Origin of the sequence: Allobosea thiooxidans (assembly GCF_900168195.1) — a bacterium.
Taxonomy (GTDB): Bacteria; Pseudomonadota; Alphaproteobacteria; order Rhizobiales; family Beijerinckiaceae; genus Allobosea; species Allobosea thiooxidans.
This window is the reverse complement of sequence record NZ_FUYX01000007.1, coordinates 55,971-252,570: the sequence shown is the minus strand read 5'-3', so window position 1 is coordinate 252,570 and position 196,600 is coordinate 55,971. Positions and strand designations below refer to the sequence as shown.

Here is a 196,600-nt window from a genome sequence, read left to right as displayed (position 1 = left end):
CGCACCATCATCGACAGCCTGCATGAGCGCATGGGCGAATTGCGTCCGCTCGAGACCGCTCCCGTCACCGAGGAGCGCACGATCTGGTGCAAGAATCCGGAGAAGAACTTCCGCTGCACCACCGTCGTGCGCCTGCCCGACAGCGTGGTGGCGGCCAATCGCTCCTATGCCTCGGCCGGCTGGGCCCGGATCATCGGCACGCACGGTAACCAGGATGGCGGGCCGGGCGGGATCTTCCGCAACGGCCCGAATTTCGACTACGACATCTATGCGCTGCAGGCCGGCCTCGACCTCTATCGCGGGATGAATGCCGACGGCAGCCGCGACCATGCCGGCATCTACGGCGCGATCGGCCGCATCCAGGGCGATGTCCGCCATTTCAACGGCATCAAGGCCGGCACCAACACTATCGACGGCTATTCGATCGGCGCCTACTGGACCCATTTTGGCGCCTCGGGCTGGTATCTCGACGGCGTCGTGCAGGGCACCTGGTTCGACGCCGAGGCCGACTCCAAGCGCCAGTTCAAACTCAACCGCGACGGCTTTGGCTTCGCCGCCTCGCTGGAAGGCGGTTATCCGATTGCGCTCGGCAATGGCTGGACCATCGAGCCGCAGGCGCAGCTGATCTACCAGACGCTGGTCAACGGCTCCGGCCATGACGGGGCGGCGCTGGTGCGCTTTTCCGATGTCGAGTCGCTCGCCGGCCGGATCGGCGCGCGCCTCGCCAAGGGCTGGGCGCTGGACGAGGGACCGCGCCCGCGCATGCTGACGGCATGGCTGAAGGCGAGCCTGTGGAACGAGTTCCTCGGCGATCCCAAGACCTCGTTCTCCTCCGCCTCCGGCATGGTCCCGTTCCGCTCGGATCTCGGTGGGGCCTGGGGCGAGGCCAGGGTCGGCGTCGACGCGCAGCTCTGGCGCAACACCGCGCTCTATGCCTCTGCGGGTTACTCGATCGGCTTCGACGGCCGTTCCCACGCCTATGACGGGCGGTTGGGCGTCAAGGTGACATGGTGAGGGAGGCACCCTTGCGCTCCTCTTGAAGCGGGGCGGGCACTTCGCCATATCTTGGCCAAGCGAAAGGGTTCGCCTTTCGCCCGCGGGATGCTGCCAGTGGCGGGTCCCGATGTTTGTGAGGCGCCTTTCGAGGGCCTGAAGAGATGACGCGTACGCCTAGCCTGTCCCACCCGTTCCTGCTCGGCTTCGACGATATCGAGCGTGCGCTCGACCGTGTCGCCAAGGGCGCGAGCGAGGGTTATCCGCCCTACAATATCGAGCGGCTGCCCCGGACCGAGGACGAGCCGGATCGTCTGCGCATCACGCTGGCCGTCGCGGGCTTTGCTCGGGAGCAACTCGAGATCACGCTGGAGGAAAACCAGCTCACGATTCGGGGCCGCCAGAGCGACGACAAGAATCGCCAGTTCCTGCATCGTGGCATTGCCGCCCGTCAGTTCCAGCGCAGCTTCCTGCTGGCCGACGGGATGCAAGTCCTCGGCGCCGACCTGTCGAACGGCCTGCTCGCGATCGATCTGGTCAGGCCGGAACCGGAACGGCTCATCCGGCGTATCGATATCATGAGCCGCGAGTAGAGGGCGGGTGACCGTCCAGCTTCTGAAGGATGCGGCGGCGGTTTTCACATCTGTTCATAATTGAAGGCGCAGTATCAGAACCGCATTCGCACTGCTCGAAAGGAGGGCGCGATGAAACAGGACAGGAATTTGATCCAGGCCAACCCGCTGACCCCTGCGGAATTCGCCGCGCTCGGCACCGGCGAGGTCGCCTATGTCAAGTCGATGACTTCCGACGAGCTGATGCGGATCTTCCCGCAGGCTCCGAAGATCGAATCCGGCTTGCAGCTCTTCACCCTGCTCTCGGCCGACGGTGCGCCGATCCTGGTCACGGATTCGCGCGAGGCCGCGACGGCCAATGCCTGGGAGCACGACCTGAAGATGGTCAGCGTCCACTGACGCCGACCGGGCTTCCCACCGCTCAGGGCGCGGTCGCCATCCCGGCGACCGCCGATTGCAACCTCACGATATCCTCCGGTGTCGACAGGCGGTGATCGCCGTCCTTGATCAGCGTCAGCACGACCGGATCGCCGCTGAGATGCTCGACGAGCTTGAGCGCTTGGCGCCAGGGCACGTCGGGGTCGCGCATGCCCTGGAGGATATGGACCGGGCATCCCGCCTTGATTTCTCCGCCGAACATCAGGTGCCGGCGCCCGTCCTCGATCAGGGCACGGGTGATCGGCGTCGGTTCGGGCGCGTATTCGGAGGGGCGCAGCCAGACGCCTTCGTCGAGGATCGTCCGGCGGATCGCATCGGGCATCTGAGCCCACATCAGCTCCTCGGAGAAGTCGACCGCAGGCGCGATCAGTACAAGGCCGGCGGGCTGCAGCGGTGTGCCGAACAGGCGGCGCGCCGCGAGCAGGGCGATCCAGCCGCCCATCGATGAGCCGACCAGGATCGGCGGCCGGCGACACTGGCTCGCGATCGCCGCCAGCGCGTCCTCAAGCCAGTCGGAGAGGGTGAAGGAGCCGAAGTCGCCTTCGCTCTCGCCATGGCCGCCATAGTCGAAGCGCAGATAGGCCCGGCCCGCGCCGCGGGCCCAGTCGGCCAGCGCCTCGGCCTTGGTCGCGCGCATGTCGGAGCGGAAGCCGCCGAGCCAGACCACCGGCGCGCCTTCGCCTTCCTGCATGAGGAAGGCCAGGCGGCGGCCGGAGGGGCCGTCTCCGACATCGAGCCATTGCGGCGGCTGGCGCTCCAAGGCAAATCTCCTGTGGCGAATCGCTTGGCCGCGGCGATTGGAGGCTGCGGCCACTATCTGATAGGGGCATATTCGCCTCGACAAACGAAAGTCCAGACTCAGAGCGCATGTCCTTCAAGCCGGGTGCCCATCTTTCACTGCCTTCGACCGAAACGCATCCGCTGGCCGGGCGGACGATCCTGCAGATCATTCCTGAACTCGAGGCGGGCGGTGCCGAGCGCACCGCCGTCGACATCGCCAAGGGTCTGACCGACGCCGGCGCCCGCGCGCTGGTGGCCACCGAAGGCGGGCGCCTCGTCGCCGAGCTGCAGGCCAAGGGCGGCGTCTGGCTGCCTTTCCCGGCGGCCTCGAAGAACCCGATCGGGATGGCGCTGAACATCCGCAAGCTGGTCCTGCTCTGCCGGCAGGAGGGCGTGGAGCTGATCCATGCCCGTTCGCGCGCCCCGGCCTGGGTCGCGCTCGGCGCGGCGAAGCTGCTGAAACTGCCCTTCGTCACCACCTATCACGGCTCCTACAACAGCCGTTCGGCCGTGAAGACGCTCTATAATTCGGTGATGGCGCGCGGTGACGTCGTCATCGCCAACTCCGCCTATACGGCCGAGCTGATCCTCTCGAAGCACCCGATGGCGCGCGACCGGATCAGGGTGGTCAATCGCGGCACCAATTTCTCGGCCTTCGCGCCGGCGGCGGTCGGCGCCGACCGGGTCCAGGCGCTGCGCAAGGCCTGGGGCGTCGAGCCGCATCAGCGCATCGTGCTGCTGCCCGGCCGGCTGACCGGCTGGAAGGGGCAGCGCGTGCTGATCGAGGCCGCGCGCCTGATGCGCGACGGCGGCGACGGCGAGACCGCCTTCATCCTGGCCGGCGATGCTCAGGGGCGGGACGGCTACGTCAAGGAGCTCGACCAGCTCATTGCCAAGGCGGGGCTGGAGGGCCGCGTCCGCCGGGTCGGCCATTGCACCGACATGCCGGCGGCGATGCTCTCGGCGGCGGTCGTGGCCGTGCCCTCGACCGAACCGGAGGCGTTCGGCCGCGTCGCGGTGGAGGCGCAGGCGATGGGCGCGCCCGTCGTGGTCTCCGATCTCGGCGCCGTGCCGGAGACGGTGCTGGCCCCGCCGCAGGTCGCGCCGGGCGAGCGCACCGGCTGGCGCATCCCGCCCGACGACGCGGCCGCGCTGGCGGCTGGCCTCGCCGAGGCGCTGGCGCTGCGGCCTTCCGCGCGCGATGCGCTGGCGAGGCGCGCGCGGGAGCATGTCGAGCGGCACTTTTCGCTGGAGGCGATGGTCACCGAAACCCTCGACGTCTATTGCGCGTTGCTGGAGCGTTGAGGCGACAAGGCGGCGGCGAATGCCTGCCGACGCGGCGTCATGCATTGACAACGCGTGTCTTTGTGCAATGTGTCTGCAACAGCGGCGCGAACTGCGCCAAATACAGGAGAATACCCCATTCGTCGTCCGTACCGAGCCGCACCGGCCCCGACCAAGGAAGGCCCCCGTTCGAACCGTGACATCCGCGGAGTTCGCGAGGTTCAGCTCATCGACGATACCGGCGCCAACCGTGGCGTGGTGTCGTTCTTCGAGGCCCTGAAGATCGCCGAGGATGCCGGCCTCGACCTCGTCGAGATCGCCCCGAACTCCGTGCCGCCCGTCTGCAAGATCCTCGATTATGGCCGCTTCCGCTTTCTCGAGCAGAAGAAGGCTTCGGAGGCGCGCAAGAAGCAGCGCACCATCGAAATCAAGGAGATCAAGCTCCGCCCCGGCATCGACAAGCACGATTACGAGGTGAAGATGAAGGCCATGCACGGCTTCTTCGAGGAAGGCGACAAGGTAAAGGTCACCCTGCGCTTCCGCGGCCGCGAGATGGCGCATCAGGATCTCGGCGTGAAGGTGCTCGAGCGCGTCAAGGTCGATACGGCCGAGGTCGCCAAGGTCGAGAGCGACTGGCAGCTCGAAGGCCGCCAGATGGTGATGGTGCTCGCGCCGCGCTGAGGCGCGGGCAATCTCGCAAGACTTGTTCGGGATAACCGAAAGAGGGCGCCTCGGGCGCCCTTTTTCATGCTGGCTTGCGCAGCAACCCCTTGAGCATCGCGTCGAAGGCGTCGGTCGCAGCCCGCAGGGCGGCCTCCGGGTCGGGCGCATGGGCTATCCATTGCGCCGCATGCTGGGTGGCGCCGAAGATCAGGCGTGCCACGGCCTCCGGATCGAGCGGGGCCAGCACGCCCTCTCTGACAAGCTCGTTCAGTCCCTGGGCCATCATCCGGATGCAGTCGTTCTGGAGCGGCCAGCCCCAGGGATCGCCGAGCACGGCCGGGCCGTCGCGCAGCATGATGCGCTGGATCTCGGGCTCGCGCGCCATGGCGAGATAGGCGGCGCATGAGTCGCGGAAGCCGGTCCAGGGATCCGCGGCACGGGCCGAGACGGCACGCAGCCGTATCGTCATCTCCGCATCGATCTGGTCGATCACGGCGGCGAACAGCCCCTTCTTGTCGCCGAAATGGTGATAGAGTGCGCCGCGGGTGAGGCCGGCCGCCGCGGTCAGATCATCCATCGAGGCGGCCGCATAGCCGATCGTGCCGAACGCCTCGCGTGCGGCGGCGATCAGGCTGGCGCGGGTTGCCGCGATCATGTCGGCGCGAAGCCTGCGAGCCATCATATCCCTTTCACATACGCTCCGTATGTTAATTGACATACGGAATGTATGCAATTATCGATTCACATACGCGGCGTATGTCCGCCCCTTCGGTCCAGGCCATGCCCAATCCTTATCGTGAGATCTTTCGCGCACCCGGCGCGCTCGCCTTTTCGTCCGCGGCTTTCGTCGCGCGCTTGCCGGCGTCGATGGTGGGCCTCGGCATCGTCACGATGCTGTCGGAGCGGCGCGGGGAATACGCCGTCGCCGGCGCCGTCGCCGCCGTCTTCGCGCTCGCTTCCGCGCTGATCACCCCGCAGGTCTCGCGGCTCGTCGACCGCTATGGCCAGCGACGCGTGCTGATGCCGGCCGCCGGGGCAGGAGCTCTGGCGCTGAGCGGCCTCATGCTCTCGACATGGGCGGGGGCGCCGAGCTGGCTGCTCTTCGTCTTCGCGCTGCTCGCCGGCGTGATGCCGAGCATCGGCGCAATGGTGCGGGCGCGCTGGACGGAGCTCTATCGCGACACGCCGCAGCTGCGCACCGCCTTCGCCTTCGAATCGGTGGTCGACGAGATCATCTTCATCATCGGCCCGATCGTCGCGATCGGGCTCAGCGTCAGCCTCTTTCCGGAGGCGGGTCCGCTTGCCGCCATGGTCTTCCTGCTCGTCGGCGTGCCGCTGCTCTGCGCGCAGCGGCGGACGGAGCCGCCGGTTCGCGCCCGCGCTGCCGGCATGGAAGCCTCGGTCATTCGGCTCGGCGGCGTGCAGGTCGTCGTGCTCGCGATGATCGCCATCGGGGCGATCTTCGGCACCGCCGAGATCACCGCGGTCGCCTTCGCCGAGGCGCAGGGGCAGAAGGCGATGGCGAGCGTGGTGCTGGCGACCTATGCGGCAGGCTCGCTGATCGTCGGCCTCGTCTTCGGAGCGCTCAGGCTCAGGGCGTCGCTCGCCACGCAGTTCGTCGCGGCGATCGCGCTGGCTGCGGCTACGACATTGCCGCTGCTGGCGGTGACCGGCCTGGCCTCGCTGGCGCTGGTCTTCTTCATGGCCGGTGCGGCCGTCTCGCCGACCATCATCATCGCCATGGGGCTGATCGAGCGGCTGGTGCCGGCCCGTCAGCTCACCGAGGGCATGACCTGGGGCATCACCGGGATCGGCATCGGGATGGCCTTCGGCGCCTCTGCCGCCGGCGCACTGATCGACGCCTTCGGAGCCCATAGCGGCTTCTGGGTTTCGGTCGCTGCCGGCGTCATCGGATTGCTGACCACGCTCGTCGGCTATGCCCGGCTTCTCGGCGACCGCAACCAGGCGGCCGTCTGCGAACCGGCCTGAACATGGAAGCGACGGGCCGCCCTGGGAGGGTGGCCCGGCAGCATCGGATGATCAGCGGATCGGCGGGGCGTAGTGCAGGCCACCTTCGGTCCAGAGCTTGTTGACGCCGCGCGGCAGCGGGTTGCGCGTCTTCGGGCCGAAATGGCGCTCGAAGCTCTCGCCGTAATTGCCGACCGCCTTGACGATCCGCACGACCCAGTCGTTGCCGAGGCCGAGCGACTCCCCGAACTTGCCCTCGGCGCCGAGCATGCGCCGGACTTCCGGGTTCTGCGACGTCTTCGCCATCTCCTCGACATTGGCCTGGGTCACGCCGAGTTCCTCGGCATTGATCAGGGCGAAGACCGTCCAGCGCACCAGGTCGAACCAGGCCGGGTCGTTCTTGCGGACCCAGGGGCCGAGCGGCTCCTTCGAGATCACCTGCTGGAGCAGGATATGCTCCTCGGGGTTCTTGAGCCGGCCGCGCGTGCCGGCCAGCGCCGAGAGGTCGGTGGTGTAGGCGTCGCAGCGGCCGGCCTCATAGGCCTGGACGGTGTCCTCCAGCGTCGCGAAGGCGACGGTCTCGAATTTCAGGCCATGGGTGCGGCCGTAATCGGCGAGGTTGAGCTCGGTGGTCGTGCCCTGCGAGACGCAGACCGAGGCGCCGTCGAGTTCCTTGACGCTGTTCACATTGAGCTTCTTGCGGACGATGAAGCCCTGGCCGTCATAATAGTTGACCGTCGTGAAGGTCAGGCCCTGGCCGATGTCGCGGCCGAGCGTCCAGGTGGTGGTGCGGGAGAGCACGTCGATCTCGCCGCTCTGCAGCGCGACGAGCCGGTTCTTGCTCGAGAGCGACAGGTAAGTCGCCTTGTCCGGGTCGTTGAAGATCGCAGCCGCCAGCGCGCGGCAGACATCGGTGTCGAAGCCCTTCCAGACGCCGTTGCCGTCTTGCAGCGAGAAGCCCGGCACGCCTTCGCTGGTGCCGCAGATGATGTGGCCGCGCGCCTTGATCTTGTCGAGCGTCGACTGGGCAAGCGCCGGGGCCGAGGCGGCGGCCGCCAGCGCGAGGCCGGCGGCGAGGCTGAGCAGAAGCTTCTTCACGGGGAGGGTCTCCAGATGCGGATGCCGGTTGACCTTACGTCGGGAACTGCGCTTGAAGGAAGCGGGCGGGCAACGGCCCGGTTTCCGATGCGCCCCATCCGGGATTGCCGGCTTCGCACTTGCCAGAGGCGGCATTTTCTGCGATAGGGCCGGCCTTCGATCGCCCGGCTGATAAGGGCTGCCGTGGCGGTCGTGCTTTGCTTCCTGAAAGCAAGACATTGGCAACGCGTTCAAAAGACGCGCGGCTACGACCATTGAGGAGCTGAAATGCCCAAGATCAAGACCAAATCGGCCGCCAAAAAGCGGTTCAAGATCACCGGTACCGGCAAGGTGCTCTACGCCCAGGCCGGCAAGCGTCACGGGATGATCAAGCGGACCAACAAGCAGATCCGCAACCACCGCGGCACCACCACCCTCTTCGAGGGCGATGCTGCCAACGTGAAGAAGTTCTTCCTCCCCAACGGCTGACGCCACCTGACATTCCGGAGATCATGATATGGCTCGCGTGAAACGGGGCGTTACCGCCCACGCCAAGCACAAGAAGACGCTCAAGGCCGCCAAGGGCTTCTATGGCCGCCGCAAGAACACGATCCGCGCCGCCAAGGCGGCCGTCGATCGGTCGATGCAGTACGCCTATCGCGACCGCAAGAACAAGAAGCGCTCGTTCCGCGCGCTCTGGATCCAGCGCCTCAACGCTGCGGTGCGCGAGCACGGCCTGACCTATTCGGTCTTCATCGGCGGCCTGACCAAGTCGGGCATCGAACTCGACCGCAAGACCCTGTCGGCCATGGCCATCGACGATGCAGCTTCGTTCGCTGCCGTGGTCGAGACGGTCAAGGGCGTGCTGGGCGCCGAAGCCAAGGCCGCCTGAGCAGCCTTGCGTCGCTGAATTTGGAAAAGGCCGGCGGTGACGCCGGCCTTTTTCTTTGTTCTTCAGGGTTCTTCAGGCTCTGCCGTCATGCGCGCCCTTGTGGCGAGCATCCACGTCTTGAACGCCGCGGGCGGCGGCCGGAGGCGTGGATGGTCGGGACGAGCCCGACCATGACGACGCCGTACGCTCTCACGCCTGAACGCTGCCGTTCGTCGGCGGGTGCCAGTCCGCGCCGGCGCCTTCGACGATCCGGTCATAGGCCTGCTCCGGCGTGTCGGCATAGTGGAACAGCTTGAGATCGTCCGGGCGGATGAAGCCGGCCTCGGCCATCCGGTCGAGATTGAGCAGGCCCTGCCAGAAGCCGGAATCGTAGAGCACGATCGGCACCGGGCTCATCTTGCCCGTCTGCACCAGCGTCATGATCTCGAACAGCTCGTCGAGCGTGCCGAAGCCGCCCGGGAAAACCACCAGCGCTGCGGCGCGCATCGCCAGATGCATCTTGCGCATCGCGAAATAGTGGAAGCGGAAGGTCAGGTCCGGCGTCGACCAGGCGTTCGGCTCCTGCTCGTGCGGCAGCGTGATGTTGAAGCCGATCGAGAGAGCGCCGGCTTCGATCGCGCCGCGATTGGCGGCCTCCATGATGCCCGGCCCGCCGCCGGTGGCGATGACGTGGTGGCGGCCGGCATCGCCGTCGCGCAGCGCGCCGCCGCGCTCGGAGGCGATGCGGCCGAAGGCGCGGGCGGCCTCGTACCAGGGGTTGCCCTCGCGCACCCGCGCCGAGCCGAAGACGACGATGGTCGAGACGACGCCGCGCGCCCTGAGATGATCCTCGGCCTTCTGATACTCCAGCATGAAGCGGACGCCACGGGTCGAATCGCCGAGGATGAAGTCGGGATCGAGCGCGGCGAGCCGATAGGACGGCGATTCCTTCTGGGCGGTGTTGTCGGGCAAGGCATCCTCCTGCATCGGCTCTGCGCCGGGTCGAAAGGCGAAGCCCCTTCTTCGGAAGGATTCGGGGCGCGCACAAAGGGACAGATCGTCACCCCGCTGCGGGGCGCGCATTCGGCGCCCTGCGCGAAGCCGGTTCCGCTTCCCGTCGCTTCGCTCTGGCATAAGCCGGCCGTTCCCGCTAGAACGCGCCCGTTCCCACGCCTTCAAACGCTTGCGACCCATTCATGACCGATATCGCCACCCTGGAACGCGACGTCCTTGTCGCGATCGACACTGCCGCCGATGAAGCCGCCGTCGAGGATGTGCGCATCGCCGCGCTCGGCAAGTCCGGCTCGATCTCGGCGCTGCTCAAGACGCTGGGCGGCATGACGCCGGACGAGCGCAAGGAGAAGGGCCCGCAGATCAACGGCCTGCGCGACCGTGTGCAGGGCGCCATCGCGGCCCGCAAGGAAGCGCTGGGCGAAGCGGCGCTGGAGGCGCGGCTGGCCTCCGAGCGCGTCGACGTCTCCCTGCCGGTGCAGGAAGGGCCCGAGGCGCGCGGCCGCATTCACCCGATCAGCCAGGTCATCGACGAGATCACCGCGATCTTCGGCGATATGGGCTTCGCCATCGCCGAGGGGCCGGACGTCGAGACCGACGACCTGAATTTCACCAAGCTCAACTTCCCGGTCGGCCATCCCGCCCGCGAGATGCACGACACCTTCTTCTTTGCGCCGGACGCCAATGGCGAGCGCAAGCTGTTGCGCACCCACACCTCGCCGGTGCAGGTCCGCACCATGCTGGCCGAGGCACCGCCGATCCGCGTCATCTGCCCGGGCCGGACCTATCGCAACGATTCCGACCAGACCCATACCCCGATGTTCCATCAGGTCGAGGGGCTGGTCATCGACAAGTCGGCTCATCTCGGCCACCTCAAGTGGATCCTGGAGGAGTTCTGCAAGTCGTTCTTCGAGATCGACGACGTGAAGATGCGCTTCCGCCCGTCCTTCTTCCCCTTCACCGAGCCTTCGATGGAGGTCGACATCCAGTGCTCGCGCAAGGGCGGCGAGATCCGCTTCGGCGAGGGCGACGACTGGCTCGAGATCCTCGGCTGCGGCATGGTCCATCCGAACGTGCTGCGCAATTGCGGGCTCGACCCCGAGGTCTATCAGGGCTTCGCCTGGGGCATGGGCATCGACCGCATCGCCATGCTGAAATACGGCATGCCGGACCTGCGCCCCTTCTTCGAGGCGGATGTGCGCTGGCTGTCGCATTACGGCTTCCGCCCGCTCGACCTGCCGACGCTGACCGCCGGCCTCTCCTCATGACGGCGCGAGCCGGGCAGGGGAGGGCGCGATGACGCCTGCGGGCTGGGCGGCGGCGATCGCCGTGCTGCTGGTCGTGATGAACCTGGCGAGCCAGGTCATCGCGCTCTGGCGGCTGCGCCGGCCCGTTCAGAATTCTGCCCTGCTCGCTGCCCTGCCGCCGGTCACCATCGTCAGGCCGGTGCGCGGTATCGAGGCCTTCAGCCGCGAGACGGCGATCTCGGGCCTCGAACTCAATTATCCCCACTACTGCACGATCTTCTGCGTCGCCGACGCCCATGATCCGATCATCCCGCTGATCGAGGAGCTGATCGGCATCTATGGCGCTGAAAAGGTCCGCCTGATCGTCGGCGATGTCCCGGTCAGCGCCAATCCCAAGCTCAACAACTGCGTGCGCGGCTGGGAGGCGGCGGCGACCGACTGGGTCATCCTCGCCGATTCCAACGTGCTGATGCCCAAGGATTACATTCAGCGCATGCTGGCCGCCTGGCAGCCCGCGACCGGCCTCGTTTGCTCGACGCCGGCCGGCTCCCGGCCTCTGTGCATTGGCGCCGAAGTCGAATGCGCCTTCCTCAATGCCTTCCAGGCGCGCTGGCAATATGTCGGCGAGGCGCTGGGCCTCGGCTTCGCGCAGGGCAAGTCGATGCTCTGGAACAAGCCCTTCCTCGACGCCAATGGTGGCATCGCCGCGCTCGGCGCCGAGATCGCCGAGGATGCGGCCTCGACCAAGCTGGTGCGCAATACCGGCCGGCAGGTCCATCTCGTCGGCCAGCCCTTCGAGCAGCCGCTTGGCCGGCGCCGACTGAGGGACGTCGTGCAGCGCCAGTTCCGCTGGGCGCGTCTGCGGCGCGTGACCTTCCTGCCGTTCTTCGCGCTGGAAATCCTCTCCACGCCTTTCCTTGCCGCCGTGCTCGCTGCCTTCGGTGCCTCCGCGCTGGGGCTGTCGGTCTGGCTTGCGCCGCTCCTCGTCCTGCTCGTCTGGTATGCCGGCGATATCCTCTTGTCCGCCAGCGTCGGCTGGTTCCTGAACTGGCGTACTCCGCTCGCCATGCTGGCACGCGACATCGCCTTCCCCGGCATCTGGGCCTATGCCTTCATCGGCGGCGAGGTGAGCTGGCGCGGCAACGCCATGAAGATCCGCGCCGACGGCGCCAACAAGCTCAACGATGCGCGGCCGGCGGCCTCGGCACAGGCGGGGCACGATGGACGCTGACCTGATCGCCTCCTTGCCCGAGCGCTATCGCGGCTGCCCGAGCTTTTCCTTCGGCGACAGCCCGGAGCTCGCGAACGAACTCGCGGCGCTGGTCATCAGCGGCCGCAAGACCGCGACGGTGGACACGCTCGACGCTCCGGATCGTCCCAAGCTCGGAGAGCAGTGGGTCGTCCTGGATGGCGATGGCCGTCCTGTCTGCGTCATCGAAACGCTGGAGCTCACGCCGCGGCGCTTCGACGAAGTTGACGAGGCGTTTGCCTTCGACGAAGGGGAGGGCGACCGCTCGCTGGCCTGGTGGCGGGACGCCCACGAGACCTATTTTCGGCGCCTCGGCGTCTTCAGCCCTGACATGCCCTTGCTTTGTGAGCGCTTCCGTTTGGTGGAAGTGCTCGCCCCGATGGACGTAGATCGATGAAGTTCACGATTTCCTGGCTCAAAGAGCACCTCGACACCGACGCCTCCGTTGCCGAGATCGCCGAGACCCTGACCCGCATCGGCCTCGAGGTCGAGGCGATCGAGGATCGCGCGGCGGCGCTGTCTGCCTTCACCATCGCCTATGTCATCGAGGCGAAGCAGCACCCGAACGCCGACCGCCTGCGCGTCTGCATGGTCGACACCGGCGCAGGCGAGCCCGTACAGGTCGTCTGCGGCGCGCCGAATGCCCGCACCGGCATGAAGGGCGTGTTCTCGCCGCCGGGCAGCTACATTCCCGGCAAGAAGATCACGCTCGGCAAGGGCGTGATCCGCGGCATCGAATCGAATGGCATGCTGGTCTCGGAAGCCGAGCTCGAGCTCTCCGACGACCATGACGGCATCATCGAGCTGCCGGACGACGCGCCGGTCGGCCAGCCCTATGCGACCTATGCCGGGCTCGACGACGCCGTGATCGAGATCGCGGTGACGCCGAACCGGGCCGACGCTCTCGGCGTCGCCGGCATTGCCCGCGACCTCGCCGCCGCCGGCCTCGGCAAGCTCAAGCCGCAGGCCATCCAGCCGGTGCGCGGCTCCTTCCCGTGCCCGGTCAAGGTCACGCTCGACTTCGCCGATGAGGACAGGAAGCTCTGCCCGGCCTTCGCTCTGCGTCTCGTGCGCGGCGTCAAGAACGGTCCGTCGCCGGACTGGCTGCAGTCGCGGCTGCGTGCCGTCGGCCTGCGCCCCATCAACGCGCTGGTCGATATCACCAATTTCATGACGCTCGACCGCAACCGGCCGCTGCACGTCTTCGACGCTGCCAAGGTGCGGGGCAACCTGACGGTCCGCCGCGCCAAGGCTGGCGAGACCATCCTCGCCCTCGACGGCAAGACCTACACGCTCACCGACGAGCAGGTCGTGATCGCCGACGAGCACGGGGTCGAGTCGCTCGCCGGCATCATGGGCGGCGAGGCTTCCGGCAGCAGCGAGACGACCACCGACGTGCTCATCGAGAGCGCGCTCTGGGACCCGCTGAACGTCGCCCGCTCCGGCCGCGCGCTCGGCATCAATTCGGATGCGCGCTATCGCTTCGAGCGCGGCGTCGATCCCGACTTCACCCGTCCGGGCCTCGACCTCGCCACGGCGCTGGTCATCGAGCTCTGCGGCGGTGAGGCTTCCGAGATCGAATTCGCCGGCGAGCTGCCCGAAAGCCCCGGCGCGATCGACTTCCCCTGGTCCGAGGTCAAGCGCCTGACCGGGCTCGAGCTGCCGCAGGCCGAGATGAAGCTGGCGCTGACCTCGCTCGGCTTCCACGTCTCGGGCGCGGGCGACCGCGTCAAGGTCGCGCCGCCCTCCTGGCGCGCCGATGTCGGCGGCAAGGCCGATCTGGTCGAGGAGATCGTCCGCATCGCCGGGCTCGATCGCGTCGCCTCGACGCCGCTGCCGCGCATCAAGGGCGAGGTCGTCAAGCCGGTCCTCACCGTGCTCCAGAAGCGCACGCGCCTCGCCAAGCGCACGCTGGCGGCGCGTGGTCTCGTCGAGGCGGTGACCTGGTCCTTCATTTCGCACGACCAGGCGAAGCTCTTCGGCGGCGGCTCGCCGAAGCTCGCCCTCGCCAACCCGATCGCGAGCGATCTCTCGGATATGCGCCCCTCGCTGCTGCCGGGCCTGATCCGCTCGGCGCAGGCCAATGCCGATCGCGGCTTCCCCGATGTCGCGCTGTTCGAGGTCGGCCAGGTCTTCAAGAGCGACGAGCCGGAAGGGCAGCTGATCGCAGCCGCCGGCTTGCGCCGCGGCACGGCCCGCCTCGACGGCACCGGCCGTCGCTGGGATGGTGGCGCCAAGCCCGTCGACGCCTTCGACGCCAAGTCCGATGTGCTCGGCCTGCTCTCCGGGCTCGGCATTCCGACCGGCGGCCTGCAGATCGTCGCCGGTGGCCCGGCCTGGGCGCATCCCGGCCGTTCGGCGACGCTCCAGTTCGGCCCGAAGGGCGTCGTCGGCGCCTTCGGCGAGGTCCATCCGCGCATCCTCAAGGCGCTCGACGTCAAGGGGCCGCTGGTCGCCTTCGAGATCCATCTCGACGCGCTGCCGCTGCCCAAGGCCAAGCCCACCAAGGTCAAGCCGAAGCTCGCCCTGTCCGACTTCCAGCCGGTGACGCGCGACTTCGCCTTCATCGTCGACAAGGCGGTGGCGGCCGGCGACATGGTCAAGACGGCACAGGGCGCCGACCGTGCACTCATCGCCAATGTCGGCGTCTTCGACCTTTATGAGGGGCCGGGCGTCGAGGCCGGCAAGAAGTCGGTCGCGCTGGCCGTGACATTGCAGCCGACCGAGAAGACGCTGACCGAGGCGGAGATCGAGGCGGTCGGCGCCAAGATCGTCGCCGAGATCGGCAAGCGCTACGGCGCCACGCTGCGCGGCTGAGCCGGCACTTCGTCATGGTCGGGCTTGTCCCGACCACCCGCGTCTGCCTTCCAGTAGAGTGGTGTTCGAGACCTGGATGCTCGCCACAAGGGCGAGCATGACGGCCCAGCCTGACTGTTTCGGCAGTCTGCTTGGCCGGTGGCGCCTTACCATTGATCAGGATTATGTAATAATCCGCGGGAGAAATCCCCGCGCTTTCGGAGTATCGGCTGGCACATCCCCTGCCTCGCCGCGATCTGATGAGCCTCGCCGAACGCCCCGTCACGGATAAGCTGTTTCCCGATTTCCGCCTGCTCGACGTCGAGACGTCGGGCGCGCGGATTCGCGTGCGCATGGGCGGGGAGGGGCCGCCACTCCTGCTGCTGCACGGTTATCCGCAGACTCATGTGCTCTGGCACAAGGTCGCCGAGCGGCTGAAAGGCGAGTTCACCATCGTCTGCGCCGATCTGCGCGGCTATGGCGACAGCGACAAGCCGCCGACGGACGCCGAGCACGCGCCCTATTCCAAGCGCGCCATGGCGCAGGACATGGTCGAGGTGATGCGCGCGCTCGGCCATGAGCGCTTCTTCATCGGCGCGCATGATCGCGGCGCCCGCGTCGCGCACCGCCTCGCGCTCGACCACGCCGAGCGGGTCATCCGCCTCGCCACGCTCGATATCGCGCCGACGCGGGAGATGTACGCCCATACGACCGATGCCTTCGCCCGCGCCTATTGGCACTGGTTCTTCCTGATCCAGCCTGCTCCCTTCCCGGAGCGAATGATCGGCGCCGATGCCGAGGCCTTTTGGCGCAAGAAATGCGGTTCCGGTTCGGCCGGCATGACACCCTTCGCTCCGGAGGCGTTGGCGCATTACCTGCGCTGCTTCGCCGATCCGGCCGCGATCCATGGCAGCTGCGAGGATTATCGCGCCGCCGCGACCATCGACATCCGGCACGATGACGAGGATGGCGGGCGCAAGCTGGAGCCGCCGCTGCTTGCGCTTTGGGGCGCGAACGGCATCATCGGCAAATGTTTCGATCCGCTGGCCTTGTGGCGCGAGCGTGCGCAGGATGTGCGCGGCCGCGCCCTGCCGGGCGGCCATTATCTCGCGGAGGAGGTCCCTGATCTCGTCGCCGCGGAGTTCAGGGCCTTCTTCGGAGAAGCTGCATGACCGGGACCAATCGCGTGTATCGCATCGCCGTCATCGCCGGTGACGGCATCGGCAAGGAGGTCATGCCCGAGGGCCTGCGCGTGCTGGAGGCGGCCTCGAAGAAGTTCGGCTTCGAGCTGCGCCTGGACGAGTTCGATTTCTCCTCCTGCGACTACTACGCCAGGCACGGCAAGATGCTGCCGGACGACTGGAAGGAGAAGATCGGCGGGCACGACGCGATCTATTTCGGCGCCGTCGGCATGCCCCAGCAGGTGCCGGACCACATCTCGCTCTGGGGCTCGCTGCTGCTCTTCCGGCGCGAGTTCGACCAATACGTCAATCTGCGCCCCGTCCGCCTGATGCCGGGCGTGCCCGGCCCGCTCGCCAACCGCAAGCCGGGCGACATCGACTTCTTCGTCGTGCGCGAGAACACCGAGGGCGAATATTCCTCGGTCGGCGGGCGCATGTATGCCGGCACCGAGCGCGAGATCGTCATCCAGGAGACGGTGATGAGCCGTGTCGGCGTCGACCGCGTGCTGAAATACGCCTTCGAGCTGGCGCAGCGCCGCCCGCGCAGGAAGCTGACCTCCGCCACCAAGTCGAACGGCATCTCGATCACCATGCCCTACTGGGACGAGCGGGTGAAGGAGATGGCGAAGCACTACCCGGATGTCGCCGTCGACCAGTATCATATCGACATCCTGACCGCGCATTTCGTGCTGAACCCGGACCGCTTCGACGTGGTCGTCGCCTCCAATCTGTTCGGCGACATTCTTTCCGATCTCGGCCCGGCCTGCACCGGCACGATCGGCATCGCGCCTTCCGGCAACATCAACCCGACCGGCGATCACCCCTCGCTTTTCGAGCCGGTCCACGGCTCGGCGCCGGACATCGCCGGGCAGGGCATCGCCAATCCCGTCGGCATGATCTGGTCGGGCGCGATGATGCTCGACCATCTCGGCGAGCGCGTAGCCGCGCAGGCGATCGAGGCCGCGATCGAGCGCTCGCTCGGCGATGCGCGTACCCGCACCCGCGATCTCGGCGGCTCGCTGGGCACGGAAGCCGCCGGCAAGGCAGTCGAGCAGGCGCTCTAGGGCGGCCCCGGCCGGCCGCCGCAACGGATTTGAAGGCAAGGATTTGAGGTGATGGATCTGTCGTCGGTTTCCTTCGTCGACCCCCTGGCCTGGGGCAAGCTGGCCGAGATCATCCTGCTCAACATCGTGCTCTCGGGCGACAACGCGGTCGTCATCGCGCTCGCCTGTCGCGCGCTGGCCCCGCAGCAGCGAACCAAGGGCATCGCGCTCGGTGCCGGCGTCGCCGTGGTGCTGCGCGTGCTGTTCACCGTGCTGATCGCCTCGCTGCTCAACACGCCATTCCTGCGCATCGTCGGCGCGGGCCTGCTGATCTGGATCGCCGTCAAGCTGATCGTCGAGGACGAGGGCCAGGACGAAGGCTCGATCGCCGCCAGCAGCAAGCTGTGGAAGGCGGTGCAGACCGTCGCCATCGCCGACATCGTGATGAGCCTCGACAACGTGCTGGCCATCGCCGCGGTCGCCAAGGATTCGATTCCGCTGCTGATCGCCGGCCTCATCATCTCGATCCCGCTGATCGTGCTCGGCGCCTCGCTGATCACCAGCCTGCTGACGCGCTTCCCGGTCCTGGTCTGGGCCGGCGCGGCCCTGCTCGGCTGGGTCGCCGGCGAGATGTTCGAGAGCGATCCCTGGCTGATCGCCCGCTTCGGCGAGGAGTTGCTGCACAAGCTTGAATATCCGGCCGCGATCCTGGGCGCGCTGCTCGTGCTCGGCCTCGGCTACCTCATCAAATCGCGCCGGCCCGATCCGGCGCTCTGACGAATCAGGGGCAGACCATTGATCGATTTTTCCTCCTCGACCTTCTGGATATCGCTGCTGCAGATCATTTGGATCGATCTGCTGCTTTCCGGCGATAATGCCGTCGTCATCGCGCTCGCCTGCCGCTCGCTGCCGGAGAACCGCAAGAGGGTCGGCATCTGGCTTGGCGCGGGCGCGGCCGTGGGCCTGCGCATCATCTTCGCGCTGGTCGTGAGCTACCTGCTCGCGGTGCCCTATCTGAAGGTCATCGGCGGCCTGCTGCTGTTCTGGATCGCGATCAAGCTCGCGGTCGGTGAGGAGGAATCCCACGGCAATATCGAGGCGAGCGAAAGCCTCTGGAAAGCGGTGCGCACCATCGCCATCGCGGATGCCGTGATGAGCCTCGACAACGTCATCGCCATCGCGGCCGCCTCGCGCGGCCATCCCGAGCTCTTCATCTTCGGCCTGCTGCTCTCGATCCCACTGATCATCATGGGTGCACAGCTGCTCACCTCGATCATCGAGCGTTTCCCGCTGCTGGTCTGGCTCGGCGCGGCGCTGCTCGGCTGGATCGCGGCCGAGATGCTCCTCGGCGACATCGCGGTGCTGCGCTGGCTGCAGGCGAACTGGCCGAGCTGGGTCATCCCGGTCTCGACCGAGGTCAATCCGCTCGGCATCGGCCCGGCGAACCTGCCGCATTACGCGGCGGCGGTCATCGGCGCGGCTCTGGTCTGCGTCGTCGGCTATGTGCTGAAGCGCAAGCCGGCCGACCAGCCGGGCTGAGCTTCAGACGCCATCGAGAACGATCGCTGCGGCGGCCAGGACTTCCTGGCCGCCGTTTTTCATGATGCGCATCTGCCCGGTGGCAGCGGCGCTTCGCAGCGGATCGGCGACGCGAAAGGTGGTCTCCGATTCCAGCGACACCGCAAAGCCTTCCGGCGCCCGGCCGAACCCCGTGCCGAGCGCCTTCACATAGGCTTCCTTCGCCGCCCACAGGCGCGCGAAGGCGAGCGGGCGCAGGGAGGGGACCGTCGCATCGAGGAGCCGGCGCTCGTTCGGATGCAGCACCTCGAGCGGCAGCGCGCCTTGCGTCTCGACCCGCTCGACATCGACGCCGACGGGGCCTCGCGCCAGGGCGACGGCGACGATGCCGGCGCGCGTCGCCAGCGATAGCGCGAACCCTGTTCCTTCCGGCCGGGCGAGCAGCGGCCGTCCGGCCGGATCATGCGCGATGGCGACGTCCGGTTCCGCGCAGCCGAGCTGGCGCGCCAGCAGGCGTCGTGCCGTGCTGCGTCTCAATTCGGAACGCTCGGTCAGGTTGCGTGGACTGGCGCCTGTCGCGATCAGCCAGACGGCCGGGAGGGCAGGCGCGGCGCTGTCGGCGGAATCGAGCCAGAGCATGGTTTGACTCTACCGGTCCTGCCGCGGCATGTCGCGTTCTGCGCGCAATTCATGCAGGCGCGCCGTCGATGCGCGTTGACGCGCGCCGGGGCTTTCCTGTTCTGGAAGACCATGTCGACCGAGCCTCCATTCTCGCCGAACGTCTCGGAAGCGCCGATCACCGGCGCCGGCCTGGTGCTGGGCCTGCGCAAGGTCTCGGTGCTGATCCCCGGCATCGTCGTGTTCGCGGTCGCCTTCGGCGCCGCCGCCTCCGCCAAGGGCCTCTCCTTCCTGGAGACGATGCTGATGAGCGCCTTCGTCTATGCCGGCGTGGCGCAGCTCGTCGCGATGGAGCTCTGGCGCCCCGAATGGACCTGGGGCGCCATTGCCGGCCTTGCGGTCGTCACCGCGACCGTCAATGCCCGCATGGTGCTGCAGGGCGCCTCCCTGCAGCCCTGGTTCGCGAAATATCCCAAGGCGCTCAACGCCTTCCACCTGTTCTTCTTCACCGATGCCAACTGGCTCATCGGCACGCGCTACCGGGCCGAGGGCGGGCGCGATCTCGGCGTCCTGGTCGGGGCGGGGCTCGTGCTCTGGGTGGTCTGGGCCATCGCCACCGGCGGCGGCTACATGCTGGGCGCGCTGGTCAGCGATCCGCGCCGCTACGGCATCGATCTCGTCATGCCGATCTTCTTCGCGGCCATGATCGTGCCGCTCTGGCGCGGCCGGCGCGGCATGGTGCCGTGGGTCGTCGCCGGCCTCGTCGCGCTGATCACCGCCCGGCTGGTCGACGGCTATGCCTTCATCATCGTCGGCTCCCTCGCCGGCGCGCTCACGGGGGCGTTCCGCGATGACGCTGCCTGATCCCGGCACCTGGGGCGCGATCCTCGCCATCGCCGCGATGGCGGTCGCGACCTATCTCTGCCGCATTGCGGGCGTTGGGCTGATGAGCGTCATCCCGCTGACGCCGCATGTCCGGCGCGGCCTCGCCGCGCTGCCCGGCTCGATCGTGGTCGCGACCGTGCTGCCGTTGATCGAGCGGCTGGGCTGGGCGGCGGCGGTGGCGCTGCTGGTCGCGATCGGTACGATGATCCTGCGGCGCAGCGAGCTGCTGGCGCTGCTCACCGGCATGGCGGCGATCTCGGCCCTGCGGGCCTTCGGCTTCTGAGCGGTTGTTCGGCCATTCGCTGCAGGAAGGCGAATGGCGGTGCCCCGGCAACCGCTGATCCATCACCCGGGCCGATTGCTTCCATCACATCACGTCATCCCCTCATGCGCCGCCATGTGTTGACGGCGGGCAGCGGCGGGAGGACGGTGCGGCACAGTCAAAACTGACCAAGACGGAGCGCCCGCATGGCATGGTATTCTCAGACCTGGACCTGGTTCGATGGAGCCTGGCATGAGGGCAACCCCGGCCTCGTCGGCCCGCGCAGCCATGCACTCTGGCAGGCCTCCTCGGTCTTCGACGGCGGCCGCTATTTCGACGGCGTCGCCCCCGACATCGACCTGCATGCCGCCCGCGTGAACCGCTCCGCCGTGGCGCTGGGTCTCCAGGCCACCGTCACGCCGGACTTCATCGTCGAGAAGATGCATGAGGGCGTCAAGAAATTCGCCCCCGGCACGGCGATCTACGTCAAGCCGATGTATTGGGGCGAGGCCGACGGCCCCTCGACCATCATGCCCGATCCGGAGTCGACGCAGTTCGCGCTCTGCCTGTTCGAGGCGGCCATGCCGCAGCCGAGCAACGGCTTCTCTGTGACCAAGGGCCTCTATCGCCGCCCGACCTACGAGACCGCCCCGACCGATTCCAAGGCGGGCTGCCTCTACCCGAACAACGCCCGCATCCTGAAGGCCGCCAAGGCCGCGGGCTTCGACAACGCGCTCGTGCTCGACATGCTCGGCCATGTCGCCGAGACGGGCACCTCCAACGTCTTCCTCGCCAAGGACGGCGTGGTGAAGACTCCGGTCCCGAACGGCACGTTCCTGAACGGCATCACCCGCCAGCGCGTCATCAAGCTGCTGCGCGAGAACGGCGTGCCGGTCGAGGAATGCAGCCTGCGCTACGAGGAGTTCGAGAAGGCCGACGAGATCTTCATCTCCGGCAACTACTCGAAGTGCATGCCGGTGACCCGCATCGACGACCGCACGCTGCAGCCCGGCCCGCTCTTCCGCCGTGCCCGCGAGCTCTACATGGACTTCGCGCACAGCAAGGCGAAGGCCGCCTGAGCCGAAAGGCCAAAGCCATGGTGCGCCTCGCCACACGGCTGACCGAGCGTCTCGGCATCGCCCACCCGATCCTGTCGGCGCCGATGGCGCTGGCAGCCGGCGGGGCGCTGGCAGCCGCGGTGAGCCGTGCCGGCGGCCTCGGCCTGATCGGCGGAGGCTATGGCGACGGCGCCTGGATCGAGCAGCAATTCGCCGCCGCCGGCAACACGCAGGTCGGCTGCGGCTTCATCACCTGGGCGATGGCGAAGAAGCCTGAGCTGCTGACGCAAGCCCTTGCGCACAGGCCCGCCGCGCTGATGCTCTCCTTCGGCGACCCGCGGCCCTTCGCGGCCGAGATCGCCGCGGCCGGCGTGCCGCTGATCTGCCAGTGCCAGTCGCTCTCCCATATCCGGCAGGCGCTGGAGGCCGGCGCGGCGATCGTCATCGCGCAGGGTACGGAGGCCGGGGGCCACGGTGCCAGCCGCGCCACGCTGCCCTTCGTGCCGGAGGCGGCCGATCTTATCGCCCGCGAAAGCCCCGATACGCTTCTGCTCGCGGCAGGCGGCATCGCCGACGGGCGCGGCCTGGCCGCTGCGCTGATGCTCGGCGCCGACGGCGTGCTCGCCGGCACGCGCTTCTGGGCGAGCCGCGAGGCGATGGTGCATGAGCGCCACCGCGCCGTCGCCGTCGCTGCTACCGGCGACCAGACCGTGCGCTCCTCGCTGCCCGACATCGCCCGCCAGCTCCACTGGCCGAAGCCCTTCGACATCCGCACTGCGGACAACGCCTTCATCGCGCGGTGGATCGGCCGCGAGGATGCGATGAAAGCCGCCATCGACACGGAAGCAGCCGCCTATCGCGAGGCCTTCATGGCCGGCGATCCCGACAAGGCCGCGGTGATCTTCGGTGAGGCGGCCGGGCTGATCTCCGATATTCCGGCTGCCGGCGAGATCGTCGCGCGCATGGTTGCCGAGGCCGCGGCGCTGCTCGGTGGCGCAAAGCGCTTTCTCGCCTGACTAGCGCAGCAACCTGAGCAGCCCCGTCGCCTTCAATGCGCCGCCGGCGAGGGCGGCGTAGAGAACAGCCGCAGCACCTGACACCAGCAGCACCGCCAGCAGCAGCGGCTCGAAGGGCAGGGAAGCGGTGAGCCGGAGTACGAGCGGGGCCATCCACCACGCCAGCGCCCCGCAGATGGCAGCGGCGATGCAGACGATCGCGGCGAAGCCGGGGAGGCGCCGGTCCGGCTGCGTCCAGCCGCGCCGGCGCGCCAGCACGAACAGGGCCAGCAGGTTGATCCAGGCGCCGGCGGCGGTCGCCAGCGCCAGGCCTGGAGCACCCCAGCTACGCCAGAGCAGCAGCTTCAGCGCGAGGTTGCAGGCGATGGCGGCGAGCGCGACCAGCATCGGCGTGGTGGTGTCGCCACGCGACTGGAAGGCGGAGACCTGCGTGCGGATCAGCACGATCGCCGGCAGGCCGAGCGCATAGGCGAAGAGCACGGCGCCGGCCGCGGCACTGGCCTGCGCATCGAAGGCGCCGCGCTGGAACAACCCCGCGACCATCAGCTCCGGCAGGGCGACGAAGGCCGCGACGAAGGGCGCGCTGGCGACGAGCGAAATCGCGATGGCGCGGTTCTGCGCGCGATTGGCGGCCGCCTCGTCGCCGCGCGCGATGGCCCGGCTCATGGCGGAGAGCGCGACGGTGCCGACCGCGATGGCGATCAGCCCGAGCGGCAGCTGGTAGAGCCGCTCGGCATAGTAGAGCGCGGCATAGCCGCCGCGCGGCAGCAGCGAGGCGATGATCGTGTCGGCGAAGATCGCGATCTGCTGCCCGGCCGAACCGATCACCGCCGGCCCGAAGGTCTTGAGGAAGCGCCGGACGCCGGCATCCATATGTGGCCGTACGATCGTGCTGGAGACCTTGGCCCGCTTGGCGGCGACGTAGAGCAGGACCCATTGCGCCACGCCCGAGACCGCGACGCCCCAGGCCGCGGCATAAGCCGCGCTCGGGAACAGGAAGGGCACGGCCAGCGCCGCCATGATGAAGAGGTTGAACAGGATCGGCGCGGCCGCGAAGGCGGCGAAGCGCTCGACCGCATTCAACGTCGCGCCCAGGAACGTGACCATGGTCACGAACAGCAGATAGGGGAAGGTGATCCGCGTCAGCGCGACGGCGAGGTCGAAGACGGCGGGGTCGTTGACGAAGCCTGGCGCCAGCAGGGCCACCAGCCAGGGCATCAGCGGCAGCGCCAGCGCCAGCAGCGCGATCTGGACGAGGAGGAGGACGGTGAAGAGCCGGTCGGCGAAGAGATTGGCTGCTTCCTGGCCCTGCCGCTCGGCGACATGGGCATAGGTCGGCACATAGGCCTGGTTGAAGGCGCCCTCGCCGAAGATGGAGCGGAAATGGTTGGGCAGGCGCAGCGCCACCGAGAAGGCGTCCATCATCGCGCCGGCGCCGAGCACCGCCGCCAGCATGACGTCGCGCGCGAAGCCGGTGAGCCGCGAAAGGAGCGTGTAGCCGCCGACCGACAGGATGTTTCTGAGCATGTAGGCCTAGCGGATCAGCGGCGGCAGCGCGTCGCCGCGCGGATGGTCGACGGTGCGGGCATCGAAGCCGACGCGCTCGCCGATCAGATAGAGCGGTCGGCGCTTCACCTCGGCGAAGATGCGCCCGACATATTCCCCGATCATGCCGAGCGAGAGAAGCTGGATGCCGGAGAAGAACATGATCGAGACGATCAGCGACGGGAAGCCGGGCAGGTCGGTGCCGAACAGCAGCGTGCGCAGCAGGAAGTAGACGGCCGTCAGCGCGGCGATGACGGCGATGACGGCGCCCGACCAGGTCGCCACCTTGAGCGGCACCGTGGAGAAGGAGGAGAGCCCGTCGAAGGCGAAGGAGAACAGCTTGCGATACCTGAACTTCGATTGCCCGTGCTCGCGCTCCGCGACCTGGAAGGGCACGCCGATCGAGCGGAAGCCGACCCAGGCATAAAGCCCCTTCGAGAAGCGCGCCCGCTCGGGCAGCGCCCGCAGCGCATCGACGGCCTTGCGGTCGAGCAGGCGGAAATCGCCCGCGCCTTCCGGCAGCTCGGTTTCGCCGAAATAGGCGAAGATGCGGTAGAAGGCCTTGGCGAAGTTGCGCTTCAGCCGGGCCTCGTCCTCGCGGCCGGTGCGCTGGCCATAGACGTTGAAATAGCCCTCGCGCCATTTCGCGAGGAAGACGGGAATGACCTCGGGCGGATGCTGCAGATCGGCGTCCATGATGACGACGGCGTCCCCCATGGCATGGTCGAGCCCGGCGGCGATGGCGATTTCCTTGCCGAAATTGCGGCTGAAGGAGACGGCGCTGATCCGAGGATCGTCGGCGTTCAGCTCCCGGATCACGGAGAGCGTGTCGTCGCGGCTGCCATCGTCGACGAAGACGATCTCCCAGGAGGAGACCTCGGCGGCCAGCACGGCCTTCAGGCGCTCGACGAGCAGGCGCAGATTGTCGGCCTCGTTGTGCACGGGCACGACGATCGAGAGCTCCGGCCAGCGTGCAGCCCGGGGCGCACGCTGAGTTGGCTGGGGCGCTGAATCCGACACGGACGACCTTTCCGAGGCACCCTTCGGCAGGGTGACGCGCGACGCACAGAACCTTAAAGCTTGCCGGCCGACAAGCCTGCCGCGCTATAGCGCGATCCGGCTGAACAGGGGACAACAAACGGCATGGCGAAAGGCTTCATTCTCTGCGCCGATGATTTCGCGATGACCGACGGCGTCAGCCGCGCCATCCTTGATCTGCTTGGGCGCGGCAAGCTGACGGCGACGGGCGCCATGACCAACCGCCCGCACTGGCGCCGGCTGGCGCCGGAGCTGGCCGCTTTCGCCGGCAGGGCCGATCTCGGCCTGCATCTCAACCTGACCTGCGCCGCGCCGCTCTCGCCGATGCCGCGGCTCGCGCCCGCCGGCGCGCTGCCGGGCCTGAAGGAGGTCGCGCGCGCTGCCGTCGCATCCGCCACGGCGCGGGCCGAGATCGCCGCCGAGATCGTGCGCCAGCTCGATGCCTTCGAGGAAGCGCTTGGCCGCCCGCCCGACTTCGTCGACGGCCATCAGCATGTGCATGTGCTGCCGGGCGTGCGGCGGGCGCTGCTCGACATATTGGCGCGGCGCTACCCCGCCGGCGCGCTCTATGTGCGCGATCCGGCCGACAGCGCGGCGGCGATCCGTGCCCGCGGCGTCGCGGTCGGCAAGGCGCTGGTGATCGCCGGCCTCGCCGCCGGCTTCCGCCGCGCGGCGCTGCGCCGCGAGCTCCACGTCAATCGCGGTTTCTCCGGTGTCGCCCCCTTCGATCCGCAGCGGGATTTCGGCGCCGATCTGCTGCGCTTCCTGGTCGCGGCCGGCCCGCTCCACCTCGTCATGTGCCATCCCGGCTTCGCCGACGAGGAGTTGCGCGAGCTTGATCCCGTCGTCGCGACGCGGCCGGTCGAGCATGCGGCGCTTGCCGCCTTTGCGCCGCCACCGGACATGCCGCTGCGGCGTTTCCGGGATCTGCTGGGCTGAAACGCGCGGCAGACGCCGCGAAAGCGATTTATTTACCGGAATCGGCCAATCTTCCGCCCTGGGAGAGGGCGGCGCCGTGCTGTGCAGCGCCGCGCGCTGTTTTCGGGGATGATCGGCTCGATGAAGTGGTTCAGGCGCGTGTCCGAAGAAGGCCGGCCGATGCAGACGGGCGTGCGGGGCTCGCGTTCCCTGAGCCGGCAGATCGCGGCGGCCGCCGTCGCGATCGTGGCGATCGCCATCGTTCTCGTCGTCATGGCAATCGCCCGCTACAACGATGCCCGCACGCGCGGCGACCTCGACCAGAAGGCGATCGCGCTCACCCAGATGGTGGTCAATGCGGCCCCGTCGCTGATCCTCTCGCGAGACACCACCACACTCGGCTACATCCTCGCCTCGTTGCAGCGCGACCCGGATTTCGACGCCGGCATCGTCGCCGACGACATCGTGGCGCTCGCTTCCGCCGGGCGCAACGAGGAGGCGCGGCTTTCGCTGACGCCGCGTGTGTTGACGCAGCTCCTCGGTGAGGAGCCCTGGACGGCCTTGGCACAGCGCGACTCGATCGCGCTCGAGGACGGTGTCTTCATCACGAAGATCCAGGCCGTCCGCGTCGGCAAGCTGATCGGCTATGTCGCCATTCGCTTCGACAAGACCCGGCTCGTCGCGCGCGCGGCCTGGGAGCAGTTCGTCACCATCGGTCTCGGCCTGCTGATCCTGATCGTGCTCGGGCCGCTGCTCTGGATCTCGCTGTCGCGCACCATGCGGCCGCTGCGCAGCATGACGAAGGCGATCGTCAGCATTTCCGACGGCAAGCTGGACACCCCGATCGACGCGCTGGAGCGGCGCGACGAGATCGGCGCGATCGCGCGTGCGCTCGGTGTCCTGAAGGTCCGCCTCGCCGAGCGGGCGACGCTGGAAGCCAGGCAGAGCGCCTCCGAAGTCGAGCGGCGCACGCGCCAGCAGGGCGTCGACACCGCGATCACCTCCTTCCGCAACGAGGTCGGCCTCGCTCTGGAGGCGTTCAAGAGCAATGCCGAGCGGATGCGCGAGGCCTCCGACGGCCTCGCCCGGGTCGCGGCCGAATCCTCGGAGCGTGCGGCCCGCGCCGCCGACAACGCGCACGGCGCCTCGGGCAATGTCGAGAACGCGGCGCAGGCGGCGGAGGAGATGGGGGCCGCGATCCGCGAGGTCGAGTTCCAGGTGCGTCGTGTCCGCACCGAGATCGTCGAGGCGGCCTCGGCCTCGCGCGACACCGCCGGTTCGGTGCGTGAACTCGACGAGACGGCCCGCGCCATCGGCGAGGTCGTCAACCTGATCCGGGACATCGCGGCGCAGACCAATCTGCTGGCGCTGAACGCCACCATTGAAGCCGCGCGCGCCGGCGAGGCAGGTCGCGGCTTCGCCGTGGTGGCTTCGGAGGTCAAGTCGCTGGCGGCACAGACCGCCGACGCGACTGACCGTATCGTCGCCCAGGTCGCCGCGATCCAGGGGGCGACGGGGCAGGTCGTCGGCGCGATCCAGAACATCGCCGAGCGCATGAACGCGATCGAGACCTTTGCGAATTCGGTCGCCACTTCGATCGAGCAGCAGGCGATCGCCACCGGCGAGATCGCGAGCGGCGTGGCGATGGCGAGCTCCTCCTCGCTTTCGGTGTCGAGCGATCTCAGCGTGCTCGCCGACAGCGTCGAGGAGACGGGTCGCTCGGCCGAGCAGGTGCGCGGCGCCGCCGGTGAGGTCGCTGCCCAGGCCCAGCGCCTCGATTCGACCGTCGACCAGTTCCTGCGCAACGTCGCCGCCTGAGCGGCGCAAAAAAACGGGGCCGCGAGGCCCCGTCCGTTCGTTGCGCGGTGGCCGGTTCAGGCCTTGGCAGCGGCGTCGTAACGCTCCGCGACATATTCCCAGTTCACTAGGCTCTCGAGGAACGCCTTGAGGTAGTCGGGGCGGCGGTTGCGGTAGTCGATGTAGTAGGAGTGCTCCCAGACGTCGACGCCGAGGATCGGCGTGCCGCCATGGACGAGCGGGCTCTCGCCGTTCGGGGTCTTGCTGACGGCGAGCTTGCCGCCCTTGACCTCGAGCCAGGCCCAGCCCGAGCCGAACTGGCCGACGCCGGCCGCGACGAAGTCTTCCTTGAACTTGTCGACCGAGCCGAACGCGTCGACGATCGCCTTCTCGAGCGCGCCCGGAATCTTGCCGCCGCCATTCGGCTTCATCCACTTCCAGAAGTGGAGATGGTTGTAGTGCTGGCCGGCATTGTTGAAGACGGCCGGATTCTTGCCATAGGAGCCCTTGACGATCTCCTCGAGCGACTTGCCCTCGAATTCCGTCCCCTTGATCGCGTTGTTGCCGTTGGTGACGTAGGCGAGGTGATGCTTGTCGTGATGGTACTCGAGCGTCTCCTTCGACATGAAGGGCTGGAGAGCATCATGGGCATAGGGCAGATCAGGAAGAGTAAAAGACATGAGGCCTCTCCTTGGGCTATGAAAATCGCTTGAATGAGAATGGCTTGCCGTCGATGGACGGGGGCAGGGAAGCCCTGCCATTCCAGGCGATAGTTAAGCGCCCCGGCGCCCGTCCACAACCGCTCCGGCTGCGAATTGCGCATGTCGTCTCGACAGGCGGCCACAATCGCGCCAGATTCCTGCTTCTAGAGCCCGCTCCGGTCGGCTTGCGCCGCAAGCTGAGAGGTCACGCGGTCTCGATTGAAGTGAGAGACGGATTCACTGATCGGGGCGATTCAGCCCGATCGGATCCGGCTTTCGGCCGACCGGATTGGAAACTCTCCCTTATTCAATACGTTAGATAGTCGCAGGCCTTCGCTTTACTCCGGCGCCGGCTCGGCTCATGTCAAGGATGCGAAATTGATCGCGATTTTCACCGCTCTCGGCCTCGTTCTTTTCGGCGGCGGCATCTACGCCATCTATGACGGCTGGCCTTATCTCGTTCTTGAGCGCGGCTTCACCGAGGTCATCATCGGGGCGATCGCCAGCACTGCGGGGCTGATCCTGCTGTCGCTTGCCTGGGTTCTTCGCGAACTCAGGGCGGTGCGGCAGGCCCTGGAAACCGCACAACTGCCCCGTGAGGACGCCCCGGCCGTCGATTGGCCGCGACGCGCCCCCGTGCCGGCCCCCGTCGCGCGAAGCGAGGACATGCAGCCGCGCAGCCCGTCGCTCGCCCCGTCTCTGGGGTCGGCGGCGATCGGTGCCGCAGCCGGTGCTGCCGCTGCCAGCGCGGTGAGCGATGCGCTCGCCGCGTCCGAGACCGAAGAGGCACCGGCCGCGCCGCAGCCGTCTGCGACCCCGGAGCGGGACCTGTTCGGCAAGCTGGTCGCCGAGCGCTTCCGCGACGAGGAGTCTCACGCGGAGGCCGAACACAAGCCGGAGGTGGTGGCCGAGCCGTTGCCCGACATGTTCGAGCTGCCGTCGTTCGAGGAGGATGAGCCGAAGGACGCGCCGATCGCCATCGAGACGGAAAGCCATGAGCCGGACGAGATCGTCGCGGCCAAGGTCGTGCACGCCGGCGAGGCAGTGTCCATGCAGCACGAGCCGTCACCGGAGGAGATCGCGCCGACCACCGCCGAGCCCGAGGCTCCGGCCATCGCGGAGGCTGCTACGGAAGAGCGGGAAGCTCGTATCGCCGACGTCGATCTCGACGAGTTCAGTGCGCTGCGCGAGAGCCTGGCCGGCCATCTGGGCGAGCCTGCCGGGAGCTCGCGCATCGAGCCTTCGCTGGCGACGGAGACCGACCCCTTCGCCGAGGTGGAATCCTGGATGGATCGCGCCTCGCCGCGTCGCGAGCCCTGGTTCGAGGCGCCGGATGTGAGCGAAGCCGCGGCGCCGGAGCCGGTTTCCCCACCCTGGCCGCCACGCACGGAAGCGCCGGCTTTCGGGGACGAGGAGGAGCCGGTAGCGGAACCGGCTGCGTCCGAGAGGCCGGCAGAGGAGGCCGCTCCCGATACGGAGGAGGAAACCGCCGACGCGGCACCGGAGGCGGCCGAGGAAATCGCGGCAGAAGCCCAGCACGGCGCGCCGGAGGACGAGGCGCCTGCCGAGCCGCCGCCCGCGGCGTCGGCGGCCGAGCGCCCGGCTTCGGATGAGGGCGTCGTCGGCGCCTATCAGGTCGGCGATGCGCATTTCACCATCTACGCCGACGGCTCGATCCGGGCGCGCACGCCCGACGGCGAGTACAGCTTCGCCTCGATGGACGAGCTCAAGGTCTATCTCGCCAGCGAAAAGAGCCGCCTCGGCGCGTAATCAGACCTCGGCGCGGGCCTCCGGCCAGCCGGCGCCGACAGCCTGGAGCGCGAAGGCATAGGCCAGCGCCGTGTCCTTGAGCGAGTCGAAGCGCCCGGCAGCGCCGCCATGCCCCGCCTCCATATTGGTGTGCAGCATGACCGGCCCGCCGCCGGTCATCGTGGCGCGCAGCCGCGCCACCCATTTCGCCGGTTCCCAATAGGTCACGCGCGGATCAGTCAGCCCGCCCATCGCTAGGATCGGCGGATAGTCCTGTGCCGTGACGTTGTCATAGGGCGAGTAGCCGCGGATCGTCTCGAAGGCTTTCACGTCGCGGATCGGATCGCCCCATTCCGGCCATTCGGGCGGGGTCAGCGGCAGGGTGTCGTCGAGGATCGTGTTGAGCACGTCGACGAAGGGCACCTCGGCGACGATGCCGGCGAAGAGCTCCGGCGCCATGTTCGCGACCGCGCCCATCAGCATGCCGCCGGCGCTGCCGCCTTCGGCGACGATGCGGCCGCGCCGGGTGAAGCCGGCTTCGGCCAGCGCCTCGGCAGCCGCGATGAAGTCGGTGAAGCTGTTGCGCTTGTTCTCGCGCTTGCCGTCGAGATACCAGCGCCAGCCCTTGTCGGTGCCGCCGCGGACATGGGCGATCGCATAGACGAAGCCGCGGTCGACCAGGCTGAGCGGCCGCGTCCGGAACGAGGCCGACATCGCCGAGCCATAGGAGCCGTAGCCGTAGAGCAGGCAGGGCGCGCTGCCGTCGAGCGGGGTGTCGGCACGGTGCAGGATCGAGATCGGCACCCTTTCGCCGTCCTTCGCCGTCGCGAAGATGCGCCGCACCTTGTAGGCGGCCGGGTCATGCCCGGAGGGAACCTCCTGGCGCTTCAGCAGCCGGCGTTCGCCGGTGGAGAGATCGTAGTCATAGGTCTCGGCCGGCCGCGCCATCGAGGCATAGATGAAGCGCAGCACGTCGGTGTCGAACTCGTAGCCGGGGTCCATCCCGAGCCCATAGGCCTCTTCCTCGAAGGCGATGCTGCTTTCGTCGCCGCTGGTGAGGTCGCGGATCACAATCCGCGGCAGCCCGTCCTCGCGCTCCAGCCGGATCAGGCGCCCCCTCAGGCAGAGATGGCTGATGATCAGCCGTCCGGCCCGGTGCGGGACGAGATCGCGCCAGCCGGCCGGATCGGGGTCGGCGAGCGGCGCCGAGACGATCTTGAAGTCCTCCGCGCCCTCGGCATTGGTCAGGATCAGGAAGGTCTCGCCATGGTGGTCGAGGCCATATTGCCGCCCGACCTGACGCGGGGCGACGAGCCGGGGCGCGCCCTGCGGATCGTCGAGGTCGACGACCCGCGTCTCCGAGGTTTCGTGATCGCTGATCGTGATCAGCAGGAAGCGGCCGGATTGCGTCCGGTCGATATCGACGAACATGCCGGCATCGGCTTCGTCATGCATGAGCTCGTCCTGCGCAGGCGGCTGGCCGAGGCGGTGGCGCAGCACGCGCGAGGGTCGATGGTCGGCATCGAGCCCGACATAGAAGAACGAGGCGGAATCGCTCGCCCAGACGATGTCGCCCGTCGTGTCGCCGATCAGGTCGGGAAGGTCCTGCCCGCTCTCCAGGTCGCGGACCCGGATGCCGTGCAGCTCGGAGCCGGCTTCATCCGCGCTCCAGGCGAGGAGCCGGTGATCAGGGCTGTGCGCGGTGTCCCCGAGATCGAAGAAGTCCTTGCCTTCGGCCAGCGCATCGGCGTCGAGCATGACCTGCTCGCGGCCCTTGCCCGCGCGGGGGCGCCGGCAGATCAGGGGATGTTCGGCTCCCTTGCGGTAGCGCGAATAGTAGAGGAAGGGCCCGTCCGGCTGCGGCACGCTCGAATCGTCTTCCTTGATGCGGCCGCGCATCTCCTTGACGATGTCGTGCTGCAGGTTCCGCGTCGGCGCCATCAATGCCTTGCAATAGGCATTCTCGGCCTCGAGATGGCGGCGGATCTCGTCGGGAAGAAGATCGGGGTTCCGCAGCACCTCCTTCCAGTTCGGTGCGCGCAGCCAGTCATAGTCGTCGCGCAGCGTCACGCCATGCACGACGGTTTCCTTGGTCAGGATCGCGGCCTTCGGCGGCGCTGGCCGGCGGCTGCGGCGCGGGGTCCGGGTGGGGGCGGGACGGTCCTGATCCGGATGCATGCTGTTCCCTCGGGCGGTGGCGCTGACAGGTAGAGACGAGGGAAGCGACTGGCAAGGGCTCGCGGAAGTTGCGGATTTGTTTTCGTGACCCAATGAAGTCTGCTGCGTTTGGGCCAGCATTATTCAGCTTGCAGATACTCTTTTGTTACGAATTGTTCTCTTGCGAGGTGAACCAGTATCGAATAAACGCATATTCGATCAGTCCGCGTTGTACGATTCTGGATGCGGTAGTGCTTGACCCGCTATCGGCAGATCTGACTGGAAATCGGGCATGAAGAAACGGGTGATCAGCGAAAGCCGCTGCCAAGAACGATAAGGAGAAACATCGCCATGGCCGAGAACGAAGGGTCGGACTTCATTGAACTCACGGCGGATATCGTCTCCGCCTATGTTTCCAACAATTCGGTTCCGGCGTCCGAGCTTCCTGCCCTGATCAGTGAGGTTCACTCGGCTCTGAATCGTGTCATCGGCGGCGCTGCGCCGGTCGTTCAGGTCGAGGCGCCGAAGCCTGCGATCCCGGTCAAGAAGTCGATTACGGCCGATTACCTGATCTGCCTCGAGGACGGAAAGAAGTTCAAGTCGCTGAAGCGGCATCTGCGGACGCAATACAACATGTCGCCCGAGCAGTATCGCGAGAAGTGGGGCCTGCCGCCCGACTACCCGATGGTCGCGCCGAACTATGCCGAGGCCCGCTCGCAGCTGGCCAAGAAGATGGGTCTGGGCCAGCAGCGCCGCAAGCGCCGCTGAAGGCCGGAAACACCGCGCTCACACGAGCCGCCTGATAAAAAGGCCGCCGAAGCTTTTCGGCGGCCTTTTTTGTGTCCGTCATTCGGCCTGCGACTCGGCGCGCATCTGCCCCCGGGGACAAGTCCCGGTCCACCCTTGCCAAGATCGAGATAGGAATATATTCTCTAATCCCAGAGGGGGCGGGAGCGCCACTTGGTGGAGCCGATCCAGATCGGAGAGAATATATCATGAACAATCAGGTCATCCAGCGTCAAATGACGCAGCGTGCGGCGGTCGGGGCTCGCCTGGTGGAGACGGCGGTCGCAGCCGTCGCGCGGGTCCCGGTTCCTTTGCTGCGTGCGCGGACGCGTGGCGGCAAAGCCGCCGCGCTGGCGAGGCAGACCGCCATGTATCTCGCCCATGTGGGCTTCGGTTTCAGCCTGACGCGCGTCGGCATCTGTTTCGGGCGCGATCGCACCACCGTGCGCCACGCCTGTGAGCGGATCGAGGATCGGCGCGACGACCCCGCTCTCGAATTCGGCCTCGACGCGCTGCAGGCGGCGCTTCAGGCCGCCATGCTCCGGCTCGATGCCGGGCCGGGGAGGGCAGGCCGATGACCGTGGAACCGGATCGCAGGGAACATAAGCGGCTGCTGGCCCATCTCGGCGGCGCCGGCTGCTATGCCGTCGCATCGCCGTTGGGCTGCGGACGGATCGCGCTGTATCGCGAGGTGAACGGCACGAGCCTCGGCGCCGGCTATGTCGCGGCCGAGACTGCGGCGGCGCTGGTCGCCGAAGGGTGTGTCGCCTGGTCGGGCAAGGGTAGGACCGCCCGGCTTGCCCTGCTTGCCGGAGCGGTTGGCCAGGCGAGCGCGTCGGCAGGGGAGGCTGCGCGTCAGCGGCCGGCCACGGATGATCGTGAAAGCCCGCTGCTCTGGCTCTATCGCCGCTCCGGCAAGGACGGGCAGGCCCAGATCAGCGACGAGGAATTCGCCGCCGGAGAACGCTTCAGGGCCGACATCACCCTGGCGCAGATGCTGCCGCGCACGACGATGAACTGGGATGCGGCCCTGACGCCGGATGACCGCGGAGCCGGGCCGCGTGACGGCGCCGGGGCTTCCGATACGGCGATCGCCGCGCGCCGGCGCGTCCGCCTCGCCTGCGAACGGCTCGGACCGGAGCTGTCCGGCATCGTCATCGACGTCTGCGGCTTCCTCAAGGGGCTGGATCTCGTGGAGCGCGAGCGCCGCTGGCCGGCGCGTTCGGCCAAGGTCGTGCTGCGCCTCGCGCTGTCGGCTCTGGCGGCCCATTACGGCATGGACCGGCGCGCTGCCCGCCCGGGCCCGCGAAGCTGGCAGGCGCCCGATGCGCGGCCGGCTTTCCCCGCCGCCGGCGCGGGTGGCTGAGCCGTCAGGCCGCGGAGACAGCGCGGGCGTCGTTCTTGATCCGGTCGATCATGGCGCGGACCCCGTTCGAGCGCTGCGGAGTCAGATGGGCTGCGAGGCCGAGCTGCTCGTAGATCGCGAAGGCATCCGTGGTGAGGATGTCGGCGGCCGGCTTGCCCGAGAAGATGGCCAGCGCCAGCGCGACCAGCCCGCGGACGATATGGGCGTCGCTGTCGCCGCGGAAGTGCAGCCGTGTCCCGGCGCCCGGCCCGCCCTCGCTGCGCGACGTGAGCCAGACCTGGCTGGCGCAGCCGCGCACCTTGTTGGCGTCGTTATGGGCGTCTTCCGGCAAGGGTTCGAGCGTCTTGCCGAGCTCGATCAGATAGCGATAGCGGTCGTCCCATTCCTCGAGCAGTTCGAAATTGGCGACGATGTCGTCGAGACCTGTTGTCATGTCCTGCCTGGCCGGCGCTTGCCCCGGCTGCATCGGGATGGCGGCGCGACCTCTTCCCGCAACGGGCGGGGCTGCGTCAAGCGTTCATCGCGCCGGCTTGCCGATGGTCGCCGTCGTCGCGGCGTTCAGGATGCGCTCGCGCATCACGGGGTCGAGCCCTGCCAGAATCTGGGCCGCTTCACGTGCCGCCGTCAAGCTGCCGGCTGCGCTGCGCGTTTCGGCCTGGACGGTTTCGACGGCCTGCCGGATGCTCTGCGGCAGCGCTGCATCGGCAGGCTTGCCGCTATGGACCGGCGAATGCACCGCGATGAGGCCGATGATCGCAGCCTTGCGCAGGAAGTGAGCCATCTCGATCTCCATTGCCGGCACCCTTTGGCGCCGGGTGAGAGCACTCTAAAAGCCGATCTCGAAAAATCGCGTCATTTCGAACGCTCAAATACGAGTCGAATGCCGGTGGCGATCTTCAGCTTCCGTTCACCCTGCTGCGAACATCGCAGCGTCCGAGAAAATCGGTTGGAGCGGAGTATCGTTTTGAAAAATATCGAAAATTTTTGATCGCCCGCTGTCGCCGGCCCGCTCCTCGTCATTCGCTTTAAGCCCCGCTTAAACCGCACATGGCGAGATGCGGAGTGCGGGCAGCCTGGCCCGCAAGAGTTTGGGCGTTGCGTTCCGTATGGCGATCACGGCACTGAGGACACAAGCGGCGGCACTGGTGCATGCATCGGTGCGGTCGGACCTGGGGGAGAGCCTCCGCCACGAGCGCTTCGTGCTGACGCGCCTGCTCGTCGGCGGCGGCGTGCTCGGCCTCGCCCCCGCCTATCTCGCCTGGCGCGGTACGCTCGGCGCTTTCGAGGCCGCCATGTTCGTGGCCGCTGCCCTGCCGCTGCTCGCCGTCTTCCTGCTCTCGCGCACGGGCCGTCTCGATGTCGCGCATGCGATCTCGGCCGCAGCCCTGTCGCTCTTCATCGTCGCACTGGCCGGCGCCACCGGCGGGCTTGCCTCGCCGCTGCTGCTGTGGCTCGCGGTCGTGCCGGTCGAGGCCGCGTTCTTCGGTTCCTTCGGCTTCGTCCTGCGCGCTGGCTGGATCGCGCTGGCGGCGCTGGCCGCTGCTTTCGGGCTGCAGCAGGCCGGCCTCTTCGCCGAGGCTTCGGCCTGGACGGGCCTCGCCATGCCGTTTCTGGCGGTCGCCGCCCTGGCCCAGGCGCTGGTGACGGCCGCGGTTCTGCTGCGCCGCCGTGACGGCGAGGAGCGCGCACACCGCGTCTCCGACGCCCGCGCGCGCCTCCTGCTCGACCATGTCGGGGATCTCGTCACCTGGCATGATGCCGGCGGCGCCGTCGTCTTCGCCAATGCTGCCGCGCAGGCCCTGACCGGAGCCGAACCGCGCGAGCTGCTCGGGCGCGGGCTGTTCGAGCGCGTGCATATCGCCGACAGGCCGCTCTTCCTGAAGGCTCTGAGCGACGCCGCGCATGGCGGCTGCGGCGCCACCGTCAGCTTCCGGACGCTCTTCGTCCCGAAGGGACAGGCCGGCGAGGCGCGCACCCCGGTTTCGCTGTGGCTGGAAATGCAGGCCTACCGGGTCGACGAGGGCGGCTCTCCGGATGGCGCGGCCGTCGTCTGCGTGATGCGCGACGTGACCGCGCGCCGCCATGCGGAGGAGGAGCGCGACCGCGGCCATGCCGAGGCGCTGCGGGCCAATGACGTCAAGGGCCAGTTCCTGGCCACGGTCAGCCATGAGCTGCGCACGCCGCTGAACGCGATCATCGGCTTCTCCGAGATGCTGAGTGCCGAGGAGAACGGCTGGATCGATGCCGAGAAGCGGCTCGAATATGCCCGCATCATCCACGCTTCGGGCCATCACCTCCTCGACGTGGTCAACACGTTGCTGGACATCTCGAAGATCGAGAGCGGCGCGATGACGATCGAGCGCGAGCCGCTCGACCTCGCTGCCATGGCCGGCGATTGCTGCGCCCTGATGGCGCTCCGCGCCGAAACCGCCGGCGTCGTGCTGGAGCGTGTGGCCGGTCCGGCCTTGCCGCTGATCGAGGGCGACCGGCGCGCCGTGAAGCAGGTCCTGCTCAATCTCCTGTCCAATGCCGTCAAGTTCACGCCCGCCGGCGGCCGTGTGGTGCTCGCCATCGTCCGCGACGGCGACACGGTCGATCTCTCGGTATCCGATACCGGCATCGGCATCGCTGCGGCCGATCTGCCGCGGCTGGGCGATCCCTTCTTCCAGGTCAAGGGCGCCTATGACCGCAGCCATGAGGGGACGGGCCTCGGCCTGTCGGTGGTGCGCGGCCTCGTCGGGCTCCATGGCGGCCGGCTCACGGTCGAGAGCGCGCCCGATGTCGGCACGCGCGTCTCCGTCCGCCTGCCCGTCGGCGGGGCAGGGGGCGCTGAGCAGCCGGCCAAGATTGTCACCTTCGCCCGGGCGCCGCGCCGGGGCCTCGAAACCAAAGAACCTCTCCGCCTGACCGCCTGAAGACGAGCTGACGCATGTCCATGACCATGGCCGCCCGCGCCCATTCCAGCGCCTCCCTGTCCGCACCGGTCCGGCGCGCGCAGCCGGCGCGTCGGAAGACCACCTGGCTCGGCCGCCTGGGCCGCGGCGTCGGCCGCCGTCCGGGCCGGGCGCTGCTGCTCCTCGCTTTCGGTGTCGTCGCGGCGGCGATCGTCGTCAACGCGCTGATGTTCCAGAAGGCGCGCCACCCGGCGCCGATGCTTTCGACCGCGCCGGTCGCGCCGCCGCGGGCGGCGGTCGAGCGTCGCGCCGAGCCTGCCCCCGCGCCGGCTGTCGAGGCGCCCGCTGCGCTCCAGCCCTCGCTGCCGCCGGCGCGGCCGAACGACCTGTCGCATGCGCAGCCGGCACGCGAAGCGGCGCCGCGCCCGCCTGCGCCGGTTTCCGCCCAGCCGCGCACCGCGCAGCCCGCTCCGGCCGCGGCACCGCGCGCAGCCGCGGCGCCGGTTCGTGACCCGATCGCCGATCTCATCAATGGCGACCTGCGTCCGCCGGCCGACGTCCGGGGTGCGCGCTCCGCCGCCGCTCCGCGGCGCTCCGCCGAGAACTGAGCGGGAGCGCGGCCGGGCGATGGCGCGGCTGACCAGCGAATTCTGGGTCTCGGCCTATATCCGGCAGGCCTCGCATGACGGGCTCGTCGCCATGCTGCGCCGCCGCGGCGCGCGCGAGGCCGGGGCGATCTTCGTCAAGCTCGACCGGCTCGACGGCACCGCGGCGCTCTACGGCCCGGCGCCGCAGGCGCTGGCCGCGGATGATGGCGAACGGCGCTTCCAGCTCCTGCTCGATTCCGATCCGCTCGCAGTCGAGGATCGCGTCGCGCGCGAGCTGCGTTTCGACGCCGATCTCTGGCTGGTCGAGATCGAGAACCGGGCGGGCGATCCGCGCATCGTTCTCGCGAAGGACGAGCCTTAGCCACCCTGCGCGCCGCCGGGGTGACCTTGGCAATCGTCATTGCGCGGAGCGTAGCGACGAAGCAATCCAGGAGGACCGGGTCGAACGCTTCTGCCCGATCCTCCTGGATTGCTTCGCTAGCGCTCGCAATGACGGTTTGCGCGCAAACAAAACCCCTAGCCGCGGTCTCGGCGCGCGCCGATCCGGCCCATGATCTCCGTCATGCTCGGCTGCGCTTCCGGGCGCGCCGCTGCGGGGCGTGCGGGCGTGCCGCTCGGATCCATCGCCGGCTGGTGCTGGCCCTTCCGCTGCTGCGGCGCGGCGGCTGTCCCGGCGACCTGCATCGCCAGCCGGTAGGCGGTGGCGGGCCGCGCCATCCGCATCAGCTCGACCAGCGCGAAGATCCGCTGCACCGAATGCGCGGTGTCGTCGCCGAGACGGATCAGAAAGCGCGTCGCATCCTCGACGCTGACGCCGCTGGCGATCAGCGCGAGCGCGGCAAGGTCGCGCGAGGGGTCGCCGGCGATGGCGGCCGCCAGGTCCGGGCCGCCGCCGAGATGGCTCGCGATCGCGCCGAAGGCACCGGCGCGATCGTCGCCGGCCATGGCGAGCCAGCCCGCGAAGACCGCCTCAGGGACGGCCGGGCGCCGTTCGCCCGGATGCAGCGCCTCCCGGGCGAGCAACGATTCGAGAATGGCGAGGCGGCGCTCCGGTCCGGCGCGCAGGAAGAGCGGGGCAAGTTCGAGGTTGGACAGGTCGGCGCGCCCCAGCAGGCCGGGCTGATAGGCGGGGTCGAGCCGTGCCCGCCCGATCAGGATCTCGACGGCGGCGCGCGGCAGCGGCGCCTCGGAATTGTCGATCAACGTCAGGTCGAGCGTGCGGCTCTCCTCCGCGACGAGGAGCAGGACGGCGGCATTGGTGAGATCGGTGCGGGTGGCGAGCGCTGCCCGGATCGCCGCATCGCCTGTTTCGGCGAAGCCTTCGAGCGCGGCCGGCGACAACGGCATGCCGTGCCGCAGCAGCTCGACCAGCACCGCCCCGCCCCGTGCGGCGAGTGCAGCCAGGACCTCCGGCGCGCTATGCGGCCAGCCGGCCAGCTTGCGGGCGAGGATCAGGGCGGTGGGATCGTCGATCGTCGGGATCAGCGCGAGCGCCATCTCGCGAAAGGCCATGAGGTCGTGCTGCGGCGGCTGCCCTGTCGACATCAGCAGGTCCGCCTTGACGCGCAGGGAGACCTGGCTGAGGTCGAGGCCGCCGTCCCGCGCGATGCGGGCGAGATCGGCGAGTTCCTTGGATATACGGGCAGGCATGGCTGGCTCGGGCTGGCGAATCCGATGAGTTTGCGCAGATTATCCCCGAGGCATTAAGGCTACGTTAACCATGTCCGCGCCTGATGCGTGTGAGGGCCTGCGACTCGGTGCGGACTCGCGCACCAAATCGGCCCTCGCGATCGCAATTCGGGCGCTGGATAGGAGGCGCTTCATGGCCGTCGTCATCCCCTTCGCGCCCAAGCGGCGCCAGCAGCTCCGGTCCTGCTCCGTTCCGCTGCGCATGGCGGAAATCCTGTTCTTCACCGGCGTGCGCTATGAGCGTGCCGCCGAGGCCCGGCCTCTCGAGGGCAGGGCGCCGGGACGGCGCCCGCGCAAGACGACGACGCGCAAGACAGCGCGCGGGCAGCCTGCGTGACACGAGGCCTGCCTGAGAAACCGCTACGCGACGGACGCCGGCCGCGCATCGCCCTGGCGCTGTCATCGGGGCTCGTCCTTGCCGCCTGCACCGCGACACAGGGCGATCTCGGCCGCCCGCGCCCCACTGTCTGGTCGCAGCTCATCGCGCCCGAATCCGGCTTCCTGTCCGCCGCGGCCCGCGGCGAGCAGGCATCCTATTTCCGCCTCACCGACGACGAGGAGCAGTTGCGGGACCGCGCCTGGCGCTTCGTCATGCCGGGCCATGAACGCAGCGTCTTCCAGGGCGAGGTCTCCAATCTCGCCCATACCCGGATCTTGCCGGTCTCGGCGCAGTCGACCGATGTCTCCGACTATTTCCGTGCGCTGACCTCGATGTCCTTCGCCTCGCAGGCTTCGCGCTACAACCGCCTCGCGGAGGATGTGAACGCCGATCGCCTGCTGATCGGGCCCTTCCGCGCCAATGCCATGCGCGTCGTCAGCATGGACCGCGTCCGCATGCGGACCGTGGAGGCTTCGCCCGATGTTGCGGCAGGCAAGCAGGAGCCGGCGCTGGCGCGCGTGATCGAGAATGAGGGGCTGGTCTTCTGGGTCTGCGAGCGGCTCGATTTCCGGATCAGGAGCTATCGCTACGCCCTGACCAATCTCGTCGTCGAGATGCCCTCGCGCGAGGCAGTCCGGGCCGAGCGCGCGATCATGGCGCTCGAGGCCGAGGCGTTGCCGCTCTGCCAGATGCCCCTGAACGACGCGTTCGGCGAGGGCAAGCGCCCGGTCGTCTACAAGGGCTGAGGCGCGGTCAGCCCGCCGTTTCGCAGGCGACACCGGTCGCGAGCGCTTCGGCATCGGCACGGTCGGACGGCAGGCGCATCAGCACGCGCGCCACGATCAGCCCCTGCTCTGTGTCGGAGACGACGCGCAGTTCGCGGCTCGTCTCGCCCTCCTCGTCGGCCGCGATGCGCTCGTCGCGCTGCGCCTCCGTCATCACCAGGAATTCCAGCACGTCCCGGATCGCCGCCCGGTCGGTGATGGCGTAGATCACCCCGCCGCCCTGCCGGTGCAGCGTCAGCCCCAGCGGCAACGCCCCCGTCCGGGCGACGACCCGCACCGGCCCGGCCGACAGGTCGTAGCTGCAGATGGCGGTGACGACGTCCGGATCGGCCTCGCGCAGGGGCGGCAGCCCCTGCGGATTGCCGGGGGGCGGGACGAGCGCGGCATGGCCCTCCGTCCCGAGCTCGCGATAGGCATGGGCCGCGTCGCGCTGCGACAGTGCGGGCACGGCAAGGATGGTGACGATATGCACGATCGCGGCGAGCATCAGCCCCGCCAGCGTGGTCATGATGGCGCGCGCGAGCCCGGCGCGCAGCCGCGCCCGCCAGTGCCCGGCGGGCGGATGGGCCGCCATGGTGCCGTGGTCGAGCGCGTTCATCGGCAATCGAGACGTGCGATGCGAGGCAGGTTGGCCGCCCGCGTCTCGCCGGTTTGCGTCGAGATCGGCGTGTCATAGAGGCGCAGCCGGATCTGGAAGCGGCCGCTCACCGGCAGCGGCAGCCAGTTGCCGGCCTCCGGTGTCGCCGCGGCGACGATCAGCATCCGGCCGTCCTCCGGCCGCACGATCTCCGAATCGGTGAAGCTCCTGCGTTCGAGCGGCAGGCGGAAGGGCAGGCCCTCGCCGTCCGTGATGCCGATCGTCCAGCTGCGTGCCGGCGGCGTCGCCCCGCTCAGCCGGTAGCGGCAGCGCCCGTCGAGCGCCTGCCCGTCATCGTCATGCTCGGCGATCAGCTCCAGCCCTTCGCCCGAGCCGAGCGGCAGATGCACGCCGCGGGCGAGATAGGCGCGCATATAGGGATCGACGTCGCGCCCGCCGCTGCGCGGCCAGGCCGCCCAGGCACCGACCTCGATCTTGCCGAGGGCCGGCCTTCCGGCGACGGCCCAATGGGCCGTTCCGAGCCCAAGCCCCGCGCCGAGCGCGAGGATATAGGCGAGATCGAGAATCCGCACGCGTGCCGTCCACCCAGACGAGAGGCTCCCCGCAGAAGGATTGGCCCGCCGCAGCGGCGCTCGTCAACCGCCGGTGGCTCAGCGCAGCCGGTTCTCGCCGCCGGAGATGTCGCGGATGCCGACCTGGATCGGCCGCCCCGCCACGCGCGAGCGCTCGATCGTCCGGAACAGCGAGCCGACCGAGGAGAGCACCTCGAAGGACTGGCGCGGCATGTGCCCGGCGCCGGGGCCGTCCTGGCCGGCGGCGCCGGGAGCGGGCGCGCCCGCCTTGGCCACGGCGGCACCCTTCGGATCGGTGGCAGGCACGCCCGGAATCGGCTTCAGCTCGAGCCCCTGATGGGCGAACTGCATGATTTCCTTCCAGGTCATTGCGGGCAGCGAGCCGCCGGTCATGTTGGCGGTCTCGGCGGAGTTGTCGTTGCCGAACCAGACGGCGCCGACGAGGTTGCCGGAATAGCCGACATACCAGGCGTCCTTGTAGCCGTTGGTGGTGCCGGTCTTCCCGGCGGTGACGACGCCGTCGAGCGCGGCGCGCCGGCCGGTGCCCTCGGTCGGCACCTTGGAGAGCATGAAGTTCATGTCCTGCGCGACCTGCGCGCTGAGCACCTGCTTCGGCGGGGGCTCGTCGCGGTCGTGGCGGTAGATCACCTCTCCCTGCGAATTGCTGACCTCGATCGCGGCATAGGGCTTTGCCCGCTTGCCGCCATTGGCGAGGGAGGAATAGCCGGCGGCCATGTCGATCACCGTCACCTCCGCCGCGCCGATCGGCAGCGAGACGGTGTCGGTGAGCGGCGTCGTCAGCCCCATGGCGCGGGCCGTGGCGACGATCTTCTTGCGGCCGATCAGGGCGGCGCGCGCCTCATGCGTCTCGCCGGTGGCGCGGCCGATGGCGATCGACATCTGCACCGGGATCGTGTTGATCGACTTCGCCAGCGCCACGGTCAGCGGCATCGAGCCGGCATAGGAGCGCCCATAGTTGTTGGGGCACCAGTTGCCGATGCAGACCGGGCGGTCCGTGACGATCGTGCTGGGCTTGTAGAGCCCCGAGGACAGGGCGGCGGCATAGACGAAGGGCTTGAACGAGGAGCCGGGCTGGCGCAGCCCCGCCGTCGCCCGGTTGAACTGGCTCGCCCCGTAGTCGCGCCCGCCAACGATGGCGCGGACCGCGCCGTCCGGGTCCATCACGACGGTCGCGGCCTGCTTAACGTGATAGGCCGGGCCATGCTGGCGCAGGATCGTCTCGATCGCTTCGTCCGCCCGTTCCTGGATGGCGGAATCATGCGGTGTCTTCACCACCAGCACCCGGTCGGTGCCGAGCTTGCCCTCGGCCGCGAGCTCCTTCACCGAGTCGAAGGCCCAGTCGAGATAGTAGTCGGGGCTGGAATCGCGCTTGCGATCGACCGGCGTCGCCGGGTTGCGCTTGGCGCTGTCGACCTGCCCGGCGGTCATGAAGCCGGCATCGACCATGGCGTTGAGCACGTCGTTGCCCCGCGCGCGAGCAGCCGGCAGGTTGACGTGCGGGGCGTATTTCGTCGGCGCCTTGAACAGGCCGGCGAGCATCGCCGCCTCGGCCAGCGAGACGTCCTTCACCGACTTGCCGAAATAGTACTCGGCCGCGGCCGCGACGCCGAAGGTACCGCCGCCCATATAGGCGCGGTCGAGATAGAGCTTCAGGATCTCGTTCTTGCTCAGCCGGGTCTCCAGCCAGAGCGCCAGGAAAGCTTCCTTGATCTTGCGGTCGAGCGAACGCTCATTGTTGAGGAACAGGTTCTTGGCCAGCTGCTGGGTGAGCGAGGAACCGCCCTGGACCACGCCCGAGGCCCGCGTATTGACCATCAGGGCCCGGAAGGTGCCGATCAGGTCGATGCCGAAATGGTCGTAGAAGCGGCGATCCTCCGTCGCGAGCACCGCCTTGAGCAGGTGATCCGGCATCTCCTCGAGCTTGAGAGAATCGTCATGCCGGGCGCCGCGATGGCCGATCTGCACGCCGTAGCGGTCGAGGAAGGTGACGGCGAAGACCTGGTTCTTGAGTGCTTCCTCATTGCCGATCCGGAAGGCGGGCAGGGCCAGCGTCAGCAGGACCAGCGCGCCGACGATGCCGATGTTCAGCCCCTCGCTGGCGAATTCGGCCGCGACGCGCTTGCCGCCCGTGACGGTGAGGCGATCGGCATAGCTGCGGATGCGTTCGTGGATCTCGCCGGCCCGGCGACCGGCACCCCAGAGCCCGGCATCGAGCCATGAGTCGGCGGCGAGCGCGAAGCGCTTCAACCGCGTCTTCCAGCCTGCCTTCCTGAACTCCATGGCCGTTCCAGGCTTTCCGAATGGCCCCCGACACAGTCCTGCCGCGCCATGACCGCCTTGGCAACAGCGCCGCGCCCGAGAAAGGACACATAGTTACGCCGCGCCGCCCTTGTCAGGGACGGATGCGAAGATTCCTTAACCGCCTAGCAGGAAGCGCGCCCGGACGGCTGTGCCGTCCTGGGACAGGGCACCCGTGCGCCCGCTCCCCTTCCATCCGGGCCCGGCCGGGCGCATAAGCCTGTCATGACGCAGAAGCCGCCGAAGGATCAGCCGTATTGGCGCACCACGCCGCTCGAGGAGATGTCCCCGGAGCAGTGGGAGGCGCTCTGCGACGGCTGCGGGCGCTGCTGCCTCGTCAAGCTCGAGGACGAGGATAGTGGGCGCATCTTCGCCACCGATGTCGGCTGCCGCCTGTTCGATGCCGGAACCTGCCGCTGCCGGGACTATCCGAACCGTTCGCGCGAGGTGCCGGATTGCGTGACCCTGACGCCGGAGCAGGTGCGCACGCTGCCCTGGCTGCCGCCGACCTGCGCCTATCGCCTCGTCGCCGAGGGCAGGGACCTGCCCTGGTGGCATCCGCTGGTCTCGGGCGATCCGGAGACCGTGGTCGCGGCCGGCGTGTCGGTGCGCGGGCGCGTCTTCGCCTCCGAGGACGATCTGCCGGTGGACGATCTGGCCGAGCGGGTCGTCAACTGGCCGCTGCGCTGGCCGCGCGCCGCCCGGGGCAAGGGCGAGCCCGGCAGCGGCCGGGGTCGGTGAGCCCCTCCGGCGCGTGCTGCGCTGCGCGAACGGATGCTGCATATGCTCATTGATTGTTCATGTCGTTTTGGGCATGACCGCGCCATCCCGTCGTCGGCGCCTCCCGGTCGCCGGCGGCATGCGCACGAAACTTTCACACCGCCGGGGCGTTATGCCGCCCGGCTGAACTGAAGAGGCTCAAGTGATGGCAGGCGGGAAATGGGTCTACACCTTCGGCGACGGCAAGGCCGAGGGTGAGGCAGGAATGAAGAACCTGCTCGGCGGCAAGGGCGCGAACCTTGCCGAGATGAGCAATCTGGGCCTGCCCGTCCCTCCCGGCTTCACCATCACCACCGAGGTCTGCACGGCCTATTACGACAACGGCAAGACCTTCCCCGCCGATCTCGACGGACAGGTCCGGTCCGCGCTCGCCGGCATGGCCAAGCTCACCGGCAAGACCTTCGGCGACCCGGCCAATCCGCTGCTCGTCTCGGTCCGCTCCGGCGCGCGTGCCTCGATGCCGGGCATGATGGACACCGTTCTCAATCTCGGCCTCAACGACGGGACGGTCGAGGCCGTGGCGAAGGCCTCGGGCGACGAGCGCTTCGCCTGGGACAGCTATCGCCGCTTCATCACCATGTACTCCAACGTCGTGCTCGACATCGACCACGGCCTCTTCGAGGAGGCGCTGGAGGACTACAAGGAGCGCAAGGGCCTCCATCTCGACACCGATCTCAAGGCCGATGACTGGAAGGTGCTGGTCGGCAGGTACAAGGAGATCGTGAAGAAGGCGCTCGGCTCCGACTTCCCGCAGGATCCGCAGCAGCAGCTCTGGGGTGCGGTCGGCGCCGTCTTCTCCTCCTGGATGAATGCCCGCGCCATCAAGTATCGCGAGCTCAACAGCATTCCGGCCTCCTGGGGCACGGCGGTCAACGTCCAGTCGATGGTGTTCGGCAATATGGGCGACACCTCCGCGACCGGCGTCGCCTTCACCCGCAACCCCTCGACCGGCGAGAACGCGCTCTATGGCGAGTTCCTGATCAACGCCCAGGGCGAGGACGTCGTCGCCGGCATCCGCACCCCGCAAGACATCACCGAGGCGGCGAAGAAGGAGGCGGGCTCCGACAAGCCGTCCATGGAGACGGCGATGCCGGAGGCCTATGCGGAGCTCGTCCGCATCTACGGCATCCTCGAGAAGCACTACCGCGACATGCAGGACATGGAGTTCACCATCCAGGAGGGCAAGCTCTGGATGCTGCAGACCCGGTCCGGCAAACGCACCGCCAAGGCGGCGCTGAAGATCGCGGTCGACCTCGCCACCGAGGGGCTGATCACGCAGGAGGAGGCCGTCGGCCGCGTCGAGCCTTCCGCCCTCGACCAGCTCCTGCATCCGACCATCGACCCCAAGGCCGAGCGCCGCGTGCTCACCACCGGCCTGCCGGCTTCGCCCGGCGCCGCCGCCGGCGAGATCGTCTTCAACTCGGACGATGCCGAGGCCGCCAAGAAGGCCGGCCGGAAGGTCATCCTCGTGCGCGTCGAGACCTCGCCCGAGGACATCCACGGCATGCACGCCGCCGAAGGCATCCTCACCACCCGCGGCGGCATGACCTCGCATGCGGCGGTCGTGGCGCGCGGCATGGGCAAGCCCTGCGTCTCCGGCGCCGGCCAGATTCGCGTCGACTACGCCAAGGGCACGCTCGCGATCGGCGGCACGACGCTGAAGGCGGGCGACGTCCTGACCATCGACGGCGGCAACGGCCAGGTGCTGCTCGGCGAGGTCCGGATGCAGCAGCCGGAGCTCTCCGGCGATTTCGGCACGCTGATGAGCTGGGCCGACAAGGTCCGCCGCCTCAAGGTCCGCGCCAATGCCGAGACGCCGGAGGATGCCAGGACCGCGCGCGAGTTCGGTGCCGAGGGCATCGGCCTGTGCCGCACCGAGCACATGTTCTTCGACGAGAGCCGCATCCAGTCCGTGCGGGAGATGATCCTCTCCCAGGACGACAAGGGCCGCCGCGCTGCGCTTGCCAAGCTGCTGCCGATGCAGCGCCAGGACTTCGTCCAGCTCTTCACCATCATGAGCGGGCTGCCGGTCACCATCCGTCTGCTCGATCCGCCGCTGCACGAGTTCCTGCCGCAGGGCGACAAGGAGATCGCCGAGGTCGCCGCGGCGCTGGGCGTCACGCCGGATGCGCTGAAGCACCGCGCCGCCGAGCTGCACGAGTTCAACCCGATGCTCGGCTTCCGCGGCTGCCGTCTGGCGGTGGCCTTCCCGGAGATCGCCGAGATGCAGGCCCGCGCCATCTTCGAGGCGGCCGTCATCGCCGCCAAGGAGACCGGCAAGCCGGTGATCCCGGAGGTGATGGTGCCGCTGGTCATGGGCAAGCCCGAGCTCGATCTCGTCAAGGCCCGCATCGACGCCATGGCCAAGGCCGTGATCGCCGAGAGCGGCACCAGGATCGACTATCAGGTCGGTACCATGATCGAGCTGCCGCGCGCTGCGCTGCGCGCCGCCGAGATCGCGGAGAGCGCCGAGTTCTTCTCCTTCGGCACCAACGACCTGACCCAGACGACGCTCGGCATCAGCCGCGACGACGCCTCCTCCTTCCTTGGCTCCTACACCGCCAAGGGCCTGCTCGACGCCGACCCCTTCGTCACCATCGACCAGGACGGCGTCGGCGAGCTGGTGAAGCTCGCTGCCGAGCGCGGCCGCAAGACCCGCTCCGGCATCAAGCTCGGCATCTGCGGCGAGCATGGCGGCGACCCGGCCTCGATCGGCTTCTGCGAGAGCGTCGGCCTCGACTATGTCTCCTGTTCGCCCTTCCGCGTGCCGATCGCCCGCCTCGCCGCCGCGCAGGCGGCGCTGGGCGCGATCAAGCCGAAGGATGGCTGAGCCATGATGGGCGGGCGGCTCATCGGCTTTGGCGGGCTAATCCTCGCCTTCGGCTGTGGCTTTGCCGTCCCGTCCCTGGCGCAGGCGCCCGATCTCTGCAGCGGGCAGCCTGCCGCGATGCAGAAGCCATGCCGCGAGGCGCTGGAGTTGCTCGTGCAAGGCGGCCCGCAAGAGCCGCAGCCGGCACGTCGCATCCTGGCGACCGGCACGCCGGAGGGCTGGCGTTACGATTATCTCCAGCCGGGTGGGGCGGCATCCGACGACGACTGTGTCGTGAGCGGAACGCTGGTGCTCCCGGCCGACACGGCCGTGCGCCTCTCGGTGACGGCGAGCGATGTCGTCCGGCCGTGGCGCCTGCCGCAGTTCGATCTGGACCTGATCGGGATTCCCGGTCGGATCGAGGAAAAGATCATCAAGCTGCCGCCGGGGGATATCGGTGATCCGGCTGCGGCACCTGCGGGCGATGAGAAGCCGGTGGCGCTCCGGGTGTTGCCGCCCGATGCCTATGCCGAATGGGAGGGGCTGACGCTCCCTCCTTCCTGCTTTGCTTCCGGCTGAGGAGGTGCGAGCCATGCTGCGCCTCACCACCATCGGCTTCGATGCCGACGACACCCTCTGGCAGAACGAGCAGTTCTTCCGGATGACCGAGGATCGTTTCGTCGCGCTGCTCGGCGAGCATGGCGAGGCGGCAGAGATCTCCGGCCGCTTGCTCGAGGCCGAGCGGCGCAATCTCGGTTTCTACGGCTTCGGCATCAAGGGCTTCGTGCTCTCGATGATCGAGACGGCGATAGAGGTCACCAAAGGGCAGGTGCCGGCCTCCGTCATCGGAGAGATCCTCGCCGCCGGGCGCGAGATGGCGGCCCACCCGGTCCAGACCTTGCCGCATGTCCGCGAGACTCTGGAAGCGCTCTCCGACGACTACCGGCTGGTGCTGATCACCAAGGGCGATCTCTTCGACCAGGAGCGCAAGCTTGCCCAGTCCGGCCTCGGCGATTTCTTCCACGCCGTTGAGATCGTCAGCGACAAGAAGGCGACGACCTATGATCGCATCTTCTCCCGCCATGGCGACGGGGCGGGGCGGGCGATGATGGTGGGTAACTCGCTGAAGTCGGACATCCTGCCGGCGCTGGAGGCGGGATGCTGGGCGGTGCATGTTCCCCACCATCTCACCTGGGTGCTGGAGCATGCTGACGAGCCCGTAGGGCACGGGCGCTATCATGCGATACCGGACCTGGGTCCCTTGCGCGGCCTTGTCCAGCGCCTCGTCCGGTAACCCGTCCGTCGCGGGCGAGGGAGCAGGCGGGTCACTCGACCCAGAGGCCGCGCTTGCGGTGCCATTCCTCGATCGATTCCTCCGGGTATTCCTCGAAGCTCTGATCCGTTTCGCCGATCGCGGGCTCGACCCAACTGGCCTTGAAGCGCAGCATGACATGGGTCTTCTCGGGAGCGCGGGGCAGATGGCTGTCGATGGCCGAGGCGAAGGGGTGCAGCAGCTCCGGCCAGCGCGGATCGAACAGCCACAGCGCCGTGCCGCAGCGCGCGCAGAAGTGGCGTTGCGCCTGCGAGCGCTCGCAATGGCCGGCATCGTCGCGGATCTCGGCGTTGAACCTGCCGATCGCTTCTTCACCCGCGACGCTCAGCGTCGCGGCGACCGCCGACAGGTTGATCGCGAAGCCGCCGCCCCCGGCCGTCTTGCGGCAGATCGAGCAGTAGCAGAGCTGATAGGGGACAGGAGCATGGCTCTCGACCGAGAACCGGACCGCTCCGCAGCGGCAAGAACCCTTGAGCGTGATCGGCATGATCTAGCCTCCATCTGCCAGTCAAACACCGCCCCGCGCAGCGTGTTCCGCAGCCCTCGCGGCCCCCTTGCTGGACCGATCTTGCATTTCGTGCTACCCACGCCGATGTAAGACGAGATGCGGCCGGGTTCTGGCCACTCCTCCGTTTGCCGGTTCGCCGGTCTGCGGTCACGAATCAGATCCACCACACATCGCTACAAGGCCATGGCGAGGCGTCCGCGCGTTTCGCCGTGTCATCACGAGAGACGCGGATCTGACACGTAAGGACCAACCCATGAACAAGGGCACCGTGAAGTGGTTCAACGCCACCAAGGGCTACGGCTTCATCACGCCTGAGAACGGCGGCCAGGACGTTTTCGTCCACATCAGCGCTGTCGAGCGCGCCGGCCTGCGCGAGCTGCGCGATGGCCAGGTCGTCTCCTACGAGCTGGTTGCCGATCGCAAGACCGGCAAGACCTCGGCCGGCAACCTCGCCGTCGCCTGATAAACCATCGGCCGGGCGGGCCGTTTGCCCGCTCGGACCACGACAAGCCTGCCGGCGCTGTGGCTAGCGGTTCGCCGGCTGGACCGATTCTCTGATACCTAGGCCGGATACGGGCCGGCGGCGCAGCCGAGACCACATGCGCCCCCCGTCATCTCGGCGCCCAGAAAGTTTCTTCTTGACCAAATTCACTGATCTCGGCCTCGCCGAGCCGCTGCTCAAGGCGCTCGCGGCCGAGGGTTATGAAACGCCCACGCCGATCCAGGCGCAGGCGATCCCCCACATTCTGAAGGGCCGGGACCTGCTCGGTGCCGCCCAGACCGGCACCGGCAAGACCGCTGCCTTCTCGCTCCCGATGCTGCACCGCCTGCTCGGCAAGCCGCGCCAGATGCCGCAGCGTGCGGTGCGCGTGCTGATCCTTTCGCCGACGCGCGAGCTCGCCGCCCAGATCGAGACCTCGATCCGCACCTATGCGCAGTTCACCACGTTGCGTTCGACCGTGATCTTCGGCGGCGTCCCGGTTGGCAAGCAGATCCGCGCGCTCGGCGAGAAGGTCGACATCCTCGTCGCCACGCCCGGCCGCCTGCTCGACCTCGTCGACCAGCGCGCCGTCTCGCTGCGCGAGATCGAGTTCCTCGTCCTCGACGAGGCCGACCAGATGCTCGACCTCGGCTTCATCCATGCGCTGCGCCGCATCGCTACGCTGATCCCGAAGGAGCGCCTGACGCTGCTCTTCTCGGCGACCATGCCGAAGCCGATCCGCGAGATCGCCTCCGCCTATCTCACCGACCCGGTCGAGGTCGCGGTCACGCCGGTTGCGACCACCGCCGAGAAGATCGACCAGCGCGTCATCTTCACCGAGCAGGGCGACAAGCCGGCCCTGCTGGCGAAGACGCTGAACGTTCCTGAGCTGGAGCGCGCCATCGTCTTCACCCGTACCAAGCACGGTGCCGACAAGGTCGTCCGCCAGCTCGGCCAGTCCGGCATCGAGGCGGCCGCGATCCATGGCAACAAGAGCCAGGGCCAGCGCGAGCGTGCGCTCGGCGGCTTCCGCGACGGTTCGCTGCGCATCCTCGTCGCGACCGACATCGCTGCGCGCGGCATCGATGTCGACGGCGTCAGCCATGTCGTGAACTACGACCTGCCGAACGTGCCCGAGACCTATGTCCACCGCATCGGCCGCACGGCGCGCGCCGGCGCCGCCGGTCTCGCCATCGCCTTCTGCACCCCGGAGGAGCGCGGCGATCTCGCGGCGATCGAGAAGCTGACCGGCGTCAAGCCGACGCCGATCGGCGAGGTGCCGTACTGGGATGGCCGCACGCCCAAGAAGCCGCAGCAGAATCGCGGCGGTCGCGGCCAGCAGCAGGCCCGCCCGCAGGGGCAGGGCCGTCCGCAGGGGCAGCAGGGCAAGCGTTCCGAACAGGGCCAGCGCCCGGAGCATGGCGGCCACAACCGCAACCATGCCGGCGGCGCGCCGCGGCCGGAGCGGCACGAACGGCCCCGCAATCCCGAGCGGGCCCCGCGCCCCGAGGCGGCGACGCAGCGAAAAGAGGGCGCTTCCGCAAAAGAAGGGCTTGGCGGCGTCGCGTTCTTGCAGCAAAGAACACAGCAACCACGCACCAACGGCGCCCGGCGGCGCGCGCGCTGACGCGCGATCGGCCAGAACAGGCGGGCCTTCTACCGGTTTAAGTGCCGGAGGGTGGCCCGCTCCCGCGCCAAAGGGCTCACGAAGGACGACAGATGGCGAAAGAAGAACTGCTTGAATTCGACGGTACCGTGGTTGAGGTCCTCCCGGACGGCAACTACCGGGTCAAGCTCGACAACGACCATGTGATCCTGGCCTATGCGGCCGGCAAGATGAAGAAGAACCGCATCCGCACCATCGCGGGCGACCGCGTCATCGTCGAGATGTCGCCCTACGACCTCGACCGCGGCCGCATCAACTTCCGCCAGAAGACGGCGGGCCCGGCGCCCTCGGGGCCGCCGCGCCAGAACTTCCGCCGCCGCTGAGGTCGCCGGATGCGCCTGTCGCGTAACGAACTCCTCTTCGTCGCGCTGGGCGCAGTCCTCGGTGCCGTCGTCGCCTATGGCGTCAAGACGGGCTTCGTCGTCAGGGACGGAGCCTTCCCGCCCTTCGTCGTCGTGCTGCTCGGGCTCGGCCTGACGGAGCTGCTGATCGGCTATGCGGCGGGCCGTTCGCCCGGCACGCTGGTCGGCATGCCGGCCCGCTTCCTCGCCTTCATCCTCGGCGTCTGCGTCCTGCTGCTCGGCGAACGCTACGTCTGAGCGGCCTCGGCGCGAAGCGCGCGTTCCGCCAGGCTCCGGCTCGCTCCGAGCCTGCAAGTCGGCGTTTTCCCTTCGAGACATTTCGGGCGTTGCTCGGCCGCATTCGCGGCGGGATGGCGCGTGCCCGGCGCGGACCCGCGCAAGAAAAAACCCCGGCGCAGGGCCGGGGTGGAAGTCGTCATTTCCGTGGTAGTCAAAGGGTCTGCGTGAAACTCCAGGCCCCGCTCAGTAGCGGGAGCGGGACCAATACTGCGAGCCGGGGCTGACCAGGACCTGGCGCTGCCGCGTCTCGTAGACGGCGGGAATTTCTTCCCGCACGACTTCGGTGGGACGCACCATCACCTTGCGCTGACGCTGCGTGTAGACCGCCGGAACCGTCTCGTACTCGACCGTTGCCGGCGAAACTTCGACCCGGCGGCTCTGGTAGCCATACTGGGCGGGCACATCGACCCAGCAGCCGACGGTGTTGCCCCAGGCGTCGCGGCTGACCTCCCAGCGACGGGTTGCCGGGGCGACCAGCACCTTCTCGGTCACCGTCTCGTAGACGGCCGCGCGGCGATGCGGGATGCGCCGCTCGGGAGCGATCATCACCGTGTCGGTCACGGTCTCGTATTCGGCCGGGACGACGCGGCGCTGCACCTGCGCCGGGCGGACCTGATAGGTCTCGTCGATGGTGCCGTAGACCGGCGGCGCGGTGACCAGATTGTAGCAGGCGGAGCCGCGGCAGCCGCCGGCTTCCGCAGCAGACATTCCGAGAAGAAGGGCCGTCGAGAAGGCCGTGGCGGCAATGATCCGGGATGACGAAAGCGAGCGAGCCATGTGGGACCTGACCTGTCGGTTCCGGCGTCTGAGCGCCGTTCGTTGCAGTCAGGAAGCCCGCTCGAAGTGATGAACGCAAGGTAAACGCTAAAACAAGGTAAAATTAACCAAGTCCCGCCTGCCGCCATCGTTCATGCGGGTTTCATGCAAGTGAATGGCGATGCAGGCTTTTTAGCGATCAGGTCTGGCCTGGCCGCAGCTTGTAGAAGACATGCTGGCCGATCGTGTCCATCTTCTTCAGCTTCTTCGCCCAGTACGGCCGCACATACTGCGCGTGGTAGTGGGTGGAGGCGCCGACCTCCGCCAGATAGGTCGTTCCCTCATAGACCTCTCGAGCGATCCGGACGGCATCGCGCCAAGGACCGGGCTCGGTGATGCGCAGCGACTTGCCCTCGCAGGTGAAGGTGAACTGGCAGGCGAGGTAGCGGTTGCTGTTCTGGTAGACGACGCCGCAGACGCTGCTCGGATAGAGCCCGCTCTTGACGCGGTTCAGCACCACCTGCGCCACCGCGGCCTGCCCGGCGAAGGATTCCGAACGCGCCTCGAAATAGACCGCCTCGGCGAGGCAGCGCTGCTCCTTGGCCATGTTCTCCGGCGCGATCAGCCCGGCATAGTTCTGCCGCGCGCCGGGCTCGGCCTCGCGCAGGTCGCGGTTCGCCGGCGCCGAAACCAGAGCGATGCGGCCGCGCTGCTGCGGGGCACCATGCGCGGGCAGGGCGGCCGGCGTCAGCGTGCCGAAGACGGAGCCGACGATCGGCGTCGACGAGGCCTGCCGGCTCGCCTCCTGCACCGAGGGTGACGAACCGTCGATGCTTTCGAGATGGAGCTCGGCTTGGCGTGCCGAGGTGATCCGCGGCTTCGGCGAAACTGGGGAGGAATCCGACAGGGCGGGGTCGGTCAGCCCCTCGTCGATGGGGTAGGGCTCGAAGCCGCTCGGCGGGCCTTCGACGGCCTCGGCCGCGCGCATGGCGTCGAGCGAGAAGCCGCCCGAGATCAGCTTGGGCTGGGTGTCGCCGAAGACGACGTGCTCCAGCTCGAGCGAGGGGCGGCCGGACAGGCCGGGCCGCAGGCTCGGCAGCATGTCGCCCTTGGCGCTGCGGTCGACTTCCGGGAAGGCCGCGGCGGTCCGTTTCAGATCCTCGCGCGGCGCGCGCGGGTCGACGACGATGCGCCGCTCCGGATCCTCGAAGGAGAGCTTCGCCTGCGTGATGGCCGAGGTGAGGGACAGGCCCGGCAGGCGGAAGGCGCTGGTCGCCACCAGCATCGACGGCCCTTCGGAAAGCTCGGAGGCGGGGCCGGGGGCGATCCGGGCGATGGCGCTCGAGGGCAGGCCGGTCGGCCCGAAATTCTGGCCGGCGGAGGCCGTGAAGGAGACCAGCATCCCGACCGACAGCGCCCAGGGCGCGACCGTGCTCGCGGCCCATCTGATGCCGAGCGGGCGCATACCCCGCCCATGCCTGTGCTGACGCCAATGACTCAAAGCGACACACCCGTCCCGATCGCACGGAACGAAAAACCCAGCCGAGAACGCTGCGCCTTCGTTGGAATCTGTTATCGCCTCGGTAAGGTTGAGCGCCGGTTAACACCGGCGAGCAGGGGGCGGTCCATGCCGCTCCGTGATGCGAAATTTCACGAATTCTCGCTGGTTGCCGTCGGGGCCGGACGGTAACGTGTAGGCACACATCGACCCTTCCGACGCTTCGGAGAACTCTATGACGACCACTCGAGTGCGCAGCTATGCCCCGGAGGTCATCGTCGCCGCCGGCTGCTTGATCGCGCTGATCACCTTCGGGCCGCGCGCCAGCGCCGGCCTGTTCCAGATCCCGATGACGGTCCAGTTCAACTGGGGCCGCGACATCTTCGGCCTGGCGCTGGCGATCCAGAACCTGCTCTGGGGGCTCGGCGCGCCCTTCGCCGGAGCGATCGCCGATCGCTACGGCACGGTGCGCGTACTCTGCGTCGGCGCCATCCTCTATGCCGCCGGCCTCGTGATGATGGCCTATGCCACCACGCCGTTGCAGCTTCATCTCGGCGCCGGCGTCTTGATCGGCTTCGGCCTCTCGGCCTGCTCGTTCAACCTCGTGCTCGCCGCCTTCGGCAAGCTGCTGCCCGAGCAGTGGCGGCCGATGGCCTTCGGCGCCGGCACGGCTGCCGGCTCCTTCGGACAGTTCCTGTTCCCGCCGATCGGCAACATCCTGATCGAGACGCTGGGCTGGCAGCAGGCGCTGATCGTCTTCGCCTTCACGCTGCTGCCGATCCTGCCGATCTCGATCGTCATGGCGACGCGCAAGACCGGTGCTGCTGTCGGCGCCACCGCGGCCAATCTGCCCAACCAGACAATCGCGCAGGCGCTCGGCGAGGCCTTCAAGCATCGCAGCTATGTCCTGCTCGTGCTCGGCTTCTTCACCTGCGGCTTCCAGCTCGCCTTCATCACCGTGCACATGCCGGCCTATCTCAAGGATGCCGGCCTGCCGGCCTGGGTCGGCGGCTGGACGCTGGCCGTGATCGGTCTCGCCAATGCCGTAGGCTCGCTCTCCTCGGGCTGGCTTTCGACGCGGATGCCGAAGCGCCATCTCCTCGCCTGGATCTATCTCGGCCGGGCGGTTGCCATCGCCGCCTTCATCCTGCTGCCGCCGAGCCCGACGACCGCGATCACCTTCGGCATCGTCATCGGCCTGTTCTGGCTCTCGACGGTGCCGCCGACCTCCTCGCTGGTGATGCTGATGTTCGGCACGAAGTACATGGCGATGCTCTACGGCTTCGCCTTCTTCTCGCATCAGGTCGGCGGCTTCCTCGGCGTCTGGCTGGGCGGCGTGCTCTACGAGTCGATGGGCAACTACCAGTTCGTCTGGTGGCTTTCGGTCGCGCTCGGCGTTGCCTCGGCGCTGATCAACCTGCCGATCGTCGAGCGGCCGGTGCAGCGGCCTGAGGCGCAGCCGGCCTGATCCGAAGCGGTTCCGTGCTCCGTCGATCTCCAGGCGACGGGGCACGTCGTCGTCGGGGTGGGCTAGAGCCCTCCCTCGAACAGTGCCCTCTGCCGCACCAGCTCGCCCCCGCAGAAATCCATGAAGGCACGCACGCGCGGCACATGCCGGATGTCGGGGTGGGTCAGCAGCCAGAGCCCGGTCGCGAAGTCTGGGTTTGGCGGCAGCAGGCGCGTGAGGCCGGGATGCTGGTCGGCGATGAAGCAGGGCAGCGGCCCGATGCCGAGGCCCTGCTCGACCGCCTCGACGATGCCGAGAACGGCCGAGCTCTTCAGCGCGATCCGCTCCGGCGCGACGTGCTCGCGCACGAACCGGGCCGCCTTGACATGTGAGAGCTGGTCGCCAAGCGCGACCCAGTCGCGCTGGTAGAGCAGCGCCGGATCCGCCGTCTCCTCGGGCGTCATGCTCTGTTCGGCGCGGCCATAGATCGCCCAGGCGATGGTGGCGATGCGCCGGCCGACCAGGGTCTCGCCCGGCGTGTCGCTGGCGCGGATCGCGATGTCGGCGTCGCGTTTCGACAGGTTGAGCGCCTGGTTGCCGATGACGACGTCGAGCCGGATCAGCGGGTGTGCCCGGCGGAAGGCCGCGAAGATCGGCAGCAGCACGTTCTGGTACAGTGTATCAGTCGTGGTGATGCGCAGCTCGCCCGAGGGGGCCACGTCCCGCCCGGCGAGCCGGCGCGCGAAGGCCGTGACATCCTCGTCCATGCGGCTCGCCAGCGCCGCCATCTCCGCTCCCGCCACCGTCGCGACATAGCCGGTCTTGCGCCGCTCGAAGAGCGGCATGCCGATGATCTCCTCGATCTGGCCGAGGCGCCGGAAAACGGTCGAGTGGTTGACGGCAAGCGCCGCGGCGGCGCCCGTCAACCCGTCATGATCCGCGATCGCCTTGATCAGTCGGAAATCGTCCCAGACGAGCTTGGCAGCCATCGGCGGTGCATCCTCCTGCCGACAGGCAAAGCCGATATCTTGCATTGTTGCAAGCTGGAGGAGTTCAAATCCAGGAGAGCCGTGAGTTCGTCGGTAGCTCGAAAAATGTGAGCCCTCGTCCCGAGGAGCCACGCAGCGGCGTCTCGAAGGATGAGGGTTGCTCAGCGCGGCGCGGCCGCGCGGCGCAGCCGGTCGTTGATCGCCTCGCCGAGGCCGTGCTCCGGGATGCGCGCGACCGCGATGATCGCCGGCCCCATCTCGTCGAGCCGGCGCATATGGCCGAAAAGATTGGCCGCGGCCTCGCGCAGGTCGCCGGCCGGGCTGAGATTAAGCGAAACCGGATGCTTCCGTTGCTCGGCGCCGAAGCCGAGCCAGGCCTCGCCGTCTTCAGGCGCATCGGCATCGAGCCGCATATGGGCGCTCGGCGCGTAATGCGAGGCGAGCATGCCGGGCGAGATCGGCGCGTGCCCGGCCTCGCCCGCGATCACCAGCGGGCGCCCGATCGCGTGCTCGATCGCCGAGCGCGGCACGCCGCCCGGCCGCAGCAGGCGCGGGGCGCCGTCGAGGCAGGCGACGATGGTCGATTCGAGCCCGACTTCGGTCGGGCCGGCGTCGAGAACGGCGTCGATGCGCCCGTCGAGATCGGCCAGGGCGTGCCGGGCGCTGGTGGCGCTGATCCGGCCGGAGCGATTGGCCGAGGGCGCCGCGATCGGCCGTCTCGCCGCTTCGAGAACCGCATGCGCGACGGGATGGGCCGGCACGCGTAGCGCGACCGAAGGCAGCCCCGCCCGCGCCAGCTCGCTGACGGTGCAGCCCGGCGCCGCCGGAACGACCAGGGTCAGCGGTCCCGGCCAGAAGGCTTGCGCCAGCGCCAGCGCGTTGGCGTCGAACAGCCCCTGCCGGCGCGCACTGGCGAGATCGGGCAGATGCGAGATCAGCGGGTTGAAGCTCGGCCGCTCCTTGGCCGCATAGATTCCGGCGACGGCGGCGCCGGAGGTCGCATCGGCGGCGAGGCCGTAGACCGTCTCGGTCGGCAGGGCCACGAGCCCACCGCCGCGCAGTAGGGCCGCAGCCTCGGCGATGCCGGCGGCATCGGCAGCGAGGCGTTTCGTCGGGCGGGAAGCGGGGAGGGGTTGGCTCACGCGAGATTGACCGGATATCGTTTACATATAAACTAACTGGCGGGCGCGGCACGGGACGAAGGTCGCGCTCGCCTGCACGTGGCATAGGCGATAGTTCCTCGCTACCATCGCGGCAACGGCAAAAGCGGGCTGCAGCTGCCTTTCGGGCGGCGCAGCCTCAGGGAGACGACCTATGAGCTATCGCGCCCCGGTTTCGGACATGCTGGCGACCATGCGCCATGTCGCCAGCCTCGACCGGCTGATTGCCGACGGGCTGGCGCCGGAGCTGGAAGGCGGCGTCACCGAAGCCGTGCTCGACGAAGCCGCGAAGTTCGCCGCCGACGTCATTGCGCCGCTGAACCGGGTGGGCGACGCCCAGGGCTCGAAGCTCAAGGACGGCGCCGTCACCACACCGCCGGGCTGGAAGGAGGCCTACAAGGCCTGGGCCGAGGCCGGCTGGAATGCTCTGCCGGCGCCGGAAGCCTATGGCGGACAGGGCCTGCCGACGCTGCTGCAATCCGCCTGCATCGAGATGTGGAACTCGGCCGCCTTCGCCTTCGCGCTCGGGCCGCTGCTGACGGTCGGCGCGATCGAGGCGCTTTATGCGCATGGTTCGGACCACCTGAAGGAGACCTATCTCGCCAAGCTCGTCTCCGGCGAATGGATGGGCACGATGAACCTGACCGAGCCGCAGGCAGGGTCGGACCTCAACGCGCTGCGCAGCAAGGCCGAGCGCGTCGGCGACGGCACCTATCGCATCACCGGCCAGAAGATCTTCATCACCTATGGCGAGCACGACCTGACGGAGAACATCGTCCATCTCGTGCTGGCGCGCCTGCCCGATGCCCCTCCCGGCACGCGCGGCATCTCGCTCTTCCTCGTGCCGAAATATCTGGTCAATGCCGATGGCTCCCTCGGCGCGCATAATGACCTGCGCTGCTCCGGCATCGAGCACAAGCTCGGGATCCACGCCTCGCCGACCTGCTCCATGGCCTTCGGTGACAAGGACGGCGCCATCGGCTGGCTGATCGGCGAGGAGAATCGCGGCCTCGCCTGCATGTTCACGATGATGAACAACGCCCGCCTCAACGTCGCGCTGCAGGGCGTCGCCATCGCCGAACGTGCCTATCAGCAGGCGCTCGCCTTCGCCCATGAGCGCAAGCAGGGTGCCGCGCTCGACGCGCCCAAGGGTGCGCCGATGAGCCCGATCATCGTCCACCCGGACGTGCGTCGCATGCTGATGGACATGCGCGCCAAGACGCAAGGCGCGCGCGCGGTCTCCTATCTCGTCGCCGAGGCGCTCGACCGCTCGCATCGCGAGCCGGACGAGGGCAAGCGCAAGGCCGCCGCCGAGCGCGCCGCCATCCTCACTCCCGTGGCCAAGGCCTACGCGACCGATATCGGCATCGATGTCGCGTCGACCGGTGTGCAGGTCCATGGCGGCATGGGCTTCATCGAGGAGTCCGGCGCCGCGCAGCATCTGCGCGATGCCCGCATCGCCGCGATCTATGAGGGCACCAACGGCATCCAGGCGATCGATCTCGTCACCCGCAAGCTGCCCCTGTCGGGTGGTGACGCCGTCAAGGCGCTGATCGCCGAGATGCGCGCCGTTGTCGGCGAGGTCGAGCGCGCCAATACGCCCGGCTTCGGCCATGCCGCCTCTCGTCTCGGCGCCGCCGTCGACGCGCTGGAGCGCGCGACCGGATGGATGCTGGCGACGCTCGGCACCAGCCAGGCCGACGCGCTGGCCGGCGCCACGCCCTATCTCAAGCTCTTCGCTCTGGCGCAGGGCGGCGCCGGGCTGGCGAAGAAGGCGCTCGCCACCCGCTCCGAGGCGGAAGGCACCGGCGACCTCGCCACCGCCCGCTTCTATGCCGAATGCATCGCGACCGAGGCTCCGGCGCTCGAACTCGCGGTGACGGAGGGGGCCGGCGCCATCGCCGACGCCGCCGCGGTCTTCGCGGCGTGAGGCGAACGGCGTCCCGTTCAGGCTGCCGCGCCCTTGCGGGCGCGGATATGCAGGAACAGTGGCGCCATCCGCGTATCGGCCAGATAGGGCTCGCGCTCGGCCGTTTCCGCATCGATGCGCGGTTCGGCCATGTGCTCGATCGTGAGCCCGGCCGCGACGACGAAGGCGACCCATTCGCTCAGCGTCTTGTGGAAGACCGGGACGCGGAAGGGCTCGCTCGCCGCCTTTTCCTGCTCGGGGGCGGCGCCGAAGCGCCAGACCTCGATCGCTCCGGCCGGATCGCTGAAATACTCGGTGATGAGCAGCCCGGTCACGGCGCCTTCGTCATTGCGCAGCACCTTGCGGTTGGGCGGCGCGAAGCACGGGTGCAGGATCGAGAACTGCAGGAAGCCGCCGGGCTTCAGCACGCGCGCGGCCTCGGCAATGCCGAGATCCTGCCGGTGCATGTCCATCAGCGACATGAAGGCGGTGGCGAAGTCGAAGCTGCCATCGGCGAAGGGCAGGGCGGTGCCGTCGCTTTCGAGATAGGTGATGCCCAGCCGCGTCTCGGCTTCGGCCTCGCGGGCATGGCGGATGAAGGTCGGCGCGATGTCGATCGCCGTCATCCGCGCCCCGCGCTCCGCCAGCTTGCGCGTGTTGCCGCCCTCGCCGCAGCCGATGTCGAGGCCGTTCAGGCCGGTGATGTCAGGCAGGTTCGCCAGGAAGACCGGCGTGTTCAGCGCGTCGCGATAGAGGTCGTATCCGGCGCGCGCATGGCGCGTCCAGGTTTCCGCATTGGCTTCCCAGCAGGCGGCGACATCCGTTTTGTCCATGGTGCTGCTCCGTTGCGAGGGGAGGGGCGGTATAGAGAAGCCGGTCGGCGGTGGCCAGCGGCGATTTGCCGGAAGCAGCCATGAACGCCGCTCAATCTTCGCTTGCCGGCCGCATCTGCCTCGTCGCGGGCGCCTCGCGCGGACTCGGGCGCGGCATCGCCAGGGCGTTGGGCGAAGCCGGCGCGACCGTCATCGTGACCGGCCGCTCCAGCGAGGCCGGGCCGCGCACCGACCAGCGCTCCGAGACCTTCGAGGACACCGCCCGCGAGGTCGAGGCCGCCGGCGGCAAGGGCTATCCCTATCGTTGCGACCACACCAATGAGCGCGAAGTCGATGGGCTCGTCGCCTGGGCGCTGCGCCGTTTCGGCCGGCTCGACTGCGTCGTCGACGCCGTCTGGGGCGGCAATGAGGGCTATGACGGCGAGCGCTATCCGGACGGCTCCGGCTTCGGCACCCCGTTCTGGCGCCGCCCGGCCGCAAGGCTGGGCGAGAGCTTCGAGAGCGGGGTCTATGCCCAGCTCCTGCTGGCGCGAGCCGTCGCGCCGGCGATGGTGCAGATGCGTTCCGGCCTCGTCGTTACCGTGAGCTTCGATACCGCCGGCGGCTATCTCGGCGACGTCTTCTACGATCTCGCCAAGGCGGCGATGAACCGGCTGACCTTCGCGATGGCGCAGGAGCTCGCCCCCTTCGGCGTCACCGCGCTGGCGATCTCACCCGGCCATGTCCTGACCGAGCGCGTCCGTGACGCGGGGCTCGCCGATGCCACGACCGAAAGCCCGCTTTATGCCGGGCGCGCCGTCGCGGCGCTCGTGGCCGATCCTGAGGTCGCGCGCCATGCCGGCCATGTCCTGCCCGTTGCCGATCTGGCGCGCGCCTATGGCTTCACCGATCGGGACGGCTCGCAGCCGGAACGCTTCATCATCACGAACCAGCGGGGAGGCGGCGATGTCGCTCAAGGGTAAGACGCTTTTCATCACCGGCGGTTCGCGCGGCATCGGCCTCGCCATCGCGATCAAGGCGGCGAAGGACGGCGCCAACGTCACCATCGCGGCCAAGACCGCCGAGCCGCATCCGAAGCTGCCCGGCACGATCTACACCGCGGCCGCCGAGATCGAGGCGGCCGGCGGAAAGTGCCTGCCGCTGATGGTCGATGTCCGCGACGAGCAGAGCGTCGCCGAGGCGATCGCCAAGACGGCCGAGACCTTCGGCGGCATCGACATCCTCGTGAACAATGCCAGCGCGATCCAGCTGACCAACACGCAGATGACCGACATGAAGCGCTTCGATCTGATGCATCAGATCAACACGCGCGGCACCTTCATGGTCTCGAAATATGCCATTCCCCATCTGGAGAAGGCCGAGAACCCGCATATCCTGATGCTCTCGCCGCCGCTCGACATGAAGACGCAGTGGTTCGCGCCGCATCTGGCCTATTCCATCGCCAAATACGGCATGAGCCTGTGCGTCCTGGGGCTTGCCGGCGAACTGGCGCGCCAGGGCATCGCGGTCAATGCGCTCTGGCCGCGCACGACCATCGCGACGGCCGCCGTTCAGAACCTGCTCGGGGGCGACAAGATGGTGCAGGCGAGCCGCACGCCCGAGATTCTCGCCGATGCCGCCCATATGATCTTCGCGAAGCCGTCGCGCGAATTCTCCGGCAACTTCCTGATCGACGACAGCTTCATGGCGGGCGAGGGCGTCACCGATTTCACGCCCTATCGCGTCGATCCTTCCGTGCCGCTGATGCCGGACTTCTTCGTGCCCGCCGATAGCAAGCCGCCGCAGGGCGTGAAGGGCGGGGTCTGAGAACCCGTTAAACTCCCTCAGCCCTCGTCCTGAGGAGCCACTCCGTGAGGAATGGCGTCTCGAAGGATGCTCCAAGGGGGCTCCGAAGAAATCTGGAGCATCCTTCGAGACGCGCCTGCGGCGCTCCTCAGGATGAGGGCTCAGATTTCCAAACAGGTCCCAGCCGTCGCTGGTTTGACATGCTGCCCGGATCGGAGTTCCTGCCGGGTTCCATCCTGACCGTGCAGCGAGATTCGCGCCCATGCTGACGATCCACGGCACATGCCCCGATTCGCGCGACAGACTCCGCATCGGCGCGCTCGGCACCGACGGAGATTTTCCGGACGACGTCGTCTGGATCGACCTGCTCAATCCGACGCCCGAGGAGGACAAGCGCGTCGAGCGGCATCTCGGCATCTCGATCCCCACGCGTGAGGAGATGCACGATCTCGAGCCGTCCGAGATCATCTACACGGAGAACGGCGCGCGCTACATGACCGCGCGGGTCATCTGCCAGTCCGAGACGATTGTCCCGCGCCTGGCGGACGTCACCTTCATCCTGACCGACAAGGCGCTGGTGACGGTGCGTTACGACGAGCCCGGCGCCTTCAACATCTTCCTCAACCGCGCCACCAAGCCGGGCGGCTGCGGCCAGCAGCCGGAGGCGGTGCTGGACGGCTTGATCGAGGCGATCGTCGACCGCGCCGCCGAAGTGCTGCGCGGCGTCGGCGACAGGATCGACATCGCTTCGCGCCGTGTCTTCGCCGGGCGCGGCCAGGATGTCGAGCGCGGCGGCGTCTATCAGATCGTGATCCAGAAGATCGGCCAGTACGAGCACATCATCTCGAATGTCCGGGAGAGCATGATGTCGGTCGAGCGCGTCCTGCTCTTCCTCTCGGCCAACTACACCCGGCCGAAGAAGGCGCAGACCGGCTTCTCGGCGGAATGGCGCTCGGCGGTGCGCGACGTGCAGGCCATCGAGGAGCACGCCGCCTTCCTGTCGAACAAGCTGCAATTCATGATGGACGCCACGCTCGGCCTCGTCTCGATCGAGCAGAACAAGATCATCAAGCTGTTCTCGGTCGTCTCGGTCGCGCTGATGCCGCCGACGCTGATCGCCTCGATCTACGGTATGAACTTCAAGACCATGCCGGAGTTGGACTGGCAGTGGGGCTATCCGCTCGCGGTCGGGCTGATGGTCCTGTTCGCAGTGCTGCCCTATCTGTTCTTCCGCTGGAAGAAGTGGCTGTGAGGCGGTGCCTGCACCGATGACGACGAAGGCCGGATGACCCAGCCCCAGATTCTCTCCGTCCTTCTCGTCGCAGGCATGATGGCGGCGTTCCTGTGGGGGCGGCTGCGCTACGACATCGTCGCGATGCTCGCGCTCTTGGCCGGCGTCGGCCTCGGCGTGGTGCCGGCTGCGGAAGCCTTCAAGGGCTTCTCGGACGATATCGTCATCATCGTCGGCAGCGCGCTGGTGCTGAGCGCGGCGGTGGCGCGCTCGCGCATCATCGAGCGGCTGTTCTCGAAGCTGGGGCCGCGCCTGTCCTCGACCCAGCTCGAGGTGCCGCTGCTCGTCTTCGCCGTCGCCATCATGTCGGCGATCATCAAGAACATCGGCGCGCTGGCGATGATGCTGCCCATCGCCTACCAGCTCGCGCGCAAGGACGGGAAATCGCCTTCCGTCTTCCTGATGCCGATGGCCTTCGCCTCGCTGCTCGGCGGCATCGTCACGCTGGTTGGCACCTCGCCGAACGTCATCGTCTCGCGCGTGCGCCAGGAGCTCGGCGGCGAGCCCTTCCGCATGTTCGATTTCGCCCCCGTCGGCATCGTCGTGGCGCTGGCGGGCTGCGCCTTCCTCAGCCTCGGCTATCGCCTGCTGCCGCGCAACCGCCGCGGAGCGGTCTCGCTCGAGCAGGCGATCGACATCAAGGACTACCTGACCGAGGCGAGGCTCGGCGAGAAGTCCCCGCTCGCCGGCAAGACCGTGGCGGACCTCAAGGCGATCGGCGGCGGCGCCGAGATCGTGACGATCCTGCGCAACGAGCGGCGCGTGCAGGCCCCGCTGCCGGATGCGGGCCTGAGGGCAGGGGATATCCTCCTGCTGCGCGGTGATGCCTCGGTGCTGGAGCGCGTCGTCGCCGAAGGTCGGCTCGATCTGATCGGCAAGGACCGGCCGACGGAGAAGCAGGACGCGCTCGACCCGGACCGGATCGCGGAGGCGATCATCGGCCCGGATTCGGCGCTGATCGGCCAGTCGGCCGGCGACCTGGCGCTGCATAGCCGCTTCGGCGTCAACATGATCGCGATCAGCCGTTCCGGCGAGCGCTTCACCCAGCGCCTGCGCGACATCCGGCTGCGGGCCGGCGACATCGTGGTGATCCAGGGCGACGAGAAGCTGCTCCCGGAGAAGCTCCCGGAGATGGGCTTGCTGCCGCTGGCCGACCGGCTGGTGCCGCTGGGCTCGACACGCCGCGTCGTCCTGACGATGACGATCACGCTGGCGGCGATCGTCGCGCTGGCGGCGGGTCTGGCCCCTGTGCCGCTCGTGTTCTTCGCGGCGGCGGTGCTGCTGATCGCGCTGCGTTGCCTGCCGCTGCGCGAGGCCTATCAGAGCATCGATGCGCCGATCCTGCTGATGCTGGCGGCGCTGATCCCGGTCAGCGACTCGCTGCGCACCACCGGCACCACCGATCTCTTCGCCTCCTGGCTCGCCATGATCGGCGGCGGCCTGCCGGGCTGGGCTGCGGTCGCGCTGATGCTGGTGGCCGCGATGGCGGTGACGCCGTTCCTCAACAATGCCGCGACCGTGCTGGTGATGGCGCCGATCGGCGCGGGCTTCGCCAGGAATCTCGGCTACGATCCCGACGCTTTCCTGATGGCCGTCGCCATCGGCGCGGCCTGCGACTTCCTCACGCCGATCGGGCATCAGTGCAACACGCTGGTGATGGGCCCGGGCGGCTACCGCTTCAGCGATTATGCGCGGCTCGGTGCGCCGCTTTCCCTCATCGTCATCCTGCTCGCCGTGCCGATGATCCTGCTGGTCTGGCCGCTGAAGTGAGCGGGTATTCCGTTCGCTGTGAGCTCGCCGTCATCGCGAGGAGCGAAGCGACGAAGCAATTCAGGGAGACTGGAGGAGGCGCAGAACCCAATCCCCCTGGATTGCTTCGCTTCGCTCGCAATGACGATCCGCCTGCTCGGAGCCTTAAAGCCAGCCATTGCGCTTGAAGCGCCAGTAGAGCACGGCGCAGGAGGCGCCGATGACTGCCAGCACGGCAAAATACCCGTAATGGGTCTTGAGCTCCGGCATGTTCTCGAAATTCATGCCGTAGATGCCGGCGACCGCGGTCGGGACGGCCAGGATGGCGGCCCAGGACGCCAGGCGCTTGGTGATCGCGTTCTCCTGGCTCTGGCCGACGAGCAGGCTCGCCTCGAAGGCGAAGGCCAGCACCTCGCGCAGGCTGTCGATCTTCTCCTGCACGGTGCGGACATGGTCTGTCACGTCGCGGAACATCGGCGCGAGCGTCGGGCGCACCTGCGGCACGTTGCCGTTGGTCAGCCGCTGGCAGACATCCACCAGCGGCGCGATGGCATTGCGCAGCCGCAGCAGGTCGCGCCTGAGCATGTAGAGCCGCTCGATATCGGCATGCGCCATCGGCCTGGCGAGGACCTTGTCCTCGATCTCCTCGACCTCGTCATGGATCGCCTCGAGCACCGGCATGTAGTTGTCGACGATGAAATCGAGGATCGCGTAGAGGATGAAGTCCTCGCCCTTCGCCAGCGAGGTCGGGCATGTCTCCCAATGCTGCCGGACCGATGTGTACGAGGTCGAGGCGCCGTGCCGCACGCTGACGATATAGCCGCGCCCGACGAAGATATGCGTCTCGCCGAAGGTGATGCGCCCCTCGCTCAGCTGCGCGGTGCGCGCCACCACGAACAGCGCGTCGCCATATTGCTCGAGCTTGGGGCGCTGATGGGCGTTGGTCGCGTCCTCGACCGCGAGCGGATGCAGGTTGAACTGCTGCTGCACGCATTTGAGCAGGGAGGAATCCGGCTCGAACAGCCCGATCCAGACGACATGATCGTCCTTGCGGGACCAGTCGCCGGCCTCTTCGACCGGGATGTCGGCGACGCGCACGCCATGGGCATAGACGCCCGCCGCGACGACGCCGGCGGCATGAAGATGGCCCTTTTCGCCCGGAGGATCGCTCGGGAGCGGTTCCGGTATTGCCTTGGCGGCGACCCTGACGCGCGAGACTGCCATGCGATCACCTCGTCGGCCGTGGGATCACGGTCGACAGGCTAGAACTGTTCCGTCTCGGAGGAAATCCTCTTTGCGACAAGGCGGCGTCTCGCGGGATGATCCGGAAAGCCTCGATCTTCGCCGTGATGGGATCGATCTTCTCCCATTCCGCCCATCGGCAGCATGTTCTTCTCGCAGGCGCCGCGCAAAACGGAAGTATCGGCTTTTGCGGAAGCGGACCCGGACCGTATATATAAGCTCATAAATTCAGCCGCTTGCGGCGATCGACGAGATCCTGTCATGACCACATCGATACCCCGGGCCGGCGCTGCTGGCGCCGGTGCTAAACCGTTCTATTCCAGCTTCGGCTTCCAGGTTCTGGCGGCGATGGTGATCGGCCTCGTGCTCGGCTGGGTCGCGCGGAACATGGGCCCGGTCGCGCCGGGTCAGCCCAACTGGCTGACGACCACGCTCGCGACGACCGGCTCGATCTTCGTGCAGCTGCTGCAGGCACTGGTGCCGCCGCTGATCTTCACCGCGATCGTCGCCTCGATCAGCAATCTCAGGCAGCTCTCGAATGCGGCGGCGCTGGTCTGGCAGACCCTGCTCTGGTTCGCCGTCACCGCCTTCGTCGCGGTGCTGATCGGCATCGCGCTCGGTCTGCTGATCCAGCCCGGGATCAATGCGGGCGTGGCCGCCGCCAGCGCCAAGGCGCCCGGCACGGTCGGCTCCTGGCTCGATTTCCTGAAGGGGCTCGTTCCCGCCAACGTGTTCGGCCTGCAGGCGACCACGCGGATCGATGGCGGGGCGGCGACCACCAGGCTCGGCTTCAATGTGCTGCAGCTGCTGGTCATCTCGATCGTCGTCGGCGTCGCGGCGCTGAAGGTCGGCGAGCGCGCCAGCACCTTCCTGGCCTTCAACGAGTCGTTGCTGGCGATCGTCCGCAAGATCCTGTGGTGGGTGATCCGGCTGACGCCGATCGGCACCATCGGCCTGCTCGGCAACGCCGTGGCGCAGTATGGCTGGCAGACCCTGGAGCAGCTCTCCTGGTACGCGATCGCCGTTTATCTCGGCCTCGCCATCGTGCTGCTCGCGGTCTATCCCGCGCTGCTCGTGCTGCACGGGCTGTCGCCGGCGCGCTTCTTCGCCGGCGCCTGGCCGGCGATCCAGCTCGCCTTCGTCTCGCGCTCCTCGATCGGAACCTTGCCAGTGACCGAGGCGGTGACCGAGAAGAGCCTCGGCGTGCCACGCGAATACGCTGCCTTCGCCGTGCCGCTCGGCGCCACCACGAAGATGGATGGCTGTGCCGCGATCTATCCGGCGATCTCGGCGATCTTCGTCGCGCAGTTCTACGGCGTCCCGCTCGGCATCCAGGAATATGTGCTGATCGTCTTCGTCTCGGTCATCGGCTCGGCCGCGACCGCGGGCCTGACCGGTGCGACGGTGATGCTGACGCTGACATTGTCGACGCTGGGGCTGCCGCTGGCCGGTGTCGGCCTGCTGCTCGCCATCGACCCGATCCTCGACATGGGCCGCACCGCGGTGAACGTCGCCGGCCAGGCGCTGGTGCCGACCCTCGTCGCCAAGCGGCAGGGCATCCTCGATCAGGCGCAGTACGACCGCGCCGGCGATATCGAGGCGATCGACGCGACGCCGCGCGCGGCGTGAAGGCAAGGGGCGACACGCCGTCATGCCCGGGCCCGCCGCGAAGCGGCGGGCCCGGTATCCATGAACATGACATTCGCCGTCATGGTCGGGCTTGTCCCGGCCATCCACGTCTTCGCTGATCGAAGGCTGTGTTCAAGACGTGGATGCTCGCCACAAGGGCGAGCATGACGAGCTGGAAACAGGGTTATGGGGCCTGTCTCAGGCCATCACTTGGCTGACGACCTGCTTCAGAGCCGAGCCGTCGCGCTCCAGCCAGCCGGGAACCGGCAGGTTCTTCGAGCGCAGGAAATCCGGGTTGAATAGCTTCGACTGGTAGCGCGTGCCGTAGTCGCACAGCACCGTCACGATGGTGTGGCCCGGGCCCATCTGCTTCGCCAGCCGGATCGCGCCGGCGACGTTGATGCCGGAGGAACCGCCGAGGCACAGCCCCTCCTGCTCAAGCAGGTCGAAGACGATCTGCACCGCTTCCGCATCCGGGATCTGGAAGGCGACGTCGATCGGCGCGTCCTCCAGATTGGCGGTGATCCGGCCCTGGCCGATGCCCTCGGTGATCGAGGATCCCTCGGCCTTGAGCACGCCGCTGGTGTAGTAGGAATAGAGCGCCGCGCCCATCGGGTCGGCCAGGCCGATCGTCACCTTGGGGTTGCGCGCCTTCAGCGCCATGCCGACGCCGGCGAGCGTTCCGCCGGAGCCGACCGCGCAGATGAAGCCGTCGACCTTGCCCGCCGTCTGCTCCCAGATCTCCGGGCCGGTAGTCTCGAGATGACCCTGCCGGTTGGCGATGTTGTCGAACTGGTTCGCCCAGATCGCACCGTTGGGCTCGCTCTTCGCCAGCTCTTCGGCCAGGCGGCCGGAGACCTTCACATAGTTGTTCGGATTGGCGTAGGGCGCTGCCGGCACCTCGACCAGCGTCGCGCCGGCGAGCCGCAGCATGTCCTTCTTTTCCTGGCTCTGCGTCTCCGGGATGACGATGACCGAGCGATAGCCCAGCGCGTTGCCGACGAGCGCGATGCCGATGCCGGTATTGCCCGCCGTGCCCTCGACGATGACGCCGCCCGGCCTGAGCTGCCCCTTCGCCTCGGCGTCGCGGATGATCGCCAGCGCGGCGCGGTCCTTCACCGACTGTCCGGGGTTCATGAACTCGGCCTTGCCGAGGATGGTGCAGCCGGTTTCGTCCGAGGCGCTTTGCAGCTTGATGAGCGGGGTGTTGCCGATGGCTTCGATGACGCCGTCCTTCATGTCGATCTTTGCGCGGATGGTCATGGCCGGATTTCCCAATTCGTCCCTGACCTGATAGGCGAAAGCCTTATCCAGGTCATCAGCGAGCGGGCGGCACGCCCCGAGTTCGGAACAATGCCAGTCGCCAAGTCGCCGTCGGGAGAAAATCCTTCTCCACGGCTCGCCATGAACGAAATTCTAACCGTCGATCGCCTTGGCCAGCGTGGCGACGGCATCGCGCAGGCGCCGTCCGGCAGCGTCTTCATCCCCTATGCGCTGCCAGGTGAAACGGTACGCGCCGTGGTCGACGGCGAGCGCGGCCAGCTCGTCGAGATCGTCGCGCCGTCGCAATCCCGCATCGCCGCGATCTGCCCGCTCTTCACCCGTTGCGGCGGCTGCGCCGCCCAGCACATGGCGCCCGGCCTGTACCGGGAATGGAAACGCCAGCAGATGGTCACGGCGCTGAGCCGCGCCGGCATCGAGGCTCCGGTCGCCGATCTCGTCGACGCGCATGGCGCGGGGCGCCGGCGCGTGACCTTCCATGCCCGCCGCCAGGGCGAGGCGATGGTCGTCGGCTTCATGGCGGCACGCAGCCATGAGCTGATCGCCGTCGAGGCCTGCCCGGTCCTGGCGCCGGGCCTCGATCGCGCTCCTTCCGTGGCGCTGCTGCTGGCGAACCGGCTCGGCGGCTCCGCCAAGCCGCTCGACATCCAGGTGACCGCCTCCGAGGCTGGGCTCGATGTCGATGTGCGCGGCCATGGCCCGCTCGGCGACAAGCTCAGGCTGGCCCTGACCACATTGGCCGAAAGGCTCGATCTGGCCCGGCTCTCGATTCATGGCGACGTCGTCGTCGAGCGCCGCCCGCCGCTGCAGCACATGGGCAAGGCGCTGGTCGCGCCGGCCCCGGGCGGCTTCCTGCAGGCGACGGCGGCCGGCGAGGAGGCCCTGGCCGGCCTCGTCATGGCGGCGCTGCCCAAGGGCAAGCGCGTCGCCGATCTTTTTGCCGGCTGCGGCCCGTTCAGCTTCCGGCTGGCCGAGCGCATGCAGGTGCTCGCCGTCGAGAGCGACAAGGCGGCGATGCTCGCTTTGGCCAAGGGGGCCGGCGCGACGCAGGGTCTGAAGCCGATCGCGACCGAGACGCGCGACCTGTTCCGCCGCCCGCTGCTGGAGCATGAGCTCAACGGTTTCGACGTCGTGGTGCTCGATCCGCCGCGCGCCGGCGCCGAGGCGCAGGTCAAGCGGCTGGCGGCCGCGAAGGTCCGGGACGTGATCTATGTCTCCTGCGATCCCGGCAGCTTCGCGCGCGACGCTGCGACGCTGGTTGCGGGCGGATATGCGCTGGAGGGTGTGACGCCTGTCGACCAGTTCCGCTATTCCGCTCATGTCGAACTCGTCGGCGTGTTCCGGCGAGGCAGGAAGGGCTGAGGACAGGGCTTCAGGATGAGCGCAATTCTCGATCGCATCGCCGGCATCGTCGGTGCGAAGAACGTTGTCACCGATGCCGACGCGATGGTGCCCTATCTCAAGGAGTGGCGGGATCTCTTCCGCGGCAAGGCGCAGGCCATCGTTCGTCCCGGCACGGTCGCCGAGGTGGTCGAACTGGTGAAGCTCGCGGCCGAGACCCGCACGGCGCTGGTGCCGCAGGGCGGCAATACCGGCCTGGTCGGCGGCCAGATCCCGATCGGCGAGGGCAGGGAGATCGTCCTCTCGCTGCAGCGCCTCGACAAGATCCGCGCCGTCGACACCGATGGCGACACGATGATCGTCGAGGCCGGCGTCACCCTGAAGCGGGCCCAGGATGCGGCCGAGGCGGCTGGCCGCCTCTTTCCGCTCTCGCTGGCCTCCGAAGGCTCCTGCACCATCGGCGGCAATCTTTCGACCAATGCCGGGGGCACGGCCGTGCTCGCCTATGGCAATGCCCGCGACCTCTGCATGGGGCTGGAGGTCGTGCTGCCCGACGGGCGCATCTGGAACGGCCTGCGCCAGTTGCGCAAGGACAACACCGGCTACGACCTGAAGAACCTCTTCATCGGGGCCGAAGGCACGCTCGGCATCATCACCGCGGCGGTGCTCAAGCTCTTCCCGATGCCGGCGGCGCGCGCCACCGCCTTCCTCGCCGTGCCGAGCCCGGAAGCGGCGCTCGAGCTGCTCAACGCCGCCAAGGCCGGGGCCGGCGGCACGCTGACCACCTTCGAGCTGATGCCGCGCGTCGGCCTGGATTTCGTCCTGCGCCATGCCGCGGGCGCGCGCGATCCGCTCTCCGGGCCATCGCCCTGGTATGTGCTGATGGAGGTTTCGGCCCAGGTGCCGGCCGGGCTCGACGAGGCGGTCGAGACCTTCCTCGGCGAGGCGCTGGAGAAGGGCATCGTCACCGATGCGGCGCTCGCCGGCTCGCTGACCCAGCGCGCCGATTTCTGGAAGCTGCGCGAGATGCTCTCCGAGGTGCAGATCCATGAGGGCGGATCGATCAAGCACGACGTCTCGGTGCCGGTCCACGCCACGCCCGAATTCCTCAACCGCGCCATCGCGGCCGTGGAGGCAATGGTGCCGGGCTGCCGGCCGGTGCCCTTCGGGCATCTCGGCGACGGCAACATCCATTTCAACGTCAGCCAGCCCGTAGGCGCCGACAAGGCCGGCTTCCTCGCCAATTGGAGCAAGATGAACGAGATGGTCCACGCCATCGTCGCCGAGCTCAAGGGCTCGATCTCGGCGGAACACGGCATCGGGCGCCTCAAGCGCGACCTGCTGCCGGGCGTGAAGGACCCGGTCGAGCTCGATCTGATGCGCAGCATCAAGAAGACGCTCGATCCGCAGGGGATTTTCAACCCCGGCTCGGTGCTGGCGAAGGACTGAGCCTGCGCGTAACCGACTCGGGTGCATGCTCGCTCAGCCCTCATCCTGAGGAGCCATTTCGTCAGAAATGGCGTCTCGAAGGATGCTCCAGGAGGCTCCTGAGTCCACTGAAACATCCTTCTAGACGCGCTTCTGCGAAGCGCTCCTCAGGATGAGGGCTGAGGATGGGAAGAAAGCGCGAGAACCACAGCCTCCAAAAACTGCCCGCCGCCTCGGCAGCCTGCATCGCAAAACGCCGCCGCCGGCGCCTCCTGCTCGAAAATCTGGCAGGAAGCGCGGCGCGCTCGATTGACCGTTTTTCGCCTCGTCTCTAGCCTCCTGCCTCATAACGAGAACATGAGGGGTTGGCTGCTATGATCGGCGTGACGCGGATGCTGTCGAATTGCGCGCGGATGACGGGCACCGGCCCGACGCGGCGCGGCCTTGTCGGGGCGGCTCTGGCCGGCGCCGTCGCACTGGCTGGGGCGGTGCCGGCGGCAGCCCAGACGCCGATCAAGTTCACGCTGGACTGGGTCTTCCAGGGGCCGACGTCGCCCTTCCTGGTGGCGCTCGACAAGGGCTACTACAAGGCCGAGGGGCTCGACGTCACGATGGACCCCGGCCAGGGCTCGGCCGGTGCGGTCCAGCGCGTCGCGACGGGCGCCTACGATATCGGCTTCGCCGATGTGAACTCGCTGATCGAGTACAATGCCAAGAACGCCGGCAAGGAAATCCTCTGCGTCTTCATGGCCTATGATTTCCCGCCCTTCGGTGTGCATGCGCTGAAGAAGAGCGGCATCGCCAAGCCCGCCGACCTCGCCGGCAAGAAGCTCGGCGCCCCGGTCTTCGACGCCTCGTTCCGCCTGTTCCCGGCCTTCGCCAAGAAGACCGGCGTTGATGCGAAGAGCGTCCAGCACGTCAACCTGACGCCGCAGCTGCGCGAGCAGTCGCTGGTGCAGGGCACGGTCGACTTCATCTCCGGCCATTATTTCTCGTCGATCCTCGACCTCAAGGCGCGCGGCGTGAAGGCGGAGGACGTCGTCTCGTTCAACTACTCCGACTACAAGATGGATGTTTACGGCAACGGCATCATCATCTCGCCGGCGCTTGCGGCGAAGCCGGAGGCGGTGACCGGCTTCCTGCGCGCCACAGCCAAGGCCTGGAAGGAGGTCGCGGCCAATCCGGCGCTGGGCATCGCCGCCGCCAAGAAGCGCGATCCGCTGATCGACGAGAAGCTGGAGACCGAGCGCCTCGACATGTCGCTCCGGCTCAACGTGCTGACGCCCTTCGTCAAGCAGAACGGCATGGGCGATGTCGACCCGGCCCGCTTCGCCCGCTCGGTCAAGGACGTCGCCGAGGCCTTCGACCTGCCCTCGGCGCCGGAGCCGGACAAGGTGTTCTCGGCCAAGTTCCTGCCGCCGAAGGCGGAGCGGATGGTCGCGCCTTGAGCCGCATTTCGCGGGCCGCAGGGCATTGGCGCGCTTTTCGTCATGGTCGGCCGCGTGCCGACCATCCACGTCTTCTTCCGGAGAGGGCAGCGTTCAAGACATGGATGCTCGCCACAAGGGCGAGCATGACGGCGTGGGCGATCGCATGACGGCCGTCACGACCGCACCGCCCCTCGTCGAATTGCGTCAGGTCAGCCTCGCCTATGGCAGCGGGCCTTCGCGCCTGCAGGCGCTGGAGGATGCGACGTTCTCCATTGCCAAGGGCGAGTTCATCGCCGTGGTCGGCCCGTCCGGCTGCGGCAAGTCGACCCTGATGAAGCTCGTCACCGGCCTGCTGCCGCCGAGCGGCGGCGAGGTCCGAGTCCATGGCCAGGTCGTCAAGGGGCCGATCCGCGGCGTCGGCATGGCCTTCCAGGCGCCGACGCTGATGCCCTGGCGCACGACGCTCGACAACATCCTGTTGCCGCTCGAGGTGGTGGAGCCGCATAAGCGCCGCTTCCGCTCCAACAAGGCCGAGTACATCGCGCGCGGCGAGGCGCTGCTGGCTTCGGTCGGCCTGGGCGGCTTCGGCCAGAAATATCCCTGGCAGCTCTCGGGCGGCATGCAGCAGCGCTCGAGCCTGTGCCGAGCGCTCGTCCACGAGCCGGATATCCTGATGCTCGACGAGCCCTTCGGCGCGCTCGATGCCTTCACGCGCGAGGAACTCTGGAGCGTGATGCAGAAGCTCTGGATGGAGCGCCGCTTCACCGCGGTGCTCGTCACCCACGACCTGCGCGAGGCGGTCTACCTCGCCGACACCGTCTATGTGATGAGCCGCCGCCCCGGAAAGATCGTCAAGATCCGCAAGGTCGAGCTGCCACGCCCGCGCACGCTGGAGACGACCTTCTCCGTCGAGTTCGTCGACATCGTCCACGAGCTGCGCGAGCGCATCCATATGGAGCATGCGTGATGCGGCCCCCGGCAGGACAAGAACCATGACGGAGACTCAGAAGCGCGTCCTGCTCGCCGCTATGCCCTGGCTCGCCATGGCGGGTCTGCTGCTGCTCTGGGAGCTGGCCTGCATCGTCTTCGACGTGCCGGAGATCCTGGCGCCGCGCCCGACGCGGATATTCGAGACGATGATCCAGCGCTGGGACATCCTGCTGCGCTTCTGCCTGGAGACGCTCTGGACCACGATCATCGGCTTCGCGCTGGCGATCGGCTTCGGCCTGCTGCTCGGCCTCGCCATCGGCGCCTCGCCCTTCGTCTATGCGGGCTTGTACCCGCTGCTGATCGCCTTCAACGCGATCCCGAAGGTGGCGATCGTGCCGATCCTGATGATCTGGGTCGGCGTCGGCGCGCTGCCGGCGGTGATCACCGCCTTCGTCATCTCCTTCTTCCCGATCGTCGTGAACGTCGCCACGGGGCTTGCCACCATCGAGCCGGAGATGCGCGACGTGATGCGCTCGCTCGGCGCCAACCAATGGGAGATCCTGACCAAGGTCGGCGTTCCCCGCGCGATGCCCTATCTCTTCGCCAGCCTGAAGGTGGCGGTGACGCTCGCCTTCATCGGCTCGGTGCTATCGGAGACGGTCGGCGGCAATCGCGGCATCGGCTTCCTGATGCTCTCGGCCGGGGCGCGCAACGACGCGCCGACAACCTTCGCCGGGCTGTTCTCCATCGCCATCATGGGCATTGCGCTCTACGCGCTCTGCGCCCTGGTCGAGCGGCGCATGACCCGCTGGGCCTTCCGCGGCGAGATCGTTACCTGATCCACCGTCATCCCGGGGTGGTCCGAAGGCCTGAACCGGAATGCATGAACACGACGCCTACGGTCATGATCGGGCTTGTCCCGACCATCCACGTCTTCGCTGCTCGAAGGTCGTGTTCAAGAAGCGGATGCTCGCCACAAGGGCGAGCATGACGCTTCTGGAGAGCCGTCGTGTTCGCGGGCACACGGCTTCGCCATGCCCCTGAACGGCGGTGGAGGTCTACGGCGTCGCGACGTAGCCGTCGCGGCGCGGATCGGCGGCACCGGTGAAGACGCCGGTTTCGGGATCGATCGCCACCGCCTGCATGCCGCCGCAGCGCATCGTCCAGCCGACATCGAAGGCGCGGGCCTCATGGCCGCGCCGGACGAGCTCGGCGATCGTCTCCGGTGCGACGCGGTTTTCGATCTCGACCAGCCGGCCGTCCCAGAGCCGGGCGCGCGGCGCCTCGATCGCCTGCTGCAGCGGCAGCCCGAAGGCGAGGTGCTGGACCATGGCCTGAGCCTGCGTCTGCATGATGCCGTAGCTGCCGGGCGTGCCGAGCGCGAGCACGGGCTTGCCGTTGCGTGTCGAGAGCGAGGGCGACATGCACATCGGCAGCGCGTCGCCGGGCTTCGAGCGGTTCGGGCTGCCCGGCTGCACGTCCGCCCAGTACAGGAAGTTGTTGAGGCAAAGCCCCGTGCCGGGCACCACGACGCCGCTGCCGAAGGGGCTGCCGAGGCTCTGCGTGATGCAGATCAGGTTGCCTTCCTTGTCGGCGATCGAGAGCGAGGTGGTGTGCGCCGGGTCCTCCTGTTCCTGCGGCACCCACTGCTCGGTCGGCCCGGTCACCGGCTGGCCGTCCGTGAGGCGCCGGCGCAGCCGCTCGACCGAGGCATCGGACATGATCTCGGCGAGCTTCTCCGGCGAGGGATTGTTATGGGCGATGCGCTCGCCCGCCGCCAGCCGGATGGCGCGATAGACGAGGTCGAGATGGTCCGCCCCGTCCCTCGGCTTGGACGCAAGATCGATCCCGTCCAGCAGGCGCAGCGTCAGCAGGAACTGGAAGCCCTCGCAGGGCGGCGGCGGCACATGCACGGAGAGCCCCTGGAAGCTCGCCGCCATCGGTTCGCGCCACACCATCTTCACCGCGGCCAGGTCCGCCATCGTCAGCGAGCCGCCGAGCGCCTGCAGATGTGCGACGACCTTCTCGCCGAGCGCTCCACGGTAGAAATGGTCAGGCCCCTTCTCGGCGATCTCGCTCAGCGTCCTGGCGAGATCGGACTGGACGAGCACCGAGCCGAGATGCATCGGCCGGCCATCGGGTCGGTAGTTCTTGGACCAGGCCGGATAGAGCGCCGGAATCTTCTCCAGCAGCGGATCATTCTCCTCGAACTCCGCCGCACCGAACTCCGCCAGTGCGAAACCGTCCCGTGCCAGCGCGATCGCCGGCGCGAACACCTCCGCCAGCGATTTGCGGCCGTGGGTCTTCACGATTTCGCACCAGCCGGCGAGATTGCCCGGCGAAGCGACGGCGAGCGCGCCGCGCTCCAGATCGCTGCGCTTGCTGAAGCGTTCGGCCGGGAAGCTCGCCGGGATCGGCGGCACGAAGTCGAGCACGCGCACGCGCTTCTCGGCCGCCACCCACATCGTGGCAAGGCCCATACCGGCGAGGCCCGACATGAAGGGCTCGACGACATTCAGCGCCGCTGCGGTCGCCGCAGCCGCATCGAAGGCATTGCCGCCCTGGGCCAGAAGCCGCGCGCCGGCCTGGGCGGCGAGCGGATGGGCCGCGGCAACCATGCCGTGGCGTGAGGTCATGGTCGGGCGGCGGCCGTGCATCTTGGGGTCTCCTCGTCGTTTCCGCGGAGATCAGAGCACGATTCCGGCCTCAGAACAGGCTGCCTTGCCCGTCATCGGCGGGACGCCGGGTCGCTTTGCGCGCATGGCGCTTGGGTTCGTCCGGCGCTTCCGGCTGTGGCAGCTCCGCCAGGGCGCGCTGCACCTCCGGGCCGTCATTGGCGACCTTGTTGACGGCGTCGCCGATGGCGACGGCCTCGAACAGGTCGTCCGGCGGCGGCCTCAGCAGCGGCGAGATCTGCTGCGCCGTCGCCTGCGGATCGAGCCAGGCATCATGGTCATCAGGATCGAGGATGATCGGGCAGCGATGGTGGATCGGTGCCATCGTGCCGTTCGCCGGCCCGGTCATCATCGCGACGGTGTCGATCTCGGCGCCGTCGGGTGAGCTCCACGTCTCCCACAATGCCGCGAAGGCGAAGAAACCGCGATCCGGCCGGCGGAACAGGAAGGCTTCGCTCCGCGCCGGCTTGCCCGTGCCGCTGCGGCGCCATTCATAGAAGGCGTCTGCCGGCAGCAGGCAGCGCCGCCGCGTCAGCGCGTTGCGGAAGGAGGGCTTTTCCGCCGCGCTCTCACTGCGGATGTTGATGACAAGCGGGAAATCCTTCGCGTCCCGCACCCAGCCCGGGATGAAGCCCCAGCGCATCAGCAGGAAATGCCGCGCCCCGGCCTGCGCCAGCACGACGGGGACCGGCTGCGTCGGGGCGACGTTGTAGCGTGGCGGGAAATTGGGCTGCTCGCCATAGCCGAAGGTCGCGCGCATTGCTTCCGGTGGCAAAGTAATCGCATAGCGTCCGCACATGCAGGCTGTTTACCTCGACACGAGGCATCTGGATCAACACTTTATTTCCGGTTGGGCCAACATAGTCGCGGCCGATTTGGGGCAGGGAATGACCGTCATCGCGACGCATGCGCGGGCTGGAGCGGCAGGCGAACCGGCTGGGGCCGGTCAAACGCCGCGCCTGTCGACCGATTTCCTGAATCGCTTCAGCGAAGCCTTGATGCTGATCGAGATGGCGACGATGGATGACAGCATCCTCGCCGATCTCCAGGCTTGGCGGTGCGTCGGCTATCGCGAGCATTTCCGGGCTTCGCCGCTGCGCTGCGCTGCGTCGGCGCTGGCAGCCTATGACAGGATCGACCCCGCCAGGGCGACTGCCTTCGAGGATGCCTGCCGATCGATGGCCCGGCTGGTGCGGACCGTGACGGCGCTCCTCGCCGAGACGCCGCAGCCGGTGGAGCTGCCGGTCATCATCGAGGTCGCGAGCGAAGCGCTGCGCCGGCAGATCGGCCGCGCCACCCAGTTCATCAATGCGAATGGCGCGATCGACATCGACGCCTTCGAGGATGCCGCGCTGCAGGCGCAGATCGACGCGCTGCTCGGGCGCTAGCGCCGCGCCCCGACCAGGAACTCGCGATTGCCGTCGCCGCCTTCGATCGGGGAGGGGATCGGCCCCTCGACCGCAAAGCCGAGCGTCTGCAGCGCCGCGACGATATCGCCGCAGACCTGACGCTGGATCGCCTCGTCGCGGACGATGCCCTTCTTGAGCGCGGCGCGGCCGGCCTCGAATTGCGGCTTGATCAGCGCGGCGATGCCGGCTTGCGGCGCGAGCAGCGCGGCCACGGCCGGCAGCACCATCCTGAGCGAGATGAAGCTGACATCGATCGCCGCGAGGCCCGGCCGTTCCGGCAGGCTTTCCGGCGCCAATGTCCGGATGTCCTGCCCCTCGAAGCTGGTCACGCGCGGATCGGCGCGCAGCGAGGCGTGCAGCTGGTCGCGCCCGACATCGACGGCGACGACATGGCGGGCGCCGCGCTTCAGCAGAAGATCGGTGAAGCCGCCGGTCGAGGAGCCGACATCGAGGCAGGTGAGCCCCCGCGGGTCGAAGTCGAAGGCGTCGAGCGCACCGGCGAGCTTCAGCCCGCCGCGCGAGACGTAAGGATGCGGCGCCTCGGCCGTCAGCGCGGCGTCCCGCGCCACCATCTCCGAGGCCTTGCGTACCGGCCGGCCATCGGCGCTGACGAGCCCGGCGGCGATCGCGGCCTGCGCCCGCGCGCGGCTCTCGAAGAAGCCGCGCTCGACGAGCAACTGGTCCGCCCGGCTCTTCATGGCGTTTCGCTGGTTCGGGCGCGGTGTTCCCTCCAGCCCTCATCCTTCGAGACGCGATCCTCCGGATCGCTCCTCAGGATGAGGGCTGAGAGTGTCGGCGCGGCTGCCATTTTGCGGGGGCGACTCAGGCGCGCTTGACGGCGCTCGGCGCTCCGAGCGCGCCTTCGACGGCGGCGACGATGCCGGCGGCGTCGAGGCCGGCGGCGGCGTACATCGCATCGGGCTTGTCGTGATCCTGGAAGCTGTCCGGCAGGGTCAGCGCGCGCACCTTGAGGCCGGCGTCGAGCGCGCCGCTCCGGGCCAGGAGATGCAGCACATGGCTGCCGAAGCCGCCGACCGAGCCTTCCTCCATGGTGATCAGGATCTCGTGCTCGCGCGCGAGCTTGAGGATCAGCGCCTCGTCGAGCGGCTTGGCGAAGCGCGCATCCGCGACCGTGGTCGAGAGCCCGCGCTGGCCCAGCAGGTCCGCCGCCTTCAGGGCTTCGCCCAGGCGGGTGCCGAGCGAGAGCAGGGCGACGCGCGTGCCTTCGCGAACGATGCGGCCCTTGCCGATCTCGAGCGGCACGCCGACATCCGGGATCTCGACGCCGACGCCTTCGCCGCGCGGATAGCGGAAGGCGATCGGCCCTTCGTCATAGGCCGTGGCGGTCGCGACCATATGGGTCAGTTCCGCCTCGTCGGCCGCCGCCATCACCACCATGTCGGGCAGGCAGGCGAGATAGGCGATGTCGAAGGAGCCGGCATGGGTGGCGCCGTCGGCGCCGACCAGCCCGGCGCGGTCGAGCGCGAAGCGAACCGGCAGCTTCTGGATCGCCACGTCATGGACGATCTGGTCATAGGCGCGCTGCATGAAGGTCGAATAGATCGCGACGAAGGGCTTGTAGCCCTCGGTCGCCAGGCCCGCCGCGAAGGTCACCGCATGCTGCTCGGCGATGCCGACATCGAAGGTGCGGGCCGGGAACTCCTTGCCGAAGGCGTCGAGCCCGGTGCCGGAGGGCATCGCCGCGGTGACGGCGACGACCTTCTCATCCTCTCGCGCCTGCTTGATCAGCGCGTTGGCGAAGACGGCGGTGTAGCTCGGCGCATTCGCCGGCGCCTTGGCCTGCAGGCCGGTGACGGGGTCGAACTTGACCACGCCGTGATACTTGTCGGCGCTGGCTTCGGCCGGGGCATAGCCCTTGCCCTTCTGGGTGACGACATGGACCAGGATCGGCCCGCTCTCGGCGTCGCGGACATTGCGCAGCACCGGCAGCAGGTGGTCGAGATTATGCCCGTCGATCGGCCCGACATAGTAGAAGCCGAGCTCCTCGAACATCGTCCCGCCGGTCCAGAAGCCGCGGGCATATTCCTCGGTGCGCCTTGCCTTGTCGTGGAAGAAGCGCGGCAGCTTCTCCGCGAGCTGCTTGGCGACCTCGCGGATCGAGCGATAGGTCCGGCCCGAGACGAGCCGTGCCAGATAGGCCGACATCGCGCCGACAGGCGGGGCGATCGACATGTCGTTGTCGTTGAGGATGACGATCAGGCGCGAGCCGAGCGCGCCGGCATTGTTCATCGCCTCATAGGCCATGCCGGCCGACATCGCGCCGTCGCCGATCACGGCGATGACGTCGTTGCCTCCGCCCGCGAGATCGCGCCCGACCGCCATGCCGAGCCCGGCCGAGATCGAGGTCGAGGAATGGGCGGCGCCGAAGGGGTCGTATTCGCTTTCCGAGCGCTTGGTGAAGCCGGAGAGGCCGCCCGGCTGGCGCAGCGTGCGGATGCGCTCGCGCCGTCCGGTCAGGATCTTGTGCGGGTAGGCCTGGTGCCCGACATCCCAGATCAGCCTGTCGCGCGGCGTGTCGAAGACGTGATGCAGCGCGACCGTCAGCTCGACCACGCCGAGGCCGGCGCCGAGATGGCCGCCCGTGACGGAGACGGCGTCGATCGTCTCGAGCCTGAGCTCATCGGCCAGCTGCCGCAGCTGGGCATCGTCGAGCGCGCGCAGGTCGGCAGGGTCGTTGATGAGGTCGAGCAGGGGAGTCTCTGGTCGGGGCACGCGACTGTCCGGTCTCTCTGGCGCAGGGCTCTCTGGAATAGTGTCTGCGCGGGGCGCTGGCAAACCCGTGCTTGTCGCAGGGCCGGCCCGGTGCCTGCTCAGCCCTCGGGCAGCGGGATGAATTCCTTGTCGTCTCCCGGCACGGTGTCGAAGCGGCCGGTCTTCCATTCCTGCTTGGCCTGATCGATGCGCTCCTTCGAGGAGGAGACGAAGTTCCACCAGATATGGCGCGGGCCATCCATCGGTTCGCCGCCGACGAGCATCAGCCGGCTCTGGTCGATGGCGAGGATCGAGATGCGGTCGCCCGGCTTGAAGACGAGGAGCTGGCCGGCGCCGAATTCCTCGCCGGCGATGTCGATCTTGCCCGAGACGATATAGACCGCGCGCTCGTCATAATCGGGGTCGAGCGGCAGGATCGAGCCCGGCGAGAGCACGGCCTCGGCATAGAGCGCTTCCCAGGGGAACCGCACCGGCGAGGTCTGGCCATAGGCTGAGCCCATGATCAGGCTGATGCGCTTGCCGCCTTCGACAATCCGCGGCAGCTCCGGCGCGCCGTGATGCACGAATTGCGGGTCTATCTCCTCATGCGTCTTCGGCAAGGCGAGCCAGGCCTGGATGCCGTAGAGCTTCGGGCCGGTGGCGCGCGCTTCCAGCCCGGTGCGCTCGGAATGGACGATGCCCCGGCCGGCCGTCATCAGATTGACCGCGCCCGGCTTGATCGCCAGCGCCGTGCCGAGCGAGTCGCGATGCATGATCTCGCCGTCGAAGAGATAGGTCACGGTCGAGAGCCCGATATGCGGGTGCGGGCGGACGTCGAGCCCCTCGCCGAGATGGAACTCGGCCGGCCCCATCTGGTCGAAGAAGATGAAGGGGCCGACCATGCGCTGGCCGATCGCCGGCAGAGCGCGGCGGACCTGGAAGCCGCCGAGGTCATGCGTGCGCGGCACGATCACCTTCTCGATCGCCTCGCAGGAGCGGGCGTCGCCCAGGATCGGATCTTCGGCTGGCAGTTGCGACATGGCGGCCTCCTCAAACTGGCGGGAGCCTGAACCCGTTCCCGCCCCGGGGCAAGGCCGTTCAGGCCGCGGCGCTCGCCGGCCGCGCCGCCAGCCGGCGCAGCCGGGAGGCATAGTAGTCGCCGGCCGCGGCCAGCGCCTCCTGGTCGGCGCGGCGCGCGTCATAGACCAGAAAGGGTTCGGCCCAGGCGAGGCCGCAGCGATGCGCAGTTGCCTGCAGCGGGCGCAGCAGTTCCGTCAGCGGAAACAGGTTGGTGCCGGTCGGGGCATAGGCCGCTTCGACATTGCCCGCCGTCGCCGCTACCAGCAGCGGCTTGCCGGCGAGCCTTGCCCCTTCCGCCTCATAAGCGAGGTAGAACATCCGGGTCAGGACGGCGTCCTGCCAGGCCTTGAGCAGCGGCGGCGTCGAGTACCACTGGATCGGAAACTGCAGGACGAGGCGATCCGCGCCCAGGAGGCGCGCCACCTCGGCATCCGTGTCGATGCGGCCGTCGGGATAGAGCGCGTGGAGATCGGCGATCGCGACGCCGGGCAGGCGGGATGCCGCGTCGAGCATGGCGCGGCTGGCGCGCGAGCTTTCGAAATGTGGGTGGAACAGCAGGATCAGGGTCTGGCTCATGGCAACCTCCTTCGGATGGAAGGAAGGTGCCGCCATCGATGAAATCACTCCAATGGATGATCGATATATCGTAATATCCATCTCATGAATTTACGCGCGGTCGACCTCAACCTCCTCGTCATCCTCGACGCGTTGCTCGACGAGGCCCATGTCTCGCGGGCGGCGGAGCGGATCGGCCTGTCGCAGCCGGCGATGTCGAGCGCGCTCGAACGCTGCCGCCAGCTCTTCGGCGACCGTCTGCTGGAACGCGGCGCCGGCGGCATGGTGCTGACGCCGAAGGCCCAGGCGCTGGCGGGCCCGGTCAAGGAGGTGCTGGCCGGGATGGCCTCGCTCCTCGGGCAGCGTGAGCCGGATCTGGCGGCGACCCGGCAGACCGTGCGGGTCGTGACGGCGGATTACCCGGCGATGGTGATCGCGCCCGAGCTGCAGCGCCGCCTGGCACGGACCGCGCCGGGAATCACGGTCGCCATCATGCCCTGGCACGGCGCGGCGGCTGCGCTCGATGGGGTGGGGCGCGGCACCGTCGATCTCGCGATCTCGGTCTTTCCCGCGGTCGACGCGGATTTCACCCGGCGCGAATTGCTGCGCGAAAGCTATCTCGTCGCGATGCGTCGCGGTCATCCCGCTGCTGCGGCGTTCGATCTCGATGGATGGCTCGCCCATCCGCATGTGCTGGTTTCGGGACGCGGCGATACGACGGGGCCGCTCGACGAGGCGCTGGCGCGGATCGGGCGCGCGCGGCATGTCGGCATGGTCGTGCCGGGTTTCGCGATGGTGCCGGCGCTGCTGCGCGGTTCCGACATGATCGGGCTGTTGCCGAGCCGCTGCCTGCCGGGGGATGCAGCCGAGGCGCTCGTCACCTTTCCGCCGCCGCTGGCGGTCGAGGGCTTCCCGCTGCACAGCGCCTGGCACAAGCGCCGCGCCGATGATCCGGCGGTCCAGCACGTCGCCCGGCTGATCGAGGCGCTGGTGGCCGAGTTGCCCGCCTGGTCCGGCTGAGGGCCTCAGCCCTCGACGTCGAGGCGCGTCGTGCCCGTCGGCTTGCCGTCGGCGCCGAGGGTGATGCGCTCGATGCGCGCCTCGGCCTGCTTCAGCAGCGCGTCGCAGCGTGCCTTCAGCGCCTCGCCGCGCGTGTAGATCGCGATCGATTCCTCGAGCGGCACGTCGCCGCGCTCCAGCCGCGCGACGATGCCTTCGAGCTCCTTCATCGCAGCCTCGAAGGGCAGGGCGGCGATATCGGCGTTGGTCTTCTCTTCGCTCACGGCCTGATTCCTCTTTGCGGGTCAGCTTATCGGCCGGAGCGCGTCTGGCCGCAACCCGCTTGAACACACTCGGCCCTCATCCCGAGGAGCCGCGCAGTGGCGTCTCGAAGGATGCTCGAAATAGCCCGGAGCCTCCTGGAACATCCTTCGAGACGCCATTCCAAGGGAATGGCTCCTCAGGATGAGGGCTCCCAGAGGCGCTCCCGTTTCACACCGGCAGCGCCGAGGTCTTCTTGATGGTGCGCAGCGTCAGCGTCGACTGGACGCGGGTGACGCCCGGCAGCTGCGTGATGATGTCGGTGTGGATGCGTTCGAAATCGGCGCTGTCGCGGTAGATCACCCGCATCAGATAGTCGTGCGCGCCGGCGAGCAGATGGCATTCGAGGATCTCCGGCAGGCTCTGCACCGCCTGCTCGAAGCTCTCCAGCGAGGCGCGGCCCTGCTGGTCGAGCGTGACGAAGACGAAGGCCGTGCCCGGAAATCCCGCGATCTTGTCGTCGAGCATCATCGCATAGCCGCGGATCAGGCCGCTCTCTTCGAGCTGCCGCACGCGGCGCAGGCAGGCCGAGGGCGACAGATGCACCTTCTCGGCGAGGTCCGAATTGGTGATGCGTCCGTCCTGCTGGAGAATCCGCAGGATGGAGCGGTCGCGCGAGTCGAGCTCGATCGTCATGGTCACGGTGAAACCTCCCGCGCGATGCATCGTCGCAAAATTCGCCCGATGCAAGCAATCTTCTGCGTCGATCCCGAGTGCGGGCGCTCATATCCGCAGCATCCGGGCCTGGGGGCGCAGGAACTTGCGCGGCTTTGCGGGGCGATTCAGGCCAGGGGCATGGCGAAGGGTGTGCCCTCGAACGCGTCGGCCCCGCGGCCGATTCGGTCGATCGCGCGGATCATCCGGCCGCGCCGGCCGAGCGCTGAATCGGCGAGGGCGACGAGCCGGGCATTGGGCGTCGCCGAGGGGGCGGCGGCTCGCAGCGCGTCGGCGGCCTCGTCCTCGTCGCGATCGGGGGCGAGCGCGCAGGCGGCGATATAGGCGGCGGCGGTCGAGCGGCTGATGCCGGCCCAGCAATGGATCACCATCGGCGCCTCGCGGTCCCAGCCGCGCATGAAGGCGAGGAGTTGCCCGATATGGTCCTGCCCGGCGAGGACATGGCCGTCGACCGGCTGGCTGATGTCGGACATGCCGAGGAAGAGGTGGCGCTCAGCCGCGATGCCGGCCGGGCGCGCGACCACTGTGCCGACATTGATCAGGGTCACGAGATGGCGGGCGCGCACCGCGGCGACGGTTTCGCTCAGCCTGGAGAGCGGGGCGACGTGAAGGCTTGGCAAGAGGCCGGCTCCGGATGTTTCGGCGCGACACCGATGAGGCAGACGATAGCATGATCGACAGCGCCGAGGCCTCCATGACATGGAAGCCACGCCCCATCGATCCGTCCTGGCGGAGCTCCCCATGAATCTCTGGTTCCGGCTGATCTGGCTCCTGCTGACGACGCGCTTCCGGCCGTCGCTCGCCTTGCCGGCGGAGGCCTCCGTCCTGCCCTTCCGGGTCTGGCCCCACGACCTCGACATCAGCCTGCACATGAACAACGGCCGCTACTGGTCGCTGATGGATCTCGGCCGGCTCGACCTGATGCTGCGCAGCGGCCTCTGGCGGGCGGTGCTGCGCCATCGTTGGCTGCCCGTCGTCAACGCCGGCACCATCCGCTTCCGGCGCGAAATGCGCCTGTTCCGCCCCTTCCGGGTGGAAACGACGATCCTGTGCTGGAGCGAGGCCTGGCTGGTGATGCAGCACCGCATGCTGATGCGCGGCCGCGATGGCGGCGAGATCGTCGCGGCCGTGGCTCTTGTCCGGGCCGCGCTCTACGACAAGAAGGCGCGCGCCTATGTCCCGGTCGCGCGCCTGCTCGGCGAGATCGGCATCGAGGCTCGGAGCCCGGAGCCGAGCCCCGAAGTTGCAGCTTTCCTCGCTTCCGAGGATGCCATGCGCAACGCCGCCGCGAGCGAGCGCCAGGACTTCTCCGAAGCTTGAGACCTCATTCTGAGAAGCCGCATAGCGGCGTCTCGAAGGATGGTTCACGAGGCTCCGGAACCATCCGGAACCATCCTTCGAGACGCAAGCCTCCGGCCTGCTCCTCGGGATGAGGGCTCGTTTGCTTCGAAGGTTCAGGGTTACTCCGCCGCGAGCCGGGTGGCCCGCCACTGCGCCAGCAAGGCCCGCAGCGCCGCCGGCTTCAGCGGCTTGTTGAGCAGGTGGACGTCGAGCGCGTTCGCCGCTTCGCGCACATGCGGCGTCCTGTCCGCCGTCAGCAGGATCGCCGGCATCGGCGTGCGCGCCCGCGCTCTGAGGGCGGTGATCGCCGTCAGCCCGTTGCCGTGATCGAGATGGTAGTCGGCGATCAGCACGTCGGCCTCGCCCTTGCCGCCGACATAAGGCAGCGCCTCGTCCAGCCCCGGTGCGGTGGTGACAAGGCAGCCCCAACCTTCGAGCAGGCGCCGCATGCCGTCGAGGATCGCCGGCTCGTTGTCGATGACGAGCAGGCGCATGCCGGCGAGCTGCCCGGCCGGCGCCTGGCGCGGCGCGGTGCCCGTCGCCATCGCCGGCAGCGGCGCGGCGCGCGGCACCAGCACGGAGAAGCGCGTCCCGCGTCCCGGCGCCGAATCGAGCGTCAGCCCATGATCGAGCGCCCGCGCGATGCGCTGGACGATCGAGAGGCCGAGGCCGAGCCCGCGCGCCACCTTCGCCCCCTGGTCGAGACGCTGGAACTCGCGGAAGACCGTCTTCTGCTTGCTCTGCGGAATGCCGAGGCCGGTGTCGATCACCTCGACGGCGATCTGGTTGCCGCGGCGGCGGCAGCCGATCAGGACCTTGCCGCTCGGTGTGTACTTGATCGCGTTCGAGATCAGGTTCTGCAGCAGGCGCCGCAGCAGGCGGCGGTCCGAGCGCAGGGTGAGGCCGGTCGGCATGAAGACGAGCTTGAGGCCCTTCTCCTGCGCGCTCGGCTCGAATTCGCGCTGGAGCTGGCGCATTAATTCGTCGAGGCGGAAGGCGGAGAGCTCGGGCTTGAGCGCGCCGCCGTCGAGGCGGGAGATCTCGAGCAGGGCGGTCAGGATCTCCTCGACGGCATCGAGCGAGGCGTCGATGTTCTCGGCGAGATCGGGCGCGCCTGCCGTGCGGTCGCGCTCGACCAGCGAGGTCGCATAGAGCCGCGCCGCGTTGAGCGGCTGCAGGATGTCATGGCTGGCGGCGGCCAGGAAGCGGGTCTTCGAGGCGTTGGCGGCCTCCGCCTCGGCCTTGGCGCGCTGCAGCTCGGCATTGACGTGCAGCAGTTCCTCGGTGCGCTCGGCGACGCGCTTCTCGAGGCTCTCATTGGCGCGCTCCAGCTCCTCCTCGCCGGCGACCGTGTCGGTGATGTCGGTATAGGTCGTGACGAAGCCGCCATCCGGCAGGGCGTTGGTGCGGACCTCGATCACCTTCTTGGACGGGTAGAGCTTGAGGCGCACCGGCTCGCGGTCGTTGATGAAGCTCTCCAGCCGCGCCGCCATCAGATCGTCCTGGGCGCCGTCGCCATAGGCTCCGCGCGCGGCGTTGTAGCGCACGATCTCGTCGAGCCCGGTGCCGAAGCGCACCAGCGAGGCCGGCAGGTCGTAGAGCTGGATGAAGGCCTGGTTCCAGGCGAGGAGCCTCAGGTCCCGGTCGAGCACGGTGATGCCCTGGCCGGCATGGTCGAGCCCGTGCTGCAGGATGTCGCGATTGTACTGGAGCGCGGCCGACGCATCGTCGAGCAGCTTGAAGGCGGCTTCGGTCGAGAGGTTGCGCCGCTTCAGCAGCAGCGACAGCACGAGGCGCGAGGAGGCGGCGCCGATCGCCGAGGAGAGCAGGTGCTCGCCGAAGCGCAGCAGGTGGATATCGGCCTGGCGGCTGGCTTCCGACGCCTCGCCGCGGCTGCTGTTGAAGCCCTCGAAGGCGCGCTGTGTGCGCTCCTGCCCGAGATAGCGCGCGATCGTCGATTGCAGCTCGCCCTCGGTGATGGTGGTGCGCCAGAGCGAGAAGGATTGCGCCATCGTCGCCGGCTGGGATTCGACGAAGGCGTTGGCCTGCAGCCGTTCCATCGCATTGGCCGGCCTGAGCAGCGAGAAGCCGATATAGGCGAGGATGTTGAGGCCGAGGCTCCAGAACACGCCATGCGGCAACGCCGGCCAGTCGAGCCCGAACAGGGATTCCGGCCGCAGGACGCCGGCGCCGAAAGGGCCGTTCGCGACGACGGCGCTCCACCAGCCGCCGGGGATCGCCAGGCTCGGCATCAGCAATGTATAGGCCCAGACGACGGTGCCGACCGTCAGCCCCGCCGCCGCGCCGAGCGCGGTGCCGCGCCGCCAGACCAGGCCGCCGAAGAAGGCCGGTGCGATCTGCGCCGTCGCGGCGAAGGAGAGCAGGCCGATCGAGACCAGCGCCGCCTCGCCCGAGGCGCGGTAATAGAGATAACCGAGCAGGATCACCAGGAAGATGCTGATCCGGCGGATGATGACGACCTGCGAGCCGAGGTCGCCACCCGTATTGCTGTTGCCGGTGTCGCGGCCCTTGAACAGGCCGGAGGAACGGCCTGGATCGCTCAGCCCCCGCCGCCCGCGCAGCAGCAGCGGCATCACCAGATGGTTCGAGATCATGATGGCGAGCGCCACCGAGGCGACGATCACCATGGCCGTCGCCGCCGAGAGGCCGCCGACGAAGACGAAGAGCGCGATCACTCCCGCCTCGCGCTGGAGCGGCAGCAGCAGCACGGTCATGTCGCGGTCGACGCCGCTGCCGGGGATCAGGATCTCGCCGGCTGCCGCCAGCGGCAGCACGAACAGGTTGATCAGCACGAGATAGAGCGGGAACATCCAGGCGGCGCGGCGCACGTCGCGCACGTCGCGGTTCTCGACGATCGTCATGTGGAACTGCCGCGCCAGCAGCAGGGCGGCGCAGCTCGACAGCAGCGTCAGCGTCAGGAAGTTCGGCCAGCTCGATGTCCGCTCCCAGATCGGCGGTTGCCCGGAGGCGGGCCGCGCCGCCTGCGAGAGCAGGTCCTCGGCGCCGCCGAACAGCCCGTAGACGATGAAGACGCCGAGCACGAGGAAGGCGACGAGCTTGATCAGCGATTCCACCGCGATCGCCAGGACCAGGCCGTCCTGGTGCTCGGTGGCGTCGATATGGCGCGTGCCGAAGGCGCAGGCGAAGCCGGCGAGCACGATCGCGACCAAGAAGGGCAGGTCGCTCAGCACCGGCACGTCCGGCGTCGGCGCGTGGCCCCCGGTGGCGGCGAGGAAGACCGAGAGCGAATTGGCGACCGCCTTGAGCTGCAGGGCGATGTAGGGCAGGGCGCCGATCACCGCGACGATGCAGACGAACGCGGCGACGCGCTCGCTCTTGCCGTAGCGCGCGCCGACGAAATCGGCGATTGAGGTGATGTTCTGGGATTTGGCGATGCCGACGATGCGCCCGACGAAGCGATGCCCGAGGCCGATGACGAGGATCGGCCCGACATAGATGCCGAGGAAGTCGAACCCGGCGCGGCTGGCGAAGCCGACGGAGCCGTAGAAGGTCCAGGAGGTGCAGTAGACGCCGAGCGCCAGCGCATAGATCGTGGTGCGCGCCCGTCCGGTCATGAGCTTGCGGCCGGAGGTGTCGGCGAGATGGGCGACGGCGAACAGCCCGCACAGATAGGCGAGTGCGACGAGGACGACGGACCAGCCGGGAATCATGCCGCAATCCGTGGCGCGCCGTTGCGCGGTTCAGGCCGGAGTTCTGGCGTCATGAGCTTCCGCTTCGCGTTTCTCGCAGTTTATCGGACGCTCCCGGGCGCCGCCATAGGACAAAGGCGCAAGTCATCCCCAGCTCTTTGCCGGAAAATGCCGCTCGCCGGCCATTCCGGCGGCCAAGCGGCTTTTCCTGCTCCACCGGGTTGGTCTAGCCTCCGGAACCGGCTGACGGGGAACTGTCGTCGACTAGCTCAGGGGTCCAGCATGCTGAAGGAATTCAAGGAATTCGCGCTGAAGGGCAACGTCATCGACCTTGCCATCGGCGTGGTCATCGGCGCGTCCTTCGGCAGGATCGTCGATTCTCTCGTCCAGGACATCATCATGCCGTTCATCGGCGCGCTCGGCGGCGTCGATTTCTCGAACTATTTCTTTGGTCTCAACCGCGCGGTGACGGCGCCGGTGCTGGACGAGGCCAAGAAGCAGGGTGCCGTGCTCGCCTATGGCAACTTCGTCACGGTGGCGATCAACTTCCTGATCATCGCCTTCGTGCTCTTCCTCGTGGTCAAGGGCATCAACCAGTTGAAGCGCAAGGCCGAAGCGGCTCCGCCGCCGCCGGCCGCACCGCCGGCCGACGTTGCTCTGCTGACCGAAATCCGCGACCTGCTCAAGCAGAAGAACGCCTGACGAGCCTGGCCCGGCGGCCGCGATTCATCACGGCCGCCGATTGACCTGATCTCGCGATTTCATGCCAGCCGGCGCCGCGATCGGCTAAAGGAGGGCATCGAATTTCGCGAGGTCGACGCCGATGAACACCGCCATCCTGCCCGGCAGCACCCTGGTCGCGGAGCTCCGCCCGGAAGCCGTCAACGCGCCGGAAAGCGGGATCGTCGAGGTGATGAACTATGGCAGGCTGCGGCCGGGCCTGATCCCGCTCTGGGTCGGCGAGGGCGATCTGCCCACCCCATCCTTCATCAGCGATGCGGCGGCGCGCTCGCTGGCGGCGGGCGAGACCTTCTACACCTGGCAGCGCGGCATCCCCGAGCTGCGCGAGGCGCTGGCGCGCTATCACGAGCGCCTCTACGGCCAGAGCTTCTCGCCGGAGCGCTTCTTCGTCACCGGCTCGGGCATGCAGTCCGTCCAGATCGCGGTCCGCATGATTGCCGGCCCGGGCGACGAGCTGATCATTCCGACGCCGGCCTGGCCGAATTTCGGCGCGGCGGTCAGCGTCAGCGGGGCCACCACGGTCTGCGTGCCGATGGATTATGCACAGGGCCGCTTCACCCTCGATCTCGACAAGCTCGCCGCCGCGATCACGCCGCGCACTCGCGGCATCCTGGTCAACTCGCCTTCGAACCCGACGGGCTGGACCGCCACGCGGCAGGAGCAGGAGGCCCTGCTCGCACTCTCGCGCAAGCACGGCATCTGGATCATCGCCGACGAGATCTATGGCCGCTTCGTCTATGACGGCTCGGCGCGCGCCTCCTCCTTCCACGACATCATGGAGAGCGAGGACCGCGTCATCTTCGTCCAGACCTTCTCGAAGAACTGGGCCATGACCGGCTGGCGCATCGGCTGGATCGAGGCGCCGGAGGGCTTCGGCCAGGTCATCGAGAACCTGATCCAGTACTCGACCTCGGGCTCCCCGGTCTTCGTGCAGCGCGGCGCCGTCGCCGCCCTCGATCACGGCGAAGGCTTCGTGGCCGAGCAGATCGCGCGCGCCGCGGAAGGCAGGCGCATCGTCTATGAGGGGCTGAAGGCGACCAACCGCGTCTCGCTCTCGGCGCCGGTCGGTGCCTTCTACCAGTTCTTTTCGGTCGACGGCCGCGAGGATTCCCGCAAGCTGGCGCTCGAGCTGGTCGATTCCGCCAATGTCGGCCTCGCCCCGGGCACGGCCTTCGGCCCGGGCGGCGAGACGGGCCTGCGCCTGTGCTTCGCCCGCAAGTCGGCCGATCTCGTCGAGGCGGTCGCCCGGCTGCACAAGGCGCTGATGGCCGGCTGAGGGCCGCCGCGCCGGCGGCGCAACGCCGCCCTGCGCCCGGGAGGGCGCGGGTGCGGTTGACCCGCTCCCCGCCTGCCGTCATCAACACCCGGCGCCGCCGCTCGCGCGGCCTGCCCGGAGCACGATGAAACCGTTCGGCTATCCCACGACCCGGCTGACGCTCTTGTCGCGGGAGGTCCTGGTCATCGCCCTGGCTGCGGCCGGTGGAGGAGCTTTTGCACTCCTCGGGATGCCGGCGGCCTGGCTTTCGGGCTCGATGCTGCTGAGTGCGGTCGTCGCGCTGCTGCGCCCGCTGCCGAGCCTGCGCCGGCCGTGGTTCGACGCGACCATGGTGCTCTCCGGCACCATCCTCGGCTCCGCCGCCACGCCCGAGGCTCTGACCGCCGCCGCCCGCTATCCCGCCTCGCTCCTCGTCCTTCTCGTCGGCGTCGCGGTGATCATGGCCGCGACCGGCGCCTATCTGCGCCATGTCGCACGCTGGCCCTGGATCGATGCCCTGCTCGCAGCCGCGCCGGGGGCGCTCTCGACCGTGCTGGCCGTGGCGCAGGCCAAGGGCGCGAATATCGGCCGGATCTCGGTCGTGCAGCTGTTCCGCCTCTTGGTGCTGGTGGCGCTGCTGCCGAGCGTGATGCAGCTTTCCGGCGCGTCGGCCGGCACACCCGCGCCGCCGGTCGAGACGGTCGATGCCGCCACCATGCTCGGCGTGACCATGGCGGGGCTGGCGCTCGGCCTCGTCTTCGAACGCCTCGGCCTGGCCGCCCCGCTGATGTTCGGCGCGACCTTCGCCAGCTCCTTCCTGCACGGCACCGGGCTGGTCGAGGGTTCGCTGCCGATGCCGATCCAGATCGCCGTGCAGGTCCTGCTCGGCTCCACCATGGGCGGGCGCATCGCCCATATCCCGCGCGAAGAGCTGAAGGGGCTGTTTCCGCTCGCGATCGGCGGCTTCGCGGTCTCGATCGGCGTCGCCTTCCTGTTCGCCTGGCCGGCGGCCTGGCTCGCGGACGTCTCCTATGCCAGCGGCATGGCGGCCTTCGCGCCGGGCGGGCTGGAGGCGATGGCGATGCTGGCCTTCGCGATGGGCCTCGACACGCTCTATGTCGGCGCCCACCACCTCGTCCGCTTCGTCGCCATCGGGCTGGCCATGCCGCTCATCCTGACGCGGGTGAAGGGCGAGCCGCCGCGCTGAGGCGGCTTCAGCCCGCCGGCCGGCCGGCCCCGTTGGTGTGGGTCATCACGGCGTAGAGCGAGGTCGTGCCGCAGATGAAAAGGCGGTTGAGCTTCGGCCCGCCCCAGCAGACATTGGCGACGATCTCCGGGATCGCGACCTTGCCGATCAGCGTGCCATCCGGGTGGTAGATGTGGACGCCGTCGGCGGCGCTCGTCCAGATCCGGCCCTCGATATCGAGGCGGAAGCCGTCGAACAGCCCGGCGGTGCAGGTGGCGAACAGCTTCGAGGCACCGAGCGAGCGGCCGTCGCGATCCATCTTGAAGCTGCGGATATGCCGCGGCCCGTGCTCGGGATCGTGGCTGGCGCCGGTGTCGGCGATGTAGAGGATGCTCTCGTCCGGCGAGAAGGCGAGGCCGTTGGGCTTGACGAAATCGTCGGCGACGATCGCGATCTCGCCGCTCTCGCCGTCGATGCGATAGACATGGCAGGCGCCGATCTCGCTGGCCGACTTGTCGCCCTCATAGTCGCTCAGGATGCCGTAGTCGGGATCGGTGAACCAGATCGAGCCGTCGGACTTCACCACCGCGTCATTGGGCGAGTTCAGCCGCTTGCCGCCATAGTGGCTCGCCAGCACGGTGATCGAGCCGTCATGCTCGGTGCGGGTCACCTGGCGCCCGCCATGCTCGCAGGTGACGAGCCGGCCCTGCGCGTCGACCGTGTTGCCGTTGGAGTTGCGCGCGGGCTGGCGGAAGACACTCGTCTGGCCGGAGAGCGCGTCGTAGCGCAGCATCCGGTCGTTGGGGATGTCCGACCAGACCAGGGTGTTGTGCGCCGCGAACCAGGCGGGTCCTTCCGACCAGCGCGCGCCCGTCCACAGCCGCTCGACCCGCGCCGGACCGGGAATGACGCGGTGGAACCGCGGATCGAGGACCGAAACTCCCGTGCCTTCGAGCTCGCCGAACATGCCATCCCTCCCTGACGATCTGGTTGAAGCATCCCTGCCGACGGCCGCGGCGGCAAGCGCCTAGAGCGCAAGCCCCGCATCCCAATAGGGCGTGGCGCCGTAGAGCTCGCCGAGATAGTCGACGAAGGCGCGCACCTTCTGCTCGAGATGCCGACGGCTCGGATAGACGGCGTAGACAGCGACGCGGGAGCCCACCGCATAGGCCGGCAACACCCGCTGCAACGCGCCGGATTTCAGCTCCGGCCCGACATCCCAGGTCGAACGCAGCGCGATGCCGACGCCGGCCAGCAAGGCCTCGCGCACGACCTCGCTGGAATTGGTCCGCAACGGGCCGTTGACGCGTACCGAGACTGGCCCTTCCGGTCCGTCGAGCCGCCAGTGATCGGCATTGTGGGCGATCAGCGTATGCCGGGCGAGCTCGGCGATCTCGGTGGGCGTGCCGTGGCTGGCGAGATAACCGGGCGTGGCGCAGAGCACGCGGTGGTTCGGCGCAAGCCTTTTGGCGACGAGGCTCGAATCCTGCAGGTCGGCGATGCGAATCGCGAGGTCGAAGCCTTCGCCCACGACATCGACGAAGGCGTCGCTCAGCACGAGATCGACCGTCACCAGCGGGTTGGCGTCGAGGAAGCGCTTGAGATGCGGCGCGACATGCATCCGCCCGAAGGAGGTCGGCGCCGAGACGCGCAACGTTCCGCGCACCTGCCCCGCGCCGCTCGCGACCCAGGCTTCCGCCTCCTCGATCGAGGATAGGATCGAGACGACGCGCTCGTAGAAGCCTTGCCCGGCCTCGGTCAGCGCCAGTTGCCGGGTCGTGCGCTGGAGCAACCGCACGCCGAGCCGCTCCTCGAGCCGGCGAATGCGCTTCGAGATGACCGCAGGCGACAGGTTGAGCTGCCGCCCGGCAGCCGACATGCTTTTCGTCGTGACGACATGCGCGAAGACATCGAGATCGCCGAACCGGTCCATCAATCGCCACCTTTTCCAATATGGAAATAATGGCTGGCTTTGCCCGCGCTGCAAGAGGCATTGAATTGGTCTAATCTGCCGCGCAAAGAGGGCGCTCGGCGCGCCCCTGCGCCGTTGAGATCGGAGGGCAAGATGAGCGCGATAGCTTTTCCGGTGCCGGATGCCGGCATCCTCGCTCGCCGCGAATCGATCGTCGCCGGCCTGGCCGGCCTCGTCGCACCGCAGGCGCTGATTACGAGCGACGACGAGCGACGCCCCTACGAGACGGATGCGCTCACCGCGTATCGCCGCATGCCGCTTGCCGTCGTCCTGCCTTCGACCACGCAGGAGGTCGCGGCCGTGCTGCGCTATTGCCGCGAGCAGGGCGTGCCGGTGGTCCCGCGCGGCTCCGGCACCTCGCTCTCCGGCGGTGCGATCCCGCAGGAGGATGCCGTGGTCATCGGCGTCTCGAAGATGAACCGCATCCTCGAGATCGACTATGCCAACCGCGTCGCCAGGGTGCAGGCCGGCGTCACCAATCTCGCCGTCACCGGCGCGGTCTCGGCCGAGGGCTTCTTCTACGCGCCCGATCCGTCCTCCCAGCTCGCCTGCTCGATCGGCGGCAATATCGGCATGAACTCGGGCGGGGCGCACTGCCTGAAATACGGCGTGACCACCAACAACGTCCTCGGCGTCACCCTGGTGATGCTCGACGGCAGCATCGTCGAGATCGGCGGCGCTCATCTCGATTCGCCGGGTTACGATCTGCTCGGCCTGATCAACGGTTCGGAAGGCCAGCTCGGCATCGTCACCGAGGCGACGGTGCGCATCCTGCGTTCGGCCGAGGGAGCGCGGCCTGTCCTGTTCGGTTTCCCGATCAGCGAGCAGGCGGGCGCGGCGGTGGCCGCGATCATCGGTGCCGGCATCATCCCGGTCGCGATGGAGTTCATGGACAAGCCGGCGATCGAGATCTGCGAGGCTTTCGCCAAGGCGGGCTATCCGATGGATTGCGGTGCCCTGCTGATCATCGAGGTCGAGGGCTCTGACGAGGAGATGGACGCGCAGCTTGCGCGCATTGTCGCCATCGCCGGCGAGCACGGCGTCACCACCGTCAAGGAATCGAAATCGGCGATGGAGGCGGCTGCGATCTGGAAGGGCCGCAAATCCGCTTTCGGCGCCACCGGCCGCATCGCCGACTATATCTGCATGGACGGCACCATCCCGACCGGCCAGCTGCCCTATGTGCTGCGCCGGATGGACGAGATCGTGAAGGGCTACGGCCTGCGCGTCGCCAATGTCTTCCATGCCGGGGACGGCAATCTCCACCCGCTCATCCTCTACAACTGCAACGACCCGGTCGAGGCGCAGAAGGCGGAGGATGCGGGCATGGACATCCTCAAGCTCTGCGTCGAGGTCGGCGGTTGCCTCACCGGCGAGCACGGCGTCGGCATCGAGAAGCGCGACCTGATGACCTTCCAGTTCAACGAGGCCGACCTCGCCCAGCAGATGCGGGTGAGGGCGGTGTTCGACGAGCGCTGGCTGCTCAACCCCGCGAAGGTGTTTCCGCTGGAAGGACGTGTCGCGGCGTGAGCTTTGTCATTCCGGGGCTCGCGTAGCGAGAACCCGGAACCCACGACCGGGTGAGGCAGATGCCGTATTTCGTTTATCTCCTCGCTCGAAAGAAAGACGGCACGCTCTATCTGGGCGTCACCAGCGATCTCGCGAGACGTGTCCATGAACACAAATCGAAGCAGACTATCGGCTTCACCTCCCGATACGATGTCGATCGGCTTGTCTGGTACGAGGAATTCGAGTGGGTCAACGAAGCTATCGATCGGGAAAAACGGGTGAAGAAATGGCGCCGTGCCTGGAAGATCAAGTTGATCGAGGACATGAATCCCGAATGGGCGGATCTCTATGAAGGGCTGGCTTGACCGCGCGCGCCCAGTCGTGGCTTCCGGGTTCTTCGCTACGCGAAGCCCCGGAATGACAAGGGGCGGTGCATGATCATCCATACCCCCACCACCGAGGCGCAGGCCTGCGCCGTCGTGAAATCGGTCATCGATTCCCGCGTGCCGCTCGCCCTGCGCGGGGGCGGCACGCGCCATGGTCTCGGGCGCCCGGCCCAGGTTGCGAGCACGCTCTCCAGCGCCGGTCTCACCGGCATCACCCTCTACGAGCCGGCCGAGATGGTGATCGCCGCCCGCGCCGGCACGCCGCTCGCTTTGGTGCAGGAGACGCTGGCCGAGCGCGGCCAGATGCTGCCCTTCGAGCCGATGGACCACCGCGCCCTCTACGGCACGGAAGGCGAGCCGACGATCGGCGCCGTCGCCGCCTGCAACATCTCCGGCCCGCGCCGGATCAATGCCGGCGCGGCGCGCGATTCGCTGATCGGTATCCGCATGGTCAATGGCCGCGGCGAGATGATCAAATCGGGCGGGCGGGTGATGAAGAACGTCACAGGCCTCGATCTGGTGAAGCTGGTCAGCGGCAGCCACGGGACGCTGGGCTTCCTCACCGAAGTGACCTTCCGCGTGCTGCCGAGGCCGGCGGCGCTCGCGACGCTGCAATGGCGCGGGCTCTCCGATGCGCAGGGCGTGGCGCTGCTGTCGAAGGCGCTGGGCTCGCCCTTCGAGCCGATGGCGGCCGCCCATCTTCCCGGCGGCCTCGCCGGGGAGGAGGCCGTGACCCTGCTGCGGCTGGAGAATTTTCCGGATTCGATCGAGTACCGCGCCGGCGAGCTCGCCTTGCTGCTCGGCGAATACGGCGTGCCGGACCGGTTGGAAGGCGAGGGCGTCGCCGCGCATTGGCGCGACATCCGCGACGCCGCCTTCTTCGCCGGGACGGGCGAGGCGGTCTGGCGACTGTCGCTCAAGCCGACCGACGGCGCGAAGGCCGCGGCCGCGATCGGGCGGATGCTGCCGGGCGCGCGCTGGTTCTACGACTGGGGCGGCGGGCTGGTCTGGCTGGCTGTGCCGGCCGATGGCGATGCCGGCGCCGCTGCCATCCGCACGGCCCTGAAGCCGCTTGGCGGCCACGCCACGCTGGTGCGGGCGCCCGATGCGGTGCGCGCCGCCGTCGATGTCTTCCAGCCGCTGGCCGAGCCGCTGATGCGCGTCACGACGGGCATCAAGAAAAGCTTCGACCCGGCCGGCATCTTCGAGACCGGCCGGATGTATGCGGGGATCTGATGGCGCTCGCTGACACGCTTTCCGTCGAAAGACCGGCATCCCGCGCGAACTGGGCGCCGGGCCGCCTGAGCCCGCTGGCCATCGCCGTTCTGGCCGCGCTGCTGACGGCCGGCGCGGCGGCGATCCTGCTCTGGATGGGCCGCGAGCCGATCTGCAAATGCGGGAACATCAAGTTCTGGCAGGGCACGGTGATGTCCTCCGAGAACTCCCAGCACATCGCCGACTGGTACACGTTCTCGCACATCATCCACGGCTTCCTGTTCTACGGGCTGTTCTGGCTGATCCGCCGGTTCACCGGCCTGCCGCTCTCCTTCGGCGTCGCGCTGCTGCTCGCCATCGTGATCGAGAGCGCCTGGGAGATCACCGAGAACACCAACGCGGTGATCAACCACTACCGCTCGGCCACGATCTCGCTGGACTATTACGGCGACAGCGTCCTGAACTCGGTCTGCGACATCCTGGCGATGGTGCTCGGCTTCCTCTTCGCCCGGCTCGCCCCGGTCTGGGTCACCGTGGCGAGCGCGCTGGCGATGGAACTCATCGTCGGCTGGCTGATCCGCGACAACCTCACCCTCAACGTCATCATGCTGCTCTGGCCGATGGATTGGATCAAAGCCTGGCAGGGCGGAGCCTGAGCGATGCAGACCAACTTCACTCCCGAGCGCCTCGCCTCCGACCCGCGCATGCCGGCCTCGGAGAAGATCCTGCGCACCTGCGTCCATTGCGGCTTCTGCACCGCGACCTGTCCGACCTATCTGCTGCTCGGCGACGAGCTCGATTCGCCGCGCGGGCGCATCTACCTGATCAAGGACATGCTGGAGAACGGCAAGCCCGCCACCGCCGAGGTGGTGAAGCACATCGACCGCTGCCTCTCCTGCCTCTCCTGCATGACGACCTGCCCATCGGGCGTGCACTACATGCACCTCGTCGACCATGCCCGCGCCCATATCGAGGAGACCTATACGCGCTCCTGGCATGACCGGCTGCTGCGCAAGGTGCTGGCGGCGATCCTGCCCTATCCCGGCCGTTTCCGCGCGGCGATGCTGGCTGCGCTGCCGGCCAAGCCGTTTGCTCCCATTCTCGGCGTGCTCCCCGTCATCGGCCCGCGCCTGAAGGCGATGCTGGCGCTGGCGCCGGCGCGGCTGCCGACGCGCTCGACCATGGAAGGCCCGCAGAGCTTCCCGCCGCCCGCAGCGCGGACGAAGCGCGTCGCGCTGCTCTCCGGCTGCGCCCAGCCGGTGCTCGATCCGGCGATCAACGAGGCGACGGTCCGCCTGCTCAACCGTCATGGCGTCGAGGTCGTGCTGCCGAAGGGCGAGGGCTGTTGCGGCGCGCTCGTCCACCATATGGGGCAGGAGCACGACGCCCTGTCCTTCGCGCGCAGGAACATCGACGCCTGGATGGCCGAGGTCGAAGGCGAGGGGCTCGACGCCATCCTGATCACGGCCTCGGGCTGCGGCACGACGATCAAGGATTACGGCTTCATGTTCCGCAACGAGCCTGCTTATGCCGAGAAGGCGGCGCAGGTCTCGGGCCTGGCGAAGGACGTGACCGAGTTCCTGGAAACGCTGGAGCTGTCGGCGGTGCGCGATGTCGCGATGCCGATCGCCTACCACTCGGCCTGCTCGATGCAGCACGGCCAGCAGCTCAAGGACGGGCCGAAGCGGTTGCTCTCCGGGGCGGGCTTCAAGGTCAAGGAGGTGCCGGAGGGCCATATCTGCTGCGGCTCGGCCGGCGTCTACAACATCCTCCAGCCGGAGATCGCCGGCCGCCTGCGCGATCGCAAGATCGGCAATATCGAGCGCACCAAGCCGATGCTGGTCGCGACCGGCAATATCGGCTGCATGACCCAGCTGGCGAAGGGTTTTTCGGACAAGGGAGCGACCACGCCGGTGGTCCACACCGCTGAACTGCTCGACTGGGCGACCGGCGGCCCGCTGCCGGAGAAGCTGGCGCGGGCAGGGATCGAAGATCGGCCGATCCGGGCGCAGGCATTGGCGGCCGAGTAGCTTCCTTCTCCCCTCGGGGGCGAAGGTGCCGGCAGGCGGACGAGGGTGGTTCGACGCCTGCATTCCCTCATCCGTCAGCGCTTCGCGCTGCCACCTTCTCCCCCGAGGGGAGAAGGGAACAAGCTTGCCCGTCGCGTCCGTACGGTCTAACCCGCCACTCAGCCATTTCCGGGGACGTTTACCCCCGCTTTCCGAGCACGCCCATGTCCGCCGACAAGTCCGCCCCTGCCAAGCTGAAGGCCCGCCAGCCGCGCGGTTTCGTCGATCGCGGCCCGGCCGATGTCGCGGCCACCGAGCGCATGCTCTCGGTCATCCGCGAGAGCTTCGCGGTCTATGGCTTCGATCCGGTGGAGACGCCTTTCGTCGAGTACACCGACGCGCTCGGCAAGTTCCTGCCGGATCAGGACCGGCCGAACGAGGGCGTCTTCTCCTTCCAGGACGATGACGAGCAGTGGCTCTCGCTGCGCTACGACCTGACGGCGCCGCTCGCCCGCTATGTCGCCGAGAATTTCGACGCGCTGCCGAAGCCCTATCGCAGCTATCGCGTCGGCTATGTCTTCCGCAACGAGAAGCCGGGGCCGGGCCGCTTCCGCCAGTTCATGCAGTTCGACGCCGATATCGTCGGCTCCGGCACCGTCGCGGGCGATGCCGAGATCTGCATGCTCGCCGCCGACACGATGGAAAAGCTCGGCATCAAGCGCGGCGACTATGTCGTGAAGGTCAACAACCGCAAGGTGCTGGACGGCGTGATGGATGCCGCCGGCATCGATCCCGCGGCGCGCCTCACGGTGCTGCGCGCGATCGACAAGGCCGACAAGTTCCCGCTCGAGGAGGTTCGCAAGCTCCTCGGGGAAGGCCGCAAGGATGAGAGCGGCGACTTCACGAAAGGCGCTGGCCTGTCCGACGCTCAGGCGGACCGGATCCTGCGCTATCTCGAGCTCGGCCAGAAGCTCGCCGAGCTCGGCAAGGCCAATGCCGACGACAGCGAGGGCTCGGCCCAGCTGTCTGCCGTGGCGCTCACCGACCTGCGCGGTCTCGTCGAGGGCGCCGAGAACGGCGAGGCCGGCATCGCGGAGCTGGAGCAGATCCGCGAGCTGATCACGGCTGCCGGCTATCTCGGGCGGATCATCATCGACCCCTCCGTCGTCCGCGGCCTCGAATACTATACCGGCCCGGTCTACGAGGTGGAGCTGACCTTCCCGGTCACCAATGATGACGGGCAGGTGGTGCGTTTCGGCTCGGTCGCCGGCGGTGGGCGCTATGACGGCCTCGTCGGGCGCTTCCGGCCTGAGCCGGTGCCGGCGACGGGCTTTTCGATCGGTGTCTCCCGGCTGTTCTCGGCGCTGAAGGCGGTGAAGTCGCCGATCGTGGACAGCCGGAACGAGCTGCCGCTCGTCGTCGTGACCGCGATGGACAACAAGTCGCCCGAGTTCATGCCGGGCTATCAGGCGATGGTCTCGGCGCTGCGCCAGGCGACGGATGCCGCTGGCAGGCCGCTGCTGCGCGCCGATCTCTATCTGGGCAGCTCCGGCTTCAACGCCCAGATGAAATATGCCGATCGCCGCGGCGCCGTCTGCGCCATCATCCAGGGTTCCTCGGAGCGCGATGCCGGAACGGTCGTCATCAAGGACCTGATCCTCGGCGCCGAGCTCGCCGCGGCCAGCCGCGACGTCAAGGACTCCGCCGAGCACAAGGCCAAGCAGGCCGAGGCCCAGTTCGCCGTGCCGGTGGCGGAACTGGTCGAAGGCGTGAAGCGGGTTCTGGCGCGACACGGGTAAACACTGCGTCATGCTCGGGCTTGACCCGAGCATCTCTTACCGGAGATTCTCGGGTCGGTGCTTCGCTCGAGAACGACGTGAACCTCGAACCGTCCTTCGTCTACATCATGGCGAACAAGCCGCGCGGTACGTTATACCTCGGCGTTACCGTCGATCTTGTCCGGCGCGTCAGCGAGCACAAACAAGGTATCGGGCGGTCGTTCACCGCTCGCTACAATCTCGACAAACTGGCTTGGTTCGAAGTCTTTGAACATATCGAGCTTGCGATCCAGCGAGAAACGAGTCTGAAGCGCTGGAGCAGGGAGTGGAAGATCGAGCTGATCGAGCGGAAGAATCCAGGTTGGCGCGACCTGTTCGAAGACATTTATCCGCCGTCATTCTCGGCCGAAGCGTAGCGAAGAGCCAGGAAGCTCGGGCGGAACGTGAGGGAGCCTCTTTCTGCGAGAGATGCTCGGGGCAAGCCCGAGCATGACGACAGAAAAATCCCGTTCACCCAATTCGCTCAAATCCCTCGAAAACCGGCGGCGCGGCTGCTAGGACGGCGTCGCAACAGGACAGGACGACCCGTGCCCGCAAGCCGCGCCCGCATCGAGACCATCATCGCGCTCTTCGCGGGCGAGGGCTATGCGCGGGCGGAGCCGGCGATCCTCCAGCCCGCCGATGTCTTCCTCGATCTCTCGGGCGAGGATATCCGCCGCCGCATCTTCATGACGCAGGATGCCGATGGCCGCGACTGGTGCCTGCGGCCGGAATACACCATCCCCGTGGCGCTCGATCACATCGCCTCGGGCTCGACCGAGCCGGCGGCCTATGCCTATGCCGGCCCCGTCTTCCGCATGCGTACCGGTGAGCCGGGCGAGTTCCAGCAGGCGGGAATCGAATCCTTCGGCCGCGCCGATTTCTCTGCCGCCGATGCAGAGATCATGGCCCTCACCATCGAGGCGACCGCCGCGCTCGGACTGAAGGCGCCGCGCATCGCCATGGGCGACGTCGCGCTGCTCGGCGCTCTGCTCGACGGGCTCGCCGTGCCGCAGGGCGCACGCCGCCGCCTGGTCCGTGCCGTGGTGCAGGGCCGCAGCGGCAGCGAGGCCGTCGCTGCGCTCGATCCGCCGGCAGCCGAGGGCGACGCCGCCCATGCCGGCCTGCTCAAGGCGCTCGAAGGGCAGGACCCCAAGGCCGCGCGGGTCTTTGTCGAGGACGTGCTCTCCATCGCCGGCATCTCGACGGTGGGCGGGCGCAGCGCCGGTGACATCGCCGAACGCTTCCTCGCCAGGGCCGCCGAGCGTGAGAATCCGGTCAATGGCGACGTCAAGGCGCTGCTCGAGCAGGTGCTCGCCGTCTCGGGCGACCCCGACACCGCCTCGGCCTCGCTGCGCGCGCTGGCCGACCAGGCCTCGCTCGATCTCGGCCGCCAGCTCGACGCCTTCGACGAGCGCACCGGCTTCCTCGCGGCCCGCGGCGTCGATGTCGGCGCGATCCGCTTCTCGGCCGGCTTCGCGCGCAATCTCGACTACTACACCGGTTTCATCTTCGAGCTTCACGACAGCGCCCGCGGCGACGGCAAGCCGGTCGCCGGCGGCGGTCGCTACGACAATGTCCTCGGCCGCCTCGGCGCGGGCCGGCCGATTCCCGCCGTCGGCGCCTCGCTCTGGCTCGATCGGCTGACGGGAGACGCCGCATGAGCCAGCCCTCCGTCAACGATGCCCCGCTTGTCCTCGCCGTGCCCTCGAAGGGGCGCCTGCAGGAGAACGCGACCGCCTTCTTCGGCCGTGCCGGGCTGAAATTCGTCAAGGCCAGCGGCGAGCGCGGTTATCGCGGCACCATCGCGGGAGTCGAGGGGGCCGAGGTCGCCTTTCTTTCGGCCTCCGAGATCGTCTCGCAACTCGCCTCCGGAGCCGCTCATCTCGGCATCACCGGCGAGGATCTGGTTCGCGAGCAGCTTTCGGATGCGGACGCGGCAGTCGAGATGCTGACCCCGCTCGGCTTCGGCCAGGCCAATGTCGTCGTCGCCGTGCCGCAGGCCTGGATCGACGTTCGCAGCATGGCCGATCTCGACGACGTCGCCTCGGCCATGCGCGCGCGCCACGGCCGCAAGCTGCGCGTCGCCACCAAATATGTGCACCTGACCCGGCGCTTCTTCGCCGAGCACGGTCTCGCCGATTATCGCATTGTCGAAAGCCTCGGCGCGACGGAAGGCGCCCCGGCCGCCGGCACGGCGGAGATCGTGGTCGACATCACCACGACCGGGGCGACGCTCGCCGCCAACGCGCTGAAGGTGCTCGACGACGGCGTGATGCTGGCTTCCGAAGCCAATCTCGTCGCCTCGACGCGCGCACCCTGGGGCGAGCGCGCCAGGACCGCCGCCAGGACCATACTCTCCCGCATCGCGGCGGAAGAGGAGGGGCGCACGATCCGCGAGGTCCGTGCCGGCCTCACGCTCGCGCCGGATGCGCTGGCCGGGCTGGCGGAGCGCTTCGGCGCGCGCCTGCCGTTCGGGGCGCAGACGCCGTTGACGCTGCATTGCCCGGACAAGGCCGTCTTCGCACTGGTCGAGCATCTCGGCGGACTCGGGGCCGACGACATCGCCGTCAGCGCCCCGGCCTATGTCTTCCGGCGCTCGAACCGGCTGCTGGAGCGGCTCCTCGCCCGGATCTGACGTAGGGTTTTCCGCAACGGAATGACCGTTTCGCCCTCGCTTCAGCCTTGATCCCGAACCAATTGGCCTCTAGGCGTGTTAACCGATTGGCGGCACGCCGCGCTGCCGTGCGAGTGAATGCAGGTAAGACGATCATGATGCGACGCCTTGGCCTTGCGGCCGTCCTTGCCGCCCTGGCCGTGCCGATGCTGATGCCGGAAGAAGCCGCCGCGCAGCGCCGCCAGCAGATGCCTTCGCGGACCGAGCTCGGCGGAGGGAACACCCAGATCCCGGAGGCGCAGCAGGAAAAGACCTTCCCGCTCGGCGCGAGCTGGAGCGTTGTGCAGCTGAACGGCAAGCCGGTCTATGACCGGCGTGCCACGCTGCTTGTCGACAAGAACCTGCGCGGCACCGGCTTCGGCGGCTGCAACACCTTCTCGGCTTCCGCCTATCCGCTGCGGCAGCAGGGCTTCGCGGTCGGGCCGATCGCCGTGACCAAGCGCACCTGCGACAAGGGGGCGCTCGAGTTCGAGCGTGCCTTCCTGATGGCGCTGCGCACCGCCAGCAAATGGGACCTCGTCAACGGCCGGCTGCTGCTGAAGGGCAGCGCCGGTGAGCTGACGCTGAGCCGCTCGCTCTGATCTTCTTTCCCTCGTCGGAAATCCGGAACGCCGGCTGCCTCAGGCAGCCGGCGTTTTTGCTGTCGGCGTCGGGGTGAAGGTGCCGTCCGCGTTCGCTTCCATGGTGACGAGAGCGTCGTGCATGGCGCGCAGCGTATTGCGGTGGCCGATCGAGACGATCCGGGTCTCCGGCAGTTCGCGGTCGACCGTGGCGTAGATCTCGCCTTCCAGCTTCTCGTCGAGCGAGGCGGTGGCCTCGTCGAGGAACAGCCAGTCGGGCTTGCTGAGCAGCGCGCGGGCGATGGCCAGGCGCTGTTGCTCGCCGCCCGACAGGCGCTGGCCCCAGAGGTCGACCTCGTCGAGCTTGTCGGCGAGATGGCCCAGCTTGACCTTCTCCATGGCCGCGCGGATCGCGCCATCCTCATAGGCGCCCTCGTCGGCAGGGTAGGCCAGCGCGGTCCTGAGCGTGCCCTGTGGCAGATAGGGCCGCTGCGGCAGCAGCATGATCTCGGCACCGGCCGGGATCCCGACCTTGCCGTCGCCGAACGGCCAGATGCCGGCGATGGCGCGGAACAGCGTCGACTTGCCCGAGCCTGAAGGGCCGATCAGCAGGGTCGAGCGCGCCTTGCCGAGATCGAGCGCGCCGAGCTTCACGATCGGCTTGCCGTTGGGCAACAGCAGGGTGGCGTTGCGGATGTGCAGGCTCTCGTCGCGTGAAGTCTCGCGGCCGAGCGCCTCCTCGCTGATCGCGCCGTGCTGGGCATCCGCGATCGCGGTCTCGAAAGAGGTGAGGCGGTTGATCGAGGCAAGGTAGGAGGCGATCGAGGAGTAGCTGTTGATGATGAAAGACAGCGCGGTCTGCACCCGGTCGAAGGCGCCCGCGACCTGCATCATGATGCCGAGCGTGATCGTGCCGGCAAAATAGTACGGCGCAAGAATGATGTAGGGCAGCACCACGCTGAGCTGGTTGTAGGAGAACGTGAAGCTGGAGAGCTTCAGCCGACGCCAGACCAGCCGGTAGAAGTTCTCGACGATGTCGCGGAAGCGCTGAGTGAGATGGGCCCGCTCGGTCGGCTCGCCGACCATCAGGGCGATCTGCTCGGAATATTCGCGCAGCCGCGCCAGCGAGAAGCGGAAATTCGCCTCCCGCTTCTCCTGTTCGAATTCCAGCCGGATCAACGGGCGGCCGATCAGATGGGTCAGCCAGGTCGCGGCCGCCGCGTAGAAGAACGCCACCCAGAAGATGTAACCGGGAACGGCAACCGAGGTGCCCGGCAGGGTGAAGGCGACCGGGATGTTCCACAGGATGATCGAGAACGAAACCAGCGTCGAAACCTGCGAGAGCAGGGGCAGAGCGAAGCTGTAGGTCTGGTTGACGAAGGCGCGGGTGTCTTCGGCGATGCGCTGGTCCGGGTTGTCGACGCTGCCGGCGAGCGCGATCCGGTAATGCGTGGCGTGGTCGAGCCAGCGCTGCGTGTATTCGTTCGCCATGAACTGCCGCCACCGGATCAGGATGGTGTAGTTGGCGAACATCTCGATCAGTCCCGAGATCACCCAGAGCGTTGCCCACAGGCAGAACACCCAGAACAGCTGGTACCAGAAGGCGGCCGCGTCCTTGTTCTGCAGCGCGTCGTACATGTCGCGGTTGAAGAAGGAGAGACGCAGCGTGATGCCGACCTGGGCCTGGTTGATCACGATCAGGAAGACGAAGAGCGAGACCGCCAGCACGCCGAGCCGGATCCGGAACGGGCCGATGGGCCAGAGATTGGCGGTGGTGATCTCCTGCGATTCGAAATAGGGCGACGCGATGCGGGCGATGCGCGCGATCACCGGCACGAAGGAGATCGCGTAGATCAGCAGGCCGAAGACGCCGATCGTCGTCGGCAGGCTGGTTGGCACGGGCGGGATCTGCAGGGCCGGCGGCCACCAGCCGACCTGCGCCAGCACGGCGGCCGCGCCGAAGACGAGGTACTCGATGGCGAAGACGCCGGAGAATATCCGCAGGAAGAAGGGTAGGCCCGGCGACCGGAAGGTCACTGCCGCCAGAAGCAGGCCGATGACGCCCATGCCGATCAGCGCGGCCAAGCCGGCCTGCTGGCCGACGACCAGCGTGATGGCCGCCAGCACGGCGACGAGGATGCTCAACAGACGCATGGGCAGGGATCCTGGCGGGAAACGGTGGGCTCCACGATTCGGACCATGTCGCAGCGGAGATGGCCTTTCAATGGCGACGCGCCCGGATGAGCAAATTGTCATCCGGCGGACAGGTGACCATGGCGCTTCGCGGCGGCTCAGGGAGGCTGCCGATTTGCTGCAACACGCGCGCTCATCCAGGGCGACCGAAGGGAGGCCCGGGGTCCATCCCGGAACTTTCCCGATCGGAGAAGTTGTCGATCGACCTGCACCGTCATTGCGAGGAGCGATAGCGACGAAGCAATCTAGGGGGACTGGTTTGAACGTCTCGCCATGTTTGCTTCGCTGCGCTCGCAATGACGGTCCCGCGACCCCGCCTGACCGAAAAGCCCTCAAGCGTTCCGGCATGGATCCCGGATCGGCGCAGCTGACGCAGCTTGTCCAGGATGGCCTGCGGCGGCCCTGAAACGAAATGCCCCGGACGAGCGGGGCTCGTCCGGGGCGGGAGGCGGGAAGGGGGCCGACGGGGCGACGGCCCCGTGGATCACTCGGCCGCGACGATCTTGCCGGCGTCCCACTTGTACATCGAGAAGCTCGGCGAGCTCAGATCGCCGGTCTTGCCGTAGGTCAGCGTGCCGATCGCGGTCTTGACCGGCATGCCCGACTGCAGGGCCTTGCCGGCGCCGTTGGCGTCGCCCGGCTTGCCCGCCTTCTCGATCGCGGCCTTGAGCACTTCGACCGCAGCATAGGCGTTGAGCGTGAAGGCCTCCGGCGGGATGCCCTTCTCCTTCAGCGCGGCGACGGCCTGGGCCGAGTCCGGGTTCTTCAGCGCGTCGGTGGCGTTGGTGAAGAGCGTGCCGGTGGCGTGGTCGCCGCCGATCGCCGCATACTCGGTGTTGGAAAGGCCCTCGCCGCCGATGATCACCGCCTTCACGCCGGCGTCGGCGAGCTGGCGGGAGAGCAGGCCGCCTTCGGGGTGGTAGCCGCCGAAATAGATCACGTCGACATTGGCGGCCTTGAGCCGCGTCACCACGGCCGAGAGGTCCTTGTCGCCGGGATTGACGGTCAGCGCGGCGACTTCCTTGAGGCCGCCGGCATTGATGCCCTTCTGGAAGGCGTCGGCGAGCCCCTTGCCGTAGGTGCCCTTGTCGTGGACGATCGCGATCTTCTTGTCCTTCATGTTCTTCAGGACATAGGCTGCGGCGATCTCTGCCTGCTGGTCGTCGCGGCCGCAGGTGCGGAAGACGTTGGTCAGGCCGCGCGTGGTCAGCGCCGGCGAGGTCGCCGTCGGCGTCACCATCAGCACGCCGCTCTCCGCCAGAACGTCGGAGACCGCCATGGCGACGCCGGAGGTCACCGGCCCGACCACGAACTTGACCTTCTCGCCGACCAGCAGATTGGCGGACGAAACGCCCTGCTTCGGGTCCCCTGCGTCGTCGGCGAGCTTCAGCACCAGCTTCTCGCCGAGCACGCCGCCACTCTTGTTGATGACGTCGACGGCGGTCTGGGCGCCGTTCTTGACCTGGTCGCCATAGGCGGCGACCGGGCCGGTCAGCGGCGCGATCAGGCCGATGGTGATATCGGCCTGCGCCGCCTGGGCGGAGAGGAACAGCGCGGCCGCCAGGGCGGCGCCCGACAGGAAGTGGGACTTTTTCATCTGCATCTCCCTACGACATGCAATTGGCACGACCCTGCGCGGGGTCGCTTGCCGCTTGTATAGGCCAGGATGCACCCGGAGGGCACTGCCTGCTGCTTCATCACCCGCATCGGCGAATGCATGGCATGGAAGCAGCGGCGTGGAGCGTGGGCCGTCCGCTCAGCCCTGGCGCGCCTTGCGCTGCGCTTCCAATTCCTCGGTGACGGCGATCACGTCGAGATAGTCCTCGTGGCGCGCGGCGGCGTAGTGCGAGACATGCCCGTCGGTGAAGGCCTTCCAGGCCTCGGGGGCGTTCTGCTTCATCGCCTGCATCGCCGCGACGAAATCGTCCTTCAGCCCCTGCGGCAGGTTCGCGCGTGTCGAGAACGGGCTCGCCGGGATCAGCGGGGAAGTCCAGAGCACGCGGGTCGCGCCGGGCGGGATCATGCCGCGCTGGGTGAGCCGCTGCGCGACGCCGTGCTCCGCATTGACCTGATAGGTGGCGACGATGTCGAACTGGCCGCGCACCAGCGCCAGCACCGAATTGTCATGGCCGCCGGAGAAGACGGTGCCGCCGAAATGGGTCTTCGGGTCGATGCCCTGCTTGCGCAGGAAATAGGAGGGGAAGGCGTATCCGGAGGTCGAGTTCGGATCGGCGAAGGCCATCGTCTTGCCCTTGAGGTCGGCAAGCTCGCGATAGGGGCTGTCCGCCCGCACCAGCAGCACCGAGTAGTAGCCTTCCTGCCCGTGATGATCGACGTCGCGCAGCAGCGGCTGCAGCTTGTCGCCGAGCACGCGCCGGCCGAGCGCGTAGACGGCCGGCCCGAAGCGGGCGAAGTCGACCTGGTCGGCCCGCATCGCCTCGACCAGGCCGGCATAGTCGGCGACCCGGAAGAAGCGAACCGGCACGCCGAGGCGCTGCGACAGGTAGTCGACCAGCGGCTGGGTGCGGGCGATGGCGCCGGCCTCGTTCTCGGCGGAGGAGACGCCGAAGCGCACCTCCTTGACGCTCTGCCGCCAGTCCGGCGCCTGCGCGAAGGCGGGGCTGAGGCTCGTGGCGGCGAGGCCGGCGAGAACGTGGCGGCGTGTCGGCATGGCTGTCTCCGGGCGCGACGGATGGATCGATTGCGGGTCGATGCACGCCCGGGGCGACAGCGGGATGGCGGGCGGATGACAGTGCCGTAAAACGAAGAAGGCCCGGCTTGCGCCGGGCCTTCCGTAGACATGTGTCTTGGAGGCTGGATCAGAAGTCCATGCCGCCTCCGAAACCGGGCTTGCCCGGTTTCGGTATTCAGACGCCTTGGGCGTCTGGACTTCCTCAGAAGTCCATGCCGCCCATGCCGCCGCCGCCCATCGGGGGCATCGGGGCTTCCTTCTTCGGCAGCTCGGCGATCATCGCCTCGGTGGTGATCAGCAGGCCCGCGATCGAAGCCGCGTCCTGGATCGCCGTGCGCACGACCTTGGTCGGGTCGATGATGCCGGCCTTGACCAGATCGCCGTACTCGCCGGTCTGGGCGTTGTAGCCGAAGGAGTAGTCCTTGGACTCGATCAGCTTGCCGATCACGACCGCGCCGTCATCGCCGGCGTTGTCGACGATCTGGCGGGCCGGGGCAGCGATCGCCTTGCGGACGATCTCGACGCCGGTCTTCTGGTCGTCATTGGCGGTCTTGATCGACTTGACCGAGTTGAGGGCGCGCAGCAGGGCGACGCCGCCGCCCGGCAGGATGCCTTCTTCCACCGCAGCGCGGGTGGCGTTCAGGGCATCGTCAACGCGATCCTTCTTCTCCTTGACCTCGACCTCGGTCGCGCCGCCGACGCGGATGACCGCGACGCCGCCGGCGAGCTTGGCCAGGCGCTCCTGGAGCTTCTCGCGGTCGTAGTCCGAGGTGGTCTCCTCGATCTGCGCCTTGATCTGACCGACGCGGGCCTCGATGTCCTTCTTCTTGCCGGCGCCGTCGATGATCGTGGTGTTCTCCTTCTCGATGCGCACCTTCTTGGCGCGGCCGAGCATGTTGAGCGTCACGGTCTCGAGCTTGATGCCGAGGTCTTCCGAGATCATCTGGCCGGCGGTCAGGATCGAGATGTCCTCGAGCATGGCCTTGCGGCGGTCACCGAAGCCCGGAGCCTTGACGGCCGCGACCTTGAGGCCGCCACGGAGCTTGTTGACGACGAGCGTGGCGAGAGCCTCGCCCTCGACGTCCTCGGCGATGATGAGGAGCGGCTTGCCGGTCTGAACGACGGCCTCGAGGATCGGCAGCATCGCCTGGAGCGAGGACAGCTTCTTCTCGAAGATCAGGACGTAGGGGTCGTCCAGCTCCGCGATCATCTTCTCGGAGTTGGTGATGAAGTAGGGCGAGAGATAGCCGCGGTCGAACTGCATGCCCTCGACGACGTCGAGCTCGGTCTCGGCGGTCTTGGCTTCCTCGACGGTGATGACGCCCTCGTTGCCGACCTTCTGCATGGCGGTCGAGATCATCTTGCCGACCGACTCGTCGCCGTTCGCGGAGATCGTGCCGACCTGGGCGACTTCGGAGTTCGAGGTGACCTTCTTCGAGTTCTTCTTGAGGTCAGCGACGATAGCCTCGACGGCGAGGTCGATGCCGCGCTTCAGGTCCATCGGGTTCATGCCGGCGGCAACCGACTTGGCGCCCTCGCGGACGATCGCCTGGGCGAGAACCGTGGCGGTCGTGGTGCCGTCGCCGGCATGGTCGTTCTGGCGCGAAGCGACTTCGCGGACCATCTGGGCGCCCATGTTCTCGAACTTGTCGGCGAGCTCGATCTCCTTGGCGACGGTGACGCCGTCCTTGGTGATGCGCGGAGCGCCGAACGACTTCTCGATCACGACGTTGCGGCCCTTCGGACCGAGCGTGACCTTCACGGCATTGGCGAGGATGTCCACGCCGCGCAGCATCTTGTCGCGGGCGTCGGAGGAGAACTTGACGTCTTTGGCAGCCATGAGAGCTACTCCTTGAAATGGAAACGGAAGAGAGCGGTCAGGCGGCTATCAGCCGACGACGCCCATGATGTCGGATTCCTTCATGATCAGGAGATCCTGGCCGTCGATCTTGACCTCGGTGCCCGACCACTTGCCGAACAGGACGCGGTCGCCCTTCTTGACGTCGAGGGCAACGAGCTTGCCGGCTTCGTCACGCGCGCCGGGGCCGACGGCGACGACCTCGCCCTCCTGGGGCTTTTCCTTGGCGGTCTCGGGGATGATGATGCCACCCTTGGTCTTCTCTTCGCCATCCAGGCGGCGGACCACGACGCGGTCATGCAAAGGACGGAACTTCATGGTTCTGTCTTCCTCTCGGTCTCATTCGGTTCGGGCGCCGCGGACGGGCTCCCGGGGGAGGCTGTTAGCAGTCATCCTGGGGGAGTGCTAACAGGTGGCGGGGAGATAGGCTCGGGGTCCCGGAGAGTCAAGGAAGCCTGCGACGATAAAGTGAATGCCGCAGGAGACAGTGCCGCAGCCCTTCGCCTTCCGGCTGCCGCGAGCGCTAGAACACGCTAAGATGGCCGAATGACGACGCCCGCTCCCGATCCCCGCCTCGACGACATCGCCCGCTCCTGCGTCGCGCTGCATATCCGGATGACGGCGCGTGCCGTGACCCGGGCCTATGACGAGGCGATGCGCCCGAGCGGGCTCAAGATCACCCAGTTCGTCCTCCTCTCGGCGCTGAGCACCGGCCAGTGGAAGTCGGTCACAGAGCTGGCGGAGCGCTTCGCGCTCGAGCGCACGTCGCTGACGCGCAATCTCCAGCTGCTTGCCGCCGAAGGCATGGTCGAGCCGGTCGAATGCCGCGGCCGCGCCTCCGTCTACGCCGTGACCGAGAAGGGCAGGGCCGCGATCGAGGCCGCCATCCCCCATTGGCGCGCGGCGCAGGACAAGATCGAGGGCGGCTTCGGCGAGGAGCGCTGGCGCGAGACCCGCGACGGCCTCAAGGCCCTGCGCCGGGCGGCGCGCGGCGAGCGCTGACCGCCAGGCTCCTGACGTCGGGTTGACCGCCGCCGCGACCTCTCTACTATCGTGCAGATACACGAAGGAGAGTGGTAATGGCGCGTGCAGTCGGAGTGGTGTCCCGCGAGGAGCTGGTCGCGGGCGATGGCCTGAGCTTCCTGCGCGGCATTATCGCAGGCACGCAGCCGGCGCCGCCATTCGCCGATGCCATGGATTTCGAGCTCGTCGAGGCCGAGGAGGGGCGCGTGGTCTTCGTCGGCCTGCCTTCGGCCCGCTTCTTCAATCCGCTCGGCACGATCCATGGCGGCTGGACCGCGACGATCCTCGATTCCGCGATGGCCTGCGCCGCGCATTCCACCCTGAAGCCAGGCGAGGGCTACACCACGCTCGAGATGAAGCTGAACTATGTCCGGCCTGTGATGCCGGACTCCGGTTCCGTGCGCTGCGAGGGCCGGCTGATCCATCGCGGCAACACGGTGGTGACAACCGAAGGTCGGCTCGTCGATGCGCGCGGCAAGCTGCTGGCCCACGGCACCGAGACCTGCCTGGTGTTTCCGGGCAAGGCGGCCAACGGCTAGCGCCGGCTCACCGCGACGGCGCCGGCCACGATCAGCAGCGCACCGAGATAGGTCGTGTAGAGCGGGACTTCGCCGAAGACGAAGAAGCCGAGCAGGCTCGCCCAGACCAGCGCGGTGTACTCGATCGCCGCGAGCCGGGAGGCGGCGGCCTTGGCGTAGGCCGAGGTGAGCGTGAGATGCCCGGCGACGCCGAGCACGCCGGCGAAGAGATAGGCCGCGAGGTCGGCCACGGTCATCGGCACGAAGGCGAGCGCCGCAGGGATGGCGAGGCATAGCGCCGGCCCGACATTCTGGAAGGCGACGATGACGGTCGGATGCTCCCTGACCGCGATGCGCCTGAGCAGGATCAGGTTGAAGGCATAGCTCACGGCCGAGAACAGCGCGGCGGCGACACCGAGGCCGGCGCCGCTGACATGGCCCTGCAGCCGCGGCCAGACCATCACCAGCATGCCCGCGAGACCGAAGGCGAGCGCCTGCAGCACGCGCCGGTCGATGCTCTCCTTGAGCAGCAGGCCGCCGAGGAGCGCGACGAAGACCGGCGCCAGGAAGGAGAGCGTCAGCGCCTCGGCGAGCGGCAGCACCGAGATCGAGTAGAAGAAGCTGCCCGCCGTCAGCACCACGAGCGGGACGCGCGCGATGTTTCCGATCAGGCTGGCCCGTGTCGGGCGGGCCGGGCGCGCGATCGCGAGCACGGCGAGTGCGCAGAGCCCGCCCATCAGGAAGCGCATGAACAGCGCCACGATGAAGGGATGCTGCTGCATCTGGCCCTTGATCACCGCATCCATGGCGGTGAGCAGGGCGATGCCGAGCGCGGCACGCAGAGCGATCGACCAGGTCATGCTGTCAGGCCGCGTCCATGGCTGTCCGGAAAAGGCGCCGGAGAGGCCGCGGCGCCAACTCTCGTCTAAGGCCGATTCTGGAGTTCGCCTAGGGGAAGGGCGCACAGGCCCCCGATGCCGCCATCGCAGGGGTGGCGGCCCGCAGCCGATAAAAATGTCGCGGCATCGCGCGGCCGGATCCGGCTAGGCTTGCGAACCCTCGCGAATCGGGCGAGGCGCCCAAGGCAGCAAGCTCAGGACGAGGTGGCCCAGTCCCTATGACCGTTCTTCTGCCCTTCATCGTCAATGCCGGGCTGAATTTCGTCCTCGGGCTGCTCGTCGCGCTGTTCCTGGGGCCCGAGGCGTTCGGCCTTTATGCGATCGGCGCCGCCATCGTCGTCCTGGTCAACACGGCGCTGCTCGACTGGCTGAGGCTTTCGGTGGTGCGCTTCTATTCGGCCAGGAGCCGCGAGCGCGATCCCGGCATCCGGGCGACGCTCGACCTGCTCTTCGCCGGTGTCGGCCTCTCTCTCTGCGCGCTGCTGGCGGCGGCGCTTGTCGCCGGCGTCGAGACGGGCCTGCCGATGACGCTGCTCGCGGTCGCCGTCGCCGGCGGCGTCGGGTCCGGCTGGTTCGACTTTCACGGCGCCGTCGCCCGCGCCCGCTTCCTCGATGCCGCCTATGCGCGGCTTGTCCTCGTCAGGGGCTCGGCCGCCCTGCTGCTGATGGTCGGTGGCGCCTGGTGGACGGGAAATCCCGTGGTCGTGCTCTTCGGCGGGGTGCTCAGCACCGTCGTCTCGGTGCTGGCGGTCCGCCGCAGGCTGGCGGATGGCGGGGGAGGCTTTGCCGCCGCCCGCGCGGAATTGGCGCGCGGCTTCGCCCGCTACGGCCTGCCGCTGGTCGCCGGCAATGCCGTCTATTCGCTGATCCCGCTGCTCAACCGCGCCGTCCTGGCGGAGCGTTTCGGATTTGCCGAGGCCGGCTATTTCTCGCTCGCATCCGATATCGGGCTGCGGCTTTTCCCGGTCTTCGCCTCGATGCTGGAGATCCTGCTGCTGCGCGAGGTCATCCGGCTCGACGAGACGCGGGGGAGGGCGGCCGCGCACAGGCGGATCGCGCGCAACATGGTCACCGTGCTCGCCGTCATCCTGCCTGTCGCGCTCGGTTTCTGGCTGGCGCTGCCCGCCTTCGAGCGCGTTTTCGTGCCCGCGAGCTTCAGGGGGCATTTCGCCGACTACATGGTCCTGCTGCTGCCTGGCTTCGCCGCGATCGCCTTGTTCCAGGCGGCGGTCTACCCCGTCTTCCTCCTCGACAGGCGCACGCTCGTAGCCAGCTTTGCCGCTCTGGCAGGGCTGGCGGTCAACCTCGCCATCGGCTTCGTCTGGCCCGGTTCCGCGACGCCGGAAACGATCGCGATCGCGCAAAGCGCCGCCTTCGTGACCGGGTTTGCCGTGACGGCTGTCATGGCCCTGCGCCTGCTGCCGGTCTGGCCGTCGCTGCGCGAGATCGGCTGTGTCGTCCTCGCCGCGGCCGTGATGGCGCTGGCGGTCTGGCCGTTGCGGGACAGCCTGCCGTCGCTGCCCGAACTGCTGCTCCAGCTTGCGCTGGGCGCGACTATCTATGCCGGCGTGATCCTCGCCTGTGACGTCGGTCGCTGGCGCAGCGGGCTGAAGCTGCGCTGGCTCGCCCGCAGGGCGCGGCGGCGGTGAGGGAGCGGAAACCTTTCCTTCACCCTTCGGCTTGACGCGGCGCTAAGGTTAATTCCGCGAATGCGCGGGGTTCGGGGGCGGTTGCCCCTCCGGAATGCCCGTGATTCACCATTCCTTTCAGGCCGCTCCGCAGGCTTCCGGCAGTCGATGTCGAGAGTATTGCGTCATGCGTCGAACCATTGTCCTTCCGCTGCTGGTCGCTGCCGGCACCCTGGCCGCAAGCGCCGTCATGGCGCAGGGCTACGGCTATGCGTCGCCGCAGGATCCGAGGGCGGCGGCTCGCGGCGGCGCGAACTATGGCGGCGGCTTCATCGAGATGCTGATGACCGGCCGCGACCCGACGCCCTATAGCCGTGGCGGCGCCGTCTACAACCGTCCCGGCGGGCGGTATGCCTATGGTCAGAACGTGCGATCCGCACCCGGCTACGAGGTCGATCCCTTCGAGGCCGCGCGCCAGCCGCAGCCGGGGCGCCGCATGGCAGCGCTCGGTCAGCCGATCGAGCCGCAGCAAGGCATCCAGCAGCTCGTCGATCCGCGCTTCCTCAAGCAGGAGGTCGCTTATGACGGGCCGCACAAGCCGGGCACGATCGTCATCGACACGCCGCAGCGCTTCCTCTTCCTGGTGCAGCCGGGCGGCCGCGCGCTGCGCTACGGCATCGGAGTGGGGCGCCCGGGCTTCTCCTGGGCCGGGATGAAGACGGTCACCCGCAAGGCGGAATGGCCGAGCTGGACGCCGCCGGCCGAGATGCTGAAGCGCCGGCCGGATCTGCCGCGCTTCATGCCGGGCGGCCCCGAGAACCCGATGGGCGCCCGCGCCATGTATCTCGGCTCGTCGCTCTACCGCATCCACGGCACCAACGAGCCCAACACCATCGGCCAGGCGGTTTCTTCGGGCTGCATCCGCATGACCAATGAGGACGTCAAGGATCTCTACGAGCGCGTGCGCGTCGGCGCCAAGGTTCTGGTGATCTGAGGCGAGCGGCGCTCGCCGCCAGCTCGGCAAAAAAAGCCCGTCTCCGGAGAGACGGGCTGAAAACCATATCACGATAGCACAGGGGCGCCGGGCTCAGATCCAGCTGTCGTCGTCGCCGCCGTCGTCGAAGCCGGGATCGTCGTCCTCATAGCTCGCCTGGCTATAGGCGGCATCGTTGTCCTGGCCCTGATCGCCGCGATCCTGCGCCGTCTGATCGGCATTGCCCTGATCGGCAGCGGGCTGCTGCGAGGCGTTCGCCTGCTGCGAGGCATGCGCGCCCGAGCTGGCGGCGTTCTCACTGCCTGACGCTGCGGCCGGCTTCTCCGCCCCGCCATGTCCGAAGGCATTGGTCAGGACATTGCCGAGCATCAGGCCGCCGGCGACGCCGGCGGCGGTCGTCAGCGCGCTCGCCATGAAGCCGCCGCCGCGTCCGGGCGCCTGCTGCGCCTGGTTGCTCCACGGCCCGCCGGGCTGGGCGGGGCCATCCGCCTGCATCGGGGCTGACGGCCGGGCCTGGCCCTGCGGTTGCGTGTTCCAGACACCGGAAGGCGCGCCCGCTTCGGTACGCGGCTGTACCGAAGGCACCGATCCGGTGCGCGGCACGCTGCCGCCGCCGAAAATGCCGGACAGGAAGCCGCCGGCTGCAGGCTGCTGGGCAGGGGCTTCGCTGGCGCGGTTCTGGGCCTCGCGCAGCTGCGCCTGCAGGCTCTCGACCTGCTGGCTCAGATTGGCGAGCGCCTGCTCCTGCACATAGACCGCCTGGGCCATGGCGTAGGGGGCATAGGGCTGCTCGCGCAGGCGTTCCGCGATGAAATTCTCAGCCTCGGGGTCGCGGGGCTGGTTGGCCGCCTGCCTGAGGCGGTCGAAAATCCCGGCGATCACGTCGCGTTCTTGCGGCGTCATCGTCATCTCCTCTCGTTTGGGCGGCGCGGTTGCGCCGCACGCAAGAGGTGGGATCGTCCTGTGACGGTATCAAGGCGGGGCGCTGTGCCTGATGGCTGCCCCGCCGCGAGAGGCGTCAGATGCTGCTGCCGAAATCGTCATCCGGCGGCGGCATCTCGTCGACTTCGGTGCTCGGCTGCAGCGTGCCGCGGTTGAGCACGACGACGGTCGTGCCGGAGGGGACGCGGCTATAGAGGTCGATGATGTCCTGATTGAACAGGCGGATGCAGCCCGAGGAGACCGACTTGCCGATCGACCAGGGCTCGGAGGTGCCGTGGATGCGGTAGAGCGTGTCGCGGCCGCCCTGGTAGAGATAAAGCGCGCGGGCGCCGAGCGGGTTCTCGATGCCGCCCGCCATGCCGGCCGCCCAGGGGCGGTTGCGCTCCGGCTCGCGGGCGATCATCGCGGGGGTGGGCGTCCAGCGCGGCCACTGCGCCTTGCGGGCGACCGTGGCGCGGCCGCGCCAGGACATGCCCTGCTTGCCGACGCCGATGCCGTAGCGGATCGCCTTGCCGTTTTCCTGAACGAGGTAGAGGAAGCGGTTGTCGGTATCGACGACGATCGTGCCGGGCTGCTCGCGGGTCGGATAGGAGACGATGCGGCGCAGGAAGCGCGGATCGACCTCGGAGAGGTCCGTTGCCGGCAGCGGGTGCTGCTCGTCGGGCCGCTCGCCATACATCGCCAGATATTCGGCGCTGATATGCGGCCCCTGATGCGCGACTTCGATGGGCTGCGGGCGCTGGCTCACGCAGGCTGCGAGAAAGAGAGGCGTCAGGGCGGCAAAGGCGCGACGGGTCGGCCGGGCGAGAGGGGAGGCGGACGGACGGAGGGGGGACATCGACGGAGAACTCGGTGTTGCTGGCGGGCGAAAATCAACGGCGGGGCGGCGCTGCGGTTCCATGCGCCGTCATGTGTCTTCGTTCAAGGTGCCCGAGATGGCCATGGGGTGAAGACGAGATGGCCAAATTGTGTCCGTGCAACGCTGTTGCCGATCGGCAACAGCGGGAATCGGCTCCAGGAGCGGCCTCAGACCGCCTCCCTCAACCCCCAGCGGAGCAACCCCAGCCTTTCGCGCGCCCACCAGCGCCACAGCATCATCACGGCGACGACGGCGAGCCCGATCGCCAGGCCGATCCAGATGCCGCGCCCGGCGAGCGGGGTCAGGAAGCCGAGCGCCGCAGACAGCGGCAGGCCGATGCCCCAGTAGCCGATGCCGGCGAGGATCATCGGCAGGCGGGTGTCGCCCAAGCCGCGCAGGATCGACGAGCCGATCACCTGCGCGCCGTCGGCGATCTGGAAGACCGCCGCATAGAACAGGAAGATCATCGCGAGCTGCGCCACCGCCTCCGCTCCCGGCTTGCTGCGGTCGAGGAAGGGGGCCACCAGCCATTGCGGCACGGTCGCCATCAGCAGCGCCGTGCAGGTCATGAAGCTCAGCGCCAGGATGAGCGCCATCGTGCCGGCGCGTCGGATGCCCTCCTTGTCGCCGGAACCGAAGGCGCGGCCGACGCGCACCGTCCCGGCCTGGCCGATGCCGAGCGGCACCATGAAGGTCAGCGACGCGATCTGGATCGCGATGGCATGGGCGGCGAGCGAGCTGGCGCCGATCAGCCCCATCAGGAAGGCGGCGCCGTTGAAGATGACGACTTCGAAGGCGAGCGTCAGGCCGATCGGCAGGCCGAGGCGCCAGAAGACGCGGTAGCGCGACCAGTCCGGCACCCAGAAGCGGCCGAGCAGGTGATAGCGCCGGAAGCGCCGGTCGAGCGAGACGACGAGGGCGAGCCCGGCGAACATCAGCGTCGACGACAAGGCCGTCGCCAGCCCCGAGCCGGGCAGGCCGAGCGCCGGGAAACCGAGCTTCCCGAACATCAGGCACCAGTTCGCCAGCGCGTTGAAGGCGACGGCGAACAGCACGACGACGAAGGCCCAGCGCGGCCGCAGCAGCGCGGCGACGAAGCCGCGCAAGCACAGATACAGGAAGAAGGGCAGCAGGCCCCATTGCAGCGTGTGGAGATAGGATGCCGCGGCCTTGGACAGGCCGGGGTCCTGGCCCATCGCAGTCAGGATGAACTCGGCCTGCCAGAGGAGGAGCCACATCGGCCCGACCATGGTGGCAGCGGCCCAGAAGCCCTGGCGCACCGTGCGGCGCAGGTCGCGCACCGCGTGCCGGTTGCGGCCGAGCTCGATCGCGATCATCGGCGAGACGGCGCCCATCACGCCGATGCCGAAGATCAGCACGGAATTGTAGAGGTTGGTGCCGAGCGCGCCGGCGGCCAGCGCATCCGGGCCGAGATGGCCCATCATGATGACGTCGGTCGCGGTCATCGCCGTCTGGGCGACATTGGTCAGCACCATCGGCCAGCTCAGGGCGAGCATGGCGCGCGCCTCGGTGAGCCAGGGGCGGATGGGGTGGGCGGCGGCGACTGTCGGCATGGGCTGCCGCTTCTATCGTCGATCGTGCCGCTAAAACAGCCACCATCGCGCCAGGCGGCGCCCACAGGCGTTGCGCTGGACGCGGGTCGACAAGCGCCGCTGCGGTCTGCATCTTGCCTTGCAGACTGCCGGAGGGCCTGAAACCAATGAGCACCAATCTGCGGATCGATGGCGGGAGATTGACCTCGCGCCTGGCCGAGCTCGCCCGGATCGGCGCGACGCCGGAAGGCGGCTGCCGGCGGCTCGCCCTCACCGACGAGGACCGGCAGGGCCGTGACTGGCTCGTTGGACAGATGAAGGCGCTCGGCCTCGACGTCCGCGTCGACGCCATCGGCAACATCGTCGGCATCATGAAAGGGCTCGAGGACGGCCCTGCCGTCGTGATGGGCTCGCATATCGACACGGTCGGCACCGGGGGGCGCTTCGACGGCGCGCTCGGCGTCGTGGCCGGCGTCGAGGTCCTGGCCGCGCTGCGCGATGCCGGGGTGACGCCGAAGCGTGACATGGCGGTGATCGCCTTCACCAACGAGGAGGGCGCGCGCTTCCACCCCGACATGCTCGGCTCCTATGTCTGGGCCGGCGGCATGAGCGTCGAGGCGGCGCATCGGGAGGTCGATTCGGAAGGCGTCGGGCTCGGCGCCGAATTGAAGCGCATCGGCTACGAGGGCGCCGAGCGGCCGGGCTTCCTGCCCGCTCATGCCTATCTCGAACTGCATATCGAGCAGGGTCCCATCCTCGAGAACGAGGGCGGTGGGCTCGGCGCTGTCACCGGCATCCAGGGGATCTGCTGGCTGGAGCTCACCCTCAAGGGCCGCCCGAGCCATGCCGGCACGACGCCGATGGCCTACCGCAAGGACCCTGGCCTCGCCGCCGCCCGCATCAACATCTTCGCCAATGAGCTGACCAAGACGATCCCGCACCAGCTCGCCAATTGCGGCGTCATCCGCACCCAGCCTGGCAACGTCAACGTCGTGCCCGAGACCGTGGTGATGACGCTCGACCTGCGCAACCCGCTCGATGCCCCGCTCGCCCAGGCCGAGGAAGCGGTGCGCCGCTTCTGCGCCGAGCTTGCCGCGCGCGACGGCATCGAGATCTCCTTCCGCGACCTGGCGCGCTTCCCGGCGACGCCCTTCGCCGAGGAATTGATCGCCGAGGTCGAGCGCAGCGCCGGCGAATTCGGCCTGCCAATCCGTCGGATGATCTCCGGCGCCGGCCATGACGCGCAGATGATGGCGCGGCTGTGCCCGACGGCGATGGTGTTCATCCCTTCGATCGGCGGGCTGTCGCATAACCCGGCCGAATTCAGCACCGACGACGACATGGTCGCCGGCGCCAACATCCTGCTCACGACCGCCTGGCGTGTCGCGAACGCCTGAAGGCGCCTGCACAAGTGAGCCCTCATCCTGAGGAGGCCCGTAAGGGCCGTCTCGAAGGATGGTCCAGGAGGCTCATGTACCATCTGGAACATCCTTCGAGATGCCGCTGACGCGGCTCCTCAGGATGAGGCCTCGAAATTCGATGAGGCCGTAAAAGGAGCTTCGATGACGACGATCGCCTCGCTTTCCGCCGCCGAGCTCGGCCCGCTCTATGCCAGCAAGGAACTTTCCCCCGTCGAGGTCGCCAAGGATGCGCTGGCGCGCATCGAGCGCTTCGAGCCGGCGGTCAACGCCTTCGCCGTCCGCGACGAGGCCGTGACGCTGGCCATGGCCGAAGCCTCGCAGGCGCGCTGGCTGAAGGGCGAGGCGATCGGCCCGCTCGACGGCGTGCCCGTCACCATCAAGGATAATCTCGGTGTCGCCGGCTGGTCGATGCGGCGCGGCTCGGCCATCGCCTCCGACGCACCCTTCGCCGAGGATTCGCCCATCACGGCGCGTCTGCGCGAGGCTGGGACGGTCTTCCTCGGCAAGACCACCATGCCGGAATATGGCTGGAAGGGCGTCGGCGACTCGCCGGCGACCGGGATCACCCGCAATCCCTGGAACACCGGCACCGGGCCGGGTGGCTCCTCGTCGGGAGCGGCGGTCTGCGCCGCGCTCAATCTCGGCTGTCTTCATATGGGGACTGACGGGGCTGGCTCCATCCGTATCCCCGCAGCTTTCACCGGCGTCGTGGGCCTGAAGCCGAGCTATGGCCGCGTCCCGGCCTGGCCGATCTCGGTGATGGGCTTCCTTGCCCATCTCGGCCCGCTGACCCGCACCGTCACCGACACGGCGCTGGCGATGAAGGTGATCGGTCAGCCCGACGCGCGTGACATGACGGCGCTGACGGGCCGCCCGCCCGACTATGTCGACGGGCTGAAGGGCGGGGTCAGGGGCCTGCGCGTCGCCTGGTCGCCGCGGCTGGGCCAGGACGTGACGGTCGACCCGGAGATCGCCTCGCTCACCGCTGCTGCTGCGCAGGTCTTCGCCGAGCTCGGCGCGACGGTGGAGGAAGTCGATCCGGGCTTCGCCGATCCGATCGAGACGCTGATGACGATCTGGGCCTCGGGCGCGGCGCTGGCGCTGCGCAGCGTCGACGCCGGCGGGCGGGCGCAGATGGATCCCGGCCTGGTCGCTGTCGCCGAACAAGGCGAGGGCATTGCGGCCTCAGTATATGTGGATGCGCTGCTCAACCAGCGCAACGCGCTGGCCCACCGCATGGCGCAGTTCCATGCGCGCTACGACCTGCTGCTGACGCCGACCCTGCCGCTGCCGGCCTTCGCCGTGGGGCGCAACACGCCGGAGCACGGCGCCTATGGCGAGGACTGGACGCGCTGGACGCCCTTCACCTACCCCTTCAACATCACCGAACAGCCGGCCGTCTCCGTGCCGTGTGGCCTGACCCAGGCGGGCTTGCCCGCAGGACTCCAGATCGTCGGGGCCTTCGGCAAGGATGCGCTGGTGCTGCGCGCGGCAGCAGCTTTCGAGCAGGCGAGGCCCTTCGCGCGGGTCGACGAGCCGGTCCAGCCGATCTAGTCGCGTTTCTTTGCTGTTCGCGGATCGGGCCGAAATGGCGCGTCGGCGAAGCGAAAACGTCGGATCCCCCTGCAGAAGTTCCGTCTGGCACGAACCCTGCAGGCGGGCGATTTACCTCGACCGGGCGGCGCCGCGTGTTGTCAGGCAGGATTTTTCTGCCCAAACTCGCGCCAAGGCAGCCCGTCTAGAGGCGCCGCTTCAGGGGAGAGCATGATGGATCGCAGGACATTTCTGAAATCCGCAACGGGCGCCGGCGTGGCCGCCGCGACGGGCGGGCTGGCGATGCCGGCTCTGGCGCAGGGGGCGAGCAAGACCCTGCGCTTCGTGCCGCAGGCCAATCTCGCGAATTTCGACCCGATCTGGGGGACGCAATATGTCGTCCGCAACGCCGCCGCCCTGGTCTGGGACACGCTCTACGGCATCGATTCCAAGTTCCAGCCGCAGCGCCAGATGGTCGAGGCCGAGGAGGTTTCCTCCGACGGGTTGACCTGGACGTTCAAGCTGCGCTCCGGCCTCAAATTCCATGACGGCACGCCGGTGACGTCGAAGGACGTCGTCGCGAGCCTAGTGCGCTGGTCGGCGCGTGATCCGATGGGCCTGATGATCCGCGCCATTCAGGTCGAACTCGCTCCGGTCGACGAGCTGAGCTGGAAGTGGTCGCTGAAGCAGCCCTTCCCGAAGATGCTGCTGGCGCTCGCCAAGAACAACGCGCCCTGCTCCTTCATCATGCCGGAGCGCATCGCCAAGACCGACCCTTTCCAGCAGATCACCGAATATGTCGGCTCCGGCCCGATGAAGTTCCTGCGTGCCGACTGGGTGCCGGGCGCCAAGGCGGTGTTCGAGAAGTTCGCGGACTACAAGCCGCGCTCCGAGAAGGCGGACTGGCTCGCCGGCGGCAAGAACATTCTCGTCGACCGGGTCGAATGGGTGATCATACCCGATGCGGCGACGGCCGCCGCCGCGCTCCAGAACGGCGAGATCGACTGGTGGGAAACGCCGCTCGCCGATCTCGTGCCGGTGCTCAAGGCGCACAAGGACATCAACGTCGATATCGGCGATCCGCTCGGCAATGTCGGCGCCTTTCGCATGAACCACCTCTTCCCGCCCTTCAACAATCTGAAGGTGCGCCAAGCCGTGCTGACGGCGCTGAACCAGGAGGACTACATGCGTGCCGTCGTCGGCGACGACGACAAGCTGTGGAAGCCGCTGCCGGGCTTTTTCACACCCGGAACGCCGCTCTACACCGAGGAGGGCGGCGACATCCTGAAGAAGCGCAATGTCGCCGAGGCCAAGAAGCTGCTCGCCGCATCCGGCTACAAGGGCGAGCCGGTCGTCTGCATCGTCGCACAGGACATGGCCGCGACCAAGTCGATGGGCGACGTCACCGCCGAACTGCTCAAGAGCATCGGCATGAATGTCGACTTCGTCGCCACCGACTGGGGCACGGTCGGCTCGCGCCGCGCCCAGAAAACGCCGCCGGGGCAGGGGGGCTGGAGCATGTTCCACACTTGGCATGCCGGCGCCGACTGCATCAATCCGGCCGCCTATACGGCGATCCGCGCCAATGGCGACAAGGCCTGGTTCGGCTGGCCCGATGTGCCGGCGGTCGAGACCGAGGTCACCAACTGGTTCAACGCCAAGGACCTGGCCGAGGAGAAGGCGGCGATGGGGCGTCTCAACAAGGCGGCGGTCGAGAACGTCGTCTTCGCGCCGACAGGCTTCTATCTCGGCTACCAGGCCTGGCGGAAGAACGTCAAAGGCGTCACCAGCGGCCCGCTGCCCTTCTTCTGGGACGTCTCGAAGGGCTGACGACATCCGGCGGCGCGGCGCGGCCGCTCCGCCCTTCGGAGCCGGCCGGCTCCGGCACCTCGCCTCGTCGCGACCCGGAAGAACACCGGGCCGCGGCTTCCGCGTCCGCTGTGAACGAGGTTCTTCGGCTTCATGCTAGCTTTCGTCGTCAGACGCATCTTCACGACCATCCCGGTGATGGCCTTCGTGGCGCTGTTCGTCTTTTCGTTGCTCTACATCGCGCCGGGCGATCCGGCGGCCATCATCGCCGGGGACCAGGCCTCTCCCGCCGACGTCGAGCGCATCCGCGCCAGCCTGGGGCTCGATCGCCCTTATCTCGTCCGCTTCGCCGAATGGTCGTTCCGCGTGCTGCAGGGCGATCTCGGCACCTCGATCTTCACCTCCTTGCCGGTGACGCAACTGATCGCCCAGCGTATCGAACCGACGCTCTCGCTGATGGTGCTGACGCTGATCTTCGCCGTCGTCGTGGCGGTTCCGATGGGTGTCGTCGCGGCCTGGAAGGCCGGCACCTGGATCGACAAGAGCGCGATGGCCTTTGCAGTCTTCGGCTTCTCGGTCCCGGTCTTCGTCGTCGGCTATCTGCTCGCTTGGGTGTTCGCGCTGAAGCTCGATTGGCTGCCGGTGCAGGGCTATACGCCGATCGCGCAGGGCTTCTGGCCCTGGCTGAAGAATCTCATCCTGCCCTCCGTCACGCTCGGCCTCGTCTATATCGCGCTGATCGCCCGGATTACCCGCGCGACCATGCTCGAGGTTCTGCAGCAGGACTATGTCCGCACCGCCCAGGCCAAGGGCGTGTCGCAGAAGGACGTGCTCTTCCTCCACTCGCTCAAGAACGCGGCGGTGCCCATCGTCACCATCATCGGCATCGGCATCGCGCTGCTGATCGGCGGCGCCGTGGTCACCGAGAGCGTCTTCGCCATCCCCGGCCTCGGCCGGCTCACCGTCGATGCGATCCTGCGGCGCGACTATCCCGTCATCCAGGGCGTCGTCCTGATGTTCAGCATGGTCTACGTGCTCGTGAACCTGCTGATCGACCTGACCTATACCCTCGTCGACCCGAGGATCCGCTATTGACTGCTCAGCCTTCCGTCGCGGCGTCCGCCGCCCCCGGTGCGGAGCAGGCCGCTTCCGCGCCGCTCGGCTCTGCCGCCCGCTTCCGCCGCTACCTGCGCCGGCACCCTTCCGTCGCGATCGGCGGCGGTCTGCTCGTGGTGATGGCGTTGATCGGCATCTTCGCCCCGCTGCTCGGCACCGTCGATCCCACCGCGATCGCACCGTCGCGGCGCACCCGCGTGCCCTCCGAGCTCTACTGGTTCGGCACCGACATGCTGGGGCGGGACATCTATTCCCGCGTCATCTACGGCGCGCGCGTCTCGCTGCTGGTCGGCTTCAGCGTCGCGATCCTGTCCTCGGTGGTCGGTCTCGCCATCGGCCTCTTCGCCGGCTTCATCCGCTGGGCCGACGGCGTCATCATGCGCATCATCGACGGCATGATGTCGATCCCGCCGATCCTGCTTGCCATCGCCCTGATGGCGCTGACCCGCGGCTCGATCGAGAACGTCATCATCGCCATCACCATCGCCGAGATCCCGCGCGTGGCGCGCCTCGTGCGCGGTGTCGTGCTCAGCCTGCGCGAGCAGCCCTATGTCGAGGCGGCGGTGGCGAACGGTGCGCGCGTCCCGCGCATCATCTGGCGCCACATCCTGCCCAACACCTTCGCGCCGATGAGCGTGCAGGCGACCTATATCTGCGCCTCCGCCATGATCGTCGAAGCGATCCTCTCCTTCATCGGAGCGGGCGTGCCGCCGGCGACCCCCTCCTGGGGCAACATCATGGCCGAGGGCAGGGCGCTCTGGCAGGTGCGGCCGCACATCATCCTATTCCCGGCGGTGTTCCTCTCGCTCACCGTGCTGGCGGTCAATCTGCTCGGCGACGGCCTGCGCGATTCGCTCGACCCGCGCCTCGCCAAGAGCCTGTGAACAAGGCCGTCCTGCCGCCGAAGCAACCCACGCCATCCATTGCCGGCGCTTGACGCGCCGGCCCCATCCCTCAAAGCCTTGCTCTCAGGGTGATCTGTATCCGGAGCCTGACGTGACCCGCATCCTCACCGTTGCCGCTGCCCAGCTCGGTCCGATCCAGCGCGATGAAAGCCGGGCCTCGGCCGTTGCCCGCATGGTCGAGCTGATGCGGCAGGCGAAGGGGCATGGCGCCGATCTCGTCGTTTATCCGGAGGCGGCCCTCACGGCCTTCTTCCCGCATTGGTGGATCGACGACGAGGCCGAGATCGACAGCCATTTCGAGACGGCGATGCCCTCCAACGAGACGGCGCCGCTGTTCGAGGAGAGCAAGCGTCTCGGTGTCGGCTTCCATCTCGGTTATTGCGAGCTCGCCTTCGAGGAAGGCCGCAAGCGCCGCTTCAACACCGCGATCCTGGTCGACAAGTCAGGCACGATCGTCGGCAAGTATCGCAAGATCCATCTGCCGGGCCACCCGGAGCACCGCCCCGCCGCGCCCTTCCAGAATCTCGAGAAGCGCTATTTCGAGACCGGCGAGCTCGGCTGGCCGGTCTGGCGGACGATGGACGCCAATATCGGCATGATGATCTGCAACGATCGCCGCTGGCCCGAGAGCTACCGCGCGATGGGCCTGCAGGACGTCGAGCTGATCGTGCTCGGCTACAATACGCCCAAGCACAATCCGCCGGCGCCGGACCATGACCGGCTCGGCAATTTCCACAACCAGCTCGTGATGCAGGCCGGTGCCTACCAGAACGCCACCTGGGTCGTCGGCGTCGCCAAGGCGGGGCTCGAGGCCGGCGTCGACCAGATCGGCGGCTCCTGCATCATCGCGCCGACCGGCGAGGTCGTGGCGCAGGCCGTGACCGAGGGCGACGAACTCGTCGTCGCCCGTTGCGACATGGACCTGGGAAAGAGCTATAAGGACTCCACCTTCAATTTCGCCAGGCATCGCGAGCCCCAGGCCTACGGCCTGATCGTCGAGCGCAAGGGCGCCGTCTCCCCGGTTTGATCACCCCCAGAGGACTACAATGACTCACGATCTCATCCTGAAGGGCGGCCGCGTCATCGACCCGTCGCAGAAGCACGACGGCGTGCTCGACGTGGCCTTCACGGACGGAAAGGTGTCCGGCTTCGGCAAGGACCTGAAGGGCGCCAAGGAGATCCGTGACGTCTCCGGCTACATCGTCACCCCCGGCCTGATCGACCTGCACACCCATGTCTACTGGGGCGGCACCTCGCTCGGCATCGACGCCGACGAGTTCTGCCGCGTCTCGGGCGTCACCACCTCGGTCGATACCGGTTCGGCTGGCCCCGGCAACTGGGCGGGTTTCCGCAAGCACGTCATCGAGCCGAGCCAGGCGCGCATCCTCGCCTATCTCCATGTCTCGCATGCCGGCATCTACGGCTTCGACCACCGCGTCATGGTCGGCGAGAGCGGCGATCTACGCCTGATGAACCCGATCGACTGCGTCGAGGTCGCTGACAAGAACCGCGACTACATCGTCGGCATCAAGGTCCGCGTCGGCCTGCATGCGTCGGGCACTTCGGGCACCGTGCCGCTCAACATCGCGCTGCAGGTCGCCAACGAGGTCGGCATGCCGCTGATGTGCCATATCGACCATCCGCCGCCGTCCTATGAGGAAGTCATCGGCATGCTGCGGCCGGGCGACGTGCTGACCCACGCCTTCCGCCCTTTCCCGAACGCTCCCGCGACGGCGCAGGGCACGGTGAAGCCCGAGGTGCTCGCCGCCCGCAAGCGCGGCGTCATCTTCGACATCGGCCACGGCAAGGGCTCGTTCTCCTTCAAGACGACCCGCGCCATGCTGGCCAACGGCTTCGAGCCGGACGTGATCTCCTCGGACGTGCACAAGCTCTGCATCGACGGCCCGGCCTATGACCAGGTCACCACCATGTCGAAGTTCCTCTGCATGGGCATGAGCCTGAACAACGTCGTCGCCGCCTCGACCGTGAACGCCGCCATGGCGCTGAAGCGCCCGGAATACGGCTCGCTCAAGGTCGGCTCGCTCGGCGACGCGACGATCCTGACCGTCAAGGAAGGCAAGTTCGACTATGTCGACGTCGTCGGCGAGCACCTGATGGGCGACAAGAAGATCGCCTCCGAGGGCGTCGTGCTGAAGGGCAAGTGGTGGCACCCGAAGCGGACCAGCAAGTTCCCGAAGGTCTCCGCGTAGGCGATCATGTCGGTTGAAGCGGGCTGGCGCCGCATGGCGCCGGCCGATCTGGCGGCCGTGATGGCGATCGCGGCCGTGGTCCATCCGGACTACCCCGAGGACGAGGCGGTGTTCGCGGAGCGGCTGCGGCTGGCGCCGGAAGGCTGCCATGTGCTCGCAGGCGCGCGCGGCGATCTCGTCGGCTACCTCGTCAGCCATCCCTGGCCGGCCGGGGTGGTCCCAGCGCTGAACTCGCTGCTCGGTGCGATCCCGCCGGACACGCGCAACTGGTATGTCCACGACCTCGCGCTCCTGCCCTCGGGCCGGGGCGGCGGGGCTGCGGGGCGGATCGTCGCCGAGATCGCGCGCCTTGCGGTGCAGGCGGGCTATGCCAGCCTCGCTCTGGTCGCGGTCAACGATTCGACGGGCTTCTGGCAGCGCCAGGGCTTCCGCGAGATCGACGATCCCGCCCTTGCTCGCAAGCTCGCGAGCTACGACGATGCGGCCCGCTATATGCGCCGCGATCTGCAGGTTTGATCGGAAGCGCCGGTGCGACAGACGCCGGCGGCAAGCGAAGAGAGGAATGCCATGAGCGCCGAGGACAGGCTGAAGGAACTGGGACTGACGCTGCCGGAGGTGCCGACGCCGGTCGCGACCTATGTCAGCTTCAAGCAGGTGGGCGACATGGTCTACCTCTCCGGCCAGGGGCCGAAGCGGGCCGACGGCACCTATCCGACCGGCAAGGTCGGCAAGGACGTGACCATCGAGGAAGCTTACGAGCATGCCAAGCAGACCGGTCTCGGGCTGCTCGCGGCGATGAAGAAGGCCGTCGGCTCGCTCGACAAGGTCGAGGTGGTCAAGCTGCTCGGCATGGTCAACGGCGTGCCGGACTTCGCCGACCAGCCCAAGGTCATCAATGGCTGCTCCGACCTCTTCGTCGCGGTTCTGGGCGAGCGCGGCCGCCATGCCCGCTCTGCCGTCGGCATGGGCTCGCTGCCCAACAACATGACGGTCGAGATCGAAGTCATCATCAAGGTGCTGCCATGAGCGTCACCGCGACCACGTCGCCGGCCGTCGACCAGCCGGCCGCCACGCCGCTCGCGGCCGAGATCGCGCGCGTCTACGGCACTCCGGCCGTCGTGATCGACCTCGACAAGGTCGATGCCAACATCGCCCGGCTCCAGGCCGCCTGCGACGCCGCCGGCGTCGCCAACCGCCCGCATATCAAGACGCATAAATCGCCCGAGCTGGCGCGGCTCCAGGTCGAGGCCGGCGCGCGCGGCATCACCTGCCAGAAGCTCGGCGAGGCCGAGATCATGGCCGATGGCGGGCTCGACGACATCATGATCAGCTACAACATCCTCGGCGAGGAGAAGCTCGGCCGGCTCGGCGCGCTCCAGCGCCGTGTCCGGATGATCGTCGCCGCCGACAACCCCGTCACCATCTCCGGCCTGCCGCGCGCTGCCGGGATCGCCGGGCGCGACCTCGAGGTCGTGGTCGAGTGCGACACGGGCCGCAAGCGCGCCGGCGTCGAGACGCCCGGTGAGGCTGTCGAGCTCGCGAAGATGATCGCCGCATCGCCCGGCCTGCGCTTCGCCGGCTTCCTGATGTACCCGCCGGAGGATGGCTGGGAGCGGACGCAGATCTTCCTCGACACCGCCAATGCCGGCCTGCGCGATGCCGGCCTCAAGGCCGACATCGTCTCGACCGGCGGCTCGCCCAATATCCCCAACATGGGCAAGCTCAAGGGCGCGACCGAGCACCGCTCGGGCACCTCGATCTTCAACGACCGCATGCAGATCGCGGCCGGGGTCGCCTCGCTCGAGGATTGCGCGCTGACGGTCTATGCGACGGTGGTGAGCCGGGCGGGCGCCGAGCGCGGCATCCTCGATTCCGGCTCCAAGACGCTGACCAGCGACAAGGGCAATCTCGAAGGGCATGGCTACATCCTCGAATACCCGGCGGCGAAGATCGCGCAGTTCGCCGAGGAGCACGGCTTCCTCGACCTCTCGGCCTCGAACAAGCGGCCGGTGGTGGGCGAGGTCGTCCGGATCGTGCCGAACCATGTCTGCGTCGTCGTCAACATGGTCGACCGGCTGATCACGGTGCGCGGCGACAAGCTGATCGGGGAACTCCCCGTCGCAGCCCGCGGCAAGCTGACCTGAGTTCATCGAAATCATGTCGGCCGTCATGGTCGGGCTTGTCCCGACCATCCACGTCTTCATCGGTGCAGTGCGGTGTTCAAGACGTGGATACTCGCCACGAGGGCGAGCATGACGAGCTGGAATAATCTTGTGTTCCAGGTTCCGGGCTCTTCGCTGACGCGAAGCCCCGGAATGACGGCGTAGTTCCGAGAGAAGCGCAGCACGTTTCAGTTCTGCAGGATCTTCGATCCTTTGATCGTGACATTGCCGGACGCCTTGGCCACGAGGCGTCCGCTGGCCTGAATGACGACGTCGCGCCCGTGCAGATCGACGCTGCCATCCTTCTTCAGGTTGAGCCGGGCATCGCCGCTTTTCAGCAGCGCCGCGTCGGCGCTTTCAAGCAGAAGCGTCTTGCCGGCCGTGACCGTCATTTCCTTGCCGGAGGTGACGGCGAACTTCTGTCCGCTGTCGATCCCGCACGCCACCGCCGCTGCGACGTTGAAATTCCGGGTTTCGAATGTCGCTTCCTGGCCGCTGCTGACGCGCAGGCGGCTGCCGACGACCAGACTGGTATTGACGCCAGCGGTCACGGCAAGGTTGGCCCCGGCGGTCACGGCGAGGGTTGCGCCCGCGGTCAACGTCATCACGCTGCCGGCTGTGAGCGAGATGCCGAGCCCGCAATTGACGGTCAGCGAGCCCGGCGCGTTGATGACGACATTGCCGCCCCGATCCGCCGAAATCGCCTGCAGCAAGGCTGCGACCTGCGCCTCCAGCGTGGCGATGCGCTTCTGGAGGGCTTCGTTGTCCGGATCGGCCATCGCATTCCCCGCTCACAGGCATGACAGGATGACGCTGCGTCATTCTATCATGCCGCGGGGGCGGCTAGAATGCGGCTTGCCGGTCAGCTCTCGGGATGCCGCGCATTCCAGCTGGCGGCGTAGTCCTCGCAGAGTCGGTCGAGCTCCGCCCGGTCGGTGACACCGGCAGGGCGCCCGCGCGACGGCGAGGCCTGCTGGAACGGCACATAGCGCTGATGCGCGAGGCGCCAGAGCCGGCGCAGCTCGGCCAGCGGGTCGGGATGGTCGTCGACGCGGATGTCGAAGCTGGGCACCGGTTCGCCGCTCCAGATGCGGATCGCGGCGGATTGCTTGCCGCGCTTGTCGCCGCCGGCCTTCTCGCCGGCTTCGAGCGCCACCAGGAGCCGCTCGTCGAAGTCGAGCGCCGAGGTGGCGATATAGGCCTTCAGCGTCTCCTTCACGACCTCCGGCCCGGCCAGCATGTTACCGGCGACCGAGACCTGGGGGCCGTCCACCGCGCCGCACCAGTCGATGCAGGCGGCGCCCGTATGGGCGGCGATCTTGCCGTCCCGGTCGATGACGTGGAGCTGGCGGTGGGCGCGGCCTTCGTCGGCCGCCGTCAGCGTCGCGACGATCTCCACGGCGGGGCGCCCCTCCTGCAGCAACCGCAGGCCGTCGACGCCGTAGAGCGGGTTGACGAAGGCCTGCGTCGCGAGGGCGCCGATCCGGCCGCCGCCATAGGGCACGCGCGAGCCCACGGCGAAGGCGCAGGTCGAGACGGCGACGCCGTAGGCGCCGGTGGCGGCATCGCGCGCAACGATGGACCAGGTCATGCGGTCATTTCCTCAGCGGCCGGCGGCATAGGCCTGCATCAGACGCGGCGTCGCGGCGGCGCGCAAGAGGCCGTCGGCGCTGCGTTCCGCCGCAGTGAGACGACCGACCGTCCAGGCCGGCGCCTTCTCGATGCGGTGGCCGCGGCGCTCCAGCTCGGCGAGAGCGGCGGCGCCGATGCTCTCCTCGATCATCATGTGGCCCGGCCGCGACGAGCGCGGATAGAAGGAGGAGGGGAAGTGCTGCGTATGGAACAGCGGCAGGTCGATCGCTTCCTGCAGGTTGAGGCCGTGATGGACGCGGCGCAGGAACAGGCCGAGCTGCCACTGCTCCTGCTGGTCGCCGCCCGGCGTGCCGAAGGCGAGGCGGGGCTGCCCGTTCTCGAAGGCGATCGAGGGCGTCAGAGTCGTGCGCGGGCGCTTGCCGGGCGCGAGCGAGGAGGGCAGGCCCTCTTCCAGCCAGAACATCTGCGCCCGCGAGTTCAGCGGGAAGCCGAGTTCCGGGATGACCGGGGAGGATTGCAGCCAGCCGCCCGACGGCGTCGCCGCGATCATGTTGCCCCATTTGTCGATGACGTCGATATGGACGGTGTCGCCCTTGCGGCCGGCGGCGACCATCGAGGCCATGGTCGGCTCGCCGACGCTGGCGCCGCCCTGGCCCGGCTGGGCGATGGCGCCGAGCGCCTTCAGGGCATGGGCGACCTGCGCCTCGTAGCCCGGGACGGTGCCGGGCCGGAGCTCCAGCGAAGCCTGCTCTCCGATCAGCCCGCGCCTCCCGGCGGCATAGTCCTCGGAAAGCAGCGTCGCCAGCGGCACCTTCACGAAGTCCGGGTCGCCGTAATAGGCCTCGCGGTCGGCGAAGGCGAGCTTCATCGCCTCGACGACATGATGGACGAATTCAGGACTTGCCGGGCCCATGCCGGCAAGGTCGACGCCTTCGAGGATCTTCAGCGTCTGCAGGAAGGCCGGGCCCTGGCCCCAGGGGCCGATCTTGAAGACCTCCCAGTCGTGATAGGTCACGGAGGCCGGCGTCTCGTAGCTCGGCTGCCACTTCGCCATGTCGTCGGCGGTCAGCAGGCCCTTGTTCCGCCGGCCGGAGGAATCCATCACCTCCGTCGTGCGGCAGAAGCGGTCCATCGCCTCGGCCACGAAGCCTTTGTACCAGGCGTCATAGGCCCCCTGGATCTGCTCCTGACGGTCGCTGCCCTTGGCTTCCGCCTCGCTCAGGATGCGCTTGTAGGTCGCGGCCGCGGCCCGGTTGGCGAAGAGCTTGCGGGCTTCCGGCACATTGCCGCCGGGCAGGTAGACTGCACCCGAGCTGGTCCATTCGTTGGAGAAGAGGTCGGTCAGCTCGCGGATCGAATCCGAGACGCGCGGCAGCATCGGGTGGCCGTTCTCGAAATAGCCGATCGCCGGCTCCAGCACGTCGCGCAGCTTGAGCCGGCCATGGTCGCGCAGCAGCGTCATCCAGCCCCCGAAGGCGCCGGGGATGACGGTCGCGAGCAGGCCGGAGCCCGGGATCAGGTCGAGGCCGAGAGCCTTGTAGGCGGCGATGGTGGCGGCCTGCGGAGCCGGGCCCTGCGCGCAGAGAACCTCGACCTTCTTCTTGTCGGCCGAATAGAACACTGCCGGCATGTCGCCGGCCGGCCCGACGAGATGGGGCTCCACCACCTGCAGCACGAAGGCGGCCGCCGCGCAGGCGTCGAAGGCGTTGCCGCCCTTCTCCAGCATCGCCATGCCGGAGGCGGTGGCGATCCAGTGCGTCGAGGTGACGACGCCGAAGGTGCCGAGGATTTCGGGCCTTGTGGTGAACATGGGCGTATCCTTGAGAGCCTAGTTTTCTTTTGGATCGAGCGCGTCGCGCAGGCCGTCGCCGAGCAGGTTGAAGCCCAGCACGGCCAGGAAGATGCAGATGCCCGGCGCCACCGACATCCATGGCGCCTGTTCCATGAAGTTCTTGGCGACGTTGAGCATCTGACCCCAGGACGGCGCCGGCGGCTGCTGGCCGAGGCCGAGGAAGGAGAGGGCGGCTTCCAGAATGATCGCCTGCGCCATGAACAAAGTCGACTGCACCACGATGGGGGACAGGGTGTTGGGCAGGACATGGCAGAACATCAGCCGCGCATCGCGCGCGCCGACCGCCCGCGCGCCCTCGACGAAATCCTCCGCCTTCACGCTCATCACCTGGCCGCGGATCAGGCGGATGAAGATCGGCACCGCGGACAGGCCGATCGCGATCATCGCATTGGTCAGCGACGGGCCGAGCACGGCGGCGAAGGCGATCGCCAGGATCAGGAAGGGGCAGGCGAGCAGCGCCTCGGTGACGCGCGAGATCACGATATCGATCCAGCCGCCATACCAGCCGGCGATGAGGCCGAAGGGCAGGCCGATCGCCACCGCGATCAGGACCGAGACGATGCCGGCGAGCAGCGAGGCCTGCGCGCCGAAGAACAGCCGCGAGACCTGATCGCGCCCGAGTTCGTCGGTACCGAACCAGTAGAGCTCCGAGGGCGGCTTGCGGATGGCGAGGAAATTCGACTTGAACGGGTCCGCCAGCGGCAGGATCGGCGCTAGCAGCGCCATCAGCACGAAGACCAGCACGATGCTGCCGCCGATCAGCGCGGATTTGTTCCGGAGGAGCCGGGCGAACACGCCCGGACGCGCCGTGACGCCGGCCGATGCGCCTGCGGAGGAGATGGAATCGAGCGATGCCATCAGCCGGTCCTCAGGCGCGGATTGACGAGGATGTAGAGGACGTCCGCCAGCAGGTTCATCAGGATGAAGCCGATGGCGGTGCACAGCACCACGCCCTGCACCACGCCATAGTCGCGGTTGAACACGGCATCGACGATGAGCTTGCCGAAGCCGGGGATGGTGAAGACCTGCTCGGTCAGCACCGCGCCGGCCAGCAACTCGCCGAAGAGCAGGGTGGTCAGGGTGATGATCGGCACCAGTGCGTTGCGCAGCGCGTGGCGGTGGATCACCGTATCCTCGTCGAGCCCCTTGGCGCGGGCGGTGCGGACATAGTCCGAGCGCAGGACCTCCAGCATCGCCGAGCGCGTGTGGCGCATCAGGAATGCGGCGAGCCCGTTGCCCAGCACGAAGGCCGGCATGATCAGGCGCTGGATCGCCTCCCAGGGGTCGACGAAGATCGATTCATAGCCCGAGGCCGGCAGCCATTTCAGGTGAACCGAGACGAGCAGGATCAGCATGATCCCGAACCAGAAATTCGGGATGGACAGCCCCGACAGCGCCACTGCGCTGGCGGAGTAGTCGACGACCGTGCCCTTGCGCCGCGCCGCCAGGATGCCGATCGGGATGCCGATCGCGATCGCGACCAGGATCGAGGCCGTGGCGAGCTGGATCGTCACCGGCAGCTTCTGCAGGATCAGGTTCAGAACAGGTTCGCCCGTGCGCAGCGAGCGGCCGAAATCACCCTGCACGACCTGCCCGAGCCACGCGAAGAACTGCACGAAGATCGGATCGTCCATGCGATAGATCTCGCGCAGGCGCGCGATCACCTCGGCGTCGCGTTCCTCGCCGGCGATGACGAGGAAGGGGTCGCCGGGCAGCGCGCGCTGCAGGGCGAAGACGAAGAGCGACACCAGGAACAGCGTCGGTATCGCGATCAGGATGCGGCGGAGGATCAGGGTCGCCATCGGCTGCTCCCGGCGTCATTGCGAGCGCGGCGAAACAATCCAGGGGCGGCAGAGCTCCGCGCCCTTCCGGATTGCATCGTCGCTGCGCTCCTCGCAATGACGGCCATGGCGGTATGCGCGCCATGGCCCGCCAAGTCGCGGGCCCTCACGAGCGCTTCAGCCCCGCAAGGCGGATCATCCCGTCCGGGTTGATCACGAAGCCCTCCATGTTGGAGCGCAGCGCGAAGAACACCGTCTGGTTGTAGAGATAGACGATCGGCAGCTCGTCCTGCAGGATATTCTGCGCGGCGTCGTAGCGCTTCTTGCGCTCGGTCGGCTCGTAGATGGTGCGGGCTTCGTCGAGCAGCTTGTCGACCTCCGCATTGGAATAGCGGCCGTCGTTCTGGTTGCCCTTGCTCGTGACGAACTGATGGATGTTGCCGTCCGGGTCGATGCGGCCGGACCAGCCGATCCGGCTCATCTGGAACTTGCCCTGCTGCTGGTCGCGCAGCTGGCTGGCGAACTCGGTCGAGCGGATCTGGATGTCGATGCCGGCTTCTTGCGCCATCGCCTGGATCACCTGGCCGAGCTGGGCGTCGACCGGGTTGTTGGTGACGAAGAGCTCGACCGAGACCTTGGACTGGCCGGCTTCCTTCAGCAGCGCCTTCGCCTTGGCGATGTCACGCGCCGGAACGGGGAAATCCGCGCTGAGATAGAAGTTGCCGGGGTTGAACGGCTGGATCATCGGCTCGTAGAGCCCTTCGAACACCACCTGGCTCAGCACCTTGCGGTCGATGGCGAGCGAGAGCGCCTGGCGCACGCGCTTGTCCCTGCCCATCGGCTGGTTGGCGGCTTCGCCGTTGTTGGTATTGATGGTGATGCCCTGGTAGCCGAGATTGGCCGTGCTCGCGACCTTGAGCGACTTGTCGCCCTGGGCCGATTTCACGTCGGTCGGTGCCAGCCGCTCCAGCATGTCGAGCTCGCCGGAGCGCAGATTGGCGAGGCGCACGGTGGTGTCGGGTATCGAGCGGTAGACCACGCGCTCGAAGCTGTATTTGTCCGCCTCCCAATGTTCCTTGAACTTCTCGAGTACGATGCGGTCGTTCTGGACGCGCTCGACGAATTTATAGGGGCCGGAGCAGACCGGCTTGGCGGCGACGTCGCCGGCCAGCGTCTTCGGCGAGAGCATCATGCCGGCGCGATCGGTCAGCTGCGCGAGCAGCGTCGCATCCGGCCGCTTCAGTTTCAGCACCAGCGTCGTGGCGTCGGGCGCCGAGACGTTCTCGACCGAGGCGAGCTCGGACTTGCGCAGCGAGTCCGGCAGGGTGCGGGCACGCTCGAGATTGGCCTTGGCAGCCTCGGCGTTGAAGGCCTCTCCGTCGTGGAACTTGGCGTCGCTGCGCAGCTTCATCGTCAGCGTCAGCCCGTCCTGCGAGAAGCTCCATTCCGTCGCCAGCCGCGGCACCAGCTTCAGATCGGGCGCGATGTCGAGCAGCCGGTCGCACAGGCCCATGAAGACGATGCGGCCGACGAAGGTGCGCGCCTTGTGCGGATCGAGCATGTCCGGGTCTTCCTGCAGCCCGATGCGCAAGGCGGAGGGCGCCTGCGCGAGTGCCGGGAGCGTCGCCAGGGCGAGCGCGGCGGCCGAGAACGCAACCTTGAACAGCTTCATGCTTCTCCCCCGTTTTTATTGGATCCCCGGAGTCGTCTGGGTGCGCCGGCGGCAGCGCCGGCCCGTCCCGATCGTCCCTCTTGGTACTAACCTGACTCAGAAAGATGCGGCCGTCGATGATGCGGCGCATCAATTCGCAGGCAGTGCTGCCTCCGCGAAAGGCAACAGCGGCGACATGCCTGTAAAGGAACCGCCGGTTGCGGCGATGGCTGTCGCCTCGCGGCCGCCCGGCGGTTAGAACTGCTGCCGCAGACCGAGCCGGATGGCCGAGGGAGACGATGCATGCTGCTGGGCGTGATTGCCGATGACATGACGGGCGCGACCGATGTCGCGCTGATGCTGAACCGTGCCGGCATGCGCACCGTCCAGGTCATCGGGGTGCCGCCGGCCGACGCGGCCTTGCCGGAGGCCGATGCGGTCGTCGTGGCGCTGAAGTCGCGGACCAATCCGGTGGCCGAGGCCATCGCCGACTCGCTCGCCGCCTGCGAGGCGCTGCTGAAGGCCGGCGCGCGCCAGATCCTGTTCAAATACTGCTCGACCTTCGATTCGACGGCCGAGGGCAATATCGGCCCGGTCGCGAACGCGCTGGCGGAGCGGCTCGGCACCAAGCTCGCCATCGTCTGCCCGGCTTTTCCGGCGAATGGCCGCTCGATCTATCAGGGTTATCTCTTCGTCGGCGCCGTGCCGCTGCACGAGAGCTCGATGAAGGACCACCCGCTGACGCCGATGCGGGATTCGAACCTGATGCGGCTGATGGCGGCGCAGGCGAAGGCCGAAACCGGCCTCGTCGACTACGCCACCGTGCTGGCCGGCCCCGCCGCGGTGAAGGCACGGCTTGCCAAGCTCGAGACCGGAGGTGTGCGTTACGCCGTCACCGACGCCCTGACCAATGAAGATCTGATGACGCTTGGCCATGCGGTGTCCGAGCATGTCCTGCTCACCGGCGGCTCCGGCATCGCCATGGGCCTGCCGCAGAACTTCCGCCGCGCCGGCCTCCTGCCGGAGCGCCCCGGGCCGCAGGAGCTGAAGGCGCCCGCCGGCCGTGCCGGTATCATCTCCGGCAGCTGCTCGACGGCGACGCGGGGCCAGATCAAGGCGGCGCTGGAGGCTGGCTATCCCGCGCTCAAGGTCGATCCGCTGGCGCTGGCCGATGGCAGCCAGGATGCGGCCGGCCTCGCGGCCTGGGCGCTGGCGCAGCCGCAGGACAAGCCGTTCCTCTTCTATTCCAGCGACGATCCGGCCGAGGTCGCGGCGGTGCAGGACAGGCTCGGCCGCGAGAAGGCCGGCAGCATCGTCGAGCACGCCTTCGCCGAGGTTGCGCGGCGGCTCTCCGAAGGCGGCGTGACGCGGCTTCTGGTCGCGGGCGGCGAGACTTCGGGCGCGACCGTGCTGGGGCTTGGCATCCGGACGCTCGAAATCGGCCCCGAGATCGACCCCGGCGTGCCCTGGACGCGCGTGGTCGACGGGCCGGAGATGGTCGTGGCGCTGAAGTCGGGGAATTTCGGCGCGCCGGATTTCTTCCTGAAGGCCTGGAAGCTGCTGCGCTGATGCCCGATTTGCCTGTGCTGAATCTCGTATAGGATCGGCCTGCGAACCCGGAGCACCGCATGGATATGGCGTTTCTCGGCGAACTTCTGACGAGCGTGGCCGATCGCGGCCGTGCCCTGATCGGCATCGAGCGCTTTCTCGGCGGCCGCGCCCGGCCGATCGACCGGCTCTGCGAGGATCTGCTCTCCGGGCGGGGCGAGGCCTCGGGCATGGCGCTGGCGCAGGCGGTGCTGGAAGCCTGGCAGCGGCTCGACAAGCCCGGCCGACTCGCCTTCTTCAACATGCTGCAGGAACGTTTCGGGCCCGATCACGACCGGCTCGACAAGGCGATCGAGGCCTATCGCAAGAAGCCCGACGCGGCGGCGATCTCCGCGCTTCATCTGGCGGCCGAGCCGCGCCGGCAGGAGCTGCTACGCCGCCTCAATCTCGCGCCCGAGGGCACGCCCGTGCTGGTCCGGATGCGCGAGGCCCTGTTCGAGGCGATGGAGACCGAGCCCGACCTGAAGGCGGTCGACGTCGATTTCCGCCACCTCTTCGGCTCCTGGTTCAACCGGGGCTTCCTCGTGCTGCGCCGGATCGACTGGCGCACGCCGGCCAACGTGCTCGAGAAGATCATCCGCTACGAGGCGGTCCATGAGATCCAGGGCTGGGACGACCTGCGGCGGCGGCTGGAGCCGGCGGACCGGCGCTGCTTCGCCTTCTTCCACCCGCAGCTCGTCGACGAGCCGCTGATCTTCGTCGAGGTTGCGCTCACCACGGGAATCCCCGGCAGTATCGACGAGCTTCTCGGCTCCGAGCGCGAGGTGCTACCGGCGCAGCGGGCGACGACCGCGGTATTCTACTCGATCTCGAACTGCCAGGAGGGGCTGCGCGGCATCTCCTTCGGTAATTTCCTGATCAAGCAGGTGGCGGAGGATCTGAAGCGCGAACTGCCCGGCCTCGACACCTTCGTCACGCTGTCGCCGGTGCCGGGCTTTGCCCGCTGGCTCGCCGGCATCGCGCAGGAGCCCGGCGATCTCGCCCTGACCAACGAGGAGCGTTCGGAACTCGCCCGCCCGGCCGGCGAGACGATCTCGCTCGACGATGGGACGAAGGCGCGCCGCGACAAGCTTCTCGGGCAGATGATGGCCGAGTACTTGCTGCGGGCGCGGACGAGCTCGGGCCGCGTCACCGATCCCGTGGCGCGTTTCCACCTCGGCAACGGGGCGCGGCTGGAGCGGATCAATGTCGGCGGCAATCTCTCGGCGCGGGGCTTGCGGGAATCCCACGGCGTGATGGTCAATTACCGCTACGACCTCGACGATATCGAGACCAACCACGAGGCCTTCGCCACCCGCAACACGGTGGTGGCGTCCGGCAGCGTCCGGAAGCTGTTGCGCCCGGCCGGTTGATCCGGCCGCGGTAGCCGTGTTCCCGGGCGGGCTTTCGGCTCTGGCGCCGGCAGTCCGCCTGGTCGCGTGCGGTTTCAGACCAGGGCGGGTACGCCGGCCTCGATGGTCTCGCCATCGAGCGGGATCCGCAGACGCTTCGTGTCGATCCCGCGCTCCTTCGCAGCCTTGCGCAGCGCCGCGCGGCTGACCGTCGCGTGGTCCAGGGCTTCCATATGCGTCGCGATCAGCGTGGCGCGCGGGAAGGCCTCGGCGACCGCCAGCGTCTGCTCCTCGTCCATCACGATCAGCGTGTTGTCCCACATCGCGCCGCAGGAATGGGTGACGATGATATCGGGCCCGGTGGCCGCTATCGCGTCGCGCAGAGGCGGGTAGAGCACGCTGTCGCCGCACCAATAGAGCGTCGGCTCGTTCGGGGCCTCGAAGCTCAGCCCCATCACCGGTCCCATTTTCTCGACGACGGCGCCCGTGCCGTGCTGGGCGGGGTGCCGCTTCAGGATGATCGGCCCCAGCCTGACGAAGCAGTCGATCGCCGTGATCGAGGAGAACCCCGCCTGCGCGATCGCCGCCTCGTCGCCGGGCCGGCAGATCACGGGCAGATTCTTGGGGACCCGCTCCTTCGCGACCTCATCGAAATGGTCGGCGTGGAGATGGGAGACGATCACGGTGTCGACACCGGCGACGATGTCCTCGATCGGCTCGGGCAGGTCGACCATCGGGTTCTGCGAGCGCCCGGTGAAGGAGCGGCGACTGTGACGAGGGCCGAAATCGGGATCGAGCAGGAAGGTCCTGCCGCCATAGTCGAGCTTCAGCGTCGCGTTGCGGAGAAGTTTGAGCTTCATATCCGTCGGCTCCTCGTCTCGGGGCGGGTATTGTTCCGCATCCCGCCACGACGAGACCAGTTCGGATTTGTGAAGCTCTCTCCACGTTCGCGTGACGTATCACGCTGGTTGAAGAATGCCCCCAGCGACGGGATCGCCTCTCAGGCCGGCGCGAACTGGCCGTAGGGCACGCTCGCGCGCGCCTTGCGCAGCGCGCTCGCCCACCAGTGGAGCTGCGCCAGCATCGTCGCCATCGCCTGCTCCGCCCGATCGGCATTGAGCAACTGCCCTTCGGCATCGAAGCGGCTCCAGACATCGGCGAAGGCGACCCCGTCGCGGATCGGCGCGGCATGCAGCTCCCCGAAGACGAGGCGCAGCTGCTCGACGGCGCGCAGGCCCCCCGAAATGCCGCCATATGAGATGAAGCCGACAGGCTTGCCGCGCCATTCGGGCCCGACCGCATCGATCAGGAATTTCAGGATCGCCGGGTAGCCGCGATTGTATTCCGGGGTCACCACCACGAAGCCGTCGGCCCAGCCGATGACCTGCCGCAACTCCTCGAGGGCAGGGTGCCCGCCGCTGACATGGCGCGGCGGCAGGTCGATCTCGCCGGGATCGATGACGGCCAGATCGAACGGGCCGTCGCCCTGGATCTGGGAGATCGCCCAGCCGGCGACCTTGTCGCAGAACCGGCCTTCGCGGCTGCTGCCATAGATCAGGGCCAGCCTGATCCTCGTATCGACCTTCTGGTGCATGGAAGCGCTCCGGTTTGCATCACGGGAGCGGGGCTTATAGAACCTCAAGTAAGGTTAAGGTCAAGAGGCGTTTCCGATGTCCCAGCACTGGTCCTTGCCGGGGGAGCTCAGCGTCGGCGATGTCGCGCGGCGCAGCGGCCTCGCGGTCTCGGCGCTGCATTTCTACGAGGCGGAGGGGCTGATCCGCAGCCACCGCACGCCGGGCAACCAGCGCCGCTATCCGCGCGAGGTGCTGCGAAGAGTCGCGATCATCAAGGTGGCACAGCGCGCCGGCATCCCGCTGAAGACCATCCGCGAGGCCTTCAAGGCCCTGCCGCAGGAGCGCACGCCGACCGTCGCGGACTGGACGCGGCTCTCCTCCGCCTGGAAGGCGGAACTGGAGCGCCGCATCGACCGGCTGACGCGGCTGCGCGACCACCTCAACGGCTGCATCGGCTGCGGCTGCCTCTCGGTCCGGGACTGCCCGCTGCACAATCCGCTCGACCGGCTGGGCGAGGAGGGGCCGGGGCCGCGCCTCCTCGACCCCGATTGAGGCTCAATCGGCCTTGTAGAGCGTGTCGAGCGGCAGGCGCGCGACATCCGCCATCAGCTGGACGAAGCCCCGCGCCTGGAGCGCGGCGGTGGCCTTGCCCTTCTCCGCCGTCGCGAGACTGGCGTCGCCGACAGCGCCGGAACGATTCACGTCCTGGGCCATCCAGGCGAAAGCGTGCGGGCCGGTCGGTCGCAGATGCGTGTAGCCCTCCTCGGCCATCGTCACCGTGTGCGGCTTGAAAGGCCCGGCCTTGCTCATGTCGACGAGGTCCGGCCGGAAATGCAGCATCAGCGAGGTCTCGATGTCGCCGCCATGGATGCCGTGGCGGATGTCGAGTTCGTCGAAGAGGCCGTCCGGCAGGCCGAAGGACATCCAGGCCGTGCAGACCGCGAGCATGCCCTGGCCGACCCGCAGCTCCCGCGCGACGATCTTTATCGGGTCGACATTGCCGCCATGCGAGGTGATCAGCACGAGCTTGCGCAGGCCCGCGCGCTTCACGCTCTCGCCGATCTCGATCCAGGAGCGGATCGCGCTCTCCCAGCCGATCGTCAGCGTTCCCGGCGAGTGCAGGTGCTCGTTCGACTTGCAGACCGCCTGCGTCGGCAGGACGAGCACGTCGAGCTCCGCCGGCACCAGCGGCATCGCCTCGGCAAGCATCGCGTTCATCACGGTGGTGTCGACCGAGACCGGCAGATGCGGGCCGTGCTGCTCGATCGCCGCCAGCGGCAGCACGGCGACGGTGCGCTCGGGTGCCAGCGCGGCGAAATCGGAACTCTTCAGGTCGCCCCAGAAACGTGCGGTCATGATCAGGCCTGTCAGGAGCCGGTGCGATTGCCTTGTTTCTGTGCAGAAGCCCGGCGCCACGGCGTTGCATTGTCCCGCTGTCCTATCGCATGGGATAAGGAGACGGACCAGTGGCCGGCCCGCTCGCAGGCGCAGGGGAGATATCGAGATGGCGACGATGAAATATCGCGTGAACCGGCGCGCCGCGCTCGGGCTGATCGGCGGGTCGGCCGCCTCGCTGCTGGTCCCCGTGCCGGGCGCGCGCGTCAGCGCGCAGACGCTGGACAAGGTCAGCTACCAGACCAACTGGCGCGCCCAGACCGAGCATGGCGGTTTCTATCTGGCCGCAACCAACGGCATCTACAAGAAGTACGGCATCGAGGTCGATATCCGCCCCGGCGGCCCGCAGCAGAACCCGACCCAGCTCCTGCTCGGCGGCCGGGTCGACATGATCATGGGCAACTCGCTGGAGGCGCTGAGCTTCGCGCATGAGAACCTGCCCTTCATGTGCATCGCCTCGATCTTCCAGAAGGATCCGCAGGTCCTGATCTCGCATCCCGGCCAGGGCAACGACACGCTTGCCGATCTGAAGGGCAAGCCGATCCTGATCGCGGCGCAGGCCCGCGTCGGCTTCTGGCCGTTCCTGAAGCTGAAATTCGGCTTCCAGGACGAGCAGATCCGCCCCTACACCTTCAACATGGCGCCGTTCCTGGCCGACAAGAAGCTCACGCAGCAGGGCTTCCTGTCCTCGGAGCCCTTCGTCATCCGCAAGGCGGGCGTCGATCCGGTCGTCCATCTCCTCGCCGATGCCGGCTTCGAGAACTACAATACCACCATCACGATCTCCAAGAAGATGGCGCAGGAGAAGAAGGAGCTGGTCCAGCGCTTCGTCGACGCCACGCTGGAAGGCTGGGCCGAGTACATGAAGGGCGGTCCCAACATCGCCGCCGCCAATGCCCGGATCCTCAAGGACAACCCGGACATGGATCAGGAGAAGATCGACTACGCGCTCAAGGTCATGAACGAGCGCGGCATCGTGCTCTCCGGCGATGCGCTGCAGCTCGGCATCGGCGCGATGACCGACGCGCGCTGGGCGAGCTTCGCCAAGACGATGACGGATGCTGGGGTGGTCCCGGCGGGCGTCGACGTCAAGAAGGCCTACAGCCTCGAATTCGTGAACAAGGGCATCGGCAAGGCCTGAGCCAGACAAGCGCTACTGAGAAGATGACTTTGACGATGGACGAGACGAAGCCGCAATCCACCGCCGGGATTCCGCTGGTGACGGTACGGCATGTCTCGAAGCGCTTCGCCAACGGCACGCTCGCGGTTCGCGACGTCGATCTCGAGCTGGGGGCGGGGCAGTTCATCAGCCTGCTCGGCCCCTCCGGCTGCGGGAAGTCGACCCTGCTGCGCATGATCGCGGGCCTCGGCGCGCCCACCTCCGGGACGATCTCCTGGCCGGGCGAGCAGGGGGCCGATCAGGGCACGGCCGGTCATGGCGGGCGCGATCTCGGCTTCGTCTTCCAGGACCCGACGCTGATGCCCTGGGCGAATGCCCTCGCCAACGTCATGCTGCCGCTGAAGCTGAAGGGCGTGCCGCGCGCCGAGGCCGAGGCGCGCGCCGCCGAGATGCTCGCGCTGGTCGGCCTCAAGGGTTTCGAGAAATCCTATCCGCGCGAGCTCTCGGGCGGCATGAAGATGCGCGTCTCGATCGCGCGGGCGCTGGTGATGCGGCCGAAGATCCTGCTGATGGACGAGCCCTTCGCGGCGCTCGACGAGATCACCCGCCACCGCCTCAACGACGATCTGCTGGAGCTGTGGTGGCGCGAGCGCTTCACCGCCGTCTTCGTCACCCACTCGGTGTTCGAGTCGGTCTATCTCTCGCAGCGGATCGTGGTGATGGCGGCCCGGCCCGGCCGCGTCATGGCCGATCTTTCGGTCGAGGCCGACTATCCGCGCGACGAGCTGTTCCGGACCTCTGGCGAATACGCCCATCTCTGCCGCGTCGCCTCCACCAAGCTCAAGGAGGCGATCGGCCGATGAGTGCTCCCGTCGAAACGCTGGCATCGGACGGGACCGACGCCCAGGCGTTGCCTCTCGCGCTGGCGGAAGCCCGGATTCTCGGCCTGCCCGTCAGCGCCTGGCCGCGGATCATCGCGCCGGTCGTCATCGGCGTGCTCGTGCTGGCGCTCTGGGAATTCGCCGTCCGCTGGAACGAGGTTCCCTCCTATGTCCTGCCGGGCCCGCTCCTGGTCGCGCAGACGCTGGTCGCGGATTGGGGCACGCTCTCCGGCTCGCTCTGGGTCACGCTCAAGATCACCTTCATGGCGCTCGCGGCCGCGGTCGTCGTCGGCGTCACGCTCGCCGTGCTCTTCAGCCAGTCGAAATGGCTGGAGATGGCGCTCCTGCCCTATGCGGTCATCCTCCAGGTCACGCCGGTCGTCGCTATCGCGCCGCTGATCATCATCTGGGCTGACGACATCGATCTGTCTCTGCTGATCTGCGCCTGGATCGTCGCCTTCTTCCCGATCTTGTCCAACACGATCCTCGGCCTGAACTCGGCCGACCACAACCTCGTCAACCTGTTCGAACTCTACGGCGCCTCGCGCTGGCAGACGTTGCGCTATCTCAAACTGCCGGCGGCATTGCCCTATTTCCTGGCGGGCCTGAAGATCTCCGGCGGGCTGGCGCTGATCGGAGCGGTCGTGGCGGAATTCGTCGCGGGGACGGGCGGCAGCGCTTCGGGCCTCGCCTATCGCATCCTCGAGGCGGGCTACCAGCTGAAGATCCCGCGCGTCTTCGCCGCGCTGGTCATGATCTCGCTCTCCGGCGTCGCCATCTTCCTGGCGACGAGCCTGATCTCGCATCTGCTGCTGCGGCGCTGGCACGAAAGCGCGATCCGGCGCGAGAACTGAACGGCAGGGCGGCTGCGCGCCCTGGCCCAGGGCTCAGCCGAAGTCGGCTTCAGACGAAATAGGCCAGCTTGCGTTCGACCGGCATCGCGTCGATCTCGCGCAGCCCGACCTCCGAGCTGCCGGCGACGGCCCGTGCCGGCTGCGCCGCAATGGCGGCGGGATCACTGAAGACGATGTCGTCGTCGAGCAGATGGACCGTCGCAAGCCGTGCTTCCGGCACCGCCCGGTCGTCGATCGGATGCGGCGCGTCCGGCTCCTGCGACGCAAGCTCATGATCGTCGCCATGGCGGCGCACCGCCATTGGCAGGCGCGATGGGCTGCCCTCGGCCATCGCCACCATGGTCTCGAAGCCCGGTCCCGGCTCGCGCGCGACTTCGCCGAAGGCGCGCAGGCTCGAATCGAGCATAGCGATTGTATCGGCGATCTTGTTGATCCGCTGGACCATCCCGTCGACCACGCCGACGGCGCCCGAGATCTCGGCCGCGTTCCGGTCCAGCCTGTCGCAGAGTTCTTCGGCGGCTCCCGCCTCGCGCAGGCTCCAGGCGGCTTCCTGGATGCTTTCGGTCGCCGCGAGCGCGGTGCCGGCAGCCTTTTCGATCGCGCAGGCCAGGCCCGAGGAGCGGGCCTCCGCCTTGCCGCTGACACGCTCGAGATCGACGCGCAGGTCGCTGATCAGGGCTGCCGCTTCGATCAGGCTGGCCTCGCGGCTGGTCTCCTGCACGCCGAGCCCGACGACGCGCTCGATCCGCTGGATGGCGCCGAGCAACTGCAGCGTGTCGGCCTGGCGGTTGCGCTTGGCGTATTCGGCCATGAACCAGCGGCCGCGTGCCGTCTCCATCACGGCGGCCTCGATCGCCTCGTAATCGGCCTGGCTCAGCGGTGTCAGCGAGCGCGCATCGCCCATGACCATTCTGCCTTCGATGGACCGCCCGAATCACCGGCGGTCGTGACGTTCCATTTCGAGCCTGCTCCACGATTGATTAAGGAATTGCTGCCTTGGCCGGCCGAACGCATGATCCGCGGCGGCATTCCGGCTGCGGCGGCAGGCGCCGGAGCCCGCGCTTGCCAAGCCGGCCCGTCGCGGCAATACAGGGAATCGGGGGCAGTTTTCAGTGCGACAGGCCGGTGCCGCGCAGCCATGGGGCTGTTTTCGGCCGGGCAGGGGACATCACAGCGACATGGCGCGTGTCGATACGGCCGAACCGCAGGCGATCCTTCGCGATGATGCCGGAAGGCTCTCGGTGACGCTGGCCGGCTCCTGGAGCGCCGACCGGGCGCCGCGCATTGCGACGCTCGTCGACGAGATCGTCGCGCGCCTGAAGTCGGCTTCGGGCGCGCGCCTCGACCTGTCGAATGTCAGCCGCCTCGACACGCTGGGCGCCTATGTCCTCAACCGCCTGAAGGCGCGCCAGGAGCGCAGCGGCGTCGCGATCGAGATCGTCAGCGACAAGCCGGAGCACGCCATCCTGCTCGGCGAGGTGAGGGTGCATGACGAGGATGCCGCGGCAGGGCACGCGCATTTTCGCCTCGTCGACGTCCTGGTCGATATCGGCAAGGCTGTCGTCGGCTTCGGGCGCGACATGGTCGGCGGGGCGATGTTCCTCGGCGAGGTCATCGTCGGCTCGGCCAGCGTCATGCTCGGGCCGCGCAAGTTCCGGGGCCCATCGTTGGTCAACCAGATCGAGCTGATCGCCTTCAACGGCGCGCCGATCATCATGCTGATCTCGTTCCTGGTCGGCTGCATCGTCGCCCAGCAGGGCATCTTCCAGCTGCAGCAGTTCGGTGCGGCGGCCTTCGTCGTCAACCTGACCGGCATCCTGATCCTGCGCGAGCTCGCCGTGCTGCTGACCTCGATCATGATCGCCGGCCGCTCCGGCTCGGCCTTCACCGCCGAGATCGGCTCGATGAAGATGCGCGAGGAGATCGACGCCCTGCGGGTGATGGGGCTCGATCCGATCGAAGTGCTCGTGGTGCCGCGCATCCTGGCGCTGATCATCTCGCTGCCGATCCTGACCTTCATCTCGGCGATGGCGGGGCTGGTCGGCGCGGGGCTGGTCGCCTGGCTCTATGGCGGCATCGGCGTCGACACCTTCCTCGCCCGGCTGCAGTCGGTGATCACCTGGAAGCACTTTGCCGTCGGCCTGATCAAGGCACCCTTCATGGCCTTCGTCATCGGCCTGATCGCTTCGATCGAAGGGCTGGCGGTGCAGGGTTCGGCGGAATCGCTCGGCCGCCAGGTGACGGCCTCCGTGGTGAAGGCGATCTTCATGGTCATCGTCGTCGACGGGCTCTTCGCCATGTTCTTTGCGTCGATCGAGTTCTGATGATGGCTGTGCCCGATCGAGCCCTTCCCGATGGCGCACGCGCCGCTCCGGCCGCGGCTGGACAGGCAGGCGAAGCCGACGCCGTGATCCGGGTGCGCGACCTCAAGGTCGCCTTCGGCGAGAAGGTCATCATGGAGGGGCTGAACCTCGACGTGATGCGCGGCGAGATTCTCGGCTTCGTCGGCGGCTCGGGGCAGGGCAAATCCGTGCTGACCCGCACCATCCTCGGGCTGGTGCAGAAGGCGCGGGGCACGATCGAGGTCTTCGGCGAGGATGTCGACACGCTGGGGCCGCAGCAGCGCCGCGTGCTCGAGCGCCGCTTCGGCGTGATGTTCCAGCAGGGCGCGCTGTTCTCGGCGCTGACGGTGAAGCAGAACATCCAGGTGCCGATGCGGGAGTATCTCAAGCTCCCGCCGGACCTGCTCGACGAGCTGGCGCTGGTGAAGCTCGACCTCGTCGGCCTGCCGCTCGACGCGGCCGACAAGGTGCCCTCCGAGCTCTCCGGCGGCATGATCAAGCGCGCGGCGCTGGCGCGGGCGCTTGCGCTCGATCCGGAGATCGTCTTCCTCGACGAGCCGACCTCGGGGCTCGATCCGATCGGCGCCGCCGAGTTCGACGACCTCATCCTCACGCTGAAGCAGACGCTGGGGCTCACCGTCTTCATGGTGACCCACGATCTCGACAGCCTGTATCATGCATGCGACCGAATCGCCGCCCTGGCCGACAAGAAGGTGATCGCGGTCGGGCCGCTGGCGACGATGCTGGCGTCCGACCACCCCTGGCTGAAGGCCTATTTCGGCGGCGAGCGCGCCATGGCCCGGCTGCCAGCCGGGGAACGAGGATCAGACACCTAGACCATGGAATCGCGCGCCAACTACGCACTTGTCGGCCTCTTTACCCTCGCGGTCCTCGCGGCGGCGTTCGGCTTCGTCTACTGGTTCAACAGCGGCGGCGCCGGGCGCAAGGAGAATGTGCGCGTGATCTTCACCGGCTCCGTGACCGGCCTCGGCCGCGGCTCGAGCGTGCTGTTCAACGGTCTGCGCGTCGGTGAGGTGACCACGATCGAGCTGCAGCCCGACGATCCGCGGCGGATCTATGCCGTCATCCAGGTCGCCAACACGACGCCGCTGCGGGACGACACCCGCGCCCGGATCGAGGCGCAGGGCCTCGCCGGCGTCGTCGCCCTGCAGCTGATCGGCGGCGCGCCGGATGCGCCCGTGCTCAAGGCGAAGCCGGGCGAGCCGATGCCGACGATCATCGCCGAACGCTCCGAGCTGCAGGACATCATCGAGACCGTGCGCAATGTCGCGCAGAAGGCCGATACGATGCTCACCTCGCTCGATGGGCTGATCAAGCAGAACCGCGAACCGATCAACAATACCGTCCGCAATGTCGAGAAGTTCTCCCAGGCGCTCGGCAACAACGCCGATGGCATCGACAAGCTGATGGCGGGCTTCAGCAACATCGCCGACACGATCCAGCCGCTCTCGCAGAAGCTGCAGTCGCTCAGTGAGGAGCTGACGGCGGTGGTGCGCTCGGTCGACCGGCAGAAGATCAACAGCATCGTCGAGAACGTCGACAAGTTCACCGGCGCGCTCGGCGGTTCCAGCGCCGACGTCGCGAAGGTGGTCAAGGATGCCGCCTCGATCTCGGCCAAGCTCGACAAGGCGGCGGATCAGGTCGAGAGCGTGCTGAAGGCGGCGAAGGGCTTCCTCGAGTCCGGATCGGGCCCCGATGGCCGCAGTGCCTTCCAGGAGGTAGCGGACGCCGCAAAGTCGATCCGTACGCTCGCCGACAATCTCGACAAGCGCACGGCCGAGATCACGACCGGCATCACCCGCTTCACCGGACCGGGGCTGCGGGATGTCGAGTCGCTGGTCTCCGACGGCAAGCGCACCCTGACGGAACTGAACCGCACGCTGCGGAATTTCGAACGCAACCCGCAGCAATTCATCTTCGGCGGCAAGCCGCCGCTCCCGCAATACAATGGATCCCGCTAGCCCATGACGACCGAGGCATCGTTCCCGCCGGCCATCGCCGCCCGCCGCGGCCTTCCGGTTCTGGCGCTGGCCCTCGCGGCGGCGCTGGCCGGCTGCGGCGGCGGCGCGACGCCGACGACCTTCGACCTGTCGGCACCGAGCGGCTTCGGCAAGGTGGGGGGCTCGCGCGCGGTCATGATCGTGGCCGAGCCGACGGCGGTTCAGGCGCTCGATTCCGACCGCGTCATCGTGAAGGATTCGAGCGGGGCGCTGTCCTTCCTCGGCGGTGCGCAATGGGCGGACCGGATCCCCGCGCTCGTCCAGGCGCGCCTGATCCAGACCTTCGAGAATGCCAGCCGGATCGGCTCCGTCTCGGCGCCGGGCCAGCGCATCACGCCCGATGTCCAGCTCAACACCAACATCCGCAGCTTCAACATCGACGCCGCGAGCGGGACGGCGGTGGTCGAGATCACGGCCAGGATCGTCGGCGACCGCACCGGGCAGATCCAGCGGGCGCGGCTGTTCTCGGCACGGGTACCGGCCGGCGCCGTCGACGCGCCGGGCGCGACGCAGGCGCTCGACCGCGCGCTCTCGCAGGTGCTGATCGAGATCGTGCGCTGGGCGCGCTGAGCACCTAGCCGCGGCACCCATGGCATCTCAGGACAGGCGCTACCGATTTCCTTCCGGAATTGGCTGCGCTAGGCTGCGATTCCGGCTCGGCCCGAGCCTCCCCCCTCCAGCCGGGGCAGCACATCATGCAGGGCATTTCCGACGATCCGACCGACTGTCCGGGCATTACGCATGAGGAGGGACTGCGTCAGCTGCTCGCGATAGGAGGTTCATGTCATGAATTTGTCGGCTCCGATCCATCAGTTGAAGCGCAGGGCGAGGCTGCTGAGCAGGGCTGAGCATATCCCGCTCCATGCCGCGCTCGACCGCATCGCGGTCGAGGAGGGCTACCGCAGCTGGAGCCTGCTTGCGGCGAAGCAACCCGGGATGACATCTGTCCGTGCCCTATGGCCTCTGCTGGAGCCGGGCGATCTCGTTCTGTTGGCTGGGCGGCCGGGGCAGGGCAAGACGCTGGCGAGCCTGGCTCTTCTCGCCGAAGCCATGCGGTCCGGGTGCCGGGGCGTGTTCCTGACGCTTGAATACACGCCGTCGGACGTGCTGTCCCGTTTGCGGGCGATCAGGATCGAGCCGCGCGATTTCGTCGGCTTGTTCGATTGCGACTGCTCTGACGCCATCAGCGCCGACTATATCGCCGCGAGGCTCGCAGACGCGCCGCGCGGCACGATGGCAGTCATCGACTATCTGCAACTGCTCGACCAGCGCCGCGAGACGCCGGAACTGGCGCTTCAGGTGAGGATGCTGAAGGCTTTCGCACAGGAGAGGGGCCTGATCCTCGTCTTCATCTCGCAGATCGATCGCGCCTATGAGGGCTCGGGCAGGCCGTTCCCAGAGATCGCGGATGTGAGGCTGCCCAATCCGCTCGACCTCTCCCTCTTCGACAAGACCTGCTTTGTGAACCGGGGCGAGGCGCGCTTCCGGGCGGCGGCTTAGGAGAGCGTTCCACCTCTCCACGGCAACCTGAAAAGTAAAAGGCCGCCCGTGAGGGCGGCCTTTCTCATTCCGGTCCTGTCGAGGGCGGGCGCTTACTCGAAGCGCCCGCTGGCATGGGCCAGCATGGTGTAGACCTTGCCGGTCTCGGAGGTCAGGTAGGTCTTCGCCACCATCGAGTCGCGGTCGTCCTTGGCGGCCTCGCCGAGCAGGCGCTCGAACTCGTCGATATAGCGGTCGACGGTCTCCTTGAACTCCGAGTCGCGACGGTACTTGCGGCGGATCTCGTCGAAGGTCTGCTGGCCCTGCAGCGTGTAGAGCCGGCGCGTGAAGACGTTGCGCTCGCCGCGCTTGTAGCGGTCCCAGAGCTCGACGGCCGCGTCATGGTCGATCATCCGCGCGATGTCGACGGAGAGCGAGTCGAGTTTCTCGATCGAGTGCGTCGTCGGCTTGCTCGGCTCCGGCTTGTCGTCGCGCGAGGCGCGGCTGAGCAGGTCCGAGAGCCAGCCTGCCTTGGCCGGCTGCTGCTGCGACGGAGCCTCCGGCTGGCGGCGCGGGGCCTCCTGTGCCGGAGCCGGGCGGCTCGGGGCAGGGGCGGCTGCGCCGCGCGAAGCCTCGGCGGTCGCGTCCAGCGAAGGCCGCAGCAGCGGCTCCTCGGCCGCTGCCGGCTTCGGCGCCATGACCGGGGCTGGCTGCGGGGCAGGGGCGGTGGCCGTTGCGCCGGCGCTGCCACGCCGGCTCGCGATCGCCTCGATCGGCAGCGAGACATCGCCGCGCCGGCCGGCCCGCGTCACGATTTCGGAGAGGTCGTTCAGCGCCTTGATCTGCTCGGCCACGACTCGGCGCATGGCCGAGGTCGATTCCTGCGCCTCCTGCGGCAGCTCCAGCACGCCGCGCTTGAGCTCGGCGCGCGTCGCCTCCAGCTCGCGCTGGATGTCGCCGGTGATGCCGCGCATGTCCTGCGCCGCCTTCTGGAAGCGCTCGGTCACCTTCGCAAGCTCGCCGCCGATCTCGTCCGAGACCTGGGAATAGGCGGCGCGCAGGGCTTCCGCGGTGCGCTCGCGCTCCTTGCCGGTGGCGCTCCGGATCGACTCGAACTGCTGGGCGATCGCGCTCGTGGTCGACTCGGCCGAGTCGGAGAGCACGGCGCCGATCTGGCGCGCCCGCGCTTCGGCGCTGCCGAGCGATTCGTCGATCAGCGAGGCGAAGGACCGGGTGATCGTCTCGACGTCGTCGGTGCGGCTGGCGATGAGGCTGTGGAGCTGCTCGAGCGCGTCGCGGCGCTCGGCCAGCGCCTTGCCGACGCGCGCCTCGATCTGCTCGAGCCGGCCGGCCACCGCGTTGAGCGCGGCGGAGCTGGCCTGCGTCGCCTCGTTCAGCGAGCTGCCGCGGTCGTCGAGTTGCGCGATCAGCGCCGTCGTCTCGCGCAGCGTCCCTTCCGAGAAGCTCTTGAGCTCGGCGATCTGGCTGGTGACCTGCTGCGAGGCGTTGCCGGCCTCTGCCATCACCGTGCCGATCACGTTCTGCAGTTCGCCGACGCGGTTCGACAGGCCGTTCTCGACGGCGGCGAGGTTCTTGTTCGCGCCGTTGACGATCTGCTGCATCAGCTTGTTGGCCTCGCCGAGGCGGCCAAGCATGCCGCCCAGCTCCTCGCGCAGCTGCTCGTTCGTGCCGAGCAGGGCGTCAAGCGACTGCTTCGAGCCGGCTTCCAGCGTCTCGCGCAGGGCGTTGGACGAAGCCTCGACCGCGCTGGCGATGGCTGCGCCACGGTCGCGCAGGCCGGCGACGATGGCGTTACCGCGGCTCTCGAGCGACCGCACCACCGTCTCGCCGACCGTGGCGAACTCGGCGGCCAGTGCCTCGCCGCGCTGGCTCAGCGCCTCGACGGCGCCGTTGCCCTTGGCATCGAAGACAGCCCGCAGGGCCTCGACCCGCTGGTCGAGCGACTGGGTGAGCGTCTCGCCCTGATGCCCGAGCACCTCGACGAGGCTCTGGCCCCTGGCCTCGAAGGCGGCGCGCAGCGCGTCGGAGCGCTCTTCCAGCGTGTTCGCGATCGCCGTGCCCTGGCGCTCGAGGGCGGTGACGACGCCGGTGCCCTGGTCCTCGAAGATCGTGCGCAGCTGCTCGGCGCGCTGGTCGAGCGCCCCCGTGATGGCGTCGCCGCGGCGGCCGAGCGCGGCGACGATGCCGAGCCCGCGATCGTCGAACAGAGTGCGCAGCTGCTCGGCCCGTTCGGTGAGCGCCGCCGCGATGGCTTCGCTCTGCCCGGCCAGCGCCGAGACCATGCCGTTGCCCTGGTTGTCGAAGAGGGCGCGCAGCTCCTGCGCCCGCTCGGCGAGCGCCGCCGCGATCGCCTCGGAGCGACTCTGCAGCGTGGCGGCGATCTCGTCACCACGGCTGTCGAGCGTATGCGAGACGGTATCGAGCCGGTTGACGACGCGCTCCTCGAAGCGGGCCACGCTCTGGTCGAGCGTATCGGCGATCTGGAGGGCGCGGCCGCCCAGCGTCGCATTGATGGTGTCGGCCTTGTCGCTGAGCGTGCGCGTGAGCGACTCGCTCTTCGAGGTGACGACCTCGCCGATCTCGTCCGCCTTGGCGGCCAGCGCCTTGGTGACCTCGCGGCCACCCTCGGCGAGCACGCGGGCGATGTCGACGGTGCGCTCGACCAGCGCCTCGTTCAGCGCCGTGGCGCGCGAGCCGAGGCTGCCGTCGATGCGTGCGATCAGGCTGTCGAGCGCGCCGGCGATCTCGGCGCTCTTGGCGCCCGAGCGATCCTCGAACAGCTTGATCTGCGATTCCATCGCGTCAGCCGCCTCGCGAGTGCGGTTGGCGAGGAGTTCGGCCGCTTCCAGAGCTCGCGTGCCGACCTTGTCGGCCAGCGAGACGCCATCCTCGGAGATCAGCTTCTCGACCTGGGCGATGCCGCTATGCAGCGCGTCGCTCAGCTCGCGGGCATCGCCCGAGATCTTGGCCGTCAGCGCGCCACCCTGATGGACGATCAGGTCCTCGAAGGCGGCGAGGCGGGCGCCGAGTGCGGCTTCGACGTCGCGGCCCTGGGTGTCGAACAAGGTCGACAGGGCAGCGAGGCGATCGCCGAGCGCGACGTCGATCTCGCGGCCCTGGGTGTCGAACAGCGTCGCCAGCGTCGCCATCCGCGAGCCGAGAGCGGTTTCGATCTCGCGGCCACGCTCGTCGAAGAGGCGGGTCAGCGCGTCGTGGCGCAGCGCGAGCGCCTCGGTCAGCGCCTGGGCGCGGCCCTCGACCGAACGCAGCATCGACTCGGCATTGGCCGACAGCGCCTCGTTGACGCGGCCGCCCTGCTGGGTGAGGGCCAGCACGATCTCGCGGCCGGTGCCGGCGAGCAGGCCGCGGGCCTCCTCGGCATGGACGGTGAAGGTGTCGCGCAGGCCCTGCGTCGCCTCGACGACGCGGTCGGCGACATGGCGGCCGTCGACATTGATCGTCTCGGTGAGGGTGTGGGTCGCCTCGGTCATGCGGCGCGCCAGCTCCTCGCTCTGCTCGCCGAGCAGGGTGTGGACCTCGCGGCCGGCGCTGACGAGGTCGCGGACCATCGTCTCGCGCTGCTCGCCGAGGAGGACGCCGACCTTGTCGCTGGTCTCGCCGATGCTGGCGAGGAAGCCGGTCTGCTGCTGCTCCAGAGCGCTCTGGGCGGCACCGACGCTGTCGGTGATGCGGCTGGCGAGAGCCATGCCGCGCTCCTCCAGCTTCTGGTCGATGCTCTCGCCGGTCTCGGCGAGACGGGAGATCAGGGCATTGCTGCGCTCGGCCAGGATGCCATGCACCGAGCGGCCGACATCGGCGACGCGGCTGGCCAGGGCCTGGCTCTCGCTGCCGAGCAGATCCTTGATCTCGAGCCCGGCCTGCGAAACCTTGACGGTCATCGCGCCGGCCTGTTCCTCGAGCAGCGCGCTGACGCGCATGCCGGTCTCCGACAGGCCGGAGATCAGGCGCTGGCTCTCGTTGCCGACGACGTTGCTGACCTCCTGGCCGGCCTGGGTGAGGCGGTTGACCAGCAGGTCGCTCTCGTCCCGCAGGCGGGTCTCGACGGTGTTGACGGCGCCCGAGACGCTGGCGACCAGGGCCTCGCTGCGCTCCGACAGCAGCTTGGCGACATCGGCGCCCGCGGTCGCGACGCGGGTGACGACGGTGTCGCTCTGCTCCCCGACCAGGACGGTGAGCTCCTGCCCGGCGCTGGAGACGCGGCCGACCAGCTTCTCGGCCTGCTGGTCGAGCAGGGTGTGGACCGTCTCGCCGGTCTCGCTGAGGCGGTCGACGAGCTTGCCGCCCTGTTCGGTAAAGAGGCCGTGGACCTGGCCCGCGACGTCGGTGATGCGGCTGGTCAGCGTGTCGCCGTGCTTCTCGACGGTTTCGCTCAGGGTCTGGCTGGCGTCGTTGACGCGCAGGATGATCGCCTCGCTGCGCTCGCGCAGCACGTCGTCGACGGTGCGGGCGGTGTCGTTGAGGCGGCCGACCAGCGTGTCGCCATGGGTGCCGATCAGGGCGTGGACGCTCTCGCCGACCTCGGTGAGGCGCGTGGCGATGGCTTCGTTCTGGCGGTTGAGCAGGCTGTTGACGCCGCGCCCGACCTCGGCCAGCCGCGTGGTGACGCTCTCGCCTTCGTCGGAGAGGGCGCTGCGCAGCGCCTCTCCGGATTCGGCCAGTCGCTTCTGCAGGGCTTCGCTCTGGCTTTCGATGAGCGAGACCATGTTGCGGCTGCTGGTCTCGAACCGCTCCGCGGCCTCGCTGCCGCGCGCGGAGATGTCCTTGGCGAGGGTCTCGCCAGTCGCCTTCAGCGTCTCGTTGACGGTCTCGACCCGGCTGGTGAGCGTCTCTGCCACCTGCATCCCGGTCTCGCTGATGGCGCGGGTGACGCCCTGGGCGCTGCTGGTCAGCCCGTCGGTCAGCGCGGCGCCGGTGCGCTCCAGAGAGCCGGCGATCTCCTTGGCGCGGCCGTCGAGCATCGTCGAGAGGTTGTCGCTGGCTCCGGCCAGGCGCTCCGAGACTTCGCCGGAGGTGATCTGGAGGCGTTCGACGAGATCGTGCCCGCGGCCGCTGATCTCCTCGACCATCCGCTCGCCGGCGCGGCCGAGCGCCTGGGTGATCTGGTCGCCCTTGGCGCCGAGCGAGCCGGTGACCCGGTCGCCCGCCTGGGCGACGGCTTCCGCGATGGCGCGGCTGGCGCTGTCGAGGTCCTTGGCGAGCCCGTCATGGGCGCCGCTGATCGCGAGCTTCACGCGCTCGGCATTGCCGACCACGGCTTCGCGCTGGGTGACGAGCTCGTCGATCAGGGAACGCAGGCGGATCTCGTTGTCGGCATAGGCGCGCTCGAGCGTCGAGATCTCGCCGCGCACGATCGTCTCCAGCTCGCCCGCGCGAGCCACTGCGCGCTCGATGCCGTCGCCCATGGCGGCGACCTCGCGGCGGATGGTCTGGCTGAGCGACAGCACGGAATCGGCGCCGGCGACCTCGGGCTCGGCGAGGCGCAGCGCGACCTCGGTCATCGCGCGCGAGATCAGGCGCATTTCCTGCGTGCGGCGATAGAGCGCCGCCAGGACGAAGAAGAACACGACCGGCGCGCCGATCGACAGGACAAGCAGGGTCCACTCGCCGATGCCGAAATTGGCGATCGGCTCGGGCAGGCCGTTGCTGAACGAACCGAAGCGACCGAGCAGGACGAAGGCGGCGCCGCCGAGCCAGGCGAGGGAGGCGAGGGCAGCGAACCAGTAGGGCTTGCGCGCGGGGCGAACCGAGAAGGCCTGGACGAGGGAGCTTGAATCGCGCCGGTCGTCATTGGCGACGCGGCTGGTGTCGGGCTGGATGCTGGCGCGTGGCTGCGTCGGCTGGGAGCTCGCCGCCTGGGCCGGGGCTGCCGCGGCCGGCTCGACGCGGGGAAGCTCGAGCCTCAGATCGTTCTCGCTGGTGGCGGGCAGTCTCGGCTCGGCCTCTACCGGCGTTTCCGTTTCGCCCTTGGGCTGGTCGAGGCGGAGCGCCTCCTCGATCGCCGACATCGCAGCTTCAGTGGGATCCTGGAGCTTCTTGGGTCGATTCATTGCCGCCTCGCCACGCTACTGAGACGGGCGCAACGGATGTCCCGTCGCCCCGCCGCCTCTGGCCGGGATGATCGGAGACACTGCGCCCATCATTTACCAATTGAAAGGGTAGTGGAGCCCCGGAACGTTGGAAACCCATTTGAGTGCTCGATTCACAAACGTCGTTAACGCCTCGTTTACCATCGGGGCGCTTCCTGAATGGGGTCGAGCCGCCCGCGCGGCGGTGTCATATCCAAGCGTTTCGCGAGTTGCGTCCATGTCGGCCACCGCCATCGATATCGCCTATCTGTCGCGCCAGACCGGCGGCGACCACGAACTGGAGCGGGAGCTCCTTGCGCTTTTCGCCCAGCAATGCGCCGCGCATCTGCGCACCATCCATGGCAGCGCCGACACGCAGACGAGGCTGGAAGCCGCCCACACCCTCAAGGGAGCGGCCCGGGCGGTCGGCGCCTGGCAGGTGGCGGAGGCAGCGGACCGGATCGAGCTCGGCCTGGCTGGGCCGGCGCATGGGGTGAGCGAGGCTGCCATGGATGCGCTGGCGCTCGCGGCGGCCGAGGCGCGGGCCGCCATTGCGCGCCTGGACTGTGCGGCCTGAGCGGGCGGCTGCGGCGCCAAAGCCGTTTCATGACGCTTTGAAATGCTCTAAGCGGAGGCCGTCATTGCGCCGCCGGAGTGCCTTATGCCGAATATCACCTTCATCGACGCTCATGGAGAGAGCCGCACCGTCGAGGGCGAGACCGGCTCCACGGTGATGGAGACGGCGATCCGCAACGCCATCCCCGGCATCGAGGCCGAATGCGGCGGCGCCTGTGCCTGTGCCACCTGCCATGTCTATGTCGACGATGCCTGGATGCCGGCCGTCGGCCATGCCGAGCCGATGGAGGAGGACATGCTGGACTTCGCCTTCGACGTTCGCCCGAACTCGCGCCTCTCCTGCCAGATCCGGATCCGCGACGATCTCGACGGCCTCGTCGTGCGCACCCCCGAGCGGCAGGGCTGAGAGGGCGGCGCCGCTTCGGCGGGGACGCCGTGTCGCATCGCGCATTTTGCGCTGGATCATGGCGCTGGCGCTGGCACACTCCAAGATGGTTCCGTAACCAGCCTTGGAGGATGCGATGTACAAATCGATCATGGTCCCCGTCGACCTCGCGGAGGCCGAGCTCGCGCAGCCGGCGATCGCGGCTGCCGTGTCCTTCGCGAAGGTTTCGGGCGGGACGGTGCGGCTCGTCTATGTCCGCTCCCTGATCCCGGTCACCTATATGGAATTCGTGCCGGCCGACTTCGATTCGGAGCAGCAGGACGACGCCGAAGCGAAGCTCGCGGAAATCGCCGCGAAGGTCGATCTGCCGCCGGAGCAGGTCTCCGCCAAGGTGCTGATCGGCTCGGTGCATGGCGAGGTGCTGGCCGAGGCCGATGCCAGCGGCACCGATCTCATCGTCATCGGCTCGCACGAGCCCGGCATGCTGGCATATGTCATCGGCTCGAACGCCTCGGCCATCGTGCGCCGGGCGAAATGCTCGGTGCTGGTGGTCCGCTGACGCCACTTCTCCGTCATGCCGGGCTTGCCCCGAGAATGACGGAGAAGGTCAGCCCGCGCGGCCGGGCACGAGCGTGTCGGGCACTTCGCCGGTCGCGAGCTCGCGCGGGCGGTTGAGGTTGACGAGCGGCCAGACCTGCCAGAACGAGGCGGCGATCAGCAGGATGCCGAGCAGCCCGGCATTGGTCGCCCCCTGCTGGAAGGCGCGCAGCGTGAAGACCGCAAGCATCAGCATCGACAGCGCGCCGACCACGGCGAGGCCGAGCCAGAGTGGCTTCGGCCGCCCGGCGACGAAGCGGGCGCGCGGATTCGCCCGCGCGATCGCGGCCGCCAGTGCCGTGACGAAGCGGTGATAGCGCGCATCGTCGCGGTCGAGATCGGTCAGCGAGCGCCAGGAGAGGTTGCCGAAGGTCACGGTTCGGCCGTCGCTGAGCCGCAGCTGCGTCTTGTAGCCCTTCGAGGAGATGTTGCCCGGCGCGTAGAGGAAGCGCACCTGCTCCACCGCGCTCAGCCGGACGCTGTCGACCCGCCGCGTCCGGTCGATCTCCAGCGTGTCGCCGACGAGCTTGTAGCCGATCTCGTAGCCGACCGGCTTGGGGCGCTGGCGCCAGCTCGGAAGCGTGTCGTCCTGTTCTTCGTCCATCATCGCAATCGTCAACGCGCCAGAACCTTCATCGCGTCATCCAGCCCGTCGAGCGTCAGCGGGAACATGCGTCCGCCCATCAGGCCGCCGATCTGGCGGATCGACTGGGTATAGCTCCACAGATGCTGCTGGACGGGGTTGAGCCAGACCGATTTCGGGAATTTCGTCACCAGCCGCTCCACCCAGACCTCGCCGGCCTCCTCGTTCCAGTGCTCGACCGAGCCCCCGGGCATCGCGATCTCATAGGGGCTCATCGAGGCGTCGCCAACGAAGACGAGGCGATAATCGGCCGGATAGGTCCGCAGCACGTCCCAGGTCGGGATGATCTGGTCGTGGCGGCGGCGGTTCTCCTTCCAGACGCGCTCATAGGGGCAGTTGTGGAAGTAGAAATGCTCGAAATGCTTGAACTCGGCCCGCGCCGCCGAGAACAGCTCCTCGGCCAGCTCGATATGCCAGTCCATCGAGCCACCGACATCGAGGAAGAGCAGCACCTTCACGGCATTGCGCCGCTCGGGGCGAAGCTTCACGTCGAGATAGCCGTGCTTGGCCGTCTCGGAAATGGTGTTGTCGAGGTCGAGCTCCTCGGCCGCGCCGGTCCGCGCGAAGCGGCGCAGGCGCCGCAGCGCGATGCGCAGGTTGCGCACGCCGAGCTCGCGCGTGTCGTCGAAATCCTTGAATTCGCGCTTGTCCCAGACCTTCACCGCGCGGAAGTTGCGGTTCTTGTCCTGGCCGATGCGGATGCCCTCGGGATTGTAGCCATAGGCGCCATAGGGCGAGGTGCCGGCGGTGCCGATCCATTTGTTGCCGCCCTGGTGGCGGCCCTTCTGCTCCTCGAGCCGTGCTTTGAGCGTCTCCCAGAGCTTATCCCAGCCGAGCGCATCGATCTGCGCCTTTTCCTCGTCGGTCAGGAATTTCTCGGCGAGCTTGCGCAGCCACTCTTCGGGAATGCCGGCGGCCTCGATGGCCTGGCCCAGCGTCTCCATGCCCTTGAACACCTGGGCGAAGACCTGGTCGAACTTGTCGAGATGGCGCTCGTCCTTCACCAGCGTGGCGCGGGCGAGATAGTAGAATTCGTCGACCCGGTGCTCGGCGAGGTCGGCCTCGACGCCCTCGAGCAACGTCAGATATTCGCGCAGGGTCACGGGGACCTTGGCGGTGCGCAGATCGGTGAAGAGGCGAAGGAACATGCCGCTAATGTGAGGGCATGGGGCGCCGGGTCAAGCAGCGTCCGCGAGAGCCGGATCCGATCAGGTCGTTTCGACCTGATCGGAACGGGCTCTGGCGCGGGAACGCCGCTCGATCCCGAACTTTAGCTGTTACGCCACCGCGTCGGCAAGGTCCTTGGTGACCTTGAACTTCACCACGGTCTTGGCCGGAACCTTGATGGTGGCGCCGGTCGAGGGGTTGCGGGCCTCGCGGGCCTCGCGCTTGGCGGCGGAGAGCTTGCCGATGCCGCCGAGCGTCACGTCGTCACCCTTCTTGAGGGTCTTGGCGACGGTCGCGCCGAGAGAGGCCAGGATGGCGGAAACGTCCGCCTTGGTCTTGCCGGTCTCGTCCGCGATGGCGGCGATCAGTTCGTTCTTGGTCATGAAATCCTCCTTGAGAAGGTGCTTCAGGCGTCGCGTGCTGGACCACGGCCGTTCATGCTCGTTTCCGACACGAGCGACCGCGACACATGGATGTCATTCGCGGCGCGCAACTCACGCAGTTGCCACGGTTATTGCGGAAAGACGATGCCCGCGGCCGTAGATACGCACAGAAAACGGCTTCGTTCCGCTGAAATAGGGGGCGATATACGCCCTTTGGAGGGGGATGTCGGCTCCGCCGCGATCGGAGACGGGCGAGAAGGCAGTGTTGCGAATCGCGGCGACGATGGGAAGGCCCGTCGTCGCCGCGCTGAAACCGGGCTCAGGCCTGGATGCCGTCGACGTACCAGTCCATCTTCGAGAGCATCTCGTCGCTGGCCGTCTCGCCGGCCTTCAGGCGCACTTCGCCCTTCTGGTCCTTGAGTTCGCCGGTGAAGGGATGGAGCGTGCCGGCGACGATCGCCTTGGTGACCTCGTCGGCGGCCTTGCGGGCCTCGGGCGTCATCGCGTCGTTATAGGGCGCGAGCTTGACGAAGCCGTCCTTGATTCCCCCCCAGATCGCGCCGCTCTTCCAGCTGCCGTCCATCACTTCCTTGACGCGCTTGATGTAGTAGCCCGACCAGTCGTCGACGATCGCGGAGAGATGGGCCTTCGGCGCGAAGGACTTCATGTCCGAGGCCTGGCCGAAGGCGAAGACGCCGCGCTGCTCGGCCGCCTGCAGCGGGGCGGCGGAGTCGGTGTGCTGGGTGATCATGTCGGCGCCCTGGTCGATCAGGGCCTTGGCCGCGTCGGCCTCCTTGGCGGGATCGTACCAGGTCGAGCACCAGACGACCTTGGTCTTGAAGTTCGGGTTCACCTTGCGCGCGGCGAGGTGGAAGGCGTTGATGCCCATCACGACCTCGGGGATCGGGAAGGAGGCGACGTAGCCCGCCTGGCCGGTCTTCGACATGTGGCCGGCGATGGTGCCGATCACGGCTCGGCCCTCATAGAAGCGGGCATCGTAGGTCGCGACGTTCTCGGCCCGCATATAGCCGGTGGCGTGCTCGAACTTGAGCTTCGGGAACTGCTTGGCGACCTGGATCGTCGGGTTCATGAAGCCGAAGGACGTGGCGAAGATCAGCTGGTTGCCGGCCTGGGCGAGCTGGCGCAGCGCACGGGCGGCGTCTGGCCCCTCGGCGACGTTCTCGATGAAGCTGGTCTTGATCTTCGCGCCGTACTCCTTTTCGAGCGCGAGGCGGCCCTGATCATGCGTCCAGGTGTAGCCGTGGTCGCCGATCGGGCCGACATAGATGAAGCCGACGCCGAGCGGCGACTGGGCCGATGCGCCACGGCCCAGGATCGGCAGGGTGGAGGCGGCGGCCGCGCCGAAGGTCAGCCTGCGGCGGGTGATGATGCTGGTCATTGCGAGAACTCCCCGTTGTCGGTTGCGGCGTCAGGTCGCCGAGAAGGGCTTGCCGAGGCAGGCCGGCGCGTCGAGCCGGCCGGTCCTTCGTCCTAGCGACATCATGGTCAGAACCGCAATGGTCGCAAGGTAGGGGGCCATCGCCAGAACCTCCGGCGCGAGCCACGAAACCCCGGCTGCCTTGGCCTGCAGCTCGAGCGTCATCACCGCCCCGAAGAGATAGGCGCCGAGCAGGAGGCGGCCGGGCTTCCAGGCCGAGAAGACGACGAGGGCGAGCGCGATCCAGCCGCGGCCGGCGGTGAGCCGGTCGGCCCACATCGGCGTCAGCGCCAGCGAGAAATAGGCGCCGCCGAGCCCCGCCAGCGCCCCGCCGAAGGCGACCGCCGCATAGCGGATCGCGATCACCGGATAGCCGATGGCATGGGCCGAGGCGTCGTTCTCGCCGACGGCGCGCAGGATCAGCCCCGGCCGCGTGCGGCGCAGGAAGAAGCTGACCGCCGCGACCAGCGCGAGCGAGAGATAGACGAGAATATCGTGGCCGAAGATCACCCGCAGCAGCGGATGTTCGGAGAGCGCCGCCGGGAACACCGGCTGCAGCCGCGTCACGGTGCGCCCGACGAAGCCCGCGCCGATCAGCGAGGAGGTGCCGATGCCGAAGATCGTCAGCGCCAGCCCCGTCGCGACCTGGTTGGCCATCAGCGAGAGCGCGAGCACGGCGAAGATCATCGCGGCGGCGACGCCGGCAAAAGCCGCGGCGACGAGGCCGAAGCCGGTGCTTCCGGTCGAGAAGGCGACGGCGAAGCCCGCGACCGCGCCGCACAGCATCATGCCCTCGACGCCGAGATTGAGCACCCCGGCCTTTTCGGCGACGAGCTCGCCGAGCGAGGCAAGCAGCAGCGGCGTCGAGGCCGCGATCAGCGTCATCAGGATCGAGACGAGCATGGCCGTGGTCATGCTGTCCTCCGCTTCCAGACGATGCGCCACCTCACCAGCACGTCGGTCGCGAGCAGCATGAACAGCAGCATCGCCTGGAACATGCCGGTCGCCGCCTGCGGCAGTCTGACCGTCGACTGGGCAATCTCGCCGCCGACATAGGTCGCGGCCAGCACGATTCCGCCGAAGACGATGCCGAGCGGGTTGAGCCGGCCGAGGAAGGCGACGATGATCGCGGTGAAGCCGTAGCCGACGGGGAACTGCGGAGTCAGCTGCCCGAACGGGCCGGCCGCCTCGAACAGCCCGGCGAGGCCGGCGAGCGCGCCGCTGATCAGCATCGTCGCCCAGGTCGTGCGCGCCGCGCTGAAGCCGCCATGGCGCGCCGCGGCGGGGGCGAGGCCGACGACCTTGATGGCATAGCCCGCCGTGGTCTTCTCCATCAGCAGCCAGGCGATGATGGCGAGCAGCAGCGCGACCGGAATGCCGAGATGGACGAGCGAGCCTTCGAGCACCATCGGCAGGGTCTGGTCGGCGGTGAACATCCGCGTCTGCGGGAAGTTGAAGCCGCCCGGGTCCTTCCAGGGGCCGCGCACGAGGAAATAGAGGAGCTGGACCGCGACATAGGTCAGCATCAGGCTGGTCAGGATCTCGCTAACCTGCAGCTTGACGCGCAGAAAGGCGGGGATAGCGGCCCAGGCCATGCCGCCGAGGATGCCGGCGAGCACCATGGCGGGGAGGATCCACCAGCCGGTCATGTCGTAGGTCAGGAGCGCGACGCCGGTGCCGGCGATGGCGCCCATGACGTACTGCCCCTCGGCGCCGATGTTCCAGACATTGGCCCGGAAGCCGACCGCGAGGCCGAGTGCGATCAGGATGAGGGGCGCACCCTTGACGCCGATATCGGCCCAGCGCTGCGGCTCCAGGAACGGCGTCAGGAAGATGCTGCCGACCGCGTGGAAGCCATCATAGCCCATGGCGGTGAAGACGATCATGCCGAGCAGCATGGTCAGGCCGATCGCGATCAGCGGGCTCAAGGCCAGCATCAGCGTGCTCGGCTCGCGGCGGCGGCGCCACTCAAGCATGAACGGGCTCCTCCGCGCCGTGGATGCCGCCCATCATCAGGCCGATCTCGTCGATGCCGAGACTCGCGACCGGCCGCGGCGCCGAGAGCCGCCCTTCATTGATGACGCAGAGACGGTCGGCGAGCTCGAGGAGTTCATCGAGATCCTGCGAGATCACCACCACGGCCGAGCCCTTGGCGGCGAGGTCCACCAACTCCTGTCGGATCGCCGCGGCGGCGCCGGCATCGACGCCCCAGGTCGGCTGCGAGACGACGAGCACGGCCGGCTGCTGGCCGATCTCCCGGCCCATGATGAATTTCTGCAGGTTGCCGCCCGAAAGCGAGCGGGCGAGCGCGGCATTGCCGGTGGTCCTGACGTCGAAGAGCTTGATGACTCCGTCCGCGAAGCGCCGGACGGCGCCGCGGCTGATGAAGCCATGCGGCGCCAGCGGCAGCCGGTGGCGCGCGGTCAGCACGCCGTTGTCGGCGAGCGAGAAATCCGGCACCGCGGCGTGGCCGTTGCGCTCTTCCGGCACGCAGGCGAGACCGAGCGCCCGGCGTGCCCCGGCGCCTTCCAGCCCGATCGCCTTGCAATCGAGCCTGATCGCTTCCGGCGCGGCCGCCAATTGCTCGCCCGAAAGCGCGGTCAGGAGCTCCGCCTGCCCGTTGCCGGCGACGCCGGCGATGCCGAGGATCTCGCCGGCCCGCGCCTCGAACGAGACATTGTCCAGAGCCGTGCCGAAAGGCGGCTCGCCGGGCAGGGACAGGCCCTTGACCTCCAGCCGGACGGCGCCGCCTCCGGCCGCCTTGCCATGCTCGATCTTGCGCAGCTCCGCGCCGATCATCAGCTCGGCCATGCGCTTGGTCGTCTCGACCTTGGGATCGCAGGTCGCCACCACGCGCCCGCCGCGCAGGATGGTGGCGCTGTCGCAGAGCGCTTTGATCTCATGCAGCTTGTGCGAGATGTAGAGGATGGAGCAGCCTTCGGCGGCGATCTGGCGCAGCGTCTCGAACAGGCGCTCGACCTCCTGCGGCGTCAGCACCGAGGTCGGCTCGTCCATGATCAGGAGCTTCGGCTTCTGCAGCAGGCAGCGCACGATCTCGATCCGCTGGCGCTCGCCGACCGAGAGCGTATGCACCTCGCGCTCCGGATCGAGCGGCAGCGAATACGATTGCAGGATCGCGGCGACGCGGCGCTTCAGCTCCTCGCGGTCGACGGCCTCGTCGAGCCCGAGCGCGATGTTCTCGATCACCGTCATCGCGTCGAACAGCGAGAAATGCTGGAAGACCATGCCGATGCCGAGCTTGCGCGCGGCCTTGGGCGAGGGGATCGCGGCCGGTTCGCCGTTCCAGTGGATGCTGCCTTCGTCGGCCTGCTGCACCCCGTAGATGATCTTGACCAGCGTCGACTTCCCGGCGCCGTTCTCGCCGAGCAAAGCGTGGATCTCGCCGGGTCTGACGCTCAGGCTGATGTCGTCATTGGCCTTCACGCCCGGAAAGCTCTTGGAGATATGGGCGAGCGCCAGCCGCGGCGGCACTTCCTGCTCACGCGGCTGATTCATGTCTCGCTTTTCTCCTTCGCGCCGGCTCGCGGCGGCCAAGCAAGCAACGCACCAGCTCGGCTGCCGTCAAGGCCGCGATCACCTCCGGACGCTTGTCGTCCACATCCGAGCCGCCGATCGGGCAGGTCAATCGCTCCAATGCCCCACGCCGGCCTCCGGCGCGCAGGAAGCCGGACTCGAAGCGGGCGCGCTTGGTGGCCGAGCCGATCATGCCGATATAGGCCGCGTCGCCGCGCGCCAGAGCTGCCTCGGCGAGCCGATAATCCAGGGCGTGGCTGTGCGACAGCACGACGAAGGCGGCCTTCGCCGGAGCGGCCGCGACCGCATCGACCGGATTGGCCATCCGGACGCAGGTGACGGTGGACGGCAGCCCGCTCATGACGTCGTCGCGGTCGTCGATCAGCGAGACGGAGAAGGGCAGGGGCGCCAGAGCCTTCGCAAGAGCCCGGCCAGTATGGCCGGCGCCGAAGATCAGCACCGGTGGCCGCGCGGCAGCCTCTGCCTTCTCGCGAGCGGCGAACAGTGCGGCGTCGGCCGCACCGGCATGGCGCAGGGAGACCCGTACGCGTCCGCCGCAGCACTGGCCCATCTGCGGGCCGAGCGGGATATCGAGGAGCTGGTCCTCGGCGCCCTCGCCGAGCATGTGCCGGGCGAGATCGATGCAGTGGAATTCCAGTTGCCCGCCGCCGATCGTCCCGGCGATGGCGCCGGGGCTGACGGCCATGGTTGCGCCGGCCTCGCGCGGCGTCGAGCCTTCCGCGGCCTCTACTCTGACGAGGACGATGCCGTCGCGCTGATGGGCGGCGAGGAAGGCGGCGAGGGTCATGGCTCTCCTCCACGACATTCACCCGAAGGGCGCGAGGAACCCCTCTCTTGCAAGGAGAGGGGCAGGGGTGAGGTGTCGGCCCCTGGACCGGTGAGGCGAGCCCTCACCGCAGCAGCGGTCAGGTCACGGCTAAAGTGTCCAACGGCCTTCCCCTCACCCTGCCCTCTCCCTATGGGAGAGGGTGCCCCGCGCTTTATTCGGCCACGGGCGGCTGCGCGGGGCGGGCACCTCATCGCCCCGCCTCCGCCCTGACCCGCTCCACTGCATCCAACACCCGCTCCGGCGTCGCCGGCGCATCCAGCCGCGGGCAGACCCGGTAATTGCCGACGCTCGCCACCGCATCCGACAGTGCGTGCAGCACCGAGATCGCCAGCATCAGCGGCGGCTCGCCCACCGCCTTGGAGCGGTGGACCGTCGGCTCGCGGTTCGGCGCATTCTCCAGGAGATGAACGTTGAAGATGCGCGGCCGGTCGGAGGCGACGGGGATTTTGTAGGTCGAGGGAGCATGGGTCCAGAGCCGCCCCTTCCTGTCCCAGACCAGCTCCTCGGTGGTCAGCCAGCCCATGCCCTGGACGAAGCCGCCTTCGATCTGGCCCCTGTCGATCGCCGGGTTCAGCGACTGCCCGCAATCGTGGAGGATATCGACACGCTCGACCTTGTACTCGCCGGTCAGCGTGTCGATCGCGACCTCGGCCGCCGCCGCGCCATAGGCGAAATAGTAGAACGGATGCCCGCGCCCGGCCTTGCGGTCCCAATGGATTTCTGGCGTCGCATAGAAGCCCGTCGCCGAAAGCTGGATGCGCGCCAGATAGGCGGCGGCGACCAGTTCCTTGAAGGCGATCTCGCGGGCGCCGATCTTCACGAGCCCCGGCAGGAAGGCGATGTCCTCGGGGCGCTCCTGCCAGTGCTTCGCGGCGAATTCGGTCAAACGCTTCTTGATCGTCTCGCAGGCGTCGAGCGCCGCCATGCCGTTGAGGTCGGAGCCGGAGGAGGCGGCGGTGGCCGAGGTGTTCGGCACCTTTCCGGTCGTCGTCGCGGTGATCTTCACCTGATCGAGCCCGATGCCGAAGGCATGGGCGACGACCTGCGCCACCTTGACGTAGAGCCCTTGCCCCATCTCGGTGCCGCCATGGTTCAGCGCGACCGTGCCGTCCTTGTAGACATGGACCAGTGCGCCGGCCTGGTTGAACCAGGTCGCGGTGAAGGAGATGCCGAACTTCACCGGCGTCAGCGCGATGCCACGTTTGACGATGGGACTCTTCCGGTTGGCCTCGCGGATCGCCGCCTTGCGCGCCTGGTAGTCCGAGCGCCGCTCCAGTTCGGCGATGACTTCGGCCGCGATATTGTCCTCGACCCTCTGATGGTAGGGCGTGATGTCGCGACCGGCGGCGCCGTAGAGATTGCGCCGGCGCACCTCCAGCGGGTCGAGCCCGGTCGCGTAGGCGACCTCCTCGATGAAGCGCTCGGCGCCGACCATCCCCTGCGGTCCGCCGAAGCCGCGGAAGGCGGTGTTCGAGCAGGTATGGGTGAAAAGCGGCTCCGAGCGGGCGCGCACCGCCGGATAGAAATAGCAATTGTCCATATGGAACAGGGCGCGGTCGGTCACCGGCCCCGATAGATCGGCGTTCCAGCCGCAGCGTGCCGCATAGACGGCATCGAGCGCATGGATGCGACCCTCGTCGTCGAAGCCGATCTCATAGTCGCAGACGAAGTCGTGGCGTTTTCCCGTGATCGCCATGTCGTCGTCGCGGTCGGGCCGGAGCTTCACCGGCCGCTTCAGCTTGCGGGCGCAGAGCGCGGCGACGCAGGCGAAGAGATTGGCCTGCGTTTCCTTGCCGCCGAAGCCGCCGCCCATGCGTCGGACCTCGACCGTGACCGCATGCGAGCCGACGCCGAGCACGGCCGCGACCATGTGTTGGACCTCGCTCGGATGCTGGGTCGAGACCAGCACCGCCATGTCCTCGTCCTCGCCGGGGATCGCCAGCGCGACCTGACCTTCGAGATAGAAATGCTCCTGCCCGCCAATCGTCATCGATCCCTGGAGCCGGCGCGGGCTTTCCACGAGAGCGGCCGCGACATCGCCGCGCTCCAGCTTGAGCGGTTCGGTGACGAGCCTGCCGCCGGCCCCGCGTGCCGCAGCGATGTCGATGAGCGGCGCTTCTTCGGCATACTCCGCCTTCGCCAGCGTCGCGGCCTGCCGCGCCTGCTCGCGCGTTTCGGCCACGACGGCGAAGAGCGGCTGGCCGTGGAACAGGACGGCCTCGGTTGCGAAGACCGGCTCGTCATGGAGATGCGTCGAGGAGATGTCGTTGGCGCCGGGTATGTCCGTCGCCGTCAGGACGGCGACGACGCCGGGCGCCGACCGGACGGCATCGAGATCGAGCTTGAGCAGCCGGCCCCGGGCGATGCCGCTCGTGCCGAGATAGGCATGCAGCAGGCCCTCAGGCGCCGCGATGTCGTCGATGTAGAGTGCTTCGCCCGCGACGTGCTTGGGCGCGGAATCATGGGCGCGCGCGCTGCCGACGAGCCCGGCTTCGACGGCGATATCGAGCTTGCGGCGTGCATCAGCCATGGCCGGCCTCCGCCAGCAGGCCGGCGACCCGCGTTTCCGTCGCGCCTTGCGTCGTCTCGATCAGGAAGCGCCGCAGCAGGTTGCCGGCGATCTTGAGCCGATACTGCGCCGAGGCGCGCATGTCGTCGAGCGGCGTGAAGTCCTGCGGCAGCGCGGCGGTTGCGGCGGCGACGGCCTCGTCGTCCCAGGGGCGTCCGATCAAGGCGGCTTCGGCTGCCGCTGCGCGCTTCGGGATACCGGCCATGCCGCCATAGGCGAGGCGGGCCTCGCTGATCCGGCCGTCGGCGCCGAGCGTCAGCCGGAAGGCGCCGCAGACGGCGGAGATGTCCTCGTCGAAGCGCTTCGAGATCTTGGAGGCATGGAACAGCATGCCGTCCGCCAGTTTTGGCACCAGTACGGCCTCGACGAATTCGCCGGGGCGCCGGTCCTGCTTGCGATAATCGAGGAAGTAGCTCTCGAGCGGAATGGCGCGGCGTTCGAGCCTGCCTTCCGAGCGCCGTGCCAGCACCAGCGTCGCATCGAGTGCGATCAGGGCCGGCGGCAGATCTCCGATCGGCGAGCCGTTGGCGATGTTGCCGCCGATCGTGCCGGCATTGCGCACCTGCTCTCCGCCGAAGCGGCGCATCAGCTCGTCGAGCTGCGGCGACAGGGTGGCCAAAGCTGCGCGCACATCGATATGGCCAGCCATCGCGCCGAGGCGCAGGTGCTCGCCTTCGTCGCTGATGGTGTGCAGCGCCTCGACGCGCCCGAGATAGATCACCGGGTCGAGCCGCTTCATCGCCTTGGTGACCCAGAGCCCGACATCGGTCGCGCCGGCCACCAGAGTCGACTGCGGGTACGCGGAGACGAGATCGGCCAGCGCTTCGACCGTCGCCGGGGCGTAGAAGCGACCCGCTTCGCCTTGCAGGGAAAGCGTCTTGGTGTCGTTCAGGGCGGTCAGTCTGGCCGCCACGGTTTCGCGGCCTTGAAGGAAACGATCTGCCTCCCGCGGCGCGATCTCGTCCATGCGGCGGCCGGCGGCGATGATCGGCTCGTAGCCGGTGCAGCGGCAGAGATTCCCGGCGAGAGCATCCTCGATCCTGCTCACGCTCGGCTGCGCCTCGTTCAGCCGGAGCGCCAGCAGCGACATCACGAAGCCCGGTGTGCAGAAGCCGCATTGCGAGCCGTGGCATTCCACCATCGCCTGCTGGACCGGGTGCAGGCTGCCATCCGCCCCCTTCAGATGCTCGACGGTGAGAAGCTGGCAGCCGTCCAGCGTCGGCAGGAAGCGGATGCAGGCATTGATCGCCTCGTAGCGCAGGCGCCCGCGGTCGAGCCAGCCGATGATGACGGTGCAGGCGCCGCAATCGCCCTCGGCGCAGCCTTCTTTCGTGCCGGTCATGCGCTGGTCGAGGCGCAGCCAGTCGAGCACCGTCAAGGTCGGATCGCAGCGGTCGAGCTCGACCAGCCTGTCGCCGAGCAGGAAGCGCAACGTCTCACGCATCGTGCCTGCTCCGCTCGCTTAGCCGTTTCATGCCGCCAGATTAGGCATGATCCGCGCTTGGCCGGAAGCTTCGATTTGGTGCAGATGTGATGTGGAATTGTGCCGGAGCCGCCCGACGTGACCCTCCCCACCGCCCTGCGCGCGCTGCGCGGCCGCCTGCTCTGGTTCGTCGACGATCCCGAGATCGCCGGCGAGGCCGCGCATCGCTATGTCGCGGACGGGCTGCTGGTCATCGAGAACGGGCTGGTCAAGGCGGCGGGCGAAGCGAGGGCGCTGCTCCGGACGCTGCCGGCCGATGCCGAGATCGTCGATCACCGCCCGCATCTGATCATGCCGGGCTTCATCGACGCCCATATTCACATGCCGCAGACTCAAGTTGTCGCTTCCTATGGCGCGCAGCTGATGGAGTGGCTGAACAAATACACCTTCGTCGAGGAGCAGAAGCTCTCCCGGCAGGGCCATGCCGAGAAGCTCTCGCGCTTCTTCCTCGACGAGCTCCTCGCCAACGGCACCACCATGGCCGCGGTCTATTGTTCGGTCCATCCGCAATCGGCCGAGGCTTTCTTCGCCGAGTCGGAACGACGCAACACCCGCATGATCGCCGGCAAGGTGATGATGGATCGCAACGCGCCGGAAGCGCTGACCGACACGGCCGAGAGCGCCTATCGCGATTCGAAGGCGCTGATCGCGCGCTGGCACGGCAAGGGCCGGCAGCTCTATGCGATCACCCCGCGCTTCGCGATCACCTCGACGCCGGAGCAACTGGCGGCGGCAGGAAAGCTGACGGCCGAGCATCCCGATTGCCACGTTCAGACCCATATCGACGAGAACCGGGCCGAGATCGCCTTCGCCCGCGAGCTTTATCCCGAAGCGGCCGACTATGCCGATATCTACCGGCGCTACGGCCTGCTCGGACACAAGAGCCTGATGGGCCACTGCATCCACATGACCCACAACGAATGGCAGGCCTTCGCCGAGACCGGCGCGGTCGCGGTGTTCTGCCCGACCTCGAACCTGTTCCTTGGCTCCGGCCTGTTCGACTGGGCCCATGCCCGGCAGCGCGGCGTGAAGGTCGCGGTCGCGACCGATATCGGCGGCGGCACCTCCTATTCGATGCTCCGAACCATGGCCGAGGCCTACAAGGTGCTGCAGCTGCAGGGGCAGTCGCTCTCGGCCTTCGCGGCGCTGCATGCGATCACGCGCGGCAATGCCGTGGCGCTCGGCCTCGATCATTGGGTCGGAAGCTTCGAGCCCGGTTGCGAGGCGGATGTCGTGGTGCTCGATACGGGTGCGACGCGGGCGATGGCGCACCGCATGGAGACGGTGCGCGACCTGGCGGAGGAACTCTTCGTCCTCGTCACGCTCGGCGACGACCGCAACGTCGTCGCGACCTATGTGATGGGGGAGCTGGCCGCGGGGGCGTCATTCTCGGGTGGCGTCTAGCACCGCCCGTCATGGTCGGGCTTGTCCCGACCATCCACGTCTTCCTTCGCCCAAACGTTCAAGACGTGGATGCTCGCCACAAGGGCGAGCATGACGCTGCGGTGCTCGGGCCTGCCGGGGATCTCAGCCCAGCACGCCGCCCTTGCGGGCGTAGTCGATATAGATCTCGCGCAGGCGCTGCGCGGTCGGGCCGGGCGCGCCGTTATGGATCGTGTGGCCGTCGATCGAGGTCACCGGCATGACCAGGCTGGTCGCGGAGGTGATGAAGGCCTCCTCGGCGTCGAGCGCCTCTTCCAGCGTGAATTCGCGCTCCTCGAACGAGAAGCCGGACTCCTCGAGATAGGCGAGCACGGCCTTGCGGGTGATGCCCGGCAAAACCTTGTGCGAGAGCGGGCGCGAGATCAGCGTCTTGCCCTTGACGATCCAGGCGGTGGAGGAGGCGCCCTCCGTCACCACGCCGTCCTCGACCAGCCAGGCCTCCTGCGCGCCGCTTTCCAGCGCGAACTGCTTGGCGAGCACCGGCGCGAGCAGGTTGACGCTCTTGATGTCGCGGCGGGCCCAGCGCAGGTCCGGCGTCGAGACGACCTTAATGCCGGTCTTCGCGCCCGGCGCGTTCACGAAGTTGCGGGCCTGCGTGAACATCACCAGCGTCGGCTGGACGTCCTTGGGGAAGGGGAAGTCGCGATCGGCGGCGCCGCGCGAGACCTGCAGGTAGATGCCGCCCTCATCGAGATTGTTGCGCTTGATCAGCTCCTCATGGATCGCGACGAGCTCGGCCTTCGACCAGGGCAGGCCGAGTCGGATCTCGCCGCAGGAGCGTTCGAGGCGGGCCAGATGCGCCTCGCAATCGACGAGCTTGCCGCCGATAACGGCCGAAACCTCGTAGATGCCGTCGCCGAAGATGAAGCCGCGGTCGAAAACGGAAATCTTCGCCTCCTCCTCCGGGAGATAGGCGCCATTGACATAGACGATACGGCTCATCGCTGCGGACCCGCTGGGTGGGGAAAGGGACGCGCTCTTCCTAGCGGAGCTTGGCCGCGCTTGCGAGCATCAAGGCAGGGAAACGGCCCGGCGTCTGGTGCAGGGCCGCGCGGGCGACCTACCGCGTCAGGCTCAGAAACCGGGACGGGATGGCGCCGCGCAGGTTCTGTTCGAAGCCGGCGAGCCTGGGCGAGACGAGATTCTTGGTCGAATAGTGCAGCACCGGGATCCAGGGCATGTCGGTGGTGACGATGCTGTCCGCCTCGCGCAGGATCGCGGCCCGCCGGGCGATGTCGAGTTCGTCCGCAGCGAGCCGCATCAAATCGTCGAACTGCGGATTGTTGTACTTGCCGATGTTGAATCCGGCATTGTCGCTCTGGAACAGGAACAGGAAGTTCTGCGGATCGGAGTAGTCGCCGATCCAGCCATAGCGCGCGACGTCGAAATCGCCGCCCTCGCGCAGATAGGCGAAATGCGTCCGGTAGTCCGTCTCGACGAAGCGGGTCTCGACGCCGATGGCGCGCCATTGCTCGCCGATAGCCCTGGCGGTGTGGCGATTATTGTCGGTGGTGTTGAAGCGGAATTCGATATCGAGCGGCACGCCGTTGCCGAAGCCGGCGGAGGCGAGCAGCCGCTTCGCCTCGTCCTCGCGCTCGAGGATCGAGTTGTGGCGGAAATCGAGCTCGGCACGCGCGCCGTAATTGCCGATATGGGGCGGCACCACGCCATAGGCCGGCAGCATCGTTCCGCCCCAGATCCGTTCGGCGATGAACTCCCGGTCGATCTGCAGCGAGAGCGCCCGGCGCACGCGCACGTCGTCGAAGGGCGGCTTGGCGCTGTTGATGATCAGGAAATAGGTCGCGAGATAGGGGCCGATGCGGACCTGGTCGCCGAGCTTCTGGCGCAGCTGCCGGAATTGGTCGGCCGGGATGTCGGTCGTCAGGTGGAGTTCGCCGGCCTGGAAGCGCCGCGCCGCCGCGGCGAGGTCGGAGGCCGGGTAGAAGATCACCGTGTCGATCTTCACATTGGCCGCGTCGTGGAAATGCGGGTTGCGATCGAGCCGGATATGCGAGTTCGGCGCGAGCTCCTTGAGCATATAGGCGCCGTTGGTGATCCAGCTTTCGGGGCGGTCCGGCTGCTGCGCCGCTCTGGCGACGCTCGCCGGGTGGACGGGCAGGGCGCTCTGATGCGTCAGCAGTTCGAGCAGATAGGGCGTCGGCCGCTCCAGCGCGATCTCGAGCGTGCGCTCGTCCGGGGCGGTGACGCCGAGATCGTCCAGCGAGGATCCGGTAGCCGCCTTGTGGATCGCCTCGGCATGGCGGATCGGATAGAGCAGGTTGGCGTATTTCGCCCCGGTTTCCGGGTTGAGGATGCGCCGGAAGGAATAGACGAAGTCCGTGGCCCGGACAGGCTCGCCATTCGACCATTTCGCGTTGGCCCGCAGGGTGAAGCGCCAGAGCCGCCCGTCCGGGCTCATCGTCCAGCTTTCGGCGGCGCCGGGGACGACCTCCCCCTTCATGTCGTGGATGACGAGGCCCTCGCGCAGGTCGCGCAGGAGATGGGCTTCCGCGACGGTCGAGGTCTTGTGCGGGTCGAGCGTTTCGGGCTCGCCGTCATTGCCGCGGTGGAAGGCGATGCGGCCCTGGGCCACCACGGCGCGGCTGGCGGCCAGGATGGCGGCAAGTGCCAGAGGAGCGTTGCGGCGCGTGACGTCGAGCATGGCGACCCCCTTTTCGGCCGGGCGCCGCTGCGAGCAATGCCCGACGGACGGGAAGTAGAGCCTGCTTGCGTGAGTCTGCCAAGCGGGAAAGCGATGCCGGGCTAAGGCGCTTCGACGGCCCGGTTGTTTTCGAAGACCACGCGGCAGTCCTCGGCCTTCTTGCCGCAATCGGACAGCGTAATCCGGCGCGCCGCTTCGAGATCCTTTTCACCGTAGCGGTAGGTGAAGCTCTTGCCCGTCGAGCTGACGGCCATCGCCTTTTCGCCGGGCGCGCTGAAATAGTTCTCGAATACCGAGGCCCGCCCTTCGAGCCCGAAGCGCTTGAACGCCGCTCTCGGCTGTTCGGGCGAAAGGGTCGGCAGCTTCCAGGCACGCAGAGAGGTATCCATCTCGCGCAGCCAGACGAAGCGGGCCCTGCCGTTCTGCAGGATCGCGTGGCCGCGTGGACTGACATCCGGCAACGCAATGAGGCGCACGTCGCCGCCACGGTCGAGGGCCGCGGCCCTCATCCCATCGACGAGGGAGGGCGGGAAGAGGTCGTCGTTGCCGGCATAGACCCAGAGCTGTGGCAGGGTATCCTTCCAGGGCCAGTGCCGGATGGTCGCGACGAGCGCATCCCGGCCCTTCTCCACGCAATCGCTGAGATCGAGCCCGCCGGCGACGTTGACCACGGCCTTCAGGCCGGGCGGCCTGCGCTGGGCCAGCGCCATGACGGCGGCGCCGCCCGCCGATTCACCCAGCGCGATGATGCGGTCCGGAGCGACGTCGGGCCGTTCTGCCAAAGCCTTGAGCGCGGCCTCGAGCTCCTTCGCATCGTTCTCGAAGCGCTGCGACATGTCGGGCAGGCTGCAGCCCGCGCCCTCCGCGGAGAAGGGGCCGTCCGATTGTCCGAAGCCGCGCCGGACGACGACCGCGGCGAGCCAGCCGCGACGGGCGAGGTCGCGGGCGATCGGGGCGTAGTTGGCGGCGCGCAGATCGCCCATCCTCGTGTTGCTCGGCGCCTTGCCATGCGTGATCAGCGCGAGCGGCAGCCGCCCCGCGGCCGCGTCGGGGCGGACGATCAGGGTTTCGAGGCGGGCCGCGCGGTCTCCGATCTGGACGCGCAGGAAACCGGGCTCCTCGCGCAGCGGCTCTTGCGCCCGTGCCGCTGCCGTCAGGCAGAGGCCGATGGCCAGGGCGAGCAGGGTGCGCGGCAGGGCCATGGCAGGATCAACCGGCAGCAGCGGCCGCGCTCTCCTGCGCCTCGACCACGGCGACGGCGGTCATGTTGACCACGCCGCGGGCGGTCACGGAGCCGGTGAGCAGATGGGCAGGCTTGGCCGTGCCGATCAGGATCGGCCCGACGGGCAGCGCGTCGGCCAGCACCTTGGCGAACTGATAGGCGATGTTGGCGGCGTCGAGATTGGGGAAGATCAGGACGTTCGCCATGTCCTTCAGCGTCGAGGAGGGCAGGACGCGCTCGCGGATCAGCGGGACGAGGGCGGTATCGGCCTCCATCTCGCCGTCGCATTCCAGATGCGGCGCGCGGTCGCGGATCAGCTTCAGCGCCTTGCGCATCTTGAGCGCGGTCGGCGTGTCGGCCGCGCCGAAATCCGAGTGCGAGAGCAGCGCGATCTTGGGTTCGAGGCCGAAGCGCTGGACATGGCTCGCGGCGAGCACGGTCATGTCCGCGATCTCCTCGGCCGTCGGGTCGTGCTTCACATGCGTGTCGGAGAGGAAGAACGCGCCCTTGTTGGTGATGATCAGCGTCATCGCCGCGAGGTCGCAGACGCCCGGCGCCAGGCCGATGATGTCCTTGACGTGCCGCAGGCGCGACATGAAGCGGCCTTCGAGGCCGGAGATCATCGCATCCGCCTCGCCCCGCGCCACCGCGAGCGCGGCGATCACGGTGTTGTTGGTGCGCACCAGCGCGCGGGCCGCCTCCGGCGTTATGCCGCGCCGGCCGGCGATGTCGAGATAGGTCTGGACGTAGTCGCGATAGCGCGGGTCGTCCTCCGGATTGACGATCTCGAAGTCGACGCCCGGCTTGATCGACAGGCCGAAGCGCTGGATGCGGCTCTCGATCACGCTCGGCCGGCCGATCAGGATCGGGATCGCGAGCCCTTCCTCCAGCGCCACCTGGGCGGCGCGCAGCACGCGCTCGTCCTCGCCCTCGGCGTAGATCACGCGCTTGGGGTCGGACTTGGCCTGCTGGAACAGCGGCTTCATCAGGAAGCCGGAGCGGAAGACGAAGCGCGAGAGCTGCTCGCGATAGGCCCCGATGTCGACCAGCGGCTTGCGGGCCACGCCCGTCGCCATCGCGGCCTCGGCCACGGCCGGAGCGATGCGCATGATCAGCCGCGGATCGAACGGGTTCGGGATCAGCGAGGTCGCGCCGAAGGTCGAGGCCTCGCCGCCATAGGCGCGCGCCGCGATGTCCGAGGTCGCCTCGCGGGCGAGCGCCGCGATGGCGCGCACGGCGGCGAGCTTCATCGCCTCGTTGATCGTCGTCGCCTGCACGTCGAGCGCTCCCCGGAAGATGTAGGGGAAGCACAGGACGTTGTTGACCTGGTTCGGATAGTCCGAGCGGCCGGTGCAGATCATGGCGTCGGGACGGACGGCGAGGGCGTCCTCGGGCGTGATCTCGGGGCTCGGATTGGCGAGTGCCAGGATCAGCGGCTTCGGCGCCATGCGCTTGGCCATCTCCGGCTTCAGCACGCCGGCGGCCGAGACGCCGAGGAAGACGTCGGCGTCGCCGATGACGTCGTTCAGCGTGCGGGCGTCGGTCTCCTGCGCATAGACTTCCTTCCAGCGGTCCATCAGCGTGTTGCGGCCCTTGTAGACCACGCCGTCGATGTCGCTGACCCAGATGTTCTTCCGCTGCGCGCCGAGCTCGACCAGCAGGTTGATGCAGGCGATGGCCGCCGCGCCCGCGCCGGAGACGACGATCTTGACGTCGGCGATCTTCTTGCCCGCGAGGTCGAGCCCGTTCAGGATCGCCGCGCCGACGATGATCGCGGTGCCGTGCTGGTCGTCATGGAAGACCGGGATGTTCATCCGGGCCTTGAGCTGCTCCTCGATCTCGAAGCATTCCGGGCCCTTGATGTCTTCGAGGTTGATGCCGCCGAAGGTCGGCTCCAGCGCCGCGACGACCTCGACGAACTTCTCGATGTTCTTCTGCTCGACCTCGATGTCGAAGCAGTCGATGCCGGCGAATTTCTTGAACAGGACGGCCTTGCCTTCCATCACCGGCTTCGAGGCCAGCGGGCCGATGTCGCCCAGGCCCAGCACGGCCGTGCCGTTGGTGATGACGGCGACCAGGTTCTGGCGCGAGGTGAGTTCGGCGGCTTCGGCCGGATCGTCGACGATCGCCTCGCAGGCGGCGGCGACGCCGGGCGAGTAGGCGAGGGCGAGGTCGCGCTGGTTGCCGAGCGGCTTGGTCGCCTGGATCTCGAGCTTACCGGGGCGGGGCTGGCGGTGATAGACGAGGGCGCCCGAGCGCAGATCGTTAGAGAGAGTGCTTTTCATAGTGGCGACCCCAGCATCCGGAGCAGGGGGAGGTCGCGCGGAAATGTGGCTGCGTCAAGCCATGCCGTTGCATCAATCGGGAACAAGAGTGCTGCCGGAAAGGCAGCAGGGGCCTCGCAGCAGGCGTCCGGGATTCGCTTGAATCGATCTCTGAACTATCTCGAGCGCTCTCTGAGCTCTTTCAGCCAAGAGACTCCTACGATTCGCGAATCCGCCTTCGGCGTCGAGGCCGCCAGCCTCAGAACGCCTTGAAGGTGATGATCGTGTGAGTATCGGAGATCTCGGGGATCGACTGCACCTTCTGCGCGACGAAATGGCCGATGTCGACATCGGCCGCCACGTGGAACTTGGCCAGGATGTCGTAGTTGCCGGCGGTCGAGTAGATCTCCGAGGCGATCTCGCGGTCGGCCAGTTCGCTGGCGACCTCATAGGTCTTGCCGAGCTTGCATTTGATCTCGACGAAGAAGGTCTGCATCGCGCGCTCCGAAACTTTCTCGGGTCTGGATAGAACCCCAGGCGTGGTGAGATCAAGCGCCCGCGAGCGCCGCGATGCGCCGGGTCATCGGATTCTCCGGCTCGGTCAGCCCGGCGATCACCGTGAAGTGGTTGGCGCCGGGGATTTCCTCGTAGCGCGTCGTCACGCCCTCCAGGCCCCAGATATCGACGATGCGGCGGCTCTGGTTGAGATATTCGGAGCTCTCGGCGGCTCCGACGACCGCATCCATCGTCAACCGCGCCGGCGCCGGCCAGAACAGCGGGCTTTCGAGCTCGGCTGCTTCCATGCTGAGGCCGAGTGCCTTGTTGAGGCTCGTCTCCGTCAGCGGTTTGAGATTGTAGAGCCCGGAAATGCCGTAGGCCGCCGGCACGAGCTGGTCGGGCAGATCGGGGTCGACGTTCTTCCAGTCGGTTGCGAGCGTGCAGGCGCTGAGATGCCCGCCGGCGGAGTGGCCGGTGGCGACCACGGGCAAACCGAAGCGTCGCCACAGCGCCGCGGCGGCCTGCTGCAGCTCCCAGACGATGTGGCCGAGCTCGACCTGCGGGCAGAGGTCGTAGCCCACGACCGCGACCGGCAGGCCGAGCCGGTTCAGGCCGCGTGCCATATGCGAGAAATGGCTGCGGTCGAGAGCCTGCCAGTAGCCGCCATGGATGAACATCACCAGCGCATTGCCGCGGATATTGTCGGGCTTGAACAGGTCGTAGAGCTGCCGCTCGCCCTCGCCATAGGAGACGTCGAGCTCGCACAGCGCCGTGGCGCGATAGGCGGCGGCATCGGCCTGCCAGCCTTCGATGATGCCGGGGTGTTCCGGCACGCGGGCGCGATTGTTGTATTCGGTCTCGTAGTCCGGCGACATCGGTGTCCTGTTCGCGAAGGGCGACTGCTGGGCCGGCCTACGGTGGCAGCGGTGTCGGCTTTGCGCCAGCGCTTTTGACAGGCGGCGCCGTCGGCGCCAAAAGCGGCGATCCGCAGCAGCGGAAGCCGGAGGCCGCCATGGAAAATCCCGTTCTCGCCGAAGTCACGCGCGGTAATGTCGTCGAATCGCGCCACCGTGGAGCGGCGATCGTCGTCGACGCCGATGGCGCCGTGGTCTTTGCCACCGGCGATATCGAACGGCCGGTGTTCCCGCGCTCTGCCGTGAAGGCGCTCCAGGCGCTGCCGCTGCTCGAGAGTGGCGCGGCTGACCGCTACGGGCTGACGGAGGCCGAGATCGCGCTCGCTGTCTCCTCCCATTCCGGCGAGCCGCTTCATGCCGAGACCTCGCTCGCCATGCTCAGGAAGGCCGGTCGCGAGGCGGCTTGTCTCGAATGCGGCGCGCATTGGCCGTCGAACGAGGCCGCGGCGCGGGCGCTCGCTCGCTCCGGAGCCGAGCCGAGCGCCCTCAACAACAATTGTTCGGGCAAGCATGCCGGGTTCGTCTGCCTGTCCTGCGCGCTCGACGAGGATCCGGCCGGTTATGTGAAGGCCGGCCATCCCGTGCAGCAGGCGGTGCGCGGCGCGCTCGAGACGGTGACCGGCGCGGCCCACGCGGCGGAGCGGATGGGCACCGATGGCTGCTCGATCCCCACCTATGCCGTGCCGCTTTCGGCGCTGGCGCTCGGCTTCGCGCGCTTCGGCACCGGCCGCGGCTTCGGCCCGGAGCGGGCGAAGGCGGCCGCGCGCATCCGCGCCGCCGCGGCAGCGCACCCCTTCATGGTCGCCGGCACCGGCCGTTTCGACACGCGGCTGATGGGCCTGCTCGGAGCCCGCGCCTTCACCAAGACCGGTGCGGAAGGCGTCTATTGCGCCGCTCTGCCGGAGCTCGGCTACGGCATCGCGCTGAAATGTGACGATGGTGCCGGGCGCGCTTCCGAAGTCGCGCTGGGCGCGCTGATCGCGCGCTTCCTGCCGATGGACGAGGCGACGCAGGCGGCCTTCGCCCCGCTGCGGCAGGCGGTGCTGAAGAACTGGAACGGCATCGAGGTCGGCCGGGTGAGGGCACCTCAGGACTGAGCCGAAGCATTGGCTGATCTGGCGCGGAAATGCACCGTCATCCCGGCGCTCCGCTTCGCTCCGGCCGGGATGACCCGCACTTCAAAACGCAACCCCGCGCTCAGCGCACGGCGTTGCCCTCGACCCTGACGCCGGCTGCCCGGGCATCGGGGATCTTGGCGAGGTCCCCCGTGACCGGCTTGCCGTATTCGGTGCCGACGACGGCCCCGTTGCGGGCCTCGTCGATGAGGTTGTTGGCGATCAGGGCGTTGCGCTCCTTCGGCACCAGTGAGATCGCGATGCCGATCCCGGTCTTGCGTATGACGTTGCCGGTCGCGACGAGGTTGCGCATGCCCCAGGACCAGCCGAGCGAGATGCCGATATCGCTCGCATTCTCGATGACGTTGCCGGTCACGGCCGCTTCGGCTTCGACGTGAACGCCGATGCCGCCGATCGGCTCCTTGCCGTTCGGAGCGATGCCGCGCCTGGCGTTGCGGATGATGTTGTTGGCGAAGACGGCGAGACGCCCGCCATGGTCGAGATTGGTGATGTTGGCGCCCTGAGCGCAATCCTCGACCAGATTGTTGGCGATGATGGCGCCTTCGAAGGCGAATTCGCTGTAGAGCGCGACTTCGCCGCAGCGCCGCCCCTGATTGCCGAGGATCTGGACGCCCGATCCGGAGTTGTTGCGGATGAAGGTCATGGCGCAGTCGCGCAGCTGGTTGCCTTCGATGATGACGCCGCCGGCGCGGTAGAGGCTGATGCCGTTTCCGTTGGGGCCGTCGCCGCCGCCATCGGCGCGGATGCGGCTCACCCGGTTGCCCCGGACGGTCGAGCGGTCGTCGCCGGGCTGGCTGCGCCAGATCTGGATGCCGTTGTTGCCGCAATCCTCGACCGCGTTCTGGTCGATGGCGAGGCCGAGCGAGTCGAGCGAGAACAGGGCCGATTCGCGCATGGCGGCGAAGTGGTTCCCCGTGATCCGCCCGCCGCAGCGTTCGAGCACCAGGCCGACCGAGCCAGCCTTGGCGAAGGCACAGCTGGAAACCGAAAGCGCGGCGACGTTCTCGGCGGCGACAAGCCCGCCACGCTGCGGTGAGGGGATGTCGAGCCCGTCGAGCACCAGCCCGGACAGGCTCGCGCGAGCGATGTTGCGGGCCGTCAGCGCCGGGCCTCCCTGGGCGGTGACGAAACGCGTCTCGCCCGCGACCCCGGCGATCTGCGCTCCGTCGGGCAGTGCCACCCCGCCGATGCGGTAGCGCCCGGGCGGAACGATCAGCGGCGCATTGCGTTTGGCCGCCTCGGCCAGCGCTGCCTGCAGGCGCAGCGACTGGTCCTCCGCCGCGCCGGGCCTAAGGCCGAACCGGCCGGCATCGAGGCCGAGATGGCCGAGCGGGCCCGACGCGGCCGAACGAGACTGGGCGGCGGCCGGCATGCAGGGCAAGGCCGCGGCGCAGGCGCCGGCTATCAGCAATCCACGTCGTGAAAGCTCCATGGCACCTCCTCTTCGACTGGTCCCGATCAAGCGACGTGCCAACCTGAGCTGTGCCGTTTCGGGATGAGCGAAGGCGTGCCGGGTGGCGGGGCTACAGCCCAAGCGCCTGGGCGATCTCCTCGGCGGCGAGCGTCGGCGCCAGGCGGCCGGAGGCGACTGCGGCCTCGAGTTCGGGGGTGCGCGCCTTCAGGGCGGGGTCGTGCCGCAGCTTCGCCTGCAGGCGGTCCTGCACCATCGCCCACATCCATTTCACGTCCTGCCGGCGACGCCGCTCCGCGATCAGCCCCTTGGCCTCGAAGCGGGCGCGATGCTCTTCGATCCGGGACCACAGCTTGTCGAGCCCCTCGCCGGTGAGGCCGGAAACCGTCACCACCGGCGTGCTCCACAGCGAGGAGGTCGGCGCGAGGATGTGCAGAGCCGCCTTGTACTGCGCCGCGGCGGCGCGCGCGGCGGTCGCCCCGGCGCCGTCGGCCTTGTTGACCGCGATCATGTCGGCGAGCTCGATGATGCCCTTCTTGATGCCCTGCAATTCGTCCCCGGCATTGGGCAGCATCAGGACCAGGAAGAAATCGGTGAGGTCGGCGACCGCGGTTTCCGACTGCCCGACACCGACGGTCTCGACCAGAATCACGTCGAAGCCGGCCGCCTCGCACAGCAGCATGGTCTCGCGGGTCTTGGCGGCGACGCCGCCCAGCGTGCCGGAAGAAGGCGAGGGGCGGATATAGGCGTTCGGATCGACCGAAAGTCGCGCCATGCGCGTCTTGTCGCCGAGGATCGAGCCGCCGGTCCGGGTGGAGGACGGGTCGACCGCGAGCACGGCGACCTTGTGTCCCTTGCCGGTGAGATAGCTGCCGAGCGCGTCGATCATCGTCGACTTGCCGACGCCCGGCACGCCGGTGATGCCGACACGGATGGCGCCGCCGGTTCGCGGCAGCAGGCGCTGGATCAGCGCCTGGGCCTGTTCGCGATGGTCGGCACGCCGCGATTCCGCCAGGGTGATGGCGCGGGCAAGCGCGGCGCGTTCGCCGGCGAGGAGCGCGTCGCCGAGCGTGTCGGCTGGAGAGGTGCGGTCGGCCATGGCGCCAGTTAGCAAGCCGGCGTCGCGGGCTGCAAGGCGTCGTGGGGTCGCCATTTGCTTCATCACTGTGTCATGCGCGCATCTTGAAGATTCCAATCGGCAATGAGACGACTTCCTGATGATGGGCGTGGCGATGCGGCTTCGTGGAGTGTTTTTGGCGCTGTTGCTGCCGCTGGTCCTCGCGGCCTGCGGAACGCCACGGGTATTGGAGCTGAGCCAGGCGCCGAAGGCGGACATCGCCGGCACGGTCCAGATCTATGTCGCGACGACGCGCGAGCCCTCCGCCCAGCCGGTCTATTTCAGCGGCGAGCGCGGGCCGAGGCTTTCCTTCGCGCGCCTCGACATCACCGTGCCCCGCGGCCACAAGCCCGGCGATCTCGAGCTCCCCGATTCGGGACCGGGCGATCCGGCCAAGCATTTCACCGCGACCTATATCCAGAAGCTCGACCTCGCCCCGGCGGTTTCCGACGTGCGCAAGGAGCTGATGCGCCGGCCGGCCTCGCAGCGCGACGTGCTCGTCTTCGTCCACGGCTACAACACGAACTTCGCCGACGCCGTCTATCGCTTCGCGCAGATCGTCTACGATTCCGGCTTCAAGGGCGTACCGGTGCTGTTCACCTGGCCCTCGCGCGGACAACTTCTCGCCTATCCCTATGATCGCGAAAGCGCCTTCTACTCGCGTGATTTCCTCGAGCTCAACCTGCGCGCCATCGCCCGCGACATTGGCTCGTCGCGCATGGACATCCTGGCGCATTCGATGGGCACGCTGCTGACGCTGGAGACGTTGCGCCAGGCTGCGATCCGCGGCGATGGCGATTTCGGCGGCAAGCTGCGCGACGTCATGCTCGCAGCGCCCGACGTCGATCTCGACGTGTTCAAGATGCAGATGCGCCAGATCCGGCGGCCGATAACCGTGTTCGTCTCCGCTGACGACCGGGCGCTCGATTTCTCGCGCCGCTTCGCCGGCGACAAGACGCGTCTCGGAGCGGTCTCGGCGAAGGACACCGAGACGATCGCCGAGCTCGAGAAGCTCGGGGTACGGCTGATCGACCTGTCCGACGTTTCCTCCAGCGACAGCCTGAACCACGCCAAGTTCGCGTCCTCGCCGAAGGTTGTGCAGCTGATCGGCGAGCGGCTGCGCCAGGATAAGGGCGTCGGCTTCTCCGGCCCGCGCTTCGGCGACCGGATCGGCGATATTGCCGGCGGTGTCGTCGGCACGGTCGGCTCGACGGTCGGGCTCGTCGTCACCGCTCCGGTCCAGATCATATCCGGCGCGCAGTGATGTCACTTCAGTGCAACGCCGCGGCCGGCCGAGGCGCCGGGCGAGGGCGTTGCCCCATTCTGGCCGCGTTGGCCTGCCCTTAAGGGCCGATTGGCCGGCATGGCCTCCTGTTCATTCGGGTTTCTGACCGCATGTCTCCGACGAGGCGCGATTTTTCGAGGCGCGATTTCTCCTGCCGTTCGCTGGCGCTGGCGGCCTTGCTGCCGCTCGGGCTCGCGGCCTGCGCCCAGAGCGAGGCCAGCGTTTCGCCCTTCTCCGAGCCGGAGAGGGCCGATGCCTCGGCGCTGGGCAAGGATCCGCGCCTGCTGGTGATGACGACCCGCAACGCGACCGGCCGCGCGGAACCCTATTTCGGCACCGATCGTGGCCCGCTGACCTTCGCGGAGGTCAGCCTGGCGCCGCCGGGACGCGGCATCACGGGGCGCGTCTCCTCTGCCGTCAGCGGCGACTGGGCCGTGCAGGGCGTGATCCGCGAAACCAGCCGGGACGCGGCGCGGACCTTCTCCGAGGCGGCCAACGGCCGCGACGTGCTGCTCTACATCCATGGCTTCAACGAATCCTTCGAGTCGGCGGCGCGCAGCGCCGGGCAGCTCTCGCATTCGCTGGCCTTCCAGGGGCGCACGGCCCTGTTCACCTGGCCGTCCGGCGGCAAGCTCTTCGACTACGCCTACGACCGCGAAAGCGCGCTCTGGTCGCGCGACGGCTTCGTCCAGACGCTGCAGGCGCTCGTCGCCAACCCGACGGTCGGCCGCATCCACATCGTCGCGCATTCGATGGGCACCTTCCTGACGCTCGAGGGCCTGCGCGAGCTGCGCGATTCGCAGGACGTCTACGCCCGCATCGGCTCGATCGTGCTCGCCTCGCCTGATGTCGATGTCGACGCCTTCGAGCAGACCGTGAAGAAGCTCGGGCCGCTCGCGAACCGGATGACCGTGATCATCGATCCGGGCGACCGTGCGCTGGCGGTCTCGGCGCGCATCGCCGGCGGCGTGGCCCGCGCCGGTGCCGCCGACCGCTCGCGCCTGGAGGCGCTCGGCGTGCGTGTCGCGGACACCTCCGGCCGCGGCTGGAGCATGCTGCGGCACGACCTGTTCCTGTCCAACAGCGAGGTCACGCAGGTCGTGCGCCGCGCGATGGATCGCGGCGGCGCCTGACGCCTTCAGATCGGGGGCAGCCCGGATCGCTTCTTGATCGTCGCCAGCGCGAAGTTGGATTCGACCGACTGGATGCATTTCAGCCGCGTCGCCTTCTGCTTCAGGAAGCGCTCATAGCCCTCGATGCCGTCGGTGACGACGCGCAGGAGATAATCCTGCGATCCGGTCATCAGGTAGCATTCGGCGACCTCGCTCCAGCCCTCGACGGCCTTCTCGAACTCGGTGATCTGCTCCTGGTTCTGCTGGGTCAGCCGCACCGAGACGAAGACGCTGAAGGGCAGGCCATAGGCCTTGGGGTCGACGACTGCGGCATAACCCTGGATCACTCCGGTCTCCTCCAGCCGCTTCAGCCGGCGCAGGCACGGTGTCGGCGAGAGCCCGACGCGCTGGGAGAGGTCCTGATTGGTGATCCGCCCGTCCTCGCGCAGCACGGCGAGAATGCGCCGGTCGATCGTGTCGAGCATGATATGCTCCGAAGTGAGATAATTTGAGCAGGAAGCTGCAGAGAGCACTGCACGATGAGCCTCATCGGTCAAGCAATGGCGCCATGATAGGAATATCCTGAGCGGCAGCTATCGGCCGGGTCCGCCGGCCTCGAAGGAGGACGCCATGAGCGAAGACAGCTATCACAAGGATCGGATCGCCAATCGCAGGCTGCATCCCGAGACGCTGATGATGGGCTTCGGCTATTCGCCGGCGATGTCGGAAGGCTCGCTCAAGCCGCCGGTCTTCCTGACCTCGACCTTCGTCTTCGAGAATGCCCAGCAGGGCAAGGACTTCTTCGACTTCACCTCGGGCCGGCGCCAGCCGAAGCCCGGCGAGAAGCCCGGCCTCGTCTATTCGCGCTTCAACCATCCGAACATGGAGATCCTCGAGGATCGCCTGGCGATCTGGGACGAGGCCGAGAAATGCGCCGTCTTCGCCTCCGGCATGGCGGCGATCGCCACCACCTGCTTCGCCTTCCTGCGCCCCGGCGACACGATCCTTCACTCCCGCCCGCTCTATGGCGGCACGGAGACGCTGCTCAAGAACCAGATGGGCGCCTTCGGCATCACGCCCTTCGGCTTCACCGACGGGCTCGACATCGGGCAGATGCGGCAGGTCGCGAAGGCCGCTGCCGCCAAGGGGCGCGTCGCGATGATCCTGGTCGAGACGCCGGCCAACCCGACCAACGGCCTCGTCGATCTCGCCGCCTGCAAGGCGATCGCCGACGAGCTGGAGCAGTCGCAGGGGCATCGCCCGCCCGTCGTCGTCGACAACACGCTGCTCGGCCCGAAATACCAGAAGCCGCTCAAGCTCGGCGCCGACCTCACCCTGCTGTCGCTGACGAAATATGTCGGCGGCCATTCCGACCTCGTCGGCGGCTCGATCAGCGGCTCCGAGGCGCTGGTGCGGCAGGTGAAGGCCTGGCGCGGCTCGCTCGGCACGCAAGCCGACCCGAATTCCTGCTGGATGCTGATGCGCTCGCTGGAGACGCTCGACATCCGCATGAGCCGCGCCAACGAGAATGCCAAGCTGGTGGCGGATTATCTCGAAAACCACCCGAAGGTGGCGAAGGTCCATTACCTCGGCAACCTTAAGGACAGCGATCCGCGCAAGGCCGTCTTCGACCGGCAGTGCAGCGCGGCGGGCTCGACTTTCGCCTTCGACGTCAAGGGCGGCGAGAAGGAGGCCTTCGCGCTGCTCGACAATCTCCAGATCATGAAGCTCGCCGTTAGTCTCGGCGGCACCGAGACGCTGGTCTCGCACCCCGCGGCGATGACCCATTCCGGCGTCGCCCGGGAGCTGCGCGAGGAGATCGGGCTGACGGACGCGCTGATCCGCATCTCGGTCGGCATCGAGAACATCGAGGACCTGATCTCGGACCTGGCACAGGCTTTCGAGGCGGTTTGACCGCCTCGAAGTTCTAGACCCCGACCCGTCCCCAGCCCGGCAGCTTCAGCGCCGGGCTGCGCAGGTCGACCCCGGCGACGAGGCCAAGCAGGTTGATCTCGATGCCTTCGACCCAGCCGACGGTCAGGCCGGCGACCCCGTAGAGCGAGGCCTGGATGCCGGTGCGGCTGGCGGTGAGGCCGGCGAAGACCCCGTCTGCACGCCAGTCCTTGCCGATGGCGGTCGGCGGCAGCGCCTGCCGGAGCTCCGGCGCCTCCGCCAGGATATGCTGCACGAAGCTGTTCGAGTTCGGCCCCGGCCAGGCGAGATAGCTGCCGGGGTTCGAATAGGCATAACTCGCGACCGCCCCGCGGATCTGCGGGATCAGGCGCTCGGCAGCCTCGCCTCTGATCTCGGTCACGAGTTCGGGCATGTTGCCGAACCAGCGCCCATCGGCCTCGCGATGGTTGACGCGCACCGGCATGCCCCAGCCGACGACATCGAAGCGCGTATAGGCGTCGGCGCCGCGCTCCTTCACCACGATCCAGGAATGATGCGCGAAGATGCCGCGCCAGCGCCCGACGCGGGCGGCGAAGACATGGATCGTCGCCTCGGGCGCGACTGCCGCGGCCGGCAGCAGCTTCGCGCTCGTCCAGTCGGCGCGCCGCCAGTCCGGCGCATGGCTCTGCCAGATCCACCAGCCGGCATGGCTTGCGACCGGCAGCAGGAAGGCGAGGGCGAAGAACAGCAGGAGGCGGCGGGCGAGGCGCATCCGCAAGGGTATGTGCAGGCCGGCGCCGGGCGGCAAGAACGGGGCCGATCACGCTTGCGTCAGCCGGCCTCCGCGCCGAGCGTCGCAGCTCTCGAAGGGCATTGCCTGTGCGCGGGCGTTCGGTCGCGCCCGTTGGCGGTTGATGCCGGGGGGAAAGCTGCTAGCGTGCGCGCGCCTGAGCTTGATGGAGGGGCAGATTGGGTAAGACGACGAAGCGCCTGACCGAGGCGATCGCCGCCTGTGCGATCGGACTGGGACTTCTCGCCGCGCCGGCGGCCGCGCAGGACAAGCAGCTGCGCATCTTCAACTGGTCGGATTATGTCGATCCGGAGGTGCTCGACGCCTTCAAGAAGGAAACCGGCATCACCGTCGTCTACGACACCTTCGACCAGATGGAGACGGTTGAGACCAAGCTGTTGGCCGGCAAGACCGGCTACGACCTCATCGTCGTCACCGCTTCCTTCCTGCCGCGCCACATTCCGCTCGGCCTCTACCAGCCGGTGGACCGCGAGAAGGCGCCGAACCTCAAGAACCTCTGGCCTGAGATCCAGACCCGCCTCGCCAAGTACGATCCCGGCAACAAATACGCCGTGAACTACATGTGGGGCACCACGGCGGTCGGCTACAACACCGCCAAGATCAAGGAGCGGCTCGGCCCGGACGCTGCGGTCGACAGCTGGAAGATCGTCTTCGAGCCGGAGCAGCTGAAGAAGCTCTCGAACTGCGGCGTCCATGTGCTCGACGCGGTCGAGGAGATGTTCCCGGCCGCGCTGCGCTATCTCGGGCTCGACCCCGATTCCAAGAAGGAAGCGGATCTCAACAAGGCCGGCGAGCTGCTGCGCAAGATCCGCCCGCACATCCAGAAGTTCCACTCCTCCGAGTACATCAACGCTCTGGCCAACGGCGATATCTGCCTGGCCGTCGGCTATTCCGGCGACATCCTCCAGGCGAAGAAGCGCGCCGAGGAGGCCAAGAACGGCGTCGAGATCGCCTATTCGATCCCGAAGGAAGGCGCGCTGATGTGGTTCGATTCCTTCGTGATCCCGAAGGATGCGGCCAATGTCGAGGCGGCGCTGAAGTTCATGGACTTCGTGAACAAGCCCGAGATGGCGGCGAAGAACTCGGACTTCATCCAGTATGCCAGCGGCAATATTGCGGCCAAGCCGCTGCTCTCGGCGGCGGTACGCGACAATCCCGGCATCTATCCGTCGGACGAGGTGATGGGGCGGCTCTATACGATCACGCCCTATGACCAGAAGTCCCAGCGGCTGGTCAACCGGCTCTGGACCCGCGTCAAGACCGGCAAGTGATCGGCTCTCGACGGGGGCAACCGGAATGAAGAAGACCTCGCCCGGCAGCGTGCGCCGGGCCTTTCAGCCCTGGAACGACCCGGCAGCCAGGCCGCTGGTCTCGTTTCAGGGTGTGACCAAGCGCTTCGGCGACGTCACCGCGGTCGGCGATCTCTCGCTCGCGCTCTATCCGCGCGAGTTCTTCGCGCTGCTCGGGCCCTCCGGCTGCGGCAAGACCACGCTGATGCGCATGCTTGCCGGCTTCGAGACGCCGGACGAGGGCAGGATCCTGCTCGACGGGCAGGACATCACCGGCATCCCGCCGCATCTGCGGCCGATCAACATGATGTTCCAGTCCTATGCGCTGTTCCCGCATCTGACGGTGGCGAGCAATATCGCTTACGGGCTGAAGCGCGAGGGGCTGCCGCGCGCCGAGATCGACCGGCGCGTCGAGGAGATGCTGGCTCTGGTCAAGCTCTCCGGCTTCGGCGGGCGCAAGCCGCACCAGCTCTCCGGAGGCCAGCGCCAGCGCGTCGCGCTCGCCCGCTCGCTCGCCAAGCGCCCGAAGCTGCTGCTGCTGGACGAGCCGATGGCTGCGCTCGACAAGAAGCTGCGCGAGCAGACCCAGTTCGAGCTGATGGATCTGCAGAGCGAGCTCGGCCTGACCTTCATGGTCGTCACCCACGACCAGGACGAGGCCATGACCATGGCCGACCGCATGGCGGTGATGGACCATGGCAAGCTCGTCCAGATCGGTCCGCCCGATGTGATCTACGAGGCGCCGGCCAATCGCCACGTCGCGGAATTCGTCGGCGACATCAACATCTTCGAAGGCAGGATCGCCGCCGTCGAGGGCGAGTTGGTTCGGGCCGAGGTGCCGTTCGTCGGAACCGTCGAGCTGGACGAGGAGGCGCCGGCTCTAAAGCCCGGCGAGCCACTCGTCGTCGGCATCCGGCCGGAGAAGATCGAGATCGCTCATGACGAGCCGGCGCAGGCGGTCAACAAGGTCGCCGGCGAGATCTGGGACATCGGCTATCTCGGCGACTTCACCATGATCCAGGTGATGCTCGGCCAGAACAATGAGCAAGGAGAGGGCGGGCAGCTCGTCAAGGTGGCGCTCGCCAACCGCACGCGCCGGCTGGCGCGGCCCTTCGCCTGGGAAGACGAAGTCTGGCTCTCCTGGGATGTCGAGGCCGGCGTGGTCCTGCCGCCATGAGGGGGGCTGGGTCAGGGGCGTCATCCTCAGGCGAAGCGAAGCGCAGACCCGAGAATCTCAGGCAGAAGGAGGTGCGGTTGCCCTCTCCAGCACGAGATGCTCGGGTCAAGCCCGAGCATGACGGCAAGGTTGCGCCATGAGCGCGGTCGCTTCGCTGCAGCGGCTGCGCCGCCTCGTCGTGGCCGTGCCCTATCTCTGGCTCGCGCTGTTCTTCCTGGCGCCCTTCGCCATCGTCCTGCGCATGGCCTTCTCGCAGGCGGCGACGGCCCTGCCGCCCTATGCGCCGCATTGGGAGGGCATCGCCCAGATCGGCGAATTCCTCTCCCAGCTCGACCTGGCGAATTTCAGCCTGCTCGGCGATGACCCGCTCTACTGGCAAAGCTATCTCTATTCCCTGCGCATCGCGGCGCTGACCACCGTCTTCGCTCTCGCGATCGGCTATCCGCTGGCCTATGCGATGGCATCAGTGCCGGCGCGCTGGCGCGGCATCCTGCTCGTCTTCGTCATCCTGCCGTTCTGGACCTCCTTTCTGATCCGCGTCTACGCCTGGATCGGCATCCTCCGGCCGGACGGGCTGCTCGATCAGGCCCTTGCCTTGATCGGCCTCGAGGGCGAACCCTTGCGCCTGCTCAACACCGAGACGGCCGTGCTGCTCGGCATGGTCTATTCCTATCTGCCCTTCATGGTGCTGCCGCTCTTCGCGACGCTGGAAAAGCTCGATCGCGGCCTGCTCGAAGCGGCGGCCGATCTCGGCGCGACGCCGGTCACGGCCTTCTTCACGGTGACGCTGCCGCTCTCGTTGCCCGGCATCCTTGCCGGATCGGCCCTGGTCTTCATCCCGGCGGTGGGCGAGTTCGTCATCCCGGATCTGCTCGGCGGCCCCGATACGGTGATGATCGGCAAGGTGCTCTGGAGCGAGTTCTTCTCGAACCGTGACTGGCCGCTGGCTTCGGCGGTGGCGGTGGTGCTGCTCGTGGTGCTGGTGCTGCCGCTCGTCCTGCTCCAGCGGGCGCGCCTGCGGCGGGAGATGGCGGCGTGACAAGGCTCGGCCCCGGATTGATCCTCGCGCTGATCGTCGGCTTCGCGTTCCTCTACCTGCCGATCCTGACGCTCGTCGCCTATTCCTTCAACGCTTCGCGGCTGGTCACGGTCTGGGGCGGCTTCTCGACGCATTGGTATGGCGCGCTGATGCAGAACGAGCCGCTGCTCGATGCCGCCTGGCTCTCGATCCGTCTTGGCTTCGTTTCGGCGACGCTGGCGACGGTGCTCGGCACGCTCGCCGCGCTGGCGCTGGCCCGTCACGGCCGCTTCCGCGGGCGCACGTTGTTCTCCGGCATGGTGCTGGCGCCGCTCGTCATGCCCGAAGTGGTGACGGGCCTGTCGCTGCTGCTGCTCTTCGTCGCCGTCGATGTCGAACGCGGCTTCTGGACCGTCACGGTCGCGCACGCGACCTTCAGCCTCGGCTTCGCCTGCATCGTCGTGCAGTCGCGGCTCGCCGGCTTCGATCGCTCGCTGGAGGAAGCGGCGCAGGATCTGGGCGCCACGCCCTTCGTAACCTTCTGGACGGTGACGCTGCCGCTGATCTGGCCGGCCGTGGCGGCGGCCTGGATGCTCGCCTTCACGCTTTCGCTCGACGACCTCGTCATCGCGAGCTTCACCACTGGCCCCGGCGCGACGACGCTGCCGATGCGGCTCTATTCGGCGGTCAAGCTCGGCGTCTCGCCCGAGATCAACGCCGCCTGCACGATCATGATCGGGGCGGTGGCGCTCGTCGTGATCGCCGCTTCTCTGCTTTTGAAGCGCGAGCAATTGGCCGGCAGTTAGGCCGCTTTCGATCGAAATTATCCGTCATTGCGAGCGCAGCGAAGCAATCCAGGGGATTTGGCTGGACCTTTCGTCCAATCCCTCCTGGATTGCTTCGTCGCTTTGCTCCTCGCAATGACGGCGTGGCTCCTGGATAAACGGCGGCTGAACGGGGCCCTCAAAGCCCGTTCAGCCACGACCTGCGAATGTCCGATCCGTGGCAGGGCGATCCCTGCCGGAACAGGACATGAGACCATGCTTGGCAATCGCGCCCGGATCGGTTTGGCCGCCCTTGCACTGGGGGGTGCCGTACTCGCTGCTTCGACCTTCGCCGGCACCGGCGACGCCCAGGCCTTCGGCGGCCGCTACGAGCGCTCCTATGAGCGCCCTGCCTATGGCTATGGCTGGCGCCCGGCGCCGCCTGCCGTGCACGGCTTCTGGGGGCAGCGCCGCTGGCATCGCTACTATGACGGTTACGGCATGCGGCCGCCCCCGCCGCGCTATGGCTATGGTTACGGCTGGCGGTAAGTGTCGCCACGTCGGTCGTGATCATGGGGCGGGCGCGGCCTGAGGGCAGCGCCCGCCTTTTTTGTTATTCCGCAGCGACCGTGTGCTGGGCGTAGCCAAGGCGCTGGTTGAGCTCTTCCAGCAGCTTCTCGGCGGCATCGGCGATGACGGTGCCGGGCGGGAAGATCGCCGAGGCGCCGGCCGCGATCAGCGCGTCGAAATCCTGCGGCGGGATGACGCCGCCGACGACGATCATGATGTCGGGCCGGCCGGCCTTGGCGAGCGCCGCCTTCAGCTCCGGCACCAGCGTCAGATGACCCGCCGCGAGCGACGAGACCCCGACGATATGGACATCGTTCTCGACAGCCTGCCGCGCCGCCTCGTCGGGCGTGGCGAAGAGCGGGCCGATATCGAC

The 196,600-nt window shown here is 68.2% G+C and carries 181 protein-coding genes (1 of these 181 running past the window's edge); 105 read left to right on the top strand and 76 right to left on the bottom strand.

What is annotated here, in order from left to right:
• The 3 genes from B5Y19_RS14915 to B5Y19_RS14905 form a co-directional block, all read left to right on the top strand.
• Positions 1 to 1,014, top strand: a 1,014-nt coding sequence (locus B5Y19_RS14915) for an autotransporter family protein (protein WP_139384402.1), incomplete at its 5' end; no start/stop codon positions are given.
• Positions 1,015 to 1,157: 143 nt separating this feature from the next.
• Positions 1,158 to 1,586 carry an Hsp20 family protein gene (locus B5Y19_RS14910; protein WP_047579573.1) on the top strand — a complete coding sequence of 143 codons (429 nt, stop codon included), beginning with the start codon at positions 1,158 to 1,160 and terminating at the stop codon, positions 1,584 to 1,586.
• Between the two features lie 111 nt (positions 1,587 to 1,697).
• Complete coding sequence (locus B5Y19_RS14905; RefSeq protein WP_055729874.1) at positions 1,698 to 1,964, top strand: BQ00720 family protein; 267 nt, start codon at positions 1,698 to 1,700, stop codon at positions 1,962 to 1,964.
• Positions 1,965 to 1,986: 22 nt separating this feature from the next.
• On the opposite strand, the gene B5Y19_RS14900 is transcribed toward B5Y19_RS14905, so the two are convergent.
• The gene (locus B5Y19_RS14900) at positions 1,987 to 2,694 is read right to left on the bottom strand and encodes an alpha/beta hydrolase (RefSeq protein ID WP_079591665.1); all 708 of its coding nucleotides are present in this window, start codon (positions 2,692 to 2,694) and stop codon (positions 1,987 to 1,989) included.
• A gap of 176 nt (positions 2,695 to 2,870) precedes the next feature.
• Here B5Y19_RS14900 and B5Y19_RS14895 point away from each other — a divergent pair, with 176 nt between their 5' ends.
• Positions 2,871 to 4,088: a glycosyltransferase family 4 protein gene (locus tag B5Y19_RS14895; protein WP_079591658.1), complete on the top strand. Its 1,218-nt coding sequence runs from the start codon at positions 2,871 to 2,873 to the stop codon at positions 4,086 to 4,088.
• A 117-nt stretch (positions 4,089 to 4,205) separates the two neighbouring features.
• Positions 4,206 to 4,748 (top strand): translation initiation factor IF-3, encoded by a 543-nt coding sequence (infC, locus tag B5Y19_RS14890; RefSeq protein ID WP_055731065.1) that lies wholly within the window; start codon positions 4,206 to 4,208, stop codon positions 4,746 to 4,748.
• 64 nt (positions 4,749 to 4,812) lie between these two features.
• On the opposite strand, the gene B5Y19_RS14885 is transcribed toward infC, so the two are convergent.
• The gene (locus B5Y19_RS14885) at positions 4,813 to 5,409 is read right to left on the bottom strand and encodes a TetR/AcrR family transcriptional regulator (RefSeq protein ID WP_055731066.1); all 597 of its coding nucleotides are present in this window, start codon (positions 5,407 to 5,409) and stop codon (positions 4,813 to 4,815) included.
• A gap of 101 nt (positions 5,410 to 5,510) precedes the next feature.
• On the opposite strand from B5Y19_RS14885, the gene B5Y19_RS14880 reads away from it, so the two are divergent.
• Entirely contained in the window at positions 5,511 to 6,719 is a 1,209-nt protein-coding gene (locus B5Y19_RS14880; protein ID WP_055731067.1) for an MFS transporter, read from the top strand.
• Between the two features lie 51 nt (positions 6,720 to 6,770).
• Here B5Y19_RS14880 and B5Y19_RS14875 read toward each other — a convergent pair whose 3' ends face one another.
• Positions 6,771 to 7,796 (bottom strand): amino acid ABC transporter substrate-binding protein, encoded by a 1,026-nt coding sequence (locus B5Y19_RS14875; RefSeq protein ID WP_055731050.1) that lies wholly within the window; start codon positions 7,794 to 7,796, stop codon positions 6,771 to 6,773.
• A 267-nt stretch (positions 7,797 to 8,063) separates the two neighbouring features.
• Between B5Y19_RS14875 and rpmI the strand changes: the two genes are divergently transcribed.
• Both rpmI and rplT read left to right on the top strand, forming a co-directional pair.
• Positions 8,064 to 8,264, top strand: coding sequence for a 50S ribosomal protein L35 (rpmI, locus tag B5Y19_RS14870; RefSeq protein WP_047575639.1), 201 nt, complete (start codon positions 8,064 to 8,066; stop codon positions 8,262 to 8,264).
• Positions 8,265 to 8,292: 28 nt separating this feature from the next.
• Positions 8,293 to 8,667 (top strand): 50S ribosomal protein L20, encoded by a 375-nt coding sequence (rplT, locus tag B5Y19_RS14865; RefSeq protein WP_055731051.1) that lies wholly within the window; start codon positions 8,293 to 8,295, stop codon positions 8,665 to 8,667.
• A 189-nt stretch (positions 8,668 to 8,856) separates the two neighbouring features.
• On the opposite strand, the gene B5Y19_RS14860 is transcribed toward rplT, so the two are convergent.
• The gene (locus B5Y19_RS14860; protein ID WP_055731052.1) at positions 8,857 to 9,633 is read right to left on the bottom strand and encodes an LOG family protein; all 777 of its coding nucleotides are present in this window, start codon (positions 9,631 to 9,633) and stop codon (positions 8,857 to 8,859) included.
• A 209-nt stretch (positions 9,634 to 9,842) separates the two neighbouring features.
• Between B5Y19_RS14860 and pheS the strand changes: the two genes are divergently transcribed.
• The 8 genes from pheS to B5Y19_RS14820 all read left to right on the top strand — a co-directional run bounded on the left by pheS (position 9,843) and on the right by B5Y19_RS14820 (position 18,712).
• Entirely contained in the window at positions 9,843 to 10,925 is a 1,083-nt protein-coding gene (gene pheS, locus B5Y19_RS14855; protein WP_055731053.1) for a phenylalanine--tRNA ligase subunit alpha, read from the top strand.
• Between the two features lie 28 nt (positions 10,926 to 10,953).
• A complete protein-coding gene (locus tag B5Y19_RS14850; RefSeq protein WP_055731054.1) occupies positions 10,954 to 12,135 on the top strand; it encodes a glycosyltransferase in 1,182 nt (393 codons plus the stop codon).
• Positions 12,125 to 12,550, top strand: a complete 426-nt coding sequence (locus B5Y19_RS14845; protein WP_055731055.1) for an ASCH domain-containing protein — start codon at positions 12,125 to 12,127, stop codon at positions 12,548 to 12,550. The genes B5Y19_RS14850 and B5Y19_RS14845 overlap by 11 nt, the downstream gene beginning before the upstream one ends.
• Positions 12,547 to 14,970, top strand: a complete 2,424-nt coding sequence (pheT, locus tag B5Y19_RS14840) for a phenylalanine--tRNA ligase subunit beta (protein ID WP_079591656.1) — start codon at positions 12,547 to 12,549, stop codon at positions 14,968 to 14,970. The genes B5Y19_RS14845 and pheT overlap by 4 nt, the downstream gene beginning before the upstream one ends.
• A 239-nt stretch (positions 14,971 to 15,209) precedes the next feature.
• Entirely contained in the window at positions 15,210 to 16,121 is a 912-nt protein-coding gene (locus tag B5Y19_RS14835) for an alpha/beta fold hydrolase (protein ID WP_139384401.1), read from the top strand.
• Positions 16,118 to 17,194, top strand: a complete 1,077-nt coding sequence (locus tag B5Y19_RS14830; protein ID WP_055731057.1) for a tartrate dehydrogenase — start codon at positions 16,118 to 16,120, stop codon at positions 17,192 to 17,194. Before B5Y19_RS14835 ends, B5Y19_RS14830 begins: the two co-directional genes overlap by 4 nt.
• Positions 17,195 to 17,245: 51 nt before the next feature.
• Positions 17,246 to 17,950, top strand: coding sequence for a TerC family protein (locus tag B5Y19_RS14825; protein ID WP_055731058.1), 705 nt, complete (start codon positions 17,246 to 17,248; stop codon positions 17,948 to 17,950).
• A 21-nt stretch (positions 17,951 to 17,971) separates the two neighbouring features.
• A complete protein-coding gene (locus B5Y19_RS14820; RefSeq protein WP_055731069.1) occupies positions 17,972 to 18,712 on the top strand; it encodes a TerC family protein in 741 nt (246 codons plus the stop codon).
• A 3-nt stretch (positions 18,713 to 18,715) separates the two neighbouring features.
• Here B5Y19_RS14820 and B5Y19_RS14815 read toward each other — a convergent pair whose 3' ends face one another.
• The gene (locus tag B5Y19_RS14815) at positions 18,716 to 19,330 is read right to left on the bottom strand and encodes a 4'-phosphopantetheinyl transferase family protein (protein WP_055731059.1); all 615 of its coding nucleotides are present in this window, start codon (positions 19,328 to 19,330) and stop codon (positions 18,716 to 18,718) included.
• 111 nt (positions 19,331 to 19,441) lie between these two features.
• Here B5Y19_RS14815 and B5Y19_RS14810 point away from each other — a divergent pair, with 111 nt between their 5' ends.
• The 4 genes from B5Y19_RS14810 to B5Y19_RS14795 all read left to right on the top strand — a co-directional run bounded on the left by B5Y19_RS14810 (position 19,442) and on the right by B5Y19_RS14795 (position 22,530).
• Positions 19,442 to 20,173 (top strand): AzlC family ABC transporter permease, encoded by a 732-nt coding sequence (locus B5Y19_RS14810; protein ID WP_055731070.1) that lies wholly within the window; start codon positions 19,442 to 19,444, stop codon positions 20,171 to 20,173.
• Positions 20,160 to 20,477, top strand: a complete 318-nt coding sequence (locus B5Y19_RS14805; protein ID WP_055731060.1) for a branched-chain amino acid transport AzlD family protein — start codon at positions 20,160 to 20,162, stop codon at positions 20,475 to 20,477. Before B5Y19_RS14810 ends, B5Y19_RS14805 begins: the two co-directional genes overlap by 14 nt.
• A 185-nt stretch (positions 20,478 to 20,662) precedes the next feature.
• Positions 20,663 to 21,535 carry a branched-chain amino acid aminotransferase gene (locus B5Y19_RS14800; protein ID WP_055731061.1) on the top strand — a complete coding sequence of 291 codons (873 nt, stop codon included), beginning with the start codon at positions 20,663 to 20,665 and terminating at the stop codon, positions 21,533 to 21,535.
• A 17-nt stretch (positions 21,536 to 21,552) separates the two neighbouring features.
• Positions 21,553 to 22,530, top strand: a complete 978-nt coding sequence (locus tag B5Y19_RS14795) for an NAD(P)H-dependent flavin oxidoreductase (RefSeq protein WP_055731062.1) — start codon at positions 21,553 to 21,555, stop codon at positions 22,528 to 22,530.
• Here the strand turns inward: B5Y19_RS14795 and murJ are convergent, their stop codons facing one another.
• Both murJ and B5Y19_RS14785 read right to left on the bottom strand, forming a co-directional pair.
• A complete protein-coding gene (murJ, locus tag B5Y19_RS14790; protein WP_055731063.1) occupies positions 22,531 to 24,057 on the bottom strand; it encodes a murein biosynthesis integral membrane protein MurJ in 1,527 nt (508 codons plus the stop codon).
• 6 nt (positions 24,058 to 24,063) lie between these two features.
• Entirely contained in the window at positions 24,064 to 25,095 is a 1,032-nt protein-coding gene (locus B5Y19_RS14785) for a glycosyltransferase family 2 protein (protein WP_055731064.1), read from the bottom strand.
• A gap of 123 nt (positions 25,096 to 25,218) precedes the next feature.
• On the opposite strand from B5Y19_RS14785, the gene B5Y19_RS14780 reads away from it, so the two are divergent.
• Both B5Y19_RS14780 and B5Y19_RS14775 read left to right on the top strand, forming a co-directional pair.
• Positions 25,219 to 26,052: a ChbG/HpnK family deacetylase gene (locus B5Y19_RS14780; protein ID WP_079591655.1), complete on the top strand. Its 834-nt coding sequence runs from the start codon at positions 25,219 to 25,221 to the stop codon at positions 26,050 to 26,052.
• A gap of 159 nt (positions 26,053 to 26,211) precedes the next feature.
• Positions 26,212 to 27,849: a methyl-accepting chemotaxis protein gene (locus B5Y19_RS14775; protein ID WP_176168630.1), complete on the top strand. Its 1,638-nt coding sequence runs from the start codon at positions 26,212 to 26,214 to the stop codon at positions 27,847 to 27,849.
• A gap of 56 nt (positions 27,850 to 27,905) precedes the next feature.
• Here B5Y19_RS14775 and B5Y19_RS14770 read toward each other — a convergent pair whose 3' ends face one another.
• Complete coding sequence (locus tag B5Y19_RS14770; protein WP_055730254.1) at positions 27,906 to 28,508, bottom strand: superoxide dismutase; 603 nt, start codon at positions 28,506 to 28,508, stop codon at positions 27,906 to 27,908.
• 399 nt (positions 28,509 to 28,907) lie between these two features.
• Between B5Y19_RS14770 and B5Y19_RS14765 the strand changes: the two genes are divergently transcribed.
• Positions 28,908 to 30,299 (top strand): hypothetical protein, encoded by a 1,392-nt coding sequence (locus B5Y19_RS14765; RefSeq protein ID WP_055730253.1) that lies wholly within the window; start codon positions 28,908 to 28,910, stop codon positions 30,297 to 30,299.
• Here B5Y19_RS14765 and B5Y19_RS14760 read toward each other — a convergent pair whose 3' ends face one another.
• Complete coding sequence (locus tag B5Y19_RS14760) at positions 30,300 to 32,456, bottom strand: S9 family peptidase (protein WP_079591653.1); 2,157 nt, start codon at positions 32,454 to 32,456, stop codon at positions 30,300 to 30,302. It lies immediately after the preceding gene.
• A gap of 330 nt (positions 32,457 to 32,786) precedes the next feature.
• Between B5Y19_RS14760 and B5Y19_RS14755 the strand changes: the two genes are divergently transcribed.
• From B5Y19_RS14755 to B5Y19_RS14745, 3 genes are all read left to right on the top strand, one after another.
• Positions 32,787 to 33,203, top strand: a complete 417-nt coding sequence (locus tag B5Y19_RS14755) for a Ros/MucR family transcriptional regulator (protein ID WP_055730252.1) — start codon at positions 32,787 to 32,789, stop codon at positions 33,201 to 33,203.
• 227 nt (positions 33,204 to 33,430) lie between these two features.
• Positions 33,431 to 33,799 carry a helix-turn-helix domain-containing protein gene (locus B5Y19_RS14750; protein WP_197282487.1) on the top strand — a complete coding sequence of 123 codons (369 nt, stop codon included), beginning with the start codon at positions 33,431 to 33,433 and terminating at the stop codon, positions 33,797 to 33,799.
• Entirely contained in the window at positions 33,796 to 34,587 is a 792-nt protein-coding gene (locus B5Y19_RS14745) for a DUF6456 domain-containing protein (RefSeq protein ID WP_055730251.1), read from the top strand. Before B5Y19_RS14750 ends, B5Y19_RS14745 begins: the two co-directional genes overlap by 4 nt.
• A 4-nt stretch (positions 34,588 to 34,591) precedes the next feature.
• On the opposite strand, the gene B5Y19_RS14740 is transcribed toward B5Y19_RS14745, so the two are convergent.
• Entirely contained in the window at positions 34,592 to 35,020 is a 429-nt protein-coding gene (locus tag B5Y19_RS14740; RefSeq protein ID WP_055730256.1) for a SufE family protein, read from the bottom strand.
• 84 nt (positions 35,021 to 35,104) lie between these two features.
• On the bottom strand, positions 35,105 to 35,368 hold the full coding sequence (locus B5Y19_RS14735; RefSeq protein WP_139384400.1) for a hypothetical protein: 264 nt from the start codon (positions 35,366 to 35,368) through the stop codon (positions 35,105 to 35,107).
• Positions 35,369 to 35,786: 418 nt separating this feature from the next.
• Between B5Y19_RS14735 and B5Y19_RS14730 the strand changes: the two genes are divergently transcribed.
• The 3 genes from B5Y19_RS14730 to B5Y19_RS14720 are packed head-to-tail and all read left to right on the top strand — an operon-like array spanning position 35,787 to position 38,450.
• Positions 35,787 to 37,502 carry a sensor histidine kinase gene (locus B5Y19_RS14730; protein ID WP_176168629.1) on the top strand — a complete coding sequence of 572 codons (1,716 nt, stop codon included), beginning with the start codon at positions 35,787 to 35,789 and terminating at the stop codon, positions 37,500 to 37,502.
• Between the two features lie 14 nt (positions 37,503 to 37,516).
• A complete protein-coding gene (locus tag B5Y19_RS14725; protein ID WP_079591651.1) occupies positions 37,517 to 38,089 on the top strand; it encodes a hypothetical protein in 573 nt (190 codons plus the stop codon).
• A 19-nt stretch (positions 38,090 to 38,108) separates the two neighbouring features.
• Positions 38,109 to 38,450 (top strand): DUF1491 family protein, encoded by a 342-nt coding sequence (locus B5Y19_RS14720; RefSeq protein WP_055726550.1) that lies wholly within the window; start codon positions 38,109 to 38,111, stop codon positions 38,448 to 38,450.
• Positions 38,451 to 38,605: 155 nt separating this feature from the next.
• Here B5Y19_RS14720 and B5Y19_RS14715 read toward each other — a convergent pair whose 3' ends face one another.
• Complete coding sequence (locus B5Y19_RS14715) at positions 38,606 to 39,739, bottom strand: DUF2336 domain-containing protein (RefSeq protein WP_055726549.1); 1,134 nt, start codon at positions 39,737 to 39,739, stop codon at positions 38,606 to 38,608.
• A 172-nt stretch (positions 39,740 to 39,911) separates the two neighbouring features.
• Between B5Y19_RS14715 and B5Y19_RS14710 the strand changes: the two genes are divergently transcribed.
• Together B5Y19_RS14710 and B5Y19_RS14705 are read left to right on the top strand one after the other, a co-directional pair.
• A complete protein-coding gene (locus B5Y19_RS14710; RefSeq protein ID WP_055726548.1) occupies positions 39,912 to 40,115 on the top strand; it encodes a hypothetical protein in 204 nt (67 codons plus the stop codon).
• Positions 40,112 to 40,903 carry a hypothetical protein gene (locus B5Y19_RS14705; RefSeq protein ID WP_055726547.1) on the top strand — a complete coding sequence of 264 codons (792 nt, stop codon included), beginning with the start codon at positions 40,112 to 40,114 and terminating at the stop codon, positions 40,901 to 40,903. Before B5Y19_RS14710 ends, B5Y19_RS14705 begins: the two co-directional genes overlap by 4 nt.
• Before the next feature lie 7 nt (positions 40,904 to 40,910).
• Here B5Y19_RS14705 and B5Y19_RS14700 read toward each other — a convergent pair whose 3' ends face one another.
• From B5Y19_RS14700 to B5Y19_RS14690, 3 genes are all read right to left on the bottom strand, one after another.
• Positions 40,911 to 41,540 (bottom strand): DUF1254 domain-containing protein, encoded by a 630-nt coding sequence (locus tag B5Y19_RS14700; protein ID WP_055726546.1) that lies wholly within the window; start codon positions 41,538 to 41,540, stop codon positions 40,911 to 40,913.
• Positions 41,537 to 42,112, bottom strand: coding sequence for a DUF1214 domain-containing protein (locus B5Y19_RS14695; protein WP_055726545.1), 576 nt, complete (start codon positions 42,110 to 42,112; stop codon positions 41,537 to 41,539). Before B5Y19_RS14695 ends, B5Y19_RS14700 begins: the two co-directional genes overlap by 4 nt.
• A 78-nt stretch (positions 42,113 to 42,190) precedes the next feature.
• Entirely contained in the window at positions 42,191 to 44,413 is a 2,223-nt protein-coding gene (locus tag B5Y19_RS14690; protein ID WP_055726544.1) for a transglycosylase domain-containing protein, read from the bottom strand.
• Positions 44,414 to 44,656: 243 nt separating this feature from the next.
• On the opposite strand from B5Y19_RS14690, the gene B5Y19_RS14685 reads away from it, so the two are divergent.
• The 4 genes from B5Y19_RS14685 (at position 44,657) to B5Y19_RS14670 (ending at position 49,314) form a co-directional block, all read left to right on the top strand.
• Complete coding sequence (locus tag B5Y19_RS14685; protein WP_055726543.1) at positions 44,657 to 45,172, top strand: YcgN family cysteine cluster protein; 516 nt, start codon at positions 44,657 to 44,659, stop codon at positions 45,170 to 45,172.
• Between the two features lie 184 nt (positions 45,173 to 45,356).
• Positions 45,357 to 48,041, top strand: a complete 2,685-nt coding sequence (ppdK, locus tag B5Y19_RS14680; protein ID WP_055726542.1) for a pyruvate, phosphate dikinase — start codon at positions 45,357 to 45,359, stop codon at positions 48,039 to 48,041.
• A 3-nt stretch (positions 48,042 to 48,044) separates the two neighbouring features.
• Positions 48,045 to 48,599 (top strand): cupredoxin domain-containing protein, encoded by a 555-nt coding sequence (locus tag B5Y19_RS14675; RefSeq protein WP_055726541.1) that lies wholly within the window; start codon positions 48,045 to 48,047, stop codon positions 48,597 to 48,599.
• A 13-nt stretch (positions 48,600 to 48,612) separates the two neighbouring features.
• Positions 48,613 to 49,314: an HAD family hydrolase gene (locus B5Y19_RS14670; RefSeq protein WP_079591650.1), complete on the top strand. Its 702-nt coding sequence runs from the start codon at positions 48,613 to 48,615 to the stop codon at positions 49,312 to 49,314.
• A gap of 31 nt (positions 49,315 to 49,345) precedes the next feature.
• Here B5Y19_RS14670 and B5Y19_RS14665 read toward each other — a convergent pair whose 3' ends face one another.
• Positions 49,346 to 49,840, bottom strand: coding sequence for a GFA family protein (locus B5Y19_RS14665; RefSeq protein WP_055726539.1), 495 nt, complete (start codon positions 49,838 to 49,840; stop codon positions 49,346 to 49,348).
• Positions 49,841 to 50,114: 274 nt separating this feature from the next.
• Here B5Y19_RS14665 and B5Y19_RS14660 point away from each other — a divergent pair, with 274 nt between their 5' ends.
• The 4 genes from B5Y19_RS14660 (at position 50,115) to B5Y19_RS14645 (ending at position 52,607) form a co-directional block, all read left to right on the top strand.
• Positions 50,115 to 50,324, top strand: a complete 210-nt coding sequence (locus tag B5Y19_RS14660) for a cold-shock protein (RefSeq protein WP_055726538.1) — start codon at positions 50,115 to 50,117, stop codon at positions 50,322 to 50,324.
• A 175-nt stretch (positions 50,325 to 50,499) separates the two neighbouring features.
• Positions 50,500 to 51,969 carry a DEAD/DEAH box helicase gene (locus tag B5Y19_RS14655; protein WP_055726537.1) on the top strand — a complete coding sequence of 490 codons (1,470 nt, stop codon included), beginning with the start codon at positions 50,500 to 50,502 and terminating at the stop codon, positions 51,967 to 51,969.
• A gap of 92 nt (positions 51,970 to 52,061) precedes the next feature.
• Entirely contained in the window at positions 52,062 to 52,331 is a 270-nt protein-coding gene (gene infA / locus B5Y19_RS14650) for a translation initiation factor IF-1 (protein ID WP_055726536.1), read from the top strand.
• A 9-nt stretch (positions 52,332 to 52,340) separates the two neighbouring features.
• Positions 52,341 to 52,607 (top strand): hypothetical protein, encoded by a 267-nt coding sequence (locus B5Y19_RS14645; RefSeq protein ID WP_055726535.1) that lies wholly within the window; start codon positions 52,341 to 52,343, stop codon positions 52,605 to 52,607.
• Between the two features lie 225 nt (positions 52,608 to 52,832).
• Here the strand turns inward: B5Y19_RS14645 and B5Y19_RS14640 are convergent, their stop codons facing one another.
• Together B5Y19_RS14640 and B5Y19_RS14635 are read right to left on the bottom strand one after the other, a co-directional pair.
• Positions 52,833 to 53,357 (bottom strand): hypothetical protein, encoded by a 525-nt coding sequence (locus B5Y19_RS14640; RefSeq protein WP_139384399.1) that lies wholly within the window; start codon positions 53,355 to 53,357, stop codon positions 52,833 to 52,835.
• A gap of 247 nt (positions 53,358 to 53,604) precedes the next feature.
• Positions 53,605 to 54,870 (bottom strand): cell wall hydrolase, encoded by a 1,266-nt coding sequence (locus tag B5Y19_RS14635; protein ID WP_055726533.1) that lies wholly within the window; start codon positions 54,868 to 54,870, stop codon positions 53,605 to 53,607.
• Between the two features lie 268 nt (positions 54,871 to 55,138).
• On the opposite strand from B5Y19_RS14635, the gene B5Y19_RS14630 reads away from it, so the two are divergent.
• Positions 55,139 to 56,371 carry an MFS transporter gene (locus B5Y19_RS14630; RefSeq protein WP_055726532.1) on the top strand — a complete coding sequence of 411 codons (1,233 nt, stop codon included), beginning with the start codon at positions 55,139 to 55,141 and terminating at the stop codon, positions 56,369 to 56,371.
• Positions 56,372 to 56,433: 62 nt separating this feature from the next.
• Here the strand turns inward: B5Y19_RS14630 and B5Y19_RS14625 are convergent, their stop codons facing one another.
• Together B5Y19_RS14625 and B5Y19_RS14620 are read right to left on the bottom strand one after the other, a co-directional pair.
• A complete protein-coding gene (locus B5Y19_RS14625; RefSeq protein ID WP_079591649.1) occupies positions 56,434 to 57,339 on the bottom strand; it encodes a LysR family transcriptional regulator in 906 nt (301 codons plus the stop codon).
• Positions 57,340 to 57,500: 161 nt separating this feature from the next.
• On the bottom strand, positions 57,501 to 58,481 hold the full coding sequence (locus B5Y19_RS14620) for an L-threonylcarbamoyladenylate synthase (protein WP_079591648.1): 981 nt from the start codon (positions 58,479 to 58,481) through the stop codon (positions 57,501 to 57,503).
• A gap of 172 nt (positions 58,482 to 58,653) precedes the next feature.
• Here B5Y19_RS14620 and B5Y19_RS14615 point away from each other — a divergent pair, with 172 nt between their 5' ends.
• Positions 58,654 to 60,429, top strand: a complete 1,776-nt coding sequence (locus B5Y19_RS14615; RefSeq protein WP_055727558.1) for an acyl-CoA dehydrogenase family protein — start codon at positions 58,654 to 58,656, stop codon at positions 60,427 to 60,429.
• 17 nt (positions 60,430 to 60,446) lie between these two features.
• On the opposite strand, the gene B5Y19_RS14610 is transcribed toward B5Y19_RS14615, so the two are convergent.
• Complete coding sequence (locus B5Y19_RS14610; protein ID WP_055727559.1) at positions 60,447 to 61,241, bottom strand: class I SAM-dependent methyltransferase; 795 nt, start codon at positions 61,239 to 61,241, stop codon at positions 60,447 to 60,449.
• 80 nt (positions 61,242 to 61,321) lie between these two features.
• On the opposite strand from B5Y19_RS14610, the gene B5Y19_RS14605 reads away from it, so the two are divergent.
• The 4 genes from B5Y19_RS14605 (at position 61,322) to B5Y19_RS14590 (ending at position 66,087) form a co-directional block, all read left to right on the top strand.
• Positions 61,322 to 62,203, top strand: coding sequence for an SDR family NAD(P)-dependent oxidoreductase (locus tag B5Y19_RS14605; RefSeq protein ID WP_055727560.1), 882 nt, complete (start codon positions 61,322 to 61,324; stop codon positions 62,201 to 62,203).
• The gene (locus tag B5Y19_RS14600) at positions 62,187 to 63,047 is read left to right on the top strand and encodes an SDR family oxidoreductase (protein WP_055727561.1); all 861 of its coding nucleotides are present in this window, start codon (positions 62,187 to 62,189) and stop codon (positions 63,045 to 63,047) included. Before B5Y19_RS14605 ends, B5Y19_RS14600 begins: the two co-directional genes overlap by 17 nt.
• Before the next feature lie 241 nt (positions 63,048 to 63,288).
• Positions 63,289 to 64,278, top strand: coding sequence for a magnesium transporter CorA family protein (locus B5Y19_RS14595; RefSeq protein ID WP_055727562.1), 990 nt, complete (start codon positions 63,289 to 63,291; stop codon positions 64,276 to 64,278).
• A gap of 33 nt (positions 64,279 to 64,311) precedes the next feature.
• Complete coding sequence (locus tag B5Y19_RS14590; protein ID WP_055727563.1) at positions 64,312 to 66,087, top strand: SLC13 family permease; 1,776 nt, start codon at positions 64,312 to 64,314, stop codon at positions 66,085 to 66,087.
• Between the two features lie 144 nt (positions 66,088 to 66,231).
• Here the strand turns inward: B5Y19_RS14590 and corA are convergent, their stop codons facing one another.
• Positions 66,232 to 67,290: a magnesium/cobalt transporter CorA gene (gene corA, locus B5Y19_RS14585; protein ID WP_079591647.1), complete on the bottom strand. Its 1,059-nt coding sequence runs from the start codon at positions 67,288 to 67,290 to the stop codon at positions 66,232 to 66,234.
• Between the two features lie 279 nt (positions 67,291 to 67,569).
• On the opposite strand from corA, the gene B5Y19_RS14580 reads away from it, so the two are divergent.
• Entirely contained in the window at positions 67,570 to 68,937 is a 1,368-nt protein-coding gene (locus B5Y19_RS14580) for a dicarboxylate/amino acid:cation symporter (RefSeq protein WP_055727564.1), read from the top strand.
• Between the two features lie 198 nt (positions 68,938 to 69,135).
• Here the strand turns inward: B5Y19_RS14580 and B5Y19_RS14575 are convergent, their stop codons facing one another.
• Positions 69,136 to 70,200: a cysteine synthase A gene (locus tag B5Y19_RS14575; protein ID WP_411914154.1), complete on the bottom strand. Its 1,065-nt coding sequence runs from the start codon at positions 70,198 to 70,200 to the stop codon at positions 69,136 to 69,138.
• Positions 70,201 to 70,341: 141 nt separating this feature from the next.
• On the opposite strand from B5Y19_RS14575, the gene B5Y19_RS14570 reads away from it, so the two are divergent.
• The 5 genes from B5Y19_RS14570 to B5Y19_RS14550 all read left to right on the top strand — a co-directional run bounded on the left by B5Y19_RS14570 (position 70,342) and on the right by B5Y19_RS14550 (position 76,186).
• Positions 70,342 to 71,580 carry a class I SAM-dependent RNA methyltransferase gene (locus B5Y19_RS14570; protein WP_055727565.1) on the top strand — a complete coding sequence of 413 codons (1,239 nt, stop codon included), beginning with the start codon at positions 70,342 to 70,344 and terminating at the stop codon, positions 71,578 to 71,580.
• A gap of 15 nt (positions 71,581 to 71,595) precedes the next feature.
• Positions 71,596 to 73,008, top strand: coding sequence for an FAD-binding oxidoreductase (locus B5Y19_RS14565; protein ID WP_079591646.1), 1,413 nt, complete (start codon positions 71,596 to 71,598; stop codon positions 73,006 to 73,008).
• Between the two features lie 353 nt (positions 73,009 to 73,361).
• The gene (locus B5Y19_RS14560) at positions 73,362 to 74,435 is read left to right on the top strand and encodes an ABC transporter substrate-binding protein (RefSeq protein WP_244555595.1); all 1,074 of its coding nucleotides are present in this window, start codon (positions 73,362 to 73,364) and stop codon (positions 74,433 to 74,435) included.
• Between the two features lie 145 nt (positions 74,436 to 74,580).
• Entirely contained in the window at positions 74,581 to 75,384 is an 804-nt protein-coding gene (locus B5Y19_RS14555; RefSeq protein WP_055727635.1) for an ABC transporter ATP-binding protein, read from the top strand.
• 25 nt (positions 75,385 to 75,409) lie between these two features.
• Positions 75,410 to 76,186 (top strand): ABC transporter permease, encoded by a 777-nt coding sequence (locus B5Y19_RS14550; RefSeq protein ID WP_055727567.1) that lies wholly within the window; start codon positions 75,410 to 75,412, stop codon positions 76,184 to 76,186.
• Between the two features lie 219 nt (positions 76,187 to 76,405).
• On the opposite strand, the gene B5Y19_RS14545 is transcribed toward B5Y19_RS14550, so the two are convergent.
• A complete protein-coding gene (locus B5Y19_RS14545) occupies positions 76,406 to 78,004 on the bottom strand; it encodes a gamma-glutamyltransferase family protein (protein ID WP_055727568.1) in 1,599 nt (532 codons plus the stop codon).
• A 49-nt stretch (positions 78,005 to 78,053) separates the two neighbouring features.
• On the bottom strand, positions 78,054 to 78,821 hold the full coding sequence (locus B5Y19_RS14540; RefSeq protein WP_055727569.1) for an SOS response-associated peptidase: 768 nt from the start codon (positions 78,819 to 78,821) through the stop codon (positions 78,054 to 78,056).
• A gap of 88 nt (positions 78,822 to 78,909) precedes the next feature.
• Here B5Y19_RS14540 and B5Y19_RS14535 point away from each other — a divergent pair, with 88 nt between their 5' ends.
• Positions 78,910 to 79,410 carry a hypothetical protein gene (locus B5Y19_RS14535; RefSeq protein ID WP_055727570.1) on the top strand — a complete coding sequence of 167 codons (501 nt, stop codon included), beginning with the start codon at positions 78,910 to 78,912 and terminating at the stop codon, positions 79,408 to 79,410.
• Here B5Y19_RS14535 and B5Y19_RS14530 read toward each other — a convergent pair.
• The 4 genes from B5Y19_RS14530 to B5Y19_RS14515 form a co-directional block, all read right to left on the bottom strand.
• Positions 79,407 to 80,129, bottom strand: coding sequence for a TlyA family RNA methyltransferase (locus tag B5Y19_RS14530; protein WP_055727571.1), 723 nt, complete (start codon positions 80,127 to 80,129; stop codon positions 79,407 to 79,409). The two genes, B5Y19_RS14535 and B5Y19_RS14530, sit on opposite strands and share 4 nt — an antisense overlap.
• Positions 80,130 to 80,253: 124 nt before the next feature.
• Entirely contained in the window at positions 80,254 to 82,164 is a 1,911-nt protein-coding gene (gene dxs, locus B5Y19_RS14525; protein ID WP_055727572.1) for a 1-deoxy-D-xylulose-5-phosphate synthase, read from the bottom strand.
• Between the two features lie 98 nt (positions 82,165 to 82,262).
• Positions 82,263 to 83,183, bottom strand: coding sequence for a pirin family protein (locus B5Y19_RS14520; RefSeq protein WP_055727573.1), 921 nt, complete (start codon positions 83,181 to 83,183; stop codon positions 82,263 to 82,265).
• Positions 83,184 to 83,241: 58 nt separating this feature from the next.
• On the bottom strand, positions 83,242 to 83,799 hold the full coding sequence (locus B5Y19_RS14515) for an NAD(P)H-dependent oxidoreductase (protein WP_079591663.1): 558 nt from the start codon (positions 83,797 to 83,799) through the stop codon (positions 83,242 to 83,244).
• Between the two features lie 84 nt (positions 83,800 to 83,883).
• Here B5Y19_RS14515 and B5Y19_RS14510 point away from each other — a divergent pair, with 84 nt between their 5' ends.
• Positions 83,884 to 84,798: a LysR family transcriptional regulator gene (locus B5Y19_RS14510; protein WP_055727575.1), complete on the top strand. Its 915-nt coding sequence runs from the start codon at positions 83,884 to 83,886 to the stop codon at positions 84,796 to 84,798.
• Between the two features lie 5 nt (positions 84,799 to 84,803).
• Here the strand turns inward: B5Y19_RS14510 and B5Y19_RS14505 are convergent, their stop codons facing one another.
• From B5Y19_RS14505 to B5Y19_RS14495, 3 genes are all read right to left on the bottom strand, one after another.
• Positions 84,804 to 85,061 carry an exodeoxyribonuclease VII small subunit gene (locus tag B5Y19_RS14505; RefSeq protein ID WP_079591645.1) on the bottom strand — a complete coding sequence of 86 codons (258 nt, stop codon included), beginning with the start codon at positions 85,059 to 85,061 and terminating at the stop codon, positions 84,804 to 84,806.
• A 208-nt stretch (positions 85,062 to 85,269) separates the two neighbouring features.
• On the bottom strand, positions 85,270 to 85,734 hold the full coding sequence (locus tag B5Y19_RS14500; protein WP_173049670.1) for an Lrp/AsnC family transcriptional regulator: 465 nt from the start codon (positions 85,732 to 85,734) through the stop codon (positions 85,270 to 85,272).
• Positions 85,735 to 85,880: 146 nt separating this feature from the next.
• A complete protein-coding gene (locus B5Y19_RS14495; RefSeq protein WP_055727576.1) occupies positions 85,881 to 86,393 on the bottom strand; it encodes a tyrosine phosphatase family protein in 513 nt (170 codons plus the stop codon).
• A 121-nt stretch (positions 86,394 to 86,514) separates the two neighbouring features.
• On the opposite strand from B5Y19_RS14495, the gene B5Y19_RS14490 reads away from it, so the two are divergent.
• Positions 86,515 to 87,093, top strand: coding sequence for a thioesterase family protein (locus B5Y19_RS14490; protein ID WP_055727577.1), 579 nt, complete (start codon positions 86,515 to 86,517; stop codon positions 87,091 to 87,093).
• A gap of 140 nt (positions 87,094 to 87,233) precedes the next feature.
• On the opposite strand, the gene B5Y19_RS14485 is transcribed toward B5Y19_RS14490, so the two are convergent.
• On the bottom strand, positions 87,234 to 90,806 hold the full coding sequence (locus tag B5Y19_RS14485; protein ID WP_055727578.1) for a hybrid sensor histidine kinase/response regulator: 3,573 nt from the start codon (positions 90,804 to 90,806) through the stop codon (positions 87,234 to 87,236).
• A gap of 261 nt (positions 90,807 to 91,067) precedes the next feature.
• Between B5Y19_RS14485 and mscL the strand changes: the two genes are divergently transcribed.
• The 3 genes from mscL to B5Y19_RS14470 all read left to right on the top strand — a co-directional run bounded on the left by mscL (position 91,068) and on the right by B5Y19_RS14470 (position 93,988).
• On the top strand, positions 91,068 to 91,487 hold the full coding sequence (gene mscL, locus B5Y19_RS14480; RefSeq protein WP_055727579.1) for a large conductance mechanosensitive channel protein MscL: 420 nt from the start codon (positions 91,068 to 91,070) through the stop codon (positions 91,485 to 91,487).
• A 121-nt stretch (positions 91,488 to 91,608) separates the two neighbouring features.
• Positions 91,609 to 92,802, top strand: coding sequence for a pyridoxal phosphate-dependent aminotransferase (locus tag B5Y19_RS14475; RefSeq protein WP_055727580.1), 1,194 nt, complete (start codon positions 91,609 to 91,611; stop codon positions 92,800 to 92,802).
• A 124-nt stretch (positions 92,803 to 92,926) separates the two neighbouring features.
• The gene (locus B5Y19_RS14470; RefSeq protein ID WP_055727581.1) at positions 92,927 to 93,988 is read left to right on the top strand and encodes an AbrB family protein; all 1,062 of its coding nucleotides are present in this window, start codon (positions 92,927 to 92,929) and stop codon (positions 93,986 to 93,988) included.
• Between the two features lie 7 nt (positions 93,989 to 93,995).
• Here the strand turns inward: B5Y19_RS14470 and B5Y19_RS14465 are convergent, their stop codons facing one another.
• Together B5Y19_RS14465 and B5Y19_RS14460 are read right to left on the bottom strand one after the other, a co-directional pair.
• Complete coding sequence (locus B5Y19_RS14465) at positions 93,996 to 94,934, bottom strand: SMP-30/gluconolactonase/LRE family protein (RefSeq protein ID WP_079591644.1); 939 nt, start codon at positions 94,932 to 94,934, stop codon at positions 93,996 to 93,998.
• A 60-nt stretch (positions 94,935 to 94,994) separates the two neighbouring features.
• Positions 94,995 to 95,900, bottom strand: coding sequence for a LysR family transcriptional regulator (locus B5Y19_RS14460; protein WP_055727583.1), 906 nt, complete (start codon positions 95,898 to 95,900; stop codon positions 94,995 to 94,997).
• 132 nt (positions 95,901 to 96,032) lie between these two features.
• On the opposite strand from B5Y19_RS14460, the gene B5Y19_RS14455 reads away from it, so the two are divergent.
• From B5Y19_RS14455 to B5Y19_RS14410, 10 genes are all read left to right on the top strand, one after another.
• The gene (locus B5Y19_RS14455) at positions 96,033 to 97,469 is read left to right on the top strand and encodes an FAD-binding oxidoreductase (protein WP_055727584.1); all 1,437 of its coding nucleotides are present in this window, start codon (positions 96,033 to 96,035) and stop codon (positions 97,467 to 97,469) included.
• A 59-nt stretch (positions 97,470 to 97,528) separates the two neighbouring features.
• Positions 97,529 to 97,813 carry a GIY-YIG nuclease family protein gene (locus B5Y19_RS14450; protein ID WP_055727585.1) on the top strand — a complete coding sequence of 95 codons (285 nt, stop codon included), beginning with the start codon at positions 97,529 to 97,531 and terminating at the stop codon, positions 97,811 to 97,813.
• 69 nt (positions 97,814 to 97,882) lie between these two features.
• Positions 97,883 to 99,070, top strand: coding sequence for an FAD-binding protein (locus B5Y19_RS14445; protein WP_055727586.1), 1,188 nt, complete (start codon positions 97,883 to 97,885; stop codon positions 99,068 to 99,070).
• A complete protein-coding gene (locus B5Y19_RS14440; protein WP_079591643.1) occupies positions 99,070 to 99,705 on the top strand; it encodes a DUF2585 domain-containing protein in 636 nt (211 codons plus the stop codon). The genes B5Y19_RS14445 and B5Y19_RS14440 overlap by 1 nt, the downstream gene beginning before the upstream one ends.
• Before the next feature lie 3 nt (positions 99,706 to 99,708).
• The gene (gene glcF / locus B5Y19_RS14435) at positions 99,709 to 101,079 is read left to right on the top strand and encodes a glycolate oxidase subunit GlcF (protein WP_055727587.1); all 1,371 of its coding nucleotides are present in this window, start codon (positions 99,709 to 99,711) and stop codon (positions 101,077 to 101,079) included.
• Between the two features lie 203 nt (positions 101,080 to 101,282).
• Positions 101,283 to 102,857 (top strand): histidine--tRNA ligase, encoded by a 1,575-nt coding sequence (gene hisS / locus B5Y19_RS14430; protein ID WP_079591642.1) that lies wholly within the window; start codon positions 101,283 to 101,285, stop codon positions 102,855 to 102,857.
• Positions 102,858 to 102,934: 77 nt separating this feature from the next.
• Positions 102,935 to 103,252, top strand: a complete 318-nt coding sequence (locus B5Y19_RS14425; RefSeq protein ID WP_342060157.1) for a GIY-YIG nuclease family protein — start codon at positions 102,935 to 102,937, stop codon at positions 103,250 to 103,252.
• 171 nt (positions 103,253 to 103,423) lie between these two features.
• Positions 103,424 to 104,539: an ATP phosphoribosyltransferase regulatory subunit gene (locus B5Y19_RS14420; RefSeq protein ID WP_055727589.1), complete on the top strand. Its 1,116-nt coding sequence runs from the start codon at positions 103,424 to 103,426 to the stop codon at positions 104,537 to 104,539.
• Positions 104,536 to 105,513 carry an ATP phosphoribosyltransferase gene (hisG, locus tag B5Y19_RS14415; protein WP_055727590.1) on the top strand — a complete coding sequence of 326 codons (978 nt, stop codon included), beginning with the start codon at positions 104,536 to 104,538 and terminating at the stop codon, positions 105,511 to 105,513. Before B5Y19_RS14420 ends, hisG begins: the two co-directional genes overlap by 4 nt.
• Before the next feature lie 134 nt (positions 105,514 to 105,647).
• Entirely contained in the window at positions 105,648 to 106,133 is a 486-nt protein-coding gene (locus B5Y19_RS14410) for an META domain-containing protein (protein WP_055727591.1), read from the top strand.
• Between the two features lie 39 nt (positions 106,134 to 106,172).
• Here B5Y19_RS14410 and B5Y19_RS14405 read toward each other — a convergent pair whose 3' ends face one another.
• From B5Y19_RS14405 to groES, 5 genes are all read right to left on the bottom strand, one after another.
• Positions 106,173 to 108,266 (bottom strand): ABC transporter ATP-binding protein/permease, encoded by a 2,094-nt coding sequence (locus B5Y19_RS14405; protein ID WP_055727592.1) that lies wholly within the window; start codon positions 108,264 to 108,266, stop codon positions 106,173 to 106,175.
• 523 nt (positions 108,267 to 108,789) lie between these two features.
• Positions 108,790 to 109,902: a branched-chain amino acid ABC transporter substrate-binding protein gene (locus B5Y19_RS14400; RefSeq protein WP_411914153.1), complete on the bottom strand. Its 1,113-nt coding sequence runs from the start codon at positions 109,900 to 109,902 to the stop codon at positions 108,790 to 108,792.
• A 159-nt stretch (positions 109,903 to 110,061) separates the two neighbouring features.
• Positions 110,062 to 110,976, bottom strand: coding sequence for a phosphate/phosphite/phosphonate ABC transporter substrate-binding protein (gene phnD / locus B5Y19_RS14395; protein WP_055727593.1), 915 nt, complete (start codon positions 110,974 to 110,976; stop codon positions 110,062 to 110,064).
• Between the two features lie 223 nt (positions 110,977 to 111,199).
• On the bottom strand, positions 111,200 to 112,837 hold the full coding sequence (gene groL, locus B5Y19_RS14390; protein WP_055727594.1) for a chaperonin GroEL: 1,638 nt from the start codon (positions 112,835 to 112,837) through the stop codon (positions 111,200 to 111,202).
• 48 nt (positions 112,838 to 112,885) lie between these two features.
• Complete coding sequence (groES, locus tag B5Y19_RS14385; protein WP_055727595.1) at positions 112,886 to 113,173, bottom strand: co-chaperone GroES; 288 nt, start codon at positions 113,171 to 113,173, stop codon at positions 112,886 to 112,888.
• 228 nt (positions 113,174 to 113,401) lie between these two features.
• On the opposite strand from groES, the gene B5Y19_RS14380 reads away from it, so the two are divergent.
• Positions 113,402 to 113,857 (top strand): MarR family winged helix-turn-helix transcriptional regulator, encoded by a 456-nt coding sequence (locus B5Y19_RS14380; RefSeq protein ID WP_055727596.1) that lies wholly within the window; start codon positions 113,402 to 113,404, stop codon positions 113,855 to 113,857.
• Between the two features lie 77 nt (positions 113,858 to 113,934).
• Positions 113,935 to 114,417 (top strand): PaaI family thioesterase, encoded by a 483-nt coding sequence (locus B5Y19_RS14375; protein ID WP_055727597.1) that lies wholly within the window; start codon positions 113,935 to 113,937, stop codon positions 114,415 to 114,417.
• Here the strand turns inward: B5Y19_RS14375 and B5Y19_RS14370 are convergent.
• Positions 114,414 to 115,256 (bottom strand): DMT family transporter, encoded by an 843-nt coding sequence (locus B5Y19_RS14370; RefSeq protein ID WP_055727598.1) that lies wholly within the window; start codon positions 115,254 to 115,256, stop codon positions 114,414 to 114,416. The two genes, B5Y19_RS14375 and B5Y19_RS14370, sit on opposite strands and share 4 nt — an antisense overlap.
• Positions 115,257 to 115,513: 257 nt before the next feature.
• Between B5Y19_RS14370 and B5Y19_RS14365 the strand changes: the two genes are divergently transcribed.
• Positions 115,514 to 116,944: a lipopolysaccharide biosynthesis protein gene (locus B5Y19_RS14365; protein WP_055727599.1), complete on the top strand. Its 1,431-nt coding sequence runs from the start codon at positions 115,514 to 115,516 to the stop codon at positions 116,942 to 116,944.
• A 166-nt stretch (positions 116,945 to 117,110) separates the two neighbouring features.
• The gene (locus B5Y19_RS14360; RefSeq protein WP_055727600.1) at positions 117,111 to 117,917 is read left to right on the top strand and encodes a L,D-transpeptidase; all 807 of its coding nucleotides are present in this window, start codon (positions 117,111 to 117,113) and stop codon (positions 117,915 to 117,917) included.
• Positions 117,918 to 118,010: 93 nt separating this feature from the next.
• Here B5Y19_RS14360 and B5Y19_RS14355 read toward each other — a convergent pair whose 3' ends face one another.
• The 3 genes from B5Y19_RS14355 to B5Y19_RS14345 all read right to left on the bottom strand — a co-directional run bounded on the left by B5Y19_RS14355 (position 118,011) and on the right by B5Y19_RS14345 (position 121,292).
• Positions 118,011 to 118,820, bottom strand: coding sequence for a DUF2076 domain-containing protein (locus B5Y19_RS14355; RefSeq protein ID WP_079591661.1), 810 nt, complete (start codon positions 118,818 to 118,820; stop codon positions 118,011 to 118,013).
• 115 nt (positions 118,821 to 118,935) lie between these two features.
• Positions 118,936 to 119,697: a L,D-transpeptidase gene (locus B5Y19_RS14350; RefSeq protein WP_079591641.1), complete on the bottom strand. Its 762-nt coding sequence runs from the start codon at positions 119,695 to 119,697 to the stop codon at positions 118,936 to 118,938.
• Between the two features lie 188 nt (positions 119,698 to 119,885).
• Positions 119,886 to 121,292 (bottom strand): MATE family efflux transporter, encoded by a 1,407-nt coding sequence (locus tag B5Y19_RS14345; RefSeq protein WP_055727602.1) that lies wholly within the window; start codon positions 121,290 to 121,292, stop codon positions 119,886 to 119,888.
• A 146-nt stretch (positions 121,293 to 121,438) separates the two neighbouring features.
• Between B5Y19_RS14345 and B5Y19_RS14340 the strand changes: the two genes are divergently transcribed.
• The 10 genes from B5Y19_RS14340 to B5Y19_RS14295 all read left to right on the top strand — a co-directional run bounded on the left by B5Y19_RS14340 (position 121,439) and on the right by B5Y19_RS14295 (position 132,409).
• Positions 121,439 to 122,668 (top strand): M20 family metallo-hydrolase, encoded by a 1,230-nt coding sequence (locus tag B5Y19_RS14340; RefSeq protein WP_055727603.1) that lies wholly within the window; start codon positions 121,439 to 121,441, stop codon positions 122,666 to 122,668.
• A gap of 165 nt (positions 122,669 to 122,833) precedes the next feature.
• Positions 122,834 to 124,246 carry an amidase gene (locus B5Y19_RS14335; RefSeq protein ID WP_055727604.1) on the top strand — a complete coding sequence of 471 codons (1,413 nt, stop codon included), beginning with the start codon at positions 122,834 to 122,836 and terminating at the stop codon, positions 124,244 to 124,246.
• 213 nt (positions 124,247 to 124,459) lie between these two features.
• Entirely contained in the window at positions 124,460 to 126,055 is a 1,596-nt protein-coding gene (locus B5Y19_RS14330; RefSeq protein WP_055727605.1) for an ABC transporter substrate-binding protein, read from the top strand.
• 132 nt (positions 126,056 to 126,187) lie between these two features.
• The gene (locus B5Y19_RS14325) at positions 126,188 to 127,129 is read left to right on the top strand and encodes an ABC transporter permease (RefSeq protein ID WP_055727606.1); all 942 of its coding nucleotides are present in this window, start codon (positions 126,188 to 126,190) and stop codon (positions 127,127 to 127,129) included.
• Positions 127,126 to 128,034 (top strand): ABC transporter permease, encoded by a 909-nt coding sequence (locus tag B5Y19_RS14320; protein ID WP_055727607.1) that lies wholly within the window; start codon positions 127,126 to 127,128, stop codon positions 128,032 to 128,034. Before B5Y19_RS14325 ends, B5Y19_RS14320 begins: the two co-directional genes overlap by 4 nt.
• A 112-nt stretch (positions 128,035 to 128,146) precedes the next feature.
• Entirely contained in the window at positions 128,147 to 129,082 is a 936-nt protein-coding gene (locus B5Y19_RS14315; protein WP_055727608.1) for an N-carbamoyl-D-amino-acid hydrolase, read from the top strand.
• A gap of 19 nt (positions 129,083 to 129,101) precedes the next feature.
• Positions 129,102 to 130,265 (top strand): amidohydrolase/deacetylase family metallohydrolase, encoded by a 1,164-nt coding sequence (locus B5Y19_RS14310; RefSeq protein WP_055727609.1) that lies wholly within the window; start codon positions 129,102 to 129,104, stop codon positions 130,263 to 130,265.
• A 6-nt stretch (positions 130,266 to 130,271) separates the two neighbouring features.
• On the top strand, positions 130,272 to 130,781 hold the full coding sequence (locus tag B5Y19_RS14305; protein ID WP_244555591.1) for a GNAT family N-acetyltransferase: 510 nt from the start codon (positions 130,272 to 130,274) through the stop codon (positions 130,779 to 130,781).
• 51 nt (positions 130,782 to 130,832) lie between these two features.
• A complete protein-coding gene (locus tag B5Y19_RS14300) occupies positions 130,833 to 131,291 on the top strand; it encodes a RidA family protein (RefSeq protein WP_055727611.1) in 459 nt (152 codons plus the stop codon).
• The gene (locus B5Y19_RS14295) at positions 131,288 to 132,409 is read left to right on the top strand and encodes a D-TA family PLP-dependent enzyme (RefSeq protein ID WP_055727612.1); all 1,122 of its coding nucleotides are present in this window, start codon (positions 131,288 to 131,290) and stop codon (positions 132,407 to 132,409) included. The genes B5Y19_RS14300 and B5Y19_RS14295 overlap by 4 nt, the downstream gene beginning before the upstream one ends.
• A 206-nt stretch (positions 132,410 to 132,615) precedes the next feature.
• Here the strand turns inward: B5Y19_RS14295 and B5Y19_RS14290 are convergent, their stop codons facing one another.
• From B5Y19_RS14290 to B5Y19_RS14265, 6 genes are all read right to left on the bottom strand, one after another.
• On the bottom strand, positions 132,616 to 133,206 hold the full coding sequence (locus tag B5Y19_RS14290) for a DUF2345 domain-containing protein (RefSeq protein WP_055727613.1): 591 nt from the start codon (positions 133,204 to 133,206) through the stop codon (positions 132,616 to 132,618).
• Between the two features lie 83 nt (positions 133,207 to 133,289).
• Positions 133,290 to 134,018 (bottom strand): DUF1028 domain-containing protein, encoded by a 729-nt coding sequence (locus tag B5Y19_RS14285; RefSeq protein WP_055727614.1) that lies wholly within the window; start codon positions 134,016 to 134,018, stop codon positions 133,290 to 133,292.
• A 12-nt stretch (positions 134,019 to 134,030) separates the two neighbouring features.
• On the bottom strand, positions 134,031 to 135,830 hold the full coding sequence (locus B5Y19_RS14280; protein WP_055727615.1) for a gamma-glutamyltransferase family protein: 1,800 nt from the start codon (positions 135,828 to 135,830) through the stop codon (positions 134,031 to 134,033).
• Between the two features lie 18 nt (positions 135,831 to 135,848).
• Complete coding sequence (locus tag B5Y19_RS14275; RefSeq protein ID WP_079591640.1) at positions 135,849 to 136,730, bottom strand: ABC transporter permease; 882 nt, start codon at positions 136,728 to 136,730, stop codon at positions 135,849 to 135,851.
• The gene (locus B5Y19_RS14270; RefSeq protein WP_055727616.1) at positions 136,730 to 137,674 is read right to left on the bottom strand and encodes an ABC transporter permease; all 945 of its coding nucleotides are present in this window, start codon (positions 137,672 to 137,674) and stop codon (positions 136,730 to 136,732) included. The genes B5Y19_RS14275 and B5Y19_RS14270 overlap by 1 nt, the downstream gene beginning before the upstream one ends.
• A 145-nt stretch (positions 137,675 to 137,819) precedes the next feature.
• Positions 137,820 to 139,325: an ABC transporter substrate-binding protein gene (locus B5Y19_RS14265; RefSeq protein WP_055727617.1), complete on the bottom strand. Its 1,506-nt coding sequence runs from the start codon at positions 139,323 to 139,325 to the stop codon at positions 137,820 to 137,822.
• 282 nt (positions 139,326 to 139,607) lie between these two features.
• Between B5Y19_RS14265 and otnK the strand changes: the two genes are divergently transcribed.
• Together otnK and B5Y19_RS14255 are read left to right on the top strand one after the other, a co-directional pair.
• Entirely contained in the window at positions 139,608 to 140,873 is a 1,266-nt protein-coding gene (gene otnK, locus B5Y19_RS14260; RefSeq protein WP_055727618.1) for a 3-oxo-tetronate kinase, read from the top strand.
• Between the two features lie 59 nt (positions 140,874 to 140,932).
• On the top strand, positions 140,933 to 142,264 hold the full coding sequence (locus B5Y19_RS14255; protein WP_055727619.1) for a malonyl-CoA decarboxylase: 1,332 nt from the start codon (positions 140,933 to 140,935) through the stop codon (positions 142,262 to 142,264).
• Positions 142,265 to 142,338: 74 nt separating this feature from the next.
• Here the strand turns inward: B5Y19_RS14255 and B5Y19_RS14250 are convergent, their stop codons facing one another.
• Together B5Y19_RS14250 and B5Y19_RS14245 are read right to left on the bottom strand one after the other, a co-directional pair.
• The gene (locus B5Y19_RS14250) at positions 142,339 to 143,103 is read right to left on the bottom strand and encodes an MBL fold metallo-hydrolase (RefSeq protein ID WP_055727620.1); all 765 of its coding nucleotides are present in this window, start codon (positions 143,101 to 143,103) and stop codon (positions 142,339 to 142,341) included.
• A 140-nt stretch (positions 143,104 to 143,243) separates the two neighbouring features.
• Positions 143,244 to 143,837 (bottom strand): NADPH-dependent FMN reductase, encoded by a 594-nt coding sequence (locus B5Y19_RS14245; protein WP_055727621.1) that lies wholly within the window; start codon positions 143,835 to 143,837, stop codon positions 143,244 to 143,246.
• Positions 143,838 to 143,913: 76 nt separating this feature from the next.
• Here B5Y19_RS14245 and soxR point away from each other — a divergent pair, with 76 nt between their 5' ends.
• A complete protein-coding gene (gene soxR / locus B5Y19_RS14240) occupies positions 143,914 to 144,369 on the top strand; it encodes a redox-sensitive transcriptional activator SoxR (protein ID WP_055727622.1) in 456 nt (151 codons plus the stop codon).
• A gap of 3 nt (positions 144,370 to 144,372) precedes the next feature.
• Here the strand turns inward: soxR and B5Y19_RS14235 are convergent, their stop codons facing one another.
• Entirely contained in the window at positions 144,373 to 145,173 is an 801-nt protein-coding gene (locus B5Y19_RS14235) for a creatininase family protein (protein ID WP_055727623.1), read from the bottom strand.
• A gap of 148 nt (positions 145,174 to 145,321) precedes the next feature.
• On the opposite strand from B5Y19_RS14235, the gene B5Y19_RS14230 reads away from it, so the two are divergent.
• The 3 genes from B5Y19_RS14230 to B5Y19_RS14220 are packed head-to-tail and all read left to right on the top strand — an operon-like array spanning position 145,322 to position 148,067.
• Positions 145,322 to 146,353 carry an ABC transporter substrate-binding protein gene (locus B5Y19_RS14230; RefSeq protein ID WP_055727624.1) on the top strand — a complete coding sequence of 344 codons (1,032 nt, stop codon included), beginning with the start codon at positions 145,322 to 145,324 and terminating at the stop codon, positions 146,351 to 146,353.
• 35 nt (positions 146,354 to 146,388) lie between these two features.
• Entirely contained in the window at positions 146,389 to 147,195 is an 807-nt protein-coding gene (locus tag B5Y19_RS14225; RefSeq protein ID WP_079591639.1) for an ABC transporter ATP-binding protein, read from the top strand.
• On the top strand, positions 147,192 to 148,067 hold the full coding sequence (locus B5Y19_RS14220; RefSeq protein WP_079591638.1) for an ABC transporter permease: 876 nt from the start codon (positions 147,192 to 147,194) through the stop codon (positions 148,065 to 148,067). Before B5Y19_RS14225 ends, B5Y19_RS14220 begins: the two co-directional genes overlap by 4 nt.
• A gap of 49 nt (positions 148,068 to 148,116) precedes the next feature.
• Here the strand turns inward: B5Y19_RS14220 and B5Y19_RS14215 are convergent, their stop codons facing one another.
• The gene (locus B5Y19_RS14215; RefSeq protein WP_139384396.1) at positions 148,117 to 148,971 is read right to left on the bottom strand and encodes a hypothetical protein; all 855 of its coding nucleotides are present in this window, start codon (positions 148,969 to 148,971) and stop codon (positions 148,117 to 148,119) included.
• A gap of 274 nt (positions 148,972 to 149,245) precedes the next feature.
• Here B5Y19_RS14215 and B5Y19_RS14210 point away from each other — a divergent pair, with 274 nt between their 5' ends.
• From B5Y19_RS14210 to B5Y19_RS14190, 5 genes are all read left to right on the top strand, one after another.
• Complete coding sequence (locus B5Y19_RS14210; protein ID WP_055727627.1) at positions 149,246 to 150,391, top strand: ABC transporter permease; 1,146 nt, start codon at positions 149,246 to 149,248, stop codon at positions 150,389 to 150,391.
• A gap of 2 nt (positions 150,392 to 150,393) precedes the next feature.
• Positions 150,394 to 151,245 carry an ABC transporter ATP-binding protein gene (locus B5Y19_RS14205; protein ID WP_176168628.1) on the top strand — a complete coding sequence of 284 codons (852 nt, stop codon included), beginning with the start codon at positions 150,394 to 150,396 and terminating at the stop codon, positions 151,243 to 151,245.
• A gap of 3 nt (positions 151,246 to 151,248) precedes the next feature.
• The gene (locus B5Y19_RS14200) at positions 151,249 to 152,391 is read left to right on the top strand and encodes an MlaD family protein (RefSeq protein WP_055727628.1); all 1,143 of its coding nucleotides are present in this window, start codon (positions 151,249 to 151,251) and stop codon (positions 152,389 to 152,391) included.
• Positions 152,392 to 152,394: 3 nt separating this feature from the next.
• Positions 152,395 to 153,000, top strand: a complete 606-nt coding sequence (locus B5Y19_RS14195) for an ABC-type transport auxiliary lipoprotein family protein (protein ID WP_055727629.1) — start codon at positions 152,395 to 152,397, stop codon at positions 152,998 to 153,000.
• 216 nt (positions 153,001 to 153,216) lie between these two features.
• Positions 153,217 to 153,930, top strand: coding sequence for a DNA helicase (locus B5Y19_RS14190; RefSeq protein ID WP_055727630.1), 714 nt, complete (start codon positions 153,217 to 153,219; stop codon positions 153,928 to 153,930).
• Between the two features lie 92 nt (positions 153,931 to 154,022).
• Here B5Y19_RS14190 and B5Y19_RS14185 read toward each other — a convergent pair whose 3' ends face one another.
• Positions 154,023 to 159,998 carry an apolipoprotein A-IV repeat region-like domain-containing protein gene (locus tag B5Y19_RS14185; protein WP_079591637.1) on the bottom strand — a complete coding sequence of 1,992 codons (5,976 nt, stop codon included), beginning with the start codon at positions 159,996 to 159,998 and terminating at the stop codon, positions 154,023 to 154,025.
• Positions 159,999 to 160,254: 256 nt separating this feature from the next.
• Between B5Y19_RS14185 and B5Y19_RS14180 the strand changes: the two genes are divergently transcribed.
• From B5Y19_RS14180 to B5Y19_RS14170, 3 genes are all read left to right on the top strand, one after another.
• Entirely contained in the window at positions 160,255 to 160,593 is a 339-nt protein-coding gene (locus B5Y19_RS14180; RefSeq protein WP_055730644.1) for an Hpt domain-containing protein, read from the top strand.
• Between the two features lie 84 nt (positions 160,594 to 160,677).
• On the top strand, positions 160,678 to 160,998 hold the full coding sequence (locus tag B5Y19_RS14175; RefSeq protein WP_055730643.1) for a 2Fe-2S iron-sulfur cluster-binding protein: 321 nt from the start codon (positions 160,678 to 160,680) through the stop codon (positions 160,996 to 160,998).
• 115 nt (positions 160,999 to 161,113) lie between these two features.
• Positions 161,114 to 161,536 carry a universal stress protein gene (locus B5Y19_RS14170; protein WP_055730642.1) on the top strand — a complete coding sequence of 141 codons (423 nt, stop codon included), beginning with the start codon at positions 161,114 to 161,116 and terminating at the stop codon, positions 161,534 to 161,536.
• A 48-nt stretch (positions 161,537 to 161,584) separates the two neighbouring features.
• On the opposite strand, the gene B5Y19_RS14165 is transcribed toward B5Y19_RS14170, so the two are convergent.
• The 10 genes from B5Y19_RS14165 to xdhA form a co-directional block, all read right to left on the bottom strand.
• Positions 161,585 to 162,178 (bottom strand): hypothetical protein, encoded by a 594-nt coding sequence (locus tag B5Y19_RS14165; RefSeq protein WP_139384395.1) that lies wholly within the window; start codon positions 162,176 to 162,178, stop codon positions 161,585 to 161,587.
• An 11-nt stretch (positions 162,179 to 162,189) separates the two neighbouring features.
• Complete coding sequence (locus B5Y19_RS14160) at positions 162,190 to 163,365, bottom strand: vWA domain-containing protein (RefSeq protein ID WP_055730640.1); 1,176 nt, start codon at positions 163,363 to 163,365, stop codon at positions 162,190 to 162,192.
• A 129-nt stretch (positions 163,366 to 163,494) separates the two neighbouring features.
• Complete coding sequence (locus B5Y19_RS14155; RefSeq protein WP_280174384.1) at positions 163,495 to 163,794, bottom strand: HU family DNA-binding protein; 300 nt, start codon at positions 163,792 to 163,794, stop codon at positions 163,495 to 163,497.
• A gap of 292 nt (positions 163,795 to 164,086) precedes the next feature.
• Positions 164,087 to 165,166, bottom strand: coding sequence for a BMP family ABC transporter substrate-binding protein (locus B5Y19_RS14150; protein ID WP_079591636.1), 1,080 nt, complete (start codon positions 165,164 to 165,166; stop codon positions 164,087 to 164,089).
• A 30-nt stretch (positions 165,167 to 165,196) separates the two neighbouring features.
• Positions 165,197 to 166,120 carry an ABC transporter permease gene (locus B5Y19_RS14145; protein ID WP_176168627.1) on the bottom strand — a complete coding sequence of 308 codons (924 nt, stop codon included), beginning with the start codon at positions 166,118 to 166,120 and terminating at the stop codon, positions 165,197 to 165,199.
• Entirely contained in the window at positions 166,117 to 167,181 is a 1,065-nt protein-coding gene (locus B5Y19_RS14140; protein WP_055730638.1) for an ABC transporter permease, read from the bottom strand. Before B5Y19_RS14140 ends, B5Y19_RS14145 begins: the two co-directional genes overlap by 4 nt.
• On the bottom strand, positions 167,174 to 168,721 hold the full coding sequence (locus B5Y19_RS14135; protein ID WP_079591635.1) for an ABC transporter ATP-binding protein: 1,548 nt from the start codon (positions 168,719 to 168,721) through the stop codon (positions 167,174 to 167,176). The genes B5Y19_RS14140 and B5Y19_RS14135 overlap by 8 nt, the downstream gene beginning before the upstream one ends.
• Complete coding sequence (gene xdhC, locus B5Y19_RS14130; protein WP_055730636.1) at positions 168,705 to 169,547, bottom strand: xanthine dehydrogenase accessory protein XdhC; 843 nt, start codon at positions 169,545 to 169,547, stop codon at positions 168,705 to 168,707. The genes B5Y19_RS14135 and xdhC overlap by 17 nt, the downstream gene beginning before the upstream one ends.
• 229 nt (positions 169,548 to 169,776) lie before the next feature.
• Entirely contained in the window at positions 169,777 to 172,119 is a 2,343-nt protein-coding gene (xdhB, locus tag B5Y19_RS14125) for a xanthine dehydrogenase molybdopterin binding subunit (protein ID WP_055730635.1), read from the bottom strand.
• Positions 172,112 to 173,602, bottom strand: coding sequence for a xanthine dehydrogenase small subunit (gene xdhA / locus B5Y19_RS14120; protein ID WP_079591634.1), 1,491 nt, complete (start codon positions 173,600 to 173,602; stop codon positions 172,112 to 172,114). The genes xdhB and xdhA overlap by 8 nt, the downstream gene beginning before the upstream one ends.
• A gap of 117 nt (positions 173,603 to 173,719) precedes the next feature.
• Here xdhA and guaD point away from each other — a divergent pair, with 117 nt between their 5' ends.
• The gene (guaD, locus tag B5Y19_RS14115; RefSeq protein ID WP_139384394.1) at positions 173,720 to 175,045 is read left to right on the top strand and encodes a guanine deaminase; all 1,326 of its coding nucleotides are present in this window, start codon (positions 173,720 to 173,722) and stop codon (positions 175,043 to 175,045) included.
• Between the two features lie 123 nt (positions 175,046 to 175,168).
• Here guaD and B5Y19_RS14110 read toward each other — a convergent pair whose 3' ends face one another.
• The 6 genes from B5Y19_RS14110 to B5Y19_RS14085 all read right to left on the bottom strand — a co-directional run bounded on the left by B5Y19_RS14110 (position 175,169) and on the right by B5Y19_RS14085 (position 182,605).
• Entirely contained in the window at positions 175,169 to 176,026 is an 858-nt protein-coding gene (locus tag B5Y19_RS14110; protein WP_055730633.1) for a D-amino-acid transaminase, read from the bottom strand.
• A gap of 118 nt (positions 176,027 to 176,144) precedes the next feature.
• Complete coding sequence (locus tag B5Y19_RS14105; protein WP_055730632.1) at positions 176,145 to 177,746, bottom strand: peptide ABC transporter substrate-binding protein; 1,602 nt, start codon at positions 177,744 to 177,746, stop codon at positions 176,145 to 176,147.
• A 101-nt stretch (positions 177,747 to 177,847) separates the two neighbouring features.
• The gene (locus tag B5Y19_RS14100; RefSeq protein ID WP_079591633.1) at positions 177,848 to 178,948 is read right to left on the bottom strand and encodes an alpha/beta hydrolase family protein; all 1,101 of its coding nucleotides are present in this window, start codon (positions 178,946 to 178,948) and stop codon (positions 177,848 to 177,850) included.
• A 7-nt stretch (positions 178,949 to 178,955) separates the two neighbouring features.
• Positions 178,956 to 181,253 (bottom strand): NADP-dependent malic enzyme, encoded by a 2,298-nt coding sequence (locus tag B5Y19_RS14095; protein WP_055730630.1) that lies wholly within the window; start codon positions 181,251 to 181,253, stop codon positions 178,956 to 178,958.
• A 238-nt stretch (positions 181,254 to 181,491) separates the two neighbouring features.
• A complete protein-coding gene (locus tag B5Y19_RS14090) occupies positions 181,492 to 181,728 on the bottom strand; it encodes an Lrp/AsnC ligand binding domain-containing protein (RefSeq protein ID WP_055730629.1) in 237 nt (78 codons plus the stop codon).
• A 52-nt stretch (positions 181,729 to 181,780) separates the two neighbouring features.
• Positions 181,781 to 182,605 (bottom strand): alpha/beta hydrolase, encoded by an 825-nt coding sequence (locus tag B5Y19_RS14085; protein ID WP_055730628.1) that lies wholly within the window; start codon positions 182,603 to 182,605, stop codon positions 181,781 to 181,783.
• 137 nt (positions 182,606 to 182,742) lie between these two features.
• On the opposite strand from B5Y19_RS14085, the gene B5Y19_RS14080 reads away from it, so the two are divergent.
• Entirely contained in the window at positions 182,743 to 183,741 is a 999-nt protein-coding gene (locus tag B5Y19_RS14080) for an asparaginase (RefSeq protein WP_055730654.1), read from the top strand.
• A 100-nt stretch (positions 183,742 to 183,841) separates the two neighbouring features.
• Here the strand turns inward: B5Y19_RS14080 and B5Y19_RS14075 are convergent, their stop codons facing one another.
• Positions 183,842 to 185,212, bottom strand: a complete 1,371-nt coding sequence (locus tag B5Y19_RS14075; RefSeq protein WP_079591632.1) for a TIGR03808 family TAT-translocated repetitive protein — start codon at positions 185,210 to 185,212, stop codon at positions 183,842 to 183,844.
• Positions 185,213 to 185,303: 91 nt separating this feature from the next.
• On the bottom strand, positions 185,304 to 186,290 hold the full coding sequence (meaB, locus tag B5Y19_RS14070; RefSeq protein WP_055730626.1) for a methylmalonyl Co-A mutase-associated GTPase MeaB: 987 nt from the start codon (positions 186,288 to 186,290) through the stop codon (positions 185,304 to 185,306).
• A gap of 154 nt (positions 186,291 to 186,444) precedes the next feature.
• On the opposite strand from meaB, the gene B5Y19_RS14065 reads away from it, so the two are divergent.
• Together B5Y19_RS14065 and B5Y19_RS14060 are read left to right on the top strand one after the other, a co-directional pair.
• Entirely contained in the window at positions 186,445 to 187,572 is a 1,128-nt protein-coding gene (locus tag B5Y19_RS14065) for an alpha/beta hydrolase (protein WP_176168626.1), read from the top strand.
• Positions 187,573 to 187,703: 131 nt separating this feature from the next.
• A complete protein-coding gene (locus B5Y19_RS14060; RefSeq protein ID WP_055730624.1) occupies positions 187,704 to 188,726 on the top strand; it encodes an alpha/beta hydrolase in 1,023 nt (340 codons plus the stop codon).
• Positions 188,727 to 188,731: 5 nt separating this feature from the next.
• On the opposite strand, the gene B5Y19_RS14055 is transcribed toward B5Y19_RS14060, so the two are convergent.
• Positions 188,732 to 189,190: an Lrp/AsnC family transcriptional regulator gene (locus B5Y19_RS14055; protein ID WP_055730623.1), complete on the bottom strand. Its 459-nt coding sequence runs from the start codon at positions 189,188 to 189,190 to the stop codon at positions 188,732 to 188,734.
• 145 nt (positions 189,191 to 189,335) lie between these two features.
• On the opposite strand from B5Y19_RS14055, the gene B5Y19_RS14050 reads away from it, so the two are divergent.
• Positions 189,336 to 190,619 (top strand): cystathionine gamma-synthase family protein, encoded by a 1,284-nt coding sequence (locus B5Y19_RS14050; RefSeq protein ID WP_055730622.1) that lies wholly within the window; start codon positions 189,336 to 189,338, stop codon positions 190,617 to 190,619.
• Between the two features lie 13 nt (positions 190,620 to 190,632).
• Here the strand turns inward: B5Y19_RS14050 and B5Y19_RS14045 are convergent, their stop codons facing one another.
• Entirely contained in the window at positions 190,633 to 191,370 is a 738-nt protein-coding gene (locus B5Y19_RS14045) for a DUF3750 domain-containing protein (protein WP_079591630.1), read from the bottom strand.
• A 197-nt stretch (positions 191,371 to 191,567) separates the two neighbouring features.
• Here B5Y19_RS14045 and B5Y19_RS14040 point away from each other — a divergent pair, with 197 nt between their 5' ends.
• The 5 genes from B5Y19_RS14040 to B5Y19_RS14020 all read left to right on the top strand — a co-directional run bounded on the left by B5Y19_RS14040 (position 191,568) and on the right by B5Y19_RS14020 (position 196,206).
• Positions 191,568 to 192,680 carry a polyamine ABC transporter substrate-binding protein gene (locus B5Y19_RS14040; protein WP_055730621.1) on the top strand — a complete coding sequence of 371 codons (1,113 nt, stop codon included), beginning with the start codon at positions 191,568 to 191,570 and terminating at the stop codon, positions 192,678 to 192,680.
• Between the two features lie 25 nt (positions 192,681 to 192,705).
• Positions 192,706 to 193,875, top strand: a complete 1,170-nt coding sequence (locus B5Y19_RS14035; protein WP_079591629.1) for an ABC transporter ATP-binding protein — start codon at positions 192,706 to 192,708, stop codon at positions 193,873 to 193,875.
• Between the two features lie 136 nt (positions 193,876 to 194,011).
• Complete coding sequence (locus B5Y19_RS14030) at positions 194,012 to 194,914, top strand: ABC transporter permease (protein ID WP_055730619.1); 903 nt, start codon at positions 194,012 to 194,014, stop codon at positions 194,912 to 194,914.
• Entirely contained in the window at positions 194,911 to 195,699 is a 789-nt protein-coding gene (locus B5Y19_RS14025; protein WP_055730618.1) for an ABC transporter permease, read from the top strand. The genes B5Y19_RS14030 and B5Y19_RS14025 overlap by 4 nt, the downstream gene beginning before the upstream one ends.
• A 234-nt stretch (positions 195,700 to 195,933) precedes the next feature.
• The gene (locus B5Y19_RS14020; RefSeq protein ID WP_055730617.1) at positions 195,934 to 196,206 is read left to right on the top strand and encodes a hypothetical protein; all 273 of its coding nucleotides are present in this window, start codon (positions 195,934 to 195,936) and stop codon (positions 196,204 to 196,206) included.
• A 64-nt stretch (positions 196,207 to 196,270) separates the two neighbouring features.
• Here the strand turns inward: B5Y19_RS14020 and scpA are convergent, their stop codons facing one another.
• A protein-coding gene (gene scpA, locus B5Y19_RS14015; RefSeq protein WP_079591628.1) for a methylmalonyl-CoA mutase crosses the window boundary here: on the bottom strand, positions 196,271 to 196,600 show its final stretch. 1,839 nt of this gene lie beyond the right edge of the window; 330 of the gene's 2,169 nt are visible here — the last part of the coding sequence; its start codon lies beyond the right edge, outside the window — the gene reads right to left on this strand; the stop codon is at positions 196,271 to 196,273.

What these genes read in the sequence shown, in the direction of transcription:
- B5Y19_RS14180 (WP_055730644.1), top strand. Translation starts at nt 160,255, where the DNA reads ATGTCGGCCACCGCCATCGATATCGCCTATCTGTCGCGCCAGACCGGC.
- B5Y19_RS14485 (WP_055727578.1), bottom strand. Translation starts at nt 90,806, where the DNA reads ATGATTCCCGGCTGGTCCGTCGTCCTCGTCGCACTCGCCTATCTGTGC.
- hisG (WP_055727590.1), top strand. Translation starts at nt 104,536, where the DNA reads ATGAGCCAGCCCTCCGTCAACGATGCCCCGCTTGTCCTCGCCGTGCCC.
- B5Y19_RS14340 (WP_055727603.1), top strand. Translation starts at nt 121,439, where the DNA reads ATGAGCACCAATCTGCGGATCGATGGCGGGAGATTGACCTCGCGCCTG.
- B5Y19_RS14755 (WP_055730252.1), top strand. Translation starts at nt 32,787, where the DNA reads ATGGCCGAGAACGAAGGGTCGGACTTCATTGAACTCACGGCGGATATC.
- B5Y19_RS14295 (WP_055727612.1), top strand. Translation starts at nt 131,288, where the DNA reads ATGAGCGTCACCGCGACCACGTCGCCGGCCGTCGACCAGCCGGCCGCC.
- B5Y19_RS14110 (WP_055730633.1), bottom strand. Translation starts at nt 176,026, where the DNA reads ATGAGCCGTATCGTCTATGTCAATGGCGCCTATCTCCCGGAGGAGGAG.
- B5Y19_RS14250 (WP_055727620.1), bottom strand. Translation starts at nt 143,103, where the DNA reads ATGAAGCTCAAACTTCTCCGCAACGCGACGCTGAAGCTCGACTATGGC.
- B5Y19_RS14045 (WP_079591630.1), bottom strand. Translation starts at nt 191,370, where the DNA reads ATGCGCCTCGCCCGCCGCCTCCTGCTGTTCTTCGCCCTCGCCTTCCTG.
- B5Y19_RS14720 (WP_055726550.1), top strand. Translation starts at nt 38,109, where the DNA reads ATGGCGCGGCTGACCAGCGAATTCTGGGTCTCGGCCTATATCCGGCAG.
- B5Y19_RS14735 (WP_139384400.1), bottom strand. Translation starts at nt 35,368, where the DNA reads ATGGCTCACTTCCTGCGCAAGGCTGCGATCATCGGCCTCATCGCGGTG.
- B5Y19_RS14725 (WP_079591651.1), top strand. Translation starts at nt 37,517, where the DNA reads ATGTCCATGACCATGGCCGCCCGCGCCCATTCCAGCGCCTCCCTGTCC.
- xdhC (WP_055730636.1), bottom strand. Translation starts at nt 169,547, where the DNA reads ATGACCCTCGCCGCCTTCCTCGCCGCCCATCAGCGCGACGGCATCGTC.
- B5Y19_RS14510 (WP_055727575.1), top strand. Translation starts at nt 83,884, where the DNA reads ATGAATTTACGCGCGGTCGACCTCAACCTCCTCGTCATCCTCGACGCG.
- B5Y19_RS14210 (WP_055727627.1), top strand. Translation starts at nt 149,246, where the DNA reads ATGGCGCGTGTCGATACGGCCGAACCGCAGGCGATCCTTCGCGATGAT.
- B5Y19_RS14760 (WP_079591653.1), bottom strand. Translation starts at nt 32,456, where the DNA reads ATGCATCCGGATCAGGACCGTCCCGCCCCCACCCGGACCCCGCGCCGC.
- B5Y19_RS14690 (WP_055726544.1), bottom strand. Translation starts at nt 44,413, where the DNA reads ATGGAGTTCAGGAAGGCAGGCTGGAAGACGCGGTTGAAGCGCTTCGCG.
- B5Y19_RS14830 (WP_055731057.1), top strand. Translation starts at nt 16,118, where the DNA reads ATGACCGGGACCAATCGCGTGTATCGCATCGCCGTCATCGCCGGTGAC.
- B5Y19_RS14275 (WP_079591640.1), bottom strand. Translation starts at nt 136,730, where the DNA reads ATGGCATCGCTCGATTCCATCTCCTCCGCAGGCGCATCGGCCGGCGTC.
- B5Y19_RS14170 (WP_055730642.1), top strand. Translation starts at nt 161,114, where the DNA reads ATGTACAAATCGATCATGGTCCCCGTCGACCTCGCGGAGGCCGAGCTC.
- B5Y19_RS14710 (WP_055726548.1), top strand. Translation starts at nt 39,912, where the DNA reads ATGGCCGTCGTCATCCCCTTCGCGCCCAAGCGGCGCCAGCAGCTCCGG.
- B5Y19_RS14660 (WP_055726538.1), top strand. Translation starts at nt 50,115, where the DNA reads ATGAACAAGGGCACCGTGAAGTGGTTCAACGCCACCAAGGGCTACGGC.
- hisS (WP_079591642.1), top strand. Translation starts at nt 101,283, where the DNA reads ATGTCCGCCGACAAGTCCGCCCCTGCCAAGCTGAAGGCCCGCCAGCCG.
- B5Y19_RS14135 (WP_079591635.1), bottom strand. Translation starts at nt 168,721, where the DNA reads ATGAATCAGCCGCGTGAGCAGGAAGTGCCGCCGCGGCTGGCGCTCGCC.
- B5Y19_RS14595 (WP_055727562.1), top strand. Translation starts at nt 63,289, where the DNA reads ATGCTGACGATCCACGGCACATGCCCCGATTCGCGCGACAGACTCCGC.
- B5Y19_RS14305 (WP_244555591.1), top strand. Translation starts at nt 130,272, where the DNA reads ATGTCGGTTGAAGCGGGCTGGCGCCGCATGGCGCCGGCCGATCTGGCG.
- B5Y19_RS14020 (WP_055730617.1), top strand. Translation starts at nt 195,934, where the DNA reads ATGCTTGGCAATCGCGCCCGGATCGGTTTGGCCGCCCTTGCACTGGGG.
- B5Y19_RS14745 (WP_055730251.1), top strand. Translation starts at nt 33,796, where the DNA reads ATGACCGTGGAACCGGATCGCAGGGAACATAAGCGGCTGCTGGCCCAT.
- B5Y19_RS14190 (WP_055727630.1), top strand. Translation starts at nt 153,217, where the DNA reads ATGAATTTGTCGGCTCCGATCCATCAGTTGAAGCGCAGGGCGAGGCTG.
- B5Y19_RS14580 (WP_055727564.1), top strand. Translation starts at nt 67,570, where the DNA reads ATGACCACATCGATACCCCGGGCCGGCGCTGCTGGCGCCGGTGCTAAA.
- B5Y19_RS14885 (WP_055731066.1), bottom strand. Translation starts at nt 5,409, where the DNA reads ATGGCTCGCAGGCTTCGCGCCGACATGATCGCGGCAACCCGCGCCAGC.
- B5Y19_RS14545 (WP_055727568.1), bottom strand. Translation starts at nt 78,004, where the DNA reads ATGCACGGCCGCCGCCCGACCATGACCTCACGCCACGGCATGGTTGCC.
- B5Y19_RS14625 (WP_079591649.1), bottom strand. Translation starts at nt 57,339, where the DNA reads ATGGCTGCCAAGCTCGTCTGGGACGATTTCCGACTGATCAAGGCGATC.
- B5Y19_RS14405 (WP_055727592.1), bottom strand. Translation starts at nt 108,266, where the DNA reads ATGCGTCTGTTGAGCATCCTCGTCGCCGTGCTGGCGGCCATCACGCTG.
- B5Y19_RS14895 (WP_079591658.1), top strand. Translation starts at nt 2,871, where the DNA reads ATGTCCTTCAAGCCGGGTGCCCATCTTTCACTGCCTTCGACCGAAACG.
- B5Y19_RS14400 (WP_411914153.1), bottom strand. Translation starts at nt 109,902, where the DNA reads ATGAAAAAGTCCCACTTCCTGTCGGGCGCCGCCCTGGCGGCCGCGCTG.
- soxR (WP_055727622.1), top strand. Translation starts at nt 143,914, where the DNA reads ATGTCCCAGCACTGGTCCTTGCCGGGGGAGCTCAGCGTCGGCGATGTC.
- B5Y19_RS14900 (WP_079591665.1), bottom strand. Translation starts at nt 2,694, where the DNA reads ATGCAGGAAGGCGAAGGCGCGCCGGTGGTCTGGCTCGGCGGCTTCCGC.
- B5Y19_RS14775 (WP_176168630.1), top strand. Translation starts at nt 26,212, where the DNA reads ATGCAGACGGGCGTGCGGGGCTCGCGTTCCCTGAGCCGGCAGATCGCG.
- B5Y19_RS14220 (WP_079591638.1), top strand. Translation starts at nt 147,192, where the DNA reads ATGAGTGCTCCCGTCGAAACGCTGGCATCGGACGGGACCGACGCCCAG.
- B5Y19_RS14615 (WP_055727558.1), top strand. Translation starts at nt 58,654, where the DNA reads ATGAGCTATCGCGCCCCGGTTTCGGACATGCTGGCGACCATGCGCCAT.
- B5Y19_RS14810 (WP_055731070.1), top strand. Translation starts at nt 19,442, where the DNA reads ATGTCGACCGAGCCTCCATTCTCGCCGAACGTCTCGGAAGCGCCGATC.
- B5Y19_RS14560 (WP_244555595.1), top strand. Translation starts at nt 73,362, where the DNA reads ATGATCGGCGTGACGCGGATGCTGTCGAATTGCGCGCGGATGACGGGC.
- B5Y19_RS14195 (WP_055727629.1), top strand. Translation starts at nt 152,395, where the DNA reads ATGACGACCGAGGCATCGTTCCCGCCGGCCATCGCCGCCCGCCGCGGC.
- B5Y19_RS14310 (WP_055727609.1), top strand. Translation starts at nt 129,102, where the DNA reads ATGACTCACGATCTCATCCTGAAGGGCGGCCGCGTCATCGACCCGTCG.
- B5Y19_RS14205 (WP_176168628.1), top strand. Translation starts at nt 150,394, where the DNA reads ATGGCTGTGCCCGATCGAGCCCTTCCCGATGGCGCACGCGCCGCTCCG.
- B5Y19_RS14520 (WP_055727573.1), bottom strand. Translation starts at nt 83,183, where the DNA reads ATGTCGCAACTGCCAGCCGAAGATCCGATCCTGGGCGACGCCCGCTCC.
- B5Y19_RS14355 (WP_079591661.1), bottom strand. Translation starts at nt 118,820, where the DNA reads ATGACGCCGCAAGAACGCGACGTGATCGCCGGGATTTTCGACCGCCTC.
- B5Y19_RS14590 (WP_055727563.1), top strand. Translation starts at nt 64,312, where the DNA reads ATGACCCAGCCCCAGATTCTCTCCGTCCTTCTCGTCGCAGGCATGATG.
- B5Y19_RS14860 (WP_055731052.1), bottom strand. Translation starts at nt 9,633, where the DNA reads ATGCAGGAGGATGCCTTGCCCGACAACACCGCCCAGAAGGAATCGCCG.
- B5Y19_RS14715 (WP_055726549.1), bottom strand. Translation starts at nt 39,739, where the DNA reads ATGCCTGCCCGTATATCCAAGGAACTCGCCGATCTCGCCCGCATCGCG.
- B5Y19_RS14380 (WP_055727596.1), top strand. Translation starts at nt 113,402, where the DNA reads ATGACGACGCCCGCTCCCGATCCCCGCCTCGACGACATCGCCCGCTCC.
- B5Y19_RS14805 (WP_055731060.1), top strand. Translation starts at nt 20,160, where the DNA reads ATGACGCTGCCTGATCCCGGCACCTGGGGCGCGATCCTCGCCATCGCC.
- B5Y19_RS14185 (WP_079591637.1), bottom strand. Translation starts at nt 159,998, where the DNA reads ATGAATCGACCCAAGAAGCTCCAGGATCCCACTGAAGCTGCGATGTCG.
- B5Y19_RS14285 (WP_055727614.1), bottom strand. Translation starts at nt 134,018, where the DNA reads ATGACCTGGTCCATCGTTGCGCGCGATGCCGCCACCGGCGCCTACGGC.
- rplT (WP_055731051.1), top strand. Translation starts at nt 8,293, where the DNA reads ATGGCTCGCGTGAAACGGGGCGTTACCGCCCACGCCAAGCACAAGAAG.
- groL (WP_055727594.1), bottom strand. Translation starts at nt 112,837, where the DNA reads ATGGCTGCCAAAGACGTCAAGTTCTCCTCCGACGCCCGCGACAAGATG.
- meaB (WP_055730626.1), bottom strand. Translation starts at nt 186,290, where the DNA reads ATGGCCGACCGCACCTCTCCAGCCGACACGCTCGGCGACGCGCTCCTC.
- B5Y19_RS14850 (WP_055731054.1), top strand. Translation starts at nt 10,954, where the DNA reads ATGACGCCTGCGGGCTGGGCGGCGGCGATCGCCGTGCTGCTGGTCGTG.
- corA (WP_079591647.1), bottom strand. Translation starts at nt 67,290, where the DNA reads ATGGCAGTCTCGCGCGTCAGGGTCGCCGCCAAGGCAATACCGGAACCG.
- B5Y19_RS14200 (WP_055727628.1), top strand. Translation starts at nt 151,249, where the DNA reads ATGGAATCGCGCGCCAACTACGCACTTGTCGGCCTCTTTACCCTCGCG.
- B5Y19_RS14280 (WP_055727615.1), bottom strand. Translation starts at nt 135,830, where the DNA reads ATGTTCACCACAAGGCCCGAAATCCTCGGCACCTTCGGCGTCGTCACC.
- B5Y19_RS14910 (WP_047579573.1), top strand. Translation starts at nt 1,158, where the DNA reads ATGACGCGTACGCCTAGCCTGTCCCACCCGTTCCTGCTCGGCTTCGAC.
- ppdK (WP_055726542.1), top strand. Translation starts at nt 45,357, where the DNA reads ATGGCAGGCGGGAAATGGGTCTACACCTTCGGCGACGGCAAGGCCGAG.
- B5Y19_RS14080 (WP_055730654.1), top strand. Translation starts at nt 182,743, where the DNA reads ATGGAAAATCCCGTTCTCGCCGAAGTCACGCGCGGTAATGTCGTCGAA.
- B5Y19_RS14440 (WP_079591643.1), top strand. Translation starts at nt 99,070, where the DNA reads ATGGCGCTCGCTGACACGCTTTCCGTCGAAAGACCGGCATCCCGCGCG.
- B5Y19_RS14835 (WP_139384401.1), top strand. Translation starts at nt 15,210, where the DNA reads ATGAGCCTCGCCGAACGCCCCGTCACGGATAAGCTGTTTCCCGATTTC.
- B5Y19_RS14050 (WP_055730622.1), top strand. Translation starts at nt 189,336, where the DNA reads ATGAGCGAAGACAGCTATCACAAGGATCGGATCGCCAATCGCAGGCTG.
- B5Y19_RS14770 (WP_055730254.1), bottom strand. Translation starts at nt 28,508, where the DNA reads ATGTCTTTTACTCTTCCTGATCTGCCCTATGCCCATGATGCTCTCCAG.
- mscL (WP_055727579.1), top strand. Translation starts at nt 91,068, where the DNA reads ATGCTGAAGGAATTCAAGGAATTCGCGCTGAAGGGCAACGTCATCGAC.
- B5Y19_RS14490 (WP_055727577.1), top strand. Translation starts at nt 86,515, where the DNA reads ATGAATCTCTGGTTCCGGCTGATCTGGCTCCTGCTGACGACGCGCTTC.
- B5Y19_RS14570 (WP_055727565.1), top strand. Translation starts at nt 70,342, where the DNA reads ATGAACGAAATTCTAACCGTCGATCGCCTTGGCCAGCGTGGCGACGGC.
- B5Y19_RS14095 (WP_055730630.1), bottom strand. Translation starts at nt 181,253, where the DNA reads ATGAAAAGCACTCTCTCTAACGATCTGCGCTCGGGCGCCCTCGTCTAT.
- B5Y19_RS14145 (WP_176168627.1), bottom strand. Translation starts at nt 166,120, where the DNA reads ATGACCACGGCCATGCTCGTCTCGATCCTGATGACGCTGATCGCGGCC.
- B5Y19_RS14685 (WP_055726543.1), top strand. Translation starts at nt 44,657, where the DNA reads ATGACGCAGAAGCCGCCGAAGGATCAGCCGTATTGGCGCACCACGCCG.
- pheS (WP_055731053.1), top strand. Translation starts at nt 9,843, where the DNA reads ATGACCGATATCGCCACCCTGGAACGCGACGTCCTTGTCGCGATCGAC.
- B5Y19_RS14500 (WP_173049670.1), bottom strand. Translation starts at nt 85,734, where the DNA reads ATGACGATCGAGCTCGACTCGCGCGACCGCTCCATCCTGCGGATTCTC.
- B5Y19_RS14540 (WP_055727569.1), bottom strand. Translation starts at nt 78,821, where the DNA reads ATGTGCGGACGCTATGCGATTACTTTGCCACCGGAAGCAATGCGCGCG.
- glcF (WP_055727587.1), top strand. Translation starts at nt 99,709, where the DNA reads ATGCAGACCAACTTCACTCCCGAGCGCCTCGCCTCCGACCCGCGCATG.
- B5Y19_RS14905 (WP_055729874.1), top strand. Translation starts at nt 1,698, where the DNA reads ATGAAACAGGACAGGAATTTGATCCAGGCCAACCCGCTGACCCCTGCG.
- xdhA (WP_079591634.1), bottom strand. Translation starts at nt 173,602, where the DNA reads ATGCGTGAGACGTTGCGCTTCCTGCTCGGCGACAGGCTGGTCGAGCTC.
- B5Y19_RS14675 (WP_055726541.1), top strand. Translation starts at nt 48,045, where the DNA reads ATGATGGGCGGGCGGCTCATCGGCTTTGGCGGGCTAATCCTCGCCTTC.
- otnK (WP_055727618.1), top strand. Translation starts at nt 139,608, where the DNA reads ATGCTGCTGGGCGTGATTGCCGATGACATGACGGGCGCGACCGATGTC.
- B5Y19_RS14350 (WP_079591641.1), bottom strand. Translation starts at nt 119,697, where the DNA reads ATGTCCCCCCTCCGTCCGTCCGCCTCCCCTCTCGCCCGGCCGACCCGT.
- B5Y19_RS14450 (WP_055727585.1), top strand. Translation starts at nt 97,529, where the DNA reads ATGCCGTATTTCGTTTATCTCCTCGCTCGAAAGAAAGACGGCACGCTC.
- B5Y19_RS14330 (WP_055727605.1), top strand. Translation starts at nt 124,460, where the DNA reads ATGGATCGCAGGACATTTCTGAAATCCGCAACGGGCGCCGGCGTGGCC.
- B5Y19_RS14160 (WP_055730640.1), bottom strand. Translation starts at nt 163,365, where the DNA reads ATGTTCCTTCGCCTCTTCACCGATCTGCGCACCGCCAAGGTCCCCGTG.
- B5Y19_RS14515 (WP_079591663.1), bottom strand. Translation starts at nt 83,799, where the DNA reads ATGAGCCAGACCCTGATCCTGCTGTTCCACCCACATTTCGAAAGCTCG.
- B5Y19_RS14780 (WP_079591655.1), top strand. Translation starts at nt 25,219, where the DNA reads ATGGCGAAAGGCTTCATTCTCTGCGCCGATGATTTCGCGATGACCGAC.
- B5Y19_RS14605 (WP_055727560.1), top strand. Translation starts at nt 61,322, where the DNA reads ATGAACGCCGCTCAATCTTCGCTTGCCGGCCGCATCTGCCTCGTCGCG.
- B5Y19_RS14370 (WP_055727598.1), bottom strand. Translation starts at nt 115,256, where the DNA reads ATGACCTGGTCGATCGCTCTGCGTGCCGCGCTCGGCATCGCCCTGCTC.
- B5Y19_RS14105 (WP_055730632.1), bottom strand. Translation starts at nt 177,746, where the DNA reads ATGCTCGACGTCACGCGCCGCAACGCTCCTCTGGCACTTGCCGCCATC.
- B5Y19_RS14085 (WP_055730628.1), bottom strand. Translation starts at nt 182,605, where the DNA reads ATGTCGCCGGACTACGAGACCGAATACAACAATCGCGCCCGCGTGCCG.
- B5Y19_RS14475 (WP_055727580.1), top strand. Translation starts at nt 91,609, where the DNA reads ATGAACACCGCCATCCTGCCCGGCAGCACCCTGGTCGCGGAGCTCCGC.
- B5Y19_RS14290 (WP_055727613.1), bottom strand. Translation starts at nt 133,206, where the DNA reads ATGGCCGATCCGGACAACGAAGCCCTCCAGAAGCGCATCGCCACGCTG.
- B5Y19_RS14815 (WP_055731059.1), bottom strand. Translation starts at nt 19,330, where the DNA reads ATGCTCTGGCTCGATTCCGCCGACAGCGCCGCGCCTGCCCTCCCGGCC.
- B5Y19_RS14750 (WP_197282487.1), top strand. Translation starts at nt 33,431, where the DNA reads ATGAACAATCAGGTCATCCAGCGTCAAATGACGCAGCGTGCGGCGGTC.
- B5Y19_RS14175 (WP_055730643.1), top strand. Translation starts at nt 160,678, where the DNA reads ATGCCGAATATCACCTTCATCGACGCTCATGGAGAGAGCCGCACCGTC.
- B5Y19_RS14740 (WP_055730256.1), bottom strand. Translation starts at nt 35,020, where the DNA reads ATGACAACAGGTCTCGACGACATCGTCGCCAATTTCGAACTGCTCGAG.
- B5Y19_RS14245 (WP_055727621.1), bottom strand. Translation starts at nt 143,837, where the DNA reads ATGCACCAGAAGGTCGATACGAGGATCAGGCTGGCCCTGATCTATGGC.
- B5Y19_RS14300 (WP_055727611.1), top strand. Translation starts at nt 130,833, where the DNA reads ATGAGCGCCGAGGACAGGCTGAAGGAACTGGGACTGACGCTGCCGGAG.
- infA (WP_055726536.1), top strand. Translation starts at nt 52,062, where the DNA reads ATGGCGAAAGAAGAACTGCTTGAATTCGACGGTACCGTGGTTGAGGTC.
- B5Y19_RS14550 (WP_055727567.1), top strand. Translation starts at nt 75,410, where the DNA reads ATGACGGAGACTCAGAAGCGCGTCCTGCTCGCCGCTATGCCCTGGCTC.
- B5Y19_RS14030 (WP_055730619.1), top strand. Translation starts at nt 194,012, where the DNA reads ATGAGCGCGGTCGCTTCGCTGCAGCGGCTGCGCCGCCTCGTCGTGGCC.
- B5Y19_RS14445 (WP_055727586.1), top strand. Translation starts at nt 97,883, where the DNA reads ATGATCATCCATACCCCCACCACCGAGGCGCAGGCCTGCGCCGTCGTG.
- B5Y19_RS14270 (WP_055727616.1), bottom strand. Translation starts at nt 137,674, where the DNA reads ATGGCGACCCTGATCCTCCGCCGCATCCTGATCGCGATACCGACGCTG.
- B5Y19_RS14215 (WP_139384396.1), bottom strand. Translation starts at nt 148,971, where the DNA reads ATGGGCGATGCGCGCTCGCTGACACCGCTGAGCCAGGCCGATTACGAG.
- B5Y19_RS14635 (WP_055726533.1), bottom strand. Translation starts at nt 54,870, where the DNA reads ATGCGCCCGCTCGGCATCAGATGGGCCGCGAGCACGGTCGCGCCCTGG.
- B5Y19_RS14630 (WP_055726532.1), top strand. Translation starts at nt 55,139, where the DNA reads ATGACGACCACTCGAGTGCGCAGCTATGCCCCGGAGGTCATCGTCGCC.
- B5Y19_RS14880 (WP_055731067.1), top strand. Translation starts at nt 5,511, where the DNA reads ATGCCCAATCCTTATCGTGAGATCTTTCGCGCACCCGGCGCGCTCGCC.
- pheT (WP_079591656.1), top strand. Translation starts at nt 12,547, where the DNA reads ATGAAGTTCACGATTTCCTGGCTCAAAGAGCACCTCGACACCGACGCC.
- B5Y19_RS14700 (WP_055726546.1), bottom strand. Translation starts at nt 41,540, where the DNA reads ATGAACGCGCTCGACCACGGCACCATGGCGGCCCATCCGCCCGCCGGG.
- B5Y19_RS14150 (WP_079591636.1), bottom strand. Translation starts at nt 165,166, where the DNA reads ATGACCAGCATCATCACCCGCCGCAGGCTGACCTTCGGCGCGGCCGCC.
- B5Y19_RS14360 (WP_055727600.1), top strand. Translation starts at nt 117,111, where the DNA reads ATGCGTCGAACCATTGTCCTTCCGCTGCTGGTCGCTGCCGGCACCCTG.
- B5Y19_RS14090 (WP_055730629.1), bottom strand. Translation starts at nt 181,728, where the DNA reads ATGCAGACCTTCTTCGTCGAGATCAAATGCAAGCTCGGCAAGACCTAT.
- B5Y19_RS14565 (WP_079591646.1), top strand. Translation starts at nt 71,596, where the DNA reads ATGAGCGCAATTCTCGATCGCATCGCCGGCATCGTCGGTGCGAAGAAC.
- B5Y19_RS14230 (WP_055727624.1), top strand. Translation starts at nt 145,322, where the DNA reads ATGGCGACGATGAAATATCGCGTGAACCGGCGCGCCGCGCTCGGGCTG.
- B5Y19_RS14055 (WP_055730623.1), bottom strand. Translation starts at nt 189,190, where the DNA reads ATGCTCGACACGATCGACCGGCGCATTCTCGCCGTGCTGCGCGAGGAC.
- B5Y19_RS14600 (WP_055727561.1), top strand. Translation starts at nt 62,187, where the DNA reads ATGTCGCTCAAGGGTAAGACGCTTTTCATCACCGGCGGTTCGCGCGGC.
- rpmI (WP_047575639.1), top strand. Translation starts at nt 8,064, where the DNA reads ATGCCCAAGATCAAGACCAAATCGGCCGCCAAAAAGCGGTTCAAGATC.
- B5Y19_RS14455 (WP_055727584.1), top strand. Translation starts at nt 96,033, where the DNA reads ATGAGCGCGATAGCTTTTCCGGTGCCGGATGCCGGCATCCTCGCTCGC.
- B5Y19_RS14060 (WP_055730624.1), top strand. Translation starts at nt 187,704, where the DNA reads ATGTCTCCGACGAGGCGCGATTTTTCGAGGCGCGATTTCTCCTGCCGT.
- B5Y19_RS14470 (WP_055727581.1), top strand. Translation starts at nt 92,927, where the DNA reads ATGAAACCGTTCGGCTATCCCACGACCCGGCTGACGCTCTTGTCGCGG.
- B5Y19_RS14255 (WP_055727619.1), top strand. Translation starts at nt 140,933, where the DNA reads ATGGATATGGCGTTTCTCGGCGAACTTCTGACGAGCGTGGCCGATCGC.
- B5Y19_RS14335 (WP_055727604.1), top strand. Translation starts at nt 122,834, where the DNA reads ATGACGACGATCGCCTCGCTTTCCGCCGCCGAGCTCGGCCCGCTCTAT.
- B5Y19_RS14345 (WP_055727602.1), bottom strand. Translation starts at nt 121,292, where the DNA reads ATGCCGACAGTCGCCGCCGCCCACCCCATCCGCCCCTGGCTCACCGAG.
- B5Y19_RS14375 (WP_055727597.1), top strand. Translation starts at nt 113,935, where the DNA reads ATGGCGCGTGCAGTCGGAGTGGTGTCCCGCGAGGAGCTGGTCGCGGGC.
- B5Y19_RS14610 (WP_055727559.1), bottom strand. Translation starts at nt 61,241, where the DNA reads ATGGACAAAACGGATGTCGCCGCCTGCTGGGAAGCCAATGCGGAAACC.
- B5Y19_RS14075 (WP_079591632.1), bottom strand. Translation starts at nt 185,212, where the DNA reads ATGGAGCTTTCACGACGTGGATTGCTGATAGCCGGCGCCTGCGCCGCG.
- groES (WP_055727595.1), bottom strand. Translation starts at nt 113,173, where the DNA reads ATGAAGTTCCGTCCTTTGCATGACCGCGTCGTGGTCCGCCGCCTGGAT.
- B5Y19_RS14800 (WP_055731061.1), top strand. Translation starts at nt 20,663, where the DNA reads ATGGCATGGTATTCTCAGACCTGGACCTGGTTCGATGGAGCCTGGCAT.
- B5Y19_RS14640 (WP_139384399.1), bottom strand. Translation starts at nt 53,357, where the DNA reads ATGTCTGCTGCGGAAGCCGGCGGCTGCCGCGGCTCCGCCTGCTACAAT.
- B5Y19_RS14845 (WP_055731055.1), top strand. Translation starts at nt 12,125, where the DNA reads ATGGACGCTGACCTGATCGCCTCCTTGCCCGAGCGCTATCGCGGCTGC.
- B5Y19_RS14410 (WP_055727591.1), top strand. Translation starts at nt 105,648, where the DNA reads ATGATGCGACGCCTTGGCCTTGCGGCCGTCCTTGCCGCCCTGGCCGTG.
- B5Y19_RS14325 (WP_055727606.1), top strand. Translation starts at nt 126,188, where the DNA reads ATGCTAGCTTTCGTCGTCAGACGCATCTTCACGACCATCCCGGTGATG.
- B5Y19_RS14100 (WP_079591633.1), bottom strand. Translation starts at nt 178,948, where the DNA reads ATGGCCCTGCCGCGCACCCTGCTCGCCCTGGCCATCGGCCTCTGCCTG.
- B5Y19_RS14365 (WP_055727599.1), top strand. Translation starts at nt 115,514, where the DNA reads ATGACCGTTCTTCTGCCCTTCATCGTCAATGCCGGGCTGAATTTCGTC.
- B5Y19_RS14670 (WP_079591650.1), top strand. Translation starts at nt 48,613, where the DNA reads ATGCTGCGCCTCACCACCATCGGCTTCGATGCCGACGACACCCTCTGG.
- B5Y19_RS14235 (WP_055727623.1), bottom strand. Translation starts at nt 145,173, where the DNA reads ATGACCGCACGTTTCTGGGGCGACCTGAAGAGTTCCGATTTCGCCGCG.
- B5Y19_RS14035 (WP_079591629.1), top strand. Translation starts at nt 192,706, where the DNA reads ATGAAGAAGACCTCGCCCGGCAGCGTGCGCCGGGCCTTTCAGCCCTGG.
- B5Y19_RS14645 (WP_055726535.1), top strand. Translation starts at nt 52,341, where the DNA reads ATGCGCCTGTCGCGTAACGAACTCCTCTTCGTCGCGCTGGGCGCAGTC.
- B5Y19_RS14575 (WP_411914154.1), bottom strand. Translation starts at nt 70,200, where the DNA reads ATGACCATCCGCGCAAAGATCGACATGAAGGACGGCGTCATCGAAGCC.
- B5Y19_RS14265 (WP_055727617.1), bottom strand. Translation starts at nt 139,325, where the DNA reads ATGAAGCTGTTCAAGGTTGCGTTCTCGGCCGCCGCGCTCGCCCTGGCG.
- B5Y19_RS14465 (WP_079591644.1), bottom strand. Translation starts at nt 94,934, where the DNA reads ATGTTCGGCGAGCTCGAAGGCACGGGAGTTTCGGTCCTCGATCCGCGG.
- B5Y19_RS14665 (WP_055726539.1), bottom strand. Translation starts at nt 49,840, where the DNA reads ATGCCGATCACGCTCAAGGGTTCTTGCCGCTGCGGAGCGGTCCGGTTC.
- B5Y19_RS14530 (WP_055727571.1), bottom strand. Translation starts at nt 80,129, where the DNA reads ATGAAGAGCCGGGCGGACCAGTTGCTCGTCGAGCGCGGCTTCTTCGAG.
- B5Y19_RS14795 (WP_055731062.1), top strand. Translation starts at nt 21,553, where the DNA reads ATGGTGCGCCTCGCCACACGGCTGACCGAGCGTCTCGGCATCGCCCAC.
- B5Y19_RS14555 (WP_055727635.1), top strand. Translation starts at nt 74,581, where the DNA reads ATGACGGCCGTCACGACCGCACCGCCCCTCGTCGAATTGCGTCAGGTC.
- B5Y19_RS14225 (WP_079591639.1), top strand. Translation starts at nt 146,389, where the DNA reads ATGGACGAGACGAAGCCGCAATCCACCGCCGGGATTCCGCTGGTGACG.
- B5Y19_RS14165 (WP_139384395.1), bottom strand. Translation starts at nt 162,178, where the DNA reads ATGGACGAAGAACAGGACGACACGCTTCCGAGCTGGCGCCAGCGCCCC.
- phnD (WP_055727593.1), bottom strand. Translation starts at nt 110,976, where the DNA reads ATGCCGACACGCCGCCACGTTCTCGCCGGCCTCGCCGCCACGAGCCTC.
- B5Y19_RS14825 (WP_055731058.1), top strand. Translation starts at nt 17,246, where the DNA reads ATGGATCTGTCGTCGGTTTCCTTCGTCGACCCCCTGGCCTGGGGCAAG.
- murJ (WP_055731063.1), bottom strand. Translation starts at nt 24,057, where the DNA reads ATGCTCAGAAACATCCTGTCGGTCGGCGGCTACACGCTCCTTTCGCGG.
- B5Y19_RS14535 (WP_055727570.1), top strand. Translation starts at nt 78,910, where the DNA reads ATGACCGTCATCGCGACGCATGCGCGGGCTGGAGCGGCAGGCGAACCG.
- B5Y19_RS14140 (WP_055730638.1), bottom strand. Translation starts at nt 167,181, where the DNA reads ATGCTTGAGTGGCGCCGCCGCCGCGAGCCGAGCACGCTGATGCTGGCC.
- B5Y19_RS14460 (WP_055727583.1), bottom strand. Translation starts at nt 95,900, where the DNA reads ATGGACCGGTTCGGCGATCTCGATGTCTTCGCGCATGTCGTCACGACG.
- xdhB (WP_055730635.1), bottom strand. Translation starts at nt 172,119, where the DNA reads ATGGCTGATGCACGCCGCAAGCTCGATATCGCCGTCGAAGCCGGGCTC.